Origin of the sequence: Pseudomonas sp. D3-27, assembly GCF_051132165.1 — a bacterium.
GTDB lineage: Bacteria > Pseudomonadota > Gammaproteobacteria > Pseudomonadales > Pseudomonadaceae > Aquipseudomonas.
In genome coordinates, this window is record NZ_CP071667.1 from 3254295 (window position 1) to 3484980 (window position 230686).

Below are 230686 nucleotides of genomic sequence, written 5' to 3' on the forward strand. Positions count from 1 at the left end.
GGAGGGCGTCAGGTCCAGCACTTCCGCGGCCCTGGCGACGTTGCTGAACCGGGCCGCCTGCTCAAAAGCCTGAATGGCTTTCAGCGGTGGGAGAATCAAGGGTGCATCGGCGTCGGTACGCATGGCAGATCACTCGACAATAGCTCTAATGATTGTTGAGCTTCGCCGTGAAACCTTCCAACCGCAAGCAAACGAGCGCTGAATTTTTTTCAGCACTGAATGACTTTTAGGCCATTGCTCAGCCAGGGGACCAAGACGAAGCTAAGTCATCGGTTTTTCCGAATCGACCCAATAAAAACAAATACGAGGTATCTCCCCATGCTTCTCCAAGGCAAAGTCGCGATCATTACTGGCGCCGCATCCGCCCGTGGCATTGGCCGCGCCACCGCTACGACGTTCGCGCAGCACGGCGCCCGCGTCGTGATTCTGGACCTGGACGAATCCGCCGCACGCGATGCCGCCAATGCCCTGGGCGAAGGCCATCTCGGCCTTGCGGCCAACGTCGCCGATGAAGCGCAGGTCCAACGGGCCGTCTCACGGGCCATCGAACATTTCGGCCGCATCGACATTCTCGTCAACAACGCTGGCATCACCCAACCCCTCAAAACCCTCGACATTCGCGGGTCGGACTACGACAAGGTATTGGACGTCAGCCTGCGCGGCACCCTGCTCATGTCGCAGGCGGTGATCCCGCTGATGCGCGAGCAGCAAGGCGGCAGCATCGTCTGCATGTCTTCGGTGTCTGCCCAACGTGGTGGCGGCATCTTTGGTGGGCCGCACTACAGCGCCGCCAAGGCCGGTGTGCTGGGCCTGGCCAAGGCAATGGCCCGGGAATTGGGTCCGGACAAGGTGCGGGTCAATTCCATCGCCCCGGGCCTGATCCACACCGACATCACCGGCGGCCTCATGCAGGATGAGCGTCGCCACGCCATCATCGACGGCATTCCGTTGGGTCGCCTGGGCGAGGCCCAGGACGTCGCGAACGCGGCCCTGTTCCTGGCCAGCGATTTATCCTCGTACCTGACTGGCATCACGTTGGATGTGAACGGCGGAATGCTGATTCACTGATGTATCTGGGCGGGCCAGTGCGGCCCGTGCGGTTCTGGATCGAAGACCCCTGCCGGGCTGTTTGCCTGGCGGTCAATAAAAACAAGAGATCAGGCCATCATGACTACTTTGTCGCTCGAAGCGGTTTCGACCGTGCGCTCCAATGCCTACCGGAAAACGGCCTGGCGGCTGATGCCCTTCCTGATGCTGTGCTATTTGTGCGCCTATCTGGATCGGGTCAACGTCGGCTTTGCCAAGCTGCAGATGATGAACGACCTGGCGCTCAGCGAAACCGTCTACGGACTGGGCGCGGGGATGTTTTTCATCGGCTACTTCCTCTGCGAAGTACCCAGCAACGTCATCCTGCACAAGGTCGGCGCTCGCGTCTGGATCGCGCGAATCATGATCACCTGGGGCATCATTTCCGCGCTGTTCGCCTTCGTTGAGACCGCTTGGCAGTTCTATGCCTTGCGCTTTCTGCTCGGGGTCGCCGAAGCAGGGCTGGCACCGGGTTTGCTGCTGTACCTCACCTACTGGTTCCCGTCCTACCGGCGTGCGCGCATGACCGTGCTCTGGTTTATCGCCATCCCGTTGTCGGGCATGGTGGGCGGCCCGCTGTCGGGCTGGATCATGAACCATTTCGCCGGCGTGCACGGCTGGGCCGGTTGGCAGTGGATGTTCGTGCTCGAGGCCATTCCCACCGTCGTTGTCGGGTTGCTGGTGCTGAGTTACCTCAAGGATGGCGTGCATCAGGCCCATTGGCTGGACGACGAAGAGAAAGCGCTGGTCAGCCGTGAGCTGGCCGAGGACAACCAGCAGAAGGTCACCCATGCCTCGGTGGGCGAGTTCGTCCGGGACCGCCGCCTGTGGCTGTTGGCCGGTATTTACTTCTGCGTGGTCATGGGCCAATACGCCATTACTTTCTGGCTGCCGACGCTGGTGCGCAACGCCGGGGTTTCCAATCCGCTGCACATTGGTTTCCTGACCAGCCTGCCCTACCTTTGCGCGATTGCGGCCATGTTGTTGATCGGCCGCAGCGGCGACAAACACCGCGAGCGGCGCTGGCACCTGATTGCGCCAATGATTGCCGGTGCCATCGGCCTGACGCTCGCCGCGCTGCTGGGAGGCAACATCTTATTGTCCATCCTGAGCCTGTGCCTGGCGGCGTCCGGCATCCTGTCCGCCTCCTCGATGTTCTGGATGCTGCCCACGACCCTGCTCGGCGGGGTGTCCGCCGCCGCAGGCATCGCGGCGGTCAACAGCTTCGCCAACCTCGCCGGCTTCTGCTCGCCCTACCTGATTGGCTGGATCACCACGCAAACCGGCTCCAGCGCCATCGGCATGTACCTGATCACCGGCGTACTGCTGGGCGGCGCCTCGTTGGTGCTGCGCATTCCTGCCGCCCTGGTCAATCGTTAAGTCACCGGAGTTCCACCATGACTCGCTCGCTTTCACCTGCTTCACCCCTGTCCCTGGCCGACCGCGCCCACAACATCCGTCATCACGCGCTGCGAATGGGGCAGGTGCAAGGCCAAGGCTATGTCGGCCAGGCCCTGGGCGCCGCCGACCTGCTGGCGGTCGCGTACTTCCACGCCATGAGCTTTCGACCCCATGACCCTGAATGGGAGCAACGTGACCGCTTCTATCTCTCCATCGGCCACTACGCGATTGCGTTGTACGCGGCATTGATCGAGGCCCAGATCGTTCCGCTCGATGAGTTGGAAACCTACGGCGCGGACGACAGCCGGCTGCCCATGTCGGGCATGGCGGCGTACACGCCGGGCATGGAAATAACCGGAGGCTCCCTCGGCCAAGGGCTGGGCATCGCGGTAGGCGCCTGCCTGGGCCTCAAGCGCAAAGGCTCGTCGGCTTTCGTCTACAACCTGCTATCGGACGGTGAATTGAACGAAGGTTCAACCTGGGAAGCGGTTATGTCCGCTTCGCACTGGAAGCTCGACAACCTGATCGCAATCGTCGACGTCAACAACCAGCAGGCCGATGGATACTCCAGCGAGATCCTCTCGTTCGAGCCGATCGTTGACCGCTGGCAAGCGTTTGGCTGGTTCACCCAGCGCGTCGACGGCAACGACCTGGACGCCTTGGTGACGGCCTTCGATGCCGCGCGCAACCACTCCTCCAGCGTGCCTCGGGTGATCATCTGCGATACACGCATGGGCAAGGGTGTGCCGTTCCTGGAGAACCGCGAAAAGACCCATTTCATCCGCGTCGAAGAACACGAGTGGGACCTGGCGCTGAACAACCTCGAAGAAGGAAGACACTCATGAGCAACGCCGCCAATACATCGAACGCGAAAATCGAGCCGGGCAAAAAACGCCTGACCACTTCGGCGATGATTGCCTCGATCGCGGCCGAGGGCCAAGCGACGAAACCTGCGCCATTCGGCCATGCACTGGCCGCATTGGCGGACCAGCGCCAGGACATCGTCGGGCTGTCCGCCGACCTGTCCAAATACACCGACCTGCACATCTTCGCCAAGGCCCATCCGGACCGTTTCTACCAGATGGGCATGGCTGAGCAATTGCTGATGAGCGCTGCGGCGGGTATGGCCCGGGAAGGTTTCGTGCCGTTTGCCACGACCTATGCGGTGTTCGCTTCCCGTCGGGCCTACGATTTCATCTGCATGGCAATTGCCGAGGAAAACCTCAACGTCAAGATCGTCTGTGGCTTGCCGGGTCTTACCACCGGTTATGGTCCGAGCCACCAGGCCACCGACGACCTGGCGATATTTCGCGCCATGCCCAACCTGATGATTGTCGATCCCTGTGACGCGCTGGAAATCGAACAGGCCGTGCCCGCCATCGCCGCCCACCAAGGCCCGGTCTACATGCGTTTGTTGCGCGGTAACGTACCCTTGGTGCTGGACGAATACGGCTACACGTTCGAGATCGGCAAGGCCAAGACTCTGCGTACCGGCAACGACGTGCTGATCATTTCCACTGGGTTGATGACAATGCGTGCGTTGGAAGCAGCCAAGCAACTGCAGGCAGACGGCGTCGATGTCGCGGTATTGCACATGCCGACCATCAAGCCGCTGGATGAACATACCCTGCTTGCCGAGGCCAGAAAGCCGGGACGATTGGTGGTGACCGCAGAAAACAGCTCCATCATCGGCGGGCTGGGCGAAGCGGTTGCCGGGGTCCTGCTGCGCAACGGGGTGACGCCGACGTTCAGACAAATTGCATTGCCAGACGCCTTCCTCGACGCAGGCGCGCTGCCGACACTGCATGATCGCTACGGCATTTCCACCCAGGCCGTTTGCGCGCAAATCAAAGCCTGGCTTTAACAGCAAAACGCCGGGTATCGGCGACGGGTACCCGGCGGCTCCAAGCAAAGGGGAGCGAAACCTGATGTCTGATGAATGGCTCGATCCCATATTCCGCGGTCTTGTGGCCTCGGGTGCGGAACAATGGTCGGTGGGCACGCTACCCGCCATCCGCGCCCGAGTGCATTCGACCTTCAAACCCGAGCACCGCGCGCGATGCGAAGTGCGGTGGATTCCAGGCACCGATGACGAACGCCTGCGCCTGTGCATCTACCGGCCGGAAGGCCTCGAGCCTGATGCGAACTCGCCGGCGATCCTGTCTATCCATGGCGGTGGCTTCGTACTCGGAAGCCCCGAAATGGCCGATGACTTTCTGGCCGACCTGGCCGACGAGTCAGGTGCGTACATCGTTGCAGTGGATTATCGACTGGCGCCCGAATATCCCTTTCCAGCGCCCCTTGACGACTGTTACACCGCCCTCGCCTGGCTGTTCGAAAACAGCCAGGACCTGGGCCTGGATCCCCGGCGCATTGCGGTCATGGGTCATAGCGCCGGTGGCGGGCTGGCCGCCGCATTGGCCATCATGGCTCGCGACAAAGCGCGGTATCCGATCGTCGGCCAGGTGCTCGTCTATCCCATGCTCGATCACCGCACAGGCTCGACGCAATCACCCTACCCGAGCCGCGACACAGACACATTCAGTTGGCTGCCGGAGCCCAATCAGTTCTGCTGGCAGTGCCTTCGCGGGGGCGCCCCCCTGGACGACGATCGTGTGGGTCTGTTCTCACCGGCGCTGCAACCAGACCTGCGTAACCTGCCACCGACGTTCATTTCGGTCGGTTCTCAAGATTTGTTCCTCGAGGAGGACGTCGATTTTGCAATGAGGCTGATTCGCGCAGGCGTTGCCACCGAACTTTATGTCTATCCCGGCGCGCCCCATATGTTCGACCAGGTGCCAGGGCGCATCGCGGATCAAGCGTCCCGCGACATCGTCCGGGCGCTGAGCGTTTTTCTGAGGATGAGGTGAATCGGATCCGGACCTTCAACCCAACGATGAAAACTTACGCGCCAGCGTCTATGGTAGATACTTGCAACGGCGGCCATCGTCCAATAACAAGATCGCCGTGAAGCCCCTTCGCGGGATTCACGCCTGATGGAGCATTTCATGACCCTGCATAGCGCGCAGCCTATCCCGAGCGAACTGGCAGCCTTCGTCAACGATCATTTTTCCGGACGCGGCCTGAAGCCCGATGGCGTCATCGCCCAGTCCTGGTACCGCAGCGTCGTGGAGCACCGGCTCGACCCTGGCGCGGCGAGCCGCAAGAACATCCTCAGCGCCGAGGACATCCGGCGTCATCAGGAACAGCACCAGCAATATCTTTCCATCGCCAGCCAAGGCGTCAGCGGTCTGGCCCGGCGCGTGGTGCCCGCCGGTTTTGCCGTGCTGCTGAGCGACGAGCGCGGCATTACCCTGGATTCCCGACTGCCCGACCAGCACGACATCTATACGCAGTCCGGGCTGGTGGTGGGTGCGCAGTGGGAGGAATCGGTGGTGGGGACCAATGGCATCGGCACCACGCTGGCAGCCGCGCAGCCGTTGATCATTCATCGGGAGGAGCATTTCCTGGCGTCCAATTTCAGCCTGAGCTGTTCGGTGGCGCCCATTTTCGATGCCCAAGGCCTGTTGCGCGGTTGCCTCAATGCGACCTGCATGAACAGCGCAGGCCCCCGGGAGAGCCAATACCTGACGCTGCAACTGGTGATCATGTATGCGCGTCTGATCGAGAACGCACATTTTCGCCAGAGCTACCGCGACCGCTTGACCTTGTCCCTCAAGCCCCTGGATGAAATCGCCGACCTGGCCAACGAGCAATTGCTGGCACTCGATGAAAACGGCCGCGTCATCGGGGCCAACCGTGCGGCATTTGTCGCCCTGGAGCTGGCTCAGGGGCCGCGGTTGCTGGGCACGCCCATCGATCGCCTGCTTCCCACCACAATGGACGAATTGCTGAAGCTCACCAATGGCGGCGCCCAGGGCGTGCGTTTGCGTGGTCTTCGCGATGAAGCGCTGCTGGAGGTCGGCCTGCGGATTCCATCCCAACAACACCGCTCGCGCCCCATCGCCCGCCCTGCCCTTGACGCTCACCCGGAGCTGCAACAACTTGCCGGCCTCGACCCTCAACTGCAACAGAGCGTGCGGCGGGTGCGCAAGGTGATCGACAAAGGCATCCCTATTTTGATTACCGGCGAAACCGGCACCGGCAAGGAAGCCTTTGCCCGAGCCATCCACCAGGCCAGCCGTCGTCGCTCAGGCCCGTTCGTTGCGCTCAATTGCGCGGCCATCCCAGAGACGCTCATCGAGAGCGAGCTGTTCGGCTATCGCGCCGGCAGTTTTACCGGCGCCAACCGAAAAGGCATGAAGGGCAAGCTGGAACTGGCGAACGGCGGCACGCTGTTTCTCGATGAGATTGGCGACATGCCCGCCCATTTGCAAACCCGCTTGCTGAGGGTACTGGCGGAGCGGGAAATCGCGCCGCTGGGGGCTGAAGTGCCGGTGACGTTGGACGTCCAGGTCATCTCGGCGACTCACCAGGACCTGCCTACGATGATCGGCGAGAAGCGCTTTCGCGAAGATCTGTTCTATCGCCTCGCCGGCATGAACCTGGCGCTGCCCGCCTTGCGCGAACGCAGTGATCGCGCCGCGCTGATCGATCAATTACTCGCGGCTCAGGACCAAACTCGCGGGCTACGGCTGAACGCGGACGCCCGCCAATGCCTGCTCGACTATCAGTGGCCTGGCAATATCCGCCAATTACTCAACGCCCTGCGTTACGCGGTAGCCCTGGCCGAAGACGGGGTCATCGACTTGGACTGCTTGCCCAGCGAAGTGCTGGCGCCACGGCGGCTGTCATTGCTCGACAACACCACACCGTTGTCCGGCAAGCTGGGCGAACAGTTGGGCGACGAAGAGGCCCGCCGCTTGCTGGCGACCTTGCGTCAGCATCGTTGGAACATCAGCGCCGTCGCTACCGAACTGGGCATCTCTCGCTCCACGCTGTACCGCAAGATGAAAAAGCACGGCGTCGTCGCGCCCAACGACCAGTTCTGATACGCCCATGAAAATGCCGGCGCCCTTGCGGGTGCCGGCATTTTTTGTCGTCCGATCAGACCTGGATGTAAACCACATGGGTATGGGTGTATTCATACAAGCCGTGCTTGCCGTCCGCGCCGCCAATACCAGACTTGCGCGCCCCCGCATGGAAGCCCTGCATCGCTTCGAAGTTTTCTCGATTGATGTAGGTCTCACCGAAATCGAGCTCATGGCTGGCGCGCATGGCCGCGCTCAGGCTGCGGGTGTAGATCGATGAAGTCAGGCCGTATTCGCTGTCATTGGCCAGGGCAATGGCTTCGTCCAGGTCGTCGACAATCTGGATCGGCAGTACCGGGCCGAAGATCTCCTGGCGCATGATCGCCATCTCGCCGCCGCACCCGGCCAGCACCGTCGGCTGATAGTGAAAACCCTGGCCCTTGTCGGCCACCGCGCCGCCCGTGACCACTTCGGCCCCCTCTCCCTTCGCGACCGTGACCATTCGCGCAACCTTGTCCAGGGCCGCCTGGTTGATCAGCGGCCCCATGTCCAGATTGTCCTCGACCAGCGGGTCGCCGTAGCGGGTCGCGGCCATCGAGGCGGCAATCTGCTCGATGAACCGATCGGCGACCTTGCGCTCGACGTACACCCGTTCGGCGCAATTGCAGACTTGCCCTGTGTTGATCACCCGCGAAGCCGTGATGGCCTTGACCGCGAGGTCCAGGTCGGCGTCCGCCAGCACGATAGCCGGCGCCTTGCCACCGAGCTCCAGGTTGAGTTTGGTGATGTTTGGCGCTGCCGCCGCCATGATTCGCGAGCCGGTGCCGACGCTGCCGGTGAAGCTGATCAAGTCGATGCCGGCATGACGGGTCAGGTCATGCCCCACGGTCGCCCCCGTGCCGCTGACAACGTTGAACACACCGGCCGGCAGGTCGGTCTCAGCCACCAGGCGAGCAAACTCGAAGCAATTGATAGGGGTTTCTTCGCTGGGCTTGATCACGATGGTATTGCCGGTCACCAGCGCCGGCGCCATTTTGCGAGCAATCAGGAAGAACGGGAAATTCCACGGCAGAATCCCGGCCACTACGCCCAGGGGCTTGCGCAGCAGGAAGATGCTTTCGCCGGCACGGTCGCTGGTCAGCACCTCTCCCTCAAGGCGCCGCGCCCACTCGGCCATGTAGTCCAGGTAATCGGCGGTGAAGTTGACTTCCACCCGCGCCAATCCCAGCACTTTGCCCTGCTCGGCGGTGATGATATGGGCGAGGCGTTCGGCGTTGTCGCGCACTTTCGTGGCGATTTTTCGCAAGTAACCGGCGCGCTCGATGGCCGGACGGGCTGCCCAGCTTTTTTGCGCCTTGCGCGCTGCGGCAATGGCCGCTTCGACTTGCTCGCCACTGGCTTCGGGGACCCGTGCGAGCAAACGGCCGTTGGCCGGGTTGCGCACTTCGATGCTTGGGTCGCTGGGAACAAAAGCGTTGGCGATGAAGTTCTGGTAATCGGTGATCTCGGTCATGTGCTTGCTCTCGCGTCAGGGTCGAAATAATGCGGGGGCGCTCATTTGGCGGTGAAGGTCTTCCAGACCCCGCCTTCTTGCTGCAGGTCGTGGGCGCGCTTGATCAGGTATTGGTGGATCTGCTCCACCTGTTCCGGCGTGAAGGCGTCGGCAAAGGACGGCATGCCGTCCGGCACTCGGCCGCCGTAGAGAATGCCGAGGAACATCTGGTGCTTTTCCGCCGTCAGCTTGCGCAGGTCCGGCAGCACACCGCCGCTGACCGCGTGGATGCCGTGGCACTGAGAACAGTAGCCGTCGTACAGCTTGCCGCCGGCCTCCACTGCCGCCAGGTCGCCGGTCAGGGGTGGCGGTTTCGGGGCGTCGGCGAGCGGCGCCGGCTCGTTGAGTTTCGCGGTGCCGCCCAATTTATAGGTCAACACCTGGGAGAACGGCCGAACCCCGGCGCGTAGGGACAAGGCTCCGGCGAATGTCGAGAAGGCACCGCCCCAACCGGCCATGAACGTCACGTACTGTTCACCGTCCACGCTGTAGGTAATCGGCGCCGCCATCACACCGCTGGCCGCCGGCTGCTCCCAGAGTTTCTTGCCGCTGTCGGCAGCGTAGGCGATCACACGGCCGTCGGCGCTGCCCTCGAACACCAGGTTGCCGGCGGTACTCAAAGTGCCGCCGTTGAAGATCGTCACATAGGGCACTTCCCAGGCCGGTTGCTGCTTGACCGGGTCCCAGGCAATCAGTTTGCCTGACCAGCCCTTGGCCATTTCCAACAGCCCATCGGCGTCCTCCGGCATCATCCCGGTGCGCAGGCCCAGTTGGTACATACTCTTGAACGGGTTGCGCTTCGGCGCCTCGGGGATGTGCTCGTAATAGGCGGACATGATGTGCGCGGGGATATACACAAGCCCGGTGTTCGGGTTGTAGGACATCGGCTGCCAGTCATGGGCGCCCCAGAACGCCGGCGTGACCAGTTTACGTTTGCCGTCCTTCCAGTACGCGGCATTCTCGTCATCGACGATGGGCCGGCCCGTCTTCATGTCCATGCCCTTGGTCCAGCTCTGGGGCACGATGCCCTTGGCGGACAGCAGCTCACCCGTGGCGCGGTCGATCACGTAGAAAAAACCGTTCTTCGGCGCTTGCATCAGCACCTTGCGCGGCTTTCCGTCGATCGGCAGCTCCGCAAGGATCATGTGCTGGGTAGCGGTGTAGTCCCAGGCGTCACCCGGCGTGGTCTGGTAGTGCCAGGCGTATTCCCCCGTATCGGCATTGACCGCGACGATGGACGACAGGAACAGATTGTCGCCCTTGGCCTGGCTCCGCCATTTCGGGTCCCACAACGAACCATTGCCCACGCCGATGTACAGCAGGTTCAGATCCGGGTCGAACGCAAACGAGTCCCAGGCCGTGCCGCCACCGCCTTGGGCCACATAGGCGTCGCCGTGCCAGGTCTTGGCGGCGATTTCCATGGCCTTGTCTTCGGGCGGCAGCTTGGGGTCGCCCGGCACCGTGAAGAAGCGCCAGGCCTGCTTGCCGGTCTCGGCGTCATAGGCGGTGACATAACCGCGTACGCCGAACTCGGCGCCGCCATTGCCGATCACCACTTTGCCGTTGACCACGCGCGGCGCACCGGTGATGGTGTAGCTGCGCGAGTGATCGGCACGGGTGTCCACCGACCACGCCCGCTGGCCGGTCTTGGCGTCGATGGCCTCCAGGCGACCATCGAGCACGCCCACGTAAACCTTGCCCTTCCACACCGCGACGCCCCGGTTGACCGCATCGCAACAGGCCTCGCCGGCGCGGTTGCGGTCGGACTTGGGGTCGTACTTCCAGATCAACCTGCCGTCGCGGGCGTCCAGGGCATAGACCACCGAGAACGGGCCGGTGGTGTACATCACGCCGTCGACCACGATAGGCGTGGCCTCGACACCGCGATCCAGGTCCAGCTTGTAGCTCCAGGCGAGCCCCAACTGGTCGACGTTCTGGTCGCTGATCTTCTTCAACGGGCTGTAGCGTTGTTCGTCGTAGGTGCGACCGGTGCTCATCCAGTTATCGGGCTCCTGGTCGGCGGCGATGATGCGCTTGCCGTCGACATTCGCCGGCATATCCTGGGCCCAGCTCGGAGCAGTATTGAGGGTAAGCGCCAGCACGACATATAGCGCCTTGAGGGGAGCGCGAAGGGGCGCGTTCCGAGAAGCAGTAGGCACGGCGAGGCCAATCTGTGTCATGGGAGGACTCCTGATTCTTATTAGTAGCGAAGCCATTGCGCTGCGCACTCAGGCAGGAGCAACCCCCATGCCACCGTCGGGAAATGCTCTGCAAGCCCCGTTCTACGGGGGCTGCGCTTGGTGTGGCGGATTGCGAAGACGTGCGACAGTTGTCGCATTCACCGTGACAGCTGTGCCAGACGTGCGCCAGGTTGCACACGATTCGTGAAGAAAGCGGTCACACGCTGTGCCTTAGCACCTTGGCGCGAGGGGCCTAGAATAAAAGCCACCATCAGCAGGAGAGCCAAGCGATGTTCGCCTCATTTGAATCGGGCCGATGCCAAGTCAACGGCATTACCGTCAACTACCGCAAAGGTGGGAGCGGCCAAGGTCTGCTCTTGCTCCACGGGCATCCCCAGACCCACGTCATGTGGCACAAAGTCGCCGAACCCCTGGCGGAGCATTTCACCGTGATCGCGGCGGATCTTCGCGGCTACGGTGACAGCGACAAACCGGCAGGCGACGCAGAACACGTCGCCTACTCCAAGCGGCAAATGGCCCTGGACGGGCTCGAGCTCATGCGCGCGCTGGGGTTCGTGAAGTTTGACGTATTGGCGCATGACCGAGGCGCACGCGTGGCCCATCGCATGGCGATGGATCACCCGGATGCAGTGAAGCGCTTGATCACGCTGGACATCGCTCCGACACTGGCGATGTACGAGCAAACCAACGAAGCGTTTGCCCGCGCCTATTGGCACTGGTTTTTCCTGATTCGCCCGGCTCCGTTTCCCGAAACGCTCATCGAGGCCGATCCGGAGCTCTATCTGCGCAGCGTCATGGGCACTCGCAGCGCTGGCATGGCGCCTTTCACTGATTCAGCATTGGCCGAATACCTGCGCTGCCTGTCACTCCCCGGCGCAGCTCATGGTGTTTGTGAAGACTACCGGGCAAGCGCCAGCATCGATCTGGAGCACGACAAGAGCGACCGACAAGCCGGCCGAAAACTCTCAGTGCCATTGTTGGCCTTGTGGGGAGCGGACGGCGTCGTGGGCCGTTGCTTCGATCCGCTGAAGGAATGGCAAAAAGTCGCGACCGATGTGCGAGGGAAAGCGTTACCTTCGGGGCATTACATAGCGGAAGAAGCGCCGAAGCTTTTGCTGGACGAGGTGCTTGGATTTTTGCTCCCTTCGATCCCCCGAGGCCGGTAATTTACAGGCGGCAACCGTTCCTACGACACCTGCGGCAATTCCTGGACACTGGGCCCCAATCCATCATCACCTTGGCCGTGCATTCCGGCCTGGACGCCGTCGGCTTGACCGCAGCCTTCGCAACGGCGTTGGGAAATGCGGGCATCAGTTGCAACGTCATCGCGGCTTACTACCACGACCACTTTCGTGGGGCGGGAAGATGAAAAGCCATCCATTAGCGCTCCCGCCAGCCACTGCCTCTACACCCACCCCTCAAGCCGCAACGTGGCGCGCACCAGGCGTTGTTCTTCGTTTTCGATTTCCTTGAGGTTTTCGCAAATGCTCTGGATGTGGGCGATGGCCGCCTTGCGTGCCTGCTCCGGCAGGCGTCCGGTCACGGCGTTGTAGAGCCGGGCGTGTTGGCGGTCGATCTGGCGCTTCTGCGGTTCACGGTGGTAGAGGTTGTTGACCGACGCGAACACCGAGCTGAGCAGCAAGTCCGTCAGCGAACGCAAAGTCTGCACCAGCACCGGGTTATGTGAGGCCTCGCAGATCGCCAGGTGAAACGCATGGTCGAGCCGGGCGTGGACGCTGGCTTCCAGGGGGCGGCTATGGGCGTCGAGCATGGCCTCGTAGCTGCGGGTAATCAGTACGAAGTCAGCCTCGGTCCCGCGCAGGGCCGCCAAGCGCGCCGATTCGCCCTCAAGCAGGCTGCGCACTTCAAACAAGTCGTAGAGTGTGCGTGGCTGCGAGCTGAACAGGTGCATCAGCGGCGACGCCAAGCCATGCCCAGCCAGGTCGGCCACGAAGGACCCCTTGCCCTGCTCGGTCTTGATGATTCCGCGGGCGCGCAACAGCTTCAGGCCCTCGCGAAGCGCAGTCCGGGAGACGCCGAGTTTTTCTGTCAACCGGCGCTCCGAAGGCAACAATTGCCCGGTCTTGAGTACGCCATCGACAATCAGGCGTTCGATGCGCTCACAGACGACGTCGGCGACCTGCGGGTTGCGGCTCGTTTCCACGCTTTCCATCGAATCTCCCACTGGTATGACCAGATTCAGACCAATGTAATCGTCCGTTCGGACATGCTGATAAGCCATTGCCCTATAAGGCTTTTACCCTATAGCCCATGAGAACCGGCTCAAAGAACTGGTTCGACCAGCTGAACACCCCATAGACAGTAGAACGCGTCGGCCTAATGATGCAAGTCAGCCGTATCGGAACAGACCTCTAATAAAAACAACCGAGTGTCGCCTACGAACGATGAATATTCTCTACGACGAACGCGTCGACGGCGCCCTGCCTGACGTCGACAAAAACGCGCTGCTGCAAGCCTTGCAAACCCAATTGCCCGATTTGGAAATCCTGCATCAGCGCGAGGAGCTCAAGCCGTACGAATGCGACGGGCTCTCCGCTTACCGCACCACGCCCATGCTGGTGGTGCTGCCGCGCCACATCGAAGAGGTCCAGGGCGTGCTGCGGCTCTGTCATGAGCGCAAGGTCCCCGTCGTTGCCCGTGGCGCCGGCACTGGTTTGTCCGGCGGTGCGCTGCCGCTGGAAAAAGGCGTGTTGCTGGTGATGGCGCGCTTCAACAACATCCTGCACATCGACCCTGCCGCCCGCACCGCACGGGTCCAGCCGGGGGTGCGTAATCTGGCGATTTCCCAGGCGGCCGCGCCGTTCGGCTTGTACTACGCGCCGGACCCCTCCTCCCAGATCGCCTGCTCGATCGGTGGCAATGTCGCGGAGAACGCCGGTGGCGTGCATTGCCTCAAGTACGGGCTGACCGTCCACAACCTGTTGAAGGTGGACATTCTCACCGTCGACGGCGAACACCTGACGTTGGGGTCGCAGACCCTCGACTCACCCGGGTTCGATCTGCTGGCGTTGTTCACCGGTTCCGAAGGCATGCTCGGGGTGATCACCGAGGTTACAGTCAAACTGCTGCCCAAACCGCAAACGGCCAAAGTCCTGCTGGCGGCCTTCGACTCGGTTGAAAAGGCCGGCCGCGCCGTGGGTGACATCATTGCCGCCGGCATCATCCCGGGCGGCCTGGAAATGATGGACAACCTGGCCATCCGCGCCGCCGAAGACTTCATTCACGCAGGTTACCCGGTAGACGCCCAAGCCATCCTGTTGTGTGAGCTCGACGGCGTGGAGGCCGACGTCCACGACGACTGCGATCGCGTGCGCCAGGTATTGCAGCAGGCCGGCGCCACCGAAGTGCGCCAGGCTCGCGACGAGGCCGAGCGCGTGCGTTTCTGGGCTGGACGCAAGAATGCGTTTCCTGCGGTGGGACGCCTCTCGCCGGATTACTACTGCATGGATGGGACCATACCGCGCCGGGAACTGCCCGGAGTGCTTCGCGCCATCGCGGCGTTATCGGCCGAACATGGCCTGCGGGTGGCCAACGTTTTTCACGCGGGCGACGGCAACATGCATCCGCTGATCCTCTTCGATGCCAATCAACCGGGTGAGCTCGATCGCGCCGAAGCCCTGGGCGGCAAGATCCTCGAACTGTGCGTGAAAGTCGGTGGCAGCATCACCGGGGAACACGGCGTGGGCCGGGAAAAGATCAACCAGATGTGCGCGCAGTTCAATAGCGACGAGTTGACCGTGTTCCACGCCGTCAAAGCCGCATTCGATCCGAGCGGACTGCTCAACCCTGGCAAGAACATTCCAACGCTGCATCGCTGCGCCGAGTTTGGCGCCATGCACGTCCACATGGGTCAGGTGCCCTTCCCTGAACTGGAGCGTTTCTGATGGGCAGCGAACATGATTTCGACGACAGCGCAGCGCTGCTGCAGCAGGTCAACCAGGCGCTGGAAAGCGCCACCGCGCTGCGCATCCAAGGCTCCAACAGCAAAGCGTCACTTGGACGCAGCGTCGCCGGTGAGGTCCTCGACACGCGCTCGCACCGAGGCATCGTCAGCTACGATCCGACGGAACTGGTGATCACCGTTCGCTGCGGTACGCCACTGGCTCATCTTTGCGAGGTGCTGGACGCGGCGCAGCAAATGCTGCCTTGCGAACCGCCCTCCTTCGGCGAGAACGCCACCGTGGGCGGCATGATTGCCTGCGGGCTCTCAGGGCCCCGGCGCCCCTGGTCTGGGTCGGTGCGCGATTTCATTCTCGGCACACGGGTCATCACCGGTCACGGTAAACACCTGCGCTTCGGTGGCGAAGTCATGAAAAATGTCGCCGGCTACGATCTGTCGCGCTTGATGGCCGGCAGCTACGGCGCGCTGGGCGTGGTGACCGAAGTGTCCCTCAAGGTCCTGCCAAAACCGCGGCAAACGTTGAGCATCAGCCTGGAAATGGACGCCGCCCGGGCTTTGTTGCGCCTCGCGGAATGGGGCCAGCAACCGCTGCCCATCAGCGCGGCGTGCCACGATGGCGAGCGCCTGCACCTGCGGCTCGAAGGTGGCGAAGGCTCGGTCGCCGCGGCCCGCGACCGTCTGGGCGGCGAGTGGCTGGACTCTTCATACTGGCAGGATCTGAATGAACACCGGTTGAGCTTCTTCGATGAGGACCGCCCCCTTTGGCGCCTCGCCGTGCCCAATGGCACGCCTCGACTGCCCTTGCCGGGCGTACAGTTGATCGATTGGGGCGGCGCCCAGCGCTGGCTCAAATCCGCTGCCGAAGCGCCCTTTATCCGCTCGCTCGTCGAACAAGCCGGAGGGCATGCCACCTGCTACACCCCTGGCGTGACCGACACCCCCTTCCAGCCGCTGCCCGACGCGCTGATGCGCTACCACCGGAACTTGAAGCAACAACTCGACCCGCGTGGCATCTTCAACCCCGGTCGCCTGTACGCGGAGCTCTGAACCATGCAGACCAACTTGAGCGACAACGCCCGCCAACTGCCTCGCGCCGAAGAAGCCGAACGGATTCTGCGAAGTTGCGTGCACTGCGGCTTTTGCAATGCCACCTGCCCGACCTACCAATTGCTGGGCGATGAACTGGACGGCCCGAGGGGGCGCATCTACCTGATCAAGCAGGTGCTCGAAGGCAACGAAGTGACCCGCAAGACCCAGGAACACCTTGACCGTTGCCTGTCATGCCGCAACTGCGAAACCACCTGCCCCTCTGGCGTCGACTATCACAATTTGCTGGACATCGGTCGGGCGGTGGTGGATGCGGCAGTCCCACGCTCACCCGGCCAACGGCTGTTGCGCGAGGGATTGCGCGGCGTGCTGCCCAATCCAGGATTGTTCAAAGGGCTGGTGAGCAGTGGCCAGGTTTTCCGTGCCGTGCTGCCCAATGCGCTGCAAGCCAAACTGCCTCGCAACACTCATCGGGCAAAGCCACGACCGACCCTGCGCCATGATCGGCAAGTGCTCATGCTCGAAGGCTGCGTGCAACCGAGCCTGTCGCCCAATACCAATGCCGCCGCCGCCCGGGTACTGGACCGGCTGGGAATCAGTGTCACCCCGATTCGCGAGGCCGGCTGCTGCGGTGCGCTGGATTACCACCTGGATGCCCAGGCCGCCGGCCTCGATCGAGCCCGACGTAACATCGACGCGTGGTGGCCCGCCGTCGAAAGCGGTGCCGAGGCCATTGTGCAAACCGCCAGCGGCTGCGGCGCCTTCGTCAAGGATTACGGGCATCTGCTCAGCACCGACCCAGCGTATGCCGACAAGGCCGCAAGGGTCAGTGCGTTGTCCAAGGACCTGGTCGAAGTACTGCGTGACGAGCCACTGGACAAGCTCGGCGTGCACAGCGATCAGCGCCTGGCCTTCCACTGCCCCTGCACCTTGCAGCACGCGCAAAAGCTTGGGGGAGCGGTTGAAGCCATCCTTGAGAAGCTCGGATTCAACCTCACGCCGGTGCCCGACAGTCACTTGTGCTGCGGCTCGGCGGGCACCTATTCGCTGACCCAACCTGCACTGTCCCGGCAACTGCGGGACAACAAGCTCAATGCGCTGGAAAGCGGACACCCCGAGATCATCGCCACCGCCAATATCGGCTGCCAGTCCCACCTCGACGGTGCTGGCCGAACCTCGGTCCGGCACTGGATAGAATTGGTCGAAGCCGCGATGCCTTGACCGAGCACTGGGATTCAACAGGCGTCGCGGCCCGCTTGTATTCAACCCCCGGTCACACTGCAGCAGCCGCAACCACCCTGGAACGCCAGGCAAAAGCCAGCACCATCAGCAACCCCAGGGCCGCCATCGCTGCTCCGGCCAGGGAGATCGCCGGATAACCCAACCCCGCATTGATCACCGCGCCTCCCAGCGCCGCGCCAATCGCGTTGCCTAGGTTGAAGGCACCGATGTTTACCGCAGACGCCAGGTTAGGCGCGTCCTTGGCGGCTTCCATCACGCGCATCTGCAAAGGCGGCACCAAGGCAAAGCTGGCGATGCCCCAGATCAGGATGGCTACCGCGGCCGGCAGCGGCCAGCGCATCAGCACGGTAAACGCCAGCAGGACAACAATCAGTATGCTCAGCGATACGATCAGCGTGCGGTCTATCGAGCGATCGGCGGCCTTGCCGCCCCACATATTGCCCAACGTCAGCCCGACACCGAACAACACCAACATCGCGGTGATGAAAGAGGTGCGAGCATGGGTCTCGCTGCTCAGGATCGGGGCGATATAGGTGAAGACGGTGAACATCGCACCTGAACCGACAACGGTCAGGGCCAATGCCCCCAACACCGGGCCACGGCCCAGCACCCGGATTTCCGCCAACACACCGATGCTTTGCGGCGTCGGCACGTTGGGCAGGGCGAACCACAGCGCGGCCATCGCCGCCACGCCCAGGCCAGTAATGCCCCAGAATGCCGTGCGCCAGCCGAACAGTTCGCCAAACCAGGCGGCCAGCGGCACACCGCCGATGGTCGCCAGGGTCAGGCCCATGAACATGGCCGCGACCGCTCCGGCACGTTTCTGCGGCGCGACCACGCTGGCAGCGACAATAGAGCCAACGCCAAAGAACGCTCCGTGATTCAGTGAGGTCACCACCCGGGCGATCATGAGGCTGTAGTAGTCGGTCGCCAGCGCTGACATCAGGTTTCCGAGGGTGAAAATCGCCATGAGCCCGATCAGCAGATAACGTCGGGGAATCCTGCCGGTGGTCAGGGTCATCAACGGCGCGCCGAGCAGTACGCCGAGGGCGTAAGCACTGACCAGCAGGCCGGCGGAGGGAATGGAAACGCCCAGATCCGCAGCGATGCCCGGCAACATGCCCATCGGCGCGAACTCGGTAACGCCGATGCCAAAGGCACCAATGGCGAGTGCAACAAGCGGTGGATTGATACGCATGGAAGTCTCCTCATCTATGTCGCAAATGCTACGATGCGGACTTTCAAGGCGGTAGATAGCCTTTCTGGCATACACCTTTGCGTGCGGAGCACAAATGGACTTCAACGGCAGATCAGGGGAAATGGCTGTGTTCGCCACGGTGGCGCAGGAAGGCAGCCTGTCGGCCGCCGCGCGCGTATTGGGGCTGACGCCCTCGGCGGTCAGCCGGACCATTGCGCGGACCGAACAGCGTCTGGGTACCCGCCTGCTGTTGCGCACCACGCGGGCGATCACCTTCACGGCCGAAGGCGAGGCTTACCTGCGCGGCGCTCGGCGGATCCTGGCCGACATGGCCGAGGTCGAAGAAGCCGTCGCCGACCAGGGCGTGCCCCGGGGCCGCTTGCGCGTCAGTGCCGCCCTCGGCCATGGGCGGCAAGCCATCGTTCCCTTGGTGGCGGCCTTCAGCGCCCGCTACCCGAACATCGTCGTCGACCTCACCCTCGGCGACGAAGTGGTCGACATCCTCGGCGGCCAGGCCGACGTCGCGGTGCGGTTTGGCCACTTGCCCGACAGCCCACTGACCGCGCGCCGGATCGGCGACACCGGCCAGGTGGTGGTGGCTTCGCCCGCCTATCTTGAGCGCCATGGCACACCCCAGGAACCGGAAGACCTGCTGCAACACAACTGCCTGCGCTTCAATTTCCGTCGCGCCGAACCCAACTGGCCGTTCATCCGCGACGGCGAAGAATTTTCCCTGAAAGTCACCGGCAACATCGAATGCAGCAGCGGCGAGGCGCTGGCACAACTCGCGCGTGTGGGCGCCGGCATCGCCCGTATCGGCGAGTTCACCGTGGCCGAGGATTTGCGACGCGGCGATCTGGTACCGCTACTAGGTGCCTGGAACCCCGGGGACCGGGAACCGATCCACGCAGTTTTTGTTGGCGGGACGGCAATGCCAGCGCGGGTGCGGGTATTCGTCGATTTTCTGCTGGAGCATCATCGACTGTGAGCGTAGCCCGGCGGACCAGGCGGCCTAGCGTCCGAACATTCGCACCAGAACGTCGCCTTCCCCGCCACGCCGCCGATGGATCAGCACCATGGCGACGTGGCCGATGATCAGTAGCAGCAGCAACCAACCCAACCAGCTATGCAGGAGGTTCGCGGGCAACATCATCCATTCGACTTTTTCATCGAAACCCGGCATCAACGGAATGCCCAACGGCGAAAAAGCCCGCCCGGAGCCGTATTGCCGGACCAGTGCGATCAGCGGAATGATGATGACCAGGGCATACATCGCCAGGTGTCCCAGTGTCGCTGCGATGCTCAGGGACGCGGGCCTATGGCCGCGATTGTGCAAGGACCAGCACGCCCGCAGTATCACCAGAAGTATCAATACGAACCCGAGTGTCTTGTGGGTGCCCCACAAAAATTTCTCGACGGCCGTGTCCTCCAGTAGAAGATGGGAAAACGCCGTAGCAAATTGCCACGCAAGCAAGGCGGCCATTGACCAGTGCAGGAAACGACTGACTGTTCCGTAGCGAACATGGCTGTCGTGTAGTTGCCAGTTTGATGAAGTCATCGTGCAAGCCCAGTGAGTGATCATCGCAATGATAGATCATGCTGTCGGGTGACGGGCCGTCGTACGGCCGTACCCTGCCGCAATCAAGCTGCTTGGCTGTAGCCTCGCGTTCCTGCCTGGACTGCCCCGGCTAGTTTGGCTTCGCAACGGTAGGCACGGTCATCCGAGCAAAGACATACAGCAGCATGCCCACCAGGATGAGTGCCCCGCCGCGCAGCCAAGTGCCCATGTCTTGCTGACTCAGCAATACGAGACAAGACAGGATGGCTAGCACGGGTACCCACGTAGGCGTCTGATAATGCTCTTGTGCGACCTTGTCCTTGCGTAACACCAGCACCGCTATGTTGGTGCTGAGGAAAACGAACAGTAAGAGCAGAACCACGGTTTGCGCCAGGGTAGCCAAGGTCCCCGTGAGCGTCAGTGCGATTGCTACGAGGGTCGTTGCGACAATGGCCGCCCACGGCGTGCGCCGGTGGGGCAGTACCTTTTCCAGGGAGTCTGGCAAGAGGCCTAGATTTGCCATCCCATACGTGAGACGACTGGCCATGATCATGGTCAGCAGCGCCCCGTTGGCCACTGCGATGAGCGCGATGAACGCGAACAGGCGAGGCGGAATATCTAGCCCGGACGCACGGACCACCTCAAGTAACGGCGCCGAGGTCGCGAGCAGTTTCTCCGTGGACAGTACTGACGAGGCTGCGACCCCAACGGCCATGTAAACGACGCCCGCGGTTATCAGCGCCGCAAACAAGGCGCGGGGGTATACCTTGCGGACGTCCTTGATCTCTTCCGCGAGGTTGGCGGAAGTCTCAAAACCCACGAACGAATAGAACGCGAGCAACGCAGCGCCCAGGACGGCGAGCATCGGGCTGACTCCAGGCTTGAATTCCAGCGACCTTGCGAGTTGCGCTTCGCCAGAACTGAAGAAACTCCCCGCCGCGACGATGACCAGGATCAGCCCCGACAGCTCGATCACGGTCATCACCATATTCGCCCCCAGGGATTCCTTGATCCCTCTGGCATTCAACAGCGCGATGACCAACAAGAAAATCAGGGCTGCGACGTGGGCGGGTACTTCAATGAACGCTGCAAGGTAGTCCCCCGCGAAAGCCAGCGAGAGACCGGCAGCGCTTGTCACCGCCGCGGCGAGCATGCAAAAACCGACCAGGAACGATATCAACGGTGATTTGAAAGCCTTTTCGGCAAACACCGACGCTGCGCCCGCGTGAGGGTATTTCGAGACCAGTTCGGCATACGAACCCGCCGTCAGCATTGCGAACAATAACGCGATCAACAACGGCACCCAGATCGCGCCGCCGACTTCCCCTGCGATGGTACCCGCCAGCGCATAAACGCCAGCGCCCAGCACATCGCCAAGTATGAACAGAAACAGCATCGGCCCCGTGACAGCGCGACGCAAAGAGGTCTTGGATTGGGACGTGTTTACTTTCATTGAAGGCTCTGTCACAGATGTGAATGCGCGAAGGTATTCAAGCGTCATGCCTGCGCACAACGTCTGCACCAGTGGAATGGGTTCGTAGGGTAAAAGTTCACTAAATCACCCGTGACCAACTTAGCCCATAGCCAAACGAACGGTTATCCATCCAATGCCAACTAGCCGTGCCGTTTGCTACCCAGCACCAAAGCAACACCCCCCAGCACGGCGACGGATGCCAAGACCATCCTTACGCTCAGGCTTTCACCCAGAAATACGATACCCGCCAGCGAAGCCAGGATGGGCACGCTCAACTGCACCGTCGCGGCTTGAAACGCCGCAAGATGACGCACCGCGACATACCAGACCGCGTAGCCGACTCCTGACGCCAGCGCGCCGGAAAGAACCGCATAAAACATACCCAGCGCATCCCAACGCAGCGTTGAGAGAAACGGCAAGCTTGCCACCAGGACCAGGGGAATCGACCGCAGGAAATTGCCGGTTGTGGTCGCCAGCGGATCGGCGACAGTTTTGCCAAGCAGCGAGTAGATTCCCCATGCCAGCCCCGATAACAGCATCGTAAGCGCGCTAACGGGGTCGGGAGCGGCTGCGCCTGGCAGCAGCAGACTGACCAGGCCAGCCATCGCCAACAAAAACCCAACGATTGCCCGCGTATGCATCCGTTCGCCTTTGAACAAGCCGAACAGAACCATGCTCAGTTGAACCGCGCCAAACAACAACAGCGCCCCCGTCCCGGTCTCCAAATGACGGTACGCGAAGGAAAAAGCAAAGACGTAAACGAACAAGGCTGCGGCGCCCTTCCAACTGCCTTTGGTTAGGGTTGAGGACCGCCTCATGAGGCACATCAGCCCTAACACCAAGGCCCCGCTGACCAGCCGGACAACGCTGAAGCTCGCGGCATCGATATCAGTGTGCTTAAGCGCCAGGCGGCACAGCAATGAGTTAGCGGCGAAGGCGAACAGGGCGAAACAGGTCATCGCTACCAATCTGGCCGATGCTGACGAGTTGGACGCCAGTGTGGGGTGTTTGCTTATTGTCATGGTCGATCCCAATGCCCAGGCAGGCTCTTAGAACGTTCGACGCCACCGCGCCCGTTGAAACACGTTCAACTACGCTGGGCTTATAGTCGTCTCTGTACCGATCGGTCAATACAACTATCTTCCTACGACCCTCGGATGAGCTTCTCCCGTTTGTATCCTTCAACGCGCACGCATGGGTATGATTGCCGCTCAACCGGTTGGAAATGGCCCATGGGAAAAAAGAACGCCGTCGTCGCTGCCGAACCTGCTGAAACCAGCACCAAGGAGCGGATACTGAAAGTCGCTGCGCAATTGTTTTCGACGCGCGGGTTTCACGCGACCGGCATGGCTGAGTTGGAAAAAGCCACCGGCCTGGCTCGAGGCGCGCTGTATTACCACATCGGCAGCAAGGAAGAGCTCCTGTTCGAGATCACCAGCCGGTACTTGCGGGTGCTCATCGCTGAGGGCACGCCTCTGTGCGAGAGTGACCTGCCCGCGGAGGATAAATTTCGCCAGTTCTCGGCCATTGTGATGCGCACGATCGTCACTCACCTGGCCGAAATGACGGTATGTTTCCGGGAGGTGTATTCCGTCATTGGCGAGCGCCAGACCGAGTTGCTCGACCTGCACCGGCAGTATGAAAAGCTCTGGTCGCAAATCCTCAAGGCCGGCGTGAACGAGGGGACCTTCCGTACAGCTGACGCGTTGGCCGTCAAGGCTATCCTTGGCATACACCATTACAGCTACTTGTGGATCAAGCCCGGCGGCCCGCGCTCGCCGGAATCCATCGCGACGTTTTTCTGCGACACCCTCCTGCCCGGACTGAAGGTTGAGCAAGGCAGTCCCTGTAGGTCGGACTGTTGAAAAGCCCACTGACGGGTCAAAAAATGTAGAATCCGCTCGCCAAAAAACCGTTCCTTCTCAACGAGCTTTGCTGATGAAGCTGGCCAGCCGCAAAAAATCGATGATTGCCTGGGTGCTGTATTTCAGCGTCCTGTTCGCATCGTTGCTGTGCGCGATGGGCCACGGGCAAATGGCCGGCTTGCGATTGAGCGGTTTGGACGGCGGACTGCTTTGCTCCACAGGCGGCGGTGCAGTCTTCGAAAGCCTGCATGATGCGCCCGCCCCGTCACTGCCCGTCGAGGCTGATTGCGTCATTGCCAGCCTGTTCGGTGCGATCCTGCTCGCGGCGTTCTTCGGGCTGCTCGCCTTGCTTGCCGGCGAACCAGCCTGGCCCTTGCCCGCACAACCTACCCGTTGCTTACCCAGGCAGCGCTGGCCCCTGATCAATCCTCGCGCCTCCCCCGCCCTGCTTCCCTCGCCTTGACATCATCACCACTAGCCGCTGCCTGACGCGCGGACGGTGTGTGCTCATCGAATTAAGCCAGGAAGCTATTCATGTTTCGCTTGACTACTTTGGCGCTGCTCGCGGGCAGCACCTGCGCGTGGGCGCAAGACACAACCCTGAATTTACCCACCAGCTATATCAACGCCTCGGCCGACCAGCCGAAACCGGCGACCAGCCTGGACCTGGACACCCCCATCGAAAGCGGCTCGCGTCTGAACCTCAGTGCCCGGGAAAACCCGGCCTCTGTGAGCGTGGCCGATCGCAAGACAATGGAACGCATCGGCGCGCGCAACTTTCAGGATGCGGCGAACGCTCTGCCAGGCGTAAACGCTTCTGCACCGCCCGGCTGGGGCGGCTATGTGTCGTATCGTGGTTTCAACGGTGCCCAGATCAGCCAGTTGTTCAACGGCATCAACCTGCAATACGGCGGCGCAGCGCGTCCGGTCGGCGCATGGATTTATGACCGGGTGGAATTGCTCGGCGGCCCCTCCTCGTTCCTCAACGGCAGCGGTGCCGTGGGTGGCAGCCTGAACGTGATCACCAAGCTCGCCAACCGCGAGGAAGATACCTTCGAGGGCCGGATGAGCTACGGTCGCTACGACACTTGGGAAACCGCAGTCGGCTTCAATAAGGCGCTCAACAGCGGTGACGGTCCACGTCACTATGCGCGGCTCGACTACAGCCGCACCAGCAGCAACGGCTACATCGATCGCCAGGAGAATGGTGCGGGCAACCTGGCCTTCTCCCTGCTCAGCGACATCAACGACCGACTCTCCCATACGCTGGCGATCGAATACCTGGAGGAGAAGGAAGACAGTCCCTACTGGGGCACGCCGGTATTGCAACCGCTGACCGGCAAGCTGCACATCGACAAGCACAACCGCTTCAACAACTACAACGTCGAGGACGGTCGTTACGAGCAGCGCACCCGCTGGATACGTTCAATCACCGACTACCATCTGGACGACAACACCCAATTGCGCAACACCTTCTATCACTACGACGGCCAGCGCGATTACCGCAACCTTGAGGTCTACCGCTACAACAGCGACAACAGCGCCATCGCCCGCTCCGGCGGTTACCGCCAGCGGCACGACCAGGAGGTCAACGGTGACCGTATCGAGCTGACTCACCAGGCTCAGCTGTTCGGCCTGGCCAGCGATTGGGCCCTGGGCATGGATTACAACACCAACCAGCAAACCAACTACCCACTGTCCAAAGGTGCCTTCGATACCATCGACCCAAATGGCTTTGAGCCGGGCCAGTTTTTGGACATTCCGGGGATGGACGCACCGCGCGCTAAAGGTCGCAGCAGCTGGACCGATACCTCCTCGGCTTTCGTCGAGAACCGTACGCGCCTGACCGAACAACTGGCGCTGATCACCGCGCTGCGCTATGACCACATCGACTTCGAGGTCGTCGATCATGTGGCCCAGGCCAGGCTCGACAAGCGTTGGGATGCAGTCACGGGTCGCGTGGGCCTGGTGTACGACCTGACGTCCAATGTCAGCCTTTATACCCAATACAGTACGTCGGCCGAGCCGCCGGGAGGCACGCTGACCAGCGCCTCCATTGCCCAGGTGGGCGATTTTGACTTGAGCACCGGTCGCCAAGTCGAGGTGGGCAGCAAGTTCGATTTTCTTGACGGTCGCGGCTCGGCCACCGCCGCGGCCTACCGCATCGTGCGCAAGAACATCTCCGTCCCCTCCTCGACGGTGCCCAACACCACCGAACAAGCGGGTCAGCAAACCTCCACCGGCATTGAGCTGGCAGCGTCGTTCAAGGTCACGCCCAAGCTGTTGGCGGCCGGCAACGTCACTTGGGTCAGGGCCGAGTACGACGAGTTCAATGAAACCATCGCAGGCGTCGTGCACTCACGCAAAGGCAATAATCCGGTGAACATTCCAGATCGGGTCGCCAATCTCTGGCTGACCTATGACGTGGCTCCTGGCTGGCAACTCGGGGCCGACGCGCGCTACGTGTCGTCGGTTTACGCCAACACCGCCAATACGATGTGGGTGCCTTCCTACACCCTGTACGGCCTGTCCATGACCCACGACCTGGACAAACACCTGCAAGTCAGCGCGCGCCTGCGCAACCTGACCGACGAGGTCTATGCCCGTTTCATCCACCAGAGCAACACTCAATATTACGTGGGGGAACCGCGCAGTCTGGAAGTCGCCATGCAGTGGAAGTACTGACAAGCCTGAACGCACTGCAACAAGTCGTCTGACGGCCTGACGTGTCTGATTATGAGTCGGAGCGCAGGCCGTCCCGCGTTGGCTAGCCTGGTAGCATGGCTGAGCGCGCGCTCAAATCCACTGGGTCATCACGAGGATTACAGCTGGAAGTGCCAGTCCTGCCAGCATGGTCTGGCAAGCGATGATCCCAGCCATAAGAGGGGCATCCCCTCCTAACTGCCTTGCCATGATGTAGGAGGACGAGGCTGTGGGCAGTGCTTGGAATAGAAGTGCTGCAACCGCGGCCTTTCCTTCAAGCCCGAATAGGTGGCACGCCCAAAGTGTCACCAGCGGCATGATTAAAAACTTGGTCAGCGACGAATAACCAACCGGACGCCACCATTGCCTGATGCTTGCGAACTCAAGCGCAGCACCCACGCAGAGCAATCCAAGCGGTAGTGACATTTGTCCCAAGGCTTTGAGCATCGGCTCAATGCCCACAGGTAATCCCCAGCCCGAGAATTGGATCAATCCGCCGGCGAAGCACGCAAGTATCAGCGGGTTCAGTGCCAACTGTTTGAGGACTTTGCCCAATGGCATCCTGCCGCCTGAGCCGTACTTTGCGAAGACCAATACACACAAAATGTTCACACTGGGCACGATGGCCGCGTTCGCGACCGCGGCCAGGGCTATACCCTGCACACCGAACAAGCCCGCAGCTGCCGACACGCCCACGTAATTATTGAAACGTATCCCCCCCTGAAAAACCGAAGTGAACGCAGCATCGTCCGCGGTGATCAGCGATCTGGCGCTCAACAACATTAGCGATACCACAACAGTCGAGAATACGAGCACCGAAACCATGCTTTGAAACGGCACGCCATCAAGGTTGGCGGTCGCCAGTCCGTGAAAGAAAAGAGAAGGCAACAACACGTAATACGCCAAGCGCTCTGCCTGCGCCCAAAAAGTATCCGCCAGAAACTGACAATGCTTGAGCCACGCGCCCAGCACGATCAATAGCGCGATGGGCAACAAGGCAGTCATCAAGGAGAGGGTCATGCGCGTGCCTTGATTTTCTGTGCCAACGGTTCGCATTCCGCAATTCGTCGGCTCATCAGCGGCATGTCTACGGTAGGTCTACTGATCATGGTGCCCCCAAAAACTCAATGACTGAGGTCCACGATAAGAGGTCGAACTCCAAAATAAAAACGTTTTAAACTTCAGCGATCAACAAGTATTACTCATGGTTAATCGGGCAAGACATGGGCTTTCACCGCGTTCGCCAGCGCTGCCGCCAGTCGCGCAAGCGGACGATCTTCGCGCTCCAGCAATACCACACGCCTGGTTTTTTGAGGGATGCCGAACGGTTGAACGGCCAGTGTTTTCAAGCTTATGACTTGATGCCGGGAGAGCGGAACGATCGATACGCCCAACCCGCTTGAGACCATCTTGATAATCGCATCCTGGCTATCCAGCTCCATGCTGGTCTCCACACGCAGCCGCATAGCGCGAAGCTCTCGCTCAATGGTTCGACCTGCCCAGGCGCGACGATCGAATCGAATGAACGGCTGGCTTTTGAGTAGAAGCTTCAAGTCCTCGTGGGCACGTGATACCGGCGCGATGATCCAGAACCCTTCCTCGTAAAGGACTGTGCTTGCCAGGCCGTAAGGGTGTGGTTTTACCGGTTCGGTGGTGATCGCAACGTCAAGCTCGCCCGCCTCTACGCGCGTGGCCAATTCGGCGGACATTCCCGACGCAACAGTGATGCGCAGGTGAGGATGTTCGGCACGCAATGCCGACAGCGCGAGAGGCAACACGCTCGCCAGCGCTGTATGAATGGCACCGATTCTAAGCCTGCCGCGCAACTCAGTGTCGCCTCCAATCTCGGACGAGATGCCGTCGTATAAGGCTAGAATTTCTCGCGCGCGCTCAACGGCAATATGCCCAGCATCCGTCAGCACCGGCAACCGCCGTGAGCGATCAAACAGAAGTGTATTGAAATCTTCCTCCAAAGACCGGACGTGAAGGCTGATCGCTGACTGGGTCAAATGCACGGCGTCCGCGGCCCTAACAAAAGAACCGTATTGGGCAATGGCAAGCAGTGTTCGAAGTGCGCGTAGAGACATAGCCATTAATCCTGCAGATTGATGGCCGAGCTTGTCATAAAGGGATCAAGCATCAAGGGCAGGTTTCGCTGCTATTACCATGATCTCAACCAGCACCTCGGGTCGCGCCAGATTTGCCTGAACAGTGGCCCGTGCAGGAGCGCAGTCGGTTGGAAGCCAAGCATCCCACACTGAGTTCATCGCCGCGAAATCACGATCAATGTCTTTAAGCCAGATCTGTGCGCTCAAAAGCTGGTCCTTGTCGCTGCCCGCCAACGCCAACAAGGCTTCGATTTTGGCCAGCACCTGCTGCGTCTGCTCTTCGATGCCAGCCTGTAGATCAGTAGGTACCTGGCCGGAGAGATAAAGCAGATCGCCGTGACTAACCACACCGGACATCCGCGCGTTGCTCTGAAAACGTTCAATCGTTGCCATCGGTTTTAATCCATGAACTGGGAATATTAAGGTCGGGCCGTCAACCAGCCGAACCATACGCTGGGCACCACCAAATGCCAAGGTTATGCCCAGCGCAGCTGGATTGACATCCAAGCGGGCCTTTCATGCCAACGCCTTAGGCCCGGAACAGCCAGGTTTGCGTTTCACGCCAGCGAGTCAGCCACTCCGATCAGTTGAAAGACCTCCTCTTGCGAGGGCTCGGCGAAGATGATGTTCAAGTCACGGTAACCGGAGTGATCCCCGACCAGGCTCAACTCGAATCGAGCCCCTGATGCGTCGGCTTCGTAGCTCTTCAAGTAAGTCAGGTTCTTGGCTTCATTGACAACCACATCCAAGGTGCCGTTGTACCCATTGCCGAGTCGGGTAAAGCCCAAGGCGGACACATCGATCGTGTCTTCACCCGTGGTGTAGTCCATCAGGCGGTCAGTGTGGTTTTCGGTGGCGGTACGGTAGCTGTCGCTCAGCAGGTCGAAGCGGAACACGTCGTTGTTGCCGCCACCGACCAATTGGTCCCGGCCTTCTGCGCCAATCAATACGTCATTGCCTAACGCTCCATAGAGGCGATCATCGCCCGCGTGCCCTTCGATGATTTCGCCTCGGGCGTTGCCTTGTAAACGATCGTCCCCTTCGGTGCCCACCAACCTGGCTTGCTGGAACAGGACGCTGGTTTCATCCAGCGTTTGGCCCAGATTACCCTCGAAGACCACTTCGAAGCGTTCCCCATCCGCGTTGGCCTCGAAACTCTTGAGGTAGGTCCGCGTCCCGCTTTCATTGACGCGTATCGCCAGCGTTCCGTCATAGCCATTGCCCAGTCCGAAAAAGCCCAGGGATGAGAGATCGAGGGTATCGGTGCTGGGGTCGAAGTCGGTGATTCGGTCGCTATGGGCGGTGGTTGCGGTTCGGTAACTGTCTGCGACTGACTCGTAACGGAACGTATCGGCACCGGCCCCGCCCGTCAGCAGGTCACGACCTTCCTGGCCATCGAGCAGATCGTTACCGGCTCCGCCAGAGATCGCATCGTCGAATGACGCGGTACCGGGCAAGAAATCATCATCGCGGCCACCGTCGACGTGGTGATAGCCGTCGTCGGGATTGCCAAAGCTGTGGTCCAGGCTACCGTCGGGGTTCAACTGAACCAGGGAGGCCAGGTAGCCGTCCGCGCTTGTACCTTGGCTTGCGCCAATCAATACCTTGCCGTTGGCCAGCACAATCATGTCGGCGATCGCAAAAGGAGCGTTTTGCGAGCCCCAACTCACCTTACCCAGGTCACCGAAGCTGCTGTCGAGCGAGCCGTCGGCGTTGAGTCGGGTGACGGTCGCCACGCCCCCCGAGGCGCCCGCCAGCAGGATTTTGCCGTCATCCTGGATGACGAGGGCATCCGCATGAACATCCAGGGCCAGGCTGCCCCCGTTCGCGAAGCCGCTATCCAGGGTACCGTCCGGGTTGAGGCGGGTCAGGGTATCTTGCCCTGTGACCAATACTTTCCCGTCTTCCTGCAGCGAAACGTCGATCGTGCCGCCGGGGTGAATGCCGACGGAGGCTGGCAGGTGCAAGACCCCTGCCTCTGCGAAAGACGGGATCAAGGCCCCCGTCGCGTCGAAGCGGGCGATATAGATCTCCCCGGAGGGATACCCCGCGCTTGCGAAAAAGCTTCCGTCGCGTTGCACGGAGAACGACGCTTGCTGGCCTAGATTGTCATTCCAGTAAAAAGGCACGATCGCGGTGCCGCCATTCCCGAAACTCGTATCCAGGCTGCCGTCCGCCAAGGTGCGACTTACCCCCGATACCCAGGCGTCGCCGACTTGCACGTACTGCGCCACCAGGTAAGCGCCTCCCGGCTGCACCGCGGCATTACCGCCGTCCTCGATATCGAGCGACACAGGAAGAAGCGATTTACCGTCTCCACTGAAGCTGCGGTCCAGGCTACCGTCGGCATTGAACCGGACCAGGCTACCGGTGAAGCCCGAGTCCTCTTCGCCTCCCAATCCCAGGCGACTATAAGCGCCCAGCCAGATAGCACCGTCCGGATCGACCGTGATACCTGCGACAGTGTCCGAGCCCCATAAGGTGGTGGCAACCATGCCTGTGTTCCGCGCCGCTGCAGCGGCGGGCGAAATGTCCTGACTCATGTCCATGTCTCCTGTAGCTATTAGGCGCCAAAAACTATAGACATGGGTCAGTCAGGTTGCCACTTTTCATCCCTCAACCGCCTATCAAGGGCATCGGCGAACCGGGCGCTCCCAGTTCCTCTACGCTGATTTCACGCATGCGGAACTTCTGCACCTTACCGCTGACGGTCATCGGAAAATTGTCAACGAACTTGAAGTGGCGTGGCGTCTTGAAATGAGCGATCCGGCCCTTGCAGTAATCGCGCAGCTCTTCAGCGCTTGCCTGGTGTCCCTCGTGCAGCCTGATCCAAGCAACGATCTCTTCCCCATAAACCTTGTCCGGAACACCGATGACCTGAACGTCTGCCACCGAAGGGTGGCTGAAGAAGAACTCCTCTATTTCGCGCGGGTAGACGTTCTCGCCCCCTCGAATGATCATGTCCTTATTGCGCCCGATGATCTTCAGATAACCCTCGTCGTCCATGATTGCCAGGTCGCCGGTGTGCATCCAGCCCGCATCGTCGATGGCCTGCGCGGTCGCCTGCGGGTTGTTCCAGTAGCCCAGCATCACGCTGTAGCCGCGAGTACACAGTTCGCCAATCTGACCGCGAGGAACGACCCGGTTCTGTTCGTCGATGACCTTGCTTTCCAAGTGCGGCTGGGTGCGGCCGACACGGGTGACTCGGTGTTCGATATCGTCGTCCGGCCCGGTCTGGGTGGAGACCGGGCTGGTTTCGGTCATGCCGTAGGCGATCTGCATCTCCTTGAGGTGCAGGTCTTCGATCACCCGCTTCATGACTTCGATCGGGCAGGTGGAGCCGGCCATGATGCCCGTTCGCAGATGACTCAAATCCAATGACTGGCGCTGCGGGTGGTCGAGCATCGCGATGAACATGGTCGGCACGCCATACACGCCGGTCGCTTTCTCCTGTGCGGCGGCCCGCAAGGTCTCCAGAGGATCGAACGCCGCACTGGGGTAGATCATTGTCGTTCCGTGGGTGACACAACCCAGGTTACCCATGACCATGCCGAAGCAGTGATACAACGGCACCGGTATTACCAGCCGGTCTTGCTCGCTGAGCTTCAGGCTTTCACCGACCATAAAGCCGTTATTCAGGATGTTGTAATGGCTGAGGGTGGCGCCTTTAGGGAATCCGGTGGTCCCCGAGGTGTACTGGATGTTGACCGGATCGTCGAACTGCAATTGTTCGCCGCGTTCGCGCAATTGCTCCGGAGCCACTCGTTCCGTCAGGTCTCGCAACCCCTCCCATGACAACATACCGGCGGCTGGCGCAACGCCAAGGCTGATCACGCCCCGCAACTCAGGCAACCGGCCACTTTGCAGTGCGCCTACGGCGCAGCGTTGGAGTTCGGGCAGCAGATCATGAAGCATCGCGTGGTAGTTGGAGGTCTTGAACGAATCGGCACAAATCAGCCAGCGGCACCCCGACTGCTTGAGGGTGTATTCAAGCTCGGTCAGGCGGTAGGCCGGATTGATGTTCACCAACACCGCTCCCACCTTGGCGGTTGCGAATTGGGCAATGCACCATTGCGCGCAGTTCGGCGACCAGATGCCGACCCGTTCACCGGCCTTGAGGCCCAGCGCGAGCAATCCTCGTGCGCAACAGTCCACCTCCTCGGCCAACTGTGCCCAGGTGTAGCGCAGCCCTTGATGCCGTACGACCAACGCTTCGCGATCGCAGAATCGTTCCACCGCTCGGTCGAACGCCGCGCCAATGGTCATCGCCAGCAAGGGTGTGGTTTGCGGTCCACGGGTGTAACTGGGGACACTCATATCTGTTTTCTCTGTACGATCCAAATGTGGTTCGGGGTTTCAACCACGGCGCTTTGTTGAATGGCTTGCCCTCTTTGTTTTTAACGCGTGAATATCTGAGCCGTGGTAATCGCCATATCACCGCCGGGCAATTTGATATTGCCGATCTGCTTCAAACTGTCGGCGTCGAACACCGCTACGTCGTTGAAGGTACCCGCCAGGTAAATCTTGCTGCCGGCCTTGTTGAACGAAATGCAGTAAAAGGAATGGTCCAGCGTGGCGGCCTGAAGCAGTTTTTTCTGCTTGATGTCGTACTTGGCCAGACGGTTGAGTACACCGAACATCAGGTTCGGGTCCTTGGGCGAACGCATGCCACTGAAATAGATCTCCGTCAGAGGGCCGAAGTCGGTGGTTTCGGTCTTGCCGGTTTTCAGGTCGATGCTGAACAACCCATAGAGGTATTCGGCGGTGGCCGGGTCCTGCTGCTTGTCCTTGAATTTCGCGGCGGTATAGAGCAGCGAAAAATCATGGCGGTACGTTTGCTGGTTCCACACATAAAGCACGTCCGGCGCGCTGTAGTTTTCACGCTTCCAATGACGACTGGGGATCAGCACGTCGAATTTGCCGGTGTTCACGTTGACCTTGTAGACATCCGCTCCCGCCACATACAGCGTGCCATCGTCACCGCTTTGCATGATGGTCAGCTGCCGCGGTGCCGGAAAACTGCGAACAGGTTTGGCGTTCATGCCGGCATCGGTGGCGTACACATCGAGCCGGGGTTGCTGTACTTCGTAACGGTCGTTGAGGATCAACGTCGGGTTGGCGATGGCAAAGAGTTCCTTGCCGTCGTGGCCAACAGTAAAAGCGAACATGGATTTCGCTTTCTCCCCCGGTTTCTGGGTGATGCTGGCGTGAAAGACCTGTTTGCAGCTGTCCAGCTCAACACCGTAAATATCCGCGTAATGGTTGTTCAACACGTAGGCGGTCTTGCGATCCGGCGACAGTTGCACGGTGCCGGGACCGAAGGCGTCCGGCATCTTGCAGGTCTTGAACAGGCTGTCGGTGGCCAGGTCGATCACGTGCAGGTTGTTCGGATAATTGGTGGTCACCATGTACTCGTGACCGCTTTGCAGTGCGGTGTTTTCATCGGCCAGGACATCGAGTGAGATAACGCCCAGGACACCGAACGCGGCCAAGCCGCAGGCTTTGATGCATTGCATGCTGGAATCCTTCTTCATGACCGATCACTTGTCTTTAGGAAAAACGGTGCCGAGGTTGCGCCAGTTTTCGTTGGACGCCTGGGCATCCTTGTTCCAGTCCGGATAGGTGCTCATCATGTCCGGCACCTGGGCCGGCCACCAGCAGGGGTCGGAGCAACCATACAGGTCGGCTTCCATCGGCTGGCACAGCGACGACACGCCGCCGAACGCGTCGATTTCCCAACCAGGATCGGTGGTCGAGGCGCAGCCGGCGACGGAGCTCATCGCCACCACTTCTTCGATTCGGTTCTCGGCCGCGGCCTGATCGAGTTTCTGGGCTTTGTTGTTGATTGCCTTGAGATGTTTCATATCAGTGAGCCTTGCGCGGAGTGATGTAACTGCTGATAAACGCAGGGTTGTGAGCCATGATCCGGGTGTAGACCTCGATGCCGAAGTCGACCCAGTCACGCATCAGTTCGCAGTAGTGGTAGGTCGGATGAGTCGGGTCGCCGTATCGGGCGTAGCTCTCGTGGTAGCAGCCGCCGGAGCAGAGATTGCGGATCTGGCAGTCTTCACAGCCAGTATTGGTACGGTCGAGCCGCTGGGACAGGAAGTCATTCAACTCGACCTGTTTCACCCCGCTGTGAACGTTGCCGAACGTCGGCAGGCTCGAACCGGTAAAGCGGTGGCACAGGTTCAATTCGCCCTTGTGATCCACCGCCAGCATCTTCAGGCCCGCGCCGCACGGCAGGGCTTTCTTGTGGCCCTCATGGATGTCGGTGATCAACTGGTGCAGGTTGGAGAACCCGATGTTGCGGTGCTCCAGTGCCGCTTCCAGGTAACGACGACCGAGCTTTTTCATGTTGGCGAAGACCTCGATCAGTTCGTCGCTGGAAAGGTTGAAGCTGCTGATATCACCGGACGTCACCGGAGCAAAACCGACCTCGGCAAATCCCAGTTCGTTGAACAGGTGGTCCCAGATGGTCTCTACATCGGTAACGCCAGTGGTCAGGGTCACCCGCGCGCCCACTGGACGGCTGTTGTAACGCGACAACAGCATCTCGGCCTTGCGCCGCACCACGTCATACGTGCCCTGCCCACCCACCGTGATGCGATTGCGATCATGCACGGTCTTCGGCCCGTCGATACTCACCGAGAGCCCGAAGCGATGGGCGTTGAGGTAGTCCACGGTGTCTTCGGTGAGCAGCGTGGCGTTGGTGGTCATGACGAACTCGACGAACTTGCCCGCCTCGGCAAACCGCTTTTCACAGTAGTCGACCATGTACTCGATCAGCTTGCGGTTGCTCAGCGGCTCTCCCCCGAAGAACACCACAGTGAAACGCTCTTCATCGGGGGATTCGCGCAGCAGCATTTCTACCGAAGCGACCGCCGTTTCGACGTCCATCTTCTTGCCCGCCGAGGGCTTGTCGAGGTCTTCTTTGTAGCAGTAGGTGCAGCTCAGATTGCAGCCCGTGTTGACGTTGAGCACCACGGTATTGATTGCGGTGCGCTCGACCCGTTTGGTACCGATGTCCGGCGACAGCGGTGAGCCGTCGCTGACCAGTTCCAGGGAAATCAGCTCACGCAGGGTTTCGGTGATTTCTTCGCCGTTGAAGCGTGCGGCCAAGCGCTGGATCAGGTCGTCCGATGAGTAGCCGGGGCCGCGCAAGGTATCGATGATGGTGCCCGTCAGCTCATCGCTGGCGAACAGCGAGCTGCTGGGAATGTGGAACAGCATGCGGTCGGCGTCGACATGCACTTCGTGCAGATTGCGTTCGACCAGATTCAAAATAGCGCCCATTGCAAACCTCCTGTGCAAGCCCCGATTCACGAGGCCTGCGGTCATTCCGAAAAGTGTCTGGAACCGCTACAAACAGCCAACTTATGGAATGGGTGGATTGTTCCAGCGTTGCACGGTGACGATCATGTGGCCTTCGCCGGTCAGGGATTTCCCTGCGTCGTCGACGGCGGCGATCACCTTGAGATTGCCGGCATTGTTGGTGGACATCTTGCGCTGCGGGTTCGGCCCGGCATCGCCTGGGGTGAACACACCGGTATCGGCCTGCATGGTGCCGGCAAACTTGACGTCTTCATCCTCTTTGGCACGGTCATCGAAAGCCTCGACCTTCCATTGCGCAGGGAATACGCCGATGCGATAGGGCTTGCCGTCAGCGCCCTTGCCCCAGGCTTCGGCATCGAAACGGCCCTGGACTTTTGGCGTCGAACCACCGCCCTCGCCGATCCGCGCCACCGAGAATTCGGGCACGACTTTGACTTCAGCGATCTTGCTATAGACCGACAGTGTCGGGCCTTCCAGCGTGCCGAGCGTGACGTTGCGCAGGCCCGGTTGCGCATTGGCAGCGGCCTTGATCTTGACTCGCAGGCGCTCCGGACTTTGCTCAAGCACCTGAACCACTTCCACGCCTTTGCCAAAATCCGGTTTGCCGGTCAGGCCGCTGCCGATCAGGGTAACTTCGGTTTCGCTGCCCGCCTTCAGATACCCCGGCTGCACGGCCAGCAAACGGTTGGAGCCCTGTTTGGCGGCGACAAAGTCCAGGCCCCGCTCGTCGTGCTCGGCCTCGAACATCCGACCCTGCATGGCGTTGCCCTGGGCGGCGAACACCTGACGCATGACTACGCCATCGATGGTCACGTTGCCGCGCCATTCGTAACCGGTGTAGAGAATCGCACTGCCATCGCCGTTGAACGGGCTGCCGTCGGCATACTGACCTTTGACGTTGACCTTGAACGTGTCGCTGCCATCGGCAGTCACGCTCATGACGCCAGCCAGTTCGCCTTTACCGGGCAGGTGCCCGCTGAAGCTCCAGTCGCCGACCAGCGCCTCGGCTTTCGGCGCGCTACCCACCCATTTCTTCCAGGCCGGGTTGTCCAGCGAATAACGCTTGGCCAGCAGCGGCACCATCTCTTTGCGGGCCAGATCGAACCAATCGCGGTCGCGGGACAGGGCCTGGTATTCGAGGGACGGCCATTGGCCGAGGTGGAAGTTCACCAGGCGCTCCCATTCCTGGGCAGGTCGACGCTGCAGGGCAACCCGCGCACCGGAGTGACAGCGGCCACACATCTGGCTGGTCTGGTCGTCGAACTTCTCGACGGTATTGAGCCGTCGCTCCAAGGCATAACGCACACCATCGGTCTCACTGGGCGCCAGGCCTTGGGTGTCAGCCAGGTATTTGACGAGGGTCCGGCGATCGTCATCGCTGATCTGCACACCATGCATGACCTGCATCCGGGCAATACTCATCAGCCAGCCTTCCGGCGTTTTGCGCTGGTGGCTGATACGGCTCAGGGCGTTATCGGCTTCGGGGATGTGACAGCCCTGACAGGTTTCCCTGAGGATAGTCTGGGCGTCGCGAGCTGCCAGGCTGTAAGGCGAATGCAGCGCTACACAGGCCGCCACGGTCAACAGACTGGCGCTCAGGCCTGATCGGAGTTTTCTCTTCATCAACGTCGAACCTCCCACGGTGCTTTCTTATTTTTGTGGCTTATCGTTTTTATGGTTTCTGCCGTCGGCGACAAGCCGCTGACGGAGGCAAGAGAAACGTCTGCGATGAGCAATACACGGAGCGTGCCAGCTTAACGAACGGCATTTAAATCAATGAGTTATAGGAATATCTTGGCTTTTCGACGCATCAGAACGAGATGACCTGCGTCTTATATCGCGACAGCCGTTGCAGTCTGAGACAAGCATAGGTGCCCCCGGCTGGAATACTTCATGGCCAGCGGCAATGTTCAAGTACACACGCAATGGCTCGCCGTCTCACCGATGTCGCGATTTGCGACAAAACTACTGGGTGCCATTTTCTCCTTTTATCGCTCAACCCCCGCCAACAAAGGGCCTTGGCCCGTTCCCGGTACTTGGCACAGCCATTGCCAACCTTGGAGAGATCCACGTTCTCACGCACAACAAGAGGTCTCATCATGCCCCTGCCTAATCTGCTTCCCGCCACCTCGGCCTTCGTCCAACGCGCCCCACGCATGCTCATCGGCGGCGACTGGGTCGAGGCCGCGGACGGCCAGACCATGCCCCTGCACAACCCGGCCACGGGCGAAGTGTTATGCGTGGTGCCACGGGCCACGCCCGAGGATGTCGACCGTGCAGTGCTCGCCGCCCGTCAGGCGTTCGACGATTCGGCCTGGACCCGCACCCGCCCTCGGGAACGGCAGAACCTGCTGTGGAAACTCGCCGATCTGATGCAGCGCGACGCCGAACTGCTGGCGCAACTCGAATGCCTGAACAACGGTAAGAGCGCGGCGGTGGCGCAAGTGATGGACGTGCAGCTGTCTATCGATTTCCTGCGCTACATGGCCGGTTGGGCCACCAAGATCGAAGGTTCCAGCGTTGACGTGTCGCTGCCGCTGATGCCCAACGATCAATTTCACAGTTTCATTCGTCGCGAAGCGGTGGGCGTGGTCGGGGCCATCGTCGCCTGGAATTTCCCGCTGCTGCTGGCTTGCTGGAAACTCGGTCCGGCCCTGGCCACCGGTTGCACCGTCGTGCTCAAACCTGCCGACGAAACACCGTTGACCGCGCTGAAGCTCGCCGAACTGGTGCTGGAAGCCGGTTACCCCGAAGGCGTGTTCAATGTGGTCACCGGCACCGGTGTCACGGCGGGCTCCGCCCTGACTCATAACCCGTTGGTGGACAAGCTGACGTTCACCGGCTCCACCGCCGTGGGCAAGCAGATCGGCAAGATCGCCATGGAATCCATGACCCGGGTCACCTTGGAGCTGGGCGGCAAATCCCCAACCATTGTGATGGCCGACGCCGACCTGAAGACCGCCGCAGCGGGCGCCGCCAGCGCGATCTTCTTCAACCAGGGCCAGGTCTGCTGCGCCGGGTCCCGGCTGTATGTGCAACGCAAGCATTTCGACAATGTGGTGGCGGACATCGCCGACATCGCCAATGCGATGAAACTGGGCAATGGCCTGGACCCTAGTGTCGCAATGGGCCCGCTCATTTCCGCGCGTCAACAGGAGCGGGTTTATGGTTACATCGAAAAAGGTCGGGAAAGCGGCGCGACCATCGCTTGCGGCGGTGAGCAATTCGGGCCGGGCTTCTTCGTCAAGCCCACGGTGATTGTGGATGTCGATCAGCGGCATTCATTGGTACAAGAGGAAATCTTCGGCCCGGTGCTGGTGGCGATTCCGTTCGATGACGAAGCCGATGCGCTGCGCCTGGCCAATGACAGCCCTTATGGCCTTGGGGCGAGTATCTGGTCGAATGACTTGGCCGCGGTGCACCGGATGATTCCGCGGATCAAGTCGGGCTCGGTGTGGGTCAACTGCCACAGCGCCCTGGACCCGGCATTGCCGTTTGGCGGCTACAAGATGTCGGGGGTCGGGCGTGAAATGGGGTATGCGGCGATCGAGCATTACACCGAGTTGAAGTCGGTGTTGATCAAGTTGTGATTGGCGGCGTTCTTTAGACCGCTATCGCGAGCAGGCTCGCTCCCACAGTGGATATTCGGTCGACGCAAAACCATTGTGGGAGCGAGCTTGCTCGCGATAGGCCAGCCCAGGCAGCCCAATGTCAGGGCTTGAACCCCTGCCCCGACAACCAGCTCCGAACCATCCTCCCCTGCTCCACCGTCAACCCCTCCAACACACGCTCGGCTGGCTCGCTGCGCAACCGTCGCACCAAGGGTGCCAACTCCACGCCTTGCAGATGCCAGATACCGAGCGGCTGATCCGCCGTGATCACCACCTCGGCCTCCTCCACGAAGCCATCGCGCAATACCGGTGCCCGCTCAACCCTCAACGTGGCGTAATCCACCTCGGCGTGGGCGACTTCAGCATCCGGCCACTGACGCCGCGCCAGCCAGAACGGCTGGTCCGGCCAACGCTGCTCATCGGCATAAAAATCCCGGCCGATGCGCGCAAAACGCAAAAACAGCTGCTCGACCCGCCGCTGATGAAAACGCTGCGCCAGCAACGCCCGCTCAGGTTTGCGCAACAGCGTGTTGACCACCGCAGGCGCCTGCAACGCCGAAGACAACGACTGAAAAATGCCATTACCCGACAGTGGATCGACCGCCATGGCCGCGTCCCCTATCCGAATCCAGTTATCGCCACAGACGTGGGGACACAAAATCGCCGTGCTGCTGCGGGCATGCAAATGCAGTCCGGTTTCCGGTTCACTCCCGAAAAACTCCCGGGCCAATGGCGAATCCTGGCGGCGCTGACGGCAGTGATCGAGCAGCAGCGCCTTACCCGGCAACCCGGCACTGGCCACGTCCACCGTCCATTGCCAGTAACACCGGCCGTCAGCCCGACGCGCCATCCAGGCCCAGCCGTCCCCAAGGCTTTCCACGGCACTGGCGGTGATACCCGACGCGCCTCGCCAGCGATTGAGCAAACTGACCGTCTCCGGCCCCCGCAGCCCTTTGCCAAGGGCCGGTGCCTGACGTCCGCGAGCGTCCACCAGAAAATCCGCGAGCAGCGCTTCGCGCCCTTGCAGTTCGATTCGATGCCCCGAAGCGTGTGACTGCACCGTCAGCACTCGGCCTTCGATCAACTCGACGCCGGCCAGCCGCAGATCCTCGCGCAAGCCTCGATCGAAGCTCGGACGGTCCAGCAAAAACTCAATGTTCTGCGCATGCCGCTGACCGTTCCAGGACACCTGCCGTTGGGAAGGCTGCGCCGCGTCCGCCAACGCGTGACGCAGCCCCGCGCCCCGCAACGCATCCAGCACCCGTGCCGAAACCCCTTCCAGCGCCGCGAAGCGCCGCCACTCGCTGACCAGCGTTACGGGGTAGCCGAGCCGCCGCAGCCCCAGGGCCACCGCAGCCCCCGCAGGCCCCGCGCCGAGAATCACAATCGGCTTCATGGGCCGACGCGCCGTTCAGGGCCGTGATAACAGGCGTTTCTTTGCAGCCATTCGACAATTTGCGCGTCGCTCGCCTCGGGATTTTCAACGAGAAAACTCGCAATGTGTCCGCTCAATGCCGCACAGCCCAGGCTTGCACCCGACTGCCCCGGGTGGGTGCCGTGAACACACGCGGCGAAATCTGCCTGGGCGCTGTCGAGCCACGACCATTGCTGTTCGGTACAACGCGCATCGCCGGTCACCCGTAGCACTTGCGGATAATTCGCTGGGAACACCCCTTCGCCTTGGGCCGGGCTGGACGCACACAGCAAAACACCCCGCGCCACCGCCGCGGCACAGGCCTCACGCAACAGGCTGCGATCCTGCCGAAGACCGAGGCTCAGGTTGATCACCCGCACGTCCTGCGCCACCAGCCAATCGATAGCGGCAGCGATCTGCAAGGCGCTGGTGATGCCTCGCTGGTCGAACACCTGGGCGATGCAAAAAACCGCCGCCGGCGCTCGTCGGCCGATGGCCTCGATTACCGCGCTGCCATGACCCAGCGGATCGTCGCGTAAATCGCTTTCGGCCAGTCCATCCTCCAACAGCGAGAACCGTCGACCGGCAATCACCCGCACTCGTTGCGCGGCTGAATGACCGCTGTCCACCACCCCAATCCGCAGCTCAGGTTTCATGCTGCACCGATTTTGACGTGAGCACGCCGTCCAGCAGTTCAAAGCGCAGATCGGCATCGGCCAGGGTCGACGGACGATGGCTGATCAGAATCCGCGTGCGCCCCGCGAACAGCCGGTCGATGGCCTCGATCACTTCGCGCTCGGTGGCTTCGTCGACCGCCGACGTCGCTTCGTCCAGCACCAGGATCAACGGATCCTGCAACAGCGCCCTGGCGATGGCGATGCGCTGTTTCTGTCCGCCGGACAACTGTTGGCCACGCTCGCCCAAAGGGCTGTCGAGACCTTCGGGCAGTGACTCGATGAGGCTATCGAGCTGAGCCAGGCGCGCCACTTCGGCGATGGCCTGGCGGCTGGCGTCCGGGACGGCATAGGCCAGGTTGTCCGCAAGGCTGCCGCGAAACAGCACGATGTCCTGACTGACCACGGCAATGCGCCGACGCAGCTGGAACAGGTCCAGTTCCCGCAGATCGACCTCCCCCAGCAAAACCCGGCCGGATTGCGGATCATGGTGCCGTTGCAGCAAATCGATCAGGGTTGATTTACCGACACCGGAGCCGCCGCTCAAGGCGACTTTCAAACCGTAGGGAATTTGCGCTTCAACGCCACGCAGGGTCGTCGCGCGACCGGGATGGGCGAAGTGCACGTTGTCGAAACGCAAATCGCCAGAAACCGGCATCGGTTTGGGTGTAACCGGAGTGAGGACGGTTGGCTCTTCACCGCGCAGTTCCATGACCCGCCCAAGGCTCACGGTCATCCGCTGAACCGCGACATAGAGCCCCAGCAGGCTCTGGACCGGGCCCACCGCCATTCCCAGATAGGTCGAAAACGCGATCAGCGCGCCCAACTGCCAAGCCCCTTGCACCACCCAGTAACCGCCAATCAAAAATACACAGGCCCGCGACAACGACGTCAGGGTGCCGGGCACCGCCTGTGTGAAGAACTCAGTCACTTGCAAGCGCAAGAGCTGGCTCATGTACCCCTGGCCCAACGTTTCCAGGCGCCGTGCTTCGCGCCGTTGCTGGCCGGCGGACTGGATGAACTTCATCACCGGCAAGGTCTCGACCATGAATGAGGACATGTCCGCCGAACGCTCGCGCAACTGCCGGACATCGCGCTCGACCTTACGGCGCATCCAGCGTAGCCAGAGCACGTCGATCGGAATCAGTACCAGGGCCAGCAACGAGAGTTTCCACGACAAGGTCACCAGCATCGCCACGGCGACCACCAGACCGATCACGCTCGACACCGCGGAGAACAGCGAGTCCACGGCGAAACGCTGGATCTCCGCGACATCACCATCGAGGCGCGACATCAGATCGCCGATTCGCCGCTGGCCGTAGAAACCCGGCGAGAGCGTCTGCAAATGCCGATAAAGGTCATCGCGCAGGGCAAACAGAATCCGTCCGGACAATCGCGTGTGCAGATATCGATTCACGCCCGACAGTGCCGTGCCCAGCAACCCGGCGGCCATCATCAACCCGGCGATCAGCACCAGCATCGTAAAGTTGCGCGCCAACAGACCATCGTCGATCAGCAGCTTGGTCAGCCAAGGTTGCACCAATACCAACGCCGAGGCGCAGGCCGACAGCCCGAGCAGCCCGGCAATCGCCAGCCGGTGCGGACGCACGAAGCCGTAGAGCCAGCGCAACGCCGCTTGCTGGGCCGCAGGGTTCTGGCTGTCGATCAGCCGAACGATCAAACGCAGCATCACGAGCGCAGCTGTTTAAGCTTGCGATACAGGGTCGCGCGGCTGATGCCCAGGGCTTCGGCGGCGGCCGAGACATTACCTTGGTGCGTGTCCAGGGACTGACGAATCAATTCCAGTTCATGCTCTCGAATACTGCCACTTGGAGGGCGCTCGCCGGCGGTGAGCTCATCGAGCGTGCTGTCGGGCAAATGGTCGAGGGTTAACACAGTCTCCCCCGGTTCACGCATGGCCAGCGCGGTGCGCAAGACCATTTCCAGCTGGCGGATGTTGCCCGGCCAGTGATAGCCGCCGAGCAACCGGTTCAAATCGTCATGCAGGACTACCGTCGGCGCATCGAGCTTGGCCAGCAAACGGTCGACCAGGCCAGTGAAGTCGTCGCGCTCGCGCAGGGCCGGGAGCATCACGCTGATGCCGTTGATTCGGTAGAACAGATCCTCGCGAAAGTGTTTGTCTTCCACCAGACGCTTGAGGTCGCGATGCGTGGCGCAGATCAGCGCGATGTCGATGTCTTGCTCTTCGCCAGCGCCCAGCGGCGCAACTTTGCGGTCTTGCAATACCCTGAGTAAACGGGCCTGCAAGGCCAGCGGCATGTCGCCGATTTCATCCAGAAACAACGTGCCGCCATGGGCCTGCTGCAGGCGCCCGACCATGCCGCCCCGGCGCGACCCGGTAAAGGCACCCTCGCGATAGCCAAACAGCTCCGACTCGATCAGGCCTTCAGGGATTGCCGCGCAGTTCACCGCCACGAAAGGTTTGTCGCAGCGCGCTCCAGCCGTATGCAACGCTCGGGCGATGACTTCCTTACCGGTGCCCGTTTCACCCTGCAGCAACACCGGTAATTCATTGGCCAGACCCTGGCGAGCCATGCGCAGCGCCCGGGCATAACGGGCATTGTTGCCGGCCAGGGATTCTAGATCGGGTTGTGGTTTAGCGCTTTTAGCTGGGGTGCGCGATACCGTGCTGACGTTGATCGAGCGCTGCGGTGCGCGCAGGGCTTTGTAGAAAAATTCACCCTTGGCGGTTTGCAGGCTGCCGACGCCGCCCTGATGCAGACGCGATAACAGCTGCAGGCCATCGACACCCAGGAAATCTTCACAGCGTCGCCCCACGAGCGCCGAACGCTCGGCGTGAAGCAACTGACACGCCTGGGCGCTGACCGCGAGAATCTGACCCCCGAGACTCACCGCGAGCAAGCCCTGCCAAGGGGATTCGAGGTACTGTCGACGGCTGTGGAAGGCGAGAACGATCTGGTCCGGGTAACAGGCATTGAACACGCGACTTTCGATCTGGCTGACGGCCATGGTCAGCAACGCGGTGCTGTCGTGAACACGGCCGAGCGGGCCTTCGCGGGTCAGGTCAAGGACGCCGAGGATGTCGCCCTGCGGGCAATGGATAGGCACCGAGGTGCAGGAAAAATCAGTCAGACGGTCAAGGTAATGTTCGCCGCAATCGATCATCGTCGGTCGGGCTTCCACCAGTGCGGTACCCAGGGCGTTGGTGCCGCGCACCGCTTCGCTCCAGCAAGCCCCCAGCGTGATGTCTTGCAGGCCACTGCCTTTGAAACGGTCGGCGTGCCCTTCGGCTGCAAGGATGGTGGCGTCGGAATTGGCGAGGATGATGAGCCCTTCCTTGCCCTGGCGTTCGGCCAGATAATCGATGGCCGGCATCGCCGCATCGATCAACAAGCGATTGCTCTCCAGCAGCACATCAAGGCTGGCGTTCGACTCCAACGCCAGTTCTTGCTTGGCATTGAAATGCACGCCATGGCTGAGGCTGCGCCGCCACGACGCATCGATTTCCGCACGCAATACGCCATCGGGGACGGTGCCTTCGAGGTGCAGCTTTTCCCGGGCCAGCCGTGCTTCGCGATGAAGTTTGGGATGAGTTGTTTTTATCAGCATCAGCAAGCGCTCCGGATCGGTCCGCCCTGCGCCCTTCTGAGTTCAGCGCTTTGTTGCCATCTTTACGTTAACGTCAGGGCATTGGCAAGTGCCTTACGGCGTTTGTGCTTGATCCTAGGCGGGGTGCTCGCTTCTCGGTCGCTCCTCCTCGCATTGAATACGCAGGGCACTGGTTCGGTGATATCAAGACCAGCTGCACCTCATCCTCGGTTCCGGATTTGCGGATCAAGGACCGTTCGAACTGCTAAGGCTGCGCATTAAGTTGTCGCTTCCAAAACTGCGACTACACTCGGTCTTGCTGGCCAAGAAGGATCGACGGCAGCGTGAGTTTTCGTTGGTCCCGTTGAATTATCTGAGACAAGGAGCAGTCATGACTTCGCTAGACTCAATTGAGCAAAGACAAATCAATCTTACCCACGCGTACGTGGTGAACAATGCGGCGTTGGCTTCGCCGGATTGGCAAAACATGAAGAAGCCTTCGCCGACCCAGGTCAAAGACAACATTCTTACGCGCCTTAACGGCTCCAAGTTTGGTGGCGGCTATGACGTAGCCTGGGGACCCGCCCTGGTCCCGGATGGCGAGCATGTGGCCCACATCACGGTGGTGTTGGTCGGCGGGCAGGACAAAAACGACATTGTGGTGGTGACGAGTGGAACCCTCGCCGATTCGGTCAAGGATCAGATAGATGATCTTGATATTTCTTCAATGGTGCCGCTGCAGAGCCTCATCAAGAACTGCCCGGTGCCGGCACACCTGGCGCAGGGAACTGCGGAAGGTGTAAAGGCGATATTGGGTCAGGAATCGACAATCGGTTTCCAGGGCACACTTTGCGATTTTCTGGCGGAACAGCGCAGTGGGGCAACGATCCGGTTGGTCGGGCATAGCCTCGGCGGTGCCTTGATGTCGGTTCTTGCGCTTTATTTGAAAGATAAATTCTCGAACTTTAATTTCCGTTGCGAAACAATTGCTGCACCAACGGCCGGCGACGGTGTTTTTGCAAGCTATTTCAATAAGCAAATGGCCGGCAATGCGCTACGCATCTACAACACGCTGGATGTCGTTCCGATGGCCTGGTGCGCAACCTCTCTCGACTTCTCCTTGACGCTTTATGAGCCGACCAATGTCATCGATGAAAAAATGAAGGGACTGGTTTGCTCCAATATCGATACCGTCACCCGTAATAACTCCAACTACACGCAATGGGGCATGGGCGGCGCAAACATGGAGCTGCGGCTCTGTGGAGAACTTCAATCCCCGTGCCCTAGCTATGAAGCGCAATCGGGCTACCAGCACATCTACGAATACATGACGCTGCTGGGGCTGCAGCTGGGTGATATTCCGATGCCGGCGCCGTCTGGCAGCTAGCGCGCAGCCTCGACGATCAGGTGTCGACTTGCAATTGTCGGCACCTGTTCGGCAAATCACAGAATTGCAATTCGCCTTTTTGTCGCCCGCTTTTTTTCAACCCGCAAACACTCACGAACCTAGGCGGACGGCACCCACTAACGTTACTGAGTGTCCGCGCATGGGATGACTCGTTTAACCACGCTTGCGATAGACATGCCTTGGATCAAAATTGAAAATATCACCACCATGTAGGTGAGTGAAACGACAATATCCCGCGCGCCTCCGGCTGGCAGTGACAGCGCCAAGGCTACCGATATGCCCCCTCGCAAACCTCCCCAGGTCAAAACGCGCCATGAACCGCTGGGTAAACGAAAGCGTCTTCCAAGCGCAGCAATAGGAACGCCTACCGTAAGCAATCGAGACAGCAAGGTAAGTGCTATTACCGCCAGCCCGGTGACGATCAGGGAGTTCGAGAACTGGATGAGAACCACCTCCAGGCCGATCAGTACGAACAAAACGGCGTTCAAGATCTCGTCTATCAGCTCCCAGAACATGTCCACATGTTTTTCAGTCTGCTCGGACATTGCGTAGGATCGTCCCTGGTTTCCGACGATAAGCCCGATTACTACCATCGCCAGGGGGCCGGACACATGAAGATGGTTCGCCAGCGCGTACCCACCTAGCACCGCAGCCAATGTGATCAAGATTTCTTCCTGGTAGCTGTCGATGCTTTTCAGCATCAAATAGGCTAGATATCCAATGGCTGCGCCTAGAAGCACGCCGCCACCGGCCTCTGTCAGAAGCAACTTCGATGCGCCCAACGCCGACGGTGCTTCGCCACTGGCTATCATCGCCACAATGAGTGAAAACAGCACAACACTGACTCCGTCGTTGAACAGTGATTCGCCCGCTATCACCAGTTCGACGCTTTTGGGAGCCCCGGCGGACTTCAGGATACCCATGACCGCTATGGGATCCGTGGGAGAAATCAGGGCACCGAATACCAGGCAGTAGGCAAGGGGAAGTTCCAGAGACGTTAGTGACAGAAGTAGCCACAGCCCATAGCCAATCAACAATGTGGAGGCTGTTGTACCTACTAGTGCCAGAGAAGCCACCTGCCACCGGTAAGAACGCAGCTGCGAAAGATCGACGTGCAACGCTCCAGCGAACAGTAGTAAGGAAAGCATCCCCTGCATGAGCAGTTCGGAAAAATCGATCGATTCCACCAACGATTGCTCAAGCGTGTGGAGTGCATGAAAACCCATCGCATCCAACGCCATATTCAGCACAGAGAGGCCCAGCGCAATGCCCATGACACCAATCGCTGGCGGCAGCCCAACATAACGGCGATTGAGGAAGGCAAGAACCGCCGTGATACTCACAAAGACAGCAACGATATCCAGCATTCGATAATGGCCCTGTTGATGCGGTGCACTACGCTTTCGACAATCCGGGTACTTCCATATTTATCTTGCGCCAAAAGGCTTCAGAGAAGCTGTATGCCGAGAAAGCAATCAATCCGAAGGCCATCACCATCAAAACCAACCATCCAGCGGGCAAACCCTGAAGTGCGTCGAGGGCTTCCTTCATACCGGGTGGATCCATGGCTTGATAGGCCGAGCCGCTAAAGGCCAACAGCAATGCAATCTCTATAAAGACGACGCCACGTGCGATCAGGCCAAACCGAGACACCGGGCGGACGTACCGCATGACGTCTTCGTCAGCCTCGAAATACTTTTCAAACGATGCCTTCCATCCCTTGTAAATGTGAGCAATTCCAACGCCAAGCGGAATGAGAGCAAGCAGATACACCAATAGGTTGGAATGCTTCCAGGACAATAGATGCGCCAGCCAATCTGTGTTCTGTTCTCCTGAGTTGCCAGAGCTACCCACTCCGCTTACAAGTAGGCCTAACGCAAAAAATGCCAGAGCACCATTGACCAACCCCCCCGCAAAAAGACCGGTGCGAATTACCAGTCCCTTGAGATTTTTGCCGTGGTGGTCGACATCACGGGTAGCTTGCAGAACACGCCAAGCCGAAAATGCGAGCAAACCCGCCACGACGATCCCAACTAAAAAATAGCCAAACGGCTGGCCCAATAAGGCTTCCAGGCTTTTCTGGCTATCTTTCGGTTTTGTCGAATCTTGTGCCGCAAGCAATGCGAAGATACCGATGATGAGGTAAATCACACCTCGCGCGGCGTACCCTCCGCGTGCTAGGACAATAAGGCTTTGGTGCGCTGACATTGGCTGCTTTCCCGAAAGTAGTACAGGAACAGACTCGTCTGGCTGGAAGGGGTTCTATCGTTAAATTCAAAACCGCAGCCCTGACCTACGCAGCGTCATTCGCTAACCCCGGGGGCGACAGGTAGCTCCCTCATTGGCCCTCTTCTAAACACCTTGCATTCTATGCGCGATGCACACATATTTAGCCCATGAAAGACATGAAACTAGAAAACATAGTTGGGGCGCTGTCGCTGGCGATTTCTGACTCTATCCACCAAGGCACTCAAGACGAAGCTCCAGAAGTGGGTCCGGCGGCAGCGGCCATCGCCCTACTCGGTCACGAGCCAGGCCTGTCTATAGAACGTTTGAGGCGAGCCTTAGGGTTATCTCATCCTGGGGCTGTGCGCCTGGTTGATAGGCTTGTCACTCAGGGTGTAGTGGAACGCAGACAAGCAGAAGCTGATCGTCGCTCCGTTGCGCTCCACCTTACTGCCGCTGGAAGTACGAACTGTGCTGCGGTGCTAGCGGTCCGCCATGAACGTATAGCGCGTGCTTTGGAAGTTCTTGATCCCGATGAGCGTGAAGTGCTTGAACGGATAACCGAAAAACTACTTAACGGCTTGGTGCATGATCTCGATCAAGCCTATTCAGTTTGCCGACTGTGCGACCCCACGGCTTGCAAGAATTGCCCAGTCGCACATGCGCTGGATGAAGATCACTGAATTCAGTTTTCCAGCAGGTTGAACAACCTTTGTAGGCCCTTTTGCTGACTGCGCTACTCAAGAAAAAAGGCAGCAAATCATTTATCAGAACTTCGACAAGTCTTGCCGTCATCCATCTTCCTGCCGCCCTCTTCGCCTCAGTCCTTCAACTACTCCTGGCTTATCCCAAGTTTGGGCGCAGTCGCTGCAGGCCCTCGGTGAGGATCACCAGGCTCACGCCTAACAACGCAACGTCTTTTATCAGGAACGTGCCTAGGAAGTTCAGCCATGGAAAACCTCCCGATCCCGCCTCCCAGATTGGCAATACAAACAGCATGGAAATGGTCGTGAAGAAGATCAGCGAGGCTAACAAGCCACCCGCGATAGCTGTTCGAGCAGACCAGGGTGAAGCGATAAGCAGCAGTGCAGTCAATATCTCGACTACACCCAGTAAGTAAGAGGTACCGGCTTCGCCAAAAACTGGATAAAGCCAGGCTAGCCAAGGAGTGCCGCTGATAAGGGGTATGAGTGCCTGCACCTCAATCTGTGTGAACTTAAGCAGACCAATCATTAGCAGGGGAAGAACAACACCCGATAAGACAATCGCGCGGCTTACCTTCTGGAGTTTCGAAACACTGGAAATGGAAGCAGCCTGGCTGCTGGTGACGCTCGTGATGTGCTGCATGACATCCTCCGATTGCTGATATGTGCTCGAAGCATATATTATCGAATGGCGAATTGCATGCGCCGTGCATATAATATTTCGCTATGGACTCTGCACGTGTTGTAGGTCTTATTACGGCTACAAGCCGGTACGGACCATTGAACGGCCAAGGCGTACGCGGTGCCTCACACCGACCGCGCTTTATCTACCTTTATCCCAGCGATCACCAATGGTCGCACTCACAAAGGTACTCATCATGCATAACCACGCGCGGTTCCAACTCGCGGCCCTTCTGACAGCCGCCCTGGTCACGGGCGCAACCTACTCACTGTCGTCCACCGCAGCGCAAGCCTCACAGACATCGACCGCAACGACTGCCTCGACCCATAAGCCCGCACACGCAGGCGTCTATGCCTTCAACCTGGGCAAGTTCCGCATCACCGCACTGAGCGACGGGACGCTGCCCCTCGATCTACATCCGCTGCTTAGAGGCATCAGTCCAAAGCAGATCGACGCAATGCTGCAACGCGGATTTGCTCGCAACCCGCTGGAGACGTCTATCAATGCCTACCTTATCGACACTGGCTCACGTGTCGTACTGGTCGATACCGGTGCCGGTGAATTGTTCGCAAGCGTTGGCGGCAAGCTACCCGAAAGCCTGGCGGCTGCGGGTTACCAGCCGGCGCAGATCAGCGATGTGCTGATTACCCACATCCACACCGATCACTCTGGCGGCCTGACACGCGGCGGCCAGATGATGTTTCCCAATGCGACCATCCACGTCGGCCAGGCCGATGTCGACTTCTTCCTGGACCGCGCCAATCTGGACAAGGGGTTAAAGCCGGCATATCTGGAGGAAGCGTTGAAGACCATTGGCCCGTATCAGCGCGCAGGTAAGCTGAAGCCATTCTCTGCCGAATCCGAAATCCTCCCGGGTATCACTGCCATACCCACGCCGGGACATACCCCGGGCCACAGCTTTTTCCGGGTCACAAGCGAAGGCGAGAGCATCGATTTCTGGGGCGACATCATGCATGTCGGCCTCATTCAATTCTCGAGGCCAGAAGTGACAATAACCTTCGACGTCAATCAGAACGCTGCTCGCGCCCAGCGGCTAGAACAATTCGAGACAGCCGCGAGTGAACGACGGTTGTCAGCAGTCGCTCACTTGCCATTTCCGGGTATCGGCCACATCAGGCGCGAAGCCGGCAGGTATGAGTGGGTACCCGTCCAATACCGCAATCGCGACTAATACCGTAGGCCTGGATCGCAATTGATCCAGAACGAAATACATGGCTCCCCGCTACGCGGGGCCATAGGCTCGCGACGACTAGGTTGATGTCATCAACGCGCGAATTTACTTCAACGCAGCTACCACGGCATCGAAGAACACCATCGGGTCGATCGGCTCTTTGTCAACCGGCTTGGGTTGGGCACCGAAGGTGACAATCACCACGTTATTGGCAGGGTTGAGGTAGATGTTCTGGCCCTGGATACCGACCGCCGCATAGGCGCCGTCTTTCACCGACGGCTCGGTCCACGCCGTCCACCACATGTAGCCGTAGTCCAGGGACTTACCGCCTTTGAGGGTGGTCGGCAGCGTCGCCTCCTTGACCCAACCTTCGGGCAGAATCGATGTGCCATCGATCTTGCCGCCGTTCATGAAAAACAGCCCGAAGCGTCCATAATCACGCAGCGTGGCGCTGATACCGCTGCCACCAATTTCCACGCCGTCAGGCGAATCGAGCCACCACCGGGCATCACTTTCCATACCGAACGGCTGCCAGATCTTCTGCGATAGATAATCGGCCAGTGGCATCTTCACAGCGCCACGGACGATCTCGCCGAGTACCTGCGTTTCGCCAGTGCTGTACGTGTTGGCCGTGCCGGGCTCGGCCGCTCGCGGCAAACTTGCCATCAAGGCCATGGCAGAACGCGGTTTCTGCGAAATCTGCGCTTTGAGTAGCGCGCGACGATCGGACGCCGGATCGGTGTAGGTTTCGTTCCACTTCACGCCCGAAGACATCATCAGCACGTCGCGCACGGTCACGCCTTCGTAGGCGCTGCCCTTGAGCTCGGGAACGTAATCCACCACTTGTGCGTCAAGGCTCTTGATAAGGCCGTCTTTGATCGCTGCAGCCGCCAGCGTGGAGGTGATGGATTTGGCTATCGACATCGACATCCATCGGGTTTTCTCCGTGTTGCCACGCTGATAGGTCTCGAACACGATCTTGCCGTCCTTGAGCACGAGCATCGCCGTAATGCTGTCCAGTGCGACAAAGTCATACAGGTCGTACTTTTTGTCCCCGACAGTGAATCGAACGTTGGGCAACTGTTTGTCTGATTTGGGCAGTGCATACGGGTGATCGCCGGCCTTGATCCTGTGGGTGGGGAACAGCCGGTCGATGTTGCGGTAGGTACTGACCGCCAGATCGGGGAGCATGGCGCCGTCATAGATCTGCTCCACCGTGCCAATCGGTTCCTTGGCGTGGGGATAATCCTCAGCCCATGCGCCCGAGGTGATACCCGCAGCGAGCAGACCCAGTGAGAGAAGCAGCGAGCGACCAGACGCAGTCGCAGTCGCACGAAAAATCGCGGATGAGTGCATAACCGATCCTTTTTTTGTTTTGCTATTCACGCATGTTAAAAAACGCGGCCGCTTGAACCATAGTCTACTCATTGGAATCGCGCCCAAGCTGAAGGACGACACTCATCGCTTCTCGTCAGGTATAAACAACTGCGCGCCACTGAACGGTGAATATGTCGAGAATGACCGCCAATGAGGTGATTGAGCAGCTCAACGGGGCCAAGATCGCATTGTTAGATGTTAGAACGTTCACCGCCTCGGCGCAGTCCGATGCTGTGTCTTTGCTCGGATGACCCGCCTCATGACGAACGCACTGGTTTTTTTCGCGACCCTTATCGGTATGGAGGGTTTTGCGTTTCTCGCCCACAAATATGTGATGCACGGCTGGGGCTGGGGCTGGCACCGCTCCCATCATGAGCCCCGCACCGGCTGGTTCGAGAAAAACGACCTGTACGCGATCGTGTTTGCGCTGATCGCCATCGTACTGATCGCGCTTGGCACCCAGGGCATGCACCCGCTGGAATGGATAGGGGCCGGGATGACGGCTTACGGTTTCCTGTACTTTCTGGCCCATGATGGGCTAGTCCACAAACGCTGGCCATTGAAGTACGTCCCCCGCACCGGCTATCTCAAGCGTCTGTATCAAGCGCATTTGATGCACCATGCCGTGTCGGGCAAGGACCGCTGTGTCTCATTCGGTTTTCTCTATGCCCCACCTACCGCGGTGCTTCGGGTTCAGTTGCGCGATCTGCATGGCGGACCTCTTCGCAAGAATGATCCGGGCGCTGCCACAGGCTCGGCAGACGCTCAGGCCAGTGACGCCCGCGAGCAGTGACGGCGCGGCACAGGCCGCCGAGCACATGCCGCAACTTGTCGACCTTCGAGGTCGACACCCGCGTATCCCAGGCATGCTCGCCCCGCCTTGAGACCTTGATGCCAATTTGCCGATAGACACCCGACGCAGTCGCCACCGCCCACGCGGAGCGCCACGGCAATGCCCTTAATCCCGCCTCGGCACTGGCGTAAAAAGGCTCGGCCAGCTGCACCAGCCGTTGCGCGAGGATGGCCAGACCGGGCCGATGCTGATCGTCGGCAAGTGACGCCTCGGGGATCGAAAGCTCATCCAGCCAGTCTCGTGGCAGATAGCACCGGCCGACGGCAGCGTCTTCGACGATATCCCGGGCAATGTTGGTCAATTGAAACGCCATGCCCAGGTCGCAGGCGCGGTCCAATGTCTTTTGGTCGCTGACGCCCATGACCTGAGCCATCATCAGCCCGACGACCCCGGCCACGTGGTAGCAGTAGTCCAAGGTGTCGTTTACGCTCTGATAGCGGCGCTGGTGTACATCCATCGCAAAACCCGCCAGGTGCTCCAGGGCATAACGCTCCTGAATGCGATGTTTGACCACCACCTCTCTGAAAGCAGCGAAGGCTTCGTGCTGCACAGGCAACCCGGCGTACACCGCCCGAGTCTGAGCGGTAAGGTCGGCAAGGCGCCGTTCAATGTCGAACTGGTTCAACACGGTCGCCGAATGCCCCGCCTCCTGACCATCTATCACGTCATCGCAATGCCGGCACCACGCATAGAGCATCATGGCGCTGGCCCGGGTCGAGGGGTCGAACAAGCGCGAGGCCGCGGCAAAGCTCTTCGAGCCCACAGCAATGCTGCGTTCGGCATGCTCCAGCAGGACTTGGTCCTGGTTAGCATCGCGATTCATGAGTGCAGATCCTCCAGCATCAAACCTGCCGTGGCCTTGGCCGAGCCGATGACACCGGGGACGCCCGCACCGGGGTGAGTGCCCGCGCCCACCAGGTAAACGTTGCCAAGGCTCGCGTCGCGGTTATGGGGCCGGAACCAGGCACTCTGCCAAAGGACAGGTTCAAGTGAAAACGCCGAACCCAAATGTGCGTTCAACTCACTGCGAAAATCATCCGGGTTGAAAATCCGACTGGTCACCAAATCTTCCCGCAGGCCAGGCATGTAGTGTTTTTCCAGATACGCGAAAATCCGATCACGGTAGCGTGGCCCCTCTACCTCCCAGTCGATAGGCGCGTTACCCAGATGAGGAACCGGCGAGAGCACGTAGTGGCTGGAGCAGCCCGGCGGGGCGAGACTCGGATCCGTGATGCAGGGCGCATGCAGGTAGAGCGAGAAATCCTCAGCCAGCTCAGCGCCATTGAATATTTCTTGAATCAATGACCGGTAGCGCGGCCCGAAGCAGACCGTGTGGTGTCGAAGCTGAGGTTGCGGCCGCTTGAGGCCGAAATGGATGACGAACAGCGAGTTGCTGAAACGCTTGCCTTTGAGGCGCGCGCTTTCCTTGATGCCACGGGCATGGCCGCCCAGAAGTTGCTCATAGGTATGCACCACGTCCGCATTGGAAGCGACGCAGTCGGCATTCAGCAAGCGACCGTTTTTCAAGCGCACGCCGCTGGCCCTGCCCGCTTGCACCTCGATGCTGGCGACGTCGGCATTGAGCTCGAAACGCCCGCCGAGGTCTTCGAAAAACCTCACCAGCCCCTGCACTAGCGCCCCCGTCCCTCCCTTGGGAAACCACACGCCCCATTCGCGCTCCAGTGCATGGATCAAGGTGTAGATCGATGAGGTGGAAAACGGATTGCCGCCCACCAGCAGGGAGTGAAACGAAAACGCCTGGCGCAGTTTTTCGTCTTCGATAAATTCAGAAACCATCGAGTAGACACTGCGCCACGCCTGCAGCCGAGCCAGCTGCGGCCCGGCCTTGACCATGTCCCGAAACGACAAAAACGGCACGGCGCCCAGCTTGAGATAACCCTCGCGAAAAACCGCCTTGGAGTACACCAGAAACCGCTGGTAGCCTTCAACATCCTTGGGGTTGAGCCTGGAGATATTGCGGTCCAGCTCGGCCTGATCGTTGGCATAGTCAAACTGCGTACCGTCCTCCCAGCACAAGCGATAGAACGGCGAGACCGGCAGCATCTCGACGTAGTCACGCATGGATCTGCCGGCCGCTGTGAACAATTCCTCGATGGCCGTGGGATCGGTAATCACCGTCGGCCCGGCATCGAAAGTGAATCCCTCGTCGTGATACACATAGGCGCGGCCGCCGGGCTTGTCGCGTTTTTCCAGCAAGGTGGTTTGCACGCCCGCCGCCTGCAGCCGGATCGCCAGTGCCAGGCCACCAAAGCCTGCGCCAATCACAATCGCGCTTTTCCCCTGGGTCATGCTTGATCCTTGTAATGCCGAGGCAGGCAGCGACGTGCAGCGTGCAGGGCCTCATTGATGGGAACAGGCGGCTTGCCGATCAGCACTCTAAGCTTGTCCTGCAGCGTGCTGTCGCCCGAATAAAAGCGCCTGATCAGCCCCTCGGGCAGACCATAAAAACGTTGCATCACCCGCCAGCGGTCCTGGGGTTTGCCTGCCAGGAACAGCATGCGATTAAGCAAACGGTAAAACCCCTGGCGCCGCCACGCCTGTTCAGCGAATGCGCGAATGCCAAGGTATAAGGCGTCCGCCTGCAGGTTCTGCTGGCGGGCGACCCAGTCCGCCAGTTGCACCGCCTGGGGCAACGAATAACCTGTTGTGCAATGGCAAAGACCGGCCCGCAAACCGGAACGCGGCTGGCCGGGCGCCTCGCGCCAGAAGCCGGAAAAGTCGCCTGCCAGGGTGATCGGCAACACGCCTTGCTCTTCGCGAAGGCAGCGGGCAATGATCCATCCGCGATCTTGCACATAATCACGGACATGCTGGCGCAGTTGTTCTGAAGAAAAGCTCTGGCGGTCAACGTAGTGGGTGTCCTCCACCAGCACCGTGTCGGCTGAAAACGGCAAGACGTAGACGAAACGATAGCCCTGCCCTTGAGCCACCCGGGCGTCCATGATGATCGGCACGTCCAGCCCATGAGGGGCCTGTAGCTGCAGCACCTGACCCAGGAACGCCTGTTGGCCCAGCACCAGATGTTCGCTGTGCTGGACGCCACGCCCGTCGATGACGGCCTTGGCCCACAGCTGTTCGCCGTCCTCCAGCAACAGCGAAGTCGGGGTGATCTGTTCGATCCGCTGTGAGACACGCAACCCTGCCCGCCCCCCGTCACTGAGCGCCGGTTCGATCACTTGGGCAAAGCGTTCGGAGGTGATGCTGGCATAACCGCTGTTCAGCCGTCGCGAACGCCCCGGGAAATGCACCTCGTAGGCAGGCCAGGTTTGCACCACCAAGGGCCTGATCCACTGATGCTGCTCGGCCGTCAAGTCCGAGTCGTGAAAGGACCAGGTATGGTTACCACCGATCCGGGCCTGCTCTTCAACGCACAGCACCTGTAACTCAGGGCGCAACTGCTTGAGCCGCCAGGCGATCAGCCCATTGGCCAGCCCACCACCGGCGAGGATCAGGTCATAGTTCATGCCACCGCCTGCGTCAGCACGGGTTCGCCGCTACGCACCGCCGCCTCAACGATGTCCGCCGCTTTGCTGGCGCCACCGGCGCGCTGCAACTCAGCCGCCATCCGCTGCAAGGGCTCTCGTGGCAGAACAAGCAGCCGGGCCAGCCCATCAGCAATGGTGGCGGCGCTCGCCCGGCGGTTCAACTTCAGGCCCAGGTCTCGGTAGCTGACACGCGCAGCCACCCCCGGCTGGTCAAAACCGATGGGCATGACGAGCATCGGCGTAGTGGTGGCTATGGCATCCATCACGGTGTTGAGTCCTCCATGGGTCACGACTACATCGGCGTGTTCAAGCACCGCTTGCTGGGGGGCGAACGCAGTGACCCAGGTCGCGCCACTGTCGAGAAGCATGCGTTCCTGAACCGAATCAAGCCTGCCGCAATGGGCGACCAACAATTGCGCATCCAGGCGACGGCAAGCCTTTGCAATCTGCCGGAACATACCCAGGCGCCCGCCCTGCAAGGTACCCAGGCTGGCGAAGACAAAGGGTCGATTTTTATCAATCTGCCACTCGAAGGTTTCATTGCCTGGCGAAGATTGCTCCGTACCCGAAAAAGGCAGGCGCAACGGTCCGACTGCGTGGAAATGCGCGGGCTGCTGCAAACGGGGAAAATCAAATCCCGCAAGGGTCTGACTGATGTGGGCAAGCGGAGAAAGGCATTCATGCAGCGCATCGCGAGGCACGATGGCAAGCCGTCGACATGCACCCCGCAATACGTCTCTGAGCGGTCGCATCAGCCAATCGTAGACCTGCTGGCTACCGGCGTACATGCGTAGGCTACGTTCGTCGCGACCGTAGGCAAACGGCATCACCGGCAGCGGCAAGCCTGGCTCGCGGTTGACCGGCAACGCGCAAGCCACCGAGACATAAGGTAGCCCCAAGGCCTCGGCGACCAGCCCACCGGCAGCTTCCATCTGATCGCAGAGCAGTGCATCGACCTGCTCGTAAGCCAGCGCCGCGGGTAATTCATTACAAAGCATGTTTGTGGTTGAACACATATCGGCAATAACCCGCCGCAAGGTCAGCGGGTTATTAGAGCTGGCCGCGCGCTGCAACACAGCGTCCAGGCTCCCCGGTGGATGGCTGCTAGCAGCCATCGCATGAAAACCGATGCGCGGATCACCCAGCCAACGGCGCGCGTCGGCCTGCTGGAAGAACGTGACCTGATGCCCACGATTCAATAGCTCTACCGCCAGCGCCTGAAAGGCCTGGAAGTGGCTATGGAACGCCGGGGTCACCACGCCGAAATGGCTCATGGGCGATGAACCGATGGCAGTAATCTGGCTTGACGCAATGCCGCCAGATCTCCGGAACCGGTGCAGAAACAGGCAATGCGCAGCTGCTTGATGATGATGTCGAAATGCTCGATGACCGACGCTGTCGACACCGTCGCATCGCGCAGCACTCCGGCCGCCTGCCCTACCAGGTCGGCCCCCAGACACAGCGCCTTGGCCACATCCACGCCGTTGCGAATGCCGCCGGATGCAATCACCGTCATGCCGGGCAATGCCTCACGCACGCTGATCAGGCTGGTGGACGTCGTTATACCCCAATCGGCAAACGCCATTGCCACCTCGTGATCGGCGGGGCTGCTGGCGCGTTCAGCCTCTACCGCTGCCCAACTGGTGCCGCCGCTGCCTGCCACATCGATCACGCTGACCCCGACTCCAGCCAGGGCCACCGCCACCGATGCCGATATACCCGCCCCGACTTCCTTGACGATCACCGGCACGCCGAGACTTTGCACCGTCAGCCCGATGGCATCCAGCACGCCTCGCCAATCCCGATCACCTTCGGCCTGAACGGCTTCCTGCAACGGGTTCAGATGAATGATCAAAGCGTTGGCCTGCAAAGTCTCCACGGCGCGGCGCGCCAACTCCTGGCCATCCTTTTCCAATAACTGTGCCGCGCCGATATTTCCCAGTAACGGGATGTCGGGCGCCAGCCGCCGCAGCTCACGGGTCAAGCCCTGATCGTTGCCACTGCGCAGACCGACGCGCTGCGAACCTACGCCCATGGCGATGCCAAGCTCCTGGGCGGCCTCAGCCAGATGGCGGTTAATGGCTGAAGAACGCTGCGCCCCGCCGGTCATTGAACTGATCAGCAAGGGCGCTCTGAGGGGGATCCCAACCAGCGCGCTGGCAAGGTCAATGTCGTTCAGATTCAGCTCGGGCAGCGCGCAATGCTCGAACTGAAAGGCATCCAGCCCGTTGCCGCCACCCTGTCGTGGGTTATGGCTCACACCACGGCCGTCCAGCACGATATTGAGATGATCATCCTTTCTCCGACTTAAGGGATGCTCGGTCATGAAAGCTCCAATTCGGTTGAATCATTTCGCGGCGCGCGTGGTCATTTTGTTGAGTGGCGTTATACAAGCTTAGGCCGATCGTACAACTTGTGTGCAACGCTGACTGATAATTGAGGCACTGGTTATTCGAAGTGGTTCAGAGTTTGAGGCCCATCACGTGAACCACCAGAAAGCAGATCCCCCTTCACAACTGCCCTTAAAGCAAAGGTCAAGACCGATGACCATCGAGCCTGACGCAACCGTCGAATATGGGTTTAGCGAACGTTTGGAAGATGTGCGCGCGGCTATTGAGCAGCGTCTGGACCAACTGCTGCCGAGCAGCAGCGACGAGCGCGACCTTGTCGCGCTGGCCATGCGTGACTCCACGCTGGCGCCCGGCAAGCGGATGCGGCCGATTCTGTTGATACTGGCTGCACAAGGCTTGGGGCACGGTGGTGATCAGGCACTGGAATTGGGCTGCGCCGTGGAATTGATCCACGCAGCGTCACTGGTTCTGGACGACATGCCGTGCATGGACAACGCCCGATTGCGCCGTGGGCAGCCGACCGTGCACCTGAAGTTTGGCGAAGACGTGGCGATTCTTGCCGCCGTTGCCCTCCTCAGCCGCGCATTCGGGGTGGCCGCCGGGATTACCGATCTGGCACCCGCAATCCGCATGCAATTGGTGGAGGTCATGGCCAATACCGTTGGCATGCAGGGTCTGGTCAAGGGCCAGTTCAAGGATCTGCGTGACGGCCAGAAAAATCGCCCCCCTGAGGAAATTGCACTGACCAACAACCTCAAGACGGGGGTACTGTTTAGCGCGATCATGGACATGGCCTGGCTGATCAGTGGTGCCAAAGCTCACACACGCCCGATCCTGCAGGACTTTGCCGTTGAGCTGGGTCAGGCGTTCCAAATGTATGATGACCTTTTGGATCGTTGTCCGGACAGCAATAAGGACCAGGGCAAGGACGAGGGCAAGTCGACGTTCATTGCGCTTTACGGCGAGCAAAAAGTCCGCGAACAGCTAGAGGCTCATCTAATGAGCGCCGAAAGCCATTTGCGAGAAGTTTTCGGGCCCTCGCGAATGATCACCTGGTATGTGCGGATGATCTTCGAGAAAGCGGTGCGACAACGTGGCGCAAGGCTGTAGGGCCTACTTGGCCTGCTCGGCGATTGCTTGTTTCAACTTTTCGGCATCGGCAAAACGCTGCTCATTGACGACCGCGCCATTGTTCAAGGCGAGCCACTGAACGGTGTCCCGGTCGCCGCCATAGCGGGTGGCAACCCTGCCGTCCTGGTCGAGCATAATTCTGTATTTGGCCGAACGCATGGCCGGTACTGCCACCAGTTTGATCATGGAAGGCATCTTCTCGATATCCGCCAGGTACACAATGTGGCGCGCTTCCAGATAGCCCTCCGGGTGACCCTCCATCGCCGCATCCACTAACTTAGCGGCCGACATACTGCGCGCTATCAACAGCACCTGAGCGCTGTCGTTCAAGGTATACGCCTTCTCGTTCTGATCCAGCAGGGTCCACTTCATCGCGGGCTGGTTCAGATCTTTGGGTTGATCCAAATCTTTTGATTGGGCTGACTCCTGCGCCAACACGTGGAAGTTCAGTAGTGCACCGATCAGCAGGATCATAAGCCGCATGGTTTCGTACCTTATTCGAGGAAAGTCACGGAGTGAAACGCTGACGCCATCCTACGTCAGCCTGGCTGTCGCGCTCTAGCGCATTAATGCTTTTGTTGCCTGACCTGCTCGCAAGCGCGTTGCCACGGGGGCGCCGGGCCGAGGATGGCGATGCTGCGCCCTTAGAGCAGCGCAATGCTGTAGCTGACAAACACCCGGTTATGATCCTGGTCACGGGCGCCTTCGCTATTGGATTTACCGTTACGCCAGCCGAAGCCAACCCCTTTGAGCGCTCCCGACTGAATGACGTAGTCCAGAAAGATATCCCTCTCCCATTCTTTCTGATCGTCACCGGATCTCGTCTTGATGTTGTCACCGGAGAGGTACATGACCGAGGCTTTCAGGCCCGGGACACCCAGGGCGGCGAAGTCATAGGCATACTGACCGAATACTGTGCGCTCCCCTGCACGGGTGAAACTCTGGATCAGACGATCTGTGTGCAGGTATAAGGAGCTGCCTGCTGCGCCTTTATCTATCAGGCCACCCTGATTGAGCTGGGTGAAGCTGCTACCGTCCGAGACGCTTTGGTAACCCGCCGTCATCGCATGAGCGCCGATGCTGTAGATCAATGCAGCACTCCAGAGACGATTGTCGATAACGCCATCTCCGTTTTTGGTGTAACCGCTGATTCGGTAGCCCGATGTACCGGAACTGTTTTCACCTGACGCGTCAGTCCTGAAGTAACGCAGGTCGGTTTTCAACGATTGACTGTCCGAGAACGCGAGGGTGTGCGTCAGTCCGAAAAACTGTTGGTTGTAGTAGTTTTCGAGCTGGGCATAGTAGTACTGAGCCGTCAGGTCCTTGGTGACTTTCCAGTCACCCCCGGCGAAGGCGAACTGGTTGCTTTGACGCGTACCGCCCATAGCGGCGAGCCCCGTCTGATCCGTTGAGGCACGACCGGTTGCCCGTTCAATTCGCCCACCCGTCAGGGTCAAGTCCTTGAACTCGCTCGAAGTCATTTGGCCGCCCTCGAAGGTTTGTGGAAGCACCCGTCCATCGTTGGCGACCAGAATCGGAAGTTTCGGAATCAAGGTGCCGTAGCGCAGTTCGGTCCTGGACATTTTGACCTTCGCGGTCAGTCCCAGCCGGCTCCACTCGTCGACGGCGCGGTTGTCACTGTCCGAGGGAATCATCGAACTGCCAACGTGACGTCCCTTGCCACTGTCCAGGGTGACGCCCAGCAACCCAAGGGCATCAACACCAAAACCAACGGCGCCCTCGGTATAACCCGACTTGAAGTCCAGCATCAAGCCCTGCGCCCACTCTTCGGTTTTTGAAGGGGCAGCGACACCATCGCGGTTGTCGTTATTGAAGTAGAAGCTCCTCATGCCCAAGGTGGCTTTGCTATCACTTAGAAAGTCGGCAAAGGCCTGGCCACTGAGGGCGATGCTGCCAGACACCAACGTTGCAGTTATTTTTTTCAGGCTCACTTATAACGCTCCGATTCTTATTTTTAGTAGGTGATGGAAGCGACTACGACCTAGCCATTCGAAGCCAAACGGACAATGGCATCGCGACTGCCTGCCTGCTCACGAAGTACAAACTTTTGGATTTTCCCGGTTGCGGTTTTCGGCAACACCGTAAAGACCACCCTGCGCGGACATTTGAATCGAGCCAGACGTGCTTGGCAGAACTCCATTATTTCTGCTTCGGTGGGAGGCTCGACGCCCGTTTTCAGCTCGACAAACGCGCACGGTACTTCACCCCATTTGTCATCCGGCTGAGCGACTACCGCGGCATACAGAACAGACGGGTGACAGTGGATCGCCTCCTCGATCTCTACAGACGAAATATTTTCCCCACCGGAGATAATCACGTCTTTGCACCGGTCGGTAATCTGGACGTAGCCGTCAGGGTGCACGACGGCGACATCACCCGTATGAAACCAACCGCCTTCGAATGCTTTTCGGGTTGCAATGTCATTCTTCAGATAACCCATCATTACGGTGTTGCCCCTGAGCAGCAGCTCACCCGTTGTCTGGCCATCTTTTGCGACTGGCCGCATCGTATCGGCGTCAGCCACCATCAAACCTTCGAAGGCGGCTGCACGAGCCCCTTGGCGTACTCGCATAGCGCCTTGCTCACCGGGCGTTAAATCGTCCCAGCCGTCTTGCCAGACGCAGCTGATCGGCGTACCGGACACTTCGGTAATTCCGTACACGTGGTCCACGTCGAAGCCTCGTGAAACAACTGCGTTGAGTATGCTGGCCGGAGGTGGAGAACCAGCAGTCAACACTCGAACCGGCGTCTTGAGCGCGGGGCGGTCTTCGGCGTTGGCAATCATGGCCATGACAATCGGCGCCGCACAGAAGTGATCGACACCGTGGTTATCGATCGCATCGAACACCGTCTCTGCGCACACTTTTCTCAGGCAGACGTGCGTGCCGGCCACAGCCGTGATCGCCCAGGTAAAACACCATCCGTTGGCGTGGAACATCGGCAATGTCCACAGGTAACGAGGCGCCCGCGTGAGCGGCCAGTTGGTCATCTGCAGCAGACTCATGAGGTAAGTGCCACGATGGCTCGCGACGACGCCCTTTGGATCACCGGTTGTACCTGAGGTGTAGTTGAGTGCTATCGGCTGCCACTCATCATCCGGCCAGACGCCTTCGAAATCGGGGCTGCCGCTGCGGATGAAGGTTTCGTAGTCAATGTCTGCGACACTCGCGCAAAGTGGCGCCAGGTGATCATTGATATCAATCACCATCGGGGGATGTTCGAGGAGTGCCAATGCAGCCTCCGCAAGCGCAGCAAACTCTCGATCCACCAGCAGCAACTTGCATTCGCCATGACGCAGAATGAATGCCACACCTTCGGCATCGAGGCGGTAGTTGACCGCATTGAGTACCGCGCCGCTGAGGGGGACCCCGAAATGCGCTTCGAGCATGGCAGGAGTATTAGGAGACAGAATTGAAACGGTGTCCCCTGCTCCCAGGCCTTTTTCGCAAAGTGCCGAGGCAAGTCGATAGCAGCGTTCCCGGGTTTCACGCCAGGTTCGTTGCAGTTCGCCATGCACCACCGCTACCCGATCCGGGTGCACAAGGGCTGCCCGATCCAGAAAACCAAGTGGCGTCAGGGGCAGATAGTTGGCCTTGCAGCGATCAAGCCCACTTTCATAAGCACCAGGGGTCATGATGTTGTTTCCTTATTATTGTGATGAAAAGTGCAGAACGCGCTCACCGGCTCCCGATCAGTGACCAAGGTGTTCTCGATGCTGCTCTCGTCGGCGTATCCAAGGCTCATTCCGCAAACCAGCATTTGATCCGAGGGAATCGCAAGGGCTTGCGAAATGACTTGGTGATATTTCAAAAAAGCGGCTTGTGGGCAGGTGTGCAGATGCCTTCCACGCGCAGCGACCATCACGGCCTGTAGAAACATGCCGTAGTCAAGAAGGCTGCCTTCCTTCAACACCCGATCCATGGTGAAGATCAGGCCGACTGGGGCGTCGAAGAACTGGTAATTGCGGCCGTGTTGCGCATGCATCCGCTGCTTGTCTCCCTTTTCAATGCCCAGCAGCCCATAGAGCTCCCACCCGACCTGCCTTCTCCGATCCACGTAGGGTGAAGTCCACTCGCGTGGGTAATAGTCATAGGCATCTTCAAGGTCGTTGCTCTGTGATGGATCGTTGTCAATTTCCGCGATGGCGCATGAAAGACGAGCCTTTGCTTCTCCAGTGACGACATGCACGCGCCAAGGCTGCATGTTCACCCCCGTAGCGCAGAACCGAGCGACATCAAGGATCGCCTCAATGTCTTCGCGCGGTACAGGAGTGGGCAAGAAAGCCCGAATACTGCGGCGCGAAGCGATCGCCCAATCAACCGTTTGAGCAAGCGGTTCAGGCGGTATGGGCGGTTTGGATAAGCGATTCATTTTCATGCATTCAATTCCACGGATTCAGCTACAGACGGGGACATCCATCAGTTCGACAGGGCCGGGGATTTTCTGACTTGGGTAGAGTCGGCGCGTGACTGATTGATCAGGGTTACGGCGACAGCGCCAATGAGGCCAGCCAGGCTGATGGCCATGAAGTTTTTCTCGAGCGCAAGGTTCAACGACACCAGCCAGCCAATCAGGACAGGGGCGACGATTGCGCCTATTCGTCCCACACCAGACGCGAAACCCACGCCGGTTGAACGAATCGATGACGGGTAGAAATCGCCGGCGTACGCATACGCCAGCAATTGAGTTCCCAGGGTCGATGCGCCGACGATGAACACCACTGGAAACAGCAACGACGTTGAACGCGTATAACCCAAAACGGTGAGTGCAATCGCACCGACGATATAGAAGCAGACCAATACGTGCTTGATGTTCAGCTTGTCGCTCAACCACCCTCCGCCTATTGCACCGGCGATGGCTCCCAAGTTGAAAACAATCACAAAATTCAACGCAGAACCCAGGCTGAATCCAGCCATCGCCATCAGCTTGGTTAGCCAGGAGTTAAGGGCGTAGACCATGAACAGGCCCGTCATGAACGCGGCCCAGATCATTAAAGTGCTGAAGCCCCGCCCCTCCCTGAATAAGTTACGAACCGGTGCTTGCTGCTTATCCAGGACCGTGGCGTTCCCAGTCATCAGCGTGTTTTCGTCGATAACGAGAGCAGGGTCCAGTTTACGAGCGATCGCTCGCAGTTCGTCCTGACGTCCGGTCTTGAGCAGGTAGCCGATGGATTCAGGCATGGTCTTCAGGATCAGGGGAATAAGCACCACGGGCAGCAACGCCACATAAAACACCCATTGCCATCCATGACTCTCGATCAGTTGCTTACCCGTCAGCGCGACCAGGATTCCGCCCACGGAGTACCCCGCGAAAACCAGGGTGACCAGCCGAGTACGCAGTTTGAGTGGAGAAAATTCACCCATCTGAGCGGTGCAGATAGGCAGTACGCCGCCGATGCCAAGGCCGGCGATGAAGCGGGCTACGCTGAAGCTGATCGGGTCACTGGTGAGGCCTGCCGCCGCCGTGAAAATACTGAACAAGGCCACGCAGATGGCGATCATCCTGGGACGCCCGATACGATCGGCTAGCGTGCCAAGAAAAATGGCGCCCAGCATCGTTCCGAAGAGCGCAGAGCCCGCCATGACGCCGGCGCTGGTTGGATCGACGTTCATGTCCTTCATGATCGCCGGAAGGGCTGCACCGACGACCGCAAGGTCATAACCATCGATGATCAGAATGAGCACACACCAAAACAGGATGAGCCCATGGAAGCGGTTGAACTTTGATTCAACCGCGAGTGTATAGACGTTTACCGGCTGCATATCGCGTCTCCTTCGATCTTGTTTTTGTTTGTGAAGTGCGAAGAGTTACTGGCTCGCTTGACAGGCGATGCCAGGGCTACCTGCAGCGCATCGTAGGAGTTGCCTTTGCGGTGGCCTATGCCCGACGGCATCGTTGTACGTGACCGTTTTGGACACTCGTGACTTACCCGCCACGCCCGGGATGACCCTGGTCTGTTGAGGTTTTGGTGGATGAAACGAGTTGCAGATCACAGGAGGTAATCTGGCGGGGACGCAGTGCTTTTGTATAAGCGCAAGAAACGCTTTTAAATCTCGCCCGATTCGTCAGCATTGGAGCGGCGGTAAGCGCCGGGACTCACGCCCGTCCACTTTTTGAATGCACGATGAAAGGCACTGCTTTCCTGGAAACCCGTGAGGGCAGCCACTTCAGTCACGGTCATATTCGGCTGGCACAACAGATTGATCGCCATGTCACGGCGCAGATTGTCTTTCAAACGCTGATAACTGACCCCCTCGGCCTGCAGTCTTCGCTGGAGCGTCGAATAAGACATGCACAGCGTGCTTGCCATCTTGTCCAGCTCTGGCCATTGCTCCGGATCGAGGCCTCTCAATCTGAGGCGGATCTGGGCGCTGATGCTGTCCTCGTTACGATATTTCACCAGCAGACTGGCAGGCGACTCCTTCAAGAACGCCGATAGACTGGCTTTGTTTTGCGCGACTTTGAGGCTTAGAAAACTGCGCTCGAAACGAATCATCGTCACTGGCGCACCAAACTGAATGTCTTCACAGAAGCGCATCCGATAGTCGCTATCGTCGAGTGGTCGATTCGGCCTGAAGCAGAGCTCTTTAATGGGAATGCGTCTGTTACCCAACCAGCAGAGCAGTCCATGGACCAGGATCAGCCATGTTCCATAACTAAAGAGACGACGTTCAATGCCGTTGTCATGGATAACGATGACGGCGCAGTCGCCATCAAAACTCAGCTCACCGTGAATATCGTCCAGTACGAGACGCAAAAATTTCAGAATCCGTCGCAACGCTTGCTCTAACGACTCGCAGTCAATCGACGACTGGCACATCAATCGGAAGCTGCCCCGTCGCATGGGATGGCTATCGATCGCGAAAAACTCATCGTCGAGCAGATCCGAGAGCGCGACCCACAGCCGAGAAAATGCTGCAGCCGAAACCCTGGCTTGGGGGGAAGTGAGGAGTACAGGGTCAATACGTGCTTGCTGCAGTGCAAGGGAGGTGTCCAGCTGGCGACGCAACGCGCCCTCCAGGGCCTCATGCACCAATCCGATTGAAGTCGTTCCTTTATCCTGGATGAGCACGCCCTTTCCCCTCTGCCGGTGGTTGCCTGCGGACTTGATGCTGACTTTTGAATCTCTTCGGCAGTCCTGCCTTGGGCAACCTGACGAGCCTGAACGCTTTCTACGTTCCGACTTCTCGACATGACCTGTCAACCCGAAGGTTTTGTTATCAACAAGCGCATGGGCCCTCTTCCCAGGCTTTGATGGCGGGTCTTGGTAGTTGTCCAAAACATTCAACCACGCCGAGGCTTTTGGACATTGTCCAGGCCGTCGCCCACCGACACTATCGGCCGGCAACCTTCGGTTACGTTGAGTCTGACGCTACAGAATCCAGGAGTTACCGTGACAGAGAAAGAGCTGTACTGGGAAGACTTCACGCCAGGTAGCCTCTGGACGGCCAAGCAATCTGCGCCTATTACAACGCAGGCGATCATTGCCTTTGCCGCAGAGTACGATCCTCTCGATATTCACATAGATCCTGACCTTGCCCGTTCGAGTCCGCTTGGCGTGCACTGTGCCAGTGCAGTGCAAACCTTCGGTATTACGCAGCGGCTGATGTGCGACGCCTTGCTGCTTCAAACCAATGTCGTGGCGGGTGGCAAGATCGATGGTTTCAGGATGGTTGCTCCGGTGGTGCCTGGAGACACGCTCAAGCTATCCGTTCAAGTCGTTCGATCATTCATTCATGCGTCAAATCATCAACGGGGCTGGGTCGTGTTTAAAGTCGAAGTAACAACGAATGAGGGGAAAACGGTTCTTGTTTATGAGGTGGCAGTATTGATATTGCGCAGGAGCGAACGTGATTGAGATTGGTCGGGAGATTTAACGATAACCGTATGTACCGGTCTTGCCCTCCGCCCGCCATCGCCCACGTCGCCCTCCCATTCACATATGCAAGGAAATGAAATCCACGAAACAGCGCAGCTTCGATTTCAAGGTGGTACAGCGTTCGCTGTGCCATCTCGGAGACAGCGAAGCGCGGCCGACATTAGTTCTTTTTGAGTACCAATCTATGAATTGATCAGCGCTCTGCCGTAGGCAAGAGGGTCGGTAGCATTGGCACAACCTTTCAGAAGTAGCTTTTTATATCTTGCCGTCAATGAGGTGTGCCATGCCCAAGGTTGTCCAATTTCACCGTACCGGTGACGCTGATGTTCTGACTCTCGATGAAGTCGCTGTAACCGCGCCGAAAAGCGGCGAGGTTCAGATCGAAGTAAAAGCCATCGGCTTGAACCGTGCGGAAATCATGTACCGCACTGGGCAGTACGTGATCGAGCCCCAGTTCCCGGCGAAGCTGGGCTATGAAGCGGCCGGGATTGTCCGGGCGGTCGGCAGTAACGTCAGCGACATTGTTCCTGGTGACATAGTAAGCGTCGTGCCGGCGTTCTCTTTCGCCGATTACGGTATGTATGGTGAGGTGGTCAATGCGCCTGCGCATGCCGTCGTCAAGCACCCGTCCAATCTCAGCTTCGTGGAGGCAGCAGCCAGCTGGATGATGTTTGTTACTGCATACGGCGCCTTGATTGAGTACGGAAATCTACAGGCTGGCGAAACCGTGCTCATCCCGGCTGCATCAAGCAGTGTCGGTCTGGCAGCAATCCAGATCGCCAACATGCAAGGCGCCATCCCGGTGGCCCTTACCCGCACAAGTGCCAAGCGTCAGGCATTGCTGGACGCTGGTGCGAAATATGTCATTGCCACCCAGGAGGAGGACGTGATCGCCGAGGTGGCCGCGATTACCGGGGGCAAAGGTGCGCGTATTGTTTTCGACCCTGTTGGTGGTCCCGAGGCGACCAAGCTGATCAAGTCCATGGCCAACAACGGAATCTTCTTTCAATACGGTGCTCTGGATCATCGCGATATCCCGGTTCCGGTCTTCGACATTCTCGGCAAGCATCTGACCGTGCGGGGCTACGAGCTGTTCGAAATCACCACGGATATGCAAAAGCTGGCCAATGCCAAGGCATTTGTTGCCAAAGGCTTGGCAGGCGGTCAACTCAAGCCCGTCATCGACCAGGTCTTCCCGCTTACTGACATCGCGGCGGCACACCGCCGAATGGAGTCGAATGCGCAGATCGGCAAAATAGTCGTCGTAGTCGACTGAGTAAAAATGCTGCGGCAGCCAGCTTGGCTGCCGTACGCCAACGCTGCCTGCCCTCAAGCGATGATGGCCTATTTTTTGGGTCCCCAAGAGAGAGGCAGCCCGGCTTCGCTATCATGTGCAGAGTAGGTCTGGCCCGATGCGCAGGTAAATGGAGATTGGCGATGAACCTGATTGAAGCCATGCAAATGTTCGTGGCAGTGGTTGAGCATGGCAGCTACACCAGAGCGGCCGAGGCGCTGAGTGTGCATCGCCCGGCACTCTCCAAGAATATCCGTAATCTTGAGCACGAACTGGGTGTGCAGCTGTTGCACCGCACCACGCGCAGGGTGAACACCACGCCAGCTGGCGATGAGTTCTATGACCGCAGCCGGAAGTTACTCGCTGAACTAGCGGACACACTGGACTGGTTTTCGCCGACTCGTCCGCCGCGAGGCAAGCTAAGGATCGACATGCAGACCGTACTCGGTCACGCGGTGATAATCCCGCGACTGCCCGAGTTCATGGAGCGCTACCCTGGCCTGGAAATATCTCTGGGAGCCACTGACAACCTGAACGACCTTATTGCAGAAGGCATCGATTGTTCCGTGCGGCTCGGTGATCTGGATGATTCGAGCCTGGTTGCCAAACGTATCGGCGAGGTTGTTTTGGTGACCTGCGCGGCTCCCGCCTACGTAAAGAAACATGGTTTACCAGCCACGCTGGATGATCTGCAGGCGCACCTGGCTGTCAACTTCATGGTTGAACAGCGCCGCCAGATCATGCCCTGGCGGTTCAGGGGCAACGGTAAAATTATCAGTGTGAAGATGCGCAGCGGCATCGTCGTCGACAACGCAGAGGCATTGCTTTACTGCGCATTGGCGGGGATTGGGATGGTGCAGGGGCTGCGCCCGGCGCTGCAGCGATACATCGATAGCGGGCGTCTGGTGGAAGTTCTGCCGGATGTTCCAGTCGAGCCGAAAACCGTTTCCGTGTTGTTTCCGGATCGCCGTCATCTATCACCCAATGTGCGGGTATTTGTCGAATGGGTGAGTGCGTTGTTCCAAGAGAAGAGGCATTAGCGCGGCCTCATTGGTGTTGGCCTGATTAACAGTCCCACCTTCCTCTGCCCGCCCCCAAGGCGAATGACTCGCGGCTCGGACCGAACATTTTCAGGTGCCACAACCGGACGAACATCAGGCGATTTTTTCCGGTGAGCATCGTTGGATTTCGCGCGTAGTCAACCGCTGGCGCGTAACGATGAAAATCGAACGCCCTTGCTTTTCGTCCCGCACATTGATGGCCAAGTTGACGGTACCCGCGTATAGCGGGCACCGCTTCCCATAGGGAACAAAGGCTTACACGCCTGCCTACCAGCTGTAACTCACTTTGGCAGTAATCTCGCGACCCGGGTTGTAGAAGTTCGCTGTGCCGGAACCGACCACGTGCTGCTCATCCAGCAGGTTGCTGACGTTCACCGCAAGGTCGGTGCCCTTGGCGATCTCGTAGTTGAAGGCGGCGTCGAACAGCGTGGCGCCATCGCTTTTGCCGGAGTTGGCTGCATCGAAGTAATAAGAGCCGACGTAGCGCGCGCCCAAGCCAACGCTGACATCAGTGCCGGGCACGTCGTAATAACTCCAGAGCGAAGCGGAATGCTTGGGTGCCGTGGTGAACTCATTACCCTTCAGGGAGCTGCCGTCGTACAACGAACCGCGCAGTACCTCGGACTCCATATAGGAGTAGCCACCAATCAGGCTGAGGTTCTGCGTCACCTGCGCCTTGGCCTCCAGGTCGAGGCCACGCGCCCGCGATTCGCCCACCGTCTGTTGCTCGATGATGCCGCTCGGCAGCACCACGGCGATGGTGACGTTTTCCTGGGTCAAGTCATAAACGGCCGCGGAGAACAGTGCGTCCATCCCCATCGGCGCATACTTCACGCCCACTTCGTACTGCCTGCCGGTCTGCGGTGTTACGCCAACCTGAGGCGGCGAGACGGACTCCACCATGCTCACATAGGTGGACACCTCATCGTTGACGATATAGGTCAACGCACCTCGGTAGGAGGTTTCGGAGAAGTTGTCTTTCTCGGTGGATTGCAAGCCTTTGCTGGTAAGGTCCATCGAATCGTTGCGCATACCGGCGGTGACGATGAAACGCTCGTAGAACGATAGGTTCTGCTGAAGGAATACGGCCTTGGTGGTCGCGTCTCGCTTGTTGACCGCATACGGGGTGATAGAGCGTGAAACGCCAGTAAACACGGGATTTGCAACGTCAATCGGGGTCGTCAGGGCGTAGACCGAGCTTTCCTTGGTAGTCGAATCGAGGTATTCCACGCCCACCAGGCTGCTGCTGTCGATGTTCTCGAAGCGGGCATCGTATTGCAGCATCAGGTTGCCGTTGAACTGGTCGGCCTCACTGTCCGTTCCAAACAAGTACCGGTCAACGGTAGTACCGACACGCGCGGCGCTGTCGCTGATGTAAACGTAGCCAAAATCATCGGTCAATTTGCTGTAACGCAGATTGCTGCGCAATACGAAGCCGTTGTCGAAGTCATGGGTGACGTTACCGCTGAGGCTGGTGCGCTCGACATCGTGAAAGTTGTAGCTCGGCTCACCATAAAACTTGCTGCGGTCGTATTCCTTGTCCAGCGGATAGCCGCCACTGTTGGGCGAACTTTCGGTTTTCAGATAGTCCAGAATCACGGTGGCTGACGTGTAATCCGTGGGCGCCCAGGTGAGGCCACCCATCAGCAACTGGTTGTCGTCCTGTGAGTGATCGTATTCGCGGTCGCTGTTTTGGCCTTTGGCAGTAAAGCGGCCAGCCAAGGTTTTCTCGTCGTTCAGCGCATCCCCCACATCGATGCCTGTCTCGACATGGTCAAACGAACCGTAGGTCACATAGCCTTGGCCAAACTGCTCAAAGCGCGGCTGTTTGGTCACGAAATTCACCGAACCGCCCGGGTCCGCTGGGCCAAACAGCGTGGAGTTGGCGCCACGCAAAATCTCTATGCGTTCGTAAGCGAATGGATCTTCGCGTACGCCGCGCATCGAACTCAGGGTCAAGCCGTCACGGTAGGTGGTGGCCTGGAAGCCCCGGATCTGGAAATAGTCATTGCGGTCATCCGTACCATAGAAGTCACTGACCACACCGGGGGTGTATTGCAGCGCCTCTTCCGTGGTGCTGACGCTGCGTTGCTCCATTTCCTTGTTGGTAACAACCGACACCGATGCCGGCGTATTGAGAATGCTGGTTGCCACCTTGCCGCCCACCCAGAGTTCCTTGGCGACAACCGAGTTGGCGTCGTCGTCGGCGCTGACCCTGACCTTGGCATTGATGATGAGGGGCGCAAGGCGATAGTCCTCGACGGACGTTGTGTCGAGCTCCAGCGGGCCGGCGGGCGTAGGCTGAGGGAACAGTAGATAGGCATTCGGGCCTTGCTGTTGGATTTGCAATTCGCTTCCCTGTAGCAAGGATGACAGCGCTGCCGACGTATCGAGCGTGCCATTCACGCCAGCAGTGGTGCGGTTCGCTACACTCGACGCGTCGAAGGAAAGGCTGATGCCAGCCTCGCGCGCAAAGCGGTCAAGCGCCGGCGCCAGCGGGCCGGCAGCGATGTTCCACTGCTTGACCTGATTGCTGTGGTCAACGCTCGGCGTTTGCGCCAGCGATGGCAAGGCGTAGCTGCTTACGATCAGCCCCAAAATCGCACCATGCAAGGCACGACTTAATGGATGGCGCTGGGAAACAGGGGACGAACTCATATTCTCGCTCCAAGAAAGGACATCGGCAGACAGGCCTGTATTCCGGCCTTTCTAAGAGGTCGAACGAGAATGAGAATACACCTCATTATTTTTTCAGGTGGCACAAAGTTCTGATGGGCTTAGGTGGCAGCGGTCACGGTCACCCAATAACGGGTCCGATAATCAACGTGCAAATGCAATGACTGCGCGATCAATGCCAGGACCTGATCGTTGTCGGCGAGTTGGAAGGTGCCGGAAACGCGACGATCCGCGACCTCGTCGGCGCAGCGCAGTACACCGGGGCGATAGCGCGACAACTCCACGATGAAATCATCGAGGCGCATATTGCGCGCACTGATCACCCCGTCACCCCAGCTCCATAGATCAAGGCCGTTGCCTTTGAACATTCGGGCCCCACTTGATGTGAACAGCAGCTGATTTCCTGCCTGAACACTGCGGCTGGCAGGCGTTTGACTGGAGCCGGGGAAAACCGTGACTGATCCTTCCTGAGCCGCGACCAGCGTGCCATCGTCGAACTCGCGTGCCAGAAAGCGGGAACTCTGAGCGCGCATGATCCCGTCACGTGATTGCACCCAGAACGGTCGCGCTCGAGGCGAGTGTTGATCCGCGCCGACATTCACGATGATTTCACCACGTCGCAGGATTATCAGACGTCGCTGGGCGTCGAAATCGCTGTCGACGGCGCTATCGCTATTGAGCTGGATTAGGCTGCCATCATCGAGTTGGAAGCGCCGTTGCTCGCCGGTACTGCTGCGCTGCTGCGCAAGCATGGCGGGTACGGGTGTGTAGTCCCGGCCGAGCCAGGCTGCAGTGCCAACAGTCGCCAATATGCCCAGGAGTTTCAGGCTTTCCCGCCGCCGCATCCCATGATTGGTCCCATTAAGGGTTTGCCGGGCCAGTTGAGCTGGCACGCCTGCGAATTCATCCCCAAGCGCTTCCACGCGCTGCCACGCCAACACGTGCTCCGGGCACTGCTGCAGCCAGTGCTCAAATGTGCGCTGTGTTTGCTCATCTGGCTGATCGAAGCGCAGGCGCACCTGCCAGTAGATCGCCTGGTCGACAACGGCCGGATCCAGCGTCTGGGACTCACGCCTCGACATAACGCAAGCGATAACAGTGTTGCAGGGCGGTGGCCAGATCGCGTTCCACCGTCGCACGGGAAACACCCAACTTTTCGGCTATTTGTGCGCAGGTCAAGCCGTCGAGCCGGGCAAATAAAAACGCCTGGCGAACTCTCGGTTTAAGCATATCGAGCATGCGATCTATCCGCTCGAGCGTATCGAGAATCAGCAGTCGGCTTTCTTCCGAGGGAACCTCGTGTTGAGGCAGTAACGCGACGCTCTCCAGGTAGGCACGTTCGAGTTCGCGACGGCGATACTGATCAATCATCAACCCGCGGGCGATACTGCTCAAATAGGCGCGTGGTTCACGCAAGGGGCTGGGCTGACGGGATTTGAGCAGGCGTACGAAGGTGTCCTGCGCCAAATCTGCTGCGTTATCGCGACATCCAATGCGTCGGATTAGCCAGCCGTGCAACCACGAGTGGTGGGTTCGATAGAGCAGCCCTAGATCTGCAGTACCTAGTGGTTCATCGCTGCGCATCGGAATCCCGGCAAATACATGATTGATAATTAATCGCATTCTACTCATGCGGTAGGCCTGAGGCAAATACGTGGTGCTTAGTGTCTGCTTTGGGCGAACGCTATCATTTTGTAGAGGCTGCGAGGGAACGCCAGGCACGCAGATGATCATCAGGACGGTGCCCAATCAACAAGCAAGTGGCGATCTATAGGTTGTGGTGTGACTGGCCCCATAAATGTTATGTTATTACATCTTTATGGGAGAGTTCATTTTGAAACATCACGTTCCGCTGCTGACAGGATTCACCCTCGGGCTACTTGGACAACCTATTTCAGCCGCACAACCTCTGACGCTGGACGCGTTGACTATCACCGGATCCACCGTGGAGGAGCGTGCCGATGGTCCAGTGCAAGGTTATCGAGCAACGCGTTCGAGCACAGCTACTCGCACCGACTCCGACATTCGCGATACCCCGCAAAGCATCGATGTAATACCCGCCCAGGTGATCAAGGACCTCAACACCACGCGAATCGATCGCGCCCTGGATTTCGCAGGCGGTGTCTCACGACAGAACAACTTTGGCGGACTAACTTTTCTCAACTACAGCGTCCGTGGTTTTACCACCGGCGAACTCTACAGGAACGGCTTTGCCATCAACCGTGGCAGCTACAGCGCGCCGGACACTTCCAATATCGAACGTATCGAAGTGCTCAAAGGCCCGGCGGCAAGTCTCTACGGTCGCGGCGATCCCGGCGGCCTGGTCAATATCGTGACCAAGCGTCCGCAGGCTGAGGCGTTCAGCAACCTGAACATCAGCGCCGGCACCTGGGACCGTTACCGCAGCAGCCTCGACGTCAACTCGCCACTCGACAGCGAGGGCAACCTGCTGGCACGAGTAAACATGGCCATCGAAGACAATGGCAGTTTTCGCGATCACGTTGACAGTCAACGACGGATCATCAGCCCGTCGTTGAGCTGGCAGATTTCACCAGACACCCGCCTGATGCTCGACACCGAGTTCTCCCGTACCGAATCGGTGTTCGACCGCGGCATTCCGGCAGTCAATGGTGAGCTTGGCTCGGTCAAGCGGTCGACCTTCATGGGTGAGCCCAACGATGGCCAGATACGCAACGACAACCAGACCATTGATCTGGCGCTGGAACATTATTTGAACGACAACTGGAAGGTTCGCCTGGCCAATCACTACACGCAGGGCACGCTCAATGGCGCGAGCTCGGAACCTCAAGCATTGGTCGGCACCACCATCACGCGTTTCTATCGCGAGCGTGACTTTGAATGGAACGACAACATCACCCAGGCCGAGCTACATGGCAACTTCGAACTGGCCGGCTGGCAGCATCAGACGCTGGCGGGACTGGAGTATGAAAACTACCGCAACAGCCAGAAGTACCCCCAGAGCGCCACGCTTGCAAGCTATGGCTTGGATATCTACAACCCCGTTTATGGTCAGCCCAAGCCGGCCCTGACCCGCGCCAACGATTTCCACGAGCACACCGAGAGCTACGCGCTCAATTTGCAGGACCAGATCGCCTTTACCGATCGTCTGCGCGGATTGATCGGCGTGCGCCTGGAGCGCATCGAGCAGACTTCGCTGAATCGCACGACAGCTGTCAGCAACAGCCAGGAAAAAGACGTCGCCACTCCACGCGTTGGGCTGCTTTACCAATTGGCACCACAGGTCGGCGTATTCGCCAACGCGTCCACGTCTTTCAAGCCCAATACCATCGGCACGCAAGGCCAGGTCTATAAACCGGAAAAAGGCCTGGGTTATGAAACCGGTTTAAAACTGGACCTGTTCGACAGCCGTATTGGCGCGACCATCGCTCTGTTTCACATCGACAAGGAAAACGTCGTGACGACCGACGCGCTCGGTGAAAGTGTCGCAGCCGGTGAGGCTCGCAGCCAGGGCCTGGATCTGCAGTTCAGCGGCCAGATCACCGATGCCCTGCGTGTTATCGGTGCTTATGCCTACATCGACGCCGAGGTGACCAAAGGCGACTCCGCGCTACCCAAAGGCAGCGACCTGTTAGGCATCGCCCGCAACAGCGGTAGCCTGATGGGTGTTTATGAGTTTCAGGACGGCGCCTTGCGTGGGTCGGACATGGGCGCAGCCTTCAACTATGTCGGCGAACGCTCAGGCCAGGCTGGCAGTAGCTTCAAACTGCCGTCGTATAGCACTGTCGATCTGCTCGCGCACTACAAAGCCAGCGAAGACATTACGCTCGGGCTGAACCTGAACAATCTGTTCGATCGCAAGTACTACGAACGATCCTATAACAGTGCCTGGGTCCTGCCCGGAGAGCCGCGTAACCTCAGTGTGAGTCTGAGCCTCGACCTCTGACAGTGATCGCCAAGGTCGCAATGCATTCACCGCTCGAGCGCCAGGAATCGATTTTCAGGAGCGCCTGCTGAGAGGCCTCCTCGACACCTTCGGCAACCAGGGTCAACCGAAGGCTATGAGCCATGGAGATAATCGCCTTGACCAGTTCCGCGCTGTCGCGGTTGTGTTCGATGTCGTTGATAAACGAGCGGTGGATGTTGAGCGTTTCGATGGGCAAGCGACTCAAGTAGCTGAGGGCCGAATAGCCGGTGCCAAAACATCAACCAGCTTCAGTTCCACCGTGAATTCTCCCTTCGGATGTTCCACCGATAGCTGTGGATCAGCGCAGACGGGTACCGTTGCCAAAGGAAAGCGGCTGGGCTAATGAGGTAGCTGTCCATATGCCTGCACAGAACGTGAGGCCTCTGCAGGGCTACGGTGTCCGTCCCTGCTCAATCATCGGCATCAGAGGCAAAGGAAAGCGGCTGAATCAGATGCGAGCCCTGTTTGCGAACATTTCCGACATCCTTGCCAACCTTGTACCAATGAAAGTCTGTTGCTGGTCGACAATGCTCCATCGCTAATTCGCGGGCTCGGTCAGGTGGCGTGTCGGGATCAATCCATTCACGAGCATGCTCAGGCGCCATGCGTCCGCACATGCTGTCACCCGTCGAATAGTGCCGCTTATGACATTGACCGCAAGCGACGCAAATCGTTAACTGTATATACGTACAGTTAATCCCTTTAAGGCTTGCATCATGAGCATCACCATCCTGGGCCTGTTGGCTTCCGGCGGCGAGAAGCTGCCTCTTTATTCATTCAAGGTGCCTGCAGGCTTCCCTTCGCCCGCTGCTGACCACATCGAAAAGCACATTTCCCTGGATGAGCTCTTCGATGTACGAGCTCCCCACGTCTATCTCGTGAGGATCGATGGCGACAGCATGCAGGGCGCGGGGATCTATTCGGGGGATATGGTGGTGGTTGATCGAAGCATAGATCCGATCAGTGGGGACATCGTTATAGCTGCGCTTAACTCCGAGCCACTGCTCAAGCGTCTGCATTTGCGCGACAACGCCGTAATACTTCTGTCGGAAAATCCCAAGTATCCGGCAAGGCACGTGATGGAAGGCGACGAACTCATGATTTGGGGTGTAGTGAAATACAGCGTCCGCGATCATGACAACACGTGAACCTGTCTTCGCCCTGATTGACTGCAACTCGTTTTACGCCAGCTGCGAGCGCGTCTTCAGACCTGACCTCGCCAAGACACCTATTGTGGTGCTGTCCAACAACGACGGCTGTGTAATTGCGCGTAGCTACGACGCAAAACCTTTCGTAAAGATGGGCCAGCCGTACTTCCAAATCAAAGATCATCTACGTCGGCATGGGGTTGTGGCGTTCAGCAGTAATTACGCTCTGTACGGCGACATGAGCGAGCGTGTCATGACGATCATTGAATCGTTAGTACCGACACTTGAGGTCTACAGCATTGATGAGGCGTTCGCCGACCTCGCCGGTATCCCAGGTGACTTATCTGCGTTTGGCCGGCACATGCGTTCTACCCTTCTCAAACGCACTGGCATTCCTGTCGGGGTTGGAATCGCGCACACCAAGACGCTGGCCAAGCTTGCCAACCATACCGCCAAGCGGCTGCTGGATATCACGGGCGGCGTAGTGGATCTCTGTGATCCCTTCAAACGGGACTGGACGCTGCGCAACACTGACGTCGGCGAGGTCTGGGGCATCGGCAGGCGCATGAAGGCGCATCTGGAAACAATGGGGATCCAGACCGCGATGGACTTGGCCAAAGCCGACCCGTGGATGCTTCGTCAAAAATTCAGCGTGGTGATCGAGAAAACCGCTCGCGAACTTGCCGGCACCCCATGTTTGGAGTTGAGTGAGGCTGATCCACCCAAGCAGGAGATTTGTTGTAGCAGGATGTTCGGCACGCGGCTCACCGAGATTGAGCCAATCAAGGAAGCTGTCGCTACCTACACACAACGCGCGGCGGAAAAGCTCCGAGCTCAAGGCTCGCTGTGCAAGAAAATCCGCGTGAGCATTAGAACCGGCATGTTCAACCCTCAGGAAGCGAAGTATGCGAACGGGGCGTTGGTCGAATTACCTTACCCGACCAACGACGTGCGGCTCATGACCAAGGCCGCAACCGAAGCGGTAAACCGTCTATTCCGGCCTGGCTTCAAGTACAGCAAAGCAGAAGTTTTGCTGATGGATCTGCGCCAGCCTGGCGAATTCACTCATGATCTGTTCGCTCATTCTCAACCCGTCATGGCTGATAAGGTGATGAGTGTTTTGGATGAAATTAATGGTCGATGGGGAAAGGGGGTTATTCGGATAGCGAGTGTGCCTGCAGCGCCTGGTTGGGCAATGCGTCGAGAGCTGATGAGTCAGAGCTATACGACGAAGCTTGATCAGTTGTGGACGGTGAAAGCCCGCTAGCGAGGACTCGTTCGGCATCTGCAGGTTAAAAAATGCGCCTCCTATGCCGACTACTTACAGCCCAGAGTGTGTAAAAACACAACTACGCTCAAAAGCCCTGTATCGAATTTTTTCGTTGTACGTTGAAGCCGCGGACGGCTTTGAACTGAATGATGACCGTCCCCTGCCTCAACATTCGCAAAGGAATGCAGATGATCGATGTTCCCGCCGTTTTGACAGTCTTTTTGGTTTACCTGGCCGGTGTCGTTATTCCAGGGCCAAATTTCGTTGCAGTAGTCCACAAAGCGGTAGCTGCTACGCGGTCAGGAGCTTTGGCCTTGGCAGTCATTCATCCAAGGGGTCGTTTAACGTGGTGATTGTCACCTTCGGTGCCCAGCCCAAGCCGGTTGACAAAGAGCCGATCGACCCGATGGTGTTCTTCGATGCCGTGGTAGCTGCGTTGAAGTAAATCCGCGCCCCGGATGACGTTAGTCTTCGCGGCGCGGAACGACGACAACTGCGGGAGCAACGAAGATCGACGCTGTTCCGTCGGATAATTGCAGGTCTCCGTACGCGTACGGCGCGGGGCTTCATTACAGATCTGGCTGCGTACAGCACCGGCTCAATTAGAGCCCATTGAGCCAGGCAGCTTTCGGCCAGAAGCGGTCAGTGGATTTAGGGTGCTTGCGCCTCTAGCTGTAGCTTTGTAGGATCCTGCGAGCGCCCGACAATAGCGGTTCACATGAACAGCAGGTCAAGCCTGGAAATCGAGGGCGTTGCTTTAAAATCCAGACTTCGATTGCGGTGCTATCAGATATGGAGATTCTCCTATTTTGAATTATGGACAAGCTGTTGCAGTCGTCGAAGCCTTTCAAGATCTTGCACACAGAATTGACATTGAATTTCCAGAACGCCTCGCAGCACTCATGCGAATAGCGCATACCCCCCCTTCAAAGGCTGCACTGAGTAGCCTTGTAGATTTTCACTGGCTCGATGCCGAAGAAGCAGAACGAGAAATCAATGAGTGGCTTAACCCTGATGACCAGCAAGGTCGAACCTTTCTTCCCTTTGCGGCTACAGGCGGCGGTGAGCCTTACTGCCTGGTTCGATTGGAAAACGGGACTTCGGGGATTGCTCAGGTACTTCATTTTGCTCAGCCATCTCCACTTGCCCATGCAGATATCTCATCGTTCGTGACAAGGGAATACGTACGCGTCGCTACGGACTTATCTTGGCTACCGCCTCGAATGGATTTCAATATCGCACTGAAAAGTGAAGTGGCATTGATCGAAACGGCTTTACTACCCGCAGACTATGCGCTTCTTGAGACCTTGTTTAGTCGACAGTGTGTCGCTATGAATTACCAGGCTGGCCCTCAAGGCATCTCGAAAATTGTCAAAGCCTTCATCTCTCAAGAAGAAGAGGAATCGTTAGCCGCCCGACTACGCCATCCGAACCCAACCGAGTTCGAAGCTCTTCGTGCTTGGATGCGCTAAATGTGTTTCCACTAGGAACCGAGCCATTGCCGGCCAACACTCACCACTTGCCAATATCCGCTTTGGGTTGTTGCCCGTCCCAATAGACAGCAATCGACCAAAAGCATCGTTCGATCCACTACCTTCCAGCCGAAAAGCGAAAACCTCTCGATCTGTGAAAGCTAGTCTCTAAGGGTACGCATTATTTCCTCGACCACCGGCTTCGTGTATTTCTCACTGGGATCAGTTTCCGGTGGGTCGTTACTGCGGAACCATTCACCTTGATCGAATGCCTGGTAAAGCGAGAAAGCGGGCTGAGGCATGTCGTTAGTCATACCTACTTCAACCACAGCATTTATGATCCCGTTCATTACGCCGTTGCAAAAATCATAGAGCAGAGATCCTTGTAGATAGCCTTCCGCAACCGCGACGGATAGCTCGTTCAGCACATCATGCGGTGCAACGGCGAACCTTTCGCAAATGGGGACAAGATCACTCAGCGTTAAACCGTCTGCTTCCGCTTTCACCGACAGTTCCTTAAGTTCGATCTTCGGTATGGCCATGATCATGAGCTTCTTCCGGCTAGGTGCGATAGCGCTTACAGAGTGGCCGCGCTGCCACACGTCAGTTCCATGCTGCAATACGGATTCATGGTCGGTCAACTTCAGCTACAGGCAATGTCCACTTTGGGTCGAATGCTGCCCCTCCTGACAGCCAAACGCGGTAATTTGCGCGCCAGTATCATTCGACACTAGGTTGAAATACATCCCCACCCCCATCGTCAGCGCGGGTTAGTGGATAACCAGGCAAGAGGCACCGACCGCTGTCGCACGACGTAATTGCGACATGACGTTCCCCGCCGTAATCACCGTTGTAGGCGACATTGGGCAGCTGCTGGCGGCCAGCGCCTCTGCGACCCAGGCATTGCAGGTATAAAACAGCGAATAGCTACCCTCGGACCGATAGAATCGGCTGTCTCCATACAGGCCAGGCCCGAGCACCGTCAAAGTGCCCGTCGCTGAGTGGGTGAAGGTCCCGGCCACGAACGCGAGCAGTCGCCGGTAGCCGTCCTCCGTCACCCGCACCTCAATGACCTCGCTTACGGCGAAACGCCGCCTGGGGTCCCCGTCAATCTTGACCGCATGCAGCACGGTTGCCGTCGACCCGAACAAGGCTCGCAGGGCGAGGCTCAACGTGGCCTGTGGGGCTCGGTAAAAGTCCTCGTCACCCCACCCGAACTCAACGAAGTCGCCGTCGCCGAAGTCTTCGGCCAGTGCGGGAAGCACCTGAAGTAGATCGGGGCGCGCAATTGCCAGCCCGGTATGCAGTCCATGATTCACCACATAGAAGGACCGCCAATCGCCACCCTCACCCCTCGGCGGGTCCCACGCGGTAGCGCAGCCGAACAGTGTCAGGATCAGGGCCAGCACTACAATGCGCATGCACAAGGGTTTGGAGGCTCACTAACGAACGTGGAAGACCCTCGCAGGGGCGGGTGCTGTATAGAAGCATAGAAGCTGGCTCGCACCATCAAGCAGGCATTCATGGACAATCGCGGCAGGCAGCCATCGGCCAATTGCCGATATTAAAAAAGGGGAACAGATTTATTTTCAGGAAATAAATCTGTTCCCCTTTTTGTCTGTCCGGTGGAATGAGGTAATACGCCAAACGACTCTCAAATTCCAAGCCCAGCATTCAAGGCTTTGGGACATTCGCCAACGCTCTCGCTGGCGAGTTGCCCGACAATTACTAATTGTCACCACCGTCAGCGCAGGGATTGTGGATTTCGAGCACGTCAATCATTTCAGTGGTACTTACGGTAGACAGACCGACAGGAATGACAGTTATCTTTTTGATTTTTTCACCGGTCGGACGCTGAAAGTTCACTTCCGGCCCGCTGTAGCTGTGCTGACCCTTGCTATGAAGATAATTAAACATGTTGGCTTTGAAGCGCGTATTGATCTCATCCCGATCTGCTTTCAGAGGGCCCAGCATATAAGCCGCATTGGCAGCGAACGCAAAAAAATACCCGTCGGCATATGCTCCGCCAGGTACAGCTGAGCAGATCACCTCCCCAGATTTGATAATACGTGCTAGCACATACTTACCTTCGACAACATGGGCCATCACTAAGCCGTCCGGAGTAACAATGCCAATGCCCTTCTCCGGCTTACATCCCGGAGCGCTGCCGTAGGGGTGAACGCACCAGTTCATTCTTGAGGAGTCTATGATTGTAGCCAGATGCAGGTCCTGCTTCATCTGCTGCTTAGCTTCAGGTGTGTCATGAGCGATGCCTGCACAGGCGCTTATAAGTAGAGCGGTTGCTGCCATAAGTGAGATGCGAAGCATGGTCTTTCCTTCGGTTAATCTTGAGCCATGTAGGTCCTTCAGTTCGGATGATGCCATAAGCTGATCGTGTGCTGACGCCGGCACTGAGCAAAGTCCTGAACTCATTTATCCTTCTGACTTATATCTTCCAGTACGGAAGTAGTTCCTATTAATAGGATGCAGTGGATCCGCATCGCTCTTGTTCTCATAGTCATCCGACGGGCCGCCGAAAATCGGTCGAAGCCCTTCGCGCTAGGCAGCTATCGGACAGAACCGATCGGTCCTGAAGGAGAAAACAGCATTAACCGCGCTGCTTAATCATTCAGTGGCTAACCCCCGCCCAGACCGAGGACAGCCACAGAAGATGCGTTATAGATAACTTATTTGATTATTGTCCAGCCTTTGCTGTTTACATCGTTCGCTTCCTTTTCGGTCATGCAGCTCAAGACCTGCATACGTTTCATGCTTAGCAGTTTTTGAGGCGTAATGCTTTGTCCGTAAATGTTCCCAAGTTTTGCACTGTTCGCCAGCGCTTCTTCAAAGTGCTTTTGAGCTTGCATTTCACAGCCATCGATATCCGCTTTGAAGCCGGTGGCTTTTGCCGGCAGCGGCATTCCCGGCTTATCGAAGCGAGTGTCTTCGTAACGCAGCTGTGCGTAGTCGATATTGGCAGATACGGAAGTCGGAGTCGTCGGAGTGGAGCAACCTGTAAGGGTCGTAATCAGAACAGCTGCCAAACAGGTGAACGATAGATAGCGTTGCATAGAGCCTCCTTGGAAAAATCTCCATCACCAAGAACGGTGATAGCTGAATCATTAAGTCGGCAGCTGTGGCGCGTTCTTGAGTGTGGCCCGTGTGAGAGGCACGCCTTCGCGACATCTCGGCCGACGAGAGCTGCCGCCCACTAACGGATGATCCGACTCACCGTGTTCAGCTGGCTCGCCAAATAAGGGAAGCTGTTGAGAACATAAAATTCGGGCAACCCCCGATTTCCTTCCTAGCAGTAGTCAAAGCCCATTCTTTTTTTCGCAACGAGCAAGCCCATTCAGTAGCCAGCGTTCAAATTCGATTACCGCGCTCAATCAATGCCCTCGTTTGTTTCTGCGTTCGATAATAAGCTGGATTACCGCTGCGATGCGCCACAAGGCGAGACAGTGCGCCGGGAGAGTCTTGTTTTCGGTGGCCGCTTCTGGCCGATTGCGGCCGTTCGTGAAACGCATCAATCGGCTACTGGCTGAACATCCCGGTGCGAATGCTCACGTGCCTGATTACGCGGCATCGGAGTAAAATTGACTCAACGTAACGGCTCGCCCTTTTTGTGTCGTAGGTGCGTGCAAACCCCATCACCCGTTCAGGAGGTTTGGCTCGCATGATCCCCGTTGCACTGCCCTCCGCCGAACTACTGCTTTACCTTGCCTTTTTCTTCGCCGCGACGCTTTTCTGGTTCGGGTGGACGATAAGGCTGGGGGTTCGATATATCAAAGGTCGCTGGCGCCGCCCTCTCCTCCTGCCTTACATGCTTGTCACCGCGTGTGCGCTTTTTACCCTGTGGCAGTCCGCGGCTTTTTATGTGCAGATGCGCAGCTATGAACGGGATAGAGAGGCAAGTTATCGCCCGGAACTAGTAGAGCCGATGCGCCTTGGCCAGATCGACATGCCCAAAGGCACAAAACTCGAATTAGCCGTTGCGGATCATCGGGAATCCTTCAAACGAGCCGTGTTTCCAAGCCCTGTGCGTATGCTCGATATGGATGCCGTCGAAGTAGCCCGCTACATCGCGATTCAAACCAACGAAAAATACGAAACGGTGGGCTTCACGCCAGAGAACATGCGGCTAACCGGCCACGGCACGACGATGCAGAACGGCTGGCGGTGCAATGCGCTGCAACCGGTGGAGTTTGAGCTCAAGCCAGATGGCGGCGTATCCAGGTTCAGCACCTGTACGCTTGCTGATGGCAATGTAGTCGATGGCATCACCTTGCCCGAAGGGACCTCGCTCCGGGCTTCGACCGGCAATGTCTATGCCGATGGGTTTGTAGACTCTGACCGGTGGGTTCTCGATATGCCGGAAGGCGTGCCCGTGCGTATCGATAATTTCGAGCTTGCGGATGCCAGTATTGCGCTCGACGCAGAGCGAAGGCTCTATGAAGTCAGAAGTGCGGCGCTTTCGAGCGTTGCCACACTCGCAGGGCGCCGTTATGCGGCGGCAAGCGCTATCCGCTTCAATCCGCTCCATGTCCGGGAAGACTATGCGGGTGCCTGGTTGATAACCCCACCGCCGGACGCCGACCGCTCACAGCCGGTAGCGCCTAAGACCATCGTGCAGCGCAGAGACGGAAAGGTGTTGGCCACACTTACTGACTAAACTCGCGATCGATTAACTGAATGGTTGGCCCAGCATGTGCCGGTCCCCTTGCCGGGGGTGCCGAAAGGCAGAGCCGACAGCAACAGGTGCAAACCACTTGGTCCTTCTTCACTGCGAGGGCTGGTTGGCCCTGAGCAGGTGCGCCAGTTTTCCCGCAGCGCTTTTTACCTGGGCGCGGGTGAGCGCGGCAAAGCCCAAGACAAACGCTGGTCCTGGTTGAAGGTTGTGACAAGAATGGCGAAGCGGTTGCAGCTGCAGCCCGACCTGTTTCGCTGCTTCGACTAGCTGGTTTTCGTTTTGTCTGCAGTCAGCCAGAGAATCAAGTGAAAACCCGCGTGTTCACCGCTAAGGGAAACCGGGGACAGACCCTGAGGGATCCCCAAATTTTCTTATAGAAAATCAAGAAGTTGGAATATTGAAGAGACCTGCATGAGTCGGCAACTTGGTTTGCACCACGCAAAAACAAGATCCCGAACCCATGCAGGCCATCCGATTTTTACACAGAGCGCTCGCTCAAGCACTTCCCTCTGTCCATTCCCGTCGTCTGACTACGTTGATGAGTTGTGTTAGTTCATTGCTGCAAGGCCGTCGTCTGACGCTGACAGGACTAGGGCGGTCGATGCCAGGCCGGGCTTACCCCAAACATGCCATCAAGCGAGTAGATCGATTGCTGGGTAATCAGCACCTCAGAGCAGAGCGCCCACTGTTCTACTGGGTGATGTTACGAGCGTTGCTGGGCTCGCTAAAACATCCATTGATTTTGGTCGACTGGTCTCGAATTGACGCCCCAGGAGACGCGTTCTTGTTGAGAGCAGCGATTCCGTTGGCCGGACGCTCATTTCCCATTTATGAAAGTGTGCATGAGCGTGAGAGTTGCCCGAGATACCAAAAACGATTGCTCAACACACTGGCTGAACTACTGCCTGACGGCTGTATTCCCATCTTGGTAACTGACGCGGGTTTTCGGCGTCCATGGATGAAGGCGGTGGCAGCACAGGGCTGGTATTACGTAGCTCGCATACGAAATCGTGAGCTTTATCGCACTGGTGGCGCTGACTGGCAACCCGTGAAAAGCCTATATGCTCTGGCCACTTCATCACCCAGATCGTTGGGCCATGTCGAGATGACCCGTAGCGCTCCCCATTTCATCGACTTGTATTGTGTCCGGCACTCAGCCAAAGGACGAAAGCATCAACGCGTCACAGGCTCAATCGCCAAAAGCAAGCTCAGTCGACAGTCCGCCAGGCGTGAACGTGAACCTTGGTTGCTGGCGAGCAATCTGGAGCACAGTGAGTGGAATCCGGCGAAAATCGTCGCGATTTATAAAAGGCGCATGCAGATCGAAGAAGGCTTCCGGGATGTAAAAAGTGAGCACTTGGGGTTGGGGCTGAACCTGCATAGAAGTCATTGCCCTCGGCGCATTGAGGCGCTGCTGTTGATTGCGGCTCTGGCCAACTACCTCATCTTCCTGACAGGGCTACAGGCCCGTGAAAGCAAATTGGAACAGCGTTATCAAAGCAACAGCCTAAAAGATAGACGGGTGCTTTCGTTGTGGCGCTTGGGACTGGAGTATTGGCGTTGCTGTACGGACTTTGGCGGACGAGAGCATTTAGAAAAGCTCGAGCAGGCCCTGCGTGACGAGGTGCATTATCAGGCGCAGAGCCTGGCGTAGATTTGTGGGGATCCCTCAGGGACAGACCATGATTTTGGCTCACCTTTAATCGGACTGTCTCATATCGTGGTCTGTCCCCGTTTCCTCTCGTTAATCTGTAACCTGCGGGCAAGGGTTGAACACCTCGGTTACGTCGAGTGTTGTATGCCACGGGACGGCAGTGCCTGACACCATTCCGCCTACGGTCTGCTGTCGACCCGACTTGCGCACATATCCGCCATCCGTCCCAGTGAAGACGTGCTGCCCTGGCTTCGTCAGATAATCAAAGAAACTGACTTTCACAGGCACATTCATTTGCCCACCCGGCGTAATGACGGCGAGCATGATCGCTCGGTCTTTGGTGAATACAACGAACGGTTCGACTCCAGTGCGGCCACCAACCGTCTTCACGCACTGCACTTGTTCTGGGAGGATGCGTGCGGTTTCCGTGTAGGTGTGGTTGTTGTAGAGGCTGAGGATCAGGCCTTTGCTGGTCAACACTCCCAGGCCTTGAGTGGCCCTGCAGCTGCCTTCGCTTCCATATGGGAACAAGCACCAGTTCGTTTCCGACACGGCTTGAATATCCGATGGTGCAATTTTCAGATCGCGCTGGATTTGGGCTTTTGATTCCGGCGTGTCGTAAGGGATCATCACGCATCCACCGACTGTCACTGCTGCGATAAGGCCTATGGCCGCAGCTACGTTTTGAACTGACGATTTGAAGGTGTTCATCGTTCGCTCCCCTTGCTGTATTACCACCACTGGAAGGCTGTGGCGATTTTGGTAGCGAACCTTACGGCATGGGCGGCTACCAGTCATCCTCGTGCTTATAGCTGCATCGGTAGATGACTTGACTGGACGCTTACATTACGGTGGCGAAATCGTGGATCAATATTCAGGAAATGCCGAACCTCGCCTTCTGTTCAGATATTGGTGCCAGGCAGATCCAGATCAGGTCTTTTCGCATATCAAGGCCGGAAAAGAGCCACCATCACGTTTTTAGGATTGGCGGTGGACATTTCTTTCGATCAATGCGGTTCAGAGACTGCTATGGGTCGAATGCTGCCTGTGGTGAAGTGCAGCAATCGGCTGATATCGGATGTCCAATTTTGCGGATGATCAGACTGATCCTTCTACAGAAAGGCGTCACGTAGATCTTTAATCACACCGCCTACCGTGAGATCTGGAATTTTTGGTGGGGTAGGATTTTCCCCAAACTCTCTCCATATGAACAAGGTCAGCTCTGCACCGTCAGTTGAAGAGGGGCCATGTTCAGCGTAGGAGAAATTTTCAAGGAGCCTATAACGAGCATCACTCCAGAACATGTCTTCGACCCAGTGGTAGACCGGTATGAAATGGAAGTGAATTGGTAAACCTGGTTCATGACCGAAGCGACCGATATATAGCCGCTTGGGCCGGAGTCGCTGCTCAATTATATTTTGAGTATTGGCGAGCAACCCTCCCAACTCTGTAAGCGCATCTGATGACAGGTCAGTCAACGACGTGGTCTGCATTTTTGTTCCCAGCATCAAGTAGCCGGGAAGCGTGCTCACGAGGTGATGGTTGATAATCCAATGATCGGTTTGATGAATAATAAAATGCGGCGCAATTTCCATATGCAGTATGTCCTGATGAACTGACGTAGCAGAATAGCAACGCCATTTCCCTATGTCCGCTCCTGCCCGAAAGCTGCCTGTCGCCATGAATACCAAAACTTCTCAGGCACAAAAAGCCACTCATTTCTGAGTGGCTTTTTTGTGAATCTTGGAGCGGGAAACGAGACTCGTATCTGGTGTCCGACCCATTGAAATCTATAGGGTTTCTTTTCCTGCCGAAGCAGGAAAAGACTTAATTCTGGACTTGTTTTTAGGGTGTTTCAACAGCAAAAAAGACCGAACTCCAAGGAAGGCTATTAGATTCTGCGCTTAGCCAACTGAAAACTGTTATCAACCTGACTGTATCAGTAGCGCAGGTCTGCTCAAAAAATGCCCCCCTGTCGAACGATCCTCATCATCTCAGGAAAAAATCCACAACTGATTGTTGGCGCATCAAGCGGTCTGGAACGAAGCGTCGTTCGGCAGCCATATTCTCAGGTTAGGTCCGTAAAAACACCCGCCGACTGACAGCCGCAAACCATCGAGCTTTCTCCGCACAGGACTGCGCCAGTGCACGTCCAAGCTAAATGTTCCTCGATTTGCCCAGAATCCTGTCGAAAAGAAAGCTCAGCCCCTCACCCGCCTTGAACTTCCAGATGACCCGACCGCCAGTTTCCCCCTTGAAACTGGCGCTGTTTGTACCTTCATATTCTGGGATTGAAAGCTGACAAAAAGCAGTAAGCCTGGCAAATATATCTCGATACTTACCTGAAGACTTAAGCGCGATGCTGCCGGCAGACAAGAATGAGGAATAAGCCAGGCTTTTTTGCGCGCGGGCAATTATTAACCTTTTGCTGTCAGGCGGATCATTCAATAGTTCGCAGGCCTGTGAAAATAACAAATATTTCTCAAGCGCTCTCCTAGGGCACCAGAAAGACCAGAGGCCGCACACCATAATGGGTAAGTTGCAATCCATCTCACCCTTATAGGTCAAGACCCTATCCCAGTCAGGCGAAATATCACTATATTCCAGCGCTTGCAAATCAGCATCCACGCGATATTTAAAGTACTCAGGAAAACAATCGATGGCATCTTTCAATGCCTCAGTAAAAAAACTAGAGTGGACATTATTGGTCAACGCATCATTTGCCTCTTGAACAATCTGAGCTTTGTCAACGCCTGCACCAGAAAAAATTCCGCCAAAGGGCCCGTCTAGATTCCAAGTTGTTGGGCCGATTTTTTCTAAGTCTTTCTCCTTGTAGTGCTCGATAGGCACGACGAAACGCCTGAATAGATTTGCGTAACTGACAGGAAAATACCGGGCGGCAAACAACCAACCTACGACGCTGTCTTTATCAAGAAGGCGCGACTCTATGTCCGAGTTTTTCAAAATTTCGTAGTCAAAGGACAAGCTTTTGTTATTTTTCAAGCCTTCCAGCTTAGTGATCAGAGCGGCGCTGGGAACCGTTGAGTAAAAGCCGATAAATTTCGTGCAACCATTGGAGTAGATGGCTGACACCGGATCGTATTCCTGATCGGCGCCCACGGCATTATCACTATGAGCGTAATGTTTGCAACTGACTAGTAGAGTTTCACCACTCAATTGAACCTTGAGGTCAAGATCATTATCGGGGCCTCTTGTAGTATGTGCTAGTACAACTCCGCCTAGTACCTTTTCAAAATACTCTTCCGCAAATTTTTCAAATGCATCCAGCTCGTCCTTCATCGATGCTCTACTTCTAGCCTTTCGCAGCTTAGGGCTGGCGGAAGGAATTTCACGAAAATCTAGGATACCCACATGACCTCCAGGTCTTCAGTCCTCCATGATTGGTTCGAATTTTTCATGGAGCTTATCAATAGATAAGACAGGATAATGTATCGAGCCTGTTGATCGCTATGCCATCATTGGCGTCACTGCACCGAGCGTGGCTAAAGGCTCAAAATTGGAGCAATTCACTATTGATTCGTGAGCAGTCAGCATATTCGTCTAGTTCCAGCATTCATGATGATGGACGATCTTCCACCGCCTATGCAACCTGCTCTCCCGCCGGAGTTACCAAATCGATATAGACCATCACGCAGGATGTACTACTTGGCCTTCATATGGGGGTTGATTGTCAGGCGCTACTGGAGGTGAAGATCTAAGAGCCGGCATGGATTATTTATTACTCTCATGTCCATCTAGGCGGATGACCAAGACGATAATTTTGCTTCTACTAGGTATTCCTGCAAACATTAAAATTCGCCAACTATAGTCACCTGAAGTCGTGGACAACAGAAGAGTGACCGCAAGCGACGCCTATTGATTCTTAAAAATATACCGCCACAACCCATTTTTTAGCCCTGCCGAGAGCGCAGTCCTCAGACTGCCAGTACAGTCTACCTATGCAGTTATCAAATCCTCGATTTTATCCGCAGGTCATCAATCATCAAGCCCTGGTCAAAAAATTCACGTCCGTTAAGCGGCTGCTGGATGTTCTCGACAGCGCTGATCCATCGGCGCTCCCAAACTGATTAACTCCAACTAAGTAGCCACTTTTCAAGATGAAGGACAACACCTTGCAGAAAAAACGCCAGGGGATCGCTATTGCACAAGACTTTCTCTTCCTAATGCTATTGCTGACCCGCGCTAACAGGATCCGAATCCATCAACTCACTCAGCAATTGAAGGTTCACCTTAATGGCCTCGACGTCCATAAAATGCCCTTTAGCAAAACCCATAAAATGGCCAATAATGAAATCCTTGAATGGCTTGTTAAAGCCTATCAGCGACCCCATGTACATAATCGCCATTGCAAGCCGGTACTCCGCATTCCCTATGTCAAAGACGGTCAAAAATAGTTCAATTCCATGGTTGAAAACGTGTGAGGTGTAAGTCATCCAAGACGTATAGGCTGGCCTTATTGCTTCGTGACTCTTCCCAGAATGAAACCGGCTGCTGAGGTGGGCCAGGATCAAGTCCAGTAAAAAGAGATGCGCGTTGCTTTTCAGAAAAATTTGATGCCCGTGATTCTGGATTATCTTGAACAAGATAAACCCAGCCAGCGCATTCGGGCTCTCGGCTAGATGATAGATTTCACTGAAAGTAAGTGGCAACGGAAGCGCGCCGAGTGCGTAAAGCAAAAGCCCATGGCGTTTGTGCTCAAGGTCGAACGGTGAGCTGGCCATTGCGCGCACAATAAGTGCATTCACATTGGCGATCTTGTATCCCGTGGAATGATGGAGCGCGGCAAACGCTCCATCCATGCAAAGCCAAGGGATGTCGTTGGCCAAAGAGAGTTGCATCGCATCGTATACAGTAGAGTCAATACCATCTCTGATCGAATAAACCTCAAGTGCTGTGTCATGTAAAACAGGATAAACGACGGATGCGTTATCCAGAATCAAACGCAGCGCCTGAAGGATGTGCCCATCACGAGCCTGGAGATCGGAAGCAGTGGTGCGAAACAGCCTACCACTTTCAGTCACACCCAGTGTCATAAAGGAATCGGCAGAGATTTCCTCGAACCACTGGCTGAGTGCCTCCTTGGTGGCAGCCGGCAGGATGAGCGAGACGCCGATGTTCAATAAATGCTGGACCAGATCTGTGACAGCCAAATAACCGATGCTATAGGCATCAAGCACAACTGCTTGAGGATCGACATCACCTTCAGCGAAGAGCCACGACTTAGGGATGCCAGCGTCAGTCCAGCAGTTCAGGGCTCCCTTAAAAGCATTGTCCGGGTACAGGGCATGACCACGTATGAACAACGGGACATTATCGATCGTACTTAGCTGTTTTTTGTTCCCTACGCCTAACCCCAACTTCTCTTCTAAGAAAGGCACCAATTGTTCCGTGTCCGACGGCATTTTCAACATCGCGAAGCAGTCGCTGCCATCGTTGTGGATATGCCTCAGCTTAAGAGCGATCCGCAAACAAGCCACATAGGGAGGGAGGCGCTCTTGAACTTTATAGCTAGTCATACCCAAATTGGCGCTCTCACCGATGGGCAATCGCTGGAGTAGCTGCGCCAATTGGCTAGAGGCTTTCAACGTGCACTCATTCAACGGATGATAGTCATCGACGATCAGCCTGATCATCGTGCTTGCGTCCTGCTCAAACTGGAAAGCGGCCCTACAATGCTCCAACTCAGGCGAGAGCTCAAATTTGCTCCATCCGCCTATGCTCAATCCGAAGTGAAAATTCACAAGCTCGACCGCGCGTCCCCTGGGATCATCGATAAACCACTTCACCCATCGAGGCTCTGCTCGCCTGAAATCTCCTGCTTTGGTGAGAAAATAGAGTATCGCCACCACCTCGATCGAATGATCTTGCAGCAGTGAGTCAGGTATCCGTCGGTGAAACTCTTGTCGTTCGGACTCATCTCGATAGCGGTTGCGTAAGTAGCAGCCTCGATACCAGCAATACGGCACCTCGGGCGCAAGCGCAATCATCTGGTCGCTGATCTTGATAGCCGATGTAATGTCACCCAGCCGCTCATCTCTCAACGAACAAAAACTCATGATCGTGAGTGACGTATCCGATCCTGCAACCAGGGATACGACGTCGTCAAAGGTCTTATACCGCTGCGTCTCCAGCAGACACTTCAAATGCACAATTACAAAAGGCGAAGGCCACAAAGCGTGGTCAGGTATCAGTCGTGAAGTAATGCCAATCGACTTGTGAGGCAATTTGGCATAGAACAGCTTCTCAGCGAGCTCGAATATTCGCTCTGGTGCAATACTTTGGATTTTGTCACCCCAGTCGCTTACGAAGAGGTCAACCTGTTCAGCCAACTCACTTCGTTGCAGCAGGTCCTCGTCCTCTTCGGCACTGCGGAATGCGCGAGCGACAAGTCTGAGGAATGAAACTTCCATTTCTGACGTTTCGCCAATCGGTGTTTCCTTGGATAGCCACACACCAATCTCAGCTGGGGTTGCGAGATGGATGAACGGAATCACTTCTTCAAGCTTTTGATTCGTTCCTGCAAGGAATCGCCGGCACCACGTGGTTCGCTTCTGTGGGCTTTCTTTGGTATCCCAGAGATCTTGCTGCCATTGGGGAAGGTGCGTGCGGTCTCCAACGATGGCTTTGAATCGGGCTGCCGTTTCGGGGTGGACAGGCTCGAATATTTGAAGATTTTTCTTGAGCGCCTCATACAGTGCGGCCGGAGCCAAGCCCTGATAGGTCTCAAAAATCGGGCAAGCCATGTTATAGAGGCGAACGTCAGTGCCCTCTGACCGTTCTAGCAAATTGATAACCTGCGCGGTGAGGAAGTCCAGACGCTGCTTCACCTCAGGCGTGTTCAGCCACAGATGTTTTGAGAATAGATGATGATTGAGATCGAAGGCACTCGCCGTCACTTGAAGCACGTCGGCGTTGTAGGATTTATAGTCATCACTCAGACGCTTCGCCATGCGAATTGCGAAGTCAGCCAGCTCCAGCCGCAGAGCGCCTTCAACGATCCCCGTCAGTTCCCCTTCCGACAGGATGAATTGACGGCTTGCCGCCTCAAGTTGGGTCTCATCGGCGTAAGAGCGCAGGAACACCTCTTTGGAATACAGACCAGGGGCAGGCTCTGCGAGGTAATACTCTATTGCCGCCGGCTCCCGCTCGGTGCGACGAGCCAGACGCAGCAGTGCAGCTAAACAGACGTCTTTGACGATATCGTTTTTGGCTGACGCTGCGATCTTCGCAACCGCCCCCCAAGCAGCGTCCTGCTCTCGCGCCTCGACTAGCTCACCATAGATGGAAATGACCTCAACCAACGCCGCTGCTTCTGGATCTTTTTGAGCCATCACTCTCAGCATCGTCATTTGGATTTTTGCGGTGGCGAGGTCTTTTTTGCGCAGACTCTCGAAAACCATTTCCATTGGAATAGCGAGATCAGACGGAGCCAACGACTTGACCTGAATGTAGATCTTATCCCTGACGTTATCGCCGCTGCCACTGTGGTGCTGCTCCATGCTATTCAAGCGCGCTACCTCAGATCGGATCATTTGACGATTTTGTTTCCGGCGATGTTGTCACCGCTGCCACTGTGGGTCTGCGTCACGGTAGTAATAGTGGATGTCGCAACGATCGCTACCTTCGCGTTGATATCGCGAACCAAACCTGTCACCGCAGGCGATTGTTCAAGACGACGAGCAATGGCCACCTCGCTCATCTCATCGTTGATGCCCAGTTTGGTTAGCTCTTCAACTACGGCCTCAGCGACAATGTCTTCTTTGATCCATTGACCCAAACGCTCCTTGAGCATTCCAGCACTCAGTTTTAGGCCGTGCTTGAGGACGTCATAAACCGAGCTTGCGATTATTCCAGTAGTGATAAAGTCCATTTCGGAGCTCCTTTGAACTGAGTGAAATTACATTCGTATCGACGATGGCCGCCTCGTGTCGACCTAGTCTACGTTTGGCGCGGTGATACGCATACCCAAAAGAAATGGGTGGTTGACAGGTCTGATGGGGTTCTAGATCCCGGGTATGACTAGAAAACGGTGGAGCGGATGAATTCCTGGTAAAGCCACCCGTCTGCTCACCCTGACGACTCAGGGACTGTTTTGAATACGTGCGGACATCATCGAAGAAAGCGAATTCGAAGTGGCGAGGGTCATGGATTCCGTTACCACGGTTATTTTTGGCCTGGGTAGGCCGACGTGCTGTTCCGCAATTGTCGGCGGCATATGTCCCGCGGTTCTTCTAGACTCCGCCTATCGTGAGCCGAACTTCTCTCAATTTTTCCAGGGATCAATCTTCTCTCCCTCGCTATTAAATTCTGCTGGAAGCAAGGCGCCCTCCTTTCGCGACATTGGCAGCTTTCAGCAAAGGCTGAAGCTCCGCATGAAGACGATGGTACTGCGCAAAGGCAGATGAGATGTTTTGATCCACCAACGCCAATTTTTCTCCGTTTCCAGACGTTTCAAGGTTAGTTAGATCGACCTTACGATCTTGGCAAAATCGCTCTAGCAGTATCCAAAACGGCTCCCTGTGATCGATGTGCAAATCTTTTCGCTGTGTGATGATCACTCCGCTCGCCGCACACATTACAGGCAGACCAAGTGCATCGCGAAATGCGACCAATTGCGGGCGCACTGCAAACCTCAATGCCTCGCATACCTTGCCATGGGGTGATTGAACGACGCCAGTGATGCACCGTTTGTAGGAAAAGGTATCTTCACTGCCATCCACGCGGACGAGCCAGATCCCCCTCCCCGCCCCCAATGCATTTCTCTCGATCCTGAAGTGGTCAATTCCGACGCCAATTTTCCTGTCCGCGTCCGGATGCATCGCAAGCAACAGGTGTAGTTTTTTGACTGCAAGCTTATTGGTGATCATGCCTGCAGGTGCTTTTTGCAGATAATCCTTGAGCCTATCCAAAAGCTCTTTTTTTGATTTGTACTCGAATGGCCCCAGCCAGAACATTCAGAAGCCTCCCTACCTCATCAGTAAACTCAAAACCGCAACCGCAAGGTAACGTCTCACACCCATCAGAATATCTACAGCTATAAATGAAATTTTAGACCACAGCCTTACAGCACTCGCCAAACTGCGAGCCCCACTTTCCCCGAATATTGTTTAGACGAACTCAAAGCCCAGCTCAGTGAGCACTTCTGCCTGCGCAGGTTTGAGCTTTTTCACCGCCCAGATAAGCAAGTGGCGCGGCCGTGAACTCGCCACATACGCAAACCTGGCCGCCTCAGAGGTCGGATCTTTCAGCCAGTCCTGCCAATGTGATTGGTGCACACCGCCCTGACGCGAGGAAACCACCACGGTTGCATCATGAGTTTCGCCTTTGACTTGGTGAATGGTCTCATAGCGCAATTGATCAACTGAGTTCTGCTGATTCAGACCTTGAGCCAGCCGAATCGAAAGTAGTTGTGCCCCTGGCGTGCGGGGGCTTTCAAGCTCAAGACCCTGAGCGCCCCCAGCTCAGCTTCGATTTCAGGTAACACGAATGGTTGATCGGGAATCTGTTGTATAGCTTGTTTCGCCACAGACGCCCACTGTGTCCAGGTCAAATCGACATTGGCCACGCCGCCGGCAATCAGAAATTTCAAACACTCATGCACAAATCTACGCCAGGCTAGCTTGGATTCGACCGCGACCGGGCAGTAAGGGCCCGCTCGGGTCACCTGCAGCTTGAGTTTATCTGCGAGCCATTGCGCAAAAACGTTCACTGATATCTTGAGCTCCTTCAAGCTTCCACTGCCGGCCGCAACACATGCCAGTGCAAGCGTTTCAGTACCGCTAAACGTTTCCCCCTTGCGAAAGCGCTGAAGAGTGGTGTGCCCGCGAGCAACCACGACGATTCGTTCGTATCCCCGGGTAAGTTCAATGATCCTTGGTAACAGTTCGGACGGGCAGTTCGTGTATTCCAGAAGCCTTGGCTTGAGAGAGGCAATTTCCGGATTGCCCATCACCCGTTCGATACCCAGTAAATTGCTGCAGATATCCACAATGGCCTGTCCGCTTCGCCAATTGGTCGTAAGTGCATGCTCTGTGAACGCGAGCTCATCAAGCAAGGCCCTGACCCTGTCAGGGTTCGATTTCCTGAACCCGTAAATCGACTGATTCAGGTCGCCCACAAAATGAAATTTAACCCCTAGGGCGCTGAGTTTTTTGATGATGCGCAACTGTTCGACTGATAGGTCTTGGCACTCGTCTACCACTACAAGAGGGAACCTGCGTGCAAGGCGCGCGAAATACGCCTGCAGCTGCGGCTTCTTGAGCGCAGACAAAGCCAACATATCGACGTCGCCATATGTGGCAAAGCCTCCTTTCCAGAACCGCTTCTTTGTTTCGATCAAGTCGCCTCGCACATTGTCACTGATGCGGGCAGCATTGAGTTGTACGTCCAGGGTTCGCTCCCCGGTCGAAAAAATGAAGCTCGCTGAATCCAAGTCATAATCGTACTTACACGCTGAAATCCAACGATTGCTGTTGCGGGTACGAAAAATGTCCGCCTTGTTTTCCAAGATTTTTATCCGGAAGTCACCGTTTTTACCTGGAAACCCGGTCACTTTGCTGGCGATGTTGGCCACGAGGCGCGACAACACAAAACTGTCGAAAGTCGACACCGCGTGAGGGAATGCTAGAGGCTCTCCCAGGTAGGTTCTCAGTCTGGTCTTGAGTTCATCCGTTGCGCTATTGGAGAAAGTGAGTACAGCGATTCCCGATGGAAATCGTGTCCACTCCTTGACGACCTTGGACACCATGGCGGCCACCACCTCAGTCTTACCGCTACCCGGACAAGCTCTCAGATACACATGTTGATCAAGTGGCGTGCTGATGTAATTCCTCTGTTCGTCGGTCAGTGAAATCATCGAGCTTGCCCGTCCTCTATCCCGCACGCCCATAGAATGGCGGCACGGATATAGTCAGGCACGACAAAATCATCCTCCAGCGCTAACAGAGCATCTGCGAAGGCCTGAGCGTACAACCCTTTTCCAATTTCTTTAGAGTCGATGCGATCGAGCAAATCGGCCGCGTACCCTGCTCTGCGTCCGCTTGTCATAGCCACGAAATCAAGCTCCGCGTCAGGTCTTAAGGTCGGGACGACTGTGCCGTCCTGCGCTGGCCAAAGATCGGCTGCGACGGCGAGCATCGTGTTGAGATTGGCTCCCTCTAGAGCTAAATCGTATTCAAACGTTTTGTATTGGCCGGCGAACAGTCGGGCAAACTGGGATTCGGTAATCTTGGGGATCAGCGCCAACGCGTGATTACTTCCTACCTGAAAATCGCCAGCATGCGGAAGGTAACGGACTGTCGCCCTTCCACCCTCACCATCCTCGACGATAACGGTTTTCGGTGGATCATTGTCGGTCAATCCAGCACACCGTACCGGCACATTCTGACCAGTGCTCTCGTCGCTCACGTCGCAGAACAGTTGCATGAAATGCTTGAAGTAAATTCCGCCGAGGTTGATGACTGAGGCACCGCAATCATCCAAGGTGTCTCTGCCCTTTCCATATTGGCGCAAAACGATGCGTGCCAGTTCTGGTATGACGATCGCCTCGGCGATGCCCTCCACCAAAATTGCACCTTTGGAAAAGAGCAGATTTGACTTCGTCACATCCAGCCAGCGATCTACAAATCGTCGACTCTGGTCATTAAGTCCGCATGTCCTTAGTGGTACGGCCACAGGTTTGTCGGCATTGGAGATATGGATGATCTGGTCGACTGACACCGCCGACGATATAACCGTCGAATGCGTCGTGATGATGACCTGTATTCCCTGCTCTTCGGCTACTGCGCTAAGGTGCCTTAACAGACGTATCTGAAGCTGCGGGTGCAGATGGGCCTCCGGCTCCTCGATCAACAAGAGACGTAAGTAGGTCTCCTCACCTCGCTCCACCTCAACTTCCAGAGTTAACTCTGCCAAGATCGAGGCTATATACAGAAGGTTGTTGTATCCGAGACTGTTCGCTTCCAAAAACTACGAAACCACCTTTTTTATCTGGAGGCCATCTACGATGACAGTAAGCCCCGTATAAACAAGGGCAAGGCAGAAGGATGGATCTATACGCCCTGCATATCATGCGCCTTTGATGCCAGCGAGCACCAAGGTGGAATTAAAGAAGTTTATCAGTCCGAATGCCTAGTATGCCAATTTACTCAGACATGCGTACAAATTGAGTGTAGTGAATGCAGTCATCCTGTGATATTTCAGGGTGATTCTTCCAGCACATGCAGCCAATGCGAACACGCCTTCGATCAAGATGACTTAATCTCAAGTTTTATCGACGAAGGCGAAGCTTATCTCGCAGTGAAAGATGGCGGCCATTATCCTTTCCCTGTCAACTGCGGCGCATGCCAAGGCTATGAGTCAGTAGTAGAGGTTAGTGAAAATGAATATCTTTGTGCTGAATGCTTTGATATTGCTGACAATTACGGCACCTGTGAATATTGCAATGATGAGTCGACTCATATTGAGGAGGACACCTACTACAGCGGGTGTGATCATTGCGACGGTTACAGCTCTCGCTACCAAGAATAATGAAAAAATCGCATGACTACATCAGTAGCCCCAACGACCACGCCACGATTCATCAAAAGGAATTTACATGCGCTATTTTGCCTGCACTAAGTTTGACTACAAAGATGCTGACACTGATGAGCTTGCGAATTTAATCGAACGAGATAAATCAGCTTACAAATACTCATTTAAAACATGGGTAAACAGTGAGATTGACAAAATAACCGACCGAAAATGGCAGATTAACAATATCGGCATCGTCGAGGAAGCGGGAGACTTTATTCGTCTCATCAAAGAGGCGGAGCTAACATACTCACTTGGAGCGTTTTATAGCACTATCGCATTGACAGGCATTGCCAGTGAAGACCTCTGCAAATATTATGCTATCAAAATTAACCACCCTGACCTAGCCGGCTTGACGCAACATGTACGACTTCAAAAGTTAAAAGATAGAGGCGAGCTATCCGAAACGACGCACAAGGCCTTTGATGCCATACGAATAATTAGGAATGAATGCCTACACTTCAATGACGACTTTAAAATCCGAGACCACAATAGTCTCGCCACCGAAGCTCTGAACTGCATTAACAGCCTAAAAGCTATCTACAAAGAACTTTTCGCTGCCTCGAACATATCATACAGAACAGGCGAAATTATTACTCGAATCATTGAGGATTTTGCTCACCAACAGACTTACAAAACTTCGTTCGGGGATACGTTAAATCAGGAAGAGTTCACCATGAAGCTTCGGTACTTTATGGCAGATGAACTCAAGCTAGACATAGCCATTTCCGATCCAGGCGATAAAGTCTCGCAAGCAGGTTTCTTTCGTGTCGAAGAAATCGACCTTGAAAGTTCGCCAAAAGAAACCACCCTACGTCATATTCCTCCATGCCAGTACGTCATCGTAGATCTGACCGAAGAAAATATTGCTCAAATCAGCACCCTTGACATTAGTGAGGGTGAAACCATTTTCAAGCATTTATTCGATACTAGATCATCAAGGGATATCTGCGGCTTGGAGATTTGAAAAATTCATTGATACCAAGAGTTAATTACTACCCAGAATGACCTGTCACATTCTTCAGCCCGTCAATTGCATGGCCGGCAGCTCCATTATGAGCTTACCTGTGCTACCAGCTACCGCCCAAATTTCGTCGTCCACGACGTGGCATTTCGGAACGGCAGTCACTTTTCATGAGTACCCGCTAGGTTTGCTGGATGGGCTCGAGCAACCACGTTTTCATCAGTGCTGCGGAACGCTAGCCTTACAATACCGATGCCGGCGCTGTGACGTCCAACCAAAGCAGCTTAGCGGAAGGCGTCGATATCGACGCCCGGATGATTTCGGTTTGGCTCGTTCCGCTCTTGATTTTCTATGTCGTCAAGCATGAGAAAACTCAGTTTTGAAAGCCAATTAGCGTTGAGGGATTATTACTTGGTAATAAATCAGCATTCGAGAGCGATAGATGCTTCTGCTCCCTCCTATACAGGATGTCACTCAGATTTGAAATTTCTTGCTCATTGGCATCGTACGCCCACAAAAGTGACCGAACCATTGGGTGATCGGCTATCGCCTGCCTTGAGTTTGGTAACAATTGAGGATCAACCTTGAATTTCTCCATGAGATAATAATTTACACTATTAGCTAATACGTCAGACACGAATGTCATTGACGAATTTTCCCACGTGATGCTTATATCAAGACCAGGATAGTGAGGAACATTATCCATTGTAGCCCGAGACGTACAGTGAAGTAATTCGCCGGTAGCCTTATCATAAACTTTAAACTGACGTTTTAACTCACCCTCCTTGAGCAGAGCTAGGTGATCCTCGAGCTCTTTGAAAAGTTTTTTTATGACACCCTTATCTAGATTATCAGAAACAACCACAAGCTCTACACCCAGCTCCTTGAACTTATGTAAAGATGCAAAAACCTTAAGCATCAAGCCGATAAAGATCTTTGCATGCAATAGTTCAGTGTGCGACCGACAGCCACCTCTACCTCCGCAGAATTCTGACTGATAGAACCCCTCCACGAAGATCGCCTCATACATCCACGGTATTGCCAGCCTTCCGAAGATCTCAAATATCTTGCCCCTAACTTCACGCTTATCTTCCATCTCAGCTATATGAATCTTCCCTGAACTTTCAATATTAGATAGGCAACCTTCAATTTCATCCCTATAAATCTTTATATATACATCAGGAATGAGATACCCTGCGATCACGCCTAACTCACCAGGAAAACGCTCCCGATTATCTGCATATCCTTTCCCACCAGACTCATCGATGAATAAGTAATGCTTCTTCACTGTTCCCCTCCTCCATGAATGATAAAAGCTAGCTGACAATAACATCACTAAGCCCCCTGCGGTGACCCTCAATATGAGGCGCCACCGCTCACCGCTCACCGCTCACGTAAACAGGCTTACCGAAACGTTCTCATCTGGATGAAGCCCAGAGCACCTTTGGCAAACGGAAGTAGCTCTGCCTGATTGATCTCAACCCTGGTGTAGCCCCCTGACGTATCGTGATGGAAGGCAGCAGCGAACTCATTAAAACTCACTAGATCCGCATGCAAAGGCAGGAGCAAAGCCAGGGGGTTCGGGGGCGCAGCAGCTTTGACCTGGCCCAACATATCTCCCACCGTCTGGCCTTCCTTGAACTTCTTCGGAAAGCATCGATGCAGATGCCCTTCTACCAGCAGGCGCAGAGCCTTCGCCACTTCAAGCATGCTGCAAGTTTGATCCCCTGCGATGAAGCGCTCAACAAGCTGATAGTGCTTGTAGTAATCCGATGAACAGTATTCATCCAGATCAAAGCTGTCCAAGTAGCTGTACTCTTCAGCATCGCGATGGAGAGAGTATTCGCCGACAATCGCAATTTTTTTTCGCTCTACACGACGTTTCACCTCCCTGAGGAAGTGCGCATCATGCCCAAGGGCGATTACCTGCGAGCATTCAGCTACCATTTTTAGTACCGCTTCCACTGTGTTGTGTCGTCGGTGTCTATCCAAACTGGTGAACACGTCATCCAAGACGACTGTCGTTTCAGTTCGCTTCGGATCCGCAAATAGGCGTGCAAGGAAGAAAGCGAAAGCGAGCGTTCGCTTGTCACCCTCACTCAATGCTGCATGGAACGACAAGTCGCCGGTAGTTTTAGGCCCGATCACCACACGAGCACCTCTGATCTTGAGCACGTATTCCGAACGGAGGCCGCCTCCTAGATGAGTGGAGCCTAGGGAATCGATTTCAAAAGGCGCTGAAAAGCTTCGTAACCAACCGTTAATCGCATCTTGGAAAGTTAGCAATGTTGCGGCCATCAAATGGTCTAACTCAGTGCGTGCAGCTTCCCTCGCACGCTCTGCAGTCCGCAACTGAGTCTTTGCAGCATCCAGCCCATCAATCAATTTCAGCACCTCAGTACTGAATCTGTTTTTGGTGATTGTAAGCATTTCCCTTTGTTCACTCAGAGCTGCTATATCAGGTGCTGCGAGCCTCTGTTTATATGCCAAGATGCGACCATTGAGTTCACCAATCTGCTCATTGAAGATGCGAGCTTGATCGCTCAGCTCACTAAGCATAGCGACGGCAGCCATAAATGGCTTTGAATCCAAAGCATCGAGAGGATTGCCCTCCTTGGCGGCTACGATTTCGAGCAACGCCACCTCAACACATTGAAGCAGCAAGGCGGCTTTCTCGAAATCCAGCTCGGGAATTTCATCAATTAGCGAGGTCTCAGACCAGACGCTGCGTAGCCCTTGGTTGTACTCATTGCATGCGCGCCAGCTTGCAAGTTGCTGTTCTCCGACACGCTCCTTGACCAAATGGCGAAGCTGATTGATACGTTTTTGGTACTCCGAATAGGAACCGTCAAAGTAGAGTTTGAATGCCTTGAGCAGGCCGAGATCCCGAGTTGGCTGGCCACAGAATGGACATTCATTATCTGGTTGGTGCTGCAACCCTTCAGCAGCCCAGCGCTCTGTCGCTGTTCCATTATGCTTCGCGAAGTGAGCTTTCGCTGTTTCCTCTGCAGTGATGGAGATACTCTCGAACGAGCTCTCCAACAGGCTAGGAATATCGTCAAAATTGAAAGCTGGATACGGCGCTGGCCGGAATTCAGGACGCCGACGAATTTGATCAGAGGCTCGAGCTTCGGCTATTAGCTTATCGGTTTGAACAATCAGGTCATCCGCATCTGGAATAGAAGCAAGCTTGATGTACTGAGCGAGCGGAAGCTGTCCTCGATAGCCTTGAAGAGCTGCCTCCGCAGAGTTGACCGTTGCTGTGCTCTCCTTCACGGCAATGGTCTCAGCATCAAATTTAGTGCGCTGTGCTACTGCTGCGTCACCTAGTGCAAGATCTAGCAGCGCCTCCCTCTGCTCCGGAAGCACACCTGAGCTGGCATACACATTCCGATCAACGAAAGCTTGGTTAAACACATGCAAATTGGGTTTCTGCCCCGCCCAGGCATTGCCGTCAAACTGGACGTTGAAGGCCCCGCCCGGTGCCCCTTGGTTGAACCGTAAAGCGACTTTTTGAGGGAGTGCCGCCCCGACAGTCTTCCTATCTGAGACATCCTTGGCATCGAAAGTAGAGCAGGCTAGTAGCACAGACGACAACGTCGACTTCCCCCTAGCGTTATCGGCATAAATTAGACTGACTTTCTGAAGCTCGACAGGTCGCTGAGCTGCTTTTTTCAGAACCCCGACGTTGTCGATGCTTATGATTTTCTCGAGCATGAGCTCACTCCGCTAAGCTGTCCGTACGCTTCAGCGAACCCCAAGCGCTAAGAGCTCGCGGGGCACCACTGACCTTGCTAGGCGAATTTAACTCATCCTAGTGAGTTTGAATGGCATAGGGCTATATTTCTTTTATGGAGGGCATGGCTCTCCTGTCATGCCAACCCAACACCGTTGCGCGCCGTCGCACTAAATTTACCCAATAGCCGCAAGCTGGACGGGCAATCTCTCAGTTTAAGGACGACAAATGTTTCCACCAATGGCGAACTCCTATCTCGAAATCACAGCCACTGAATTTGAGCGGTTGGTCAGGGACTGGATCCTCAAGCAAGGTGGTGAGCTGACCTCGCTAGAGGTGACTCATGACGCGAAGGTGGAGAGCTACGACTCAACCTACCAGATCGACGTACTAGCGAAATTCCAAGCCTTTGGAGGCGCCGAATTCAAGGTTCTGATTGAGTGCAAAAAATACCGTAGCGCAGTCGAACGAGAGTTGGTTCAAGTGCTGCACGACAAGGTCAGATCTGTGGGCGCTCATAAAGGAATGCTGTTCACCACATCAGGATTTCAATCAGGAGCGATCAAATATTCCAAAGCTCACGGTATTGCGCTGGTTTCGATTATCGACGGTGCAGCTACCTATGAAACCCGCTCGGCGTTTCCAGTCGCGGCACAGCGTCCGGCCTGGCTCAACCTTCCGAAATTTTCGCTCTGGCACGTTGGTGAAAACGAAGCAGGCAACATCTCGATGAAATCCTTGGGCCGTGCTGATACGGAAATCAACGAGATGTTCAGCTGAAGAGATGAGGCGGATTAGCGAGTGCTCTTTATTGCGAGGGTACAGATTCTCCGTGGGAGTAAATGTGGGAGTAATTTCGTAGGCATGAAAAAGCCCAATTTGAAAAGATTGGGCTAACTCATTGAAAGATATGGTCGGGACGGAGTGATTCGAACACTCGATCCCTAGCACCCCATACGAGGGGTAGCTGAATTCCATGTTTATCGCCAGCCGTACCTGCCGAACGCATAAAAAACTCGGGACGAGGCCGGGTGATTACCCGCCCCTCAAAAACACAGCCCCAAAATGAGAGGGATGGAGAGCTGACAAGAGAGTGCGGGGCGGGATACTGCCAAATGGCGTCTTCCTGCACAATAGAATCCTCTAGCCGACCAGCTCCGAAACATCAGGCGACTTGTGTAGTCCCGCTAGATAGACCCAAGGAATCAGCGGCATCCGTTATCACCGCACGAAACAGCTCCTCAGCTTGGGCTTAGGGCACTGCAAACGATTCGTGCAGTCACGTCGAAATTCTCCAATGTGAGCACATCGATTGGCGAACGACCCTTCAGTCGCTCATGGGGTTCACAAACCGCCCGATAAAGCCTCCACGCATCGACATCCGGAAACCGCGTTAACGCAGCAAGTACCAACTTGTGCCGTAATGGATCAAGCTGCCAATCGGGAATACGCTGACCACGATTCCCCAGGCTCAGAGACAAAAGACGGCGAGCCTTGATATCACGGTTGATCTGATCTCGGGATTTGCCTGCCAGCTTGGCGAAGACAAGCAGCGGCAAATTATTCGAATCTTCATAGGTGGCTAGCATCTCGGCGCGCTGACGTTGTATGTCAGATACTTGGGGTTCGCGCAGCTGTTCAATCTGCGTTGGAGCAGGTAGGACAGGTGAATATTGAGCCGCGTTAAGGACCGGTTCGTTGCTGACGGACGTTTTGGAGGCTGGGACCGTCGTCCCTGGGAAGCCACTGCTGTACAGAACGGCGTTTGCATTCGCGCTTTCCAACGAAGGTAACGAAGCTGCACCCTCTAAACGAATGGTCAGCGGAGAACTTGCCGCTTTCAGCTGGCCCTGCCCCCACAGATCCAAACGATTTGCCCAGTCCTGCATCATCGTCCGGCGCTGCTCGACGTATTCCGCGTGATTGTAGGCCGCACTCACCTTATCTGGATCAGCATGAGAAAGCTGAGCATCCACCCAAACCTTCGGGTATCCGATCTCGTTCAACGCGGTCGAGATCGTCGCCCTCATCCCATGACCAGTGAGTTGATCGGTATACCCCATCCGACGCAACGCACCATTCAGCGTGTTCTCACTGATACACTTGCTCAGGTCGCTTCGATGCGCAAACAAGTAGCGTTGCGCGGGGACAACCTGGTCCAGCAAGTGACGCACGATCTCCAGCGCCTGAACCGACAGCGGGACAATGTAGGGCGGTACATTTTGAGTTTGCTTACCTGGCTTGCGCATCGCTAACTGGAGTTGTTTCACCACTTCCGCCGGTATGACCCACAAGCGCTTCTCCAGATCGAACTGGTCGGGTGTCGCCAAGCGCAGCTCGCCCGTGCGGACGCCGGTCAGCAGCAACAACCGAAGGCCAAGCCGAGTTTGGTTGGCGCCACCGTATTTTCGAAGAGCAACCATCAATGCCGGCAGCTCGTCCATGCGGAGAAACGGATTGTGCGTGACGGGAGGTTTGGGAAGTGCGACCACATCAAGGTCTGAAGCTGGGTTGTGTTCCAGCCCCTCGATCTTCACCAGTGCATAGCGGAACAATTGGTTGAACCAGGTCCGGCATTTTTCGGCTGTCGTTAAGGCCTTGCGCTGTTCGATCCTGCTCAGTAAATCCAGCAGATCGTGACGATTAATATCGTAGATGGACCGCCCGCCCAGGGTGGGAAGGACGTCTTTATTGAAGATTCTCAAGATCTGCGAGAGCGTGCTCTGGCGTCCTTCCTTCAGGCTCAGCCTGCGGAACTCCACCCACTGATTGAACACGGCCTCGAAGGTGTGCTCTGCCGCAAAACGAATAGCACGTCGCTGCTGTTTACGGTGCTCATAGGGATTGATGCCTTGGGCGACCAAGGCGCGCGCCTCATCACGTCGCGCACGGGCTTCTTTGAGGCTGATTTGCGGATAACTACCCAGAGACATGCGCTTCTGCACGCCCGCCCAGTAGTATCTGAAACGCCAGATTTTTCCGCCGCGGGCAGTCACGTTGAGCGCAAGCCCATCCGTGTCGCCTATCGTGTAGTCATTGCCGGTGATTCGGGCTTGCCGAACGGTCGTATCCGAGAGTGCCATAGCGAGCTCCTGAACAGAGTCAGGGCCAGATGCTCGTCTCGCTATCCAAGCTGCTCCAGCAAAAAACCGATTCAGTGCACATCCAAATCCAAGATCCTCATTCGGGACTTAAATCGGGACTTAAAAGCACTGGATGGAGCTGGATTTCAGTGGTTCCCGCTGGAACAAAAAAAGGGCCTAAAGGCCCTTATTTCAATCACTTACAGAATTCAGTGGAACTCTGTAGCGCAATATTTGGAGCGGGAAACGAGACTCGAACTCGCGACCCCGACCTTGGCAAGGTCGTGCTCTACCAACTGAGCTATTCCCGCGTCTTGGTGTGGCGCATTCTATAGAATCCAAACACGCCGTCAACCCTTTGATTCAAAAAAGTTTATTTCGGATCAACGTCAGTCCGCAGGTGCGGCCAGGCGGCGCGCAGGTATTGGACCATCGACCATAGCGTCAGCCCAGCGGACACCAGCAGCAGGGCATAACCCAACAGTACCCAGAAACTGAAATCCGAGGGGTTGGCCAGCAGAATCACCAGGGCCAGCATCTGCGCGGCGGTTTTCCATTTTCCGAGGTTCGACACGGCTACCTGGGCGCGGGCGCCCAGCTCGGCCATCCACTCACGCAGCGCCGATACGACAATTTCTCGCCCGATGATCACCGCCGCCGGCAGGGTCAGCCAGAGGTTGCCGTGTTCCTGCACCAGCAGCACCAGGGCCACCGCGACCATCAGTTTGTCGGCCACTGGGTCGAGGAACGCGCCGAACGGCGTGCTCTGCTCCAGGCGGCGAGCCAGGTAGCCGTCGAGCCAGTCCGTCGCGGCTGCGAAGGCAAAGACCGAGGCGGAGGCCACGTAGCTCCAGTGGTACGGCAAATAGAACAGCAATATGAAGATCGGGATGAGCAGGACGCGTAGAACGGTAATCAGGTTTGGGATATTCATCGGCACAACTGGCTACGAGGTTGACGGGCATTCTACTCGCTATGCAGGTTTGCATAAATCGACTCTGCGAGCTTTTTACTGATACCGGGTGCTTTGGCTATCTCCTCGATGCTGGCACGAGACAGTTCCTGCAATCCACCAAAATGTTTCAATAGATCGCGCCGGCGCGTCGGCCCGACCCCTGCCACGCCTTCCAGCGTGGAGGTGCGGCGGGTCTTGCCTCGGCGGGCACGGTGGCCGGTGATAGCGAAACGGTGGGCTTCGTCGCGGATCTGCTGGATCAGGTGCAGCGCCGGCGAATCCCCTTTCAACGTGAACTCGTGGGCCGCGTCGTTCAGGTACAACGTCTCGAAACCGGCCTTTCGCGTCGCGCCTTTGGCCACGCCGAGCAGGATCAGGTCAGGAACGGCCAGCTCGTTGAGGACGTCCCGGGCCATGGACAACTGGCCCTTGCCGCCGTCTACCAGAAGGACGTCCGGCAACTTGCCCTCCCCGTCCTTTATCTTGCTGAAACGCCGCATCAATGCCTGATGCATGGCGGCATAGTCATCGCCAGGGGTAACGCCTTCGATGTTGTAGCGACGGTAATCGGACTTGATCGGACCTTCCGGGCCGAAAACCACGCAGGAGGCTACCGTTGCCTCGCCGCTGGAGTGGCTGATGTCATAACACTCCAGCCGTTGCGGCGGCTCGTCCAGGTGGAGGACATCGGCCAGGGCATCGAACCGCGCCGCGACGTGCTGGCGGTTGGCCAAGCGTGCGCCAAGGGCCTGTTCGGCGTTGGTCACGGCCAGTTGCTGCCAGCGCGCACGGGTGCCACGCACACGGTGGCTGATGGTCAGTTCGCGACCGCGAAGCTTTTCGATGGCTTCGATCAAGGCCGGAAAGTCCTCATGAACCACGTTGACGATCAACTCGCTGGGCAAGTCGCGTTCCGGACTGCTGATGTAGTACTGGCCCAGGAAAGCGGCCATGACTTCGGAGACGTCTTCCTCGATCCCTACCTGGGGGAAGAAGTTCTTGCTGCCCAAAACCCGGCCGCCCCGCACGTTGATCAAATGCACACAGGCGCCGCCCGGGTTGATGAACGCGGCCACGATATCGACGTCGCCGCTGCCGCCTTCCATGCTTTGCTGGTCCTGAACCCGGCGCAGCAGCCCGATCTGGTCGCGAAGCTCAGCGGCGCGTTCGAATTCGAGATTGATCGAGGCCTCTTCCATGGCGGCCGACAGCTCATCGGTCAGCGCATTGCTACGCCCCTCCAGGAACATGACCGAGTGACGCACGTCTTCGGCGTAGACCTCCGGCTCCACCAGGCCGACACAGGGCGCCTTGCAGCGTTTGATCTGGTGTTGCAGGCAGGGCCGGGTGCGGTTCTTGTAGTAGCTGTCTTCGCATTGGCGTACGAAAAAAGTTTTCTGCAATAGGCTCAGGCTTTCACGGATGGCCCCGGCACTGGGGTAAGGACCGAAATATCGGCCCTTGGCCTTCTTGGCTCCGCGATGAATGCTCAGGCGCGGAAACGCCCCGTCGGACAGAAACACGTACGGATAGGATTTGTCATCGCGCAGCAGAATGTTGTACGGCGGCCGCCATTCCTTGATCAGCGTCTGCTCAAGCAGCAACGCCTCGGTTTCATTGGCGGTGATGGTGGTTTCGATCTGCGCGATGCGACCCACCAGCGCGGCCGTCTTCGGTGCCAGGCCAGTCTTGCGGAAGTAGCTGGCCAGGCGCTTCTTGAGGTTTTTGGCCTTGCCGACATAAAGCAGGCGCGCGTCGCTGTCGAACATGCGGTACACGCCGGGGCGGCCGCTGCACGTGGACAGGAAAGCACTTGGATCAAACTGTTCGGTCATTATCAGGCGCTGGCGTCGACCATGCCATGACGCACCGCCAGCAGCGTCAACTCGACGTCACTGCTGATCGAAAGCTTTTCGAAGATACGGTAACGGTAGGTATTGACGGTTTTGGGCGACAGGCACAATTTGTCGGAAATAATCTGGACCTTCTGGCAGCCGACGATCATCAGCGCAATCTGGATTTCTCGCTCGGACAGCGCATCGAAGGGCGAATCGTTGGTCGGCTGGAAAGACTTGATCGCCAATTGCTGGGCGATTTGCGGGCTGATGTAGCGTTGTCCGGCAAATACCAGGCGGATGGCCTGGACCATCTCGTTCAAGCCAGCGCCCTTGGTGAGATAGCCCGCCGCCCCCGCTTGAAGCAGCCGGGTGGGAAACGGGTCTTCTTCACAGACGGTCACCGCGACGACCTTGATGTCCGGATGGCTACGCAACAGTTTTCGCGTGGCTTCAAGACCACCGATGCCCGGCATCTTGACGTCCATCAGCACCACGTCGGGTTTCAATTCACGCGCCTTGATCAGGGATTCTTCCCCGGATTCGGCCTGGCCAACCACCTGCAGGCCATCGATGTCAGCCAGCATTCGTGTTATGCCCGTACGGACGAGATCATGGTCGTCGACCACTAACACCCTAATCAAGCAGACACCTCACGATTTGGTCTTGTATGGGTTGCCCACACCTTAGCAAAAAGCACTCGGCAGACCTAGCGCAAACGGGCAGATAAAAGTTACAACAAGTCTTCAGATCCAATATTCGACGCCTCAAGCCTAGGCGTCTCGCTGCATCCTCAGGAAACACTCATCCTCACCGACCACCCGCAGCCCCATGCGTTCATAGAGCGCGCGGGCCGGGTTGTCCTTGAAAACGGTGAGCCGCAACGCCGGTCGATGCTCATTTGCCACCATCGTCCAGACCTGTCCGATCGCCCAGGTTCCGGCACCCTGCCGACGAAACGCCTCATCGATCTGCAACTCCCGAATGTACAAGGCGCGAGCATCACGACTGAGACTGACGAAACCCAGCGCCTGTTCATTGCGCTGAAGAATCCAGTTCTGGCGGATGACCCAGGCCAGATCGAACGCTTCGTCCTGCCACAGCAAATCATGGCGAAGGTAATAGGGAAGCATATTGCTGCAAGTCAATTGACGTGCGAATTCAACGTCACCGACTTCAGCCGGGCGCCATACAAAACTCATTGAAACCTCGTCACAATGCCACGGGCTCACCCGCCCAACGACCGTCGTCGCGGCGAGCGATGACCAACAGCTCTTCCACGCCTGGGGCCGCTGCCATTAGCGTGCCATCCGGGTCATTGTCGACTTCGGTGATTGAAATTGGCACAACGCTGGAGTTTGTCATAAAGCCCGTCGGATTCAAGCGATGGGGTTGTTATTAAAAGGCCATAGCATTTTCTTATTGAACGGCCGCCCCGCGCTCTTGTAAGCTCCAGATCATTCATCGGAGACACAGCATGTCCAGTGCCCTTTCACCGCTTCAACCTACCAGCGCCTCGCGCTCGGTTGCGGCTGCCTGGGCGAACGACGTGCCAACTTCGGTCAGCTTTTATTTTGGGTATTGGTTTAGCCACTGGCGCGCCTGATACCCAACCGGCGCCCATTTTAAACGGGTCGCCTTCCAGAGTTTTCCAAACCCCCGGTCGGCCTCCCGACCGGGGGTTTTGTTTTTGAGGCCCCAGACATACGCAGCATCACACCACTTGAGGATCGAACCATGAACTACGCCACTTATTACCGTTACGACAGTTTTTCCGCCTGGCGATTTACCAGCCACCGCTCGGGACAGCCTGCCGCCTCCGATCGGTCACCTATCGGTGGCATGCCAACGTTGCGGGCCATTACGGCCAATTGTCGAACACCCAACTAGGGCCGGCGCGGGAACGAACCCGCTGCTCGCCCGGGAAGCCAGATCATGAATTCGTCCGTCTCCGCTTTGCCGCTGTCCACGCTCAGCCCTGCCAATGAAACCCTGACCCTGCGCCTGCCAAGCGCGTTGCAACTCAAGCAACAACTGCCGCTAGACAGCGTATTGAGCCAACAAGTTGGCGCCCATCGCCAGGCCATCCGCGCCATCCTCGACGGCGAGGATTCCCGCCTGCTGGTCATCGTCGGCCCCTGCTCCATCCACGACCCGCAATCCGCGCTCGAATACGCCGCCAACCTGGCTCGCCTTGCCCGGGAAGTCAGCGACAGCATGCTGTTGGTGATGCGCGCCTACGTGGAAAAGCCCCGCACCACCGTGGGCTGGAAAGGCCTGGCCTACGACCCCCATCTCGATGGCAGCGACGACATGGCCACCGGCCTCGAGCTGTCGCGGGAGTTGATGCGTGAGATGCTCCGACTCGGCCTGCCCGTGGCCACCGAGCTGTTGCAGCCGATGGCCGCCGGTTACTTCGACGACCTGCTTAGCTGGGTCGCCATTGGCGCGCGCACCACTGAATCGCAGATTCACCGGGAAATGGCCAGCGGTCTGGGCATGCCGGTCGGTTTCAAGAACGGCACCGACGGCGGGGTTGGCATCGCCTGCGATGCCATGCGCTCCGCGGCGCACCCCCATCGACATTTCGGCGTCGACAGCCAAGGGCATCCGGCGATCATCCAGACCCAAGGCAACCCTGATACGCACCTGGTCCTGCGCGGCGGCCACCGCGGCCCGAACTACGATTGCCAAAGCGTGGCGCAGATTCACGCCGACCTCGCCCGCCTCAACATCCCGGCCCGCATCCTGGTTGATTGCAGCCACGCCAACAGTGGCAAGGATCCGCTGCGCCAGCCCCATGCGTTCGAGGACGTGCTACAACAGCGCTTGCAAGGCAACAAGGCCCTGATCGGCATGATGCTCGAAAGCCACCTCTTCGAAGGCTGCCAACCGTTGGGGCCGGCGATGCGCTACGGCGTGTCGGTGACCGATGGATGCCTTGGCTGGGAGTCCACCGAGCAGTTGCTGCGCCAGGCTCATCGCAGGTTGCGATTGGGCGTCTGAGTTTCGGACCCGTTCATGCCGTGGCGCGGGAGCTGGCTCCCTCGCCACGGTTTTTTTCATTGCGGATCCTTCGTTACGGCCTGGCGCGAACTTCAATGGTGATCTCCGGCGAGCGCTGGCTTACATCATCCAGACGCTCAACCTGATAGAACAGGCGGACCGATTGGCCGCCCTGCTCCTGCCAATAGGCAATCGGCACCGTGAAGACAACTGGCTTGCCGGCCGTGGCCTCGGTGATTTCCCGCTCCTGGGCATCCGAGTAGCTGCCGTCGCATTGCAACCAGACCCGTTCGCCCGCCTCCAGCCCTACGCCGTCGATCACCACCGTCGCTGCGCCATGGAGCCCGTCGACATCCAGCTCACCCTCCATCAACTCCAATACCCTCGGCGCGACCAGCGCTGGGCGTACCAGAGGACCGATCCAGACGGACAGCGGCTCGGCTCGACGTATCGAATGTCCGCGCCTGACGACATAAGCCACGGTCAACGAGTGCCCGATATGGGAAGCGATGTCTCCATGATCGATCCAGAACGATACTTTTTCGCCCACTGCATGAGCCTCTATGTCCAGCACATCCCGCCACAATGGCTTGGAATCGCGGCTGGCCAGAAGGATCAGTCGATCACCGGCCGCCATTCGCGAATAAGGCCGCACGGTCATCGTCGTGCCTTCAGGCACCCGCCCCGGATCAAGGTGCCCACCCACCGCATCATTGGCGATGGGTGGCAGCAGCAGCGGCGCCACGTCGCCAATTTGCAACTGAAGGGCCTGTGAGGCCAATTCGGTCGGCAACTGCTTGCCAATGACCCGGTACGAAATTTCCAGCGAGCCGCCGTCGAGTTCGGCGATATGCGGTTCGCGTACAACAAAGACAAGCTCGCGCCCGACCTGCCGCTCCGTGACGAACCGGCGAATTTGATGGTGGTACTGCTCGCCTTCGTTATTGAGCCCGCGCCAATACAACATCAGCTCGTCGCCACAGGACATGAGCGGGTACGGCTTGACGGTGATGACGGCCTTGCTCCAGGCAGGGTCGATGATGCCTTCGCGGGCCCTCGCCAGCAAAGGCGCGGGCAGCTTTCGCGATGGAGGCCGACTTTTTCGTACAGTTGATTCATTGGTCATTTCCAGGCTCCAGTCCCTTGGAAAGGGGCACCGCTTCCATAGCGACACCGGATGAAACCATTAGAACTCTCCGGCCCGGGACGCGCAGCCAGACGAGGCGACAAGTTGCGTGGTCTCTCGCTCCTTGAGATGTGGCTTGAAGGGTAATCGGTTATCGGAAGCGTCCGAAACCGCAGGAGCCGCCTGGCTTTTGAGGAAAATTTCTCGCGCTTTCTATTCCTGTTTCCACAGCTAGTAACGGTTTGGTCCTACACCGCTCACTAACGGCCTGGATTAGAGTGGTGCCGCAAACTCAACATGAACCTCTTCGAAAAAGGTACGAACATGCAACGGAATGCAACCACCCGCTTTCCCATCCTTTTGGTACATGGTTTGTTCGGGTTCGACAGGGTCGGCCCGCTCGAACTTTTTCACGACGTCAGACAGGCGTTGTGCAATGCCGGCGCCCGAGTATTCGTCCCGTACGTGTCGGCCACCCACTCCAACGAAGCGCGCGGCGAACAGTTGCTGGCTCAGATGGACCGGGTTCTCGAAGGAACCGGGGCCACGAAGGTCAACCTTATCGGCCACGGGCAGGGCGCGTTGGCCGCTCGTTATGCCGCCGCCCTGGCGCCCGGCAGTGTCGCCTCGGTCACCTCCGTCAGCGGCCCCAACCAAGGGTCGGAACTCGCTGATTTCCTGCGCAAGGCCCTCACGCCTGGTCGTTTGCCGGAACACGTGGCGAACCGGGTCGCCACGCTTTTCGCCGATTTCATTTCACTGCTCAGTGGCCAGGCACAGCTTCCGCAAAACGCTATTGCAGCGCTGGGGGCGCTGACTACCGAAGGCGTAGGCGCATTCAATGACAGGTATCCGCAAGGCTTGCCCCGACATTGGGGCGGCAACGGGCCGCAATTGGTTAACGGCGTGCGGTATTACTCTTGGAGTGGCACGGTGCAGGAAACCGCGAAACAAGCCGGCAATAGCGCGCCCGATCCGTTGCATGACTTCTGCCGCGCTTTTTCCGAATATTTCACCACCGAGGCGGGACAGAACGATGGCATCGTCGGACGCTTCAGCTCCCACCTGGGCAAGGTGATCCGCTCCGACTACCCAATGGATCACTTGGACACCCTCAACCAGGGCGCTGACGGAGGCTGGCGCAAGGGAAACGATCCGATGGAGCTCTACGTGAAACATGCAGAACGCTTGCGGATCGTCGGACTCTGACGCAATTTTGGCAACAACCGCGGACTGATTCCGGTAGGCTGGGCGCTTTACGACACTGAAAGGAAGTACCTCCATGGCCAAAGCCACTGCCCGCCACATCCTGGTTTCCAGCGAAGACAAGTGCAACGAACTCAAGGCCCAGATTGAAGCTGGCGCTGATTTCGCTGAAGTCGCCAAAACCAACTCCACATGCCCATCCAGCCGTCAGGGCGGCGACCTGGGCTCGTTCGGCCCGGGCCAGATGGTCAAGGAGTTCGACACCGTGGTGTTCAGCGCTCCGATCAATGTGGTTCAAGGCCCGGTCAAGACCCAGTTCGGCTATCACCTGCTGGAAGTAACCAGCCGCCAGGACTGATTTCGGTTTATCGACACGACGGTCCGCCTTAGGGCGGGCTGTCATGCTTGAGCCATGCGAAGGGCTGGCGATCAGCGCGTCCCTCGCGTACAAATCGCACTCATCGATCACCCGGCTTTAAGGCTGACAATGCGACTGGCTTTTCCCTCCTGGCTGTTCACTGCCGTGGTCCTGCTGACGGGCGCCGCAGGCGTGAATGCCGCCCCCCAACATGCCCTGACCGTTTATGGCGAACCGGCCAAGTACGCCGAAGGCTTCGCCCATTTTGCCTACGCCAATCCCCAGGCCCCCAAGGGCGGGACGATGCGCCGCTCGGCCGTGGAGATCGGCCATTTCGACCATGTGCTGCCTTATATCGACAAAGGCATCGGCGTCAGCCAGGTCGACGGCATGCTCTATTCGCCGCTGGCCCAACGCTCCCTGGACGAACCCTATACCGTCTACGGCCTTGTCGCCGAAAAAATGGAACGCGCCGAAGATGGCCTGTCCCTGCGCTTCTACCTCAATCCCAAGGCGCGTTTCGCCGATGGCAAGCCCATCACCGCGCAAGACGTGCGCTACAGCTTCGACCTGCTGATGACCCAGGGCAGCCTGCGCTATCGCACGCAGTTCGCCGCCGTCAAAGGTGTCGAGGTGGAATCGGAACGAACCGTTCGCTTCGACTTCAAGAATAACGAAAGCCGCACCCTGCCCCTGGACATCGCCACCTTGCCGGTTTTTCCCGAGCACTGGTGGAAGAGTCGCGACTTCGCCAACGGCGGCGGTTACGAGGCGCCCCTGGGCAGCGGACCGTACAGGGTGAGCAAGGTCGACTCGGGCCGCAGCATCACCTTCGAGCGCAACGCCGACTGGTGGGGCAAGGACCTGCCGGTCAGCCGCGGGCTCTACAACTTCGACCACTTCAGTATCGAATACTTCGGCGACACCGACGTGGCCCGGCAGGTCTTGCGTGGCGGCGCCTACGATTACAACCGCGAGTTCTCCGCCACGGGCTTTTCCATCGGCTACGACAGCCCGGCCCTGCGCGACGGTCGGCTGCAAAAAGCCCACCTTGCCACCGAGGCGCCCCAGCCGGCCCAGGGTTTTGTGTTCAATCTGCAACGGCCACAATTCCAGGACCGCCGCGTACGCCAGGCGCTGGCCATGCTCTGGGACTTCGAGTGGAGCAATCGCCAGATGATGCGCAACCTCTACGTGCGCCAGCAGAGCTTTTTTTCCAACACCGACCTCGCCGCCCGGGAGCTCCCCGACGCGGGGGAACTGGCGATTCTCGAACCGCTGCGCGGCAAAGTACCGCAAGAGGTGTTCACCCAGGTGTTCCAAGCGCCGAAGACCGACGGCAGCGGGGTCATCCGCGACAAGCAATTGCAGGCCCTGGCGCTATTGGAACAGGCCGGCTGGAAACCTGAAGGCGACCGCCTGGTCAATGCCGAAGGCGAGCCACTGAGCTTCACGTTCCTGGTCACGCAAAACGGAATAGACCGCCTGTTGTTGCCTTACAAGCGCACCCTCGCACAGATCGGCGTCGACATGCACATCCGGCGCATCGACTCGTCCCAGTACGTCAATCGCCTGATGAGCCGCGACTACGACATGATCATTACCGGCTACCCGGTCAGCACTTCGCCGGGCACGGAGCTTTACAATTATTTCGGCTCGGCGGCGGCCAACGACCCGGGAGCCAACAACTACATGGCCTTGCAGAATCCTGCCGTGGACGCCCTCATCGATGGCCTGGTCAAAGCCAGCACCCAGGACGACATGCTCCGCCATGCCCATGCGCTGGACCGGGTGCTGCAATGGAACTACTACTGGATTCCCAACTATTACCCGCCAGGCAGCTCGACGGTCTGGTGGAATCGCTTCGGCATGCCGAAAGTCCAGGCGAGCAATGACGAAGCCATCGAGAGCTGGTGGGAAGTCAGCACCACGCCACTGACCAACGAACAGATGACCGCCGAACGCATCAAGCGTGGCTCGCCTGGAGGGCATCACTGATGTGGGCTTACATTGCGCGGCGCTTGCTGCTGATCATTCCCACGCTGGTGATCATCCTGCTGGTGAACTTCGTGATCGTCCAGGCCGCGCCAGGCGGGCCGGTGGAGCAGGCGATCGCTCACCTGCAGGGCATTGGCGGCGCCAGCGTCGGCAGCTCGGGCAATGCCATGACCGGTAGCTCCCGCGCCAGCCGAGGCCTGGATCCGCAATTGATCAAGGACATCGAAAAACAGTACGGCTTCGACAAGCCCGCCCATGAACGCTTGTGGCTGATGCTCACCAGCTACGCCCGCCTGGACTTCGGCAAAAGCTTCTTCCGCGGTGCCACGGTCACCGACCTGATTCTGGAAAAAATGCCGGTGACCATCTCCCTCGGGCTCTGGGCGACGCTGATCACCTACCTCGTGTCGATTCCCCTGGGTATTCGCAAGGCGGTACACCACGGTTCGGCATTCGATGTCTGGAGCAGCACCGCAATCATTATCGGCTACGCCATGCCGGCGTTCCTGTTCGCGATGTTCCTGATCGTGATCTTCGCTGGCGGCACCTCGCTCAATTGGTTCCCGGTGCGCGGGCTCGTCTCGGACAACTTCGAGTCCCTTTCGACGCTGGGCAAGGTCGCCGACTATTTCTGGCACCTGGTGCTACCCGTCACGTCGTTGGTCATCGGCGGCTTCGCTACCCTGACGATCCTGACCAAGAACTCGTTCCTCAACGAAATCACCCGCCAATACGTGGTCACGGCGCGAGCCAAGGGGATGAGTGAACGACGCGTGCTGTATGGACACGTGTTTCGCAATGCGATGCTGCTGGTGGTGTCGGGCATTCCCCAGGCGTTCATCAGCGTGTTCTTCGCCGGTTCTTTGCTGATCGAGGTGATCTTCTCCCTCGACGGCCTGGGACGCATGAGCTATGAGGCCGCCGTGTCCCGGGACTATCCAGTGGTGTTCGGCTCGCTGTTTATCTTCACGTTGTTCGGCCTGCTGATCAAACTCATAGGCGATCTTTGCTACACCCTGGTGGACCCGCGCATCGACTTCGCCGCGAGGAACGCCTGATGTTCAAGTTATCGCCCCTGGGGCGGCGGCGTTTCGAACGTTTCAGGAAAAACCGTCGCGGCTGGTGGTCGCTGTGGCTGTTCATCGGGCTTTTCGTCTTGACCCTGGGTGGGGAATTGATCGCCAATGACAAGCCCTTGGTGGTGAGCTACCAAGGCTCGTTGTATTTCCCGGTGTTCAAGCGCTACACCGAACAGCAGTTCGGCGGTCAATTGCCGTTCCAGGCTGACTATCGCAGCAGCTATGTGCAGGACCTGATTCACCAGGGCAACGGCTGGCTGCTGTTTCCGCCTATTCCTTTCAGCGACGACACGCCCAACTATGACCTTGAGCGGCCGGCCCCAAGCCCGCCGTCGAGGGTGAACTGGCTGGGCACCGACGACCAGGCACGGGACGTGATGGCGCGGGTCATATTCGGCGCGCGGGTGTCGATCCTGTTCGCCCTGGCGCTGACCGCCATCAGCGCGCTGATCGGCATCGCCGCCGGTGCCCTGCAAGGTTACTACGGCGGCTGGGTGGACCTGCTGGGGCAACGCCTGCTGGAAGTCTGGTCCGGTTTGCCGGTGCTTTACCTGCTGATCATCCTGTCGGGTTTCGTCGAGCCTAACTTCTGGTGGCTGCTGGGTATCATGGCGCTGTTCTCCTGGCTCGCGCTGGTGGACGTGGTGCGTGCCGAATTCCTGCGCGGGCGCAACCTCGAATACGTGAAAGCCGCGCGGGCGCTGGGCCTGACCGACCGCAAGGTCATCGTGCGGCACATACTGCCCAATGCCATGAACGCCACCCTGAGCTACCTGCCGTTCATTCTCACCGGGGCGATCTCCACCCTGACAGCGCTGGATTTCCTGGGATTCGGCATGCCGGCCGGCAGCGCATCCCTGGGTGAGCTGATCGCGCAGGGCAAGCAGAACCTGCAAGCGCCTTGGCTGGGGCTGACGGCGTTTTTTACTTTGGCGCTGATTCTTTCTCTGTTGGTGTTTATCGGCGAAGCGTTGCGAGACGCGTTCGACCCTCGGTCATGAGCGGAACCTTTAGATGAGCGAAAACCTGATCGAAATCCGTGACCTGAGCGTGGCCTTCAACGGCCAGACGGTGGTGCGCAACCTGTGCCTGGATATCCGCCAAGGCGAATGCCTGGCGCTGGTGGGCGAGTCGGGCTCCGGCAAGTCGGTGACGGCCCATTCCATCCTGCAACTGCTGCCAGAAACCGGCACGCGCACCACCGGCAGCATTTGCTATCGCGGCGAAGAACTGGTGGGTGCCGAGGCCAAGACGCTACGGGAACTGCGCGGCAATCGGATCGCAATGATCTTCCAGGAGCCGATGACTTCGCTGAATCCGCTGCACAGCGTCGAAAAGCAGATCGGCGAAACACTGATGCTGCATCGCGGCCTGGGCGGCAAGGCCGCGCGCCAGCGCATCCTGGAATTGCTGGCCCTGGTCGGCATCCAGAAACCCGCCGAACGACTCAAGGCCTATCCGCACCAGCTATCGGGCGGCCAGCGCCAGCGCGTCATGATCGCCATGGCCCTGGCCTGCGAGCCGGAGCTTCTGATCGCCGACGAACCGACCACCGCCCTGGACGTAACGGTGCAGCGCAAGATCCTGCTGCTGCTCAAATCGTTGCAGCAGCGCCTGGGCATGTCCCTGCTGCTGATCAGCCACGACCTCAACCTGGTGCGCAGCATCGCGCAGCGGGTGTGCGTGATGAAGGCCGGGGAGATTGTCGAGCAGGCACCCTGTGAAACCTTGTTCAGCACCCCCCGCCACCCTTATAGCTGCGAATTGCTGAACGCCGAACCGGAGGGTGAAGCGCTGCCCCGGGACGAACGCGAAGACGTCCTGCAAGTGCAGGAACTGCGCGTCAGCTTTCCCCTCGGTGGCGGATTGTTCCGGCGCAAGCAGTACCTGCAAGCCGTGGACGGCATCAGCCTGAATATCCAGCGTGGCAAGACCCTGGGCATCGTCGGCGAATCCGGTTCCGGCAAATCCACCCTCGGCCAGGCCATCCTGCGGCTGATAGAGTCCGAAGGCAGCATTCGCTTCCAGGGCCAGGCGCTTGATCATCTGTCGCATAAAGAGCTTCGGCCATGGCGCAAGCAGATGCAGATCGTCTTCCAGGACCCGTTCGGCAGCCTCAGCCCGCGAATGTCAGTGCAACAGATCATCAGTGAAGGCCTGGAGGTCCACAGCCGGTCCAGTGCCGAGCAATGCGAAGCCCAGGTGATCCAGGCGCTCAAGGAGGTCGGCCTCGACCCGCAGAGCCGGCATCGCTACCCCCACGAGTTTTCCGGTGGGCAGCGCCAACGCATCGCCATTGCCCGGGCATTGGTGCTCAAGGCCGCCCTGATCCTGCTTGACGAACCTACGTCCGCCCTCGACCGCACCGTGCAAAAGCAGGTGGTCGCCCTGCTCCGCCAGCTCCAGGAAAAATACGGCCTGACCTACCTGTTCATCAGTCACGACCTGGCGGTGGTCCGCGCCCTGGCCCACGACATGATCGTGATCAAGGACGGCAAGGTGGTCGAGCAAGGCCCCAGCCATGATGTGTTCGATTCACCCCAGCACCCGTATACCAAGGAGTTGTTGGCGGCGGCGCATCCAGAGTGGGCATAATGCGGCGCATGGCGTAGCTTCGTGTCGCGCCCATCGCGAGCAAGCTCGCTCCCACATTGGCCGGTGTTGCACTGAAGGCCAAATGTGGGGGCGAGCTTGCTCGCGATGGGGGCCTGACAAGCAACACACAACCCGGATCCGATCATGAACTCCACCGAAAGCCTCAAGGATTACAAGCGCGTGCGTACGCTGGCGATCCGCTCGTTGTTCGAAATCATCGAGCAGTCCAGCGAAGGCACGGTGATCGTCGACCGCGATGCAAACATCGTCTGGATGAACGAGCGCTACGCTCGTCGCTTCGGCCTGAATTCGGCGCAAGAGGCCATCGGCCGGGCTTGCGAAAGCGTCATTCCGGGCAGCTTGTTGCGAGAGGTGGTGCGTACCGGGCGGCCGATCCTGCTGGACATGCAGGACACGCCCAAGGAACCGCTGGTGGTGATGCGCCTGCCGATCCATGACAGCGCCGGCGCGGTGATCGGCGCCATCGGTTTTGCCCTGTTCGACGAGTTGCGCAGCCTGTCGCCGATGCTCAAACGCTACCTGAGCATGCAGGAAGAACTGGCCTCTACCCGCTCGCTGTTGCGGGCACGGCAGACCAAGTACAACTTTGCCCATTTCATCGGCACCAGCGCTGCGGGACTCGAGGTCAAACGCCGTGCCCGACGCAGCGCCAGCACCGACTCCCCGGTATTGCTCCTCGGCGAAACCGGCACCGGCAAGGAGCTTCTGGCCCAGGCGATTCACGGTGCTTCGCCGCGTGCGCACAAGGCGTTTGTCAGCATCAACAGCGCCGCCATCCCCGAATCCTTGCTGGAAGCCGAATTCTTCGGCACCGCGCCAGGCGCCTTCACCGGTGCCGACCGCAAGGGCCGCGCCGGCAAGCTGCAAATCGCCCAGGGCGGCACATTGTTCCTCGACGAAATCGGCGATATGCCGCTGCCCTTGCAAAGCAAACTGCTGCGCGTGTTGCAGGAAAAGGAATACGAACCGGTCGGCTCCAACGAAGTACTGCAAAGCGATGTTCGGGTGATTGCCGCGACCTCCACCAACCTGGAGGCGGCGATCCAGCGTGGCGAATTCCGGGCGGATCTGTATTACCGCCTCAATGTGCTGCCCATCCAGGTCCCGCCGCTGCGCGAACGCCTGGATGACCTGCCGGCCCTGAGCGAGGCGATCCTCGAAGAATTGCGCAGCCAGCACGAACTGAATCCCGACGCCCTCGACCTGCTGGGCCAGCACGCCTGGCCGGGCAACATCCGGGAGTTGCGCAACGTGCTGGAACGGGCCGCGCTGCTCAGCGACGACCTGATGCTCACCGCCGCCGACATTCGTGCGGCCATCGGTACTTTCACGCCGGTGGTACGCGCGGCGAGTCCGAGCCTCGAGCCGTTGCCCCAGGAAACCTTCAGCCAGGCCCGGGCCCGATTCGATCGACATTTGATCGAGACCACCCTCGCGCAATGCGGTGGGCGGGTGATTGAGGCAGCCGAGCGGTTGGGACTGGGGCGGTCGACGCTTTACAAGAAAATGGTGGCGCTGGGGATTGCTGAGTCTCAATAAAGAGACTCAATTCTCCTTATTTAGACATATGGATTGGAGCGCTTCGCGCTCATCGCGAGCAGGCTCGCTCCCACAGGAACGGGCGTTCTCCCTGCCATCCTAGTTCACCTGTGGAGCGAGCCTGCTCGCGATGAGGCCAGTAATCCCAACAAAAATCTCAAAACAGAGACGCACTTTCCAAGCTCACGTCGCCCACCTCAATATATTCCTTACATTTCAATAAGTTAAACAACTGGCACAAAACTCGCTATAGCCCTCCCCACCGCATCACCCACAAAAATAACAATCCAGGAGACACACCATGAGTGTGATCATTGCCTTGGCAGCCCTCACGCTGCTGATGGTTGCCGCCTACCGTGGCTACAGCGTCATTCTTTTTGCCCCCATCGCCGCCCTCGGCGCGGTGTTGCTCACCGATCCGTCCGCCGTTGCCCCAGCCTTCACCGGGGTGTTCATGGACAAGATGGTCGGCTTCATCAAACTCTACTTCCCGGTGTTCCTGCTCGGCGCCGTGTTCGGCAAGCTGATCGAGCTGTCGGGGTTTTCCCGCTCCATCGTCGCGGCGGCGATTCGCCTGCTGGGCACGCGCCAGGCCATGCTGGTGATCGTGCTGGTGTGCGCGCTGCTCACCTATGGCGGCGTGTCGCTGTTCGTCGTGGTCTTTGCGGTTTATCCGTTCGCGGCCGAGATGTTCCGCCAGAGCAACATTCCCAAGCGGCTGATCCCGGCCACCATCGCCCTCGGCGCTTTTTCGTTCACGATGGACGCCCTGCCCGGCACGCCACAGATCCAGAACATCATCCCCAGCACCTTCTTCAATACCACTGCCTGGGCAGCGCCGTGGCTGGGCGTGATCGGTACGATATTCGTGTTCAGCTTCGGCATGCTGTTCTTGCAGCGCCAACGCAACAAGGCCCAGCGCACGGGCGAAGGCTACGGTACCGAGCTGCGCAACGAGCCGGAAACCGCCGAAGACATCAAGCTGCCCAACCCCTGGATCGCCGTTTCGCCATTGCTGGCGGTAGGGGTCATGAACCTGCTGTTCACCCAGTGGATCCCACAGTGGTACGGCAAGACCCATAGCCTGGCCCTGCCGGGCATGGCAGCGCCGGTGACCAGCGACATCGCCAAGCTCACGGCGATCTGGGCCGTGCAAGCGGCCTTGCTGGTGGGCATCGTCATGGTGCTGTTGTTCGGCTTCCGAGCCATTCGCAGCAAGCTGGCCGAAGGCAGCAAGAGCGCGGTGGGCGGCGCGTTGCTCGCGGCCATGAACACCGCGTCGGAATACGGTTTCGGTGCGGTGATCGCCTCCCTGCCGGGCTTCCTGGTGCTCGCCGACTGGCTCAAGAACATCCCCAATCCGCTGGTCAACGAAGCCGTGACCGTGACGCTGCTGGCGGGCATCACCGGGTCCGCGTCGGGTGGCATGAGCATCGCCCTGGCGGCGATGTCGCAAACCTTCATCAGCGCCGCCAACGCCGCCAACATTCCACTGGAAGTGCTGCACCGGGTAGCGGCCATGGCCAGCGGCGGCATGGACACCCTGCCCCACAACGGCGCGGTCATCACCTTGCTGGCGGTCACGGGCCTGACCCACCGTGAAGCCTACAAAGACATTTTCTGTATTACGCTGATCAAGACCCTCGCGGTGTTCTTCGTGATCGGTGTGTTCTACGCCACTGGCATTGTGTGAGGTTCCCATGACAACCACCCTTTCGGGCAAGACGGCCCTGGTCACCGGCTCCACCAGCGGCATCGGCCTGGGCATCGCCCTGAGCCTGGCCAAGGCCGGCGCCAACCTGATCCTCAACGGCTTTGGCGATGCGTCTGCGGTAACCGCCGAAGTCGCGCAATACGGCGTCAAGGTCGGCCATCATCCGGCCGACGTCAGCGACCCCGCGCAGATCGCCGACATGCTCGCCTACGCCGAGCGCGAATTCGGCGGCGTCGACATCCTGGTGAACAATGCCGGCATCCAGCACGTGGCGGCCGTGGAGGATTTCCCGGTGGAGCGCTGGGATTCGATCATTGCGATCAACCTGTCCTCGGTGTTCCACGCCACCCGCCTGAGCCTTCCGGGCATGCGCGCCAAGGGCTGGGGACGGATCGTCAACATTGCCTCGGTGCATGGACAGGTCGGTTCAGTGGGCAAGGCGGCGTACGTCGCGGCCAAGCACGGGGTGATCGGGTTGACCAAGGTAGTGGGCCTGGAGACTGCCGCCAGCAACGTCACGTGCAACGCCATCTGCCCGGGCTGGGTCCTGACGCCGCTGGTGCAGAAGCAGATCGACGACCGCATCGCCACGGGTGTGGACCCGCAACAGGCCCAGCATGATCTGCTGGCCGAGAAGCAACCGTCCCTGGAGTTCGTGACCCCGCCGCAGTTGGGTGAGCTGGTGCTGTTCCTGTGCAGTGAAGCGGGCAGCCAGGTGCGGGGCGCGGCGTGGAATATTGATGGTGGGTGGTTGGCTCAATAACGCCGCGCCGTCGAGCTTTTGTGGCGAGGGGGCTTGCTCCCGCTCGGCTGCGCAGCAGGCGCCTCTTGGGCCCGCTTCGCAGGCCAGCGGGAGCAAGCTCCCTCGCCACATCCGGCGCCTTGTGCTGAACTATTTGTAAGCCCCAAAACAAGAGGCAAACCATGTCCGACATCCTTTGGCACCCCAGCCCCGAACGCATCGCCCAGTCGCGAATGGACGCCTTTCGCCGGTTCGTCAACGAACGGCACTCGCTGCAACTCAACGACTACCCAACCCTGCATGCCTGGAGCACCGACCACCGCGAAGCCTTCTGGCAGGCCATCGTCGACTTTTTCGAGATCCGCTTCCATCAAGCGCCTGGCGCGGTGCTCGACGAAGGCCCGCAGATGCCCAGTGCCCGCTGGTTCCCAGGGGCGACGCTGAATTTCGCCGAACACTTGCTGCGTCGCCGCGACAGCGCCGTGGCAGTGGTCGCACTCGATGAAAACGGCGGCGAAGAAACGCTGACCTGGGCCGATCTCGCCGCCCATGTCGCCGGCCTGCAAAAAAGCCTGCAAGGCGCTGGCGTGACCCAGGGCGATCGGGTCGCCGCTTGCATGCCCAACACCTGGCAGACGCTGGTGTGCATGCTCGCCACCACCAGCCTGGGCGCCATCTGGTCATGTTCATCGCCGGATTTCGGCACCCAGGGCGTCATCGACCGGTTCGGTCAGATAGAACCCAAGGTCCTGATCACCTGCGCCGGTTATCGCTACGCCGGGAAAACCATCGACCAGCGGCCCAAGGTCAACGAAATCCTCGAACGGCTACCGTCGCTGCAACAATTGATCGTACTGCCCTACGCCCAGCCCGACGCCCGCGTCGAAGATTTCAAGACCCCGGCCCGCGTGGCCCTGTGGGACGGTTTCTACCAATGCGGCGGCGAGCCGGTGTTCAACCCCGTGCCGTTCGATCACCCGCTGTACATTCTCTATTCCAGCGGCACCACCGGGGTGCCGAAGTGCATCGTCCACGGCACCGGTGGCGTGCTGCTGCAACATCTCAAGGAACATGGCCTGCACGTCGACCTGGGCCCCGAAGACCGGCTGTTCTACTACACCACCTGCGGCTGGATGATGTGGAATTGGCTGGTGTCGGCGCTGGCCGTGGGCAGCGCGGTTGTGCTCTATGACGGGTCGCCATTCCACCCCAGCCCGGAACGCCTGCTCGACCTGATCGACCGACAAGGCATCAGCGTATTCGGCACCAGCCCCAAATACCTGGCCGCCCTGGAAAGCCAAGGCATCAAGCCACGCCAGACCCACGACCTGGGCAGCCTGAGGACGATCCTGTCCACGGGATCAGCCTTGGCGCCCCACAGTTACGATTATGTCTACCGCGACTTCAAGGCCGATGTTTGCCTGGCCTCGATGTCCGGCGGCACTGACATCGTGTCGTGCTTCGTCAACGGCAATCCGCTGGCCCCCGTGCGTCGCGGCGAGATGCAAGGCAAGAGCTTGGGTATGGCGGTGCAGGTCTGGAACGAAGCCGGCGAAGCGGTGGTTGGCGAAAAAGGCGAACTGGTCTGCACCCGGCATTTCCCGGCGATGCCCATCGGGCTGTGGAATGATCCCCAGCGGGAGAAACTTCGCGCCTCCTATTTCAGCCAGTTCCCGGGCGTGTGGGCCCAGGGGGACTACGCCGAAGAGCTGCCCCACGGCGGCCTGCTGATCCACGGCCGCTCCGACGCGGTGCTCAACCCCGGTGGCGTGCGCATCGGCACGGCGGAAATCTATCGGCAGGTGGAAAAAGTCGAGGAAGTCCTGGACAGCGTCGCCATCGGCCAGCAATGGCAGGGTGATGTGCGGGTGGTGCTGTTTGTGCGCCTGCGAGAGGGCTTGGTGCTGGACGACGCCTTGGAGCAGAAGATCCGCCAGGTCATCCGCGCCAACACTACACCGCGCCACGTGCCGGCGAAAATCCTCGCGGTCAACGATATCCCACGCACCATCAGCGGCAAGGTGGTGGAACTGGCGGTGCGCAACGTGGTGCATGGCGAGGCGGTAAAGAACACCGATGCACTGGCCAATCCCGAGGCGCTGGAGCAGTTTCGTGGGCGGGTGGAGCTTGCGACCTGATCTGAATGTTTTGCTGGGCTTGAGGGCCTCATCGCGAGCAAGCTCGCTTCCACAGGGGACTGTTTGCACCCAAATCCCTTGTGGTAGCGAGCCCGCTCGCGATGAACGATAACGCGGTCGCACTACAAACCGATCAGTCCATGAGCCCCCATTCCCCGCCCGCCGACGGCTCAGCCGGTGGCGCCGCTCCCGATTCGGCATGGAGCTTGAGCCGCAAGCGCAGATTGTTCGCAGAGTCGGCGTTTTTCAACGCCTCTTCTTCATCGATCGCCCCTTCCACCACCAGGTTGAACAGCGCCTGGTCGAACGTTTGCATCCCCAGTTCCTCGGATTTTTCCATGATGCCCTTGAGCTCGCCCAGCTCGTTGCGACGGATCAGGTCGGCCACCGTGGGCGAGCCGAGCATCACCTCCACGGCCGCCCGCCGCTGGCCGGTGCGGGTGCGCACCAGCCGCTGGGAGACAAACGCCTTGAGGTTGTTGCCCAGATCCTGCAGCAGTTGCGGCCGGCGTTCTTCCGGGAAGAAATTGACCACCCGGTCCAGGGCCTGGTTGGCGTTGTGGGCATGCAGGGTGGAAATCACCAGATGGCCGGTGTCGGCGAAGGCCAAGGCGTGTTCCATGGTCTCGCGGTCGCGTATTTCGCCGATCAGCACTACGTCCGGCGCCTGGCGCAGGGTGTTCTTGAGAGCGGCGTGGAAGCTGCGGGTATCCACACCGACTTCTCGCTGGTTGACGATGGATTTCTTGTGCCGGTGAATATATTCCACCGGGTCCTCGATGGTGATGATATGGCCGCTGCTGTTGCGGTTGCGGTAGTCGATCAGCGCCGCCAGTGATGTGGATTTGCCCGAGCCGGTGGCGCCGACGAACAGCATGAGCCCTTGTTTGTGCATGATGGTTTCGAGCAGCACCTTGGGCAGCTTCAGGTCTTCGAAACGCGGGATATCCAGCTTGACGTTGCGTATGACCATGGACACGTCATTGCGCTGTTTGAAGATGTTGACGCGAAACCGTCCGACACCGGCCAGGGAGATCGCCAGGTTCATTTCCAATTCCCGATCGAACTCAAGGCGCTGTTCGGCGTCCATCAATGACTCGGCAAGCCCAGCGATGTCGCCAACCTTGAACGCCTGGTTGCTCAGTGGCTTGAGCACACCTTCGAAACGCGCGCAGGGCGGCGCGCCGGTGGACATGTAGAGGTCGGAGCCGTCCTGGCTTGCCAGGACTCGCAGTAAAGGATCAATTTCCATGACTATAAAAACTTCCGCGAACTTCAATGGACACGCTGACCCGAGCCAGAAAAACTTCAGATCAACCCGCGCTTACCTTCTTCAGAGGATAGTAGAAGCCGCAGCATCGACATGACATCCAGGGATTCCCGTGATGAATGCAGTACCTGCCAGCAGCGACACACAGCAGTTGATCGCCCGTCTGGACTGGACTTCCAGCCCGCTGGGCGCCCAAGAAACCTGGCCCCCGAGCCTGCGCACCGCCGTGGACATCGTGGTCCATTCGCCCATGCCGATGGCCGTGCTGTGGGGGCCGCAGTTGATCCATCTGTACAACGACGCCTATGCGCGATTGGTCGGCGACAAGCACCCCAGGGCGTTTGGCCAGCCAACCCACACGGCCTGGCCCGAACTTCGCAGCGAAACCGAAGGGGTTTATCGCAGCGTGTTGCAGGGCCGGGTGCGCACCTGCCGCGATCAACGTTGGCGCATGCCATTTGGCGGCCGCCTCTGCGATGTCTGGCTGGACCTGACCTACAGCCCGATCCATGACGAAAACGCCAGCGTCGCCGGAATTCTGATCACTGCCATCGAGACGGGCGAGCGGCGACGCCTGGCTCAGGAATTCGAACGGCGCTCCGAGGCCAGCCTCAAGGCCCAGCAGGAAAGCGAAGAACGCTTGCAACTGGCCTTGGCGGCCACCGATGCGTTGGGCACCTGGGACTGGGACATCGGCGAGGATCGCTTCATCGCCGACGCGCATTTTGCCCTCCTCCATGGCGTCGACCCGGCCCTGTCACGGCAATTGCCCATCAGCGCCTATCTCGAGGGCGTCCACCCGGAAGATCGGGCGATGGTTGCGCGCAGCATCAAGCACTGCATCACCCATGGCACCGAGTACGCCGAGGAGTATCGGCTGCAGCAGCCCCACGGCGAGCTGCGCTGGGTGTTCGTGCGTGGACGTTGCTACAAGGATCGCCATGGCCGGCCCAAGCGCTTTCTCGGCGCGGCGCTGGACCTGACCGAACGCAAGCGCACCGAACATGCCTTGCGCCAGAGCCAGACCGAGCTGCAACTGATCATCAACGCCATGCCGGTGCTGATCGGCTACGTCGACCGCGAGGAGCGTTTCCGGCTGAACAACAGTGCCTACCTGAATTGGTACGGGCTGACGCCGCAAGAGCTCTACGGCAAGACCATCCGTGAGGTCATCGGCGACGAGGCCTACGCCGCCCGAGCCGAACAGATCGCCGGCGCCCTGGTGGGCAAGCCGTGCAGTTTCACCGTAGAGTCGCCCCACCGCGACGGCCGGCCGCGCCATGCGTTGATCAACTACCTGCCACGCCGTGGCGCCGACGGATCGGTGAACGGTTTTTACATTTTTGTCATCGACGAAACCGAGCGCAAGAAAACCGAGGAAGCCCTGCGCCACCTCAACGAAACGCTGGAAGAAAGGGTGATCGCCCGCACCCAGCAGCTAGCCGAGGCCAACCATCGACTGCAAAGCGAGATGTTCGAACGCGAACGCGCCGAAGAAGCCCTGCGCCATGCGCAGAAGATGGAAGCCGTGGGCCAACTCACCGGCGGCATCGCCCATGACTTCAACAACATGCTCACTGGCATCCTCGGCAGCCTCGACTTGATGCAGCGCTACATCGCCTCCGGTCGTGCCGCCGAGATCGGCCGTTTTACCGAAGCTGCGATTTCATCGGCCAACCGCGCCGCCGCCCTGACCCACCGCCTGCTGGCTTTTTCCCGACGCCAGTCACTGGACCGCAAGCCTCTGGATGCCAATACGCTGGTTCGCTCGCTTGAAGACCTGCTGAGCCGCACCACCGGCGATCACATTGTGCTGCGACTGCAACTGGCCGGCGAGTTGTGGCCGGTCAGCACCGATGCCAGCCAATTGGAAAACGCCTTGCTCAACCTGGTCATCAACGCCCGGGACGCGATGCCCGATGGCGGCGAGTTGAACATCGAGACCGCCAACGTCTACCTCGACGGCAGCGACATCAGCACGCTGGAGCCGGTGAAGGCCGGCGATTACGTGATGATCGCCGTGCGCGACAACGGCAGCGGCATGACCCCCGCCGTGTTGGCAAAGGCCTTCGATCCGTTTTTCACTACCAAGCCCATCGGCCAGGGCACCGGCCTGGGGCTGTCGATGATTTATGGTTTCGCCCAGCAATCTGGCGGTCACCTGAGCCTGGACAGTGTCCCGGGCCAAGGTACGCGCGTGCAGTTGTACCTGCCGCGCCTGCACGTCGCGCCGGCGGAACAGGCAACGGCACCGACTACCACCGACGCTCCGCCCGCCATCGCCGGCGAAACGGTGTTGCTGGTGGAGGACGAACCGGCGGTGCGCATGCTGGTGCTCGACCTGCTCGCCACCCTGGGCTACACCGCCCTCGAAGCCGAGGACGCCAAGCGGGCGCTGGTATTGCTCGAATCCGAGCAACGCATCGATCTGCTGGTGACCGACGTCGGTCTGCCGGGCATGAACGGCCGCCAGCTGGCGGAAATCGCCCGTCAGCACCGGCCCGGCTTGAAGGTGCTGTTCATGACCGGCTATGCGCAGAAAGCCGCCGAACGCCAAGGTTTCCTGGATCAGGGCATGGACATGGTCGCCAAGCCGTTTACCCTGGACCTGTTGGCCAACAAGATTCGGACGATGATCAACCATGACCACTGACTTGAGGCATAATCGCCGCCATTTCACCCCCTTCAGGTCTGTGCCGCAATGAAAGCCCAAGCCCGCCATATCCTGGTGAAAACCGCCGAAGAAGCCGAACAGCTCAAACAACGCATCGCCAAGGGCGAAGCGTTCGACGTGTTGGCAAAGAAATACTCCACCTGCCCCTCCGGCAAGCGCGGCGGCGACCTGGGTGAAGTGCGGCCCGGGCAAATGGTCGGCGCCATCGACGCGGTGATCTTCAAGAAACCACTGCGGGTGGTGCATGGGCCGATCAAGAGCAAGTTTGGCTATCACCTGGTGCAGGTGTTTTATAGGGATTGAAGCGATACCGAGCCCCTGTGGGAGCGAGCTTGCTCGCGAAGGCGTCAGGTCAGCTGCATCAATATTGACTGGCACACCGCAATCGCGAGCAAGCTTGCTCCCACAGGGTTTTGGCTGGCCAGATCATCTCGGTATCAATGCCCCCGGCACCTGGATCACCCGGCTCGCCAGCAAATGCCCGGCCTCGGCCGCCTCCGCCGGGCTGCCCCCCAGCAAGCGACTCGCCAGGTAGGCGGCGCTGAACGAGTCCCCCGCCGCTGTCGTATCCACCACGCGCTCTACCCGTTGGGCCGGCACGTCATAAGACCGGCCATCACAACGAATCAGGCACGCCTCGGCGCCGCGCTTGAGTACCACTTCCGGTGTCCCCAGTTGCTCATAGGCGATGAACACTGCGTCACTGTCGGCATGGCCGAACAGTGCTTGTTCGTCATCCACGGTCAGCAACGCCAGCTCCACATAGGGCAATACGCTGCGATAGGCCGCCCGGGCCGCCTCGACCGAGGCCCAGAGCCGTGGCCGGTAATTGTTGTCGAACACCACCTGCGCGCCCCGGCGCCGTGCCTCGATCAGGGTCTCGATGAGTTTGCGCCGGCCCTGCTCGCCAATCACCGCCAGGGTGATGCCGCTGAAATACAGCACGTCGTATCCGGGCAACGCTTCCAGGATCGGCACGGCGGCCGGTGTGGTGAAGCAATCCCGCACGGCAGCCTCGTTGCGCCAGTACAGGAAACGCCGCTCGCCCGCCGCATCGGTCTGGATGCAATACAGGCCCGGCAGACGACCGGGCAAACGCTGGACCCTTTCCAACCCGATGTTTTCCGAAGCCCAGCTTTGGCACATGGCATCGCTGAAAGAGTCGTCGCCCAGGGCGGTGACGTAATCCACCGAGCCTTTGTCGCCCAACGCACGGGACAGATACACCGCAGTGTTCAGCGTGTCGCCGCCGAAGCTTTGCCGCAGGCTGCCGTCGGCGCGGTGTTGCAGTTCAATCATGCATTCGCCGATCAGGGCGATGCGGGGTTTAGTGTTGCTCATGGATGGTCCTGATGGTTCGGTGGTGTATTGCGGACCGCTATCGCGAGCAAGCTCGCTCCCACAGGGATCGTGGATGAATACTGGTTTTGTATTCACAACAAATCCAATGTGGGAGCGAGCCTGCTCGCGATAGCCGCGACTCGCTCTCAAGCCTTAGAAACAAGTCTCCATAAGCTCAACCACCCGCAACCCCTCATCCACCAGGCACCCCACCCGCCACTTGTCGAATGTCAGGCACGGGTGGGAGGTCCCGAACGCAACGATGTCGCCCACCCGCAGCTCGACCCCTGGCGCCACCGTCATGAACGCATGCTGGTCCATCACCGCCGTCACCTTGCAGGCGCTGACATCGTCGCCTGCCACCGAATCAGAATCCGCCTTGTAGCGCTTGAGCGGCACCGGCAGCCCGGCGTCGTAGGCCACGTCGCGCTTGCCCAGGGCGATCACCGCGAAGCCCGGCTCCGGCATCGACTGCACGTGGGCCCAGACTTCCAGGGCCGGACGCAAGCCTTCGTGCAAATCGCTGCGCCGCTCCAGTACGCAGCATTGGGCCTCCTTGTAGATGCCATGGTCGTGGGCCACGTAACTGCCGGGGCGCAGCACGCTGAGGAAACGGCCCTGGGCGTTGCGGGCTTCGAAAGATTCAGCGATCAAGTCGTACCAGGCCGACCCCGAGGCGGTGATGATGGGTTTGTCGATGGCAAACGCGCCGCTGTCCTGCAACTGCATGGCCAGCCCCACCAGGGAAGCGGCGAATGCGCGGATGCCGCTGACGGCATGATCACCGTGGATGACCCCTTCATAGCCTTCGATGCCGGTCAATGCCAGTGCCGGTTGCGCTCCGATGGCCTCGGCCAGGGCCAGCACCTCGGCTTCGGTACGGCAACCGCAACGACCGCCGACGACGCCGTATTCGATCATCACGTTCAGCCGCACGCCGCGAGAAGCGAAATAAGCGCCGAGCTGGGCGACGTTGTCCGGATGATCGACCATGCAATGGAATTCGAACGCCGGGTCGGCCAGCAGATCGGCGATCAATGCCATGTTGGGCTTGCCGACCAATTGATTGGCCATCAGCACGCGCCGTACGCCATGGGCGTAGGCGGCACGGGTCTGCACCGCCGTGGCCAAAGTCAGGCCCCAGGCGCCGGCTTCGATCTGGCGACGAAACAACGCCGGGGTCATGCTGGTCTTGCCGTGGGGCGCCAGCTGCGCACCGCTGTCACTGACAAATTTCTGCATCCATCGGATGTTGTGCTCCAGGGCCTCGCGATGCAGCACCAGCGCCGGCAGGCTCACGTCCCGCAGCAAATGAGCGCCGATGGGCGCGGCGCCCTTCTCGACGCCCGCGTTAGTAATGGCAGAAGACATGTTCGAACTCCTCACACAGCCAAGGCTGTCTATTCGTTGATGCGACGGGCCAGGTGGTTGGCGCTTTCGATCAGCACCCGGCGGTAGTCGGCGTAATTGTTCTTGGCGTCAGCCCTCGGGGCGACGATGCACAGGGTCGCGATGGCCACGCCGTTGGGGTCTTTGACCGGTGCGGCGAAGCAGTGGGTGAAGGTGTCGGCAACGCTATCGAAGGAGAAAAATCCATCGATGCCGGCCTGGCGGATCTCTCCTAGAAACCGCTCCAGCGGCAGACGTTCGCCGTCCGGCAGGATGAAGTCATCGGGGTCGATCAGGTCGATGATCTGCTGGTCGCTCAGATGCGCCAGCAACAGGCGACCGGAGGCCGTCCAGGGGATCGGCGCGTTTTCACCGATGTCCGAAGAGATGCGAAAGTGCCGCTCGCCCTCCTTCATCAGCGCGACCGTGTATTTGCGCCCGTTGAGCAGGCACATCTGCGCGGTTTCCCGGGTCTGCCGGACGATGTCCTGCAAGGCCTGGTCGGCTTCGCGGCTCAGGTCGAAATGCCGCAAATGCGCCTGGCCGAGAAAGTACAACTGGCGCCCCAGGTAGACATGGCCATCCTTGCCCACCGGCTCGAGGATGCGACGCTCCAGCAGCGACGCCACCAGCTCATAGACCGTGGACTTGGGGCTGCCGATGCCGCTGGCGATGTCGTTCGGGCGCAACGGCTGGCCGATCTCCTTGAGGAAATCGAGGATATCGAACGCCCGATCCAATCCCCGGGCCCGGCGTTTGATGGTGTCTTCGGTCATGTCTGTGGTCCCTGAAATTTCACCCATAATCGCATGTATCTTTATTGTGGCGAGGGAGCTTGCTCCCGCTCGGCTGCGCAGCGGTCGTAAAGAATGGGCCTGCTGCGCAGGCCAGCGGGAGCAAGCTCCCTCGCCACAGAAGTGAATTCGCCAGAAAATCGTGGTCAGGCCTTTTTCTTGTAGGCCACACAGTCGATCTCGACCTTGCAATCGACCATCATGCTCGCCTGCACACACGCCCGCGCCGGGGCGTGTTCCGGGCTGAAATACTCACCGAACACCTTGTTGAAGCTCCAGAAATCCCGCGGGTCTTCCAGCCAGACACCGCAGCGAACCACATCTTCCAGGCCATAACCGGCCTCTTGGAGAATGGCGATCAGGTTCTTCATGGTCTGGTGGGTCTGCTCGACGATACCGCCAACGATGATTTCGCCGTTCACTGCCGGCACCTGGCCGGACACGTGCAGCCAGCCATCGGCCTCCACGGCGCGGGCGAAGGGCCGTGGCTGGCCGCCGCCTGCGGTGCTGCCGGTGCCGTAACGGGTAATGCTCATGGATTTATCTCCTTGTTGAATGGAAGTTAAAAACGGGTGTTCTTGAGGAATTCCGCCAGGCGCGGCGATTGCGGTCGCTCGAACAATTGCTTCGGCGGCCCCTGCTCTTCGATGCGGCCCTGGTTCATGAAGACGATCTTGTCCGAAACTTCGAAGGCAAAGCGCATCTCGTGGGTCACCAGCAGCATGGTCATGCCGTCTTCGGCAAGGCCCTTGATCACGTTCAATACTTCGCCGACCAGTTCCGGATCCAGGGCCGAGGTCACTTCGTCGAACAGCATCAGGCTCGGGTTCATCGCAATCGCCCGGGCAATCGCCACGCGCTGCTGCTGACCGCCGGACAACTGACCGGGGAAGTGATCGCGCCGTTCCAGCAGGCCGACCCGCTCCAGCCATTTTTCGGCCAGGGCCACGGCTTCGTCCTTGGGCAGTTTTTTCACCTTGAGCAGGCCCAGGGTGACGTTCTGCAACGCGGTCAGATGCGGGAACAGGTTGAATTGCTGGAAGGCCATGCCGGTCATGGCCCGGTGCCGGGCGATGACTTTCTCGGGGTGGCGCACACGCTTGCCGTCCACCTCGTCATAGCCGATGGACTCGCCGTCGAGCATGATCCGGCCGCCCTGGAATTCTTCCAGCATGTTGACGCAACGCAGCAGCGTGGTCTTGCCCGAACCACTGGAGCCGATCAGCGTGACCACGTTGCCGCGCTGCATGCTCAGGTCAACGCCCTTGAGCACTTCCAGCGGGCCGTATTGTTTGCGCAGGCCACGAATGTCCAGCAGCGGTTGGGCGTTGGAGAGGGAAATATCAGTCATGGCAAGGCCACCCGCTTTTCAATGTGCCGCCCGAGCAACTCGATGGCGTAATTGATGATGAAAAAGAGAAAACCGGCGAACAGGTAGAACTCCAGGGTCATGAACGTCCGGGCGATGATCTGCTGGGTGCTGAGCAGTAATTCGGCCACACCGATCACCGACAGCAGGGTCGAGGCCTTGACGATCTCGGTGGAGGAATTGACCCAGGTCGGCAGGATCTGCCGCAACGCCTGGGGCAACAGCACGTAGCCCAGCGCCTGCTGGAATGTCAGGCCAATGGCCTGGCTCGCTTCCATCTGCCCACGGGGCAACGCCTGCAGGGCGCCGCGCACGATCTCGGCCACGTGAGAGCCGCAGAACAGCGTCAGGCCCAGCACACCGGCCTGGAACGCACCGATCTGCCAGCCCAGGGCCGGCGCCATGTAGAAGCAAGCCAGCACCAGCACGAACACCGGTGTACCGCGGATCAAGTCGACATAGAAACGAAACGGCGCGCGCATCCAGACCCGCCCGTATGTCAGCGCCAACCCGGCGAAGAGACCGATCAATGTGCCCAACACAATCGCCAGCGCCGAGCATTGCACGCTGGTCAGGAAGCCACTCCACAAAGTGTCCCGGGCGACCCACAACTCGTGCAACCAACTGGGGGATTCGTACATGGGAAACTCCTAACGGCGGATCGCCAGACGCTGCTCGAAATAACGCAGCAGCATGGCAATGAGGTAACAGGCCGCGACATACAGGGCCGTGGTCACCAGCCAGGTTTCGATCACCCGGTAGCTCTCCACGTTGATCTTGCGGGCGTAATAGGTCAGCTCCGGCACGGCAATCGCCGCCGCCAGGGAGGTGTCCTTGAACAGCGAAATGAAGTTGTTCGACAGGGCCGGCAACACGTTGCGCAGCATCACCGGCACGGTGACGTAGGCCTTGACCTGCCACTCGCCCAGGCCGATCGCCAACCCTGCTTCGCGCTGGCCCTTATGAATACTCAACAGCCCGCCGCGAAACACTTCGGTCAGGTAGGCCCCGGCGTACAGCGAGAGCGTGATAACGAACGACGGCAGCTTGTCCAGGCGAATGCCCAGGCTCGGCAAGGCGAAGTAGATCAACAGGATCAGCACCAGGATCGGCGTGTTGCGGATCACGGTGACGTACACCGAGGCCAACACCCGCAACAAGCGATGCTTGCTGAGCAGCGCAAACGCCATCGCCAGGCCGATCACGCAACCGATGGCGATCGACACCAGCGCGAGGGAAAGCCCCAGGCCAAGCCCCGCCAGCAAGGTGTCGAAATCGCGCCAGACGGCGGCAAAATTCAACTGATAATTCATGGTCGGCAGTACCTTCGACGGTGCGCCCGCGAGGGGCGCCCCGGGCTCACAGGGTCATTTGAATTCAACAGGGAAACCGATCGCCGGAGACGGCAACTCAACGCCGAACCACTGCTTGAACGACGCCGCATAGGTGGGGAATTCCACACCGGTCATGGCCTCGTGCAGGGTGGTGTTGACGAAGTTCAGCCAGTCCTGGTCGCCGCGCTTGACCGCGCAGGCGTAGGTTTGCGGGCTCCAGGCGTAGGCCGGGCTGCGGTAGCGACCGGGGTTCTGCACCATCAGGTACTTGACCGAGGATTGGTCGGTGGCGGCGGCATCGGCGCGGCCGGAGTTCACCGCCTGGTACATCAGGTCGACGCTGTCGTATTGGTCGACCTTGGCCTTGGGCAGCGCCTGGTGGACCAGTTCTTCGGCGTAGACGTTTTGCAGCACCGCCACGGTGACGTCGTCATCGGCGGCCTTGAGGTCCTCGATTTCCTTGTACTTGCTGTTGGCCGGCAACAGCAGGCCCACCCCTTCGCGGTAGTACGGCAGCGTAAACGCCACTTGCTGGGCGCGGCTGGCGGTGACGGTGATGAACTGGCAACTCATGTCGACCTTGTCGGTCAGCAGGTTGGGAATCCGCGCATCGGATGATTGCACCACGAACTCGACTTTTTCCGGGTCATTGAACAGCCCCTTGGCGACCATCCGCGCGATGTCGATATCAAACCCCTGCAACTTGCCATCCGCTCCTTGGAAGTGCCACGGCGCATTGGTGCTGCCCGTGCCCACGATCAATTTCCCGCGTTGCAGCACGCTGTCCAGCTTGCTGTCGGCCGCCTGGGCGACACCCATGGCGGCCGTCGTGGCCGCGAAGAGAAAAACACACGCTTTGAACAAGGAAGGTCGGCGTTGCATGGCAAGCACTCCAGGGTGAGTTTATTCCGCTATACCGGAATGTGGTATGTAACAACGGAATAGACAGCAGAAAGTGTGCCACAGCCTTTCGATGCGGTGGAGTGAAAAATGGAACGTCAATGAAATCAGGAAGATAGAAATCCAGTGGATCGGACGGCGCAACCATGACCCGCTCGCGGCTGCTACCGATGGCTACGGCCGCTGGGTAACAAGGCCCCATTACGAAGCCTATCGGGGGCGCAATACACCCATCGCACCGAAACGGGGCCGCCACCTGTCAACTCTGACAGTAGCGTCGCCGGAACGTGTTGCTTATGGTCCTGGGCACGTCTCGACACAGGGAAGCCGCCATGAGCTCGCTCATCACTCACGTCAGCACTCAAAAGGACTACCGCACGGCGCTCAAGACCTGGCGCCCGGTGGTCTTTTATTTCGGCCATCCGCACTGCTACGCCTGCGGCATGGCCGACCCGCTGTTCTGCAAGGTTGCCGAGACCTTCGAGAATCGGGCCGTGATCTACAAACTGAGCACCGATCAATCGCCTCGGCACCCGGAAGTCACCGGCACGCCCACCGTGCTGTTCTATAAAGACGGAAAACTACGGCGCAAGCTCAAGGGCATCGGTGACCCGGCCTCATTCGTCCAGACCTTTACCGAGCTCGTCGGCCGGACCAGACCCAGGCGCTTGCCGACGCCACGGCGGCACGATTTGCGCTGGTTGCGCCAGCAACTCAAAACACTGTGCACCGCCCGCCGGGCCCCGGCACTTTTGCGGCTGCGGGCGACGCCTCGGTAGCGTCGGGCCTGCGAAGCGCCTTCGCTACGTTTTTGCAAAGTCAGCCCGGCATATTCAGCAGATTGTTCTTTGCCGGGCCAAACAACGGCACAACCCGCCAGGGCCGCTTTGGTAGTTTATCGGCATGCAACCACGACCTGCTGCCGGCAGTGTCATCACCGCTCTATGGGAGCCTGATGGATGACCAAACCCTCATATATTCCGCAAAATACCGGGCAGTTCTACATCGACGGTCATTGGCAATCGCCGACCCGGGGGACGACGCTGGCAGTCGTCAATCCGGCCACCGAAGAGGTGCTCGCCGAGGTTGCCCAAGGATCATCCGACGACGTTGACCGCGCCGTCGCGGCGGCAAAGGCGGCGATGCCCGGCTGGGCCGCGACCGCAGTGGCGGATCGCGCCCGAATCCTCGGGAAGATCCATGAACTGATGCTCGAACGCAAGGAAGCGCTGGCCCAGGTGCTGTGCCTGGAAATGGGCGCGGCAATCGGTTTCGCCCGATCCATGCAAGTGCCGCTGGCGGCCGAACACGTTCGTGTGGCGCGCGATGTGCTGTCCACTTATGCATTTCAGAAAATCGAGAACAGCACCGCCATCGTGCGCGAACCCATCGGCGTCTGCGGTTTGATCACGCCGTGGAACTGGCCGCTCTATCAGATCACCGCCAAGGTCGCCCCGGCGATCGCCGCCGGTTGCACCGTGGTGCTCAAGCCCAGCGAACTGTCGCCTTTGAGCGCCCTGCTGTTCGCCGAACTGGTGCATGACGCCGGCCTGCCGGCAGGCGTGTTCAACCTGGTCAACGGCGGCGGTGCCGAGGTCGGCGCGGCCATGGCGGCGCACCCCGACATTGACATGATTTCCATCACCGGCTCCAATCGCGCCGGCGCCCTGGTGGCCCAAGCCGCCGCCCCCACGGTCAAGCGGGTCACCCAAGAGCTGGGCGGCAAGTCGCCAAACGTGTTTCTGCCCGACGCCGACTTCGCCAAGGCCGTGCCGCCCGGCGTGATGTCGGCGTTGCGCAATGTCGGCCAGTCCTGCAGCGCGCCGACGCGGATGATCGTACCCAGGAACCGCCTGGCGGAAGTCGAGGCACTGGCGGCCGCCACGGCCAACGCCATCATCGTCGGTGACCCACGGTCGGAAGACACCGTGCTCGGCCCGATTGCCAACCAGGCCCAGTTCAAGCGCGTGCAGGCGATGATCGAAGCGGGCCTGGAGGAAGGGGCCAAGCTGATTTGCGGTGGGCCGGGACGCGTCGACGGTTTCACCAAAGGCTTCTACACCCGGCCAACCGTGTTCTCGCAAGTCGACAACGGCATGCGCATCGCCCAGGAAGAAATCTTCGGCCCGGTGCTGTGCATCATCCCGTACGACACGCTGGACGAAGCCGTCGCCATCGCCAACGACACCGTCTACGGGCTGGGCGCGCACGTTCAGGGCCGCGACCTTGACCAGGTACGCGCCGTGGCCAAGCGCATCCGTGCCGGGCAAGTGCTGCTGAACTACCCGACCTGGAACCCCATGGCCCCGTTCGGCGGTTACAAGCGCTCGGGCAACGGGCGCGAATATGGGGTCCATGGGTTCGAGGAGTATCTGGAGATCAAGGCGATTGTCGGGTTCGAGTAACCGCCTACTCCTCTGTCCGCCCGCTGCCCCCGCGATCATGCTGATACCGCCGCGCCAGCGGGAACGCCGGCAGCCAGGACTCGCGGCGCACGGTCCAGCATTCGTAGGTGGGCGTCAGTTGGTCGGGGGTATCGAGCGTGCCGAGGTGCACTTCGATCTCGTCGCCGCTGCGGGCGAACAGCGACGAGCCGCAATTGGGGCAGAAGAAGCGCCCGGCATAATCCCGGGGCTCGCCCGTGACGGTGACGGCGTCCTCGGGGAACACCGCCGCCGCAAAAAACAGTGCACCGTGATGCTTGCGGCAATCCAGGCAGTGGCAAAGGCCGACCCGGTATGGACGGCCAGACGCTTCAAGACGAACGTTGCCGCACAGGCAACCGCCGGTGAATCGTTCCATCGCTGTTCTCCTCTGCGATCGAGAAAAATGTCATGACGCCTGCCGATCAAGGATAGGCGCATGCTGCGCCATCAGCTCCATCACCCAGTCAATGAACACCCGCAGCTTGGCACTGATGTGCCGGTTCGGCGGGTAGGCCACGTACATCGGCATCGACTCCAGGCGCCAATCTTCGAACAACGGGACCAACGTCCCCTGCGCCTGGTGAGTCCGCGACATATAGATGGGCAACCAGAGCACCCCCAGCCCCGCCAGGCCGGCGGCCAGGTAGGCGTTGCCATCGTCGATCGCCAGGGCGTAACGCCCCTTGATGCGCAGGTGCTCGTCTTGTCGGTGCATGGCATACGGCAAGGCCTTGCCGGTGCGTGCCCACAGGAAACCGACGACGCGATGTTGGGAATCCTCCAGCTCACGCGGATGGGCCGGGGTACCCAGACGCGCCAGGTAGCTTGGCGCGGCGAAGACCCCAAGGGCCAGGTCGCCGACGCGTCGGGCGATCAGCGATTGGTCCTTCAGTTCGCCGCCGCGAACCACGCAATCGACGTTTTCGTCGATTATGTCAACGATGCGGTCGCTGACGCCCATGTCGATCTGGATGTCGGGGTAACGCTCGTAGAACTCCGGCAGCGCCGGTATCAGGATCAGCGCCGCCAGCGGGCTCGGCACATCCACCCGCAGCCGCCCGCGCGGCAGGGCCTGGGCGCCGGACAAGCTGGTCTCGGCGTCATCCAGGTCCGCCAACAGGCGGATCGCACGCTCATAGAAGGCCGCGCCGTCCGCCGTGACGTTGACCTTGCGTGTCGTGCGGTTGAGCAACTTGACTCGCAGCCGCGCTTCGAGCTGTTGCACCAGCTGGGTCACGGTGGTTTTGCTCATGTGCAGCGTCTCGGCGGCCTTGGTGAAACTGCCCGACTCCACCACACGCACGAACGCCTGCATCGCATCGAAACGGTCCATCTGCGCCTCGGATTGTTTGGGTTTGACAAACAGTGAACGCCAAGCTTGCCCGTTTATCGCCCGAGCACAAGCCCCTACAGTTTCTCCATCGCACATTGGCGGCCGCTACGGCCCATCGAGGAGACACCCCATGACACAGCGTGACGTCGTTTTTCTGCCCGGACGCCAGGCGCTTTACGAGCGCAACCGCTATTCGCCGGCGATTCGCTCCAATGGTTTGCTGTTCGTATCCGGACAGGTCGGCAGCCGCGAGGACGGCTCGCCCGAGCCCGTGCTGGAAGACCAGGTGCGCCGCGCCTTCACCAATCTTGCGGCCATACTCGCCGCCGCCGATTGCAGCTTTGACGACGTGATCGACGTCACGGTCTTCATGGTTGATCCCGAATCGATATTCGAACGGGTCTGGAGCGTGGTGCCCGAATTCTGGGGCCACGCGCCGCACCCAACGCTGACAGCGGTGGGTGTGACATGGCTGTATGGTTTCCAGTTCGAGATCAAGGTGATTGCCAGGTTGCCTGGACCCTCCCTGTAGCATCTGGCGTGTGGAGAGTCAGCGGTGAGTGTGTTGGCTGACCCTCCGCCATCGCGAGCAAGCTCGCTCCCACATTTGATGGGGTAACTTCAATTTTTCTGCCAGCACGGATCCCTGTGGGAGCGAGCTTGCTCGCGATGGCGGAGGGTCAGCTTGCATGGTTTTTACTGCCGACCGCAGGCTACCCCTTCACCGCCGCCTCGATCGCCGCGATGTCGATCTTGGTCATGTTCATCATGGCTTCGAAGGCGCGCTTGGCGGCGGCTTTGTCGGCGCTGGTGATCGCCTCGACCAGAACCCGGGGGCTGATCTGCCACGACACACCCCACTTGTCCTTGCACCAGCCGCAAGCGCTCGCCTGGCCGCCGTTGTCGATGATCGCGTTCCAGAGGCGATCCGTCTCGGCCTGGTCATCGGTTGCGACCTGGAAGGAGAAGGCTTCGTTGTGCTTGAACATCGCGCCGCCATTCAAGCCGATGCAGGGAATGCCGATCACCGTGAAATCCACCGTGATGACATCGCCCTGCTCGCCCGCCGGATAATCGCCCGGCGCATGGTGGATCGCGTTCACCGCGCTGTCGGGAAACGTGCTTGCGTAGAACTCAGCTGCGTCCTGCGCGGTGCCGTCGTACCAGAGGCAAATCCTGTTCTTGTTGTTCATTGGGATTCTCCGAAAGGGACTGGACCATGAAGTCTAGCAGCCCCTTCCAGAGATGAATGCCCAGGGCTCAGGCAAACAGATCGATGCCCAGTTGGAACGCCACCCACAACGCCAGGCCGGTCGCGAACACCAGCGCGATGTTCTCGAACAGGTTGTTGCGGTATTCCTTGCCCAGCAGCGACTTCTGGTTGGACATGATCAGCAGGCCCAGGGAGATCACTGGCAGGCCGACGATGTTCAGCGCGTTGACACCGATGGTCAGGGTCACGAAGTCTGGCATGCCCGGCAGCGACCAGATCAGCGGCGTGACGAGGATGAACAGCATGAACCACTTGTGCATCGGGTCGCGGTGGAACTCCTTGCCATAGCGCTCGCGACGCTCAGGACGCACGTGCTGGAAGGCATCGGTGATCAGCATCGGGAATGCCGTGGTCTTGCCGGAAATGCTGGCGAACAGCGTGGCGAACACACCGACGAAGAACACATACCAACCGATCGAGCCGAAGAACATTTCCAGGGCCTTGCCCAGGTCGCCCAGGGTTTTCACCTCGATGCCATTAGGCCGCAGGATCTCGGCGCCGACGATCCAGATCGCCAGGTTGATGACGATCCCGACAAACACCGCAAACAACAGGTCGTTGCGCTGGATGCGCTTGTGCTCAGGGCCAACCCAGCCTTTCTGGCGCATGACATAAGGGTGGACGAAGTTGGCGATGGAACCCGCCACCGCGCCAATCACCGAGACCGCCACCAGCAGCGCACCGTGCACGCCTTCATCGGGTGGAATGCTGAAGCCGATGGTGCCTTTGACGATCCCGGCGACATCCGGGCCGGACATGACCGCCAAGGCGAGGAACGCCAGGGTCATGATCGCCAGCAACACCTTCATCACGCCCTCGATCATCGAGTAGATATTGCGCCCGACGAGCATCCACACTGCCAACACCACCGCCACCGAACACAGCAGCGGGTAATCGGTCTTGAGCAGCATCGCCAAGGCCTCGCCGGCGCCCTTGATCATGTAGGCGTTCATCAGGTGCCCCATGAGCAGCGCATACACCAGCATGAACCAGGCGAAAAACGGATTGAGCTGGGCGTAACCCTGCAGGATGGTCATGCCCTGGTTATTGCACAGCTGGAAGCGGGCAATGATGTTGACGATCAGGTATCGGAGCAGCAAGGACACCGCCAGCACCCACATCATTGCGTAGCCGTAGTTCGCGCCGGCCACGGAAGATGTGATGAGATCGCCAGCGCCCAGCCATGACAGTACCGCGATGATACCGGGGCCAAGTAGCTTCAAGAGGCGTACGAAGCGGCTCTGCGCGGGGGCCACGGCCTGGCCTTCTGCGGAGGGAATGCTCGACATGGATGGAATCTCCGTTATTTTTTTTGTGAGGAACGGAAACAGTCGACCATATTTCGTACGACATCGTACAACCATAATTAAGCCGGAAGTATGTAAAAATGTTTCAACTCCCCGACATGGTTACACGCCGGGGAGATCGCCCATCGTCACGGCCCGCTGCCCCGCTCGCCATTGTTGATCATCCAACGAATCATGCTCGCCAACGGCACCCGATAGTGCTGGGCTGCACACAGGCCCGGTTGCTGCGGGTCGTACCATTCGACGTAGCGGCTGAGCAGTACGTGCTGGCCGTCCTCGGCAAGCCGCAGTTCGAGCTCGCGGCAATGCAGCGAGCCTTGGTCAATGGTCTTCACCCGCCGATGCAGGACCAGCGCCTGGCTATTCATCGGCGCCACCGCGTTCCGGGCATTGCGGCTCGTCCTGGACGGCGCCCAGTTTGCCATCCGCGACGAAATCAGCACGTCGTTGCGCGATGGCGTCGCGCAGCGCCACGTAATAGTCCGGTCGCGCCTGCAACTGGTCGGTGAGCGGCAGCGCCTGCGCGCGTCCATCGACGACGCCGCCCACGGTCTTGATCGTACCCAGGGTCTGGACGGTATCGCTGTTGTCGCCGAAAGGGTCCACGACGAAGCTCACCACCTTGCCGGTCGCATCCCTCAGGTTGGCAGTGCCCAGCAGCGGCAATTCCACGATCGGTCCGGGGGCGATATTCCAGACGCCAAACGTCTGGCCGAAATCCGATTCATGACGCGCGATGCCCATCTTGCCCGACACGTCGATCAGCCCGACGATGCCCACGGTGGTATTGATGACGAAGCGCCCAAGAGTCGTGACCGAACGCTGCCCATTGCCTTGCAGCAAATCGTTGATGAACACCTTGGGCTCACCGAAGTTGGCGACGAAGTTGTGTACGCCAGCCTGGAACATGTCCGGCAGTTTGCGATACCCACGGGCGACGGGGGCCAGGGCGTAATCGTCCACGGTACGGTTGAAGGCGAAGATGCCGCGGTTCACCGGTTCGGCCGGATCGTGCACCGCATAGGGAACACTTTCGCAACTGCCCGGCTTGGCGGTTGGCGTACTGCTGCAGCCGCTGGCGAGTACCGCCAGCGCGACGATGACGGTGGATCGGACAAACAGCGGCGCGGGTTTGAGGATCGACATGCGGGGCTATCTCGGGGAGGAATGGAGGGGTGCCTATGCCGGTTAAAAGCCAAACACCAAACCCGTGGCGAGGGAGCTTGCTCGCGCTGGGGCGCGAAGCGGCCCTAAAAAAGCGGTGAGCGCTTCGCACTCAAGCGCGAGCAAGCTCGCTCGCCACAGGTTCAGAATCGACTCTGGAGAGACCGACATCGACCCCATCCTGCCGCCGTTTTCTTGCCCGCAGATTTCCGGAATATTGCCCGCCGGCAGCTTTGTTTCCGGATTGAAATAAATGACGCAGGCCCGGATTGACCCTAGTATTGCACCCCGTATTCATTGCCCGACGTGACCACCGTGAGCCACTTATTACTGGTGGACGATGACCTCGAAGTCCTCGCCCTGCTGCGCAAATTCCTTGAGCAACATGGCTATAGCGTCGAAGTCGCCGCCGACGGCAACGCCCTGTGGCAAGCGGTGGAACGCCGGCAGCCGGACCTGATCATCCTCGACGTGATGTTGCCGGGCGATAACGGCCTGGTGCTGTGCCAGCGCCTGCGCAACGAGCACCGGGTCGGGATCATCATGCTCACCGCCATGGGTGAATTGAGCGACCGTGTCGTCGGCCTGGAAATGGGCGCCGACGACTACCTCACCAAGCCCTTCGATGCCCGAGAATTGCTGGCCCGGGTGCGCGCCGTCCTGCGGCGCACCGGCGAAGCCAGGGGCAGCCCGGGCGACCTCGCCCGGCCGACCTTGGAGTTCGAAGGCTGGCAACTGGACGTCACCCGTCGCGAATTGCGCTCGCCCGACAAGGTCATGATTCCGCTGTCTACCGGGGAATTCGAATTACTGCTGGTCTTCGCCGAACATCCACGCCGGGTGCTCACCCGCCAGCAACTGCTCGACCTGGCCCGTGGTGAGACCTTCGATGCGTTTGACCGAAGCATCGATGTCCAGGTCAGCCGTTTGCGGCGCAAATTGGAAAGCGACGTCACCGGTCCGTCGATGATCCGCACCGTTCGCAACAGTGGCTACCTGTTCAGTCCCCACGTGGTGAAGCGATGACCACCGGGCCCACGAAGGTCCATCGACCACGGGACACCGTGGCACGCTGGATCGCGCTGACCACAATGGTGGCGATGCTGACGTTGCTGGCGCTCAACGAACTGTTCAGCCTGTTGGCCGGCGCCTGGGCGCGCCCTCCCCTGATGGAAACCGGCCTGATGGAAAAGGCCGCAGCGATTACCCGCATCATTGATTCGGTCAAGCCCGCACAACGACCCGACATTGCCGTGGCGGCCAGTGACGAGGCGTTCAGCGTCCAGTGGCTGCGGCGCTATGAAGATGCGCGGTTACCGGTGATCGACGACCCGGAGTTCAGCGAAGGCTCGGCATTCCTCCATCGGCAGTTGGGCAGGCCCGACGCACGGATCGACGCCTACGAACCAGGAGACTGGCCAGCCGATGACCCCGCCAGGCGCTACGCCGTAATCATCGAACTGTCCGACCGCTCCTGGGTAACCGTCTCTGTGACCTCGCGCAGCTGGGGCCTGGGAGAATGGGCGCGCAACCTGATCATCATCGCACTGATCATGCTGTCGACACTGATCGTCGCCCTGATCGCCACGCGACACCTCGCCACACCGCTGGAGCGCTTTGCCGAGGGCGCCCGACGCTTTGGCGTGGACTTCCGGGCACCGCCGATCCCGGTCGTAGGTCCCTTCGAAATCCGCCAGGCGATCCTGGCGTTCAACGCCATGCAGGCCCAGCTCAAGCACTTCGTCCAGGACCGCACGCAGATGCTCGCCGCCATCTCCCACGACTTGCGAGCCCCCCTGACCCGCATGCGCCTGCGCGGCGAATTCATAGAGGACCCCGAACAGCAATCGAGGTTGTTCCGGGACGTCGACGAGATGCAGGCGATGGTCAACGCCGCCTTGGAATTCTTCCGCGACGAAGCGCGCCTGGAACACGCCACGGCGTTCGACCTGGCGGAACTGCTGCACACCGTCGTCGACGATTTCCGGGACGCTGGCACCGAAGTGTCCTTCGAAGGCGCCCAGCGGTTCGTGTATGTCGGCCGGCCCATCGGGATCAAGCGCGCGCTGAGCAACCTGATCGACAACGCGGCGAAATACGGCAGCGAACCGGGCGTGCGGTTGAAGTCCTTCGCCGACTGCGTCGAGATCCGCATCGTCGATCGCGGGCCGGGCATCGCGCTCCAATATCAGGAGCAAGTGTTCGCGCCGTTCTTTCGCATCGAAGGCTCGCGCAACAAGAACACCGGCGGCGTCGGCCTGGGCCTGTCGGCGGCACGGGCGACGGTACTGGAGCATGGCGGAACGCTGATGCTCAGGAACCGCAGGGACGGTGGTCTCGAGGTCAGGGTCTCGCTGCCGCTCAATTGACCTCGGCACGGCATTGCGGCGAACAATGTCCTAAACAACACGTGCCTTACTCGGTAGGATGTCCGGCCTTTTGACCTGGCCCTGTCGCGCGGAACCGCCCCGATGATCCTGATCGTTTACGCCCATCCCTACCCCGACCAATCGCGGGTCAACCAACAGATGCTCAAGCGCGCGTCCGACAACCCAGACGTGGTCATACGGTCTCTCTACGAGCTTTACCCAGACTTCAACATCGACGTCGAGGCCGAACAGCGCGCTGCCGAGCAGGCTGACCTGATTGTCCTCCAGCACCCGATGTACTGGTACGGCATGCCGCCTCTCTTGAAATTGTGGATCGATAAAGTGTTCACCCATGGCTGGGCCTATGGCAAAGGCGCCACGGCCCTCAACGGTAAGCGCCTGTTGTGGGCCGTGAGCACGGGTGGCGAACGGGAGCATTTTCAGATCGGCGCGTACCCGGACTTTTCCGCGCTGGCCCAGCCGCTCCATGCCACGGCGCTCTATTGCCACATGCGCTGGCTCGAGCCGGTCGCCGTGCACGGCGCCTACGCCGCCGAGTCCGACACTCAACGGGCACAAATCGAACACTACGGCGCACGCCTGGCCGCTTGGAAGGAAGATTGAAATGCAGACGCACAGTATGATCGAGATGCTCATCTACCTGGCCTCGGCGACGCTGATCGTGCCGATTGCCGTGCGCTTCGGCCTGGGCCCGGTGCTGGGTTACCTGCTGGCCGGTTGCGTGATCGGCCCGTGGGGCCTCAAGCTCATCACCGATGTAAAAGCTATTTTGGAGTTCGCCGAAATCGGCGTCGTCCTGATGCTGTTCATCATTGGTCTAGAGCTCGACCCCAAGCGATTGTGGGCGCTGCGCAGGATGGTGTTCGGCGGCGGCGCCCTGCAGATGCTGGCCTGCGGCGGTGCAATCGCCGCGTTCTGCGCGGCCCTGGGACTGAATTGGACGGCGGCGCTGCTGGTCGGCCTGACGTTGAGCCTTTCCTCAACCGCCATCGCCATGCAGGCGATGAGCGAACGCAACCTGACCGCCACCGCCGTCGGGCGCAGCAGCTTTGCGGTGCTGTTGTTCCAGGACATCGCGGCCATTCCCCTGGTCGCCATGATCCCGTTGTTGTCGGCCCACGGCCAAACCCCGTCAGGCATGGCCTTGGCGCTGTCGATCGTCAAAATTGTCGCCGCCATCAGCGTCGTCGTGCTGCTGGGGCGCTACGTGACGCGACCGCTGCTGCGCTTCGCCGCGCGCTCGGGCCTGCGGGAGATTTTCAGTGCGGTGGCGCTGTTCCTGGTGTTCGGTTTCGGCTTTCTTCTCGAAGAGGCCGGCCTGTCGATGGCAATGGGCGCGTTCCTCGCCGGCGTGCTGTTGGCAAGCTCCGAATACCGCCACGCCCTGGAAAGCGACATCGAGCCGTTCAAGGGCCTGCTGCTGGGGCTGTTCTTTATCGGCGTGGGCATGTCGATCGATTTCGGCACGCTGATCAACGCACCGCTGAAGGTCATCACCCTGACCCTGGGCTTCATCCTGATCAAACTGCTGGTGATCAAGACCGTCAGCCGCTTCCTGAACGTGCCCGCCGGCCAGCGCTCCTGGCAAGCGGTGCTGCTCGGCCAGGGCAGTGAATTCGCCTTCGTGGTGTTCGGCGCTGCGACGTTGGCCGGCATCCTCACCGACCAGTGGGGCAAAAGCCTGACGCTGGCGGTCGCCCTGTCCATGTGCCTGACGCCCTTGCTGATCCTGCTGCTGGACCGCGTGGAATCGGCCACCAAAAAGGACAACCAGCAATCCGATCTCGTCGACCAGCAGAATCCAAGGGTGATCATTGCCGGCTTCGGTCGTTTCGGGCAGATCGCCGGTCGCTTGCTGATGTCCTGCGGCGTTGAGGTGGTGGTTCTCGACCATGACCCCGACAACATCGAGACGCTGCGCAAGTTTGGCGTAAAAGTGTTCTACGGCGACGCCACGCGCCTCGATCTGCTCCACGCCGCCGGCGCGGCCCAGGCGATGGTGCTGATCAATGCGATAGACGATCAGCAGGACAACCTGACGCTGACCCGAATGGCCCAGGAACACTTCCCCGGATTGAAACTGATCGTGCGGGCGCGGGACATGGCGCACCTGATCACCCTGCGGCAGTTGGGCGTGGAAAGCGCCGAGCGGGAGACCTTTGAAAGCGCGCTGTCATTGGGTCGACGCGCGCTGGTGCAGATGGGTGTCGGCGCATACGAGGCACGCGAACGCGCCGACCAGTTCCGTCGTCTCAACCTGCAGATGCTCGAAGAAATCGTCGCCCAGCCGGAAGACGACCTCAAGTTCCGACACGACGCCTACCGCCGCGCCAATGCGCTGCTCACGGAAATGTTCAACGAGGACCGCGCGCACCCGGTCGACAGCTGGCCGGACCATCACCGAAACGAGAAGGAGCAGGCGCGCAGCTGACGCGCCCCAGCTTCACACCCGCCCGAACTGGCGCCGGTACTGCACCGGCGTCAGCCCTGTCAGCGCCTTGAACATCCGCTGCAGGTTGGAGCTGCTGCTGAAACCCAGCTCGGCGCCGATGCTGGCCAGGGGCAGCGACGTCAATGTCAGGCGTTCGCCCACCTGATTCAACTTGATGCACCGGGCATACGCGGCGACGGTCTGGCCGGTTGCGTCGCCAACCTTGCGCGCCAGCGTGCGCTCGGACATGGCAAGCCGACTCGCCAGCGCCTTGACCGTGATCTGCTCCGCCGGCATCTGCTCGATCAAGCCATGCAACCGGCGCAGCAATCCGTCGGGCTGCTGTATCAGCGCAATCCCCTGAAACGCCACGTGAGGGACGGCCGGGCGCGGCAACACCATCAGCCGGGTAATATCGCGCAGTGCATCGTGACTGACGTTACGTTCGATCAGGTGCTCGGCGATGGGCAGGTAACCGTTCACCCCCGACGCGGTGGCGGTTCGCTCGTTGAACACGCAGTTCTGTTCGCTCTGCCAGCGCACGTTGCCGTACTGCTCCTGCATCGACTGCGCCAACCACCAGGTGACTGTCGCGCCCTGCCCGTCCAATCGGCCACAGGCGGCCAGCAGACAGACCCCGGTGCAGTAGGCCCAGAGTTGCAAGCGCCGGGGGCGGTTCGACAGCGCTTTCAACAGCGGAGCCTGGCCGGCAAGCACACCCTTGACCTGTTCGGCCGATTCGGCCCAGAAACCAGGCACCATGAGCGCATCCAGGTCGGCCTCGCCCAACGACTTCTCAGCCTGAAGACCGATGCCATGGGCGCAGGTCACCGGGCCGGCTTGCAGCGCGACATAGGTCGCCTCGAACAGCACCCGACCACTGCGGCGGTTGGCCGCGTGCAGCAAATCAGCAAAGGCAAACAGGCCGGCAGGCATGCAACCGGGAAACAGCAACAAACCGATGCGGAGTTTTTTCGGCATGGCTCAAATTGAATCAAGGATGTCAGATCCAGCCATTATGCCCATCGCCCGGGATCGGCACCATGGAACGCTCGCCCAACAAGGAACGCTCCATGAAAATCCAACAGATCCGCAACGCCACGATCATCCTTGAGTTCGGCCCGTACCGCGTGCTCGTCGACCCCATGCTGGCCGGCAAAGGCGCCCTGCCGCCGCTTCGCCTGTTCGGCGCGACCCAGCGCAATCCGCTGGTGGAGCTGCCGGCGTCCACGGCAAGCGCTCTTGAAACCGTGACTCATTGTCTGATCACGCACTGCCAGAAAGGCCACTTCGATCATCTCGATCGGGCGGCGAAACACTGGCTGCGAGAACGCCAGATCCCGGTCATCTGCACGCCCCGCGACGCCGGGTACCTCGCCAGGCGAGGCTTGAACGTCCAACCGCTCGCCAACGATCACGAGCAACCCGGCGCGTTCCTGGGTGGCAGCATACGGTCCGTCAAATGCACCCACGGACGGGGCCTGGTGGGCAAGCTGATGGAGCACGGCGTCGGCTACCTGATCGAGTTGCCCGACGAGCCCAGCGTCTACCTCACCGGCGATACCGTGCTCACCCCCACTGTGTGCGATTTCGTATTGCGCCATCAACCACAGGTCAGCGTCGTACCGGCAGGCGGGGCACGTTTCGATATCGGCGACGACATCATCATGGGCATGGAAGAAACCCTGGAATTCACCCGTCTGTCTCGTGGGACCGTGGTGGCCAATCACCTGGAAGCCATCAGCCATTGCCCGACGACACGAGAGGCACTGCGCGCTGCCGCCGAGCGGGCGGGGGTTGCGGAACGGCTGCTCATCCCGGACGACGGTCAGGCACTGGTCTTTTCGTCCCCCCAATGACCCGTCACGGTCATCGGCACGGCCTCTCGGGGCAACATGGGCAGGCGTTGGAAATCGACGGCCTTCACGTCCAAACGCCATTGTAGGTGCCGGCACAAATATTCAAACGTTGCCTGCATCAACGACAAGGTCAACGGCTCGCCAGGACAACGGTGGTAGGTGTACTCGCCGCCGCCCTGGCTGATGACCGACGTTTTCATCGGGCATTGGCCGAAACGTTCGGGCGAAAAACTATCCGGCGCCTTCCAATGCGCCGCATCGCGGTTGCTGCCGAAAAGGTCCAGCAGCACCCGGGTGCCTTTGTCGAAACGATAGCCGCGCCATTCGAAGCTCTCGCGCACGAACGCGGCCACCATCGGAAAGAACGCGTAGAAGCGCCGCGTTTCCTCGGCGAAGGCCCACGCCGCGCCTTCGTTGCGGGCGATGGAGGTGCGCCATCGCGGCTGTCGCTCCAGCTCGATCAGCCCGAACAACAGGAAGCGCCCCACCGCGACCACCGGGCGCAGAATGTTGAGCAATTCGACGGCCGCTACCCGTGGCGCCAACAATTGCCCTTGCTCATCGCGATGCTGGGCAAGCTTGTGCAGGGGGGACTCCGGCAACGCAGGGTGGGCGCCTCGCCGGCAGTTTTCGATCCAGCGCGCGGCCTCGGCTTCGCAGGCCTTGCGCCGCCACCACGCGGCCGGCATGCGCCAATCCAGGCGACCGCTGCCGTCGATCAGCGAGGCCAACCGCCGGGTCAGCCGGTGCATTTGTTGGTCGCTCATCGTCGCAACGCCGGCCCATTCGCAGACCGACCGACACAACAGGGCCTCGATCCAAGGCAGGCATTCGAACGCCTCGCCCACTGGAAGTCTTGCCGTGGCCTCGCTCAAGCGAGCTTCATAAACCTGGGTCAAACGCTGGACGTTTTCCTTGTCCAGCAGTTCGAGGAACAATTGCTTGCGTCGCGCATGAGGGGCTCCGTCGAGCCCCTGGACCCCACCGGCCCCCAGCAGAATATTGCGCAGCGGCGCAGGCGTGGACGTGGGCGTTCGGACAAAGCGCCGCGCGTCGTAGAACAGCTCCGCCGCCTCCAGCCCGCTGAGGCAAAGCGTGCGCCGACCCAGCAGCCGGGTCTGGAAAACCGGGCTGCCATAGGCGGCGCACCGCTTGCGAATGAACGGGTAGCCCTCGCGTAAAAAAGCCCATGTCGAATCAGCCCAGCGATGGCCGGGAATACCAGGGTCTGCCATGACGAAATCCTTGCCTGACGACGATAAATCTGGGACATCGTCCGGCCGGAGCCTGTTCGATTTTTCAGGCACCAGGCACACCGCCGCGCGGCGCCTGTCGCTACAGCATGGCGTCAAGCTCGGCCAGCATCTGCGCGGGAATTCGCAGTTCACTTGCCGAGAGGTTTTCCTGCAGGTGCGCCACGGATGACGTACCGGGAATCAGCAACATATTCGGCGCACGTTGCAGCAGCCAGGCCAACGCGACGCCCAGCGGTGAAGCGTCCAGGCGCGCGGCGACATCCGACAGGGTTTGCGATTGCAGCGGCGTAAACCCACCCAGTGGGAAGAACGGCACGTAGGCGATGCCTTGCTTGCCCAGCTCTACAATCAGTTGTTCGTCGACGCGATGGGTCAGGTTGTAGTGATTCTGCACGCAGACCACCTTCGCAATGCCCTGGGCCTGCTTGACCTGGGCCGCGGTGACGTTGCTCAAGCCCAGATGGCGGATCAGGCCCTGATGCTGCAACTCGGCCAGCGTCGAGAACTGTTCCTCGATGTCGTCATCGGCTGGCGAATGCAAATTGCCCCAGGCGCGCAGGTTGACCACCTCCAACACATCCACGCCAAGGTTGCGCAGGTTGTCATGGACAGCGCGAGTCAGCTCGGCCGGGCTGTGGGCCGGGTTCCATGACGCATCCGTACCCCGGACGGCGCCAACCTTGGTCACGATGACCAGCTCGTCGGCGTAAGGATGGAGCGCTTCACGGATCAGCCGGTTGGTGACATGGGGCCCGTAGAAGTCAGCGGTGTCGATATGGTTGACGCCCGCCGCCACCGCTTCGCGCAGCACGGCGATGGCCGCCGCCGGATCCTTGGGTGGCCCGAAAACCTGGGGGCCCGCCAGTTGCATCGCGCCGTAGCCCATGCGCTTGACCGTACGATCGCCCAGTTGAAAAGTCCCTGCGGTGTCTGCCCTGCTCATCTCGTACCCCTTGATTAAATGTGCCTGGGCCGACTATAGGCGTTGACCACTCCGCTGATAATCAGGTGCAATCCGAACGGGCTGTACGGTGGAGAGAACAATGGCGACAAATATCCAGGACTTGCTGTCCTTCGTGACGGTGGTGAACGCGGGCGGCTTTCGTGAAGGCGCGCGGATCAGCGGCAAATCCGCCTCCAGCCTCAGCGATGCCGTGCGACGCATCGAAAGCCGGCTCGGCGTGCGCCTGCTCAACCGCACCACCCGTAGCGTGGTGCCGACCGAGGCCGGCGCGCGGCTGATGGAACGCATCGTGCCGGCCTTGGGCGAGGTGGAATCCGCGCTGGACGTGGTCAACGATTTTCGTGATCGTCCCTCGGGCACCCTCAGGCTGAACGTACCGGTCAGCGCCGCCCGGCTGGTGCTGCCCGCGATCATCGCGCCGTTCCTCAAAAGCTACCCTGACATCCGCCTCGAAGTGGTCACCGAGGAAAGCTTCGTCGACATGCTCGCGGCCGGGTGTGACGCCGGCATTCGCTACGACGAACGCCTTGAGCAGGACATGATCGCCATTCCCATCGGCCCACGCTTGCAGCGCTTCGCCACCGCCGCGTCACCGGCATACCTCGACGCCCGTGGCCGACCCGAGCACCCGCGGGACCTGCTGCGGCACGCCTGCCTGGCCGGCAAGTTTCCCAGCGGGGCCCTACCGCTCTGGGAGTACGAACGGGACGGGGAAACCATCAGCGTCGAGCCGAACGGCCCGTTGATCGTGCGCATCGGCGGCGCCATGGACCTGGCGGTGCAGGCGGCGGTGGATGGGATGGGCATCGTTCATTTGTTCGAGGACTGGCTGCGGCCACACCTGGACAGCGGCCTGCTCGAACCGGTACTCGAACCCTGGTGGCAGCATTTCACCGGGCCGTTCCTCTACTACCCCGGCCGCCGCTACCTACCCTCGCCGCTGCGGGCGTTCGTGGACTTTGTCAATCAGAACCGGGGCGGTTAGACGTCGGTGCGCAGCCGGGAATAGAGCCGGTCAATCTCCTGTCGCGCATGCTCCACATACGCCCTCACCTGTCGGGGTTTGCCAGCAAGATCATCTGCCGCCCACCCCAGATAGACGGCGCGGGCCGTTTCCAGCACGGACCGATGGGCCAGGGGCAAACGTTCCAGGAGCCATGCGGCCGCCTGGTCCTTGGGCGCGATGGTGCCTGTTTCGAGGGTGAGCCAGATGCGCGCCAATGCCAGTACCACGTTGCACTGTTCATCGTGCCAATCGGTGTCTTCATTCCATTGCGTGGTGGTGTCGTACAACGCCCGCCTCAGATCAGCCGCCGGCACTGGGCTGAGCGTTTCATCGATAGGGGCGCCGAACAGGCAAACACTGTGCTGCATTGCCTTGGTCAACAGGATGGCCAGGTCGTGGTCCTTCATGGCAGGCTCGAAATGCCCGGCCTGCAAGTCCTCGCGCAACCACTCCCCGAACTGGAACTCGCGTACCGGCGGATATCGCCACGGGACGATCGCATCCAGGGCGACCACTGTCACCTCCAACGGCCGGAGCGAATCGGTCGGCGGCCAGGCCGAGACGGTCAGCAGATCCTTCATCAGCCCATGCCTCACGGAGTCAGGCAATCGCAGGTCGACGAACACCAACAGATCGATGTCGCTGTTGGGCTTGAGCCCACCGTCCACCGCTGAACCGAACAAGACGACGGCGCGCAGTCCCTGACCAAGATGACGCTTCAGCACCTCGAGCGCACGGGAAACTTGTGAGGTGATTTCAGTAGCTGATCGGACAGTCATAAGCACTCGTCGCGTGGCATGGAAATGCGTCAGTCTTTCCCAACTGCCCCTGCGAGGGCAAGCATCTTCCGGCCACTTCCCAGGCTGTTTTTTCAAGCTGAACCACCGCTATCGCGAGCAAGCTCGCTTCCACAATAGGTTCTGCGGTGTGGCCAAATTCAACAAACAACACTGCCCCCCTGTGGGAGCGAGCCTGCTCGCGATGGCGGCGGCACATCCAACATCTCCATAAGCTGAACCACCCCTATCGCGAGCAGGGCTCGCTCCCACAATAGGTTCTGCGGTGTGGCCAGGTTCAAGACACAACACTGCCCCCCTGTGGGAGCGAGCCTGCTCGCGATGGCGACAGTACATCCAACATCTCTGCAAGCTGAACCACCGCTATCGCGAGCAAGCTCGCTCCCACAAAAAGCCCTGCGCCGTGCCCGCATCCAACAAACAACACTGCCCCCCTGTGGGAGCGAGCTTGCTCGCGATGGCGGCGGCACATCCAACATCTCTGCAAGCTGAACCACCGCTATCGCGAGCAGGGCTCGCTCTCACAAACAGCCCCGCGCCGTGCCCGTATTCAACAAACAACACTGCCCCCCTGTGGGAGCGAGCTTGCTCGCGATGGCGGTGGCACATCCAACATCTCTGCAAGCTGAACCACCGCTGTCGCGAGCAGGGCTCGCTCCCACAATAGGTCCTGCGGTGTGGCCAGATTCAACAAACAACACTGCCCCCCTGTGGGAGCGAGCCTGCTCGCGATGGCGGTGGCACATCCAACATCTCTGCAAGCTGAACCACCGCTGTCGCGAGCAGGGCTCGCTCCCACAATAGGTCCTGCGGTGTGGCCAGATTCAACAAACAACACTGCCCCCCTGTGGGAGCGAGCTTGCTCGCGATGGCGGTGGCACATCCAACATCTCCATAAGCTGAACCACCGCTATCGCGAGCAGGGCTCGCTCCCACAACAGGTTCTGCGGTGTGGCCAGATTCAACACACAACACTGCCCCCCTGTGGGAGCGAGCCTGCTCGCGATGGCGGCCGCACATCCAACATCTCTGCAAGCTGAACCACCGCTATCGCGAGCAAGCTCGCTCCCACAATAGGTCCTGCGGTGTGGCCAAATTCAACAAACAACACTGCCCCCTGTGGGAGCGAGCTTGCTCGCGATGGCGGTGGCACATCCAACATCTCTGCAAGCTGAACCACCGCTATCGCGAGCAGGGCTCGCTCCCACAATAGGTCCTGCGGTGTGGCCAGATTCAACAAACAACACTGCCCCCCTGTGGGAGCGAGCTTGCTCGCGATGGCGGCGGCACATCCAACATCTCTGCAAGCTGAACCACCGCTATCGCGAGCAGGGCTCGCTCCCACAACAGGTTCTGCGGTGTGGCCAGATTCAACACACAACACTGCCCCCCTGTGGGAGCGAGCCTGCTCGCGATGGCGGTGGCACATCCAACATCTCTGCAAGCTGAACCACCGCTATCGCGAGCAAGCTCGCTCCCACAATAGGTCCTGCGGTGTGGCCAGATTCAACAAACAACACTGCCCCCCTGTGGGAGCGAGCTTGCTCGCGATGGCGGCCGCACATCCAACATCTCCATAAGCTGAACCACCGCTATCGCGAGCAAGCTCGCTCCCACAATAGGTCCTGCGGTGTGGCTAAATTCAACAAGCAACACTGCCCTGCGGTGGCAAATTTGAGGCGCTAGCGCTTGCCCAACTCCATCCCCTGGGCCTGCCACAGCGTTTGGAACGGCCCTGCGCGTTGGCGCAGTTCATCGGGCGCGCCGTCCTGGACGATTCTTCCGGCCTGCAGCACCAGGATCCGATCGAACCTTGCGACCGTCGACAACCGATGGGCCACTGCCAGTACGGTGCGGCCGCGCATCAGGTCGTCCAGGGCCATTTGCACCTTGGCTTCCGATTCCGTGTCCAGGGCCGAGGTGGCTTCGTCGAGGATCAGGATCGGCGCGTTTTTCAGGAACGCCCGCGCCAACCCCAGGCGCTGGCGCTGACCGCCCGATAACATCACGCCGCGCTCACCCACCAGGGTATTGAACCCGTCCGGCAGGCCACGGATGAACTCTTCGCAATAGGCATGGCGGGCCGCGTCGATCACCTGTTCCTCGGTGGCATCGGGCTGACCATAGGCGATGTTCTCGTAGATGGTGCGATTGAACAGCGCCGGTTCCTGGGGCACCACGGCGATCTGTCTGCGCAGGCTGTCCTGGCTGACCGAGCGCACGTCCCGGTCATCGATCAGGATCACCCCGCTGCGCACATCGTCAAGGCGCTGGACCAGACTGACCAGCGTCGACTTGCCCGCCCCCGAAGGGCCGACAATGCCGACTTTCTGTCCGGCGGGAATATCGAGGAACAGGTGCTTGATCGCACCCCGACCGTCGGCGTAGCTGTAGCTGACGTCGATAAAGCGAATGTTGCCGCGCCCCGGCGCCAGTTCTGCCGGGGTGTCGCTGAGGGCGTGCGGCTGGACGATGATGCGCAGGGTCTCGGCGATCACGCCCATTTGCTGCGAAGTATCCACCAAAGCCAGGGCCAGGTCCCGCGAGCCGTGCAGGATGCGAAACGACAATGCACTGACCATCACCACATCGCCCGGGGTGATCTGCCCGTCCTGCCACAACAGGATCGACCAGCCGAGCATGCCGCCGGCCATGATCGACAGGCAGATGTCATGCAGGACCCGGGCTTTTTCAAGGTAGATCCAACTGCGGCGTTGAGCCTTGGCCTCGACACCTATCGCTTGCTCCAGTCGACGCCGTTCCCGATGCCGGGCGGAGAAAGCCTTGATCGTCCAGACGTTGGAAACCTGGTCCACCAGCTCGCCGCCGACGCGCGCGGCCTGGGACGCGAAGTCGATGTGGCGACTGCGGCCTCGCAGGCCCATCACTGTGATCAAGGTCGCCACCACGACCACGGCGCCAATCAACGCGATGCCCATGGAAAGTCGCACGGTGAACAACACCACCACGGCCCCGATGAAATCGACGCAAGGCGGGATGATTTTCCAGGCCAGCCCACCGTAGATGGACCCAGCCGCGGCGCCCGCCGAGGAAATCCGATTGGCCAGGGCCCCGGCAAAATGCTGGGAGAAATAGCGCATTGGATGGCCCGTCAGATGATTGAACAGGTCGATGCGCAGGTCCGCGCAACTGGCGACCACCGTCCGACAACCCAGGTAACCACCGGAGCGCCAGAACACGTTTTCAATCACGATCAAGGCAATGAACACGGTGAACGGCAGCCACACATGCCCGTCGGCCTCCCTGCCCTGGGCCATCGCGTCCACCAACAGCTTCATACCGAACTGCACCGCCACGGCGCAGCTCGCGGCGCCGATAATCAGCAAAAACAAGGTCGCGAAATGCCACGGCCTGAGGGTGACGTAGCGCCAGAGAAAAGCGATCGCCGTATTGGGCAACGGCAGCCCATGGGGTTGCTGGCTGTTCATGGCACTTGTGCCGTCGCCACGGGTGAGGCGAAGCGCGCCTGCAACGCGGTGATCGCCACCAGCAGCGGATGGAAGGACGCGCGGCTTCCCTCATTGTCGGCGTAACCGAACACACCGGTGGGACAGTAGCGGTCATCGTCCCAGCCCGGGTAATCGAGAAACGGATACCAACACATTCCCTCCATCGGAATTTTCCGCTCGATGGCCAGCGCCAGTTGCTCGCCGATGTAGTTCAACCACGGAACACGGGCGGTGTCTTCGGCACCGGTTTCCGACAGTAGCATCGGCCTGCGGTAGCGCTGGTGGACCTCGCTGAGCATGCCCACCAACGGGCGATATTCGGGGCTGCCCGGCTCGATCCGATTGCCATGGAGGAACCACTGGTTATGGGGATAGAAGTTCACCCCGACGATATCCAGGTACTCCTCTCGTCCGCCCAGCCCCGGCCAGCTTCTGCCGGTCAGCAGATCCCAGGCCTCGAACTGGGATTGTCGATACGCCTCGGCGGCCTCGATGTCCTCGGCTCGCCGAGTCGAGGACAGTACGTTGATCAGTGGATCGCACTGGACGAACCGCGCACCGGGCGTGACCTCTCGAATCGCTTCGATGGCCGCGATGCTTGCGCGCACCAACTGATGCTTGAGTTCAGTACCCCGACGCTGCGCGCCTGGGTTGAAATAACCGACGTCGCCGCCGGCCCAGCTCCAGAAAGAAATCTCGTTGATCGGCGAGTAGAACGGGACCTCGATCCCCTCCTCGCGCATCAACCGCGCCACGGCGGCGCAGAAGCGGGCAAACCGCTCCACGAAAGCGGGGCGCCAGATGTCCAGGTCGTCGGGATAGCCGTAATGACACAAGTCCCATACCACTTGCACATCGCAACGCCGGGCGGCGCGCAGCATCGGCAGGAAGCTGCTCCAGTCGTAACGGCCCGGTTGCTGCTCGATCACATGCCAGCGCAGGCCATCCCTGGCGCAACGGATGCCCAACCTGGCGAGCTGGCGATAATCCTCGCCTGCCCAGCGGTCGTGGCGAGTCGCCGCGAGCATGTCCAATCGGCGCCCATCGGCGCGGCGCTGGGTGGAGCACTCGTAGCCGGCCATCATGAAACTGCTGAAGATCCTGTCCTGCACGTTGCGGTCTCCTGTACGCAAAGGCGGAGCCAGGCATCAACCTGGCTCGACCTCGTGGGCCTTCGCCTGAACACCCTCTTGCTCGGCGATACGCTGGTACAACGCGAGCGCCTGCCCTACCACCTGATCCATGTTGTAGTACTTGTAGGTGCCCAGCCGCCCGAGAAAAGTCACCCCCGGCGTTTCATCGGCCAACGCCTTGTACCGCTTGTACAACTCGGCATTCTCCGGACGCGGAACCGGGTAGTACGGGTCACCGTCGGAGCAGGGAAATTCGTAGGTCACGCTGGTGCGCGGGTGTTGCTGGCCGGTGAGGTGCTTGTACTCGGTGATACGCGTGTAGGGCACGGCCTCGTCCGGGTAATTGACCACCGCCACCGGCTGAAACTGCTCCTGATCCAGGGTTTCGTGCTGGAAACGCAACGAGCGGTACGGCAGCCGACCGAAGCAGTGGTCGAAGTATTCATCGATGGGCCCGCAATAGACCAGTTCCCGATGTGGAATGCGCTGGCGCACAGCCTTGAAATCGGTGGACAGCAGCACATCGATGTTCGGATGGTCGAGCATGCGCTCGAACATTCGCGTGTAGCCGTGCAAGGGCATCATCTGGAACTGGTCGGTGAAATACCGATCGTCCGTGTTGGTGCGTGTCGGCACTCGCGAGGTCACCGATTTGTCCAGCTGCGAAGGGTCCAGGCCCCATTGTTTGCGGGTGTAGCCGCGAAAGAATTTCTCGTACAACTCCTGACCGATCTGGTTGATGACCACGTCCTCGGAGGTACGGATCGTCTCGACCGGCTCCGCCCGCTGCGCCAGGAACGCCTCGGCCTGGGCTTCATCCATGGACAAGCCGAACAGCGTGTTGAGGGTGGTCAGGTTGATCGGAATCGGCACCTGGTGGCCGTCGACCTGGGCCAGGACCCGATGTTCATAGGGCCGCCATTCGGTGAACCGCGACAGGTAATCGATAATGCGCTGGGCGTTGGTGTGAAAGATATGCGGGCCGTAGCGATGGACCAGCACCCCCGCCTCGTCCAGATGGTCGTAGGCGTTGCCGCCAATGTGATCGCGACGATCGATCAGCAGGACGCGCTTGCCCAACCCATCGGCCAGTCGCTCGGCCAGTACGCTGCCGGCAAAACCGGCGCCGACGATCAGGTAGTCGTACGGCGTGGCATCGAGTGAGTTGTCCAGGGTCTCGAGGGTTATCGTTGGCATTCGATCTGCTCCTTCATCATTGCGCACGTCTTGTCCCAGGACATGCCGTCCAGGGCTTTATCGGCGTACTGCGCAATCACGCCTGGCTGGGTGCGCAGGTCCAGCGCGGCCTGGATCGCCTCGATGAATGCCTGGGGTGAATCAGCAATGGCAACGACGCCACTGCCGCCGTAGCCGTTGACGACATCACGGATCGGCGTGGATACCACCGGGCAACCGCCCGCCAGGTATTCGGGCGTCTTGGTGGGGCTGATGAAGCGCGTGGATTCGTTCAGGGCGAACGGCATCAACGCTACGTCCCAACCCGCCAGGTAAGCGGGCAACTCCTCATATTGCTTGGCGCCCAGATAATGAATATTAGGCGAGCGCGGCAATGTAGCCGGATCGATCTTGACCACTGGCCCGATCAGCACGATCTGCCACTCGGGGCGTTGGGTAGCCAGTTCCCTCACCAGGTCGATATCGAAACGCTCGTCGATGACCCCGAAGAACCCCAGCCGCGGATGAGCAATCGCGGCCTGGTCCGCCGGGTCCGGAATCGGCTGTCGGGCCGCGGCAAAGTGCGCGACATCAACGCTGCTGGGCATGGCGTGGACGTTGTCATGGTGCTGGCGTTTGGCCTCCCACAGGCTGTAGCCGCCGGTGAATACCACGTTGGCCTTTGCCATCAACCGCCGCTCCATTTCCACCAGCGCGGGCGGGGCGAACTTGAAGGCCGAGAGCTCGTCCATGCAATCGAAAATCACCACGTTGGCCTCCAGGTGATCGGTGAAGACCTGGCTCATGGGCGTGAGGTACCAGAGCATCAGCTCACTCGGCCAGTGTTGCGCCAGCCAGGCGTCCAGCAGCTCGCGCTGGGCATCGATCACCTGAGCTTCATCCAGCCCTTCCGGAAGCCTGGGCACCAGCACCGTTACGCCCTCGGCCACCCCATAGTGTTCCAGGTGCGCGGTCTGCCGCCCTTCGAAAATCGGCTCCTCGAAGAACAGAACGTCGTAGTCCCTGGCCAATCGCGACATCACGTGCTGGGGCCGTTGGTAGACAAAACCCCAGCGCAAATGTGACAGGCACAACAGCGTGGGTCGCAGGCTCGTGGTGGAAGCGGCGCTCTGCTTGGGGTGAAGTTGTTCTTGTTGATTCATGTGACGTTCCTTTTCTAGAGATCGATGCTGGGCCCACCGGAATCTGGCGCTGGCCGCCTGGCAAACAAGACCTGAAGACTCCCCTCGCGCTTGGCCTTGTGGACGTTGGAGAAAACCGGTTCCAAAGCCGTTCCAAAACTTGTTGAAGCCAGCCGACAAACTGCACGCACCGATCAGTCAACTGCTCTGAACTCCTGACGCACACCACCACACTCAACAGAACAGGCTGATGTCTCCCAACGCCGAGTGTCTCGCCCATGAGACATCAGGACAGGGACAACCGAGAGGGATTGAGTGATGATTCTGGTAACAGGTGGTGCGGGCTACATAGGTGCCCATGTGGCGGTCGAGTTGATGAACCAGGGCAACGGGGTGCTGATCCTGGACAATCTCTGCAACAGCTCCCGGGGGACACTGCAGCGCATTGCGGACGTGACGGGACGCGAGCCCGGTTTTGTCTATGCCGACGTGCGCAACCGACGGGCGCTGGATAACGTGTTCAAGGAATACCCCATCGAAGCCGTCGTTCACTGCGCCGGGCTCAAGGCCGTGGGCGAAAGCGTGCGCGAGCCGCTGCGGTATTTCGATACCAACGTCAGTGGCAGCGTGACGCTGTGCCAGGCCATGGCCGAAGCCGGCGTGTTCAACCTGGTGTTCAGTTCATCGGCGACGGTCTATGGCGATTGCCAACAGATGCCCATCGCCGAGACCTGCCCAACGGGACAGCCGACCAACCCTTATGGCCAGTCGAAGCTGATGGCCGAGCATGTCATGCGTTGCACCGCGAATTCGGACTCTCGTTGGTCCATCGGCCTGCTGCGCTATTTCAATCCCATCGGCGCCCATTGCTCCGGCCTACTGGGAGAGACGCCGACGCAGACGCCCAACAACCTTTTGCCGTACCTGTTGCAGGTAGCCAACGGTGAGCGGGAGGTGCTGCGGATATTCGGTTCCGACTACCCGACGCCGGACGGCACGGGGATCAGGGATTATGTCCATGTGGTAGACCTGGCCGAGGGACATCTGCGGGCGCTGGAGTTTCTGCGTGGGCAGACCGGTGTACACATCTGGAACCTGGGCACTGGGCGTGGTTATTCGGTGCTGGAGGTGGTCAGCGCGTTCGAGCGCGTGACCGGTGAGACGGTGCCGCTGGCCTTTGAGGCGCGTCGCCCGGGCGATATCGCCCGGTGCTGGGCCGACCCTGGCAAGGCCGCCGAACAACTGGGCTGGAGCGCCCGTCATGGGCTTGAGCGGATGCTGGAGGATGCCTGGCGCTGGCAGTGCCTGAACTTCCCTCGGGCCGAGCGCAAGGAGGTGGTCTGGCCGAGTGTTGAACAGGGATGAATCCAAATGGGGAGATCCAATGTGGGAGCGAGCCTGCTCCGTGCGGCGATCCGACGATGGCGGGGTTTCAGTGAAGGAATATGCTGGATGTACCGGCCTCATCGCGAGCAGGCTCGCTCCCACAGGGGCAGTTTTGACGTCGGTTGCGCTGCTGCTGAAGGACGAGTGTGGGAGCGAGCCTGCTCGCGACGAGGCCCTCGCATTCAGCCACCAGGCAACCGCATCCCCTTCACATTCAAACAATCGCGCTGGTTCCTCGAAAGCATCTCCACGGTCTGCTGATACGCCTGATCGGCCGCATCTTTGAGCAGTTGCCAGTCCTCCAGGCTGATAAATTGATGCAACACCAATTCATCGGCGCGCCGAATCAGCGTGTCGCGATAATCCTCGGGAAAGTCCAGGCGATACGCGTCGTCTTCGAGCAAAAGCCGCCAGGCTTTCAATTCCATCTCAAGGTCGGTTTCACTCACGGGCGGTTGTCCTTTTGAAGTTCGAACCAGCGGCCCACCCCGGGTCAACCAGGGTGGAGCCAGTTACAAGCAAGCTCAGCTCACTTGCGCAAGCAGGTCTTGCTTGATGAAGTTGCGCACCGTGGCCAAGTGCGTTTCCTCCTGTTCCAGCGCATGGCCGAAGCGCTTGGCGATCAGCGGATGACCACCCTTGTGCGCCAGCTCGATCAGCAGTTCCCAAGCCGCGTTGTCTTCCAGTTCGATGGTCAGGATCGCGCTCATCGATTGCGAGACGGTTGTGCGTGGGTCAGTCAATACTTGCAGCACGCCCAGGGCCTTGACGCCTGCCACGTCCGCGCAAGGCGTCATGGCCGTCGGGTCGCCGCCGAGGGTTTCGATAGCTTCGCGCACAATGTTCATGTGCTCCAGTTCCTCGGCCTGGATCTGACGCAAGGTTTCCACCAATGCTGGGTCGGCACCGGGCGCGGACGTGGCCTTGGCGACCATCGCCTCATACAGCCTCACGCCGGTGCGCTCGAAGGCCAGGCGTTCGCCGAGCTTGTCCAGCAACACTTCCGGCGCCTTGCCGATGGTCTTGTCCAACGCGGTCTTGACCATGCCTTTGACCGAGCCTGGCGCCGGCACCGAGCCTATCAGGTCGGCCTCGCGAATGGCGCGCTCGCGTTCGGCGGTGTAGTCGCTGATGTCGCCGGGCACGTCCGCCGGGAACAGTCGGGTGGCTTCCAGTTGGCGAGCCGTGTCCTCGGGAGACATCTGGGTACCGGTACGATTCATGCCGATGGTGACTTGGCGTTCGCTCATTGCTGTTCTCCCACTGGGTTGAGTTCGGAGCCGGGCTTGAAGGTGTAGCCGGCCGAGGCGATGTTGGCGGGCACGCCTTCGCTGTTGAGCTGGGCGCGGTAGTCGAGGGACGCATGGCCTTCGCGCTCCTTGGGCACGTAGTCGATGCCATGGGCGCGCAGGTCGACTTCCCGGGACAACGTCTCGCGGACAAAATCGCGCTGGCTCTTGAAGGCAATCATGCGTGGCAGCGGACCGGCCAGGATTTCGGCGGGATCGCGCCGTTCGTGCTTCTTGAACAACTCGCAGGCCAGGTTCAAGTGGCCCAGTTCGTAGTCGAGGAAGCGTTCCCACATCGCTTTGATGCGCGGGTTTTCTTCCTGCTCGGCGCAACTGGCGTAGGTGTAGACCTCCATTGCCTCATGCACCAGCCACTTCTCCATGAAGGATTCGCTGGGGTCCTGCAGCGAGCCGTACTGGGTGACGTGCTGTTCCTCCACCGAGGCAATCTCGGCGTACAACGCCCGTGCCACCGGGTCAGCGAACAGCGGGCCGATGTTCATGTAGTAATCGTGGGTCTGGTATTCCGCGCCGGTAATCAGCGCGGCATGGATTTTGGTGATCAGTGCGGCGCTGTCCTTCTGATAGTTGTCTCGAAGGTCATCGCCGGGGGCGCGGTGGTGCTCGCTGGTGGGCCGGCCGGGCACGATGTCCGTGTAGCCTTGCAGGATGTTATTGGCGTCCTTGCCTTCCAGGCGATCAAGCATCGCGGCGTAACGGTAGAGGTGGTCGAAATCTTCCAGCAAACCGAAGCGGTATGTCTGCGCCTGGTAAGGATCCGGCTCGTTCTGGGCCACCGCGGCGGTGACTTCGATGGCGACCTGTTCGTAGGCCACGGTGGTTTCCAGGGGGGAATGATCCGCCGACAGCAACCAGTTGATGGCCGTCATCTGATGGTGTTCGGCACGCCTGACCTGAGCCAGGGGCAGCTGCAGCTCCTTGTGGAAACGCGCACCGAAATGCTTGAGGCGCAGGGCGTCGGACTCGACGCCGTTCATCAATATCACCCGCACACGGGTGAACGCATCGTCGTCCAGTTTGCTGATCGGTTTGCCGGCCAGCTCACGCCAGGTAAAGGTCTGCTTGTCGAGGGGCGTCCCTTTGTTATCCAGCAGATTATCGATTTTGGTCATGGGTCGATCTCCTTCATCAGAGGCCACGCGAAGCAACGTCGAAGCAACGGCGCTGGGGCACAAAACGAACGACCCTGGAGAAATGCGCAGCTCTCCACGCAGACGATGAGCGGTCGCATAAGTGGATGAAACGCCGCTTGATTTTCCGCTCATCAGGTCGCGACAAGGATTTTCGAACCAAGGGCTGGCGCGCCGGCTCGGAGGTACATAACAACGCCGCAGCCCACCGCAAACGAAGCGGTCCCAGGGCTTTCACGGCGGGGGTGTCGTACAAATCTGCCTGGAGTTTTCGCGATGTGTGAATGTTTCGTTCAGCCTGTTTCTTCCAAGGATTCCCTGGCGTTCTTTGCCCAGCGCGAGCCCTTCGGCGCCAACCAATCAAGCTTGTCCGCCGACAGCCTTCACGCCGCGGTGGCTCCCGCGCTTCATGACCGACAAAGCGTGATCAAGCCGAACATGCAGGTCAGCGCCATCCGCAACCGTGGCGGGCGCCTGGAAAGCATCAAGGTGCGCTGGGGGTGGTCGCCCGTCTGGTCGATGGGCACGATGCCGCCCTTGACCCACCTGCCCTTGCACCTGGTGATGCGCTCCAAAGTGTTTGACCGGATCAAGCGCGACGGCCGCGTCCTGGTAGCGGTGGACGGCTGGTATGAAGCCGCCTCGGACACCATCGCGCCCGCCCAGGCCAACCGCCTGAGCTATACGACTTCGCGGCAGTCGTCGCCCATCTTTCTCGCCGCCCTGGCCCAGGCCAGTGAAACGCCCAACGGTTGCGACGGGCTGGCCTTGGTGACTTATGGCGACATAGCCAATCAACAGCAGCGACTGCTGGCCTTCACTGGCGAAAACGCCCTCCAGTGGTTGCGCCCTGACCTGGATTGGGAACAGGCACGACACATGGCTGCACACGTGGCCGTCGACGAACCGCAACTGGAGCACGTGCTGACCGCCAAGCGGATGGTCCAGGGTCGCCGGTGACCGTTATCCGCCCCAGTTGCGGAAATCGCTGACAGCTCGATAATCGGCGCTAAACTGGCGGGCCAGTCGCTTTGAAGTGACTGGCCTTTTTTCTTTTACGAGCAAGAGACTTCCATGGCGAACCCAGACATCACGTTCACTCCCGACCCGGACACGGACTCCATCTCTTCGGACGTCGCCGGCTTCGGCGGCCTGCTGGTTTCCACGCAAATCCCCACCCGCGCCGACGGCAGCCTGGAACTGGGCGATATCACGGCGCAGAGCGAATGCACGTTGCAGGCACTCAAGACCGCGTTGGAACGCGCCGGCAGTTCCATGGACCGCGTGTTGCACCTGACCATCTACCTCACCGACATGGCCGACCGCGCGGCCTTCAACGAAGTCTACAAACGCTTTTTTGCCAAGCCCTGGCCCGTGCGCGCGGCTGTCGGCGTGGCGGCGTTGGCGGTTGAAGGGATGCGGGTGGAAGTGACGGCGATGGCGGCGAAGGGCTGAGCGGCAGACCTCAAACAAGCGAGGTGCTTTTGTGGCGGGTTCTGTGTTAACCCATCTCTTCAGCCTACAGAGGGCTGTGTTTATTCGGTTGTAGGATCCTTCGGGTTCGGGCTACGTCGCCTTGCGCCCTTACCTACAACTACGCCAGAATCCGCCGGCTTGTGCGCCTTGGGGCCGGGCTTTACTGTTGCTCGGTCGCTGAACATCAGCGATCGGGTTTGGTAGCCCGGCTTCTACATGACGCACAGCTTCACTTTTGAGGTGCCCTTGCGCATCTGTATCAATGGTGGCCATGCGTAGGGCGTCTTCGGGCGCGCCGGTGTTCATGTGGACCGGTCTACCAACCTTCGTATGGCCGCCACCCTTCGTTTGGTAGCGAGGGCGAAAGCTTCTCTAAATTCCACATGAGAACTTCACTATGTTCAAAGTAACCCCCAACCCTCCCGACACCGATCCAGCCGACTCGAAAGACTTAGACGAAGCCGCCGACCGCGCCCTCGACTTCTACCTCAAGCCCAAGTCCAGCCAATCGAAAACTGACCCAGGCCGGCTGTTCACCGTGAATGAAGGCATCGACACCGAAGCCCTGCTCGCCAACCTCAGCGAAACCCTCGCCTCGGCCGATGCCATGATCAACGACCTGGCGTTCGACCTGGACGGCTCGCGACGACACGTTGCCCTGGGCATCCTGCAGTTGATCGAACTGGGCGCGATGCTCGCCAACCGCGCGCTGGAAAACGTCGAAGCGCGATAGCCCCCTCCCCCGAAACCCTGTGGGAGCGAGCCCGCTCGCGATGGCGGTGGCACAGTCAGCATTACTTCCAACTGACCCACCGCCATCGCGAGCAAGCTCGCTCCCACAATGGGTAGGCGGGGCCAACAGGTTCCAATCCCGTCCCCCGATCCCCGCCTATACTTCTCTGCCAATCCCCCCGGGGCCTGCGCTTCCAACAATAAAAAGCAGAGGTGGAACATGGTCTGGCAACAAGTCTACGATCCCTTCGGTAATGCGGTGCTGTCGACGTTTCTGGCGGCGGTCCCGGTGGTGGTGATGCTGGCGTCCCTGGCGTTCTTTCACGTCAAGGCACACCTGGCAGCGCTGTATGCCCTGGCCTCGGCGTTGCTCATCGCGATTTTCGCCTTCGGCATGCCCGCCGACATGGCCGGTTCAGCGGCCCTGTATGGCGCGGCCAACGGGCTGCTGCCCATCGGCTGGATCGTGCTCAACATTATCTTCCTGCACCGACTGACCACCGAGAACGGTTCGTTCAAGGTCCTGCAGGATTCCCTGGCGCGCATCACCGATGACCGCCGCTTGCAGTTGCTGTTGATCGCCTTTTGTTTCGGCGCGTTTTTCGAAGGCGCGGCGGGTTTTGGCACGCCGGTGGCGGTAACCGGGGCGATCCTGATCGGGCTGGGCTTTTCGCCGCTGGCCGCTTCGGGCTTGGCATTGATCGCCAACACCGCTCCCGTGGCCTTCGGCGCGCTGGGTACCCCAATCATTACACTGGCCAAGGTCACCGGCCTGGATGAGATGGAGCTGTCGATGATGGTCGGCCGGCAGCTGCCGTTCTTCTCGGTGATCGTACCGTTCTGGCTGATCTGGGCGTTCGCCGGCTGGCGCAAGATGCTTGAAGTATGGCCCGCAATCCTGGTGGCCGGTGTCAGCTTCGCTATCCCGCAATTTCTGGTGTCGAACTACCACGGGCCGATGCTGGTGGACGTGATTGCCGCGCTGATATCCATGGCCTGCCTGGCCGGTTTTCTCAAAATCTGGAAACCGGCCACGATTCACACCTCGGCGGCGCTGACCGGCCGGCACGACGACTCGAAGATTGACGCCAGCGAACAACAAACACCAGTGGCCAGCGCCGCGTTTTCAAATGACGCTCGACCCGCCGTGCTGCGCGCCTGGATGCCGTGGATCATCCTCACGGTGTTCGTATTCGCCTGGGGCACCCAGGGCTTCAAGAACATTTTCGACACCCGCCCGGCCATCGACCCGCAGACGCAATCGGCCAGGCTCGACCCCCAAGGCAAGCCGATGCGCGAGGCGAATCCGATCTTCTCGCCGCTGTTGACCTTCGGCACCATCCACCAACAGATCGAAAAAGTCCCGCCCGTAGTGCCCCAGCCTAAAACCGAGGAAGCGGTCTACAAGTTCAACTGGTTCACCGCCACCGGCAGTGGCATCTTCCTGGCGGCGATCGTGGGAGGCTTGCTGATGGGTTATTCCATCCCGCAACTGGTGCGCCAATACCTGCGAACGCTCTGGGTGGTGCGCTATTCGCTGATCACCATCGTGGCGATGCTGGCGTTGGGTTTCCTCACGCGTTATTCGGGCCTGGACGCCACCATGGGCCTGGCGTTCGCCGCGACGGGCATCTTCTATCCGATGTTCGGCACCCTGCTGGGCTGGCTTGGCGTGGCGCTGACCGGTTCGGACACCGCTTCCAACGTGCTGTTCGGCGGTCTGCAGCGGGTCACGGCGGAACAGCTGGGGATCAGCCCGGTGCTGATGGCTGCCGCGAACAGTTCAGGCGGGGTGATGGGCAAGATGGTCGACGCCCAGTCGATCGTGGTCGCTTCCACCGCGACACGGTGGTACGGCCACGAAGGAGAAATCCTGCGCTACGTGTTTTTCCACTCGGTGGTACTGGCGATTCTGGTGGGCGGGTTGGTGACATTGCAGGCGTATGTGGCGCCGTTCAGTCACATGGTGGTGGGAGGACGCTGAAAGAGGAGGCATGATCGGGGGCTATTGTGGCGAGGGGATTCATCCCCTCGCCACAGGTAAGCTCGCCTACCTTTAACGCTTGGGTTTACTGAACGTTCTTCAGCTTGACCACATCACCGGAAACCGAAGTGGTGTAACCGGTCAGGACCCAGGCCCAGAACCAGTTTTCCTGGACTTGGGTGTTGATCATGGCGTCGCCGCCCTTGGCCTGGATCGCTGCGTTCTGGGCGCGCACGAAACGGTTGTTCTGGCGAATCGGGATCACGCCGAACAGCAGCAGGCCGGTGGCCTTGGCTTCACTGTGACCGACGACGGTGTATTGGCTGCTGTCGTATTGCTGGGTCTTCATCGGGGTGCCGGTGCAACCCGCCAGGACCAGGCCAAACAGTGCGCAGGCGACAACTTTGCTGAGGTGGTTCATTTGACGCTCCATGGGAAAACGCCCGGGATCCATCTCTCGGGCGGCGCGTACTCTACCCGATCAGCAACAAAATGACACAGGATAACCTGCCCGGTTTTTCGGCCTGAGGGGCTTATCACAGAGCCATCCGTCAGGTACGCCTCCAGCGAAACACGCCCTCGTCGATAACATCAAGACTACGCCACGGAAGGCTGTTTTTTGTCTTGACGGCCGCCAGATAGCGGCCGGTCCCGTTGGAGGGTTTCATCATGATTGACGTGACGGTCTGGAGCGTCACCCTGCCGGTGCAAACGCCCGCGCAGGTCGTGGCGACCAAAGCCATGCCGAGTTTGAAAAACAAGTATTTCGACAATAACGGCCAGAGGATTGTCTTCTGGGCCCCCGTCACCGGCTCTCATACCGGTAACAGCGATTACCCGCGCTCAGAACTGCGGGAAACCAGCCGGGACGGGAAACACCGCAACTGGCGCTACAACAGTGGCGTCAACACCCTCAAGGGTGAATTGACGGTCAACCAGGTGCCTTCGGAAGGCCGTGTAGTGGTGGCGCAGATTCACGCCAAGAATGCGCCGACGCCGTTGTTGAAACTGGTTTACCGCTATGCAAAGGGCACCGGCAACATTGACGTGGAATACCGGGTCAAGCCCAAGGACAAGAAAAGCCCGGTGATCTACACCGTGCCCAAGGTGCCGTTGAACAAGTCCTTCTCTTATACGCTGCAGATGGACAAGCAAGGCCAGCTCTCGGTGCTGATCGGCAACAGTGGCAAAAAGGTGAAGCTCGACAAGTCCTGGTACGGCTACGACTTCTATTTCAAGGCCGGCGTCTACACGCTGGACAACAAGGGTTACTCCAACGAAGGCGGGAAAGTGACGTACACCAAGCTGAGCGTCAGTCACAAGTGACTGACGTTCTGCCCTCGCTCATGCCTCGGACGGTGCCACGACCCCTTGCCGACCACTGAAGGTCAGCAGGAAACACACGAATACCACCAGCGCAAAACCGGCCGGGAACAGCCAGATGCTTTTCCAATCGTGCCCGCCTGCCACGACAAAGTGATCGGTCACCTGCCCCGCCACCCAGAAACCGATCAACATCCCCACGCCATAGGTCGCCAGGGTTATCAAGCCCTGGGCCGAGCTGCGCAGGTGTTTGGGCGCCTTGGCGTCGGTGTAGATCTGCCCCGAGACAAAGAAGAAGTCGTAGCAGATGCCGTGCAGGGCGATGCCGATGAACAGCATGAATGCCAGCTCACCGTTATCGCCATAGGCAAACAACACGTAGCGCAACGCCCACGCCAGCATGCCCACCAGCAACGCCAACTTGATGCCGAAGCGCTGGATGAACAGCGGCAACAGCAACATGAACAGCACCTCGGAGACTTGCCCGATGGCCATTTTCGCCGTCGGGTTGGTCATCCCGGTTTCGGCCAGGAACGGGTTGGCGTTCTGGTAATAAAACGCCAAGGGAATGCAGATCAGTATCGAGGCGATGAAGAACACCAGGTAGCTGCGATCCTTGAGCAGGCCCAACGCATCGAGCCCCAGGGACTGCTTGATGCCGCGGGTGCTCGCTTGCTCCTTGAGCGGTGCCGTGGCGGGCAGCGTGAAGCTGTAGAGCCCGAGGACCAGCGAAGCGACCGCGGCCATCAGGAAAGTATTGCGCAGGCCGCCCGCTGAGATCGACTCGCGCGAATCCCAGGCGAACGCATAGCTGATCACCACGCAGGCGAGGATCCAACCGAGGGTGCCCCAGACTCGAATCCGCGAGAATTCCAGCGCGGGGTCGCGCATCTGCCGGAAGGCCACGGAATTGACCAGGGCCAACGTCGGCATGTAGATCACCATATAAGCCAGCACGAACGGGTAGAACGCGCTGAAGTCCACCGCCGAATACAACCGGTACAACAAGACCGCGCCCACCAGGTGCAACACCGCCAGGATGCGCTCGGCGTTGAAGTAGCGATCGGCGATCAGGCCGATCACGAACGGCGCGATGATCGCGCCCCAGGACTGGGTGGCGAAGGCCCTGCCGACCTGCTCGCCGCTGGCGCCCAGGGTGTTGGACAGGAACGTGCCGAGGGTGACGAACCAGCCACCCCAGATAAAGAATTGCAGGAACATCATCGTGCTGAGGCGTGCGTACATCGTCGTCATGACCGTCACCGTCTTGTTGTTGTTTTTGTTGAAACAAAGTCGTGCGCTGCTGTTGCCGCCTGCTTTTTGTGGCCTGCTTTTGTGGCGAGGGAGCTTGCTCCCGCTCGGCCGGTCCAATGCTTCGGGCGCAGCAGTCGTAAAACCAGGCAACGCGGTCTGCCTGGAACATTGTATTTGGGGCGGCTTCGCCACCCAGCGGGAGCAAGCTCCCTCGCCACAAGGCTTCTGCGATCAGCCGTTACCCAGACAACCCCAACAACCGCCGATTGGATGCCTCATCCGCCGTGACCCCGGCAAAATCATCGAACGCCTTGGCCGTCCTGGTGATCATGTGCCGCTGGATAAACGCCGCGCCTTCGGCCGCCCCCTGTTGCGAATCCTTCAGGCAGCATTCCCATTCCAAAACCGCCCAGCCGTCGAAGCCGTATTGGGTCAGCTTGCTGAAAATCGCCTTGAAGTCGATCTGCCCATCGCCCAGGGAACGGAACCGGCCGGGGCGGTCCACCCAGCCCTGGTAGCCGCCATAGACACCGGAGCGGGCGTCAGGGCGGAATTCGGCGTCCTTGACGTGGAACATCCGGATGCGCCCGTGGTAGCGGTCGATAAAGCCCAGGTAGTCCATCTGTTGCAGCAGCAGGTGGCTGGGGTCGTAGAGAATGGCGGCCCGTGGGTGATGATCGACGGCTTGCAGGAAGCGCTCGAACGAGGCGCCGTCATGCAGGTCTTCGCCAGGGTGGATCTCGTAGCACAGGTCCACGCCGGCCACGTCGAAGCAGTCGAGGATCGGCAGCCAGCGCCGGGCCAGTTCGGCGAAACCTTGCTCGACCAGTCCTGTGGGCCGCTGCGGCCACGGGTACATGTAGGGCCACAACAAAGCTCCGGAAAACGTCGCGTGGGCCTTCAGGCCCAGGCGCTGGCTGGCGCGAGCCGCCAGTTTCAATTGCTCGATGGCCCACTCGGTGCGCGCCTGAGGCTGGCCGCGCAGGTGGGCCGGGGCGAAGTCATCGAACAGCGCGTCGAACGCCGGATGCACCGCCACCAGTTGCCCTTGCAGGTGCGTCGACAACTCGCTGATCTCGACGCCGGCCGCCGCGCAGGTGGCCGTGAGTTCATCGCAATAATCCTGGCTCTCGGCGGCCCGGGCCAGGTCGATGTAACGCGTGCCCAAGGTCGGCAATTGGATGGCCTTGTAGCCTTGTGAGGCGGCCCATCGGGCGATGTCCGCCAGGGTATCGAACGGCGCTTCATCGGACATGAACTGCGCCAGGAAGATCGCCGGCCCGCGCAGGCCTCCTGGTGTTTGGTCGTGTGTATTCACAGCTGCGACTCTCCGGTTTCCAGCGCGGTCCACTTTGTGTCGCCCCGGTGATTGATGAGGGCCGCCTCGATAAACGCCATGCCGCGCAAACCGGTCTCGATGCCGGGTACGCCAGGAACGTCCGGCCCTTCCACCCGCGCCCGAATGGCCCGGGCAAAATCGCCGTACAGGTTGGCCATCGCCTCCAGATAACCCTCCGGATGCCCCGCCGGCAGACGCATGCGCTGAGTCGCCGCCTCGCACAGCCAAGGCTGGCCGACACCCCCGCGCAGAATGCGCAGCGGTTGGTCGAAGGCGCGGTGGATCAGGCTCGACGGCTCTTCCTGGCGCCATTGCAGCGCGCCCTTGTCGCCATAGACGCGGATCTTCAGCGGGTTTTCTTCGCCGGTGCAGACCTGGCTGGCCAGCAACACGCCGGTGGCGCCGTCCTTCATCTTGAAGAGCATCGCTGCGTCATCGTCCAACTGCCGCCCCGGAACATGGGTGCCCAGGGTGGCGCAGAGTTGCTGGATGGGTTGGTCCGCGACGAACTCCGCCAGGGAAAACGCATGGGTGCCAATGTCGCCGATGCAACCGCCCAACCCGGACTGGGCCGGATCATCGCGCCACTCGGCCTGCTTGTTGCCTTGGGCGGCGACGTCCTGGCTGAGCCAGCCTTGGGGGTACTCGACGAATACTTTGCGCACCTTGCCGATCAGGCCTGAGCGAACCATTTCACGGGCCTGCCAGACCATCGGATAACCCAGGTAGGTGTGGGCCAGGCCGTAGAGGCAACGACTGCCTTGCAACACGTCCTTGAGGGCCAATAACTGCTTGAGGTTCAGCGCGGCGGGTTTCTCGCTGAACACGTGGAAACCGGCTTTCAACGCCTGGCTGGCAATCGGTGCATGGAGGTGATTGGGCGTGACGATCACCAGCAATTCCATGCGTTGGTCCAGCGGCAGCAACGCTTCAGCGTCGAGCATCTGCTGCCAGTCGTGGTAACAACGGGACGCGGCGAGCCCCAGGGCCGCACCGGTCTGTCGATTGTTGTGAGGGTCGCGGCTGAACGCGCCGCACACCAGCTCGAAACCGCCGTCCAGGCCCGCCGCCTGGCGATGGGCCTGGCCGATGAACGCGCCCTCCCCACCGCCAACGAAGCCCATTCTTATTTTGGGTGCTACAGGATTCATCGCGACTCTCTTCTGTCCGGATCGATGATGTAACCGGTTACATCATGACGGGAATCTAGGCTCGGTTTTGCCCCGTGTCAAACCCCTTGCATCGCCGATGAGCGTTTGTCAGCTATCGAACCTGCGGTAAGCTCGCGGTCATGCCTGTTTTCAAGGCGCCGAATCGAGGTGAATTTGTCCAATATCCGTGAAGTGGCCCGGCTGGCCGGCGTGTCGGTGGCAACCGTGTCCAGAGCACTCAAGTCCCCGGAGCGGGTGCTGCCCCAGACGCGGGACAAGGTCAACGCAGCCGTGCTGCAAGCCGGTTATCGACCGAACCTGATGGCGGTGCAGTTTCGCTCCCGACGTACCGGCAACCTGGTGATCCTGGTGCCGAAAATCGCCAACACTTTTTTCGCCCGCGTCATCAGCGGCGCCCAACAAGCGGCGCAAGCGGCCGGTTATCGGCTGCTGCTGTGCGACACCCAGGGCCGCGAAGCCATCGAGCAGGAATTCGCTGCCCTGGTCTATGCCCATCAGGCCGACGGCGTGATCCAATTGCGCGCCGGCGACCCCTTCATCTCCCTGCCTCCCGGCACCGACGCGCTACCGCTGGTCAACGCCTGTGAAGTGGTGAAGGCCGCGCCCTACCCGACCATCAGCCTGGATAACCGCAGCGCGGCGCGCGCCATGACCGAGCACCTGATCGGGCTTGGCCACCGGCGCATCGGCATCATCAAAGGCCCGCGCAGCAGCCCTCTGACCCTGGACCGTGTGGCCGGTTACCAGGACGCCCTGCGCAACGCCGGTATCGCCCTTGCACCTGAACTGATCTGCCACGGGGATTTCACTCTTAAGGCCGGCTACGAAGGAGCCGGGACAATGCTCGCCTTGACCGAACGCCCCAGCGCGCTGTTCTGCGAGAACGACGAAATGGCCATCGGCGCGCTCAAGCGCATCAAGCAGACGGGGTTGCGGGTGCCCGAGGATATTTCCCTGGTGGGTTTTGACGACATTCCGTTTGCCGCGTATTGCGACCCGCCGTTGACGACCATCTCCCAACCGGCCGAAACCTTCGGCCAGAAAGCGGTGGACATGTTGATCGCCTTGATCGAGAACAAGCCCATCACCCAGCGACACGTGCGCCTACCGTTCGAGCTGACCGTGCGCGGCAGCAGCGCGGCGCCAGGCAGCCACCTTGTTTAATCCGACATACCGTTAACTGCCTATTCGCCATCAAGCACGTTTCGACTACAGTGGGGGGACTCTGCATAAAGCCATAACAAGACGGAGAGTTCCCAATGCGAGTCAACAAGCGCTTCACCTTCCTGGCCGCCGCCGCAGCCTTGGCGGTCACCACCGCCGCTCATGCGGCTCCACCGGTGTTCATCAACATCCTGACCGGGGGCACCAGCGGAGTGTATTACCCGATCGGGGTCGGGCTTTCACAGATCTACAGCAGCGGCATCGAGGGCTCCAAAACGTCGGTCCAGGCCACCAAGGCGTCGGTGGAGAACCTCAACCTGCTGCAAGCCGGGCGCGGGGAGCTGGCGCTGGCCTTGGGCGACTCGGTCGCCGATGCGAAAAACGGCGTGGAGGATGCCGGCTTCAAGGCACCGCTCACCAAACTGCGAGCGATTGCGGGCGCCTACCCCAATTACATCCAGATCGTTGCCAGCGAGGAATCGGGGATCAAGACCCTGGCAGACCTCAAGGGCAAAACCGTCTCCGTGGGCGCGGCTAAATCCGGCACCGAACTCAACGCCCGGGCGATCTTCAAGGCGGCCGGCCTGACCTACAACGACATGAAGGTCCAATACCTGCCCTTCGCCGAGTCGGTCGACCTGATCAAGAACCGCCAACTGGACGCCACCCTGCAATCCTCTGGCCTGGGCATGGCGGCGATTCGTGACCTGGCGTCAACGATGAAGCTGAACTACGTGTCGATTCCCACCGACGTGGTGGAAAAAATCGGCAACCCGGCCTACCAGAGCGCGATGATCCCCGCCAACACCTACGACGGCCAGGCTGAGGCCGTGCCCACCGTGGCCATCACCAATATCCTGGTGACACACAAGGATGTCCCGGACGAGGTGGCCTACCAAATGACCAAGCTGATGTTCGACAACCTCACCCGCCTGAGCACCTCCCATTCAGCGGCCAAGGACATCTCGCTGAAGAACGCCGCGAAAAACCTGCCGATCGCCCTGCACCCCGGTGCCGAGCGCTACTACAAGGAAGTGGGCGCGCTATAGCCCCTGGACTGCAACGGCGCTCGGCGCCGTTGCAGCATTGCGTTTCGCATCCGCAAGTCGACAACAGGCAGGCATCTCATGAGTGAAGACCAGCACGGCATCGCCACGGACCCGCGGGACTGGCCCAAGACGCTGTTCTACGTGGCGTTGCTGTTTTCCATCTTTCAAATCATCACGGCAGCCTTCTCACCAGTTTCCAGCATTGTGTTGCGGGCGGTGCATGTGGGCTTTCTGCTGTGGGTGGTGTTTCTGAGCTACCCGGCCCACGGCAAGCAAAGGCCATGGCAACCCCTGGCCTGGGCGTTGGGGCTGGCGGGGATGGCCACGGCGCTCTATCAATGGGTGTTCGAGGCCGACCTGATCCAGCGCTCCGGCGACCTGACGACTGCCGACATGGTCGTCGGCGTCGTCCTGATCGTGCTGGTGTTCGAGGCGGCACGGCGAGTGATGGGCATCGCGCTGCCGATCATCTGCGGCCTGTTCCTGGCCTATGGCCTGTTCGGCGAACACCTGCCAGGCGACCTGGCCCATCGCGGCTACGGCGTCGATCAGCTCGTCAACCAACTGTCCTTCGGCACCGAAGGGCTCTACGGCACGCCGACCTACGTATCGGCCACCTACATTTTCCTGTTCATCCTGTTTGGCGCCTTCCTGGAAAAGGCCGGCATGATCAAGCTGTTCACCGATTTCGCCATGGGCCTGTTCGGTCACAAGCTTGGCGGTCCGGCGAAGGTGTCGGTGGTGTCATCGGCGCTCATGGGCACCATCACCGGCTCGGGTATCGCCAACGTGGTGACGACCGGGCAGTTCACCATTCCGCTGATGAAACGCTTTGGCTACAAGGCGGCGTTCGCCGGCGGCGTGGAAGCGACGTCGAGCATGGGCAGCCAGATCATGCCGCCGGTGATGGGCGCGGTGGCGTTCATCATGGCCGAGACCATCAACGTGCCGTTCGTGGAAATCGCCAAGGCCGCGTTGATCCCGGCGTGCCTGTATTTCGGCTCGGTGTTCTGGATGGTTCACCTGGAAGCCAAGCGCTCCGACCTCAAGGGCCTGCCCAAGGATCAATGCCCGAGCGCCTGGGGCGCGGTCAAGGAAAGCTGGTTCCTGCTGATCCCGCTGGGGGTGCTGGTGTACCTGCTGTTTTCCGGACGCACGCCGTTGTTTTCCGGCATGGTCGGGCTGGCACTGACGGCCATCGTGATTCTCGGCTCGGCGATCATCCTCAAAGTCTCGAGCTACGCCTTGCGCTGCGCCTTCTGGGTCGCGCTGGGCATTCTGTGCGTCGGATTCTTCCGGATGGGCATCGGCATCGTGTTCGCGGTGATCGGCGTGCTGGTAGTGGCTTGCTGGTTCATGAAAGGCACTCGGGAAACCCTGGTCATCTGCCTGCACGCATTGGTGGATGGCGCTCGGCACGCCGTTCCGGTGGGGATCGCCTGCGCCTTGGTCGGCACCATCATCGCGGTGGTGTCGCTGACAGGCGTGGCGTCCACCTTCGCCGGTTACATCCTGGCGATCGGCAAGGACAACCTGTTCTTGTCGCTGCTGCTGACCATGCTCACTTGCCTGGTGCTGGGCATGGGCATCCCGACCATTCCGAACTACATCATCACCAGTTCGATTGCAGCGCCCGCGCTCTTGGAATTGGGCGTGCCGCTGATCGTGTCGCACATGTTCGTGTTCTATTTCGGCATCCTCGCCGACCTGACCCCGCCCGTGGCCCTGGCCTGCTTCGCCGCCGCGCCCATTGCCCGGGAAAGCGGGCTGAAAATCAGCTTCTGGGCGGTGCGCATCGCCCTCGCCGGCTTCGTCATTCCGTTCATGACGGTGTACAACCCGGCGCTGATGCTCCAGGGCGACAACCTGTGGATGACTGCCTACATGCTGGTCAAGACGTTGCTGGCAATCGGCCTATGGGGCATGGCGTCTACCGGTTACATGCAACAGAAAATGCCCATTTGGGAGCGTCTGATGTGCTTCGCCGCCGGTGCATTGCTGGTGGTTGCCCTGCCGCTGACCGATGAAATCGGCTTCGCCCTGGGTGCGCTGTTGATCGGGCAACACCTCTGGCGCGCCCGGCGTGTCGGGCGGGCCTTGGCGTGATTGGCTTGTGCCTGGGCCTGTCCGGCGTGGTCTGGGCGCAACTTGAACTCAGCGAGTTTACGTTGGCGTGGAATCACACCATCGAGAAGATCCGCTGGGAGGAGGACTACCGGGTCAGCGAACAGGGCCTGATCCTGGGTGAAGCCAGGGTCAAGGGCAATGGCGCCGGCATGGAAATTCCCGAAGGCGCACGCTTGGAGAACGGCAGCTGGCGATACCATCGCTCGCTGCCGCCCCTGCAACCGCTGAGGCTCGGCCGCGCCCCCCAGGCCGGGGATTATCAGCTGTGCGATGACGGCCATTGCCAGCCGATGGCCCATTGGCTGGGGCCGCCCGACGCGCAAAGACCAGCCGTGGAATTATGGAGCTGCCCGCTGTGATCAATCAGTCGCCGCTGATGGAGCGCCACGCCGCTTGCGCCAGTAGCGCCCGGTGAGCCTTCGGGCTGGAGGGCACCCGCCCCGCCAGCCATGCCCGGCAATAACTTTCAGACGCGCCGATGATCAACGAAAACATCAACTCGGCGGGATAGCGCTTGAGCGCCTCGCCCTGCTCTGCCGCGCTCAACCACTGCCAAAGCTGACCGTTGCGTGAGGTGTTGCGGCTGGCGAGTTCGTCCTTGAACGGTCCCTTGGTCACCGCAAAGCGCGCGTGATACTGGAAACGCGCCCATTCGGGTTGGCTGTCCACCCAATCGACGTAGCTATGGATCAACGCCTGCACGCCCTGCTCGGCGGTGGTTGCTTCGGACAGATATTGCTCGCGCAAACGCGCCTGATCGTCCAGGGCGGTGAAGAACAGCGCCGCCACCAAGCCTTCCTTGTTGCCGAAATGATGGTAGATGGCACCGACGCTGGTCTGGCATTCGGTGCGGATCATTTCAATGGTGGTCGCCTCGATGCCCTGCTCGTTGAACAGCGCCAGGGCCTTGCGAAAGATATCGCGCTTGAGTTCAGCCCTTCTGCCGGGGAAGGCGCGTTCGAGTAGATCTGCTGTTTCCATGCTTGGCATAACCGGTTTTTTTGGATGGGACCGGGCACTGGCTGCCCGTGACGAAGTGGGCACAGCTTGACAGATTCGCCGCCGACAGAATACCGTTCCGTTACAGAATATTATTCTGTATTAGAACACTATTCCGTAACCCCACTTGTCAGCGAGGCTTCACATGAATCAGGTTCTCGGTATGTTCAACAGCGCAGGTCCGGATGCTTTCAGCAAAATGGCCTGTCAGATGGCACCGTACTTTTCCACTATCAACCCGCTGGTCACAGAGTTGCGCCAGGGCGCGGCGACCGTGCAGGTGCCGTTTCGCAAGGAAATCACCAATCACCTGGGCACCGTCCACGCCATCGCCATGTGCAACGCCGCCGAGCTCGCCGCTGGCATGATGACCAACGTTTCCATCCCCGACGGCGCCCGGTGGATTCCCAAAGGCATGACCGTGCAATACCTGGCCAAGGCCAAGAGCGACGTGACGGCGGTGGCGAAAGGCGACGAGGTGGATTGGCAGACCGAAGGCGACAAGGTCGTGCCGGTGGACATTCATGATGCGCAGGGGAAGAAAGTATTCACGGCGCAGATCACCATGAACGTGAAGTTGGGTTGAAATCGAGGGCGTCGGGGACGCCCTTTGTCGATGAAAGCTAGATGTTCGTGGCGAGGAAGCTTGCTCCCGCTCAATTGCGCAGCAATCGCAATGGCAACTCAAGCCCCCAGCCAGTCATTGGTGCCTGAGGGTCAGGCGAAGGTGGCTCCTCGGGTGTTCACGAACAGCGAGTACAGCGAGTGGCTGCCGGCCATGAACAGCCGGTTGCCTTCTCGCCCGCCGAAGCAGACGTTGGGGCAGCGTTCCGGCAACGAAATGTGCCCGATGGCCTTGCCCTCGGGATTGAATACCCGCACGCCGTCGAGTTTCTCCAGGTCGGCCTTGGGGTCGCCATTCCCGCCCCAACCGCACCAGAGGTTACCGCTCTCGTCGCACTTGATGCCGTCGATGGCCGCATAGTCGAGCCCTTCGATATGCTTGCGTCGCTCGCCCAGGGTGCCGTCGTCCTTGACCGTGATCGCCCAGACCAGACGGTTCGGCTTGGCCCGCCCTTCGACCACATAAAGGATTTTTTCATCCGGGGAAAAGCACAAGCCATTCGGCCCCGCCAAATCGTCGATCACCCGGCTGAGCTTGCCGGTCGCGCCGTCGATCCGGTACACCGCGTGGGGCTGCGCCGGGGTGACTTTATGCCCCTCATAGTTATTGCCGGTCTGGAACGGCGGGTCGGTGAACCAGATCGAGCCATCCCGCTTGCAGACGATGTCATTCGGCGAATTCAATGGCTTGCCGTCGAAACTGTCGGCCAGCACGGTGATGGTGCCGTTGTGTTCGGTACGGGTGATACGCCGCCCTTCGGTGGACGTGGTCGAGCCCTCACAGACCAGCAACCGTCCTTGGCGATCGCGGCACATGCCATTGGAGAAGTTCGAGTTCTCGCGGTACACCGACAAACCTCCGGTGACTTCGTCCCAACGCACGATGCGGTTGTTGGGGATGTCACTGACCAGCAGGTAACGACCGTCACCGATCCACACCGGCCCTTCCGCCCAGCGCAAGCCATCGGCGAGCTTCTCGACGCTGGCATTGAAGATGCGCAAGTCCATGAAGCTGGGGTCGAGGATATTGATCAGAGGGTCTGGATAGCGCTGGCTCAAAGGCGCGGCCTGGGCGAGCCCGGGAAGATTTCCCAGCGTCGCGGCGGCGGCCGAGACCACAAGGGATTTTTTCAGGAAAATCCGGCGCCCCTGATCGGCGGTTGCAGGTTGCGAAGCATCCATCGTACGTCTCCGTTAATTATTATTGGACGGGGAAGATTGTTTTACTCTCTGATAAGACATCGTACAAGGTGTAAAACACGGTGGCATCATGGGACTTGCGGCCTGATCCTCGACGATGCGAAACCGCCTTGAACACGCCGGTATTACTGATCTGTACCGAATCAGGGTTTGCGCCAGGCTTGTTCGCTCCTGCCATATGGGGTAAAAATCCGACCCATGTTGTACGACAACAAAATCAAAAAGCCCTTTGAAGGGCTTAATTCACTCCCCTTTGAGACGTCCTGCCATGACCCGCTCCACCGCCGCATCCAATACCCCTGTTCCCTTTCCCCGCCATATCGCCGTGCTTGTCCTGCTTTGCATGGGGTGCGCCTTTGCCGGCAACCATGTCGCCGCGCGGGCGGCGTTCGATGATGGCGCCGGCGTGCTGCTGGCGATCCTGCTGCGCTCGGGCGGAACGTTGCTGGTATTGGCGGCGATGGTGCTGTGGCAACGGCAAAGCCTTCGCTTGCCCGCCGGCGCCTGGCGCTGGCAGTTGCTGCTGGGCGTGTTGATCGGCGCCCAGAGCCTATGCCTGTATTCCGCCGTGGCCCGGGTTCCGGTGGCGCTGGCGCTATTGGTGGGCAACGTGTTCCCGATCCTCCTGGCCCTGTTGACCTGGGCCCTAGGCGGCCCGCGCCCCACCGCCCGGACGGCGGCACTGATGGGCATGATCCTGGTGGGTCTGGTGTTCGTGCTGGAAGTGCCGACGCGGTTGGCCTCCCAGGCAGACGTCGGCCCGCAGTGGCTGTTGGGGGTTGGCCTGGCCTTCTGCGCCGCGTGCGTCTTCGCTTGTGCGTTGTGGATCACCGATCACAAGTTGTCCCAGGTGCGCGGATCGGTGCGCAGCCTGCTGACGATTTTCATTGTGTTCAGCAGCGTCAACCTCGCCGGCCTGACCGGCGCCCTGCCCGGCGGCCTCGACCTGCCCGCCAGCAGCACCGGTTGGTTCGCGCTCGCCACCCTGGTGGTGCTTTATGGGACGGGGTTCATCGTTTTGTTCATGTGCGTGCCACGCCTGGACATGCCGCGCAACGCCCCGGTGATGAACATCGAGCCGCTGGCGACACTGTTGATCGGCTGGCTGGTGCTGGACCAGATGCTCAACCCGGGGCAGATCCTGGGCGGCGCGATCGTGGTGACCGGCATCGTATTGCTGACCTGGCGCAAGGCCGAGCGGGTCAAGGCGCCGGTGGCTGCACACGATTGAACTGATTGACTGGCGCTCTAGTGCGTAGCAGGCCCAAAGAGTTTGGGCCCGCTGCGCGGTCCAGCGGGAGCAAGCTCTCTCGCCACGGGGGGGCGGTCGTTCAATCTCGAGCCGGCCGACGCACCGCCCTTACCTTGCCGCTGCCACCCCCGCCGCAGAAAAATCGGTCCGCGCCGTCGGACTCCAGCCCCGACACGCCGGTCCCCGGCGGCATCGTCACGCTTTCCAGTACTTGCGCCGTTTGCGGATCGATACGCCGCAATTCGCTATCGTCGTTTTCCCAGGTGCCATGCCACAGCTCGCCATCGACCCAAGTCACGCCCGTGACGAAACGGTTGGATTCGATCGTACGCACAATCCTGCCGTCGGCCGGATCGATCTGCAGGATCTTGCGCGCCTTGTACTGACCGACCCAGAGCGAACCTTCGGCCCAGGCCAGCCCGGAGTCATCGCCACTGTTGGGCGCCGGAATCGTCGCCAGTACCTGGCCAGTGCGCGGATCGATCTTGCGGATGCTGTCGCCGGCGATCTGGAACAGATGCTGGCCATCGAACGCGGTGCCGGCGTTCGCCGGGACGTCGAGGGTTTGCACGGTCCGGCCACTGGCGGGATCGAAGGCGTGAAGCTTTTCGCCCGAGGCGAACCAGACGCGCTCGCCGTCATGGCTCACGCCGTGGACGCAATCGACGCCAGGGAACGGGCCGTATTCACGCAGGATTTGTGCCTCTGAACGTTTCATCTCACATCGCCTCATCGGTGGGTGTGCTTGCATCCTAACCATCGAACGGCAGTGCAGTGAGTAACAATACGGTCGCGAATCCGGGCATTGACGGTACTGTCCAGCGCCGGGCCCGTGCGCGACCGAACGACTGCGCCTTGCCGCAAGCAGCCAGGTTTTCCAAGGCTCGTTGCACGCTGCGCTGGCTGGTGCCCAAGGCCAGCGCCAGGGCCGAACTGGACCAGGCTTCACCGTCCGCCAACAATGCCAGCACCGCCCCGTGGGGTTCCTCAACGACCCGCGCCAGGATCACGACTTCGTGGGCATGGTGTGGCGACAACCTGAAACCGCGCCGGGTTGCGACTACGCCAGCCATTGGGCGCAGCGCCTCTCGCAACCGTCCCATTTCAACCCGCAACCGGGCGCGATGGGTCTCGTCCGTCAATTTCAAACCAAAGGCTTGGGTCATGAGCGCTTCCCTCGACGCATCGCCGGGCCAGGCCTGGGCCAACCCACGGGCCAGGGCAAACAGCACCGGCCGCCGTACAAGCACGACCTGGACGCCCGCGCAGCGGATACCGAACCGGCAGGCATCCACAACCAGCGCCGGGCCGGCCAGCAGCGATTGCACCTCCTCCAGCACCAGCAAACGCTCTTCGCCTCGAGCGATCAGCCGGGCTGCGGGCGTACTCAGCATCCGCCAGGCGTTGTCGATTTCTCCGTTCAACGCGCTGATCCCTGTTTGTTGCGCGGCTTGCCCGGCCAGTTCCAAAGCCTCACGGGCGGTGTGCGCTTGCAGCCGTCGCATGGCAATTCCCGCAGCCACCAACTGGCACACCGCCCAGGACGCCAACGGCAAGCCGGCGGGCTCCAGGTCGATGAGCTTGAGTTGCGCCTCGTCGAGTCGACCGATCAGCAACAGGCGGCGGATCTCGATGATCCGTGCATGACCGGCGTTGGCCCAATCGCCGTGAGCTTCGAGCACCGTCCGGGCGGCGTCGAGGCGTTTCGGCGGCCAGGACAGGTCACGAGAGGCCAAGGCGATTTCACCTTCGGCCACGACACAGCGCGCCCGTGCCACGGCGTCCGTGGATCCGAAGGCCGTACCTGCCCGGCGCAACAGGCTCCTGGCTTTTTCCAGGTCCCCCAACTGAGCCATGGCGATGCCGCGGAGCGCGAGGGCCGGGGCATCATTGCGCAGGGCGACACGATTGAGCGCCGCCACGGGATCACCAGCCGCCAATGCGCGCGCCGCCGCGCCAATCGCCTCATCCACGGTCAGTGACCTTAATGGCAAGGGCGCTCTCTTCCACTGACCCGCGCAGCCTGATCCCTCGTTGAACGGTCAATAGCCCAACGACAACCCCGTGTTGCGACGCGGGTCGTTGGCACCGTAGAAACGGTTCTTGCCCACCGGCTTGCCGCCCAACGACGGCGCGCCCACGAGGATCGCGGCGATGTGGTTGGGGTCCTGCGGCCCAGCAAACTTATGGCCCCAGCTTTCCAGCAACTTGAGGGTATCGGGGCTGGCCGCGAAGGTCTCCAGATTGGTCTCCTCCGGCATCCACTGTTGATGGAAGCGCGGCGCGTCGACGGCTTCCTGTAAATTCATGCCGTAGTCGATCACGTTGAGGATGGTCAGCAAAGTCGCCGTGATGATGCGGCTGCCGCCCGGCGTGCCGACAACCATCACGGTCTTGCCGTCCTTGGTGACGATGGTCGGGCTCATGGACGACAGCGGCGCCTTGCCGGGCGCGATGGCATTGGCCTCGCCCTGCACCAGGCCGTACATGTTGGGCACGCCGACCTTGGAGGTGAAGTCATCCATTTCATCGTTGAGGATCACCCCGGTCTTGCTCGCCATCACGCCGGCACCGAACCAGTCGTTGAGGGTGTAGGTGACGGAGACGGCGTTGCCCCATTGATCGACGATCGAATAATGGGTGGTGTTGCTGCCCTCGTGGGGCGCCACGCCGGGCTTGATCTTCTGGGAGTCGCCGGCTTTCTGCGGCTCGATGGCGGCGCGCAGTTTCGCGGCGTAATTCTTGTCCAGCAGATGATCGATGGGGTTCTGCACGAAGTCCGGGTCGCCCAGGTAGCTGTTGCGGTCGACATAGGCGTGACGCATGGCTTCGATCTGGTAGTGCATGCCTTGGGCCGAATGGAAACCCAGGTCTTTCATCGGATAGCCATCGAGGATGTTCATGATCTGGCAAAGCACCACGCCACCTGAGCTGGGTGGCGGCGCGGAAATGATGTGATAGCCGCGATAATCGCACTCGACCGGCGCCAGTTCACGGGTCTTGTACTTGTCCAGGTCGGCCTGGGTGATGATGCCTTTGTTGGCCTGGCTGGACGTCACCAGCGCATCGGCGACCCAGCCTTTATAGAAGCCGTCGGCACCCTTGTCGGAAATCTCCCGCAGGGTCCTGGCGAGGTCTTTCTGCACCAGCTTCTGGCCGACCTGCATCGGCTCGCCGTTGTGCAGGAAGATTGCGCCGGAATCGCGCGCATCTTTCTTGAAGACATCCGTGGCGGTTTCCAGCAGATCCACGTCGCCCTGTTCCAGGACAAAACCGTCCTCGGCGAACTTGATCGCCGGCGCGATCAATTCCGCCCGGGGTTTGCTGCCGTATTTTTTCAGCGCCAGTTCCATGCCAGACACGGTGCCGGGTACGCCTACCGCCAAATGGCCGCGCGTGCTGAGCTCGGGGATGACGTTGCCTGCCTTGTCCAGGTACATGTCGGCCGTGGCGGCCAGGGGGGCTTTTTCACGGAAATCCAGGAAGGTCTTGCGGCCGTCGGCCATCTGCAAGGTCATGAAACCGCCACCCCCCAGGTTACCCGCCGCGGGATAAACCACCGCCAGGGCGTAGCCCACCGCCACTGCCGCATCAACGGCATTGCCACCGTTCTTTAGCACATCGACGCCGACATGGGTCGCCAGGTGTTGGGCCGTCACCACCATGCCGTTCTCGGCGGCAACCGGGGCCTGGGACGCGGCGTGGGCAGTCAGACAGTAAAGGGAAAGCGAGGTGGCGACGAGGGTCCGGGCCAGGGATTGGAACTTCATGAGTCGGTCTCTTCTTGTTTTAGGGTCGGGATCGCTTCAAAAGCACACAGGAGTATGGCTCGGTTTAAACAATATGCTCGTTTCCTGTAGGCTCGCGTGCTTGATCATCCCCGCAGAAGGACATCGCCGATGACGCTGCGAATCGAACGCACGGACGCTCCAACCGATGAAGAACGTCAGGCCATCCTCGCGCCGCTACGCGCCTATAACACCGCCCAGACCGGTGGAAGCGCACCGGAAGCGGTCGCCTGGCTGGTGCGCGACGAGCACGATGAAATCGTCGGCGGCCTGTATGGCCGGGTATTTTTTCGTTGGCTCTATATCGAATTACTGGTGGTGCCCGAACAGGCGCGCGGCCAGGGCACGGGCTCGGAATTGATGCGCATGGCCGAACAACTGGCCAGGGAAAAGGATTGCGTGGGCATCTGGCTCGACACCTTCGACTTCCAGGCTCCGGATTTCTATCGCAGACAGGGTTTCACCCAGTGCGGCCAGATCGATGACTATCCGCCGGGTCACCGGCGCTACTTTTTCCAGAAGCGCCTGGATCTCGAGAATTAAGCTCAACCTATGGGAGCGAGCCTGCTCGCGAAGGCAAACACCTCGGTTTATCGGCTTAGAGACACGTCGCCAACGCCGCCAACCGGCGCTTGGCAACAAAATCATCATGCTTGGCGTAATAATTCAGCGCCGTGCCCGTCGCGCTGGCTTGCAGATCCACAAACGACTCGGCCGATCGGGTGTACACCGTCGAGCCGCCTTGCTTGCCGGGCTGCAGATAGGCGCCGGCATCGACCCCGAACGCCGCTTCGTCTTCCCAGGCAAACTTCACGCATTGGGCAACGTTCTGTTCCGGCTTGTCCGAGGACAGGGTCTTGTAGGGGGCTTGGGTCCGGGCCTGCTCCATCGCCGAACCCGCGCAGCCGGCCAGCAGGGTTGCGGCCACGGCCACCATCAGCATTCGCATTGCATTCACTCTTCTGGAAAAAAACCGACTGTAGCACTGCGCCCCTCGTTGCCGTGCGCCATGATTGAAATTTGCGCGCGACAACGGCTATCTATTCACGCAACCTGTCAGATCATTGACCCAGGAGCGACCATGGCGACAACCGAACAGCAACACGAACGAGCCCTGCAGATTTTTCTCGAGCAACGCCCCGAGCTGCGCGACGAACTGGACAACCTCAACCCGCTGCTGGCCCAGGCCAAGGGCGAAACCGCCGCGCAGTACCGCGCCGAGCGGTTGCATGAAGCCTTTGAAGCCGAGGCCGAGAGCGCCGGATTGTTCGCCTGGGAACTGACGCTGCTGCTGACGACCGATTCAGCCGAGGACTACCAGGCCCAACGCATGGAAGTTCACAAGGAAGTGGCGGAGATGGCAGGAATGGAATGGCCGGAGTATTGCGAGCTGTATGGCCTCGAGCCCTGAGGTTGAGGCTGTGGGCCAGGTGCTCACGCATGCTCTGAGAATCGCCCCACCGCCCATAAAGCATTATCATGGCCGCAGTTTCGCTGATCGGGTCTGTCATGAAGTTCGCCATCGCGCTGTTTTCCGCCGCCCACGCGCCCTCCTCGCGCCGCGCCTTGCTGTTTGCCCAGGCAGCTTTGGCCGGTGGGCATGAGATCGTGCGGCTGTTTTTCTACCAGGACGGCGTCTACAACGCCGCCAACAGCGTCGTCACGCCCCAGGACGAGCAAGACCTGCCCCAGCAATGGCGCGCCTTCGTCAGCGAGCACCAGCTCGACGGCGTGGTGTGCATTGCGGCGGCGTTGCGCCGTGGCGTGCTTAACGAGGAAGAAGCCCAGCGTTACCAGCGTTCGGCGGCCAGTGTCCAAGCGCCGTGGGCGTTGTCCGGGCTGGGCCAGTTGCACGATGCTATCCAGGACGCCGACCGCTTGATCTGTTTTGGAGGCACATGATGGCCAAGTCTTTGTTGCTCATCAGCCGCCAGGCCCCCTGGTCCGGCCCCGGTGCCCGGGAAGCGCTGGACATCGTGTTGGCCGGCGGCGCCTTCGACCTGCCCATCGGTCTGCTGTTTCTCGATGACGGCGTGTTCCAGCTCGCCGCCGGTCAGGATGCCAAGGCCGTCCGGCAAAAAGACTTGAGCGCCAACTTGCAGGCGTTGCCGATGTTTGGCGTCGAAGACCTGTTCGTCTGCGCCGACAGCGCCGCACAGCGCGGTCTCGCCGTCGATGCCCTGGCGCTGGACGACCTCAAAGCGCTGGGCGCTGCGGACATCGCCGCGCTCATTGACCGTTACGACCAGGTGATTACCCTCTGATGTCGACTTTGCATGTGTTGTCTCATTCCCCTTTCGGCGACAGCCGCCTCGCCAGTTGCCTGCGGATCCTGGCAAGCCAAGACGCGCTGCTGCTGTGCGGCGACGCAACGTATGCGCTGCGAACCGGTACCGTGCCGTTCGACACGCTGCGGGCCGGCGGCGCCAAGGTGTTCATCCTGGCCGAAGATGCACAGGCCCGCGCCCTGCCCATTCCGGACTGGGCCGAGGCCATCGATTATGCGGCCTTCGTCGAGCTCTCGATCCAGCACGACAAGGTCAACAGCTGGCTATGAAGACCCTGAACGTGGGCGAGCGCAGCATTGCGCTGGACAAGGATGGCTACCTGGCTGATCTCAATGAGTGGTCCGCCGACGTGGCCACGGCCCTGGCCACCGCCGAAGACATCGAGCTGAGCCCCGAACACTGGGAAATCCTCGAACTGCTGCGCGCGTTCTACGCTGAGTTCCAGTTGTCTCCGGCCACCCGCCCGCTGATCAAGTACACCGCGCTGAAACTGGGAGCGGATAAAGGCAACAGCCTGCACCTGAACCGATTGTTCAAAGGCACTCCCGCCAAACTCGCCGCCAAGCTGGCGGGCCTGCCCAAACCGACGAATTGCCTATGACCGACTTTCCAGCATTGACCCTCCAAACCCCTGCCGAACACCCGTTCGCCCAGTTCGTGCGCATCCTTGGCAAGGGCAAGCGCGGCGCCCGTAACCTCACCCGTGACGAAGCGCGGGAGGCCATGGGCATGGTGCTGGATGAGCGGGTCGAAGAAACCCAACTGGGCGCGTTCCTCATGTTGTTGCGGCACAAGGAAGAAAGCGCTGAGGAAATGGCCGGGTTTACCGACGCCCTGCGTCAGCGCCTGGTTATCCCGGCCATGGCGGTAGACCTCGACTGGCCAACCTACGCCGGAAAGAAGCGTCATCTGCCCTGGTATCTGTTGGCCGCCAAATGTCTCGGGCAAAACGGTGTGCGAATCTTCATGCACGGCGGCGGCGCCCACACGGCGGGCCGGCTCTACACGGAACAGCTGCTGGATTTGCTGGTCATCCCCTTGTGCCGCGACTGGCAGCAGGTCGGCGCGGCGCTGGACAACGGCGGCCTGGCCTTCATGCCGCTGGTGGACTGGGCGCCGCAAATGCAGCGCATGATCGACCTGCGCAACACGCTGGGCTTGCGCTCGCCGATTCATTCCCTGGCGCGCATTCTCAACCCGTTGGGTGCGCGTTGCGGCCTGCAAAGCATCTTCCATCCCGGCTACCAGGCCGTGCATCGCGAGGCCAGCGGACTGCTGGGCGACACCAGCATCGTGATCAAGGGCGACGGCGGTGAGATCGAGATCAACCCCGACGCCGACAGCCATTTGTACGGCACCACCGGCGGCGCCAGTTGGGATGAAGAATGGCCGCGACTGTCCGAACAGCGCCACGTCAAGCCGGAGCGCCTCGACCCCGAGCATTTGAAAGCGGTATGGCGCGGTGACCTCGAGGACAGTTATCCGCAGCTGGCGCTGATCGCCACCATGGCCCTGGCCTTGCGCGGCTTGGGCCTTACCCGAGAAGCAGCGTTCGACAAGGCCCGGCAGTATTGGGATGCGCGCGATAGATCGATTTAGTCGATCATCGACGCCCAACCTTTGCGCTATTAGTTCGAACCTATCGGAATAGACTCGTCTCCAATGATTATTGAGAGAGGACGTTCAGATGGGTTTGTTGGTCGAGGGTCGCTGGCAGGACCAGTGGTATGAAAGCAAGGACGGCAGTTTCCAGCGTGAGCAGGCGCAACGCCGCGACTGGATCACCGCCGACGGCAAAAGCAGTTTCCCCGCCGAGGCCGGGCGCTACCATTTGTATGTCTCCCTGGCCTGCCCCTGGGCGCACCGCACGCTGATCTTTCGCAAGCTCAAGGGCCTGGAAGCGCTGATCGACGTTTCAGTGGTCAGCTATCTGATGCTGGAAAACGGCTGGACGTTCGACACGGCCCACGGCTCGACCGGCGACAAACTGGACAACCTGAGCTTCCTGCACCAGCGCTACACCGCCGACACGCCGGACTACACCGGTCGCGTGACCGTTCCGGCCTTGTGGGACAAAAAGCAACGGCGCATCGTCAACAACGAATCGGCGGAAATCATCCGCATGTTCAACAGCGCGTTCGATGGCCTGACCGGCAACGACCTGGACCTGTATCCCGAGCACCTGCGCCACGAGATCGATGGGTTGAACGAGCGCATCTACCCAGCGGTGAACAACGGGGTATACCGTGCGGGGTTCGCGACGACCCAGGCCGCTTATGAAGAAGCCTTCGATCAACTGTTTGCCGAACTGGACCGAGTGGAAGCCTTGCTGCAAACCCGTCGCTACCTGGCGGGTGAATACCTGACCGAAGCGGATATCCGCTTGTTCACTACGATGATTCGTTTCGACGCGGTGTATTTCGGCCACTTCAAATGCAACCTACGCCGCATCGCCGATTACCCGAACCTGTCGAACTGGCTGCGCGAGCTGTATCAGTGGCCGGGCGTTGCCGAGACCGTGAACTTCACCCATATCCAGCGGCACTACTACGGCAGCCACAAGACCATCAACCCGAATGGGATCGTGCCCAAGGGGCCGGAGCAGGATTTCACGGTGGCCCACGATCGAGAAAGGTTGAGCGGGAAAGGGATTTGGCTTCGGGCTGAAAGCTGATCCGCAATCTTTATTGCCTCTGAAGGCCAATCGCGAGCAGGCTCGCTCCCACATTTGATTCGTGTTGAACCACAATCTGTGGCTGCACACAGCCCCCCTGTGGGAGCGAGCCTGCTCCGGGCGGCGTTCCGACGAAAGGGGGCGACGCGGTCTTCAAACCTGCCCCTGGGCCCCTTCAAACCAAGCCAGCTTCTCGCGTAACTGCACCACTTCGCCAACAATCACCAACGTCGGCGCATGGACTTCATGCTCCGCCACCAGCCGTGGCAGGTCCGCCAACGTGCCGGTGAAAACGCGCTGGTTTGAAGTCGTGCCTTGCTGGATCAACGCTGCCGGCGTGTCCGCCGCGCGACCGTGCTTGATCAGCTCGTTGCAAATCACCGGCAGCCCCACCAAGCCCATATAGAACACCAGCGTCTGTGCTGGCGAGACAAGATCGGCCCATGGCAAGTCGCTGGTGCCGTCCTTTAGATGACCGGTAATGAAGCGCACCGACTGGGCATAATCGCGATGGGTCAGCGGAATCCCGGCGTAGGCCGCGCAGCCACTGGCGGCAGTGATGCCCGGGACCACCTGGAACGGGATGCCATGGGCCGCCAGCTCTTCGATCTCTTCGCCACCACGACCGAAGATAAAAGGATCGCCGCCCTTCAACCGCACCACACGTTTACCTTGCCGGGCCAGGTCCACCAGTTGCTGGTTGATCTGGTCCTGGGGCACGGCGTGCTCGGAGCGGCGCTTGCCGACGTAGACCCGTTCGGCGTCGCGGCGGCACAGTTCGAGGATGGCCGGCGCCACCAGACGGTCGTACAGCACCACGTCCGCCTGTTGCATCAGGCGCAGGGCGCGGAACGTCAGCAGGTCGGGATCACCCGGCCCGGCGCCCACCAGATAGACCTCACCCGGCGCATTCGGCGCCTGGCCGTCAATCTTTTCCCGCAACAGCCGCTCGGCTTCGGCGCCCTGCCCGGCCAATTGGCGGTCGGCGATGGGGCCTTGGAACACTTCTTCCCAGAAGGCCCGCCGTTGCTGGACATCGGGAAACAAGCCTTTGACCTGATTGCGAAAGCGCGCCGCCAAACCGGCCAACTGCCCGTAGGTCGACGGAATCCAGGTTTCCAGCTTGGCGCGGATCAGCCGCGCCAGCACCGGCGCGTCGCCGCCGCTGGACACCGCGATCACCAGGGGCGAGCGATCGACGATCGCCGGGAAGATCACGCTGCACAGCGCCGGCGCGTCCACCACGTTGACCGGCACGCAGCGCTTGTGGGCGTCCGCCGAGACCTGGGCATTGAGCGGTTCGTCATCCGTGGCGGCGATGACCAGGCCACAACCGTCCAGGTCCGCTTCCACGTAGCCCCGCAGGACACATTCGCCGCCGCTGCCACCGACCAGTTCCCGCAACTGCGGTTCGATCTCGGGTGCGACCACCCGCAACAATGCGCCGGCATCGGCCAGCAGGCGAGACTTGCGCAAGGCAATCTCCCCGCCGCCAACCACCAGCACGCGGCTGCCGCGCAGGTTGTGGAACAGTGGCAAATAGTCCATTTAGCCGATGACCTCGATGCCGCCCATGTACGGTTTCAGCACCTCGGGCACACGGATCGAGCCGTCAGCCTGCTGGTAGTTCTCCAGCACCGCCACCAGCGTACGACCCACCGCCAGGCCGGAGCCGTTGAGGGTGTGGACCAGTTCCGGCTTGCCGGTTTCCGGGTTGCGGAAACGCGCCTGCATGCGGCGGGCCTGGAAGTCGCCACAGTTGGAGCACGACGAAATCTCGCGGTACTTGTCCTGGCTCGGGATCCAGACTTCCAAGTCATAGGTCTTGACCGCGCTGAAACCCATGTCGCCGGTGCACAGCGCCAGGGTGCGATACGGCAACTCCAGCAGTTGCAGAACCTTTTCGGCGTTGGCGGTCAGGCTTTCCAGGGCTTCCATGGATTTGGACGGCTCGACGATCTGCACCATTTCGACCTTGTCGAATTGGTGCTGGCGAATCATGCCGCGGGTATCACGGCCCGACGCGCCGGCTTCGCTGCGGAAGCACGGCGTATGGGCAACGAACTTGATCGGCAGTTGCTTGGCATCGACGATTTCGCCCGCGACGATGTTGGTCAGCGACACTTCGGCAGTGGGGATCAGGTACAGGTCGGCTTCGCCGTCGCGACCGATCTTGAACAGGTCTTCCTCGAACTTTGGCAACTGGCCGGTGCCTTGCAGGGCCGGGGCCTGGACCAAGTACGGCGTGTAGGCCTCTTCGTAGCCGTGCTCGGTGACGTGCAGATTGATCATGAACTGCGCCAGCGCCCGATGCAGACGGGCGATCGGCCCGCGCAACAGGGCAAAACGCGCGCCCGACAACTTGGCGGCGGTTTCGAAGTCGAGCCAGCCGAATTTCTCGCCCAGGGCCACGTGGTCCTGCACGGGGAAATCGAAGGTTTTCGGCGTGCCCCAGCGGCGTACTTCGACGTTGCCGTCTTCGTCTTCACCGACCGGCACCGACTCGTGAGGCAGGTTCGGAATGCCCAACAGGATCGAATCCAACTCGGTCTGGATCGCCTCCAGCTCGACCTTGCCGGCGCTCAACTCGCCCGCCATGCGCTCGACATCGGCCATCAGCGGCGCGATGTCTTCGCCACGCTGCTTGGCCTGGCCGATGGACTTGGAGCGCGCGTTACGTTCTGCCTGCAGGGCCTCGGTGCGGGTCTGGACGGTCTTGCGCTGTTCTTCCAGCGCTTCGATGCGCGCGACGTCCAGGGCAAAGCCACGGGAAGCCAGGCGGTCCGCTACGTCCTGAAGGTTGCTACGTAACAGTTTGGAATCGAGCATGTCGGTCTCTCGTTATCAAAGTTTGGTCAAGGACAGGCCGGCCCAGGTGGCGAGCAGCCCGCCGAACACGCTGATGGCCGCATAGCCCAGGGCCAGCGGCACCTGCCCGCTTTCCAGCAGGCGCACCGTATCCAGTGAAAAAGATGAAAAAGTCGTCAGGCCGCCAAGAAAGCCGACCATCAACCCCGCGCGCACCTCGATGGGCACCTCGGGACGAATCAAAAACAGGCCGTAAAGAACGCCGATCAGCAGACAGCCCACGATATTAACGGCCAGCGTCGCGGTATAGAAGTGCCGCGGCCAATTTGCGCTGATCCAGTTACCCGTGGCGAAACGCAACAACGTACCGGCAACGCCCCCAGCGGAGACTGCGAGAATCAAGGGGATCACGGTTTTCTCCGCTGTCGTGGACTCAATCGGTCCAGCTGGGCCAAATGGTTGAGCTTTTCGCCAATCTTCAACTCAAGGCCTCGAGGTACGGGCTGGTAGAAGCGCTGGGGTTCGAGTTCTTCGGGAAAATAGTCTTCGCCGGCGGCATAAGCGTCGGGCTCATCGTGGGCATAGCGGTATTCATCGCCATAACCTAACTGTTTCATGAGCTTGGTCGGTGCGTTGCGCAGGTGCAGCGGTACTTCGAGGGAGCCGTGTTCGGTGGCGCTGCGCATCGCGGCCTTGAAGCCTATGTACACGGCGTTGCTCTTCGGTGCGCAGGCCAGGTAAGTGATGGCCTGGGCCACGGCGAGCTCGCCCTCCGGGCTGCCGAGGCGCTCCTGCACGTCCCAGGCCGCCAGGCACAGGCTCAGGGCCCGAGGGTCGGCGTTGCCGATGTCCTCGCTGGCCATGCGCACCACCCGCCGAGCCAGGTACAGCGGATCGCAACCACCGTCGATCATCCGCGCAAACCAATACAACGCGGCATCGGGGTTGGAACCGCGGATGGACTTGTGCAGCGCCGAGATCTGGTCGTAGAACGCCTCGCCGCCCTTGTCGAAACGTCGGCGGGTATCGCCCAGCAGGCTTTGCAGCAGCTCGACGCCGATCTCGCTGTTGTCTTCGGCTAGGTCCGAGGCGTTTTCCAGCAGGTTGAGCAGCCGTCGACCATCGCCGTCGGCGGCGCTGAAGAGTATCTGGAAACCTTCATCGCTGAGGCTGAGCTGGCGCTTGCCCAAGCCCCGCTCTTCGGTCAGCGCGCGATGCACCAGCTTGCGCATCGCGGTTTCATCGAGGCTCTTGAGCACATAGACCCGCGCCCGCGACAGCAAGGCGTTGTTGAGTTCGAACGAAGGATTTTCGGTGGTGGCGCCGATGAATATCAGCGTGCCGTCTTCCACATAGGGCAGGAAAGCGTCCTGCTGGGATTTGTTGAACCGGTGTACTTCGTCGACGAACAGGATGGTGCGCTTGCCGTACTGGCCGGCCTGTTGCTTGGCGATTTCCACGGCCTGGCGGATCTCCTTGACCCCGGCCAGCACCGCCGAGACCGTTTCGAAATGCGCGTCAGAAACCTCCGCCAGCAGCCGCGCCAGGGTGGTCTTGCCCACGCCCGGCGGCCCCCAGAAAATCATCGAGTGCAAGGCACCCTGCTCCAGGGCTTCGCGCAGAGGCTTACCGCGAGCGAGCACGTGTTCCTGACCGACATACTCATCCAGGTTGGTCGCGCGCAAGCGGGCGGCCAATGGCTGGGCAATCGGGGCGCTTCGAAACAGGTCCATGATTACTACAAAACCTCCGCAGGGTCCTGTTGCCGATCGGTTAGTTGATTGAACACCACAATCCATTGTGGGAGCGAGCCTGCTCGCGATTGCGGTGGGTCAGTCACACCAATTCCAACTGATCCGCCGCCATCGCGAGCAGGCTCGCTCCCACAGGGGCCATTGGGTTATTCCTGGATCACATCCGCACCCTTGGGGATGTCGAACTTGAACTTGGACGCGGCGATCGGCGTATTGGCCTTGACCCCGGTGAACAGGATGTTGGTGCGCTGGCCAACGCTGTCGATCAGCTGCATGTCGTTGACAAGGCCGTTGCGGAACGACAGGCGCAGGCTGTCGAACAGGCTGTCCTTGGTCTTGGGCTTGAGGGTGAAGTCGATCACCCCGCCGGCTTCCTTGGAGGTAATGTCGAAGCTCTGGCTGATCTCCGAGATGTCACCGGACAGCAGCAACGCTGGCGTCTGGGTCAGGCGCTGGTCAAGAGTCTTGATGGTCACCTGCTCCAGGTCAGGGTCCCAAAGCGAGACTTTCTTGCCGTCGGAAACCATCAGTTGTTCGGCGGGAGCATCGGTGTGCCAATAGAACAGGCCAGGACGTTGAAGGGCCATTTCACCGGCGGTTTCCTGCAGCTGGGTGCCACTGCCGTCGAGGGTCAACTGGGAAAAACGCGCAGTCAGGGTCTGGGAGCCGCCCAGCAACTGGGTCAGGCGGGCCACGTCCTTTTCGCCGGCGTGGGCCGAAAAAGTAGACAAGGCCAGTACGGGCAACAGCAACATGCGAATCAGGCGCATGGGAGTCCTCATGAATTCGTGGGGGTTCGAGCGACGCATCGTCACGTCGCCCGGGTAATCAGTCGCGCATCGGGCCAGGCGCGAGCACTTCGCGCGAACCGTTGGTGTTCATGGCCGTCACGACCCCAGCCATTTCCATGGCCTCGATCATGCGAGCGGCACGGTTGTAGCCGATCTTCAGCTTGCGCTGCACGGCGGAAATCGAGGCACGGCGGCTTTCGAGCACGAACTGCACCGCTTCGTCATAAAGCGCGTCGGTCTCTGCGTCATCATCACCGCCTCCACCGCTGCTGCCTTCAAAACCGCTGCCTGCTTCTTCGACACCGTTGAGGATGTCGTCGTTGTATTCAGGCGCGCCGCGCAATTTCCAGGCTTCCACCACGCGGTGTACTTCATCGTCGGAGACGAACGCGCCGTGGACACGGATCGGCAGGCTGGTGCCGGGCGGCATGTAGAGCATGTCACCGTGACCCAGCAATTGCTCGGCGCCGCCCTGGTCGATGATGGTCCGCGAGTCGATCTTGCTCGACACCTGGAACGCCATGCGGGTCGGGATGTTGGCCTTGATCAGGCCGGTGATCACGTCCACCGATGGTCGCTGCGTAGCGAGGATCAGGTGGATACCGGCCGCACGGGCCTTCTGGGCGATACGGGCGATCAGTTCTTCGACCTTCTTGCCGACGATCATCATCATGTCGGCGAATTCGTCCACCACCACGACGATGGTCGGCAGCTTATGCAGCAGCGGCGCTTCGTCGTGGATGCTTTCGCGGTGATACAGCGGGTCGCTCAGCGGTGTACCGGCTTCCTCGGCTTCCTTGACCTTGGCGTTGAAGCCCGACAGGTTGCGCACGCCCATCTTCGCCATCAGCTTGTAGCGGCGCTCCATCTCGGCAACGCTCCAGCGCAAGGCGTTGGCCGCGTCCTTCATGTCGGTGACCACCGGGCACAGCAGGTGCGGGATGCCTTCGTAGATCGACAATTCGAGCATCTTCGGGTCGATCATGATCAGCTTGGCGTCTTCCGGGCCGGACTTGAACAGGATCGAAAGGATCATCGCGTTCACGCCCACCGACTTACCGGAGCCGGTGGTACCGGCCACCAGCAGGTGGGGCATTTTCGCCAGGTCGGTGATGACCGGCTTGCCGCCGATGTCGTGACCCAAGGCCAAGGTGACCGGCGACTTGTGGTTGTCATATTCCGGCGTCGACAGTACTTCGGAGAAGCGCACAATCTGCCGGTCTTCGTTGGGAATCTCGATGCCCACGGTGGTCTTGCCGGGAATCACCTCCACCACCCGCACGCTGGTCACGGCCAGGGAGCGCGCCAGGTCCTTCGCCAGGTTGGCGATACGGCTGACCTTCACGCCAGCGGCCGGCTGGATTTCGTAACGGGTGATGACCGGGCCCGGGTGGATCGAATCCACCGAGACCTCCACACCGAACTCCTTGAGCTTGATTTCGAGCAAATGCCCGACGGCCGCCAAGGACTCGGGGGAATAGTTGAGCTGTTTCTTCTCGGCCGGGTCGAGGATCGAGATCGGCGGCAAGGTGCCTTCCACCGCGCTGTCGACGAACAGCGGTGCCTGTTTCTCTTTCTGCACGCGCTTGCTTTGCTCCGGCGGCTTGGCCGGGGCCATGGTGATGACCGGCGGCACCTGCTTTTCGCGCTCGGACATGTGCTTGCTCAGGGCCTGCTCGCGTTCGATCAGGCGCTCCTTGACCTTGGCCTGCTCGCGTTTGTCAGTCACCGTCGGCGCCACAACGTCATGGACGCGGTCGTCGACTTCACGCAGTTGCGCCACCAGTTGCTTGCGTTCGTTGCGCGCCGCCCACCAACGGTTCAGCGCGCCCTGGATCAATTCAATGAGGTCAAGGGTGATCTTGCCGGTGACGTCCATCACCTTGAACCACGACAGGTCGGTGAATACCGTCAGGCCAAACAGGAACAAGGCGATGAACAGCAGCGTGCTGCCCTGGATGTTCAGGGCATTGCGGGCCAGGTCGCCGAGGCTTTCACCCAGTGCGCCACCCGCCCCTGCGGGCAGGCCAGTGGGGGCGTGGAAATGAATATGGGCCAGCGCGGCTCCCGACAGCACCAGGAAGACCAGGCCGATCAGGCGCCAGGAGAACAGCCAGCCGCTCCACTGCCAGGGCTCATGGCGCTGGCGGAATATCTGGTACGTCTTGATCGCCAGCAGCAGCGGGAAGATATAGGCGAAATAGCCCAGCACCATGAACAGGATGTCGGCGCTGTAGGAACCGGCCGGACCGCCGAAATTCTGCACGTCTTCGATCTTGCTGTTGTGGCTCCAGCCCGGATCGTCCTTGCCGTAGGTCAGCAAGGCCATCATCAGGAACAGGCACAAGGCACCGATGGCGATCAACGCACCTTCCTTGAGCCGGTAGTGCAATTGTTGGCGCCAGAGCGGAACGACTGTCTTGGGTGCTGCGGTGGATTTCTTCAAAACGCTTCTTTTCCTGCGCCCAAGGCGCGTCCATCTGTTGAATGACTATGAAAAACTGCCCATGACGAGCAGGTAAAAAAAGTGAATGTGCTCAACCGGTACTACTTTTACCACTGTGGCATGCGTCCGGAAAACCACAGGAGTCGCTGAAGATTTGATCTTTTGCTCATCCTGCGTTCAAAACCCAAGCATTGTACGGGTTTGTCATGCCCAAGGCATTGCCCGCGCGCTTGGCGACAGCATAGCCATGATCAGGGGGTCTTGGGCGCCAATTTGAGCATGCATTCTCTTTTGTGACAAAGGCTTATGAGGTGTTTTTATGAGCGAAGCGAAGCATTCACGCCTGATTATTCTCGGTTCCGGCCCTGCAGGGTACAGCGCTGCTGTCTATGCGGCCCGTGCCAACCTCAAACCCGTTGTCATCACCGGCATACAGGCCGGTGGCCAGCTCACCACCACGGTCGAAGTCGATAACTGGCCCGGCGACGTCGAAGGCCTGACCGGCCCCGTGCTGATGGAGCGCATGCAACGGCACGCCGAGCGCTTCGACACGCAGATCGTCTACGACCATATTCACACCGCCAAGTTGCAACAACGTCCGTTCGAATTGATCGGTGACAGCGGCACCTACACCTGCGACGCACTGATCATCGCCACCGGCGCCTCAGCCCAGTACCTCGGCCTGCCGTCGGAGGAAACCTTCGCTGGCAAAGGTGTTTCAGCCTGCGCGACCTGCGATGGTTTTTTCTACCGAAACCAGGTGGTGGCGGTGGTCGGTGGCGGCAACACCGCCGTGGAAGAAGCCCTGTACCTGTCGAATATCGCCAAGGAGGTGCATTTGATTCACCGGCGGGACAAGTTGCGCTCCGAAAAGATCTTGCAAGACAAACTCTTCGAGAAAGCCGCCAATGGCAATATCCGTTTGCACTGGAACCAGAACCTGGACGAGGTCCTGGGCGATGCCAGCGGCGTGACCGGCGCGCGCCTGCGGCACAGCGAGACCGGTGAAACCAGCACGTTGTCGCTGGCCGGCGTCTTCATCGCCATCGGGCACAAACCCAATACCGACCTGTTCCAGGGCCAACTGACGATGCGCGATGGTTACCTGATCGTGCGCGGCGGCAGCGACGGCAATGCCACGGCCACCGACATCGAAGGCGTGTTTGCCGCTGGCGATGTGGCCGATCATGTCTATCGCCAGGCCATTACTTCGGCCGGCGCCGGCTGCATGGCCGCCCTGGACGCAGAGAAGTATCTCGATGACATCCCGGCCGTTTGACGGTTAACCTCTAGGCGGGCTCTGGCTGATCTGGAGCCCCGCCCTCCCCTTCTGCAAGCCCGGACAACGATGCTGACTTGGTTACAACGCAACACTTTCGATTTTCCGCCACTGGAAAAAGCCATGCGCGACCCCAACGGCCTGCTCGCCGCCGGCGGGGACCTGTCCGCCGACCGCTTGATCCAGGCCTATCGCCACGGCTGCTTTCCATGGTTCTCCGAAGGCCAGCCGATCCTGTGGTGGTCGCCGGACCCGCGCACGGTGCTGTTTCCCGACGAGCTGCATGTATCGCGCAGCCTGGGCAAGCTGTTGCGCAAGCAGCGCTATGAAGTGACGTTCGACCGGGATTTCGCCGGGGTCATCCAGGCCTGCGCCGCGCCCCGGGATTATGCTGATGGCACCTGGATCACCGACGCCATGCAGACCGCCTATCTGGAACTGCACCGACGCGGCTTCGCCCATTCCGTGGAAGTCTGGGATCAAGGCACGCTGGTCGGCGGCCTGTATGGCTTGGCAATGGGTCAGTTGTTTTTTGGCGAGTCCATGTTCAGTCGCGCCGACAATGCGTCGAAATTCGGCTTCGCAACCCTGGTCCAACACCTCAAGGAGGCGGGTTTCGTCCTGATCGACTGCCAGATGCCCACCGAGCATTTGCATAGCCTGGGCGCGCGGCCGATTCCGCGAACCGAGTTCGCGGCTTACTTGAAGGCCCATCTGGACCAACCCAACCATGCCACCTGGGTTTGCTGAGCGATATTCGCGCTCCTGGCTTACACTTGAATTGAAGTTTATCCCGAGGGTTGATCATGACCGAGTTGGCGCGCTTGAAGTTTTATGCCACTCAACCTCACTCTTGCAGCTACCTGCCAGAGGAGCAGGCCACGACCCTGTTCCTCGATCCCAGCCAGCCCATGGATGTGCATGTCTATGCAGACCTGTCGGAGATGGGGTTTCGTCGCAGCGGCGATCACCTCTACCGGCCCCATTGCCAGCATTGCAATGCGTGCGTGCCGGCGCGCATTCCCGTGGCCCGCTTTACCCCGAACCGGCAGCAGAAGCGTATTTTCAAGCGCAACGCCGATTTGCAGGTGCGCCCGGCCAAACCGCAGTTCAGCGAAGAATATTTCGACCTGTACCAGCGCTACATCGAACAGCGCCACGCCGATGGCGACATGTACCCGCCCAGCCGGGACCAATTCTCGACCTTCCTGGTGCGCGACCTGCCGTTCTCGCGCTTCTATGAGTTCCGCCTCGACGGGCGGCTGGTGGCCATCGCCGTCACCGACCTGCTGCCCAACGGCCTGTCGGCGGTCTACACCTTTTATGAGCCCAACGAGGAAAAGCGCAGCCTGGGACGGTTCGCGATCCTTTGGCAGATCAACGAATGCCGGCGCCTGGGCCTGGAAGCGGTGTACCTGGGCTACTGGATCAAGAACTGCAAAAAAATGAACTACAAGACCCAATATCGGCCCATTGAATTGTTGATCAACCAGCGGTGGGTTGTCCTGAACTAGGGGCCGCTCGTAGTTTGCGCCTTATCCATGCGCCGCATTCATTGAGTTACTTCTAAGAACCCCTTGGCTTGCCCCCCCTTTTTCGGGCACAATGCACGCCGCTTTTGCCTGGCGCAGTTGCACCGGGCCATTCACTGGATACCGAGGGCTTTACTGCATGTCGAAAGAAGACAGCTTCGAAATGGAAGGCACTGTCGTCGACACCCTGCCCAACACCATGTTTCGTGTGGAGTTGGAAAATGGGCACGTCGTAACCGCGCATATCTCCGGCAAGATGCGCAAGAACTACATTCGTATTCTTACCGGTGACAAAGTGCGCGTCGAGCTGACGCCCTATGACTTGAGCAAAGGGCGCATTACTTACCGCGCTCGCTAACAAGTCAATACAAAACGCCCGACTCATGTCGGGCGTTTTTGTTTGCCTGGGATTTGCTCCAACCATCCACATCACACAGATCCTGTGGGAGCGAGCCTGCTCGCGATAGCGTCGTCACAGTCGGTATTGATGTTGACCGATCCTCTGCCATCGCGAGCAAGCTAGCTCCCACAAGGATTTGGGCTGGACAGCAAAAAGGCGCCTTTCGGCGCCTTTTTATTTTGCTGCAGCTAACGATCAAGCCATCTCGGCCGTGGTTTCGAAGTCGAAGGTCAGCTCGCCGTCCTTGATGTCGATGTGAACCACACCGCCATGCTCGGCCAGTTCGCCAAACAGGATCTCCTCGGCCAGCGGACGCTTGATCTTGTCCTGAATCAAGCGAGCCATCGGCCTTGCGCCCATCGTCACATCGTAACCACCTTCCGCCAGCCAGCTGCGCGCCGCATCGGTGACCTCCAACAGCACACGCTTGTCTTCAAGCTGCGCCTGGAGTTCGGTAAGGAACTTGTCCACCACGCTTTTGATGACCTCATGACTGAGGCGACCAAACTGGATAATGGTGTCCAGGCGGTTGCGGAATTCAGGCGTGAAGCTCTTCTTGATCACTTCCATCGCATCGGACGAGTGGTCCTGATGGGTGAAACCGATCGAAGCGCGCGCGGCGGTTTCGGCACCGGCGTTCGTGGTCATGATGATGATCACGTTGCGGAAATCCGCCTTGCGCCCGTTGTTATCGGTCAGCGTACCGTGGTCCATGACCTGCAGCAGCAGGTTGAAGACTTCCGGATGCGCCTTCTCGATCTCATCGAGCAACAGCACGCAGTGAGGCTGCTTGGTGATTGCCTCGGTCAAGAGACCACCCTGGTCGAAACCGACATAGCCTGGAGGCGCACCGATCAGACGCGATACGGTATGACGCTCCATGTACTCGGACATGTCGAAGCGCACCAACTCGATCCCCAGCGCCTTGGCCAACTGCCGCGCCGCCTCGGTCTTGCCGACACCGGTAGGCCCGGCGAACAGGAATGAACCGACCGGCTTGTCCGGCGACTTGAGCCCCGCGCGGGACAGTTTGATCGCGGTCGACAGCGAGTCGATGGCCGCATCCTGGCCGAACACCGTGAGCTTCAGGTCACGCTCCAGGTTACGCAGCAATTCCTTGTCGGAGCTGGTGACGTGTTTTGGCGGAATCCGCGCGATTTTCGCGACGATGTCCTCGACTTGCGGCACGTCGATGCGCTTGACTCGATTCTCCACCGGTTGCAGCCGCTGGTAGGCGCCCGCCTCGTCGATGACATCGATGGCCTTGTCCGGCATGTGCCGATCGTTGATGTAGCGCGACGCCAGTTCGGCGGCAGCGCGCAATGCCTCGTCACTGTATTCGATGCTGTGGTGCAACTCGAAACGCCCTTTCAGGCCACGCAGGATACCGATGGTGTCTTCCACCGAAGGTTCCGACACGTCGACCTTCTGGAAACGCCGGGCCAATGCACGGTCCTTCTCGAAAATCCCACGGAATTCCTGGAACGTGGTCGAGCCGATGCAACGGATATCGCCCGATGACAGCAGCGGCTTGAGCAGGTTGGACGCATCCATGACCCCGCCCGACGCCGCCCCGGCACCGATAATGGTGTGGATTTCGTCGATGAATAGGATCGCCTGCGGACGTTTTTTCAGTTCGCCGAGCAACGCCTTGAAGCGCTTCTCGAAGTCACCCCGGTATTTGGTACCGGCCAGCAAGGCACCCAGATCAAGGGAATACACCACGCTGTTGGCCAGCAGGTCTGGCACCTGGTTATCGACGATGCGCTTGGCCAGGCCTTCGGCGATCGCGGTCTTGCCCACGCCCGCTTCGCCTACAAGCAATGGGTTGTTCTTGCGGCGCCGGGCCAGGATCTGCGCAACGCGCTCGACTTCCGCCTCGCGCCCGACCAGCGGGTCGATACGGCCCTGGCGAGCCAGTTCGTTCAGATTGCTGGCATACGCGTCCAGCGGATTGCCTGATGAAGAAGACTCGCCGCCCTCGTCATCCTGCATGTCCTGCTCACCTTCGGAATGATCGCCATGCCCCGGCACTTTCGAGATGCCATGGGCGATGTAGTTGACGACATCGATACGCGCAACGCTCTGTTGCTTGAGCAGGAACACCGCTTGGCTTTCCTGCTCGCTGAAAATGGCAACCAGCACGTTGGCGCCGGTGACTTCGCGCTTGCCCGAGCTCTGCACATGAAAGACAGCACGCTGCAGCACACGCTGGAATCCCAGGGTTGGCTGGGTTTCGCGATCCTCGTCGTGGACGGGGATCAGTGGCGTGGTGGAGTCGATGAACTCCTGCAGGTCATGCTTGAGTTTGTCGAGGTTTGCGCCGCAGGCACGCAAAACGGTGGCGGCAGCCTCGTTATCCAATAGGGCCAACAGCAGGTGCTCGACGGTCATGAATTCATGACGCTTCGAACGAGCCTCCTTGAAGGCAAGATTGAGGGTGACTTCGAGCTCGCGGTTTAACATGGCTTCACCTCATACCCAAGTGGTCGGCGTTAACCGTCCTTCTCGATTTCACAGAGTAGCGGATGCTGGCTTTCCCGGGCGTACTGGTTGACCTGCATGGCCTTGGTCTCCGCAATGTCGCGGGTAAACACACCACATACTGCCCGTCCCTCTGTATGAACGGCCAGCATGACCTTGGTCGCCAGCTCGCGATTCAGGTTAAAAAACACCTCGAGCACTTCGACGACGAAATCCATCGGTGTGTAGTCATCGTTGAACAAAACCACCTTGTACATCGGTGGAGCCTGTAAAGCGGGCTTTGATTCCTGAACAGCAATGCCCGCTGAATCGTCATCATGTTGATCCGGGCGATCCTGATTGAATGTTAGTCGAATCTGGCTGATTGCATGCATGGAAAGAAAGGTTCGTTTAGTTGGCAAATACAGTGATGGGGCCGCTTGCGAGCGATTTCAACCGCTACCGCCCGATCACCTTGACTAACGGTGAATCGGTGTTACAACCAATAGAGCCCACCGTGGGTTAAAAAGGTCCGCAAAGTCAATCCGATTTCTTATTTGATCGACAGCGGATGATCAGGATGATACTCCGTTGCAGGGGTGTGTTGCAGAGGGAAAATGGTATGTCAGGTACCACCAGTATGCGAGTCAAGGGAAAGGTCAAGTGGTTCAACAACGCCAAGGGCTATGGTTTTATTATCCAAGACGGGAAGGACGAAGACCTCTTCGCTCACTACTCTGTGATCCAGATGGAAGGTTATAAAACCCTGAAGGCAGGTCAGCCGGTGACGTTCTGCATGATACAAGGGCCAAAGGGTACACATGCCGTTGAGATTTGCCCGGTTGCCGTGGACGTCGACCCCAACAGCACCGAGGCCAGCGTAAAGCCAGCACCGATCAAGGTCCGCCTCAAGCCGCGGGTAACCGAAGACCACTAGAGCCCGGCCCCAACCCATAAAAAATGCCCGGTTTCGATCACTCGAACCGGGCATTTTTGTGTTCAGGCTTCGCTTACATATGGGAAATCAGCGCATCGCCGAAACCGGAAGACGACACCAGCTTGGCACCGTCCATCAGGCGTTCGAAGTCATAGGTCACGGTCTTGGCCGAAATCGCGCCGTTGGTGCCCTTGATGATCAGGTCGGCCGCCTCGGTCCACCCCATGTGGCGCAGCATCATTTCCGCCGAGAGGATCAACGACCCCGGGTTCACCTGGTCCTTGCCCGCATATTTAGGCGCGGTGCCGTGGGTGGCCTCGAACATTGCCACGGTGTCGGACAGGTTGGCGCCCGGCGCGATACCGATACCGCCCACTTCAGCCGCCAGGGCATCGGAGAGGTAGTCGCCGTTGAGGTTCAGGGTCGCGATCACGTCGTATTCGGCCGGGCGCAGCAGGATCTGCTGGAGCATGGCGTCGGCGATGGCGTCCTTGACCACGACATTCTTGCCGGTCTTCGGATTCTTGAACTGCATCCATGGGCCGCCGTCGAGCAGGGTCGCGCCGAACTCTTCGGCCGCCACCTCGTAGGCCCATTCCTTGAAGGCACCTTCGGTGAACTTCATGATGTTGCCTTTGTGCACGATAGTCAGCGAATCGCGGTCATTGTCGACGACATATTGCAAGGCCTTGCGTGCCAGGCGCTTGGTGCCCTGCTTGGAGACCGGCTTGACGCCGATGCCGCAATCTTCGTCGAAACGGATCTTGGTGACGCCCATTTCCTCTTTGAGGAACTTGATCACCTTGGTTGCTTCGGCCGAACCGGCCTTCCACTCGATACCGGCGTAGATGTCCTCGGAGTTCTCGCGGAAGATGGTCATGTCCACATCGCCCGGTTTTTTGACCGGACTCGGGACGCCTTCAAACCAGCGCACCGGGCGAAGGCAGACATACAGGTCAAGCTGCTGGCGCAATGCAACGTTCAGCGAGCGGATACCGCCACCGACCGGCGTGGTCAGCGGGCCCTTGATGGAAACCACGTAATCCTTGACCGCGTCCAGGGTTTCCTGGGGTAGCCAGGTGTCCTGGTCGTAGACCTGGGTCGCTTTTTCGCCCGCATAAACTTCCATCCAGGAAATCTTGCGCTTGCCGCCGTAGGCCTTTTCGACCGCAGCGTCCACCACCTTGATCATGACCGGACTGATATCAACGCCAATGCCGTCGCCTTCAATGAAAGGGATGATCGGATTGTCGGGAACATTAAGAGAATGGTCTGCATTGACGGTGATTTTGTCACCGACGGCCGGAACCTGAATCTTTTGATACCCCATGCTGAACTCCATTGCTTGGATTGAACATCTGGCTGCGTTCGAGCGTACCCCAGTTGTATCGGCACGCAAACCCTACGTTCGGCCCATCCCCGGCAATTTAATCAAGTTCGCCGCGTACAAGCCTGAAAACCAAGGGAAAAGCGCCAAATTCGAGCATAGTCCAACTCCCCGGCCTGCGACGTTTAGACCAATGGACGTGTACGGAAGTCTATGAACCGTCGGCAGATCGCCAGCTACCTATGTATAATGCCGCCGCTGACCACAGGGTCACGACGGCTGACGGCTCTATCACGAGACTTTCCGCCACTTTAAAGCCGGACCGTTACCGCGGCCCGACCGCTTGACGCTCGACTGATGCACCCAACATCACCGCGAAGAAACCTCGACATTCGGCTCACGGATGACTTCGAACGAACGCGCTTACCCGGCGCCCCTCGAGTTTCTGCGCATGCTTTAGCAAAGAAGAGAGTTAATCCGAATATGCCCACCCGCTCGAAGATCATCTATACCTTCACCGACGAAGCGCCTGCCCTCGCCACCTATTCGCTGCTGCCGATCGTCGAAGCCTTCACCGCTTCGGCCGATATCGCCGTGGAGACCCGCGATATCTCCCTCGCAGGACGCATCCTGGCCAGCTTCCCCGAGCAACTGGGTGACAAAGCCGTAGCCGACCACCTCGCCGAATTGGGCGACCTGGCCGTCACGCCTGAAGCCAACATCATCAAGCTGCCGAACATCAGCGCCTCGGTGCCGCAACTGCAGGCCGCGATCAAGGAATTGCAGGCCCAGGGCTACGCACTGCCGGACTACCCGGAAACCGTGACCACCGACGCCGAGAAAGATGCTCGCGCCCGTTACGACAAGGTCAAGGGCAGCGCCGTGAACCCGGTCCTGCGCGAAGGCAACTCCGACCGCCGCGCGCCGCTGTCGGTCAAGAATTATGCTCGCAAGCACCCGCATAAAATGGGCGCCTGGGCTGCCGACTCCAAGTCCCACGTCGCTCACATGAGCGCCGGCGATTTCTATGGCAGCGAAAAAGCCGCCCTGATCGACGCCGCAGGCACCGTGAAGATCGAGCTGATCGCCAAGGACGGCACTGCCACCGTCCTCAAGGAAAAAACCACCGTACAAGCCGGTGAGATCCTCGATTGCGCCGTGATGAGCAAAAACGCCCTGCGCAACTTCATCGCCGCTGAAATCGAAGACGCCAAGCAAAAAGGCGTCCTGCTGTCGGTCCATCTGAAGGCGACCATGATGAAGGTCTCCGACCCGATCATGTTCGGTCAGATCGTCGCCGAGTACTATAAGGACGCGCTGGCCAAGCACGCCGAGGTGCTGGAGCAGATCGGCTTCAACCTGAACAACGGCATCGGCGACCTGTACGCGCGCATCAAGGCCCTGCCGGCCGAGCAGCAAGCCCAGATCGAAGCCGACATCCAGGCGGTCTACGCCGTTCGTCCGGCGCTGGCGATGGTCAACTCCGACAAGGGCATCACCAACCTGCACGTGCCGAGCGACGTCATCGTCGACGCCTCGATGCCGGCCATGATCCGTGACTCCGGCAAGATGTGGGGCACCGACGGCCAACTGCACGACACCAAGGCTGTGATCCCGGATCGCTGCTACGCCACCATCTACCAAGCGGTGATCGAAGATTGCAAGCAACACGGCGCCTTCGACCCAACCACCATGGGCAGCGTGCCGAACGTTGGCCTGATGGCCAAGAAAGCCGAAGAGTATGGCTCCCACGACAAGACCTTCCAGATCAAGGCTGACGGTGTGGTTCGTGTTTCGGACAACAACGGTCAAACCCTGCTGGAGCAGACCGTCGAGGCTGGCGATATCTTCCGCATGTGCCAGACCAAGGACGCGCCGATCCAGGATTGGGTCAAGCTGGCCGTCAACCGTGCCCGCGCCAGCGCCACCCCGGCGATCTTCTGGCTCGACCCGATGCGCGCCCACGACGGCGTGATGATCGAGAAGGTCCAGGCGTACCTGAAGGACCACGACACCAGCGGTCTGGACATCCGCATCATGTCGCCTGTCGACGCGATGAAGTTCACCCTGGCTCGCACCCGCGAAGGCAAGGACACCATTTCGGTGACCGGCAACGTACTGCGCGACTACCTGACTGACCTGTTCCCGATCATGGAACTGGGCACCAGCGCCAAGATGCTGTCGATCGTGCCGCTGATGAACGGCGGTGGCCTGTTCGAAACCGGCGCCGGCGGCTCGGCACCCAAGCACGTGCAGCAACTGCTGGAAGAAAACTTCCTGCGCTGGGATTCCCTGGGCGAGTTCCTCGCCCTGGCCGCATCCCTGGAACACCTGGGCGCGACCTACAACAACCCCAAGGCGCTGGTGCTGGCCAAGACCCTCGACCAGGCGACTGGTGAGTTCCTGGACCGCAACAAGTCGCCTTCGCGCAAGGTCGGCGGCATCGACAACCGCGGCAGCCACTTCTACCTGACCCTGTTCTGGGCCCAGGCACTGGCCGCTCAGGATGACGACGCAGCCCTCAAGGCGCAATTCACCACCCTGGCGAAGACCTTGACCGACAACGAAGAAAAAATCGTTGCCGAACTCAATGCCGTGCAAGGCAAGCCCGTGGACATCGGCGGCTACTACTTCGCCAACCCCGAGCTGACCAGCAAGGCCATGCGCCCAAGCGCCACCTTCAACGCGGCGATTGCTGCGCTGGTGTAAGGTTGTAAGCAAGCACCACAAACCCCGGCCTTGTGCCGGGGTTTGTGTTTCTGGCATACCCTATTTCCCCTTGACAATATATTCCCCTGTGGGAGCGAGCTTGCTCGCGATTGCGATGTAGCATTCGACATTGATATTGACTGACCCACCGCTATCGCGAGCAAGCTCGCTCCCACAGAGGCCGGCATTCCAACCTGAAATCGAGGACTCCCCATGGACTGGAACCCCCACATCACCGTCGCCACCATTGTTGAAGACAACGGCCGCTTCTTGATGGTCGAGGAATCCAAGGGCGGGCGCGCCGTGCTCAACCAGCCCGCCGGCCACCTGGATCCGAACGAAACACTGATCGAGGCCGCCGTGCGCGAAACCCTGGAAGAAACCGGCTGGGACGTAGAGCCCACCAGCGTAACAGGCATCTATCTGTACACCGCCCCCAGCAACGGCGTGACCTACCAGCGGGTCTGCTTCGCCGCCAAGGCCCTGAAACTCCACCCCGAGTATCAACTGGACGATGGCATCCTAGGCGCCAAATGGCTGACCCGCGACGAACTGCTCGAGCAGCGCGACCGCTGGCGCAGCGAGCTCATCATCCGTTGCATCGACGATTACCTGGCCGGCCATCGCCATAGCCTGGAGCTTATCCGCCCTTCTCTTTAGCCTTGCGCGCCCGGGCCTGATAGAATCGCGTCCTTTTTCAAGACACTCATTGAATTCCTATGCGTGATCCAGCCTCTTCGAACACCCCAAAGCAACGCGTCATCGTCGGCATGTCCGGTGGCGTGGACTCTTCCGTTTCCGCCCTTCTGCTGATCGAGCAGGGTTATGAGGTGGAAGGCCTGTTCATGAAGAACTGGGAAGAAGACGACGGAACCGAATACTGCACCGCCATGGACGACCTGGCGGACGCCCAGGCCGTGTGCGACAAGATAGGCATCAAGCTGCACACCGCGAATTTCGCCGCCGAGTACTGGGACAACGTGTTCGAGCATTTCCTGGCCGAATACAAGGCCGGTCGCACACCGAACCCGGACATCCTCTGCAACCGCGAAATCAAGTTCAAGGCGTTCCTCGACTACGCCATGATGCTCGGCGCCGACCTGATCGCTACTGGCCACTACGTGCGCCGCCGCGACATCGACGGCCGTACCGAACTGCTCAAGGGCCTGGATCCGAACAAGGACCAGAGCTACTTCCTGCATGCCGTTGGCGGCGAGCAGATCGCCAAGACCTTGTTCCCGGTTGGCGAGCTGGAAAAGCCCGAAGTACGCGCGATCGCCGAGAAGCACCAACTCGCCACCGCCAAGAAAAAGGACTCCACCGGGATCTGCTTCATTGGCGAGCGCCGTTTCAGCGACTTCCTCAAGCAATACCTGCCGGCGCAGCCGGGCGAGATCAAGACGACCGAAGGCGAGGTCATCGGCCGCCACCATGGCCTGATGTACCACACCATCGGCCAGCGCCAAGGCCTGGGCATCGGCGGGTTGAAGGACGCCGGCGAAGAGCCGTGGTACGTGCTGGTCAAGGACCTGGAGCACAACGAGCTGATCGTTGGCCAGGGTAACGACCACCCGTGGCTGTTCTCCGGCGCCCTGCTCGCCTCGGACATCTATTGGGTCAACCCGATCGACCTCAGCGAACCGCGCCGCCTGACGGCCAAGGTTCGCTATCGCCAGAGCGACCAGGCCTGCACCTTGGAAAAAACCGAGACAGGCTACCGCGCCACCTTCGATGACCCGCAGCGCGCGGTCACGCCCGGCCAGTCGGTGGTGTTCTACGACGGCGAAATCTGCCTGGGCGGCGGCGTGATCGAAGTCGCCGAGCCATGGAGCAGCAAGGCATGACGCCAATCCAGGAACAACTGACGGCGCTGGGCGGCGTCTTCCTGGCCGCCGTGCTGGTGGACCGGATCGCCAAGACCGGCCAGGCCACCGAGGCCGGCCTGGGCTGCATGCTCGGCAGCCTGCTGGTACGCGACCCCAAGGACACCCTGGAGGTCTACGGTGGCGACGACTTGAACCTGCGCGAAGGCTACCGCGCCTTGATCGGCGCCCTGGAGCGCGATCCCAGCGCCCTGCAACGCGAACCGCTGCGCTACGCCCTGTCGATGCTGGGCCTGGAGCGCCAGTTGGCCAAGCGTGACGACCTGCTGGAAACCATCGGCAATCGTTTGCCGCAGATCCAATCCCAGGTCGAGCATTTCGGCCCGTCCCACGAAAACGTGATCGCCGCATGCGGCGCGCTGTACCAGGACACCTTGAGCACGCTGCGCCAGCGCATCCAGGTGCATGGCGACATGCGCAACCTGCAGCAACCGAGCAACGCCTCGAAGATCCGCGCCCTGCTGCTCGCCGGGATCCGCTCGGCACGGCTGTGGCGGCAGCTGGGCGGCCATCGTTGGCAACTGGTGATCAGCCGACGCAAATTATTGAAAGAGCTTTACCCGTTGATGCGCAACGAATAAGTCGCCTCGACCTGCTTTTGTACCTCTTTACGCGTAACACGCCGGTCAGTTGGCGACGGACCGGCGCTGATTTTCATGTATGATACGCGCCCCATTTCGTTGCCCGACTGTCCGAGAACACCCCATGCAGCTCTCTTCGCTCACTGCGGTTTCCCCTGTAGACGGCCGCTACGCCGGCAAAACCCAGGCCCTGCGCCCTATTTTCAGCGAGTACGGCCTGATCCGTGCCCGTGTCCTGGTTGAAGTGCGCTGGCTCCAGCGCCTGGCCGCCCACCCTGGCATTGGTGAAGTTCCGGCCTTTTCCGCCGAAGCCAACGCAGTGCTGAACGCTCTGGCCGACAATTTCGCCCTGGAGCACGCTGAGCGCGTCAAAGAGATCGAGCGCACCACCAACCACGACGTCAAGGCCATCGAGTACCTGCTCAAGGAGCAGGCGGCCAAGCTGCCGGAACTGGCCAACGTCAGTGAGTTCATCCACTTCGCCTGCACCAGCGAGGACATCAACAACCTGTCCCACGCCCTGATGCTGCGCGAAGGCCGTGACGATGTGCTGCTGCCTCTGATGCGCCAGATCGCCCAGGCCATTCGCGAGCTGGCGATCCGCTTCGCCGACGTGCCGATGCTGTCGCGCACCCACGGTCAACCGGCTTCGCCGACCACCCTGGGCAAGGAGTTGGCAAACGTCGTCTACCGCCTGGAGCGCCAGATCACCCAGGTGGCCGCCGTGCCCCTGCTGGGCAAGATCAACGGCGCCGTGGGCAACTACAACGCCCACCTTTCGGCCTACCCGGACATCGACTGGGAAGCCAACGCCCGCGCCTTCATCGAAGACGAACTGGGTCTGAGCTTCAACCCGTACACCACCCAGATCGAACCGCACGACTACATCGCCGAGCTGTTCGATGCGATCGCACGCTTCAACACCATCCTGATCGACTTCGACCGCGATATCTGGGGCTACATCTCCCTGGGTTACTTCAAGCAGCGCACCATCGCCGGCGAGATCGGTTCCTCGACCATGCCGCACAAGGTCAACCCGATCGATTTCGAAAACTCCGAAGGCAACCTGGGCATCGCCAACGCGCTGTTCCAGCACTTGGCGAGCAAGCTGCCGATTTCCCGCTGGCAGCGCGACCTGACCGACTCTACCGTGCTGCGCAACCTGGGCGTGGGGTTTGCCCATAGCGTCATCGCCTACGAGGCCAGCCTCAAGGGCATCGGCAAGCTGGAACTGAACGAGCATAAGATCGCCGCCGACCTGGACGCCTGCTGGGAAGTCCTGGCCGAGCCGATCCAGACCGTGATGCGTCGCTACAACATCGAAAACCCGTACGAGAAGCTCAAAGAGCTGACCCGTGGCAAGGGCATCAGCCCTGAAGCGCTGCAGACTTTCATCGATGGCCTGGACATGCCTGCCGAAGCCAAGGCCGAGCTGAAGAAGCTGACCCCGGCCAGCTACATCGGCAACGCGGCGGCACAAGCCAAGCGCATCTGACACATCGCTTTACCTTTGAGACGCCCGGCCGCGCCGGGCGTTTTTATTCGCGTCTGAAAAGTATATTTTTTCAATAGGTTACACATGAATCCTGACATTCCACTGCAACTCCTGGGCGGCATCACGGCACGGGAGTTCCTGCGCGATTACTGGCAGAAGAAACCCCTGCTGATCCGCCAGGCGATTCCTGACTTCGAAAGCCCGATCGATGCCGACGAACTGGCCGGCCTTGCGCTGGAAGAAGAGGTTGAATCGCGCCTGGTGATCGAGCACGGCGAGCGTCCCTGGGAGTTGCGTCGCGGCCCGTTCGCCGAAGATGAATTCAGCAAGCTGCCGGAGCGCGAGTGGACGCTGCTGGTGCAGGCGGTCGACCAGTTCGCCCCCGAAGTCAGCGAGCTGCTGGAGCATTTCCGCTTCCTGCCGAGCTGGCGCATCGACGACGTGATGATCAGCTTCGCCGCCCCGGGTGGCGGTGTTGGTCCGCACTTCGACAACTACGACGTTTTCCTGTTGCAAGGCCATGGCAAGCGCAACTGGAAGATCGGCCAGATGTGCGACTCCGAAAGCCCGCTGCTGCCCCATGCGGACCTGCGCATCCTCGCCGATTTCGAGGCCACCGACGAGTGGACCCTGGAACCCGGCGACATGCTCTACTTGCCACCGCGCCTGGCCCACTGCGGTGTCGCCGTGGATGACTGCATGACCTACTCGGTCGGCTTCCGAGCCCCGAGCGCAGCCGAAGTGCTCACCCACTTCACCGACTTCCTCAGCCAGTTCCTGCCGGACGAAGAGCGTTACACCGACGCCGACGCACGCCCCGTCGCGGACCCGCACCAGATCCAGCACGACGCCCTGGACCGCCTCAAGGGCCTTCTGGCCGAGCACATGAGCGATGAGCGCTTGCTGCTGACCTGGTTCGGCCAGTTCATGACCGAGCCACGCTACCCGGAACTGGTGGTAGGCCCGGAGCTGGAAGAAGACGATCTGCTGGCTGGCCTGGAACAGGGTGCCGTGATCATCCGCAACCCGAGCGCGCGCCTGGCCTGGTCGGAAGTCGACGACGACCTGCTACTGTTCGCCAGCGGCCAGAGCCGTTATCTGCCGGGCAAGCTGCGGGACCTGCTGAAGATGATCTGCGCCGCCGACGCGCTGCACATCGAAAACCTCGGCCCATGGCTGGACGATGAAGAAGGCCGCGGCCTTATCCACGAATTGGTCAAACAAGGCAGCCTGGGGTTCGCCGATGAATAAAATTCACGTTCGTGTCGCAGACTGGCAAAAGGATAACGCCGAGATCCGGCGCATTCGTGAAACGGTGTTCATTGCCGAGCAATCCGTACCCCCAGAGTTGGAGTGGGATTCGGATGACCAGGACGCCGTGCATTTCCTGGCCTTCGAAGGCGACTTCCCCATCGGTACCGCGCGGCTGCTGACTGACGGCCATATCGGTCGCGTCTCGGTCCTCAAGGACTGGCGCGGCCTGAAGGTCGGCGATGCGTTGATGCATGCAGTGATCGCCGAGGCCGAGAGACGCGGATTGCAACAGCAGATGCTCAGCGCCCAGGTCCATGCCACGCCGTTCTACGAGCGACTGGGGTTTGCAGTGGTCAGCGAGGAATTCCTCGAGGCCGGCATTCCCCATGTGGACATGGTGCGGCGCTCGGCCTGAAACCGCTGGAAGCAGCAACACAATACCCTGTGGCGAGGGGATTTATCCCCGCTGGGTTGCGCAGCAACCCTCAAATCAGTCACTGCGGTGTGTCAGGTTGACGAAATTAGCTTGATTGGGGTTGCTTCGCAGCCCAGCGGGGATAAATCCCCTCGCCACAAGTACATTATCAGCATCACAAAACGCCCCGCCATCCACCGATGCCGGGGCGTTTTGCCGTCTACCATTCAACTTGCCCCACCCGGGGCCGACAAACTGGCAATATCTAGCCTTTGTCTCGCGGAGAAATGGACATGTCCCTACGCACCTTGCTGACCACCCTGCTGCTCGGCTGCAGCCTGTCAGTCATGGCCGCAACCGAAATCGTACCGCTGAACTACCGCACCAGCGCGGATCTACTGCCGGTGGCACAGAATTTCCTCGGCAAGGATGGCCAGGTCAGCGCCTACGGCAACCAACTGATCGTGAATGCCGAACCGGGCAAGATCGAAGAACTCCGGCAATTCCTGGCGCAACTGGACACCGCTCCCAAGCGCTTGCTGATCACTGTCGACACCAACGAGAACAACCTGCAAGGTGACCAGGGCTACTCGATCAACGGCGCCGCGCCCAGCCAGACGCGCATCATCAACCGCAGCACCGCCAGCCGTGAGGGCGGCGTGCAGCAGATCCAGGCCAGCGAAGGCCAGCCGGCGCTCATCCAGGTCGGTCAGAGCGTGCCATTCACCAGCAACCAGACCGACGGCTACGGTCGCATGCAAAGCCAGACCGAATACCGCAACGTCACCCAAGGTTTTTATGTCACCGCCAGTGTCACTGGCGAGACCGTTCACCTGAGTATCAGCACCAACCGTGACCGCATGAGCCAGGAACGTCCAGATGTAGTGAACGTGCAAAGCACCGACACAACCGTCAGCGGGCGCCTCGGCGAATGGATCACCCTCGCTGGGGTGAACCGCCAGACTCAAGCCGACAAACAAGGCCTGACCCGCAGCTACTCGACCCAAGGCCGGGATGACATGATTCTGCGGGTGAAGGTCGACACCCTGAACTGAAGCACCAAAAACTGACTGATGAGTCGTATTAGACCAAAGATGTAGTGCTTGAAAAAAAGCACTACAAAACGTTTGACGAGCCAAAAAACCGAGGGCATGATGGCCTCGCTCCCGCTAATCAGGGGCCCTGGCAAGGGCCTTCGGGTCGATGCTTGCAACTACCCTGCGAGCCGATTCGTGTCTGTACCGCCCACAAGGTGTGTTTGACGAGGTTGCGACTGGAACGAAGTTGTCCCGAGGGACGGAAGCGTAACTAGGTAACCCGGCATCACTCTGAGTTCGTATAAAGGCCCACGACGCCCGAATGCGCCCGCAGTTCGCCTCTACCTGCTCACTTTCCCCTCGAGCCCATCGTTCATCCCGTCGCCTCCCCGCCTGAACCGACTTGTACGCCAACCCCTGGTCGGCAGGAGCAGGAATTTTCCACTCCAGACCTATGCGACGAGGTTTATCTCCATGGCACTGACACGCGAACAGCAAATTGCAGCCCTTGAAAAAGACTGGGCTGAAAACCCGCGCTGGAAAGGCGTGAAGCGCAATTATTCCGCTGCTGACGTCGTCCGTCTGCGTGGTTCGGTTCAACCTGAACACACCTTTGCGAAAATGGGCGCCGAGAAGCTGTGGAACCTGGTCACTCAGGGCGCCAAGCCTTCCTTCCGCCCCGAGAAAGACTTCGTCAACTGCATGGGCGCCCTGACTGGCGGCCAGGCTGTGCAGCAAGTCAAGGCCGGTATCCAGGCGATCTACCTGTCGGGCTGGCAAGTGGCCGCGGACAACAACTCCGCCGAATCCATGTACCCTGACCAGTCGCTGTACCCAGTGGACTCGGTTCCAACCGTGGTCAAGCGCATCAACAACTCGTTCCGTCGCGCCGACCAGATCCAGTGGAAAGCCGGCAAGAACCCGGGCGACGAAGGCTACATCGACTACTTCGCACCTATCGTGGCTGATGCCGAAGCCGGTTTCGGCGGCGTACTGAACGCCTACGAACTGATGAAGAGCATGATCGAGGCAGGTGCCGCCGGCGTTCACTTCGAAGACCAATTGGCCTCGGTGAAGAAATGCGGCCACATGGGCGGCAAGGTACTGGTTCCTACCCAGGAAGCCGTACAGAAGCTGACCGCCGCTCGCCTGGCGGCCGACGTTGCAGGCGTACCGACCATCATCCTGGCCCGTACCGACGCCAACGCCGCTGACCTGCTGACCTCGGATTGCGACCCGTACGACCAGCCGTTCGTCACCGGCACCCGTACCCAGGAAGGCTTTTACAAAGTACGCGCTGGCCTCGACCAGGCCATCGCCCGCGGCCTGGCCTACGCCCCGTACGCCGACCTGATCTGGTGCGAAACCGCCAAGCCGGACCTGGACGAAGCCCGTCGCTTCGCCGAAGCGATCAAGAAGGAATACCCGGACCAACTGCTGTCGTACAACTGCTCGCCTTCCTTCAACTGGAAGAAGAACCTGGACGACGCGACCATCGCCAAGTTCCAGCGCGAACTGTCCGCCATGGGCTACAAGCACCAGTTCATCACCCTGGCTGGCATCCACAACATGTGGCACAGCATGTTCAACCTGGCGCACGACTACGCCCGCAACGACATGACCGCCTACGTGAAGCTGCAAGAGCAGGAATTCGCTGACGCCGCCAAAGGCTACACCTTTGTGGCCCACCAGCAGGAAGTCGGCACCGGCTACTTCGACGACATGACCACCGTGATCCAGGGCGGCACCTCGTCCGTGACCGCGCTGACCGGCTCGACCGAAGAAGAACAGTTCCACTGATCCATCGAGCAAACGGCACTTGCGGACCGAATAAAAACTAACCGCAAAGCCGACGATTTGAAGCCCCGACTGGTTCGGGGCTTTTTTTCTATTGTTTGGGAGATTGCGGCACCCGCAATTCCGATATCCGCCATTTCCTGCACTGACAGCTTGCAGGACCTCAGACTATAAAATTCACCAGGCGGTTTGGCACCACAACCATCCTGACAGCCCCCTCCAGACGCTTGTGTAATAGCGCATCGGACGATACCCGTAGCCGTATCGCCTCATGGTCGGCATCGGATTCGATCATGATCTCGCCGCGCACTTTTCCGTTGACTTGCACGATCATCTTTACTTCGTCCTGCGTCAGCGCGTCCCCGTCCGGCATTGGCCATGAACTGTCATGGATAACGCCCGCATAACCCAACTCTTCCCACAAAACGTGAGAAACGTGCGGTGTTACCGGATACAAAACCTGCAATAGGATAGCCATACCCTCACGAACAATTGTCGGATTTGCGGTCTTGGCACCCTCGAGCACCTTGAGGATTTTCATCGCGCCCGAGACAACGGTGTTGTATTGCAGCCGCTCGAAGTCCCTGTTGATCTGCTGCAACAGACGATGAACCTCATGCCGCACACGTTTCGACTCGGCAGACTCCCCAAGCTGATCGCTCGCGTCAAACCGAGTTCCGCAATCGTGGGCGAAGCGCCAGAGCCGGCTCAAAAAGCGATAGGCGCCCTCCACGCCGCTGTCACTCCATACCGTGTCCTGGTCAGGCGGACCAGCAAAAATCGTGAACAATCGAGCAGTGTCGGCCCCGAACTTGACGATAATCTCCTTTGGCTCGACAACATTGTTCTTGGATTTGGACATTTTCTCCGCACCGCCTATATCGACTGGCAAACCATCCTCCAGCGATATCGCCTTGATCGGGCGGCCCTTGTGGTCATATTCGACAGCGACTTGCGCGGGGTAGAACCATTGGCGGCTGCCGTCGGCCTTTTTCCGGGAGTAACTTTCGCGGAGCAGCATTCCTTGGGTGAAGAGACTCTTGAACGGCTCACTGAAGTCGACCAAGCCTTCGTCACGCATCGCCCGGGTCCAGAACCGGGCATAGAGCAGGTGCAGCACAGCATGTTCGATGCCGCCGATGTACTGATCGATCGGCATCCAATAGCGACTGCCAGGCCCGACCATGGACGCGTGATTGTCTGGATCGCAATAGCGCATGAAATACCAACTTGAATCGACGAAGGTATCCATGGTGTCGGTTTCACGCAGTGCAGGAGCCAAGCAAGACGGACAGGCTACGTGGCGAAACCCGTCATGGGTAAGTAGCGGGTTCCCACTGCCGTCCGGGATGCATTCATCAGGAAGTACGACCGGCAAGTCCGAATAAGGCACCGGAACGTCACCACATAGCTTGCAGTGGATGATCGGAATGGGGGTCCCCCAATACCGCTGTCGAGAGATTCCCCAATCGCGCAGGCGCCAAGTAGTCCGTCGATCACCTTTCCCACATTCCACCAGTGCAGTGGTTATGGCCTGGGCCGCCTGAGCGACGGATAGCCCATCGTATATGCCTGAGTTCACCAGGCGGCCCTCACAACCAGCGTAGCTATCGGACCAGTTACGAGGATCGTAAACATCCCCTTCATGGGCAATGACTTGGCGAACGGGCAAATCATATTGCCGAGCGAATTCGAAATCACGCTCATCGTGGGCGGGCACCCCCATCAGCGCACCCTCACCATATTTATCGAGTACATAGTTGGTTATCCATAACTCGATAGGCTCCCCGCTCAACGGATGCTCAACCTTGAAGCCGCAAGGGACACCCATTTTGCCAAGCGCCTCGTCAAAATCCTTGTTCCGACACGCCGTCACCAATGGTTCAAGATCGGGGTTGAGTTCCAGGGCTCGCTTAGCTAGGACATGCTCGGGGGAGATGGCGCAGAACGTCACCCCCATCAGCGTGTCGACTCGCGTCGTGAACACCCACAACTCACCTCCTTCGATCAGTCGCCCGGCAACGTCTTTTATCTGGTGGAAAAATGCCAGGCGCACACCCGCGGTTCTGCCGATCCAGTTGCGCTGCATGACGCGCACCCTGTCCGGCCAGCCATCCAGCGTTTCGATCGCGCCGAGCAACTCCTCGGCATATTGAGTAATGCGTAGGTAATACCCAGGGATCTCGCGCTCTTCAACGACTGCCCCCGAACGCCATCCCCGACCGTCGATCACCTGTTCGTTGGCCAGAACCGTTCGATCGACCGGGTCCCAATTCACGGTTTGGGTTTTTTTATAGACAACACCCTTTTCCAGCAACTGGAGGAAAAACCACTGGCTCCACTTGTAATACTGCGGATCACAAGTGGATACCTCCCGCGACCAATCGAAGGCAAATCCCAGCGGCTGCATTTGCGACTTCATGTCGGCAATATTCAGTTGTGTCCACTGCGCGGGTGAAACGCCGGACTTCATCGCCGCATTTTCCGCCGGCAATCCAAAGGCATCCCAACCCATCGGCATCAACACATTGAAACCTTTCATCCGCAAATGACGCGCCAACATGTCGTTGATCGTATAGTTGCGTACATGTCCCATGTGCAGCTTTCCCGATGGATAAGGCAACATGGAGCAGGCATAAAACTTCGGTCGATGATCGTCTTCGACGGTCTTAAATGTATCGCTATTACGCCAATAGGCTTGCGCAGCGCGTTCAACCCAGGCCGCATCGTATTCTGATCGCATAGATAGTCCTCAATTTTCAATCTCAACGTTCGAAATGGCCCGTTTTCTTCTAAGGATTTGGAAGCGTATTTCAGACTGTACCTTTAGCTTCTGCCCCGCTACGTCGCGATAATTTCTTTGAACGAGCGCCAATCCAAAAAAAGATTGCTCCTAATACGATACCCAGTCCGCCATAAAACGCCCAACTCAATTTAAAACCAACACCCGCAATCAGCGAGGCCCCAAGCCCGACAGATACTATTCGCGCGCCAGCCAGCACAACCGGCACAAACGAAAAAAGCGCTGCTTGGGAAGTCAAAGAAACCTTCTGTGAAATGAGGGCAGTGATATAGGTCACACTCAGAATTTCGCCCAGTGTCCAAAAAAATACAAACAAAAGAATCAGGACCGTATGTTCGAAGATGGCATAGGCGCCAAAGCCAATACTGTAAAAAATCGCAGCAAGCGCGAAATTTGTGAGTGGCCCTAAACGCGATGTTAATGCGATTAATGGCTGCGTCAGCAATATCACCAGCAAGGCGTTGACGATACCTACCGCACCGAACAGGCTCGCTGCCTCACCTGCCGTTAGCTCCGTAAGCCATAAAGGCAAGTGGTACTCACGCTGCGCATCCAGTACCGCCAGCGCAAAAAACATGGCCCCTGCCAGCACCACAATCCTCGGCAGGTTAACTATCAAACCCTTCGAGGATTCCACTGTTGCATCAGCGCTATGGTGATTTGTCGGAAGCCGAAGAGAGACACTTGAGGCAAGACATAACAGACTCACAAGCGTAGCAAAAACAATGAGGTAAACGCTGCCCAGCCCCAGCAAGTATCCGCCAATGACAAATAGCAGGGCTCCCCCCAGATTGCTGGCAAGATGCAGATACCCAAAAAAAACGATGCGGTTGCTATCGTTAGCCGCCAAAGAGGTCAACAGACTGAACACGGGGGTAACCAGCCCTGCAAAAAACATGAACAGCAAAACCGTTGCAACGGATGCAACCGGCGCCCCAAGCAACATCGCGCCCAGCAAGCATACAAACGAACAAAAAGATGAACTTGCCAACAATATTCTGAACGAATAATGCTTGACCAATACGCCTCCAAACAAGTTTCCGACAAGAAAAAATACCGACATCAGCGTTATTACCACTGCGACCTCGGAACTATCGAAATGGTAATGGCGCTGCCAAAATAACGCCGCAAAAGGGCCCAAAGCATTCGCCATGACGAACAGCAATCGAAGCACCACCACATTGCGCATGTTGCTGTTCAAATTGGTCATTATTACCAAAGATCTCACTACCGAAGGGTTTCCTTTCCATCAATCCTGCGTTCCTGATCACCGACTCCCTGAATTATCGCCATTTTAAATGCCTGGAGATCAGAAGGCGCCGGAACGACCACGCGCAAAATGTTTTCAAGCAATCCGAAACTGTGAGGATATTTTGAGCAATCGCATATGCGATATTTGCCTTGGCGAAAGCCTTCGCGAGACGACCGTCACGCTGATCTTCCAGCAGCAAAAAATTTGTTTCGCTATCGAAAACAATAATTCCATAAGCCCGCGAAAATTCGATGATCTCGCGCTTCACACGGGCTAGTTCGCAGTGGGCTCGCTCCAATGCTTTACGGTTATTCAGACAGAAAAGGGCTGCTTTCACAGCAACGTGATTTACATCCCACGGCCCTCGCACTTTCAACAACTCGTTAATTGACTCCGAATGTGTGACGACATAACCCAGGCGCAGCCCCGCCAGACCGAAATACTTGGAAAACGAACGAATTATAAACAAATGCCTAACGGCTCCGCATAGGTCGAGACAGGTATGTTGTAAATACTCAAAGTAGCACTCATCAACAATCAGTGGTTTGTCCAACTCCACACAAGCCTCAATCAAAATCCTCAGTTGCTCAGTGTCAATTCGCACCCCTAAAGGATTATTGGGGTTACATAGGATCAGTCCTTGGCAGTTGTGCAGAGCATCGAGAACAACTCTGGTCGAAAGCGTAAAACTTTGTGCCTGCCTCTCAAATCCCACAATCACCGGTTCGACGCCAGCCACGGAGAGCATTTGGTAGTAGAAGGAAAACACCGGAGAAGGGATGACCACCCGGTCCCCCTGAGAGAACAGTAAGCGTACTACCAAATCGATCGCCTGATCCGCTCCATTGGTCAGAAGCAAATTGTCAGTCGAAGTTTTGCAGTAATCTGCCAGCTCGGCCAACAGCGATTGATAGTTTGGATAAGTAAACAGATCCTGCACCTTTAGTTCGGCAGCAAGAAACTCTGTTAGAAAACCGTCTAGAAACTGATTTTCGTTTAAATCCAGCAAAATTGACGATAGATCGCGTTCAGGCGCCTCCCACGACGCGGACCGCCGTATATCTTGATTAATTTTCATTTTAGCGGACTCCCGTAAATCACCTGCTCACCTAGCTCATACATTTGCCGTACCTGTTCTTCGCTGGTATACAACACTGATTTACCTGTCGCTGCCGACAAACATTGGCTAGTAATTAGCCGAGTGATTTCCGCAGTAAACGCCACTGCACGATGAAAAGCCTCAGATAAGTCGCGCCCAAAGCTGGTGATGCCGTGTCCTGGCATTACAATACAGTTGGTGTCATGAGCACATTGCCTGATGGCGCTCACATCCAGCTCAATGTTGACACCTTCACCAAGGATGCAAGGCGGCTTACCCATTACAAGCGCGGTGTCATTCGAAACGTATTCCATTTCTTGCCATCGCATGACAGCAAAAAAGGAAATGACGTCGTTAGGATGAAGATGCACAGTGGCATTGACGTCGGAGCGGCAACGCATGATCTCCCGGTGCATCTGGTGTCCTATACTGGGCCGAAAACGACCATGCAATAGCTTGTTGGACTGTAGGTCCAAGACCGCCAGATGCTCAAGATCACACTCTTCCAGCGACACTCCTCGATGCTTGGTATAGACCACCTCTCGTCGCCAATACGGGCAGTTGCTACGTATCGCAATGTTGCCAAGGGTATTGACCAATAACTGCCGCGCTGCCAAGCGTTGGCCGTATTGAAGAATGCTGTTCCCTATAGCCAAGTCGAACCAGGCTGGCAAACCAGACTTCAAGGACTCAGTATCTGCTAGTTTTAACTCAGGCATACCCCTTCTCCTCCACCTGTGCGCAACCTGGATTGATTACGGTGTCGACTCTTTCGCCCCGCAACAGCCCCAGTAATGCTGATAAAGCATTGGTCTTTAACTCTACTAGGGACTGTTTGCTGTAAAACGCCGCATGAGGGGTCAGCACTACGCGCTCATGATCGATAAGCGCTTGTGGAGGGGCTGGTTCCTCCTCAAGGACGTCTAGCATGGCCGTTTAAACATGCCCAGAGTTCAACGCCCTGAGCAACGCGTCAGTATCTACGATTGCACCACGCGCCGTATTGACCAGTGTTGCGCCACGCTTGATACGTGAAAAAAACCTATCGTTGAGCAGGTGTCGGGTGTCGGGGGTAAGAGGCAGATGCAACGATATGACGTCTGCCTTGGAAAGCAATGACTCCAATGACTCACCTTGCGCAATGCCCTCAACGCATCGTTCAACGCAAGGATCGTAATAGCAAACTTGATAGCCCATGGCAGCCGCCCTATGGGCCAACGCCCGTCCGGTCGCCCCGTAACCGATTAGGCCCAAGACAGTATCACTGCAAGCTTTGACCTCACCGGAATGCGACCTCCAGTTCCAACCACCTCGCCTAATATCTGCGGCGTAATCGTAAAGCTTTCGCTGGGCTGAAAGGATAAGAGCCATCGCATGCTCAGCGACTTCCTCGACGCCCACCGAACCAATATTGGAAAGCAAGATACCCTTTGCGCTCAAGGCCTCGATATCGACGTCATCTACACCGATGGTTGCTTTCACCAACGCGCGACAGCGATGCATTTTGGCAATTAAGGGTTTATCGATGACAACCGAGTGAAAGGCAACAATTCCATCCGCTCAAGCTAATTGGTCATCGGATGGATTGGATGTAACCTCTAGCAAATATGGCCTTAGCTCTGACTCCCTGGAATACTCACCAGCCTCAACATAATTCGCTCGTATTGAATCAATCATCAGAATGTTCATATACACCTATCTTTCCCTGTCGGTTATAAATCTTTTCAGAGCATCCATTACCCGAGGCGCTAGTTACACATATAGTCGCAGCTAAAGCCGACCTGATTATCCATTGCATATTTATAAATTAAAGCAGCGACCACCATATCTTGACTGGCATGCCCAACGCTGCGGAAATAACTTAATCCACGCTTTAGCGGTATAGAGGGAGGATTATCCGTAACCAATTCACTCATCTGCTGGATATCTTTCTCCCCAATCAGGGACCGCGCCAAAGCCTGCGCTACTTCTCCCGACTCACATCGAGCAGCCCCTAGATGATCGACATATACTTGGGCAATAGCCAACACCTCAGGATCGATTTCACATGCCAGCTTGGAACCGCCGCCAATAGCATTCACGTGGGCGGATGGCTTCAGTTGGTGCGCACTAATCAAAGGCTGCGAGCCATCATGGGACGTCGTCGTGCATACGATATCTGCGTTCTTGAGCGCCTCATCTATATTTCGGACCGCAGTAATCGACAACGACAGCTCAGTGGAAAGACGTTCAGCCAGCAATTCACTCTGGTAGAACCGACGCGAAAATATTTTGATCTCTCCTAACTCACGAATCGTCGCTATTGCCTCTATATGAGCGGCAGCTTGTGCCCCCGCGCCGATAACCGCCAAGTTGAGCTGCACGCGCGGACACAGTTTGTCCGTCGCCAATGCACTCATGGCGCTGGTACGGGTGGCAGTGAGAGCCGTGCTGTCAAGCAAAGCAAGTAGCTGCCCGGTTTCAATATCCATCAACAGCACCGCCCCGTTGACGGCCGACAAACCGCGCGCCGCGTTACCGGGATGAAACGATGAAATCTTGACTCCCAGCGTCTGGCTCGCTGGAAGAAACGCTGGCATAAACAGTGAAAAAGCGTTTTGCCGTTCATGAGCGATGATCAGACGCTGTGGAGCCACTGGCGAGGCCAATGCGAACGCCTTATGAGCGTCTTCGAGTGCTTGGACAAGCCTTGGAAAATTGACACACTGTCCAATATCTTCGCGGTTTAGCAGCAGCATGCTAATTCCTCGTTCCGCAATGTTTGAACCGGCTTTCTGTAGCAGCTGACCTTCATGCCTGAGTGCCTCCATCCACAGGCATGGCGATGCCGGTGATGAACGACGCTTCCTGTGAACTCAACCAATAGACCGCGCTGGCGACCTCCTCCGCCTCGCAGATACGATTCAATGGGTGAGAGCTACCAACGTCATCCAGACGTCCGCCCAGGATGTCCTGTGATAAGGGGGTGCGGACAAACGCCGGGCACACTGCGTTAATGCGAATGCCATAAGGCGCATACTCCCTTGCCGCAGCCCTGCTCATCCCCACCAAAGCATGTTTGCTTGCGGAGTAAACCGAACCACCCGTAACACTCGCCCGAAGACCTGCTAGCGAAGCCACATTGACGATACTGCCGGCACCCAAGGCTCGCATTTGGGGTAATACAGCTTTCATGCACAGCCATGGAGCCCTGACATTGGTTGCCATGACATCCTCGAAAACAGCGTCGGAATAGTCTTCAGTCCGCGTGAATGAAGAGCCCTCGATGCCAATACTGTTCACAAGGCAATTCACCGATGAGTGATCAGTTGCCACCCTTCGAAAAAAATCTCCGAGGGCCTGAGGATCGCGCAAATCAACCTCATAGCCGTAAGCTCGACCTCCCGCGTCTAGAATGCGTTCACACAACGCTATGTTCTGCGCCCGGCGTCGCCCACAAACGATGACCTCGTATCCTTCTCTTGCAAAACGCCATGCGCAGGCTTCACCGATTCCTGAGTTTCCACCAGTAATAACAGCAAGCTTGGTCATGACACATTCCTGTTTGTTTTGATCAAATTCTAAAAAGACTACCTACCCGATAGGATAATCTTGCGCAGCGTCTTTGTTCGGAACTAAAAATGTGCGTAAGTAGGTAATCACTGGTGTTCCGCATTGCTTACGACCGATAACCTTGATAGTGACAATCCCCTGTCCGGGTCGCGACCGGGACTCACGCTTGGAAACGACCTCACTCTCCGCGTACAGGGTGTCGCCTACATAAACCGGACAAGGCAAACGAATTTCATCCCAACCCAGATTCGCGATCGCTCGGGCGCTCATGGTCGCCACCGTCATACCGCTGACAATTGACAACGTAACCGAACTGTTAACTAGAAGTTTCTGGAATTCAGTTTGTTGCGCATAAGCAAGATCAATATGAGCAGGATGGTTATTCATATTGATTAATGACTGCCATATATTATCGAGCTCTGTCACGGTACGACCGGGCCGATGCTCGAAAATATCACCTATCACAAATTGTTCGAAATACAAC

The 230686-nt window shown here is 59.4% G+C and carries 200 protein-coding genes, 1 tRNA gene and 4 pseudogenes (2 of these 205 only partly in view); 89 read left to right on the forward strand and 116 right to left on the reverse strand.

Going from position 1 to position 230686, the window contains the following annotated elements:
* Window positions 1–123, reverse strand: partial view of a LysR substrate-binding domain-containing protein gene (locus tag J3P92_RS14625; protein ID WP_420763655.1) — the start only. It extends 795 nt beyond the left edge of the window; only the first 123 of its 918 coding nucleotides appear in the window; the start codon lies at window positions 121–123; its stop codon lies beyond the left edge, outside the window.
* A gap of 195 nt (window positions 124–318) precedes the next feature.
* On the opposite strand from J3P92_RS14625, the gene J3P92_RS14630 reads away from it, so the two are divergent.
* The 6 genes from J3P92_RS14630 to J3P92_RS14655 all read left to right on the forward strand — a co-directional run bounded on the left by J3P92_RS14630 (window position 319) and on the right by J3P92_RS14655 (window position 7439).
* On the forward strand, window positions 319–1068 hold the full coding sequence (locus J3P92_RS14630) for an SDR family NAD(P)-dependent oxidoreductase (protein WP_420763654.1): 750 nt from the start codon (window positions 319–321) through the stop codon (window positions 1066–1068).
* Between the two features lie 99 nt (window positions 1069–1167).
* Complete coding sequence (locus tag J3P92_RS14635) at window positions 1168–2466, forward strand: MFS transporter (RefSeq protein ID WP_420763653.1); 1299 nt, start codon at window positions 1168–1170, stop codon at window positions 2464–2466.
* Window positions 2467–2483: 17 nt separating this feature from the next.
* Window positions 2484–3332 (forward strand): transketolase, encoded by an 849-nt coding sequence (locus J3P92_RS14640; protein WP_434647861.1) that lies wholly within the window; start codon window positions 2484–2486, stop codon window positions 3330–3332.
* Window positions 3329–4351: a transketolase family protein gene (locus J3P92_RS14645; protein WP_434647864.1), complete on the forward strand. Its 1023-nt coding sequence runs from the start codon at window positions 3329–3331 to the stop codon at window positions 4349–4351. Before J3P92_RS14640 ends, J3P92_RS14645 begins: the two co-directional genes overlap by 4 nt.
* A gap of 64 nt (window positions 4352–4415) precedes the next feature.
* The gene (locus tag J3P92_RS14650; protein WP_434647867.1) at window positions 4416–5357 is read left to right on the forward strand and encodes an alpha/beta hydrolase; all 942 of its coding nucleotides are present in this window, start codon (window positions 4416–4418) and stop codon (window positions 5355–5357) included.
* A gap of 138 nt (window positions 5358–5495) precedes the next feature.
* A complete protein-coding gene (locus J3P92_RS14655) occupies window positions 5496–7439 on the forward strand; it encodes a sigma-54-dependent Fis family transcriptional regulator (protein WP_434647870.1) in 1944 nt (647 codons plus the stop codon).
* A gap of 55 nt (window positions 7440–7494) precedes the next feature.
* Here the strand turns inward: J3P92_RS14655 and aldA are convergent, their stop codons facing one another.
* Together aldA and J3P92_RS14665 are read right to left on the reverse strand one after the other, a co-directional pair.
* Window positions 7495–8931 (reverse strand): aldehyde dehydrogenase, encoded by a 1437-nt coding sequence (aldA, locus tag J3P92_RS14660; protein ID WP_434647874.1) that lies wholly within the window; start codon window positions 8929–8931, stop codon window positions 7495–7497.
* A 41-nt stretch (window positions 8932–8972) separates the two neighbouring features.
* Window positions 8973–11150, reverse strand: coding sequence for a PQQ-dependent dehydrogenase, methanol/ethanol family (locus J3P92_RS14665; protein ID WP_434647877.1), 2178 nt, complete (start codon window positions 11148–11150; stop codon window positions 8973–8975).
* A 290-nt stretch (window positions 11151–11440) separates the two neighbouring features.
* Between J3P92_RS14665 and J3P92_RS14670 the strand changes: the two genes are divergently transcribed.
* Both J3P92_RS14670 and J3P92_RS14675 read left to right on the forward strand, forming a co-directional pair.
* Entirely contained in the window at window positions 11441–12337 is an 897-nt protein-coding gene (locus J3P92_RS14670; RefSeq protein WP_420763646.1) for an alpha/beta fold hydrolase, read from the forward strand.
* Window positions 12338–12402: 65 nt separating this feature from the next.
* Window positions 12403–12519, forward strand: a pseudogene (locus J3P92_RS14675) (ACT domain-containing protein); the annotation flags it as partial.
* Window positions 12520–12576: 57 nt separating this feature from the next.
* On the opposite strand, the gene glcC reads toward J3P92_RS14675, so the two are convergent.
* A complete protein-coding gene (gene glcC / locus J3P92_RS14680) occupies window positions 12577–13344 on the reverse strand; it encodes a transcriptional regulator GlcC (protein WP_434606135.1) in 768 nt (255 codons plus the stop codon).
* Between the two features lie 232 nt (window positions 13345–13576).
* Between glcC and glcD the strand changes: the two genes are divergently transcribed.
* The 3 genes from glcD to glcF are packed head-to-tail and all read left to right on the forward strand — an operon-like array spanning window position 13577 to window position 17361.
* The gene (gene glcD / locus J3P92_RS14685; RefSeq protein WP_434647880.1) at window positions 13577–15076 is read left to right on the forward strand and encodes a glycolate oxidase subunit GlcD; all 1500 of its coding nucleotides are present in this window, start codon (window positions 13577–13579) and stop codon (window positions 15074–15076) included.
* Window positions 15076–16140, forward strand: coding sequence for a glycolate oxidase subunit GlcE (glcE, locus tag J3P92_RS14690; RefSeq protein ID WP_434559271.1), 1065 nt, complete (start codon window positions 15076–15078; stop codon window positions 16138–16140). Before glcD ends, glcE begins: the two co-directional genes overlap by 1 nt.
* Before the next feature lie 3 nt (window positions 16141–16143).
* On the forward strand, window positions 16144–17361 hold the full coding sequence (glcF, locus tag J3P92_RS14695) for a glycolate oxidase subunit GlcF (protein WP_434647883.1): 1218 nt from the start codon (window positions 16144–16146) through the stop codon (window positions 17359–17361).
* A 52-nt stretch (window positions 17362–17413) separates the two neighbouring features.
* Here the strand turns inward: glcF and J3P92_RS14700 are convergent, their stop codons facing one another.
* Complete coding sequence (locus J3P92_RS14700; RefSeq protein ID WP_434647884.1) at window positions 17414–18580, reverse strand: MFS transporter; 1167 nt, start codon at window positions 18578–18580, stop codon at window positions 17414–17416.
* A 94-nt stretch (window positions 18581–18674) separates the two neighbouring features.
* Here J3P92_RS14700 and J3P92_RS14705 point away from each other — a divergent pair, with 94 nt between their 5' ends.
* The gene (locus tag J3P92_RS14705) at window positions 18675–19568 is read left to right on the forward strand and encodes a LysR family transcriptional regulator (RefSeq protein ID WP_420763640.1); all 894 of its coding nucleotides are present in this window, start codon (window positions 18675–18677) and stop codon (window positions 19566–19568) included.
* A 24-nt stretch (window positions 19569–19592) separates the two neighbouring features.
* Here the strand turns inward: J3P92_RS14705 and J3P92_RS14710 are convergent, their stop codons facing one another.
* The 3 genes from J3P92_RS14710 to J3P92_RS14720 form a co-directional block, all read right to left on the reverse strand.
* Entirely contained in the window at window positions 19593–20138 is a 546-nt protein-coding gene (locus tag J3P92_RS14710) for a cytochrome b (protein ID WP_420763639.1), read from the reverse strand.
* Between the two features lie 130 nt (window positions 20139–20268).
* The gene (locus J3P92_RS14715; protein WP_434647887.1) at window positions 20269–21591 is read right to left on the reverse strand and encodes an APC family permease; all 1323 of its coding nucleotides are present in this window, start codon (window positions 21589–21591) and stop codon (window positions 20269–20271) included.
* 161 nt (window positions 21592–21752) lie between these two features.
* A complete protein-coding gene (locus J3P92_RS14720; protein ID WP_434647890.1) occupies window positions 21753–22634 on the reverse strand; it encodes a DMT family transporter in 882 nt (293 codons plus the stop codon).
* Window positions 22635–22769: 135 nt separating this feature from the next.
* Here J3P92_RS14720 and J3P92_RS14725 point away from each other — a divergent pair, with 135 nt between their 5' ends.
* The 3 genes from J3P92_RS14725 (at window position 22770) to J3P92_RS14735 (ending at window position 26162) form a co-directional block, all read left to right on the forward strand.
* Window positions 22770–23477, forward strand: a complete 708-nt coding sequence (locus J3P92_RS14725; protein ID WP_434647892.1) for a TetR/AcrR family transcriptional regulator — start codon at window positions 22770–22772, stop codon at window positions 23475–23477.
* Window positions 23478–23550: 73 nt separating this feature from the next.
* The gene (locus J3P92_RS14730; protein WP_434606155.1) at window positions 23551–23940 is read left to right on the forward strand and encodes a DUF2946 family protein; all 390 of its coding nucleotides are present in this window, start codon (window positions 23551–23553) and stop codon (window positions 23938–23940) included.
* Window positions 23941–24011: 71 nt separating this feature from the next.
* Window positions 24012–26162, forward strand: coding sequence for a TonB-dependent receptor (locus J3P92_RS14735; RefSeq protein ID WP_434647895.1), 2151 nt, complete (start codon window positions 24012–24014; stop codon window positions 26160–26162).
* Window positions 26163–26273: 111 nt separating this feature from the next.
* Here J3P92_RS14735 and J3P92_RS14740 read toward each other — a convergent pair whose 3' ends face one another.
* The 9 genes from J3P92_RS14740 to peaA all read right to left on the reverse strand — a co-directional run bounded on the left by J3P92_RS14740 (window position 26274) and on the right by peaA (window position 37246).
* The gene (locus tag J3P92_RS14740; RefSeq protein WP_434647898.1) at window positions 26274–27200 is read right to left on the reverse strand and encodes an AEC family transporter; all 927 of its coding nucleotides are present in this window, start codon (window positions 27198–27200) and stop codon (window positions 26274–26276) included.
* A 188-nt stretch (window positions 27201–27388) separates the two neighbouring features.
* On the reverse strand, window positions 27389–28267 hold the full coding sequence (locus J3P92_RS14745) for a LysR substrate-binding domain-containing protein (RefSeq protein WP_434647901.1): 879 nt from the start codon (window positions 28265–28267) through the stop codon (window positions 27389–27391).
* A 45-nt stretch (window positions 28268–28312) separates the two neighbouring features.
* A complete protein-coding gene (locus J3P92_RS14750; protein WP_434651133.1) occupies window positions 28313–28681 on the reverse strand; it encodes a RidA family protein in 369 nt (122 codons plus the stop codon).
* Window positions 28682–28845: 164 nt separating this feature from the next.
* Window positions 28846–30831 (reverse strand): M10 family metallopeptidase C-terminal domain-containing protein, encoded by a 1986-nt coding sequence (locus J3P92_RS14755; protein WP_434647904.1) that lies wholly within the window; start codon window positions 30829–30831, stop codon window positions 28846–28848.
* A gap of 73 nt (window positions 30832–30904) precedes the next feature.
* Window positions 30905–32605 (reverse strand): AMP-binding protein, encoded by a 1701-nt coding sequence (locus J3P92_RS14760; protein WP_434647907.1) that lies wholly within the window; start codon window positions 32603–32605, stop codon window positions 30905–30907.
* A gap of 80 nt (window positions 32606–32685) precedes the next feature.
* Entirely contained in the window at window positions 32686–33804 is a 1119-nt protein-coding gene (peaD, locus tag J3P92_RS14765) for a quinohemoprotein amine dehydrogenase subunit beta (protein ID WP_434647910.1), read from the reverse strand.
* Between the two features lie 24 nt (window positions 33805–33828).
* The gene (gene qhpC / locus J3P92_RS14770) at window positions 33829–34152 is read right to left on the reverse strand and encodes a quinohemoprotein amine dehydrogenase subunit gamma (protein WP_007933151.1); all 324 of its coding nucleotides are present in this window, start codon (window positions 34150–34152) and stop codon (window positions 33829–33831) included.
* 1 nt (window position 34153) lies between these two features.
* Window positions 34154–35584, reverse strand: coding sequence for a quinohemoprotein amine dehydrogenase maturation protein (gene peaB, locus J3P92_RS14775; RefSeq protein ID WP_434647913.1), 1431 nt, complete (start codon window positions 35582–35584; stop codon window positions 34154–34156).
* Window positions 35585–35665: 81 nt separating this feature from the next.
* On the reverse strand, window positions 35666–37246 hold the full coding sequence (peaA, locus tag J3P92_RS14780; protein ID WP_434647915.1) for a quinohemoprotein amine dehydrogenase subunit alpha: 1581 nt from the start codon (window positions 37244–37246) through the stop codon (window positions 35666–35668).
* A 476-nt stretch (window positions 37247–37722) separates the two neighbouring features.
* Between peaA and J3P92_RS14785 the strand changes: the two genes are divergently transcribed.
* The gene (locus tag J3P92_RS14785) at window positions 37723–39213 is read left to right on the forward strand and encodes an aldehyde dehydrogenase family protein (RefSeq protein ID WP_420763626.1); all 1491 of its coding nucleotides are present in this window, start codon (window positions 37723–37725) and stop codon (window positions 39211–39213) included.
* A 121-nt stretch (window positions 39214–39334) separates the two neighbouring features.
* Here the strand turns inward: J3P92_RS14785 and qhpG are convergent, their stop codons facing one another.
* From qhpG to J3P92_RS14805, 4 genes are read right to left on the reverse strand one after another with little or no spacing between them, the layout of a single operon-like run.
* Window positions 39335–40630 carry a flavin-dependent monooxygenase QhpG gene (gene qhpG, locus J3P92_RS14790; RefSeq protein ID WP_434647917.1) on the reverse strand — a complete coding sequence of 432 codons (1296 nt, stop codon included), beginning with the start codon at window positions 40628–40630 and terminating at the stop codon, window positions 39335–39337.
* Entirely contained in the window at window positions 40627–41304 is a 678-nt protein-coding gene (qhpE, locus tag J3P92_RS14795; RefSeq protein WP_434647920.1) for a subtilisin-like serine protease QhpE, read from the reverse strand. Before qhpE ends, qhpG begins: the two co-directional genes overlap by 4 nt.
* Window positions 41294–43012 carry an ABC transporter ATP-binding protein gene (locus J3P92_RS14800; protein WP_434647923.1) on the reverse strand — a complete coding sequence of 573 codons (1719 nt, stop codon included), beginning with the start codon at window positions 43010–43012 and terminating at the stop codon, window positions 41294–41296. Before J3P92_RS14800 ends, qhpE begins: the two co-directional genes overlap by 11 nt.
* Window positions 43012–44916: a sigma-54-dependent Fis family transcriptional regulator gene (locus J3P92_RS14805; RefSeq protein ID WP_434611597.1), complete on the reverse strand. Its 1905-nt coding sequence runs from the start codon at window positions 44914–44916 to the stop codon at window positions 43012–43014. The genes J3P92_RS14800 and J3P92_RS14805 overlap by 1 nt, the downstream gene beginning before the upstream one ends.
* Before the next feature lie 367 nt (window positions 44917–45283).
* Between J3P92_RS14805 and J3P92_RS14810 the strand changes: the two genes are divergently transcribed.
* Window positions 45284–46279: a lipase family protein gene (locus tag J3P92_RS14810; RefSeq protein ID WP_434647926.1), complete on the forward strand. Its 996-nt coding sequence runs from the start codon at window positions 45284–45286 to the stop codon at window positions 46277–46279.
* 143 nt (window positions 46280–46422) lie between these two features.
* On the opposite strand, the gene J3P92_RS14815 is transcribed toward J3P92_RS14810, so the two are convergent.
* Window positions 46423–47667: a cation:proton antiporter gene (locus J3P92_RS14815; protein WP_434606181.1), complete on the reverse strand. Its 1245-nt coding sequence runs from the start codon at window positions 47665–47667 to the stop codon at window positions 46423–46425.
* 28 nt (window positions 47668–47695) lie between these two features.
* Window positions 47696–48508 carry a DUF1206 domain-containing protein gene (locus J3P92_RS14820; RefSeq protein WP_434606183.1) on the reverse strand — a complete coding sequence of 271 codons (813 nt, stop codon included), beginning with the start codon at window positions 48506–48508 and terminating at the stop codon, window positions 47696–47698.
* A 197-nt stretch (window positions 48509–48705) separates the two neighbouring features.
* Here J3P92_RS14820 and J3P92_RS14825 point away from each other — a divergent pair, with 197 nt between their 5' ends.
* On the forward strand, window positions 48706–49209 hold the full coding sequence (locus tag J3P92_RS14825) for a MarR family winged helix-turn-helix transcriptional regulator (protein ID WP_434559309.1): 504 nt from the start codon (window positions 48706–48708) through the stop codon (window positions 49207–49209).
* A gap of 160 nt (window positions 49210–49369) precedes the next feature.
* Here J3P92_RS14825 and J3P92_RS14830 read toward each other — a convergent pair whose 3' ends face one another.
* Window positions 49370–49873: a YkgB family protein gene (locus J3P92_RS14830; RefSeq protein WP_434559311.1), complete on the reverse strand. Its 504-nt coding sequence runs from the start codon at window positions 49871–49873 to the stop codon at window positions 49370–49372.
* A 235-nt stretch (window positions 49874–50108) separates the two neighbouring features.
* On the opposite strand from J3P92_RS14830, the gene J3P92_RS14835 reads away from it, so the two are divergent.
* Window positions 50109–51104: an MBL fold metallo-hydrolase gene (locus J3P92_RS14835; protein WP_434647929.1), complete on the forward strand. Its 996-nt coding sequence runs from the start codon at window positions 50109–50111 to the stop codon at window positions 51102–51104.
* A gap of 105 nt (window positions 51105–51209) precedes the next feature.
* Here J3P92_RS14835 and J3P92_RS14840 read toward each other — a convergent pair whose 3' ends face one another.
* Entirely contained in the window at window positions 51210–52460 is a 1251-nt protein-coding gene (locus J3P92_RS14840) for a serine hydrolase domain-containing protein (protein WP_434647932.1), read from the reverse strand.
* Window positions 52461–52740: 280 nt separating this feature from the next.
* Here J3P92_RS14840 and J3P92_RS14845 point away from each other — a divergent pair, with 280 nt between their 5' ends.
* Entirely contained in the window at window positions 52741–53274 is a 534-nt protein-coding gene (locus J3P92_RS14845) for a sterol desaturase family protein (protein WP_434647935.1), read from the forward strand.
* Here the strand turns inward: J3P92_RS14845 and J3P92_RS14850 are convergent.
* The 5 genes from J3P92_RS14850 to fni are packed head-to-tail and all read right to left on the reverse strand — an operon-like array spanning window position 53156 to window position 59166.
* On the reverse strand, window positions 53156–54157 hold the full coding sequence (locus J3P92_RS14850) for a phytoene/squalene synthase family protein (protein ID WP_434559319.1): 1002 nt from the start codon (window positions 54155–54157) through the stop codon (window positions 53156–53158). The two genes, J3P92_RS14845 and J3P92_RS14850, sit on opposite strands and share 119 nt — an antisense overlap.
* A complete protein-coding gene (locus J3P92_RS14855; protein ID WP_434647938.1) occupies window positions 54154–55644 on the reverse strand; it encodes a phytoene desaturase in 1491 nt (496 codons plus the stop codon). The genes J3P92_RS14850 and J3P92_RS14855 overlap by 4 nt, the downstream gene beginning before the upstream one ends.
* Complete coding sequence (gene crtY / locus J3P92_RS14860; RefSeq protein ID WP_434647941.1) at window positions 55641–56819, reverse strand: lycopene beta-cyclase CrtY; 1179 nt, start codon at window positions 56817–56819, stop codon at window positions 55641–55643. The genes J3P92_RS14855 and crtY overlap by 4 nt, the downstream gene beginning before the upstream one ends.
* On the reverse strand, window positions 56816–58114 hold the full coding sequence (locus J3P92_RS14865) for a glycosyltransferase (protein WP_434647944.1): 1299 nt from the start codon (window positions 58112–58114) through the stop codon (window positions 56816–56818). Before J3P92_RS14865 ends, crtY begins: the two co-directional genes overlap by 4 nt.
* Window positions 58111–59166, reverse strand: coding sequence for a type 2 isopentenyl-diphosphate Delta-isomerase (gene fni, locus J3P92_RS14870; RefSeq protein WP_434647946.1), 1056 nt, complete (start codon window positions 59164–59166; stop codon window positions 58111–58113). Before fni ends, J3P92_RS14865 begins: the two co-directional genes overlap by 4 nt.
* Window positions 59167–59383: 217 nt before the next feature.
* Here fni and J3P92_RS14875 point away from each other — a divergent pair, with 217 nt between their 5' ends.
* Window positions 59384–60301: a polyprenyl synthetase family protein gene (locus J3P92_RS14875; RefSeq protein ID WP_434647949.1), complete on the forward strand. Its 918-nt coding sequence runs from the start codon at window positions 59384–59386 to the stop codon at window positions 60299–60301.
* A gap of 3 nt (window positions 60302–60304) precedes the next feature.
* On the opposite strand, the gene J3P92_RS14880 is transcribed toward J3P92_RS14875, so the two are convergent.
* The 6 genes from J3P92_RS14880 to J3P92_RS14905 form a co-directional block, all read right to left on the reverse strand.
* The gene (locus tag J3P92_RS14880; RefSeq protein ID WP_434559329.1) at window positions 60305–60805 is read right to left on the reverse strand and encodes a hypothetical protein; all 501 of its coding nucleotides are present in this window, start codon (window positions 60803–60805) and stop codon (window positions 60305–60307) included.
* Window positions 60806–60966: 161 nt separating this feature from the next.
* Window positions 60967–62274 carry an OprD family porin gene (locus J3P92_RS14885; RefSeq protein ID WP_434647952.1) on the reverse strand — a complete coding sequence of 436 codons (1308 nt, stop codon included), beginning with the start codon at window positions 62272–62274 and terminating at the stop codon, window positions 60967–60969.
* A gap of 50 nt (window positions 62275–62324) precedes the next feature.
* Window positions 62325–63977, reverse strand: coding sequence for an AMP-binding protein (locus J3P92_RS14890; protein ID WP_434647955.1), 1653 nt, complete (start codon window positions 63975–63977; stop codon window positions 62325–62327).
* Window positions 63974–64720: a nitroreductase gene (locus J3P92_RS14895; protein WP_434647958.1), complete on the reverse strand. Its 747-nt coding sequence runs from the start codon at window positions 64718–64720 to the stop codon at window positions 63974–63976. Before J3P92_RS14895 ends, J3P92_RS14890 begins: the two co-directional genes overlap by 4 nt.
* 41 nt (window positions 64721–64761) lie before the next feature.
* Complete coding sequence (locus J3P92_RS14900; RefSeq protein WP_420763607.1) at window positions 64762–66105, reverse strand: MFS transporter; 1344 nt, start codon at window positions 66103–66105, stop codon at window positions 64762–64764.
* Window positions 66106–66389: 284 nt separating this feature from the next.
* Entirely contained in the window at window positions 66390–67415 is a 1026-nt protein-coding gene (locus J3P92_RS14905; protein ID WP_434647961.1) for an AraC family transcriptional regulator, read from the reverse strand.
* Window positions 67416–67736: 321 nt separating this feature from the next.
* Here J3P92_RS14905 and J3P92_RS14910 point away from each other — a divergent pair, with 321 nt between their 5' ends.
* The 3 genes from J3P92_RS14910 (at window position 67737) to J3P92_RS14920 (ending at window position 70556) form a co-directional block, all read left to right on the forward strand.
* On the forward strand, window positions 67737–68201 hold the full coding sequence (locus J3P92_RS14910; RefSeq protein WP_434647964.1) for a MaoC/PaaZ C-terminal domain-containing protein: 465 nt from the start codon (window positions 67737–67739) through the stop codon (window positions 68199–68201).
* A gap of 304 nt (window positions 68202–68505) precedes the next feature.
* The gene (locus J3P92_RS14915; RefSeq protein WP_434647967.1) at window positions 68506–69498 is read left to right on the forward strand and encodes a zinc-dependent alcohol dehydrogenase family protein; all 993 of its coding nucleotides are present in this window, start codon (window positions 68506–68508) and stop codon (window positions 69496–69498) included.
* Between the two features lie 161 nt (window positions 69499–69659).
* Complete coding sequence (locus J3P92_RS14920) at window positions 69660–70556, forward strand: LysR substrate-binding domain-containing protein (RefSeq protein WP_434647969.1); 897 nt, start codon at window positions 69660–69662, stop codon at window positions 70554–70556.
* Between the two features lie 288 nt (window positions 70557–70844).
* On the opposite strand, the gene J3P92_RS14925 is transcribed toward J3P92_RS14920, so the two are convergent.
* From J3P92_RS14925 to J3P92_RS14935, 3 genes are all read right to left on the reverse strand, one after another.
* The gene (locus J3P92_RS14925; protein WP_434647972.1) at window positions 70845–73235 is read right to left on the reverse strand and encodes a TonB-dependent siderophore receptor; all 2391 of its coding nucleotides are present in this window, start codon (window positions 73233–73235) and stop codon (window positions 70845–70847) included.
* A gap of 119 nt (window positions 73236–73354) precedes the next feature.
* Complete coding sequence (locus J3P92_RS14930) at window positions 73355–74335, reverse strand: FecR domain-containing protein (RefSeq protein ID WP_434606218.1); 981 nt, start codon at window positions 74333–74335, stop codon at window positions 73355–73357.
* Window positions 74322–74837: a sigma-70 family RNA polymerase sigma factor gene (locus J3P92_RS14935; protein ID WP_434564115.1), complete on the reverse strand. Its 516-nt coding sequence runs from the start codon at window positions 74835–74837 to the stop codon at window positions 74322–74324. Before J3P92_RS14935 ends, J3P92_RS14930 begins: the two co-directional genes overlap by 14 nt.
* A gap of 235 nt (window positions 74838–75072) precedes the next feature.
* On the opposite strand from J3P92_RS14935, the gene J3P92_RS14940 reads away from it, so the two are divergent.
* A complete protein-coding gene (locus J3P92_RS14940; protein WP_434647974.1) occupies window positions 75073–77178 on the forward strand; it encodes a TonB-dependent siderophore receptor in 2106 nt (701 codons plus the stop codon).
* Here the strand turns inward: J3P92_RS14940 and J3P92_RS14945 are convergent.
* Window positions 77150–77395: an EAL domain-containing protein gene (locus J3P92_RS14945; RefSeq protein WP_434647977.1), complete on the reverse strand. Its 246-nt coding sequence runs from the start codon at window positions 77393–77395 to the stop codon at window positions 77150–77152. The two genes, J3P92_RS14940 and J3P92_RS14945, sit on opposite strands and share 29 nt — an antisense overlap.
* A 520-nt stretch (window positions 77396–77915) precedes the next feature.
* Between J3P92_RS14945 and J3P92_RS14950 the strand changes: the two genes are divergently transcribed.
* The 4 genes and pseudogenes from J3P92_RS14950 (at window position 77916) to J3P92_RS14965 (ending at window position 81089) form a co-directional block, all read left to right on the forward strand.
* Entirely contained in the window at window positions 77916–78347 is a 432-nt protein-coding gene (locus J3P92_RS14950) for a LexA family protein (RefSeq protein ID WP_434647980.1), read from the forward strand.
* Complete coding sequence (umuC, locus tag J3P92_RS14955; protein ID WP_434647982.1) at window positions 78334–79614, forward strand: translesion error-prone DNA polymerase V subunit UmuC; 1281 nt, start codon at window positions 78334–78336, stop codon at window positions 79612–79614. Before J3P92_RS14950 ends, umuC begins: the two co-directional genes overlap by 14 nt.
* Before the next feature lie 191 nt (window positions 79615–79805).
* Window positions 79806–79934: pseudogene (locus J3P92_RS14960) on the forward strand (LysE family translocator); the annotation flags it as partial.
* Window positions 79935–80426: 492 nt separating this feature from the next.
* Window positions 80427–81089 (forward strand): hypothetical protein, encoded by a 663-nt coding sequence (locus tag J3P92_RS14965; protein ID WP_411387294.1) that lies wholly within the window; start codon window positions 80427–80429, stop codon window positions 81087–81089.
* Between the two features lie 161 nt (window positions 81090–81250).
* On the opposite strand, the gene J3P92_RS14970 is transcribed toward J3P92_RS14965, so the two are convergent.
* From J3P92_RS14970 to J3P92_RS14985, 4 genes are all read right to left on the reverse strand, one after another.
* A complete protein-coding gene (locus tag J3P92_RS14970; RefSeq protein WP_411387293.1) occupies window positions 81251–81637 on the reverse strand; it encodes a hypothetical protein in 387 nt (128 codons plus the stop codon).
* Between the two features lie 222 nt (window positions 81638–81859).
* Window positions 81860–82498, reverse strand: coding sequence for a DUF2459 domain-containing protein (locus tag J3P92_RS14975; protein WP_434647986.1), 639 nt, complete (start codon window positions 82496–82498; stop codon window positions 81860–81862).
* A 319-nt stretch (window positions 82499–82817) separates the two neighbouring features.
* Complete coding sequence (locus tag J3P92_RS14980; RefSeq protein ID WP_434647988.1) at window positions 82818–83417, reverse strand: hypothetical protein; 600 nt, start codon at window positions 83415–83417, stop codon at window positions 82818–82820.
* Between the two features lie 359 nt (window positions 83418–83776).
* Window positions 83777–84160: a hypothetical protein gene (locus J3P92_RS14985; protein WP_434647991.1), complete on the reverse strand. Its 384-nt coding sequence runs from the start codon at window positions 84158–84160 to the stop codon at window positions 83777–83779.
* A gap of 605 nt (window positions 84161–84765) precedes the next feature.
* On the opposite strand from J3P92_RS14985, the gene J3P92_RS14990 reads away from it, so the two are divergent.
* The gene (locus J3P92_RS14990; protein WP_434647993.1) at window positions 84766–85761 is read left to right on the forward strand and encodes a hypothetical protein; all 996 of its coding nucleotides are present in this window, start codon (window positions 84766–84768) and stop codon (window positions 85759–85761) included.
* Between the two features lie 478 nt (window positions 85762–86239).
* Window positions 86240–87433, forward strand: coding sequence for an IS4 family transposase (locus J3P92_RS14995; RefSeq protein ID WP_420766646.1), 1194 nt, complete (start codon window positions 86240–86242; stop codon window positions 87431–87433).
* A gap of 90 nt (window positions 87434–87523) precedes the next feature.
* On the opposite strand, the gene J3P92_RS15000 is transcribed toward J3P92_RS14995, so the two are convergent.
* The 9 genes and pseudogenes from J3P92_RS15000 to J3P92_RS15040 form a co-directional block, all read right to left on the reverse strand.
* The gene (locus J3P92_RS15000; RefSeq protein WP_101220299.1) at window positions 87524–88144 is read right to left on the reverse strand and encodes a hypothetical protein; all 621 of its coding nucleotides are present in this window, start codon (window positions 88142–88144) and stop codon (window positions 87524–87526) included.
* Window positions 88145–88545: 401 nt separating this feature from the next.
* Window positions 88546–89028, reverse strand: a complete 483-nt coding sequence (locus J3P92_RS15005) for an HIT family protein (RefSeq protein ID WP_434647997.1) — start codon at window positions 89026–89028, stop codon at window positions 88546–88548.
* Window positions 89029–89590: 562 nt separating this feature from the next.
* Window positions 89591–90733: a hypothetical protein gene (locus J3P92_RS15010; protein WP_434647999.1), complete on the reverse strand. Its 1143-nt coding sequence runs from the start codon at window positions 90731–90733 to the stop codon at window positions 89591–89593.
* Between the two features lie 887 nt (window positions 90734–91620).
* Entirely contained in the window at window positions 91621–94953 is a 3333-nt protein-coding gene (gene gapS6b, locus J3P92_RS15015; protein WP_434651135.1) for a GapS6b family protein, read from the reverse strand.
* Window positions 94954–94982: 29 nt separating this feature from the next.
* A complete protein-coding gene (gapS6a, locus tag J3P92_RS15020) occupies window positions 94983–95324 on the reverse strand; it encodes a GapS6a family protein (RefSeq protein WP_434648002.1) in 342 nt (113 codons plus the stop codon).
* A gap of 430 nt (window positions 95325–95754) precedes the next feature.
* Complete coding sequence (locus tag J3P92_RS15025) at window positions 95755–96408, reverse strand: DCL family protein (RefSeq protein ID WP_434648005.1); 654 nt, start codon at window positions 96406–96408, stop codon at window positions 95755–95757.
* A gap of 153 nt (window positions 96409–96561) precedes the next feature.
* Window positions 96562–96807: a hypothetical protein gene (locus J3P92_RS15030; RefSeq protein ID WP_434648008.1), complete on the reverse strand. Its 246-nt coding sequence runs from the start codon at window positions 96805–96807 to the stop codon at window positions 96562–96564.
* A gap of 23 nt (window positions 96808–96830) precedes the next feature.
* Window positions 96831–98309 (reverse strand): UvrD-helicase domain-containing protein, encoded by a 1479-nt coding sequence (locus J3P92_RS15035; RefSeq protein WP_434648011.1) that lies wholly within the window; start codon window positions 98307–98309, stop codon window positions 96831–96833.
* A pseudogene (locus J3P92_RS15040) lies at window positions 98306–99418 on the reverse strand (ATP-dependent nuclease); the annotation flags it as partial. The gene J3P92_RS15035 and the pseudogene J3P92_RS15040, both read right to left, overlap by 4 nt.
* A 631-nt stretch (window positions 99419–100049) precedes the next feature.
* Between J3P92_RS15040 and J3P92_RS15045 the strand changes: the two are divergent.
* The gene (locus J3P92_RS15045; protein ID WP_434648014.1) at window positions 100050–100991 is read left to right on the forward strand and encodes a hypothetical protein; all 942 of its coding nucleotides are present in this window, start codon (window positions 100050–100052) and stop codon (window positions 100989–100991) included.
* Between the two features lie 370 nt (window positions 100992–101361).
* Here J3P92_RS15045 and J3P92_RS15050 read toward each other — a convergent pair whose 3' ends face one another.
* Both J3P92_RS15050 and J3P92_RS15055 read right to left on the reverse strand, forming a co-directional pair.
* Window positions 101362–102276, reverse strand: a complete 915-nt coding sequence (locus tag J3P92_RS15050; protein ID WP_434648017.1) for a hypothetical protein — start codon at window positions 102274–102276, stop codon at window positions 101362–101364.
* Between the two features lie 116 nt (window positions 102277–102392).
* The gene (locus J3P92_RS15055) at window positions 102393–104705 is read right to left on the reverse strand and encodes an AAA family ATPase (RefSeq protein ID WP_434648020.1); all 2313 of its coding nucleotides are present in this window, start codon (window positions 104703–104705) and stop codon (window positions 102393–102395) included.
* Window positions 104706–104952: 247 nt separating this feature from the next.
* Here J3P92_RS15055 and J3P92_RS15060 point away from each other — a divergent pair, with 247 nt between their 5' ends.
* Window positions 104953–105504, forward strand: a complete 552-nt coding sequence (locus tag J3P92_RS15060; protein WP_434648023.1) for a restriction endonuclease — start codon at window positions 104953–104955, stop codon at window positions 105502–105504.
* Between the two features lie 461 nt (window positions 105505–105965).
* Here the strand turns inward: J3P92_RS15060 and J3P92_RS15065 are convergent, their stop codons facing one another.
* From J3P92_RS15065 to J3P92_RS15095, 7 genes are all read right to left on the reverse strand, one after another.
* Window positions 105966–107807, reverse strand: coding sequence for a tyrosine-type recombinase/integrase (locus J3P92_RS15065; protein ID WP_434648025.1), 1842 nt, complete (start codon window positions 107805–107807; stop codon window positions 105966–105968).
* Between the two features lie 235 nt (window positions 107808–108042).
* Window positions 108043–108118, reverse strand: a tRNA-Gly gene (locus J3P92_RS15070).
* 62 nt (window positions 108119–108180) lie between these two features.
* A complete protein-coding gene (gene pgsA / locus J3P92_RS15075; protein ID WP_030141409.1) occupies window positions 108181–108741 on the reverse strand; it encodes a CDP-diacylglycerol--glycerol-3-phosphate 3-phosphatidyltransferase in 561 nt (186 codons plus the stop codon).
* Window positions 108742–108773: 32 nt separating this feature from the next.
* On the reverse strand, window positions 108774–110597 hold the full coding sequence (uvrC, locus tag J3P92_RS15080; RefSeq protein WP_434648027.1) for an excinuclease ABC subunit UvrC: 1824 nt from the start codon (window positions 110595–110597) through the stop codon (window positions 108774–108776).
* A 2-nt stretch (window positions 110598–110599) separates the two neighbouring features.
* Window positions 110600–111241: a response regulator transcription factor GacA gene (gene gacA / locus J3P92_RS15085; RefSeq protein ID WP_003200277.1), complete on the reverse strand. Its 642-nt coding sequence runs from the start codon at window positions 111239–111241 to the stop codon at window positions 110600–110602.
* Between the two features lie 129 nt (window positions 111242–111370).
* Complete coding sequence (locus tag J3P92_RS15090; RefSeq protein ID WP_434559475.1) at window positions 111371–111799, reverse strand: GNAT family N-acetyltransferase; 429 nt, start codon at window positions 111797–111799, stop codon at window positions 111371–111373.
* 10 nt (window positions 111800–111809) lie between these two features.
* Window positions 111810–111962 carry a hypothetical protein gene (locus J3P92_RS15095; protein WP_434606423.1) on the reverse strand — a complete coding sequence of 51 codons (153 nt, stop codon included), beginning with the start codon at window positions 111960–111962 and terminating at the stop codon, window positions 111810–111812.
* Between the two features lie 570 nt (window positions 111963–112532).
* Between J3P92_RS15095 and J3P92_RS15100 the strand changes: the two genes are divergently transcribed.
* Window positions 112533–113603: a 3-deoxy-7-phosphoheptulonate synthase gene (locus J3P92_RS15100; protein WP_434648029.1), complete on the forward strand. Its 1071-nt coding sequence runs from the start codon at window positions 112533–112535 to the stop codon at window positions 113601–113603.
* Window positions 113604–113676: 73 nt separating this feature from the next.
* Here J3P92_RS15100 and J3P92_RS15105 read toward each other — a convergent pair whose 3' ends face one another.
* Complete coding sequence (locus J3P92_RS15105; RefSeq protein ID WP_434648030.1) at window positions 113677–114729, reverse strand: hypothetical protein; 1053 nt, start codon at window positions 114727–114729, stop codon at window positions 113677–113679.
* 324 nt (window positions 114730–115053) lie between these two features.
* On the opposite strand from J3P92_RS15105, the gene J3P92_RS15110 reads away from it, so the two are divergent.
* The 10 genes from J3P92_RS15110 (at window position 115054) to J3P92_RS15155 (ending at window position 128119) form a co-directional block, all read left to right on the forward strand.
* On the forward strand, window positions 115054–115938 hold the full coding sequence (locus J3P92_RS15110; protein WP_434648033.1) for an esterase/lipase family protein: 885 nt from the start codon (window positions 115054–115056) through the stop codon (window positions 115936–115938).
* 73 nt (window positions 115939–116011) lie between these two features.
* A complete protein-coding gene (locus J3P92_RS15115; RefSeq protein WP_042610373.1) occupies window positions 116012–116293 on the forward strand; it encodes a peptidylprolyl isomerase in 282 nt (93 codons plus the stop codon).
* A gap of 129 nt (window positions 116294–116422) precedes the next feature.
* Entirely contained in the window at window positions 116423–118291 is a 1869-nt protein-coding gene (locus J3P92_RS15120; protein WP_434648036.1) for an extracellular solute-binding protein, read from the forward strand.
* On the forward strand, window positions 118291–119349 hold the full coding sequence (locus tag J3P92_RS15125; RefSeq protein WP_434559485.1) for a microcin C ABC transporter permease YejB: 1059 nt from the start codon (window positions 118291–118293) through the stop codon (window positions 119347–119349). The genes J3P92_RS15120 and J3P92_RS15125 overlap by 1 nt, the downstream gene beginning before the upstream one ends.
* The gene (locus tag J3P92_RS15130) at window positions 119349–120371 is read left to right on the forward strand and encodes an ABC transporter permease (RefSeq protein ID WP_434559487.1); all 1023 of its coding nucleotides are present in this window, start codon (window positions 119349–119351) and stop codon (window positions 120369–120371) included. Before J3P92_RS15125 ends, J3P92_RS15130 begins: the two co-directional genes overlap by 1 nt.
* A gap of 13 nt (window positions 120372–120384) precedes the next feature.
* Complete coding sequence (locus tag J3P92_RS15135; RefSeq protein WP_434648039.1) at window positions 120385–121965, forward strand: ABC transporter ATP-binding protein; 1581 nt, start codon at window positions 120385–120387, stop codon at window positions 121963–121965.
* A 144-nt stretch (window positions 121966–122109) separates the two neighbouring features.
* A complete protein-coding gene (locus tag J3P92_RS15140) occupies window positions 122110–123525 on the forward strand; it encodes a sigma-54 interaction domain-containing protein (RefSeq protein ID WP_420763553.1) in 1416 nt (471 codons plus the stop codon).
* A gap of 301 nt (window positions 123526–123826) precedes the next feature.
* Window positions 123827–125218 (forward strand): GntP family permease, encoded by a 1392-nt coding sequence (locus tag J3P92_RS15145; protein ID WP_420763552.1) that lies wholly within the window; start codon window positions 123827–123829, stop codon window positions 125216–125218.
* 7 nt (window positions 125219–125225) lie between these two features.
* Complete coding sequence (gene hbdH / locus J3P92_RS15150; protein ID WP_434648041.1) at window positions 125226–126002, forward strand: 3-hydroxybutyrate dehydrogenase; 777 nt, start codon at window positions 125226–125228, stop codon at window positions 126000–126002.
* A gap of 161 nt (window positions 126003–126163) precedes the next feature.
* Complete coding sequence (locus J3P92_RS15155) at window positions 126164–128119, forward strand: acetoacetate--CoA ligase (protein WP_420763550.1); 1956 nt, start codon at window positions 126164–126166, stop codon at window positions 128117–128119.
* A gap of 133 nt (window positions 128120–128252) precedes the next feature.
* Here the strand turns inward: J3P92_RS15155 and J3P92_RS15160 are convergent, their stop codons facing one another.
* Entirely contained in the window at window positions 128253–129371 is a 1119-nt protein-coding gene (locus J3P92_RS15160; protein WP_420763549.1) for a PilT/PilU family type 4a pilus ATPase, read from the reverse strand.
* A gap of 133 nt (window positions 129372–129504) precedes the next feature.
* Here J3P92_RS15160 and J3P92_RS15165 point away from each other — a divergent pair, with 133 nt between their 5' ends.
* Entirely contained in the window at window positions 129505–132042 is a 2538-nt protein-coding gene (locus J3P92_RS15165) for a PAS domain S-box protein (RefSeq protein ID WP_434559493.1), read from the forward strand.
* A 48-nt stretch (window positions 132043–132090) separates the two neighbouring features.
* Window positions 132091–132366 (forward strand): peptidylprolyl isomerase, encoded by a 276-nt coding sequence (locus J3P92_RS15170; protein ID WP_019690952.1) that lies wholly within the window; start codon window positions 132091–132093, stop codon window positions 132364–132366.
* Window positions 132367–132489: 123 nt separating this feature from the next.
* On the opposite strand, the gene J3P92_RS15175 is transcribed toward J3P92_RS15170, so the two are convergent.
* From J3P92_RS15175 to J3P92_RS15210, 8 genes are all read right to left on the reverse strand, one after another.
* On the reverse strand, window positions 132490–133404 hold the full coding sequence (locus tag J3P92_RS15175; protein WP_434648044.1) for a sugar kinase: 915 nt from the start codon (window positions 133402–133404) through the stop codon (window positions 132490–132492).
* Between the two features lie 153 nt (window positions 133405–133557).
* On the reverse strand, window positions 133558–134775 hold the full coding sequence (locus J3P92_RS15180; RefSeq protein ID WP_434648046.1) for an amino acid deaminase: 1218 nt from the start codon (window positions 134773–134775) through the stop codon (window positions 133558–133560).
* Window positions 134776–134804: 29 nt separating this feature from the next.
* Window positions 134805–135569: an IclR family transcriptional regulator gene (locus J3P92_RS15185; protein ID WP_420763545.1), complete on the reverse strand. Its 765-nt coding sequence runs from the start codon at window positions 135567–135569 to the stop codon at window positions 134805–134807.
* Window positions 135570–135733: 164 nt separating this feature from the next.
* A complete protein-coding gene (locus J3P92_RS15190) occupies window positions 135734–136123 on the reverse strand; it encodes a RidA family protein (RefSeq protein WP_264427496.1) in 390 nt (129 codons plus the stop codon).
* Between the two features lie 26 nt (window positions 136124–136149).
* Complete coding sequence (locus J3P92_RS15195) at window positions 136150–136938, reverse strand: amino acid ABC transporter ATP-binding protein (RefSeq protein ID WP_434559499.1); 789 nt, start codon at window positions 136936–136938, stop codon at window positions 136150–136152.
* A complete protein-coding gene (locus tag J3P92_RS15200; RefSeq protein WP_434559501.1) occupies window positions 136935–137597 on the reverse strand; it encodes an amino acid ABC transporter permease in 663 nt (220 codons plus the stop codon). The genes J3P92_RS15195 and J3P92_RS15200 overlap by 4 nt, the downstream gene beginning before the upstream one ends.
* Before the next feature lie 9 nt (window positions 137598–137606).
* Window positions 137607–138269: an amino acid ABC transporter permease gene (locus J3P92_RS15205; protein WP_030141394.1), complete on the reverse strand. Its 663-nt coding sequence runs from the start codon at window positions 138267–138269 to the stop codon at window positions 137607–137609.
* Between the two features lie 54 nt (window positions 138270–138323).
* A complete protein-coding gene (locus J3P92_RS15210) occupies window positions 138324–139172 on the reverse strand; it encodes a transporter substrate-binding domain-containing protein (RefSeq protein ID WP_420763542.1) in 849 nt (282 codons plus the stop codon).
* Between the two features lie 350 nt (window positions 139173–139522).
* Here J3P92_RS15210 and J3P92_RS15215 point away from each other — a divergent pair, with 350 nt between their 5' ends.
* Window positions 139523–139969 carry a thioredoxin family protein gene (locus J3P92_RS15215; protein ID WP_420763541.1) on the forward strand — a complete coding sequence of 149 codons (447 nt, stop codon included), beginning with the start codon at window positions 139523–139525 and terminating at the stop codon, window positions 139967–139969.
* Window positions 139970–140149: 180 nt separating this feature from the next.
* Window positions 140150–141595: an aldehyde dehydrogenase family protein gene (locus J3P92_RS15220; protein WP_434648049.1), complete on the forward strand. Its 1446-nt coding sequence runs from the start codon at window positions 140150–140152 to the stop codon at window positions 141593–141595.
* A gap of 4 nt (window positions 141596–141599) precedes the next feature.
* Here the strand turns inward: J3P92_RS15220 and J3P92_RS15225 are convergent, their stop codons facing one another.
* Window positions 141600–141992, reverse strand: coding sequence for a GFA family protein (locus J3P92_RS15225; protein ID WP_434648052.1), 393 nt, complete (start codon window positions 141990–141992; stop codon window positions 141600–141602).
* Window positions 141993–142022: 30 nt separating this feature from the next.
* Window positions 142023–142949, reverse strand: a complete 927-nt coding sequence (locus J3P92_RS15230; RefSeq protein WP_434648055.1) for a LysR substrate-binding domain-containing protein — start codon at window positions 142947–142949, stop codon at window positions 142023–142025.
* A gap of 130 nt (window positions 142950–143079) precedes the next feature.
* On the opposite strand from J3P92_RS15230, the gene J3P92_RS15235 reads away from it, so the two are divergent.
* A complete protein-coding gene (locus J3P92_RS15235) occupies window positions 143080–143481 on the forward strand; it encodes a RidA family protein (RefSeq protein WP_434648057.1) in 402 nt (133 codons plus the stop codon).
* A 181-nt stretch (window positions 143482–143662) separates the two neighbouring features.
* Here J3P92_RS15235 and J3P92_RS15240 read toward each other — a convergent pair whose 3' ends face one another.
* The 4 genes from J3P92_RS15240 to J3P92_RS15255 form a co-directional block, all read right to left on the reverse strand.
* Window positions 143663–144142: a VOC family protein gene (locus tag J3P92_RS15240; protein WP_420763535.1), complete on the reverse strand. Its 480-nt coding sequence runs from the start codon at window positions 144140–144142 to the stop codon at window positions 143663–143665.
* Between the two features lie 67 nt (window positions 144143–144209).
* Window positions 144210–145511, reverse strand: a complete 1302-nt coding sequence (locus tag J3P92_RS15245; protein ID WP_434648060.1) for an Nramp family divalent metal transporter — start codon at window positions 145509–145511, stop codon at window positions 144210–144212.
* Between the two features lie 146 nt (window positions 145512–145657).
* A complete protein-coding gene (locus J3P92_RS15250; protein ID WP_434559513.1) occupies window positions 145658–145897 on the reverse strand; it encodes a hypothetical protein in 240 nt (79 codons plus the stop codon).
* Complete coding sequence (locus J3P92_RS15255) at window positions 145890–146675, reverse strand: MlaA family lipoprotein (protein ID WP_434648063.1); 786 nt, start codon at window positions 146673–146675, stop codon at window positions 145890–145892. The genes J3P92_RS15250 and J3P92_RS15255 overlap by 8 nt, the downstream gene beginning before the upstream one ends.
* A 333-nt stretch (window positions 146676–147008) precedes the next feature.
* Between J3P92_RS15255 and J3P92_RS15260 the strand changes: the two genes are divergently transcribed.
* From J3P92_RS15260 to kefC, 4 genes are all read left to right on the forward strand, one after another.
* Window positions 147009–147719, forward strand: coding sequence for a response regulator (locus tag J3P92_RS15260; protein WP_420763531.1), 711 nt, complete (start codon window positions 147009–147011; stop codon window positions 147717–147719).
* Window positions 147716–149062, forward strand: coding sequence for a HAMP domain-containing sensor histidine kinase (locus tag J3P92_RS15265; RefSeq protein ID WP_434606474.1), 1347 nt, complete (start codon window positions 147716–147718; stop codon window positions 149060–149062). Before J3P92_RS15260 ends, J3P92_RS15265 begins: the two co-directional genes overlap by 4 nt.
* Window positions 149063–149164: 102 nt before the next feature.
* Window positions 149165–149686 (forward strand): glutathione-regulated potassium-efflux system oxidoreductase KefF, encoded by a 522-nt coding sequence (gene kefF / locus J3P92_RS15270; protein WP_434559517.1) that lies wholly within the window; start codon window positions 149165–149167, stop codon window positions 149684–149686.
* Between the two features lies 1 nt (window position 149687).
* The gene (gene kefC / locus J3P92_RS15275) at window positions 149688–151514 is read left to right on the forward strand and encodes a glutathione-regulated potassium-efflux system protein KefC (protein WP_434648066.1); all 1827 of its coding nucleotides are present in this window, start codon (window positions 149688–149690) and stop codon (window positions 151512–151514) included.
* A 12-nt stretch (window positions 151515–151526) separates the two neighbouring features.
* On the opposite strand, the gene J3P92_RS15280 is transcribed toward kefC, so the two are convergent.
* Window positions 151527–152495, reverse strand: a complete 969-nt coding sequence (locus tag J3P92_RS15280) for a GlxA family transcriptional regulator (protein ID WP_434648069.1) — start codon at window positions 152493–152495, stop codon at window positions 151527–151529.
* 92 nt (window positions 152496–152587) lie between these two features.
* On the opposite strand from J3P92_RS15280, the gene J3P92_RS15285 reads away from it, so the two are divergent.
* Window positions 152588–153373 carry an MBL fold metallo-hydrolase gene (locus J3P92_RS15285; protein ID WP_434648072.1) on the forward strand — a complete coding sequence of 262 codons (786 nt, stop codon included), beginning with the start codon at window positions 152588–152590 and terminating at the stop codon, window positions 153371–153373.
* Here J3P92_RS15285 and J3P92_RS15290 read toward each other — a convergent pair.
* Complete coding sequence (locus J3P92_RS15290; protein ID WP_434648075.1) at window positions 153343–154608, reverse strand: cytochrome P450; 1266 nt, start codon at window positions 154606–154608, stop codon at window positions 153343–153345. The genes J3P92_RS15285 and J3P92_RS15290 overlap by 31 nt on opposite strands.
* Window positions 154609–154708: 100 nt before the next feature.
* The gene (locus J3P92_RS15295; protein WP_434648078.1) at window positions 154709–155572 is read right to left on the reverse strand and encodes an aldo/keto reductase family oxidoreductase; all 864 of its coding nucleotides are present in this window, start codon (window positions 155570–155572) and stop codon (window positions 154709–154711) included.
* A gap of 100 nt (window positions 155573–155672) precedes the next feature.
* On the opposite strand from J3P92_RS15295, the gene J3P92_RS15300 reads away from it, so the two are divergent.
* Complete coding sequence (locus J3P92_RS15300; protein WP_434648081.1) at window positions 155673–156578, forward strand: LysR family transcriptional regulator; 906 nt, start codon at window positions 155673–155675, stop codon at window positions 156576–156578.
* Here J3P92_RS15300 and J3P92_RS15305 read toward each other — a convergent pair.
* The 5 genes from J3P92_RS15305 to J3P92_RS15325 all read right to left on the reverse strand — a co-directional run bounded on the left by J3P92_RS15305 (window position 156575) and on the right by J3P92_RS15325 (window position 164338).
* Entirely contained in the window at window positions 156575–157378 is an 804-nt protein-coding gene (locus J3P92_RS15305; protein ID WP_434648084.1) for an aminoglycoside adenylyltransferase family protein, read from the reverse strand. The genes J3P92_RS15300 and J3P92_RS15305 overlap by 4 nt on opposite strands.
* Window positions 157379–159078: 1700 nt before the next feature.
* Window positions 159079–160845: an ABC transporter ATP-binding protein gene (locus J3P92_RS15310; RefSeq protein WP_434648086.1), complete on the reverse strand. Its 1767-nt coding sequence runs from the start codon at window positions 160843–160845 to the stop codon at window positions 159079–159081.
* A complete protein-coding gene (locus J3P92_RS15315) occupies window positions 160842–161951 on the reverse strand; it encodes a beta-glucosidase (RefSeq protein WP_434651137.1) in 1110 nt (369 codons plus the stop codon). The genes J3P92_RS15310 and J3P92_RS15315 overlap by 4 nt, the downstream gene beginning before the upstream one ends.
* 63 nt (window positions 161952–162014) lie before the next feature.
* A complete protein-coding gene (glf, locus tag J3P92_RS15320) occupies window positions 162015–163196 on the reverse strand; it encodes a UDP-galactopyranose mutase (protein WP_434648089.1) in 1182 nt (393 codons plus the stop codon).
* Window positions 163184–164338 (reverse strand): glycosyltransferase family 1 protein, encoded by a 1155-nt coding sequence (locus J3P92_RS15325; protein ID WP_434559537.1) that lies wholly within the window; start codon window positions 164336–164338, stop codon window positions 163184–163186. Before J3P92_RS15325 ends, glf begins: the two co-directional genes overlap by 13 nt.
* A gap of 297 nt (window positions 164339–164635) precedes the next feature.
* Here J3P92_RS15325 and galE point away from each other — a divergent pair, with 297 nt between their 5' ends.
* Window positions 164636–165682 (forward strand): UDP-glucose 4-epimerase GalE, encoded by a 1047-nt coding sequence (gene galE / locus J3P92_RS15330; protein ID WP_434648091.1) that lies wholly within the window; start codon window positions 164636–164638, stop codon window positions 165680–165682.
* Window positions 165683–165885: 203 nt separating this feature from the next.
* On the opposite strand, the gene J3P92_RS15335 is transcribed toward galE, so the two are convergent.
* The 3 genes from J3P92_RS15335 to J3P92_RS15345 all read right to left on the reverse strand — a co-directional run bounded on the left by J3P92_RS15335 (window position 165886) and on the right by J3P92_RS15345 (window position 168125).
* On the reverse strand, window positions 165886–166152 hold the full coding sequence (locus tag J3P92_RS15335) for a hypothetical protein (protein WP_420765914.1): 267 nt from the start codon (window positions 166150–166152) through the stop codon (window positions 165886–165888).
* Between the two features lie 75 nt (window positions 166153–166227).
* A complete protein-coding gene (locus J3P92_RS15340) occupies window positions 166228–166953 on the reverse strand; it encodes a ferritin-like domain-containing protein (RefSeq protein ID WP_434648094.1) in 726 nt (241 codons plus the stop codon).
* Window positions 166950–168125, reverse strand: a complete 1176-nt coding sequence (locus tag J3P92_RS15345; RefSeq protein ID WP_420765912.1) for a hypothetical protein — start codon at window positions 168123–168125, stop codon at window positions 166950–166952. The genes J3P92_RS15340 and J3P92_RS15345 overlap by 4 nt, the downstream gene beginning before the upstream one ends.
* Before the next feature lie 294 nt (window positions 168126–168419).
* Between J3P92_RS15345 and J3P92_RS15350 the strand changes: the two genes are divergently transcribed.
* The 4 genes from J3P92_RS15350 to J3P92_RS15365 all read left to right on the forward strand — a co-directional run bounded on the left by J3P92_RS15350 (window position 168420) and on the right by J3P92_RS15365 (window position 172335).
* Complete coding sequence (locus J3P92_RS15350; RefSeq protein WP_434606493.1) at window positions 168420–169103, forward strand: SOS response-associated peptidase family protein; 684 nt, start codon at window positions 168420–168422, stop codon at window positions 169101–169103.
* A 114-nt stretch (window positions 169104–169217) separates the two neighbouring features.
* The gene (locus J3P92_RS15355; RefSeq protein WP_420765910.1) at window positions 169218–169598 is read left to right on the forward strand and encodes a RidA family protein; all 381 of its coding nucleotides are present in this window, start codon (window positions 169218–169220) and stop codon (window positions 169596–169598) included.
* 418 nt (window positions 169599–170016) lie between these two features.
* Window positions 170017–170352 carry a DUF6124 family protein gene (locus tag J3P92_RS15360; protein ID WP_434559545.1) on the forward strand — a complete coding sequence of 112 codons (336 nt, stop codon included), beginning with the start codon at window positions 170017–170019 and terminating at the stop codon, window positions 170350–170352.
* Window positions 170353–170571: 219 nt separating this feature from the next.
* A complete protein-coding gene (locus J3P92_RS15365; protein WP_434559547.1) occupies window positions 170572–172335 on the forward strand; it encodes an L-lactate permease in 1764 nt (587 codons plus the stop codon).
* Window positions 172336–172420: 85 nt separating this feature from the next.
* On the opposite strand, the gene J3P92_RS15370 is transcribed toward J3P92_RS15365, so the two are convergent.
* Window positions 172421–172756 (reverse strand): hypothetical protein, encoded by a 336-nt coding sequence (locus J3P92_RS15370; RefSeq protein ID WP_420765907.1) that lies wholly within the window; start codon window positions 172754–172756, stop codon window positions 172421–172423.
* A gap of 248 nt (window positions 172757–173004) precedes the next feature.
* Between J3P92_RS15370 and J3P92_RS15375 the strand changes: the two genes are divergently transcribed.
* Window positions 173005–173661, forward strand: coding sequence for a polysaccharide lyase family 7 protein (locus tag J3P92_RS15375; RefSeq protein ID WP_420765906.1), 657 nt, complete (start codon window positions 173005–173007; stop codon window positions 173659–173661).
* An 18-nt stretch (window positions 173662–173679) separates the two neighbouring features.
* Here the strand turns inward: J3P92_RS15375 and J3P92_RS15380 are convergent, their stop codons facing one another.
* The 3 genes from J3P92_RS15380 to J3P92_RS15390 all read right to left on the reverse strand — a co-directional run bounded on the left by J3P92_RS15380 (window position 173680) and on the right by J3P92_RS15390 (window position 177402).
* A complete protein-coding gene (locus J3P92_RS15380) occupies window positions 173680–174912 on the reverse strand; it encodes a nucleoside permease (protein WP_420765905.1) in 1233 nt (410 codons plus the stop codon).
* Between the two features lie 238 nt (window positions 174913–175150).
* Window positions 175151–176230 carry a sugar phosphate isomerase/epimerase family protein gene (locus J3P92_RS15385; RefSeq protein ID WP_434648097.1) on the reverse strand — a complete coding sequence of 360 codons (1080 nt, stop codon included), beginning with the start codon at window positions 176228–176230 and terminating at the stop codon, window positions 175151–175153.
* Complete coding sequence (locus J3P92_RS15390; RefSeq protein WP_434606504.1) at window positions 176227–177402, reverse strand: Gfo/Idh/MocA family protein; 1176 nt, start codon at window positions 177400–177402, stop codon at window positions 176227–176229. Before J3P92_RS15390 ends, J3P92_RS15385 begins: the two co-directional genes overlap by 4 nt.
* A 174-nt stretch (window positions 177403–177576) precedes the next feature.
* Between J3P92_RS15390 and J3P92_RS15395 the strand changes: the two genes are divergently transcribed.
* The 4 genes from J3P92_RS15395 to J3P92_RS15410 all read left to right on the forward strand — a co-directional run bounded on the left by J3P92_RS15395 (window position 177577) and on the right by J3P92_RS15410 (window position 182122).
* The gene (locus J3P92_RS15395) at window positions 177577–178587 is read left to right on the forward strand and encodes a LacI family DNA-binding transcriptional regulator (RefSeq protein ID WP_434651140.1); all 1011 of its coding nucleotides are present in this window, start codon (window positions 177577–177579) and stop codon (window positions 178585–178587) included.
* Window positions 178588–178682: 95 nt separating this feature from the next.
* Window positions 178683–179636 carry a TAXI family TRAP transporter solute-binding subunit gene (locus J3P92_RS15400; RefSeq protein ID WP_434559551.1) on the forward strand — a complete coding sequence of 318 codons (954 nt, stop codon included), beginning with the start codon at window positions 178683–178685 and terminating at the stop codon, window positions 179634–179636.
* A 78-nt stretch (window positions 179637–179714) separates the two neighbouring features.
* Window positions 179715–181742, forward strand: a complete 2028-nt coding sequence (locus J3P92_RS15405; RefSeq protein WP_420765901.1) for a TRAP transporter permease — start codon at window positions 179715–179717, stop codon at window positions 181740–181742.
* On the forward strand, window positions 181739–182122 hold the full coding sequence (locus J3P92_RS15410; RefSeq protein WP_434648100.1) for a DUF1850 domain-containing protein: 384 nt from the start codon (window positions 181739–181741) through the stop codon (window positions 182120–182122). Before J3P92_RS15405 ends, J3P92_RS15410 begins: the two co-directional genes overlap by 4 nt.
* A 4-nt stretch (window positions 182123–182126) precedes the next feature.
* Here the strand turns inward: J3P92_RS15410 and J3P92_RS15415 are convergent, their stop codons facing one another.
* Window positions 182127–182744, reverse strand: coding sequence for a TetR/AcrR family transcriptional regulator (locus J3P92_RS15415; RefSeq protein WP_434606514.1), 618 nt, complete (start codon window positions 182742–182744; stop codon window positions 182127–182129).
* A 163-nt stretch (window positions 182745–182907) separates the two neighbouring features.
* On the opposite strand from J3P92_RS15415, the gene J3P92_RS15420 reads away from it, so the two are divergent.
* Window positions 182908–183348, forward strand: coding sequence for a hotdog fold domain-containing protein (locus tag J3P92_RS15420; protein ID WP_434648103.1), 441 nt, complete (start codon window positions 182908–182910; stop codon window positions 183346–183348).
* Window positions 183349–183479: 131 nt separating this feature from the next.
* Here J3P92_RS15420 and J3P92_RS15425 read toward each other — a convergent pair whose 3' ends face one another.
* Entirely contained in the window at window positions 183480–184568 is a 1089-nt protein-coding gene (locus J3P92_RS15425; protein WP_420765897.1) for an SMP-30/gluconolactonase/LRE family protein, read from the reverse strand.
* A 361-nt stretch (window positions 184569–184929) separates the two neighbouring features.
* Between J3P92_RS15425 and J3P92_RS15430 the strand changes: the two genes are divergently transcribed.
* Window positions 184930–185817: an EamA family transporter gene (locus tag J3P92_RS15430; protein ID WP_434564123.1), complete on the forward strand. Its 888-nt coding sequence runs from the start codon at window positions 184930–184932 to the stop codon at window positions 185815–185817.
* Between the two features lie 100 nt (window positions 185818–185917).
* On the opposite strand, the gene J3P92_RS15435 is transcribed toward J3P92_RS15430, so the two are convergent.
* The 3 genes from J3P92_RS15435 to ggt all read right to left on the reverse strand — a co-directional run bounded on the left by J3P92_RS15435 (window position 185918) and on the right by ggt (window position 189608).
* Window positions 185918–186556: a Vgb family protein gene (locus J3P92_RS15435; protein ID WP_434648106.1), complete on the reverse strand. Its 639-nt coding sequence runs from the start codon at window positions 186554–186556 to the stop codon at window positions 185918–185920.
* 34 nt (window positions 186557–186590) lie between these two features.
* Complete coding sequence (locus tag J3P92_RS15440) at window positions 186591–187811, reverse strand: helix-turn-helix domain-containing protein (RefSeq protein WP_434651141.1); 1221 nt, start codon at window positions 187809–187811, stop codon at window positions 186591–186593.
* A gap of 69 nt (window positions 187812–187880) precedes the next feature.
* On the reverse strand, window positions 187881–189608 hold the full coding sequence (gene ggt / locus J3P92_RS15445; protein WP_434559563.1) for a gamma-glutamyltransferase: 1728 nt from the start codon (window positions 189606–189608) through the stop codon (window positions 187881–187883).
* Between the two features lie 129 nt (window positions 189609–189737).
* Between ggt and J3P92_RS15450 the strand changes: the two genes are divergently transcribed.
* Window positions 189738–190169: a GNAT family N-acetyltransferase gene (locus J3P92_RS15450; protein WP_434559565.1), complete on the forward strand. Its 432-nt coding sequence runs from the start codon at window positions 189738–189740 to the stop codon at window positions 190167–190169.
* A gap of 55 nt (window positions 190170–190224) precedes the next feature.
* Here the strand turns inward: J3P92_RS15450 and J3P92_RS15455 are convergent, their stop codons facing one another.
* Window positions 190225–190575, reverse strand: a complete 351-nt coding sequence (locus J3P92_RS15455; RefSeq protein ID WP_420765891.1) for a hypothetical protein — start codon at window positions 190573–190575, stop codon at window positions 190225–190227.
* Between the two features lie 132 nt (window positions 190576–190707).
* On the opposite strand from J3P92_RS15455, the gene J3P92_RS15460 reads away from it, so the two are divergent.
* The 7 genes from J3P92_RS15460 to J3P92_RS15490 all read left to right on the forward strand — a co-directional run bounded on the left by J3P92_RS15460 (window position 190708) and on the right by J3P92_RS15490 (window position 194588).
* Window positions 190708–191037 (forward strand): DUF6388 family protein, encoded by a 330-nt coding sequence (locus tag J3P92_RS15460; RefSeq protein ID WP_434606523.1) that lies wholly within the window; start codon window positions 190708–190710, stop codon window positions 191035–191037.
* 98 nt (window positions 191038–191135) lie between these two features.
* The gene (tusD, locus tag J3P92_RS15465) at window positions 191136–191528 is read left to right on the forward strand and encodes a sulfurtransferase complex subunit TusD (protein ID WP_420765889.1); all 393 of its coding nucleotides are present in this window, start codon (window positions 191136–191138) and stop codon (window positions 191526–191528) included.
* Window positions 191528–191890 (forward strand): sulfurtransferase complex subunit TusC, encoded by a 363-nt coding sequence (tusC, locus tag J3P92_RS15470; protein ID WP_434564124.1) that lies wholly within the window; start codon window positions 191528–191530, stop codon window positions 191888–191890. The genes tusD and tusC overlap by 1 nt, the downstream gene beginning before the upstream one ends.
* Window positions 191890–192183 carry a sulfurtransferase complex subunit TusB gene (tusB, locus tag J3P92_RS15475; protein WP_434648109.1) on the forward strand — a complete coding sequence of 98 codons (294 nt, stop codon included), beginning with the start codon at window positions 191890–191892 and terminating at the stop codon, window positions 192181–192183. The genes tusC and tusB overlap by 1 nt, the downstream gene beginning before the upstream one ends.
* A complete protein-coding gene (locus J3P92_RS15480) occupies window positions 192180–192515 on the forward strand; it encodes a TusE/DsrC/DsvC family sulfur relay protein (RefSeq protein ID WP_434559571.1) in 336 nt (111 codons plus the stop codon). The genes tusB and J3P92_RS15480 overlap by 4 nt, the downstream gene beginning before the upstream one ends.
* Window positions 192512–193513 (forward strand): glycosyl transferase family protein, encoded by a 1002-nt coding sequence (locus tag J3P92_RS15485; protein ID WP_434648112.1) that lies wholly within the window; start codon window positions 192512–192514, stop codon window positions 193511–193513. Before J3P92_RS15480 ends, J3P92_RS15485 begins: the two co-directional genes overlap by 4 nt.
* Window positions 193514–193601: 88 nt before the next feature.
* On the forward strand, window positions 193602–194588 hold the full coding sequence (locus tag J3P92_RS15490) for a glutathione S-transferase family protein (protein ID WP_434648115.1): 987 nt from the start codon (window positions 193602–193604) through the stop codon (window positions 194586–194588).
* A 153-nt stretch (window positions 194589–194741) separates the two neighbouring features.
* On the opposite strand, the gene cysG is transcribed toward J3P92_RS15490, so the two are convergent.
* The 6 genes from cysG to J3P92_RS15520 all read right to left on the reverse strand — a co-directional run bounded on the left by cysG (window position 194742) and on the right by J3P92_RS15520 (window position 202387).
* The gene (gene cysG / locus J3P92_RS15495) at window positions 194742–196136 is read right to left on the reverse strand and encodes a siroheme synthase CysG (protein WP_420765883.1); all 1395 of its coding nucleotides are present in this window, start codon (window positions 196134–196136) and stop codon (window positions 194742–194744) included.
* A complete protein-coding gene (serS, locus tag J3P92_RS15500) occupies window positions 196137–197417 on the reverse strand; it encodes a serine--tRNA ligase (protein ID WP_434648119.1) in 1281 nt (426 codons plus the stop codon).
* A gap of 15 nt (window positions 197418–197432) precedes the next feature.
* Window positions 197433–197807 (reverse strand): fluoride efflux transporter CrcB, encoded by a 375-nt coding sequence (gene crcB, locus J3P92_RS15505; RefSeq protein WP_207961507.1) that lies wholly within the window; start codon window positions 197805–197807, stop codon window positions 197433–197435.
* A complete protein-coding gene (locus J3P92_RS15510) occupies window positions 197804–199129 on the reverse strand; it encodes a replication-associated recombination protein A (RefSeq protein WP_420765881.1) in 1326 nt (441 codons plus the stop codon). The genes crcB and J3P92_RS15510 overlap by 4 nt, the downstream gene beginning before the upstream one ends.
* Window positions 199130–199296: 167 nt before the next feature.
* Window positions 199297–199920, reverse strand: coding sequence for an outer membrane lipoprotein chaperone LolA (gene lolA, locus J3P92_RS15515; protein WP_420765880.1), 624 nt, complete (start codon window positions 199918–199920; stop codon window positions 199297–199299).
* Between the two features lie 58 nt (window positions 199921–199978).
* Window positions 199979–202387, reverse strand: coding sequence for a DNA translocase FtsK (locus tag J3P92_RS15520; protein ID WP_420765879.1), 2409 nt, complete (start codon window positions 202385–202387; stop codon window positions 199979–199981).
* A 319-nt stretch (window positions 202388–202706) separates the two neighbouring features.
* Between J3P92_RS15520 and trxB the strand changes: the two genes are divergently transcribed.
* The 4 genes from trxB to infA all read left to right on the forward strand — a co-directional run bounded on the left by trxB (window position 202707) and on the right by infA (window position 205556).
* Entirely contained in the window at window positions 202707–203666 is a 960-nt protein-coding gene (gene trxB / locus J3P92_RS15525) for a thioredoxin-disulfide reductase (RefSeq protein WP_434559583.1), read from the forward strand.
* A gap of 69 nt (window positions 203667–203735) precedes the next feature.
* Window positions 203736–204416, forward strand: a complete 681-nt coding sequence (aat, locus tag J3P92_RS15530) for a leucyl/phenylalanyl-tRNA--protein transferase (protein ID WP_420765877.1) — start codon at window positions 203736–203738, stop codon at window positions 204414–204416.
* Window positions 204417–204472: 56 nt separating this feature from the next.
* The gene (locus J3P92_RS15535; RefSeq protein ID WP_420765876.1) at window positions 204473–205180 is read left to right on the forward strand and encodes an arginyltransferase; all 708 of its coding nucleotides are present in this window, start codon (window positions 204473–204475) and stop codon (window positions 205178–205180) included.
* Between the two features lie 157 nt (window positions 205181–205337).
* Window positions 205338–205556 (forward strand): translation initiation factor IF-1, encoded by a 219-nt coding sequence (gene infA, locus J3P92_RS15540; RefSeq protein WP_002553999.1) that lies wholly within the window; start codon window positions 205338–205340, stop codon window positions 205554–205556.
* A 237-nt stretch (window positions 205557–205793) separates the two neighbouring features.
* Here infA and clpA read toward each other — a convergent pair whose 3' ends face one another.
* Together clpA and clpS are read right to left on the reverse strand one after the other, a co-directional pair.
* Window positions 205794–208064 (reverse strand): ATP-dependent Clp protease ATP-binding subunit ClpA, encoded by a 2271-nt coding sequence (gene clpA, locus J3P92_RS15545; RefSeq protein ID WP_305495539.1) that lies wholly within the window; start codon window positions 208062–208064, stop codon window positions 205794–205796.
* A 29-nt stretch (window positions 208065–208093) separates the two neighbouring features.
* Complete coding sequence (gene clpS, locus J3P92_RS15550) at window positions 208094–208456, reverse strand: ATP-dependent Clp protease adapter ClpS (RefSeq protein ID WP_030141336.1); 363 nt, start codon at window positions 208454–208456, stop codon at window positions 208094–208096.
* Window positions 208457–208683: 227 nt separating this feature from the next.
* Between clpS and cspD the strand changes: the two genes are divergently transcribed.
* Complete coding sequence (gene cspD, locus J3P92_RS15555) at window positions 208684–208998, forward strand: cold shock domain-containing protein CspD (RefSeq protein ID WP_434559587.1); 315 nt, start codon at window positions 208684–208686, stop codon at window positions 208996–208998.
* A gap of 73 nt (window positions 208999–209071) precedes the next feature.
* Here the strand turns inward: cspD and icd are convergent, their stop codons facing one another.
* A complete protein-coding gene (icd, locus tag J3P92_RS15560; RefSeq protein WP_030141334.1) occupies window positions 209072–210328 on the reverse strand; it encodes an NADP-dependent isocitrate dehydrogenase in 1257 nt (418 codons plus the stop codon).
* A 480-nt stretch (window positions 210329–210808) separates the two neighbouring features.
* Here icd and J3P92_RS15565 point away from each other — a divergent pair, with 480 nt between their 5' ends.
* The 9 genes from J3P92_RS15565 to aceA all read left to right on the forward strand — a co-directional run bounded on the left by J3P92_RS15565 (window position 210809) and on the right by aceA (window position 221499).
* Complete coding sequence (locus tag J3P92_RS15565; RefSeq protein ID WP_434648122.1) at window positions 210809–213034, forward strand: NADP-dependent isocitrate dehydrogenase; 2226 nt, start codon at window positions 210809–210811, stop codon at window positions 213032–213034.
* Window positions 213035–213247: 213 nt separating this feature from the next.
* On the forward strand, window positions 213248–213694 hold the full coding sequence (locus tag J3P92_RS15570; RefSeq protein ID WP_434606544.1) for an NUDIX hydrolase: 447 nt from the start codon (window positions 213248–213250) through the stop codon (window positions 213692–213694).
* A gap of 59 nt (window positions 213695–213753) precedes the next feature.
* On the forward strand, window positions 213754–214878 hold the full coding sequence (mnmA, locus tag J3P92_RS15575) for a tRNA 2-thiouridine(34) synthase MnmA (RefSeq protein ID WP_434606547.1): 1125 nt from the start codon (window positions 213754–213756) through the stop codon (window positions 214876–214878).
* A complete protein-coding gene (gene hflD, locus J3P92_RS15580; RefSeq protein ID WP_039592880.1) occupies window positions 214875–215498 on the forward strand; it encodes a high frequency lysogenization protein HflD in 624 nt (207 codons plus the stop codon). The genes mnmA and hflD overlap by 4 nt, the downstream gene beginning before the upstream one ends.
* 124 nt (window positions 215499–215622) lie before the next feature.
* The gene (purB, locus tag J3P92_RS15585; protein WP_434606550.1) at window positions 215623–216993 is read left to right on the forward strand and encodes an adenylosuccinate lyase; all 1371 of its coding nucleotides are present in this window, start codon (window positions 215623–215625) and stop codon (window positions 216991–216993) included.
* Between the two features lie 84 nt (window positions 216994–217077).
* Window positions 217078–218244, forward strand: coding sequence for a JmjC domain-containing protein (locus J3P92_RS15590; RefSeq protein ID WP_434648125.1), 1167 nt, complete (start codon window positions 217078–217080; stop codon window positions 218242–218244).
* Window positions 218237–218662 (forward strand): GNAT family N-acetyltransferase, encoded by a 426-nt coding sequence (locus J3P92_RS15595; protein ID WP_420765869.1) that lies wholly within the window; start codon window positions 218237–218239, stop codon window positions 218660–218662. Before J3P92_RS15590 ends, J3P92_RS15595 begins: the two co-directional genes overlap by 8 nt.
* Window positions 218663–218955: 293 nt before the next feature.
* Window positions 218956–219717, forward strand: coding sequence for a secretin N-terminal domain-containing protein (locus tag J3P92_RS15600; protein WP_434559591.1), 762 nt, complete (start codon window positions 218956–218958; stop codon window positions 219715–219717).
* A gap of 456 nt (window positions 219718–220173) precedes the next feature.
* Complete coding sequence (gene aceA / locus J3P92_RS15605; RefSeq protein ID WP_018925513.1) at window positions 220174–221499, forward strand: isocitrate lyase; 1326 nt, start codon at window positions 220174–220176, stop codon at window positions 221497–221499.
* Window positions 221500–221659: 160 nt separating this feature from the next.
* Here aceA and leuS read toward each other — a convergent pair whose 3' ends face one another.
* From leuS to J3P92_RS15645, 8 genes and pseudogenes are all read right to left on the reverse strand, one after another.
* A complete protein-coding gene (gene leuS / locus J3P92_RS15610; RefSeq protein ID WP_434648127.1) occupies window positions 221660–224239 on the reverse strand; it encodes a leucine--tRNA ligase in 2580 nt (859 codons plus the stop codon).
* A 70-nt stretch (window positions 224240–224309) separates the two neighbouring features.
* A complete protein-coding gene (locus J3P92_RS15615; protein ID WP_434648130.1) occupies window positions 224310–225509 on the reverse strand; it encodes an MFS transporter in 1200 nt (399 codons plus the stop codon).
* Window positions 225510–225582: 73 nt separating this feature from the next.
* A complete protein-coding gene (locus tag J3P92_RS15620; RefSeq protein ID WP_434648133.1) occupies window positions 225583–226629 on the reverse strand; it encodes a pyridoxal phosphate-dependent aminotransferase in 1047 nt (348 codons plus the stop codon).
* Window positions 226626–227369 carry a class II aldolase/adducin family protein gene (locus tag J3P92_RS15625; protein ID WP_434648135.1) on the reverse strand — a complete coding sequence of 248 codons (744 nt, stop codon included), beginning with the start codon at window positions 227367–227369 and terminating at the stop codon, window positions 226626–226628. The genes J3P92_RS15620 and J3P92_RS15625 overlap by 4 nt, the downstream gene beginning before the upstream one ends.
* Window positions 227362–228153, reverse strand: a pseudogene (locus J3P92_RS15630) (C-terminal binding protein). Before J3P92_RS15630 ends, J3P92_RS15625 begins: the two are co-directional and overlap by 8 nt.
* A gap of 245 nt (window positions 228154–228398) precedes the next feature.
* Window positions 228399–229388 carry an ornithine cyclodeaminase family protein gene (locus J3P92_RS15635; protein WP_434648138.1) on the reverse strand — a complete coding sequence of 330 codons (990 nt, stop codon included), beginning with the start codon at window positions 229386–229388 and terminating at the stop codon, window positions 228399–228401.
* A 52-nt stretch (window positions 229389–229440) separates the two neighbouring features.
* On the reverse strand, window positions 229441–230181 hold the full coding sequence (locus J3P92_RS15640) for an SDR family NAD(P)-dependent oxidoreductase (RefSeq protein ID WP_434648141.1): 741 nt from the start codon (window positions 230179–230181) through the stop codon (window positions 229441–229443).
* 42 nt (window positions 230182–230223) lie between these two features.
* A protein-coding gene (locus J3P92_RS15645; protein ID WP_434648144.1) for a MaoC family dehydratase crosses the window boundary here: on the reverse strand, window positions 230224–230686 show its 3' portion. It continues 62 nt past the right edge of the window; 463 of the gene's 525 nt are visible here — the last part of the coding sequence; its start codon lies beyond the right edge, outside the window — the gene reads right to left on this strand; its stop codon occupies window positions 230224–230226.

What these genes read in the sequence shown, in the direction of transcription:
- J3P92_RS14630 (WP_420763654.1), top strand. Translation starts at nt 319, where the DNA reads ATGCTTCTCCAAGGCAAAGTCGCGATCATTACTGGCGCCGCATCCGCC.
- J3P92_RS14635 (WP_420763653.1), top strand. Translation starts at nt 1,168, where the DNA reads ATGACTACTTTGTCGCTCGAAGCGGTTTCGACCGTGCGCTCCAATGCC.
- J3P92_RS14640 (WP_434647861.1), top strand. Translation starts at nt 2,484, where the DNA reads ATGACTCGCTCGCTTTCACCTGCTTCACCCCTGTCCCTGGCCGACCGC.
- J3P92_RS14645 (WP_434647864.1), top strand. Translation starts at nt 3,329, where the DNA reads ATGAGCAACGCCGCCAATACATCGAACGCGAAAATCGAGCCGGGCAAA.
- J3P92_RS14650 (WP_434647867.1), top strand. Translation starts at nt 4,416, where the DNA reads ATGTCTGATGAATGGCTCGATCCCATATTCCGCGGTCTTGTGGCCTCG.
- J3P92_RS14655 (WP_434647870.1), top strand. Translation starts at nt 5,496, where the DNA reads ATGACCCTGCATAGCGCGCAGCCTATCCCGAGCGAACTGGCAGCCTTC.
- aldA (WP_434647874.1), bottom strand. Translation starts at nt 8,931, where the DNA reads ATGACCGAGATCACCGATTACCAGAACTTCATCGCCAACGCTTTTGTT.
- J3P92_RS14665 (WP_434647877.1), bottom strand. Translation starts at nt 11,150, where the DNA reads ATGACACAGATTGGCCTCGCCGTGCCTACTGCTTCTCGGAACGCGCCC.
- J3P92_RS14670 (WP_420763646.1), top strand. Translation starts at nt 11,441, where the DNA reads ATGTTCGCCTCATTTGAATCGGGCCGATGCCAAGTCAACGGCATTACC.
- glcC (WP_434606135.1), bottom strand. Translation starts at nt 13,344, where the DNA reads ATGGAAAGCGTGGAAACGAGCCGCAACCCGCAGGTCGCCGACGTCGTC.
- glcD (WP_434647880.1), top strand. Translation starts at nt 13,577, where the DNA reads ATGAATATTCTCTACGACGAACGCGTCGACGGCGCCCTGCCTGACGTC.
- glcE (WP_434559271.1), top strand. Translation starts at nt 15,076, where the DNA reads ATGGGCAGCGAACATGATTTCGACGACAGCGCAGCGCTGCTGCAGCAG.
- glcF (WP_434647883.1), top strand. Translation starts at nt 16,144, where the DNA reads ATGCAGACCAACTTGAGCGACAACGCCCGCCAACTGCCTCGCGCCGAA.
- J3P92_RS14700 (WP_434647884.1), bottom strand. Translation starts at nt 18,580, where the DNA reads ATGCGTATCAATCCACCGCTTGTTGCACTCGCCATTGGTGCCTTTGGC.
- J3P92_RS14705 (WP_420763640.1), top strand. Translation starts at nt 18,675, where the DNA reads ATGGACTTCAACGGCAGATCAGGGGAAATGGCTGTGTTCGCCACGGTG.
- J3P92_RS14710 (WP_420763639.1), bottom strand. Translation starts at nt 20,138, where the DNA reads ATGACTTCATCAAACTGGCAACTACACGACAGCCATGTTCGCTACGGA.
- J3P92_RS14715 (WP_434647887.1), bottom strand. Translation starts at nt 21,591, where the DNA reads ATGAAAGTAAACACGTCCCAATCCAAGACCTCTTTGCGTCGCGCTGTC.
- J3P92_RS14720 (WP_434647890.1), bottom strand. Translation starts at nt 22,634, where the DNA reads ATGACAATAAGCAAACACCCCACACTGGCGTCCAACTCGTCAGCATCG.
- J3P92_RS14725 (WP_434647892.1), top strand. Translation starts at nt 22,770, where the DNA reads ATGAGCTTCTCCCGTTTGTATCCTTCAACGCGCACGCATGGGTATGAT.
- J3P92_RS14730 (WP_434606155.1), top strand. Translation starts at nt 23,551, where the DNA reads ATGAAGCTGGCCAGCCGCAAAAAATCGATGATTGCCTGGGTGCTGTAT.
- J3P92_RS14735 (WP_434647895.1), top strand. Translation starts at nt 24,012, where the DNA reads ATGTTTCGCTTGACTACTTTGGCGCTGCTCGCGGGCAGCACCTGCGCG.
- J3P92_RS14740 (WP_434647898.1), bottom strand. Translation starts at nt 27,200, where the DNA reads ATGACCCTCTCCTTGATGACTGCCTTGTTGCCCATCGCGCTATTGATC.
- J3P92_RS14745 (WP_434647901.1), bottom strand. Translation starts at nt 28,267, where the DNA reads ATGTCTCTACGCGCACTTCGAACACTGCTTGCCATTGCCCAATACGGT.
- J3P92_RS14750 (WP_434651133.1), bottom strand. Translation starts at nt 28,681, where the DNA reads ATGGCAACGATTGAACGTTTTCAGAGCAACGCGCGGATGTCCGGTGTG.
- J3P92_RS14755 (WP_434647904.1), bottom strand. Translation starts at nt 30,831, where the DNA reads ATGAGTCAGGACATTTCGCCCGCCGCTGCAGCGGCGCGGAACACAGGC.
- J3P92_RS14760 (WP_434647907.1), bottom strand. Translation starts at nt 32,605, where the DNA reads ATGAGTGTCCCCAGTTACACCCGTGGACCGCAAACCACACCCTTGCTG.
- peaD (WP_434647910.1), bottom strand. Translation starts at nt 33,804, where the DNA reads ATGCAATGCATCAAAGCCTGCGGCTTGGCCGCGTTCGGTGTCCTGGGC.
- qhpC (WP_007933151.1), bottom strand. Translation starts at nt 34,152, where the DNA reads ATGAAACATCTCAAGGCAATCAACAACAAAGCCCAGAAACTCGATCAG.
- peaB (WP_434647913.1), bottom strand. Translation starts at nt 35,584, where the DNA reads ATGGGCGCTATTTTGAATCTGGTCGAACGCAATCTGCACGAAGTGCAT.
- peaA (WP_434647915.1), bottom strand. Translation starts at nt 37,246, where the DNA reads ATGAAGAGAAAACTCCGATCAGGCCTGAGCGCCAGTCTGTTGACCGTG.
- J3P92_RS14785 (WP_420763626.1), top strand. Translation starts at nt 37,723, where the DNA reads ATGCCCCTGCCTAATCTGCTTCCCGCCACCTCGGCCTTCGTCCAACGC.
- qhpG (WP_434647917.1), bottom strand. Translation starts at nt 40,630, where the DNA reads ATGAAGCCGATTGTGATTCTCGGCGCGGGGCCTGCGGGGGCTGCGGTG.
- qhpE (WP_434647920.1), bottom strand. Translation starts at nt 41,304, where the DNA reads ATGAAACCTGAGCTGCGGATTGGGGTGGTGGACAGCGGTCATTCAGCC.
- J3P92_RS14800 (WP_434647923.1), bottom strand. Translation starts at nt 43,012, where the DNA reads ATGCTGCGTTTGATCGTTCGGCTGATCGACAGCCAGAACCCTGCGGCC.
- J3P92_RS14810 (WP_434647926.1), top strand. Translation starts at nt 45,284, where the DNA reads ATGACTTCGCTAGACTCAATTGAGCAAAGACAAATCAATCTTACCCAC.
- J3P92_RS14815 (WP_434606181.1), bottom strand. Translation starts at nt 47,667, where the DNA reads ATGCTGGATATCGTTGCTGTCTTTGTGAGTATCACGGCGGTTCTTGCC.
- J3P92_RS14820 (WP_434606183.1), bottom strand. Translation starts at nt 48,508, where the DNA reads ATGTCAGCGCACCAAAGCCTTATTGTCCTAGCACGCGGAGGGTACGCC.
- J3P92_RS14825 (WP_434559309.1), top strand. Translation starts at nt 48,706, where the DNA reads ATGAAACTAGAAAACATAGTTGGGGCGCTGTCGCTGGCGATTTCTGAC.
- J3P92_RS14830 (WP_434559311.1), bottom strand. Translation starts at nt 49,873, where the DNA reads ATGCAGCACATCACGAGCGTCACCAGCAGCCAGGCTGCTTCCATTTCC.
- J3P92_RS14835 (WP_434647929.1), top strand. Translation starts at nt 50,109, where the DNA reads ATGCATAACCACGCGCGGTTCCAACTCGCGGCCCTTCTGACAGCCGCC.
- J3P92_RS14840 (WP_434647932.1), bottom strand. Translation starts at nt 52,460, where the DNA reads ATGCACTCATCCGCGATTTTTCGTGCGACTGCGACTGCGTCTGGTCGC.
- J3P92_RS14845 (WP_434647935.1), top strand. Translation starts at nt 52,741, where the DNA reads ATGACGAACGCACTGGTTTTTTTCGCGACCCTTATCGGTATGGAGGGT.
- J3P92_RS14850 (WP_434559319.1), bottom strand. Translation starts at nt 54,157, where the DNA reads ATGAATCGCGATGCTAACCAGGACCAAGTCCTGCTGGAGCATGCCGAA.
- J3P92_RS14855 (WP_434647938.1), bottom strand. Translation starts at nt 55,644, where the DNA reads ATGACCCAGGGGAAAAGCGCGATTGTGATTGGCGCAGGCTTTGGTGGC.
- crtY (WP_434647941.1), bottom strand. Translation starts at nt 56,819, where the DNA reads ATGAACTATGACCTGATCCTCGCCGGTGGTGGGCTGGCCAATGGGCTG.
- J3P92_RS14865 (WP_434647944.1), bottom strand. Translation starts at nt 58,114, where the DNA reads ATGAGCCATTTCGGCGTGGTGACCCCGGCGTTCCATAGCCACTTCCAG.
- fni (WP_434647946.1), bottom strand. Translation starts at nt 59,166, where the DNA reads ATGACCGAGCATCCCTTAAGTCGGAGAAAGGATGATCATCTCAATATC.
- J3P92_RS14875 (WP_434647949.1), top strand. Translation starts at nt 59,384, where the DNA reads ATGACCATCGAGCCTGACGCAACCGTCGAATATGGGTTTAGCGAACGT.
- J3P92_RS14880 (WP_434559329.1), bottom strand. Translation starts at nt 60,805, where the DNA reads ATGCGGCTTATGATCCTGCTGATCGGTGCACTACTGAACTTCCACGTG.
- J3P92_RS14890 (WP_434647955.1), bottom strand. Translation starts at nt 63,977, where the DNA reads ATGACCCCTGGTGCTTATGAAAGTGGGCTTGATCGCTGCAAGGCCAAC.
- J3P92_RS14895 (WP_434647958.1), bottom strand. Translation starts at nt 64,720, where the DNA reads ATGAAAATGAATCGCTTATCCAAACCGCCCATACCGCCTGAACCGCTT.
- J3P92_RS14900 (WP_420763607.1), bottom strand. Translation starts at nt 66,105, where the DNA reads ATGCAGCCGGTAAACGTCTATACACTCGCGGTTGAATCAAAGTTCAAC.
- J3P92_RS14915 (WP_434647967.1), top strand. Translation starts at nt 68,506, where the DNA reads ATGCCCAAGGTTGTCCAATTTCACCGTACCGGTGACGCTGATGTTCTG.
- J3P92_RS14920 (WP_434647969.1), top strand. Translation starts at nt 69,660, where the DNA reads ATGAACCTGATTGAAGCCATGCAAATGTTCGTGGCAGTGGTTGAGCAT.
- J3P92_RS14925 (WP_434647972.1), bottom strand. Translation starts at nt 73,235, where the DNA reads ATGAGTTCGTCCCCTGTTTCCCAGCGCCATCCATTAAGTCGTGCCTTG.
- J3P92_RS14930 (WP_434606218.1), bottom strand. Translation starts at nt 74,335, where the DNA reads ATGTCGAGGCGTGAGTCCCAGACGCTGGATCCGGCCGTTGTCGACCAG.
- J3P92_RS14935 (WP_434564115.1), bottom strand. Translation starts at nt 74,837, where the DNA reads ATGCGCAGCGATGAACCACTAGGTACTGCAGATCTAGGGCTGCTCTAT.
- J3P92_RS14940 (WP_434647974.1), top strand. Translation starts at nt 75,073, where the DNA reads ATGGGAGAGTTCATTTTGAAACATCACGTTCCGCTGCTGACAGGATTC.
- J3P92_RS14950 (WP_434647980.1), top strand. Translation starts at nt 77,916, where the DNA reads ATGAGCATCACCATCCTGGGCCTGTTGGCTTCCGGCGGCGAGAAGCTG.
- umuC (WP_434647982.1), top strand. Translation starts at nt 78,334, where the DNA reads ATGACAACACGTGAACCTGTCTTCGCCCTGATTGACTGCAACTCGTTT.
- J3P92_RS14970 (WP_411387293.1), bottom strand. Translation starts at nt 81,637, where the DNA reads ATGATCATGGCCATACCGAAGATCGAACTTAAGGAACTGTCGGTGAAA.
- J3P92_RS14980 (WP_434647988.1), bottom strand. Translation starts at nt 83,417, where the DNA reads ATGCTTCGCATCTCACTTATGGCAGCAACCGCTCTACTTATAAGCGCC.
- J3P92_RS14985 (WP_434647991.1), bottom strand. Translation starts at nt 84,160, where the DNA reads ATGCAACGCTATCTATCGTTCACCTGTTTGGCAGCTGTTCTGATTACG.
- J3P92_RS14990 (WP_434647993.1), top strand. Translation starts at nt 84,766, where the DNA reads ATGATCCCCGTTGCACTGCCCTCCGCCGAACTACTGCTTTACCTTGCC.
- J3P92_RS14995 (WP_420766646.1), top strand. Translation starts at nt 86,240, where the DNA reads ATGCAGGCCATCCGATTTTTACACAGAGCGCTCGCTCAAGCACTTCCC.
- J3P92_RS15000 (WP_101220299.1), bottom strand. Translation starts at nt 88,144, where the DNA reads ATGAACACCTTCAAATCGTCAGTTCAAAACGTAGCTGCGGCCATAGGC.
- J3P92_RS15005 (WP_434647997.1), bottom strand. Translation starts at nt 89,028, where the DNA reads ATGGAAATTGCGCCGCATTTTATTATTCATCAAACCGATCATTGGATT.
- J3P92_RS15010 (WP_434647999.1), bottom strand. Translation starts at nt 90,733, where the DNA reads ATGAAGGACGAGCTGGATGCATTTGAAAAATTTGCGGAAGAGTATTTT.
- gapS6b (WP_434651135.1), bottom strand. Translation starts at nt 94,953, where the DNA reads ATGGAGCAGCACCACAGTGGCAGCGGCGATAACGTCAGGGATAAGATC.
- gapS6a (WP_434648002.1), bottom strand. Translation starts at nt 95,324, where the DNA reads ATGGACTTTATCACTACTGGAATAATCGCAAGCTCGGTTTATGACGTC.
- J3P92_RS15025 (WP_434648005.1), bottom strand. Translation starts at nt 96,408, where the DNA reads ATGTTCTGGCTGGGGCCATTCGAGTACAAATCAAAAAAAGAGCTTTTG.
- J3P92_RS15035 (WP_434648011.1), bottom strand. Translation starts at nt 98,309, where the DNA reads ATGATTTCACTGACCGACGAACAGAGGAATTACATCAGCACGCCACTT.
- J3P92_RS15045 (WP_434648014.1), top strand. Translation starts at nt 100,050, where the DNA reads ATGCGCTATTTTGCCTGCACTAAGTTTGACTACAAAGATGCTGACACT.
- J3P92_RS15055 (WP_434648020.1), bottom strand. Translation starts at nt 104,705, where the DNA reads ATGCTCGAGAAAATCATAAGCATCGACAACGTCGGGGTTCTGAAAAAA.
- J3P92_RS15060 (WP_434648023.1), top strand. Translation starts at nt 104,953, where the DNA reads ATGTTTCCACCAATGGCGAACTCCTATCTCGAAATCACAGCCACTGAA.
- J3P92_RS15065 (WP_434648025.1), bottom strand. Translation starts at nt 107,807, where the DNA reads ATGGCACTCTCGGATACGACCGTTCGGCAAGCCCGAATCACCGGCAAT.
- pgsA (WP_030141409.1), bottom strand. Translation starts at nt 108,741, where the DNA reads ATGAATATCCCAAACCTGATTACCGTTCTACGCGTCCTGCTCATCCCG.
- uvrC (WP_434648027.1), bottom strand. Translation starts at nt 110,597, where the DNA reads ATGACCGAACAGTTTGATCCAAGTGCTTTCCTGTCCACGTGCAGCGGC.
- J3P92_RS15090 (WP_434559475.1), bottom strand. Translation starts at nt 111,799, where the DNA reads ATGAGTTTTGTATGGCGCCCGGCTGAAGTCGGTGACGTTGAATTCGCA.
- J3P92_RS15095 (WP_434606423.1), bottom strand. Translation starts at nt 111,962, where the DNA reads ATGACAAACTCCAGCGTTGTGCCAATTTCAATCACCGAAGTCGACAAT.
- J3P92_RS15100 (WP_434648029.1), top strand. Translation starts at nt 112,533, where the DNA reads ATGAATTCGTCCGTCTCCGCTTTGCCGCTGTCCACGCTCAGCCCTGCC.
- J3P92_RS15105 (WP_434648030.1), bottom strand. Translation starts at nt 114,729, where the DNA reads ATGACCAATGAATCAACTGTACGAAAAAGTCGGCCTCCATCGCGAAAG.
- J3P92_RS15110 (WP_434648033.1), top strand. Translation starts at nt 115,054, where the DNA reads ATGCAACGGAATGCAACCACCCGCTTTCCCATCCTTTTGGTACATGGT.
- J3P92_RS15115 (WP_042610373.1), top strand. Translation starts at nt 116,012, where the DNA reads ATGGCCAAAGCCACTGCCCGCCACATCCTGGTTTCCAGCGAAGACAAG.
- J3P92_RS15120 (WP_434648036.1), top strand. Translation starts at nt 116,423, where the DNA reads ATGCGACTGGCTTTTCCCTCCTGGCTGTTCACTGCCGTGGTCCTGCTG.
- J3P92_RS15125 (WP_434559485.1), top strand. Translation starts at nt 118,291, where the DNA reads ATGTGGGCTTACATTGCGCGGCGCTTGCTGCTGATCATTCCCACGCTG.
- J3P92_RS15130 (WP_434559487.1), top strand. Translation starts at nt 119,349, where the DNA reads ATGTTCAAGTTATCGCCCCTGGGGCGGCGGCGTTTCGAACGTTTCAGG.
- J3P92_RS15135 (WP_434648039.1), top strand. Translation starts at nt 120,385, where the DNA reads ATGAGCGAAAACCTGATCGAAATCCGTGACCTGAGCGTGGCCTTCAAC.
- J3P92_RS15140 (WP_420763553.1), top strand. Translation starts at nt 122,110, where the DNA reads ATGAACTCCACCGAAAGCCTCAAGGATTACAAGCGCGTGCGTACGCTG.
- J3P92_RS15145 (WP_420763552.1), top strand. Translation starts at nt 123,827, where the DNA reads ATGAGTGTGATCATTGCCTTGGCAGCCCTCACGCTGCTGATGGTTGCC.
- hbdH (WP_434648041.1), top strand. Translation starts at nt 125,226, where the DNA reads ATGACAACCACCCTTTCGGGCAAGACGGCCCTGGTCACCGGCTCCACC.
- J3P92_RS15155 (WP_420763550.1), top strand. Translation starts at nt 126,164, where the DNA reads ATGTCCGACATCCTTTGGCACCCCAGCCCCGAACGCATCGCCCAGTCG.
- J3P92_RS15160 (WP_420763549.1), bottom strand. Translation starts at nt 129,371, where the DNA reads ATGGAAATTGATCCTTTACTGCGAGTCCTGGCAAGCCAGGACGGCTCC.
- J3P92_RS15165 (WP_434559493.1), top strand. Translation starts at nt 129,505, where the DNA reads ATGAATGCAGTACCTGCCAGCAGCGACACACAGCAGTTGATCGCCCGT.
- J3P92_RS15170 (WP_019690952.1), top strand. Translation starts at nt 132,091, where the DNA reads ATGAAAGCCCAAGCCCGCCATATCCTGGTGAAAACCGCCGAAGAAGCC.
- J3P92_RS15175 (WP_434648044.1), bottom strand. Translation starts at nt 133,404, where the DNA reads ATGAGCAACACTAAACCCCGCATCGCCCTGATCGGCGAATGCATGATT.
- J3P92_RS15180 (WP_434648046.1), bottom strand. Translation starts at nt 134,775, where the DNA reads ATGTCTTCTGCCATTACTAACGCGGGCGTCGAGAAGGGCGCCGCGCCC.
- J3P92_RS15185 (WP_420763545.1), bottom strand. Translation starts at nt 135,569, where the DNA reads ATGACCGAAGACACCATCAAACGCCGGGCCCGGGGATTGGATCGGGCG.
- J3P92_RS15190 (WP_264427496.1), bottom strand. Translation starts at nt 136,123, where the DNA reads ATGAGCATTACCCGTTACGGCACCGGCAGCACCGCAGGCGGCGGCCAG.
- J3P92_RS15195 (WP_434559499.1), bottom strand. Translation starts at nt 136,938, where the DNA reads ATGACTGATATTTCCCTCTCCAACGCCCAACCGCTGCTGGACATTCGT.
- J3P92_RS15200 (WP_434559501.1), bottom strand. Translation starts at nt 137,597, where the DNA reads ATGTACGAATCCCCCAGTTGGTTGCACGAGTTGTGGGTCGCCCGGGAC.
- J3P92_RS15205 (WP_030141394.1), bottom strand. Translation starts at nt 138,269, where the DNA reads ATGAATTATCAGTTGAATTTTGCCGCCGTCTGGCGCGATTTCGACACC.
- J3P92_RS15210 (WP_420763542.1), bottom strand. Translation starts at nt 139,172, where the DNA reads ATGCAACGCCGACCTTCCTTGTTCAAAGCGTGTGTTTTTCTCTTCGCG.
- J3P92_RS15215 (WP_420763541.1), top strand. Translation starts at nt 139,523, where the DNA reads ATGAGCTCGCTCATCACTCACGTCAGCACTCAAAAGGACTACCGCACG.
- J3P92_RS15220 (WP_434648049.1), top strand. Translation starts at nt 140,150, where the DNA reads ATGACCAAACCCTCATATATTCCGCAAAATACCGGGCAGTTCTACATC.
- J3P92_RS15225 (WP_434648052.1), bottom strand. Translation starts at nt 141,992, where the DNA reads ATGGAACGATTCACCGGCGGTTGCCTGTGCGGCAACGTTCGTCTTGAA.
- J3P92_RS15230 (WP_434648055.1), bottom strand. Translation starts at nt 142,949, where the DNA reads ATGGACCGTTTCGATGCGATGCAGGCGTTCGTGCGTGTGGTGGAGTCG.
- J3P92_RS15235 (WP_434648057.1), top strand. Translation starts at nt 143,080, where the DNA reads ATGACACAGCGTGACGTCGTTTTTCTGCCCGGACGCCAGGCGCTTTAC.
- J3P92_RS15240 (WP_420763535.1), bottom strand. Translation starts at nt 144,142, where the DNA reads ATGAACAACAAGAACAGGATTTGCCTCTGGTACGACGGCACCGCGCAG.
- J3P92_RS15245 (WP_434648060.1), bottom strand. Translation starts at nt 145,511, where the DNA reads ATGTCGAGCATTCCCTCCGCAGAAGGCCAGGCCGTGGCCCCCGCGCAG.
- J3P92_RS15250 (WP_434559513.1), bottom strand. Translation starts at nt 145,897, where the DNA reads ATGAATAGCCAGGCGCTGGTCCTGCATCGGCGGGTGAAGACCATTGAC.
- J3P92_RS15255 (WP_434648063.1), bottom strand. Translation starts at nt 146,675, where the DNA reads ATGTCGATCCTCAAACCCGCGCCGCTGTTTGTCCGATCCACCGTCATC.
- J3P92_RS15265 (WP_434606474.1), top strand. Translation starts at nt 147,716, where the DNA reads ATGACCACCGGGCCCACGAAGGTCCATCGACCACGGGACACCGTGGCA.
- kefF (WP_434559517.1), top strand. Translation starts at nt 149,165, where the DNA reads ATGATCCTGATCGTTTACGCCCATCCCTACCCCGACCAATCGCGGGTC.
- kefC (WP_434648066.1), top strand. Translation starts at nt 149,688, where the DNA reads ATGCAGACGCACAGTATGATCGAGATGCTCATCTACCTGGCCTCGGCG.
- J3P92_RS15280 (WP_434648069.1), bottom strand. Translation starts at nt 152,495, where the DNA reads ATGCCGAAAAAACTCCGCATCGGTTTGTTGCTGTTTCCCGGTTGCATG.
- J3P92_RS15285 (WP_434648072.1), top strand. Translation starts at nt 152,588, where the DNA reads ATGAAAATCCAACAGATCCGCAACGCCACGATCATCCTTGAGTTCGGC.
- J3P92_RS15290 (WP_434648075.1), bottom strand. Translation starts at nt 154,608, where the DNA reads ATGGCAGACCCTGGTATTCCCGGCCATCGCTGGGCTGATTCGACATGG.
- J3P92_RS15295 (WP_434648078.1), bottom strand. Translation starts at nt 155,572, where the DNA reads ATGAGCAGGGCAGACACCGCAGGGACTTTTCAACTGGGCGATCGTACG.
- J3P92_RS15300 (WP_434648081.1), top strand. Translation starts at nt 155,673, where the DNA reads ATGGCGACAAATATCCAGGACTTGCTGTCCTTCGTGACGGTGGTGAAC.
- J3P92_RS15305 (WP_434648084.1), bottom strand. Translation starts at nt 157,378, where the DNA reads ATGACTGTCCGATCAGCTACTGAAATCACCTCACAAGTTTCCCGTGCG.
- J3P92_RS15310 (WP_434648086.1), bottom strand. Translation starts at nt 160,845, where the DNA reads ATGAACAGCCAGCAACCCCATGGGCTGCCGTTGCCCAATACGGCGATC.
- J3P92_RS15315 (WP_434651137.1), bottom strand. Translation starts at nt 161,951, where the DNA reads ATGATGGCCGGCTACGAGTGCTCCACCCAGCGCCGCGCCGATGGGCGC.
- glf (WP_434648089.1), bottom strand. Translation starts at nt 163,196, where the DNA reads ATGCCAACGATAACCCTCGAGACCCTGGACAACTCACTCGATGCCACG.
- J3P92_RS15325 (WP_434559537.1), bottom strand. Translation starts at nt 164,338, where the DNA reads ATGAATCAACAAGAACAACTTCACCCCAAGCAGAGCGCCGCTTCCACC.
- galE (WP_434648091.1), top strand. Translation starts at nt 164,636, where the DNA reads ATGATTCTGGTAACAGGTGGTGCGGGCTACATAGGTGCCCATGTGGCG.
- J3P92_RS15340 (WP_434648094.1), bottom strand. Translation starts at nt 166,953, where the DNA reads ATGAGCGAACGCCAAGTCACCATCGGCATGAATCGTACCGGTACCCAG.
- J3P92_RS15345 (WP_420765912.1), bottom strand. Translation starts at nt 168,125, where the DNA reads ATGACCAAAATCGATAATCTGCTGGATAACAAAGGGACGCCCCTCGAC.
- J3P92_RS15350 (WP_434606493.1), top strand. Translation starts at nt 168,420, where the DNA reads ATGTGTGAATGTTTCGTTCAGCCTGTTTCTTCCAAGGATTCCCTGGCG.
- J3P92_RS15355 (WP_420765910.1), top strand. Translation starts at nt 169,218, where the DNA reads ATGGCGAACCCAGACATCACGTTCACTCCCGACCCGGACACGGACTCC.
- J3P92_RS15360 (WP_434559545.1), top strand. Translation starts at nt 170,017, where the DNA reads ATGTTCAAAGTAACCCCCAACCCTCCCGACACCGATCCAGCCGACTCG.
- J3P92_RS15365 (WP_434559547.1), top strand. Translation starts at nt 170,572, where the DNA reads ATGGTCTGGCAACAAGTCTACGATCCCTTCGGTAATGCGGTGCTGTCG.
- J3P92_RS15370 (WP_420765907.1), bottom strand. Translation starts at nt 172,756, where the DNA reads ATGAACCACCTCAGCAAAGTTGTCGCCTGCGCACTGTTTGGCCTGGTC.
- J3P92_RS15375 (WP_420765906.1), top strand. Translation starts at nt 173,005, where the DNA reads ATGATTGACGTGACGGTCTGGAGCGTCACCCTGCCGGTGCAAACGCCC.
- J3P92_RS15380 (WP_420765905.1), bottom strand. Translation starts at nt 174,912, where the DNA reads ATGACGACGATGTACGCACGCCTCAGCACGATGATGTTCCTGCAATTC.
- J3P92_RS15390 (WP_434606504.1), bottom strand. Translation starts at nt 177,402, where the DNA reads ATGAATCCTGTAGCACCCAAAATAAGAATGGGCTTCGTTGGCGGTGGG.
- J3P92_RS15400 (WP_434559551.1), top strand. Translation starts at nt 178,683, where the DNA reads ATGCGAGTCAACAAGCGCTTCACCTTCCTGGCCGCCGCCGCAGCCTTG.
- J3P92_RS15405 (WP_420765901.1), top strand. Translation starts at nt 179,715, where the DNA reads ATGAGTGAAGACCAGCACGGCATCGCCACGGACCCGCGGGACTGGCCC.
- J3P92_RS15415 (WP_434606514.1), bottom strand. Translation starts at nt 182,744, where the DNA reads ATGGAAACAGCAGATCTACTCGAACGCGCCTTCCCCGGCAGAAGGGCT.
- J3P92_RS15420 (WP_434648103.1), top strand. Translation starts at nt 182,908, where the DNA reads ATGAATCAGGTTCTCGGTATGTTCAACAGCGCAGGTCCGGATGCTTTC.
- J3P92_RS15425 (WP_420765897.1), bottom strand. Translation starts at nt 184,568, where the DNA reads ATGGATGCTTCGCAACCTGCAACCGCCGATCAGGGGCGCCGGATTTTC.
- J3P92_RS15430 (WP_434564123.1), top strand. Translation starts at nt 184,930, where the DNA reads ATGGGGTGCGCCTTTGCCGGCAACCATGTCGCCGCGCGGGCGGCGTTC.
- J3P92_RS15435 (WP_434648106.1), bottom strand. Translation starts at nt 186,556, where the DNA reads ATGAAACGTTCAGAGGCACAAATCCTGCGTGAATACGGCCCGTTCCCT.
- ggt (WP_434559563.1), bottom strand. Translation starts at nt 189,608, where the DNA reads ATGAAGTTCCAATCCCTGGCCCGGACCCTCGTCGCCACCTCGCTTTCC.
- J3P92_RS15450 (WP_434559565.1), top strand. Translation starts at nt 189,738, where the DNA reads ATGACGCTGCGAATCGAACGCACGGACGCTCCAACCGATGAAGAACGT.
- J3P92_RS15455 (WP_420765891.1), bottom strand. Translation starts at nt 190,575, where the DNA reads ATGCGAATGCTGATGGTGGCCGTGGCCGCAACCCTGCTGGCCGGCTGC.
- J3P92_RS15460 (WP_434606523.1), top strand. Translation starts at nt 190,708, where the DNA reads ATGGCGACAACCGAACAGCAACACGAACGAGCCCTGCAGATTTTTCTC.
- tusD (WP_420765889.1), top strand. Translation starts at nt 191,136, where the DNA reads ATGAAGTTCGCCATCGCGCTGTTTTCCGCCGCCCACGCGCCCTCCTCG.
- tusC (WP_434564124.1), top strand. Translation starts at nt 191,528, where the DNA reads ATGGCCAAGTCTTTGTTGCTCATCAGCCGCCAGGCCCCCTGGTCCGGC.
- tusB (WP_434648109.1), top strand. Translation starts at nt 191,890, where the DNA reads ATGTCGACTTTGCATGTGTTGTCTCATTCCCCTTTCGGCGACAGCCGC.
- J3P92_RS15480 (WP_434559571.1), top strand. Translation starts at nt 192,180, where the DNA reads ATGAAGACCCTGAACGTGGGCGAGCGCAGCATTGCGCTGGACAAGGAT.
- J3P92_RS15485 (WP_434648112.1), top strand. Translation starts at nt 192,512, where the DNA reads ATGACCGACTTTCCAGCATTGACCCTCCAAACCCCTGCCGAACACCCG.
- J3P92_RS15490 (WP_434648115.1), top strand. Translation starts at nt 193,602, where the DNA reads ATGGGTTTGTTGGTCGAGGGTCGCTGGCAGGACCAGTGGTATGAAAGC.
- cysG (WP_420765883.1), bottom strand. Translation starts at nt 196,136, where the DNA reads ATGGACTATTTGCCACTGTTCCACAACCTGCGCGGCAGCCGCGTGCTG.
- serS (WP_434648119.1), bottom strand. Translation starts at nt 197,417, where the DNA reads ATGCTCGATTCCAAACTGTTACGTAGCAACCTTCAGGACGTAGCGGAC.
- J3P92_RS15510 (WP_420765881.1), bottom strand. Translation starts at nt 199,129, where the DNA reads ATGGACCTGTTTCGAAGCGCCCCGATTGCCCAGCCATTGGCCGCCCGC.
- lolA (WP_420765880.1), bottom strand. Translation starts at nt 199,920, where the DNA reads ATGCGCCTGATTCGCATGTTGCTGTTGCCCGTACTGGCCTTGTCTACT.
- trxB (WP_434559583.1), top strand. Translation starts at nt 202,707, where the DNA reads ATGAGCGAAGCGAAGCATTCACGCCTGATTATTCTCGGTTCCGGCCCT.
- aat (WP_420765877.1), top strand. Translation starts at nt 203,736, where the DNA reads ATGCTGACTTGGTTACAACGCAACACTTTCGATTTTCCGCCACTGGAA.
- J3P92_RS15535 (WP_420765876.1), top strand. Translation starts at nt 204,473, where the DNA reads ATGACCGAGTTGGCGCGCTTGAAGTTTTATGCCACTCAACCTCACTCT.
- infA (WP_002553999.1), top strand. Translation starts at nt 205,338, where the DNA reads ATGTCGAAAGAAGACAGCTTCGAAATGGAAGGCACTGTCGTCGACACC.
- clpA (WP_305495539.1), bottom strand. Translation starts at nt 208,064, where the DNA reads ATGTTAAACCGCGAGCTCGAAGTCACCCTCAATCTTGCCTTCAAGGAG.
- clpS (WP_030141336.1), bottom strand. Translation starts at nt 208,456, where the DNA reads ATGCATGCAATCAGCCAGATTCGACTAACATTCAATCAGGATCGCCCG.
- cspD (WP_434559587.1), top strand. Translation starts at nt 208,684, where the DNA reads ATGTCAGGTACCACCAGTATGCGAGTCAAGGGAAAGGTCAAGTGGTTC.
- icd (WP_030141334.1), bottom strand. Translation starts at nt 210,328, where the DNA reads ATGGGGTATCAAAAGATTCAGGTTCCGGCCGTCGGTGACAAAATCACC.
- J3P92_RS15565 (WP_434648122.1), top strand. Translation starts at nt 210,809, where the DNA reads ATGCCCACCCGCTCGAAGATCATCTATACCTTCACCGACGAAGCGCCT.
- J3P92_RS15570 (WP_434606544.1), top strand. Translation starts at nt 213,248, where the DNA reads ATGGACTGGAACCCCCACATCACCGTCGCCACCATTGTTGAAGACAAC.
- mnmA (WP_434606547.1), top strand. Translation starts at nt 213,754, where the DNA reads ATGCGTGATCCAGCCTCTTCGAACACCCCAAAGCAACGCGTCATCGTC.
- hflD (WP_039592880.1), top strand. Translation starts at nt 214,875, where the DNA reads ATGACGCCAATCCAGGAACAACTGACGGCGCTGGGCGGCGTCTTCCTG.
- purB (WP_434606550.1), top strand. Translation starts at nt 215,623, where the DNA reads ATGCAGCTCTCTTCGCTCACTGCGGTTTCCCCTGTAGACGGCCGCTAC.
- J3P92_RS15590 (WP_434648125.1), top strand. Translation starts at nt 217,078, where the DNA reads ATGAATCCTGACATTCCACTGCAACTCCTGGGCGGCATCACGGCACGG.
- J3P92_RS15595 (WP_420765869.1), top strand. Translation starts at nt 218,237, where the DNA reads ATGAATAAAATTCACGTTCGTGTCGCAGACTGGCAAAAGGATAACGCC.
- J3P92_RS15600 (WP_434559591.1), top strand. Translation starts at nt 218,956, where the DNA reads ATGTCCCTACGCACCTTGCTGACCACCCTGCTGCTCGGCTGCAGCCTG.
- aceA (WP_018925513.1), top strand. Translation starts at nt 220,174, where the DNA reads ATGGCACTGACACGCGAACAGCAAATTGCAGCCCTTGAAAAAGACTGG.
- leuS (WP_434648127.1), bottom strand. Translation starts at nt 224,239, where the DNA reads ATGCGATCAGAATACGATGCGGCCTGGGTTGAACGCGCTGCGCAAGCC.
- J3P92_RS15615 (WP_434648130.1), bottom strand. Translation starts at nt 225,509, where the DNA reads ATGACCAATTTGAACAGCAACATGCGCAATGTGGTGGTGCTTCGATTG.
- J3P92_RS15620 (WP_434648133.1), bottom strand. Translation starts at nt 226,629, where the DNA reads ATGAAAATTAATCAAGATATACGGCGGTCCGCGTCGTGGGAGGCGCCT.
- J3P92_RS15625 (WP_434648135.1), bottom strand. Translation starts at nt 227,369, where the DNA reads ATGCCTGAGTTAAAACTAGCAGATACTGAGTCCTTGAAGTCTGGTTTG.
- J3P92_RS15635 (WP_434648138.1), bottom strand. Translation starts at nt 229,388, where the DNA reads ATGCTGCTGCTAAACCGCGAAGATATTGGACAGTGTGTCAATTTTCCA.
- J3P92_RS15640 (WP_434648141.1), bottom strand. Translation starts at nt 230,181, where the DNA reads ATGACCAAGCTTGCTGTTATTACTGGTGGAAACTCAGGAATCGGTGAA.